A 223,791-nucleotide genomic window follows, 5' to 3' on the forward strand; every position below is an offset into this window, starting at 1 on the left:
CTGGCCTCGCCCGCCCTCGACGAGCGAGTGCGGGCCAATCTTGTGCGGCTTGCCGGGCGGCGGATGACCAAGGACGGCGTTCTCGTCCTCGCCGGGCAGCGGCATCGGACGCAGGAGCGCAACCGGGCCGACGTGCTGCAGCGGCTCGTCGATCTGGTGGCGGAGGCGGCCAAGCCGCCGCCGCCGATCCGCCGGCCCACGAAGCCGACCCGGGGCTCGCAGGAGCGGCGCATCGGCGCGAAGAAGAGCCGCGCCGCGATCAAGCAGGGCCGGGGCAGCGTCCGGGATTCGGACGGCTGACCCCGATCCCGCCGCGGCCGGGTCTCAGTGGATCGCGTCGATGACCTCGGCCTTCGGGCTGGCGTCGGGCGCCGGGGAGGAGCCCGCTACCAGGGTGCTGCCCGGCTTGGCGATGGTCAGGACGATCGCGATCATCGCCAGGATGGCGGCCAGCGCCGCCGGGAAGAGGAAGGCCGATTCGCCGTAGCGCATGTCGAGCAGGCCACCGACGACGGCGCCGGTGCTTAGCCCGGCCCAGAGCGGCGCCTGGATCCAGAAGGACGGCGCCACCGTGCCGAGCAGCAGGTTGGCGCAGCCCGTGCCGAAACGCACCACGGCGCCCGTGACGTAGGTGAGCGCCAGGGAGCGGCCGCCTTCGTCCTGCAGCGTCGCGTTCTGGAGGCCCAGCGCCAGGACGATCGGGTAGGCGTGGAGCGGGTACGCGAAGGTACCCCAGGGCATCAGCAGGCCTCCGGCGAGCAGCAGGGCCTGGAGCGTCAGCAGGACGGCGAGGCGCCAGCGCCCGACCCAGGCGGCGATCAGCGTTCCCAGGAAGGCGCCGAAGCAGAACATGCAGATCGTGCTGGCGACGCGGCTGACGTTCTCCCAGTCCGCGTTGGCTACCGCCACGCCGAAGCGGGTGGTGTTGCCCGACATGAACGACATGAAGAGCTGCGAGAATTCCAGGAAGCCGATGGAATCGGCGCAGCCCGCGAGCGCCGCGAGGGCGATCGCGAAGGGAATCCGGGTTCGCGGATCGGCGGGAAACGACTTGTCGGCCGGTGGCTCAGGTTTCCGCTCCGGTGCTGCACCACCTGTCCGACTTCCGTATTCCGCCATGCTGATCCCCCGATCGAGCCGCCGCGCCTAGTCGCGGTCGACTGACAATGGACGAATAGCGGAGCGGTTTCATGCCGATGTGCGCCGCAACACAACGACGCGCCCCGGCACCGGCCGTCCGCCCTCACGACGGACTTCCGCCGGTCTCGTCGTCAGCAGCTCCAATCTGGACGCGGCTGCCGTCGCCGCGATGTGGGCCTCCGCGTGGGCGTAGCGGCCGTCCGCGCCCAGGACGGAGCCGGGGCCGTCGTGGGATTGCACCGTGACGGCACCGAGCCCGCCCGTCCGCAGGACCCGCCCCACCCGCGCCAGGAACGTCGCGAGATCCGCGACGTAGATCAGGACATCCGCGGCGAGGCAGAGGTCGGCCGACGCCTCCGGCAGGTCGGTCAGGGCGGCGCCGATGTCGCCCTCGACGAGGCGCTCGTAGAGCGGCCGACCCCGCGCCGTCTTGGCCCGCGCCAGCGCCAGCATCCCGGGGGAGAGGTCGATCCCGGTCAGATGGTCGACCCGGTCGCGCACGACCTCGCCCATCAGCCCCGTGCCGCAGCCGAGATCGAGACCGACCGCGAAGCGCTCCGGAATACACGGCAGGGCGTCGCGGACGAGCTGCGGGCCGACATAGCCGAGGCCGTCCACGAGGTGGCGCTCGAAGCGCGGCGCGTAGCCGTCGAACAGGGCGCGGACATAGGCCGGCGACAGGACCGGGAGGGTGTCGCCGCCGCCCAGGCGGGCGAGGTGCGCGCGCACGCCCAGCCTGTCCTCGGGATCGATGGCGAGGGCGCGGGCATAGTCCCGCGCCGCCGCGTCGCGCAGGGCCGGATCGGTGCCGGCGGCGGCCAGACCCGCGCGCGCCCGGCCCAGCAGGAGCCAGGCCGGCGCGTAGCGCGGGGCGCGTTCCAAGACCTGCTCGGCGAGGTCGGCGGCGCCCGCGTGGTCGCCCTCGGCGAGGCAGGCCTCGGCGTAGCGGTAGCGGCGATCGGCGAGAAGGTCGCCGGAACTGAGCTGCGAGGCCATGCGTCTGCCGGGTCGGGGGCGCCTATATACCGGGGCCACCGGCGGACTCCACCGGCAGCACGGACCCGATGCCGATACGCGCCAGCGATCTCCTCACCCTGACCCGCGAGGGTCTCTACTGCCCCCTCGGGCGCTTCCACGTCGATCCGACTTGGCCCGTGGAGCGCGCGCTGATCACGCACGGGCACGCCGACCACGCCCGCGCGGGCCACGGCCAGGTGCTGGCGACGCCCGAGACCCTGCGGATCATGGCGGTGCGCTACGGCGCGGATTTCTGCCGCCAGCGGCAGGAGGCGCAGCTCGGCGCGGCGCTCCGCGTCGGCGACGTGACCGTGCGCTTCGCCCCGGCCGGCCACGTCCTCGGGTCGGCGCAGATCGCCATCGAGCGGGACGGCGTCCGCGTCGTGGTGTCGGGCGACTACAAGCGCGCGCCGGACCCGACCTGCCTGCCCTTCGAGGTCGTGCCCTGCGACGTGTTCATCACCGAGGCGACCTTCGGACTGCCGGTCTTCACCCATCCCGATACGCGGGGCGAGGTCCGCAAGCTCCTCGAATCGGTGAAGCTGTTCCCGGAGCGCGCCCACATCGTGGGCGCCTACGCGCTCGGCAAGGCGCAGCGAGTGATGGCGCTCCTGCGCGAGGAGGGCTGGGACCGCCCGATCCACCTGCACGGCGCCATGGAGAAGCTGACGACGCTCTACAAGGAGGAGGGCGTGCCGCTCGGCGACACGCCCAAGGTCGTGGCCGCCGAGCGGAAGGACCTGCACGGGGCGATCGTGCTCTGCCCGCCCTCGTCGATCCAGGACCTGTGGTCCCGCAAGTTCCCCGACCCGGTGACCTGCTTCGCCTCGGGCTGGATGCGGGTGCGCGCCCGCGCCCGCCAGAAGGGCGTCGAGCTGCCGCTGGTGATCTCCGACCATTCCGACTGGCCGGACCTGTGCCGCACCATCCGCGACACCGGCGCCGGGGAGGTCTGGGTGACGCACGGCCAAGAGGACGCGCTGGTCCACTGGTGCGGGACCCAGGGGATCCGGGCGAAGCCGCTCCACCTGCTCGGCTACGGCGATGACGGCGAGGTCGAGGGGACCTCGGAGGCGGGCTCCGGGGCGGAGGCGGCGGCGTGAACGACTTCGCCCACCTGCTCGACCGCCTCGCCTACGAGCCGCGCCGCAACGCCAAGCTGCGCATGCTCCAGGACTACTTCGCGCGCACGCTCGATCCCGAGCGCGGCTACGCACTCGGTGCCATGACCGGCACGCTGAGCTTCCGCGAGGCCAAGCCGGCCCTGATCCGGGGACTGGTCGAGGAGCGGATCGACCTGGTGCTGTTCCGGCTGTCGCACAATTACGTGGGCGACCTCGCGGAGACGACGGCGCTGATCTGGCCGGGACCGGCGGAGGCGCCGCGGGAACCGGGCCCCGGCCACAACAACCCGCCGCCGCATGTCCCGACCCTGGCCGAGGTCGTGGAAACCCTCGCGACCATCCCCAAGCGCGATCTGCCCCGCCATCTCGCCGACTGGCTCGACGCCCTCGACGAGACCGGGCGCTGGGCGCTCCTGAAGCTGGTCACCGGCAACCTGCGGGTCGGCGTCTCGGCGCGGCTCGCCAAGACGGCGGTGGGCGCGCTGGGCAACCACGACGCCGACGCCGTCGAGGAGGTCTGGCACGGGCTGACCCCACCCTTCGAGACCCTGTTCGCCTGGGTCGAGGGCCGGGCCGAGCGGCCCGAGACGCTGAACCCCGCGCCGTTCCGGCCGCCGATGCTGTCGCACCCGATCGAGGAGGAGGCCGACCTCGAGAAGCTGGAGGCCGGGGCGTTCTCGGCAGAGTGGAAGTGGGACGGCATCCGCGTCCAGCTCGTCGGCGGTCTCGACCGGGCCGGCCAGCAGGTCGGGAAGGTCTATTCGCGCACCGGCGAGGACATCACCGGGGCGTTCCCGGACCTCGCCGAGGCCATCACCTTCGCGGGCGCCCTCGACGGCGAGCTGCTGATCCTCCGCGAGCGGCGGGTGCAGAGCTTCAACGTGCTGCAGCAGCGCCTGAACCGGAAGGCCGTGACGGGCAAGCTCCTGGAGGAGTTCCCGGCTCACGTGCGGGCCTACGACCTCCTCGCCCTGGAGGGCGACGACCTTCGGGCAGAACCCTTCGCGGAGCGGCGGCGGAAGCTGGAGGCGCTGGTCACGCGCCTCGACCACGCGCGGATCGACATCTCGCCGCTCGTGCCCTTCGCGGACTGGGAGGCCCTGGCGGCCGCCAGGGCGGACCCGGCCTCGGTGGGCGCCGGCGCGGATGCCGACGCCATCGAGGGCGTGATGCTCAAGCGCCTCAACAGCCCCTACCTGCCGGGACGCCCCAAGGGACCCTGGTGGAAGTGGAAGCGCGAGCCGCACATCGTCGACGCCGTGATGATGTATGCCCAGCGCGGGCACGGGAAGCGCTCGTCCTTCTACTCGGACTACACGTTCGGGGTCTGGCGGGAGGCGCCCGAGGGCGGCGACGAGCTGGTGCCAGTGGGCAAGGCCTATCACGGCTTCACCGACGCCGAGCTCGCCAAGCTCGACCGCTACGTCCGCAACAACACCACCAAGCGGTTCGGTCCGGTGCGCGAGGTCGCCCACGGCCGCGAGGCCGGGCTCGTCCTTGAGATCGCCTTCGAGGGCGTGCAGCGCTCGACCCGGCACAAGTCGGGCGTGGCCATGCGCTTCCCCCGGGTCAGCCGCATCCGCTGGGACAAGCCGCCCGCGGAGGCCGACCGGATCGACGTGCTGGAACGGATCCTCGCCCGGGGCGAGCGCGAGATCGCGCCGGGCGCGACGCTGATGGAGAAGTCCGCATGAGGCAGGGACACGGACGGGAGGGCAGGATCGGGTCGGTCGAGGCGCTGGCCTCCGGTCCGGTGGAGCGTCACGCCAGCGCGCGCCTCACCGTCGCGACCCCGGGACCGGGCTTCACGGACTTCACCGCCGCGGTGGCCGCGTTCGTGCGCGACAGCGGCGTCCGGGACGGGCTCCTCACGGTGTTCTGCCGGCACACCTCGGCCTCGCTGACCATCCAGGAGAATGCCGATCCCGACGTCCAGACCGACCTGATGACCGCGCTCGACGGCTTCGCGCCGCGCCACGCCGGCTACGTCCACGGCGCCGAGGGGCCGGACGACATGCCGGCCCATATCCGCACCCTGGTCACCGATTCGGCCCTGACCATCCCGCTGGTCGGCGGGGCGCTGGCGCTCGGCACCTGGCAGGGGATCTACCTGATCGAGCACCGCGACCGGCCGCACCGGCGGGAGATCGTGCTGAGCGCCCTCGGGGCGTGACGCGTCCGCCGGCGTCGCGCGGGCGGCGCGGGCCGGCTCAGCAACATGCGGTCACACACCGTCGGTTAACCATAGTGGGTCCTTATCGGCTTCCGTCGGATCGGGGACCGTGCCGCTCCGGCGAACGGAGACCCCGATGGGCCTTTACACCGCGCTCTCGAACTCGATTTCCGGCGCCTCGGCGCAGTCGCTGGCCCTGAACAATATCTCGGGGAACATCGCCAACACCCAGACGGTGGGCTTCAAGTCCACCGAGACGCGGTTCGCCGACATGCTGGCCGAGACCCGGGACGGCACGCAGCTGACCGGCGGCGTGCTGCCGAGCACGCGCAACAGCCTCAACATCCAGGGTACGATGCAGTCGACCGGTGTGGCGACCAACCTCGCGATCTCGGGCAACGGCTACTTCGTCGTCAAGAAGAACACCGGGACGCCGGACAGCCCGGCCTTCGCCGGCGACACCGGCTACACGCGGCGCGGCGACTTCGCTCCGGACGCCAGCGGCTATCTCGCGAACGGCGCGGGCTACTACCTGTTCGCCGGCCCCTCGGCGACGACCCCCGTCCAGGTTCCGACCGGGGCGAGCACCCTGGCGAGCCTCGCGGTCTCGCCCGCCGGCACCCTCACGGGCACGGCCGCGGACGGCAGCACCCTGGCCCTCGGCACGCTGCAGCTGGCGCAGTTCGGCATGCAGGACAACCTCGCCTCGCTCGATGGCGGCACCTACTTGGCCACCGGCCAGTCCGGGACGCCGAGCTACGGCCTCAACGGCGCGACCATCACGGCCGGCTCGGTGGAGCAGTCGAATGCCGGGATCTCGGATCAGTTCTCGAAGATGATCGAGACCCAGCAGGCCTACACGGCCAACACCAAGGTCATGAGCACCACCGACCAGATGCTGCAGGACGCCATCGCGATGTACACCTGAGGCGGCCCCGTCAGAGGAACTTCAGCGGGTCCTTCTCGGGCGGGGGCGGCGCCACGTCGGCGCGGTTCCACCAGCCGCCGCCGAGGGCCACGAACAGCGCGGCGGTGTCGGCGTACTGGGTGGCGCGCGCCGCCGCCGAGGTCACCAGCGCCGAGAGGTAGCCCTGCTGCGCGATCAGCACCTGCGAGGAGGTGATCGCCCCGGCCGTGTACTGCTTGCGGATCAGCGCGAGGCTCTGGTTCGTGGCGCTCACCGCGGCGTCGGCGGCGGCCACGGCCTTCGCGTCGGCCTGGAGCGCGCGCAAAGCGTCCGCGACGTTCTGGAAGGCGGTGATCACCGTCGCCTTGTACTGCGCCTGCGCCTCCGTCAGCGATTCCTCGGCGGCCCGCTGGCGCCGGAACAGGGTGCCGGCATCGAAGATCGGCGCCGTCGCCTGCCCGATGATCGTGAAGAACGCCGCGCCCGGATTGGCGATCTGGGCGATCCGCGTGGCGCTGGAGCCGCCCGTGGCGGTCAGGCTGAACTGCGGCAGGCGGTTCGCCACCGCGACGCCGACATTGGCGCTCGCCTGCTGCACCAGGGCCTCCGCCGCCTTCACGTCGGGCCGCTGCTGCACGAGCCGCGAGGGCAGGCTCACCGGGAGCCGGGTCGGCAGGCGCAGGGCGGCGAGGTCGAAGGTCTCGGAGACCTCGTCGGAGGGCAGGCGTCCTGCCAGCGCGGTCAGCAGGTTGCGCTGCTGCGCGAGCGCCTTCTCCAGCGGCGGCAGGAGCTGCTGCGACAGCGCCAGCGCGGCCTGCTGCTGCACCACGTCGGCCCCGGCGATCTGACCCAGCGAGAGCTGCTTGTTGTAGAGCTGCAGGACCTCGGTCTGCGCCTGGATCACCTTGCGGGTCGCGTCGATCTGCGCCCGCAGGGACGCTTCCTGGATCGCGGCGGCGACCACGTTGGCGGTCAGGCTCAGGTAGGCCGCCTCCAGCTGGAAGCGCTGGTTCTCGGTGGTGGCCTCCAGCGACTCGATCTGCCGGCGATTCCCGCCGAACACGTCGGGATTGTACGAGACCACCGCCTGCGGCGTGGACAGGCTGTAGAGGTACCGGCTCTGATTGTTGAGGGGCGATTGCAGGTCGAGGCCGGGCGCCAGCGCCCCCTGGACCTGCGGCGTCGCGGTCAGGCTCGGGTAGAGGGTGCCCTTCTGGGCCAGCACGTTCTGCTGCGCCACCCGCAGGGAGGCCTGCGCGGCCTCCAGCGTCGGGTTGTTGGCGAGCGCCTGCTCGACGACGCGGTTCAGGGCCTTCGAGTGGAACAGCCTCCACCACTCTCCCGGGATGTCGGCGCCGGACACGAAGCTCTGGTCGGCCGAGCCGCCCTGCCGGGTCCGGATGTTGTCGGCCGCGGAGGGATTCTGCAGCGGTTCCTTAGTGTAGCGGCCGACCGGCGGAGCCTCGGGCGCCACGAAGTTCGGGCCGACCGCGCAGGCCGACAGGCCCAGGGAGGCCGCCAGCCACGCGGTCGCCCGTCCGCACCGTCTCGGCGCAAAGCTCACCATCCCGCCCCCGAAAACCTCACCTCGGTAGAGCGGCGCGACCCGCTGCCAAGTCAATCCGACCATCCCCGGGCGGCGCGCGCGGCGCGGCCGTTGTGGCCCCCCTGCAACGGGCCGCGCGCCGGCCCGCGTGGTCGTGAGCCGGCTCACGCGGCGGCCCGGTGCGCGGGCCGCGCCTGGGCGTCCGGGTTCGGGCGGCGTCGGGAGAACAGCGAGATCAGCACCGGGACGATCACGAGGATCAGGTTCGGCGCCAGGATGATGCCGCCCACCACCACGAGCGCCAGCGGCTTCTGCACCTGCGAGCCGATGCCGGTGGAGACCGCGGCCGGCAGCAGGCCGACGCAGGCCGCCACGCAGGTCATCATCACCGGGCGCATGCGCACCACGGCGGCGTGCCAGACCGCCTCCTGCCGCTTCCAGCCCTCGTCGAGCAGCTGGTTGTAGTAGGCGAGCAGGATCACGCCCTCCATGGTCGAGATCCCGAACAGCGCGATGAAGCCGATCGCCGCCGAGATCGAGAACGGCGTGCCGGTCAGCGCCAGGGCGAAAATGCCGCCGATCATCGCCATCGGGATGACCGACAGGGTCAGCAGCATGTCGGCCACCGATGAGAAGTTGATGTAGAGGAGCAGCGCGATCAGCAGCAGCGTGATCGGCACCACGAGGCTGAGGCGGGCGGCCGCCTCCTTCAGGTTGGTGAACTGGCCGACCCATTCCAGCCGGTAGCCTGGCGGGAGGTCGACCGCGTCGGCGACCTTGCGCTGGGCCTCGAGCACGGCGCTGCCGAGGTCGCGGCCGCGCACCGAGAACTTCACCGGGATGTAGCGCTGCTGGTCCTCGCGGTAGATGAACGAGGCGCCGGAGACGAGGTCGACGTCGGCGATCTCGGAGAGCGGCACCTGGATCACGCCGCCGTTCGGGTTCTGGGCGCCGACCGCGATGTTGCGGATGCCGGCGAGCGAGGAGCGGTACTCCTTGGCGAGCCGCACCCGCATCGGGAAGTGCCGGTCCGAGCCGTACTCGTAGAGGTCGCCCGCGGTCTGGCCGCCGATCGCCGCCTGGATCGTGGTGTTCACGTCGCCGATCGAGAGGCCGTAGCGGGCGGCCTTGTGGCGGTCGACGTCGATCCGCACCGTCGGCTGGCCGAGGGATTCGAACACCGACAGGTCGGTGACGCCCGGGACGGTGGCGAGCGCGGCCTTGACGGCGTTGGCGGTCTTGGTGAGCTGCGCGAGGTCGTTGCCGTAAATCTTGACCGAGTTCTCGCCCTTCACGCCCGAGGCCGCCTCCTGGACGTTGTCCTCGATATACTGCGAGAAGTTGAACTCGATACCGGGGAATTCGGCCTCCAGTTTCTTGCTGAGGTCCTGGATCAGGGTCTCCTTGTCGAGGCCCTTGCGCCACTGATCGATCGGCTTGAGCGGCGCCAGGATCTCGACGTTGAAGAAGCCGGTGGCGTCGGTGCCGTCGTTCGGGCGGCCCTGGTGCGACAGGACGGTGGTGACCTCCGGAACCTCCTGGAAGATCTTGCGCATGCGCTGGACGTAGCCGTTGCCGGCCTCCAGCGAGATCGAGGACGGCATCGTGCCGCGCACGTAGAGGTTGCCCTCCTCGAGACGCGGCAGGAATTCGAGGCCGAGGTTGCGGGCCGTGAGGCCCGAGACCAGCAGCACCGCCAGCATCACGGCGATCGCCAGGACCCGGTTGCGCAGGCCGAAGCGCAGAGCCGCCTCGTGGCCGACGCGCAGCACCCGCACGATCAGGGTGTCGCGCTCCTCGAGCTTCTTCGGCAGCATGAGGGCCGAGAGCGCGGGCGAGACGGTGAAGGTCGCCAGCAGGCCGCCGAGCAGCGCGTACGCGTAGGTCTTGGCCATCGGGCCGAAGATGTGGCCCTCGACGCCGGTCATCGTGAACAGCGGCAGGAAGCCGACGATGATGATCGTCGCCGAGAAGAAGATCGCCCGGTTCACCTCGCGCCCGGCGATCGCGATCGTGCCGAGCCGCCCGGTGAGGCCGTCGGGCGGATCCTCGCCCTTCACGTGATCGGGCTCGGCGATGTGGCGGAAGACGTTCTCCACCATGATCACGGTCGCGTCGACGATCAGGCCGAAATCGATCGCGCCGAGCGACAGCAGGTTGGCCGAGTCGCCGCGCACCACCAGGATCAGGATCGCGAAGCCGAGCGCGAACGGGATCGTGGCCGCCACGATGATCGCGCTCGTGAGCGAGCCGAGGAACAGCCACTGCACCACGAACACCAGCACCACGCCGAAGACGAGGTTGTGCATCACCGTGTGGGTGGTGGTGTGGATCAGGCCCGAGCGGTCGTAGATCCGCTCGATCTTCACGTCGGGCGGCAGGATCGTGGAGCTGTTGATCTTGTCGATCTCGGCCTCGACCCGCTCCAGCGTCGGCAGGCTCTTGCCGCCGCGGGTCATGAGCACGATGCCCTCGACGATGTCGGGCTGGTTGTCGTGCCCGACGATGCCGAGGCGCGGGGCGTTCGACACGCGCACCTCCGCCACGTCCCGCACGAGCACCGGGGTGCCGTTGACGAGGCTGATCATCGTGTCGCGAATGTCGTCCATGTCGCGGATCAGGCCGATGCCGCGCACCACCGCCGATTGCTGCCCGACGTTCAGCGTCTGGCCGCCGACGTTGATCGAGGCGTTGTTCAGCGCGTTGGTCAGCTGCACCAGGGTCAGGCCCTGGGCCTGGAGGCGGTTCAGGTCGACCGCGACCTCGTACTCCTTGGCCTTGCCGCCGAAGGCCGTGACGTCGACGACGCCGGGGATCGCCTTGAACCGGCGCTGCAGCACCCAGTCCTGCAGGGTCTTCATGTCCATGGGCGAGTAGCCCGCCGGGCCGACGAGCTTGTAGCGCATGATCTCGCCCACCGGGCTCGTCGGCGAGATCTGCGGTGTGGCGCCGTTGGGCAGGGTCGGGGCCTGCGAAAGGCGGTTGAGGACCCGCTGCAGCGCCTGCTCGTACGTGTACTCGTAGTTGAACTGGACCTTCACGTCCGAGAGGCCGAACAGCGAGATCGTCCGCACCACCTGGGCGTTCGGGATGCCGGCGAGCGCCACCTCCAGGGGGATGGTGATGTAGCGCTCGATCTCGTCGGCCGACTGGCCTGGATTCTGGGTGATCACGTCGACGAGCGGCGGGACCGGATCCGGGTAGGCCTCGATGTTGAGCTGCGTGTAGGCGCCGTAGCCGACGCCGAGCATCACGACGAACAGCAGCACCACCAGCACGCGCTGGCGCAGCGAGAAGGCGATCAGGGCGTTCATCGGATCCCCGCTCAGGACGCCTTGTCGCCGGTGGCCGCCCGGTCGATGAACAGGGCCCCGCGGGTGACGACCTGCTCGCCCGCGCTCAGGCCTTGGACGACCTGGGCGTTGTCGCCGTTGATCAGGCCGAGCTTGATGTCGCGCGCCTCCACGGCGCCGTCGGGCCGCGCCACCCAGACGTGGGTGCGGTCGCCCTCGTACACGATGGCGGCCACCGGCACGCTCGGGCTCGGCTCACCCTTGCCGGTGATGATCGTGTAGGTGGCGAACATCTCCGGGCGCAGCACCCGGTCCGGGTTGTCGACCTCGCTGCGCACCGCGAGGCGCCGCGTCGCCGGGTCGAGGCTGGAGGCCATGTAGTTCACCCGGGCCTTGAACACCCGCGCGCCGAAGCCCGCCACCTTCGCCTCGACCTCCTGGCCGATGCGGATCTTGGGGATCTCGCTCTCGCGGACGTTGGCCACGAGCCAGACCGTCGACAGGTCGCCGATCACGAAGACCGGGTCGCTGGAGGCCGAGAGGTACTGCCCGATGCCGACCTTGCGCTGGACGATCGTGCCGGCGATCGGCGCCCGGATCTGCGTCTCGGCGCTCATCGTGCCGTTCTTCTCGAAGGCGGCGATCTCGGCGTCGGTCTTGCCCAGCAGGCGCAGGCGGCTCCGCACCGCGTCGAGGGCGCCCTCGGCGGTCTTCAGGTCGCTCTGGGCGGCGATGACGTCGTTCTGGGCCGACTGGTAGTCCTTCAGTGCCGTCGCGCGGGCCTGGAACAGCTCCTGCTGGCGCTGCGCGATGGTCTGGTCGAGCTTCAGGAGCGCCTGCTGCTTCTGGAGGTTGTTCACGGCCGCCTGATAGTCGTTCTGCGCCTGGACCATGTCGGTGGCCTCGAGCGTCAGCAGCACGTCGCCGGCCTTCACGTCGTCGCCGGCGCGGACCAGGACCTTCGTCACCCGGCCGGCATAGGGCGAGACCACCGGGACGTTGTCGTCCTCGTTGAGGGCGATCCGTCCCTCGGCCGAGCCCTCGGGCCGGAACACGAGGTTGGCGACCGGCAGGATCTCGAAGGCGGCGCGCTGCTCCTTGGAGGGCCGGAACACCCGCTCCACCGGGCCGGCCTTCTCCACGTCGATGCCCGGGTCGGGGTTGCCCGGGGCGAACAGCCCGGTCACGGCCGCGACGAGGTGCGCGGCGGCCTCGCGGGTCCGGTCGGGAAACGCGATGGCGGCGCCCAGGGCGGCCGCGAGCAGGACGGCGGCGATCAGCAGGCCGGGCCACCGGCGCCCGCGCGCGGGGACGGCGACGGCCTCGTCCTGGTCCAGCGGATTTCGGGCGTCCATGCGGATGATCTTCTAGGTCCGGACCGAGAGTCCGGGCTGGGTGACAAGAGTACGATACGTGCCCGGATGACGCCCACATCAATGCGGTCGCTGGTGCTTTTCTATGGCGCGCCGCGGGAAGATTCGGGCGGTACGGCGTGCCTAGAGCAAAGCTTGTCCGACAGGCAATCGATCCGGCGCCCCGGTCGCGAAACCGTGTGGCCCCGTCTTCCTTTGACGGGATTTGTTACAATATGACAACGCTCGCGGGTCCAGGCCCGCGCGATCCCGCACCCGTCACCGAAGAAGCCGTCATGTCCGATACGAGCAACGCTTCCGCCCCGGCCGCTCCCGGTTCCGCCGCCGGCAAGATCCCGGTCACCGTGCTCACCGGCTACCTCGGCGCGGGCAAGACCACGCTCCTCAACCGGATCCTCACCGAGAACCACGGCAAGCGCTACGCCGTGATCGTCAACGAGTTCGGCGAGATCGGCATCGACAACGACCTCGTCGTCGGCGCGGACGAGGAGGTGTTCGAGATGAACAACGGCTGCGTCTGCTGCACGGTGCGCGGCGACCTGATCCGGATCATGGACGGGCTGGTGAAGCGCCGGGGCAAGTTCGACGCGATCATCGTCGAGACCACCGGCCTCGCCGACCCGGCCCCCGTGGCGCAGACCTTCTTCGTCGACCAGGATGTCGGCGAGGCCGCCCGCCTCGACGCCGTGGTGACGGTGGCCGACGCCAAGTGGCTGTCCGACCGCCTGAAGGACGCGCCGGAGGCGAAGAACCAGATCGCCTTCGCGGACGTGATCCTGCTCAACAAGAGCGACCTCGTCTCCCCGGCCGACCTCGACCGCGTCGAGGCCGAGATCCGCACGATCAACCCGCTGGCCAAGCTCCACCGGACGCAGAACTGCGCCGTGCCCCTCGACGCGGTCCTCGAGCGCAACGCCTTCGACCTCGACCGCATCCTCGACGTCGAGCCCGACTTCCTCGAGGCGGGGCACCACCACCATCACGATTCCGACATCCGCTCGATCTCGGCCAAGATCGAGGGCGCGGTCGACCCGGACAAGTTCATGCCGTGGATCTCGAACCTGACCCAGTCGCAGGGTCCGGACATCCTGCGGTGCAAGGGAATCGTGGCCTTCCCCGACGAGCCGAAGCGCTTCGTCTTCCAGGGCGTGCACATGATCCTCGACGGCGACGTGCAGGGCGACTGGGGCAAGGACGAGGAGCGGGTCTCGCGGGTGGTCTTCATCGGCCGCAACCTCGATCCGGCGGCGATCAAGGAGGGCTTCGAGGCCTGCCGCGCCTGAACGGGCGCCGCCTCCCCGGCGCCCCGCGCCGGGAAGGCGATTCTCAACGTTTCCGTGGCATCACGGACGGCGCGGGCCCGCGTAACCGGCCCGCGGAGCCCGCGTATCCATGGCCCACACCGCAGCGCCCGCAGGCCCGGTCCCGTCCGGGTCGGCGGGCGGAATCCCGCTCATCGCGGCCGTCGAGGGGCTGGCCAAGGCGCTGTTCGCGGCGTTCGTCTTCTTCGCCTGCTTCGCCTTCTCGGAGACCTCGCCCTACGACGCGGTCGCGATCCCCACGATCCTGCTCTGGCTCTGCCTCGGCGTCCGGCTGCACCGCGGGGCGGTGCCCCTGGTGGCGCTCCTGCTCCTCTACCTCGCGGGCATCGTCACCGCGCTGCTACCCTACCTGAACGAGGAGTTCCCGGTCACCTGGACGGTGCAGCTGGTCTATCTCTCGATCACCTGCATCTTCTTCGCGATGTTCTTCGCGGACGACACGCACGCCCGGATGGAGCTGGCGCTCAAGGCCTACACGGCGAGCTGCGTGTTCTCGGCGGCGCTGGGCATCGTCGGCTACCTGCAATGGCTCGGGATCGAGGACCTGTTCTACAAGTACGACCGGGCCTCGGGCACGTTCCAGGACCCGAACGTCTTCGGCTCGTTCCTGACGCTCGGCGCGCTCTACCTGATGCACGGCCTGCTCACCGGCTCCACGCGCCGGCCGCTCGTGTCCCTCGCCGGCCTGCTGATCATCGTGGCCGGCATCTTCCTGTCGTTCTCGCGCGGGTCCTGGGGCGGGAGCGCCGTCGCGGTGCTGCTGATGGTGGGATCGGTCTACGCCGGCAGCGACTCCCCGCGCCTGCGCCGCCGCATCGTGCTCCTGACCCTGGCGACCATCGTTCTCGGCACCGTCGCGGTGATCGGGCTGCTCTCGGTCGACCACGTCCACAAGATGTTCGAGACCCGGGCGGCCCTGACCCAGGACTACGACCAGGGCGAGACCGGCCGCTTCGGCAACCAGATCCGCGGCTTCGCCATGCTGCTGGAGCGGCCGTTCGGGATGGGACCGATGCACTGGCGGCTGATCTTCGGGCTCGAACCGCACAATTCCTACATCGGCTCCTTCGCCAACGGCGGCTGGCTCGGCGGGGCCGTGTTCATCGGCCTCGTGGTGGCGACCGGCCTCGTCGGCTTCCGGCTCCTGGCGCGGCCGTCGCCGGTCCGGGCGCACGCCCAGATCGTCTGGCCGGCGCTGCTGATGTTCTTCCTGCAGGCCGTCCAGATCGACATCGAGAAGTGGCGCCACGTCTACATGATGCTGGGCATGGTCTGGGCGCTGGAGGCCGCGCGGTTGCGCATGGGCACCCGGCCGCAGGCGGGCGCGCTTGAAACGCGGCGCTAGGCGCGGCATCGCTCGGTCGCGGCCGATCGGCACCCGGAGACGGTACGTGAGCACACAGCCGGACAACGAGCGCGACCGGCTCGCGGCCCTCGAGGCCCTCGCGATCCTCGGGACACCGCCGGAACCGCATTTCGAGGCCGTCTGCCGGACCGCCCGGCGCCTGTTCGGCGTGCGCAGCGCGTTCGTGGCCTTCCTGGGCGACACGCACCAGTGGCTGAAGACGCCCTGTGCCGGGGTGCCGACCACGATGCGGCGGGACGAGAGCTTCTGCCAGCACACGATCCGCAGCGACGCCCTCGTGGTCGTCCCCGACGCGCGGCTCGACGCGCGCTTCCGCGACCTGCCCGTGGCCGCCGCGCCGGACGGGATCCGGTTCTACGCGGGCGTCGCCCTGAGCCTCCAGCCGGGCCTGCGGGTCGGAACCCTCTGCCTCGCCGATCCCGAGCCCCGGTCCGACTTCTCGCCCGAGGACGCGGCCGCCTTCCGCGACCTCGCCGAGATCGTCGTGGCGCATCTGCGCCTCACGGAGGCCAACGCGCGGCGCGACCGGGAGATCGCGCAGGCGGCGATCCGCGAGGCGCTGATCCGCGAGCAGCACCGGGAGATCAACGCCCGGGCCCGCGCCCAGGAGGCGGCGAACCACCAGCTCACCATGGCCGAGCAGCTCGCCAGCGTCGGGAACTGGCGCGTGGAGCTCGCGGACGGGCAGCCGGTCTGGTCGGCGAGCCTCTACGCCATCGCGGGCCGCGACCCGGCGACCCCGCCGCCGCATCTCGACGCCTTCGCGCAGATCTACCATCCCGACGACCGAGCCCGGCTCGAGGCGATCGTCGCCGACGCGATCGCCCGCGGGGGCCGGTTCGATTTCGAGGCCCGGCTGCTGCGGCCGGACGGCGCGCTGCGCGACGTGGTCGTGCGCGGCATGGCCCGGGGGGAGGGGGCGGGCGCCGGCCTGTTCGGCGTCCTGATCGACGTCACCGAGCGCCGGCGCGCCGAGGACGAGGTTCGCCGCAGCGAGCTGCGCTACCGGGGCCTCGCCGAGGCGCTGCCGCTCCTGGTCTGGACCATGCGGGTCGGGGACGGTCAGGCGACCTACGCCAACGCGCAGTTCCAGTCCTATTACGGGCCGATCGGGCCCGAGCGCGCGGAGCGCCTCGTCCGGAACCACCCCGAGGATGCCGCCGCCATGGAGGCGGCCTGGATCCGGGCGGTCGAGACCGGCACGGGCTACAGCGGCCAGTGGCGGATCCGGCGCCAGGACGGCGTCTACCGGTGGCACAAGCTCTCGCTGATCCCGATCCGCCTCGACCCGGCGGACGGCGCGGTGGCGGAGTGGCTCGGGACCGCCCTCGACGTCGACGACATCGTCACGGCGCGGCTCGCCGTCGAGGAGGCGAGCGGCCTGCTCGACATCGCCCTCGACGCCGCGGAGGCCGGCACCTGGGACTGGGACATGCGCACGGGGCTCGCCGTCCTCAGCCCGGAGAGCGCGCGGATGCACGGCCTGCCGGAGACCGGCGGCGCCCACACGATCTCGGCCTCCGCGTGGACGGCGCTGATCGATCCGGACGACGTCTCCGACGTCTGGAACGAGATCCGGCGGGCGGTCGAGTCCGGCACCCCCTACGCGGCCGAGTTCCGGGTCGGCGCGCGCTGGCTCTACGCGCGGGGCCGGACGCTCGGCGGCACCGACGGGCAGCCCCAGCGGATGGTCGGCCTCCACCTCGACATCACCGAGCGCAAGGCGGTCGAGGCGGCCCTGCGCACCGCCACGCGCGACGCCGAGGCGGCCCGCACCGAGGCGGAGCGGGCGAGCGCGGCCAAGAGCGAGTTCCTGGCCGCCATGAGCCACGAGATCCGCACCCCGCTGAACGGCATCCTGGGCTATGCCGAGCTGCTCCTCGACGGCGACGCGATCCAGAACGAGGACCGGCGGCGCCTCGAGCTGATCCAGAGTTCCGGCGCGGCCCTGCTCACGGTCGTCAACGACATCCTCGACTTCTCGAAGATCGAGGCCGGCGAGCTGACCCTCGATCCGGTCACCTTCCCGCTGGCCTCGACCGTCGACAGCACGGTCTCGATCGTGCGGGGCAGCGCGCTCCGCAGCGGACTCGCCATCGAGGCCCGGATCGACCCGGCCCTGCCGACCTTCGTGGTCGGCGATGCCGGGCGCCTGCGACAGGTGCTGCTCAACCTGCTGAACAACGCCGTGAAGTTCACGCCCGAGGGCTCGGTCACGGTGACCGCGGAGCGGGAGGGCGACGGCGTCGCCCCCGACGGGCGCCCCGGCGACGCGGTCCGGTTCTCCGTGGTCGATACCGGCATCGGCATCGCGCCGGCGCAGCAGGACCGGCTGTTCAAGCGGTTCAGCCAGGTCGACGGCTCGATCAGCCGGCGCTTCGGCGGCACCGGCCTCGGCCTCGCGATCTCCCGGCACCTCGTGTCGCTGATGGGCGGCGAGATCGGGGTCGAGAGCCGCGAGGGGGCGGGCTCGACCTTCTGGTTCCGGCTGGTGCTGCCCCGCGGCGAGCGGGACACCGCGGCCCCGGGCGCCGCGGCCGACGCGGGTGGGCCGTCGCGGCCGCTCCCGGCCGCGGCTCCGGCGGCCGGCGAGGTCCCGGGCGCGCCGCTGCGGCTGCTCCTCGTCGAGGACGTGCCGCTCAACCAGGAACTCGCCTGCGCGGTGCTCGAATCCCAGGGCTACGCGGTGGACGTGGCCGGGGACGGCGCCGAGGCGATCACGGCGGTCGGGTCGTCCGTCGCGGCCGGCCGGGCCTACGATCTCGTGTTGATGGACGTCCAGATGCCCCGCGTCGACGGGCTCACGGCCACGCGCCGCATCCGCGCCCTCGCGCCGCCCGCCTGCGACATCCCGATCGTCGCCATGACCGCCAACGTCCTGCCGTCGCAGATCGAGGAGCTGCGCGAGGCCGGGATGGACGACCATGTGGGCAAGCCGTTCCGGCGGGCCGACCTCTTCGCCACGATCAGCCGCTGGACGGCGCCGGGCGCGCGGCGGCCGGCGCGGGCCGAGGTGCCGCGCCGCCTGCCGCAGGTCGATTCGGCCGTGCTCGACGCGGCGGTCCTGACCGAGATGGAGGCGAGCTTCGGCACCGATCGCGTCGGGGCGCTGCTCGATCTCCTGGCGAACGAGCTGTCCGAGCGGTTCCGGCCGAGCGAGACCGACCGCCTGCAGATCGCCCACGACGCGCACGCTCTGGTGGCGGCGGCCGGGCTGCTGGGCTTCGTCGGCCTGTCGAGCCTGTGCCGGGAGGTCGAGGCCGCCGCCCACGCGGGCGCCGACCTGATGCCGCTGATCCGGCGCCTGGAGATCCAGCGGGCGACCGCGCTGCGCGCCATCCGGCAGCTGCGCGCGGCGTGAGTCCGCGCGCGGTATCGAGGACCCTTCCCGTCATCGCGGGCGGAGCGAAGTGACCCAGGGTCGGCGCGCCGCCGGTGAGCGCCGCGCTGCCCTGGACCGTTTGCTCCACTCGCAGAGACGGCGGCCCCGGAGCCGTCAGTCGGGAAGAGAGTCCCCCGGCTCCTCCGGCAGCGGGTCGCCGGTCCAGGTCGTCGCGAAGGCGGCGAGCTCCCGCGCGTCGGCGAAGGCCGCCACGGTGACCTCGCGCGCGGCCGGCTCCGCCCCCGGATAGGGGGCGAGCAGGACGCGCACCCGGGCGAGCCGGCCGCTCGGCGCCTTCTCGGCGATCCAGGCCTGCGCCTCCGGCGTGAACCGCTCCGGCCCGTCCAGGGCCCGGGCGTCCGTCCGCAGAACGACCACGTAGGTGCCGAGGCTCGGATCGGCCTCCTGCACCGCCTTGACGATGTCGATCACGGGTTTTCCGCGAAGTCGTTGATCTGCACCTGGGCCTGCGCCGCGGTGAAGTTCGGGATGTCGGCGAAGATCTCCTCGCCGTGGGCGGCGACGGCCTTCTTGAAGGCGTCGACCGACTCGAAGGTCAGGAGGGCCATCACCTGGAACGGGGCGGCGCCGCCGTCCGGCGTGCCGGCGCCCTTGACGACCTTCGCGTCGTGGAGGCCGAGGGACGACCAGCGCTCGCGCACCAGCGGCATGTGGTGGCCGAGGTAGTAGCCCATGTCGAAGCTCGGGCCGGCCGGGTACATCACGCTTACCAGGATCATGGCGTTTCCTTCCTGTGTCGCGCCCGGTCGATCCGGGCGCCCGTCCTCGGGTCGTACGGCGACGGTCAGTGCAGCTTCACCCGCGGCTCGGTGCGCCGGGTCAGCGCGCGGGCCAGGGTGTCGAGGGCGGTCTTGGCCGTGCCGTGCAGCGCCCGCTCGTGCATCTTGTAGAGCGAGCGGTACATCATCCGGGCGAACAGACCGGCGATGAGCATGTTCTTGCCGCGCACGAACCCCATCAGGCTGCCCACGGTCGAGTACTCGCCCAGCGAGACCAGCGAGCCGAAATCCTTGTACCGGAACGGCTTCAGCGGCTTTCCGTCGATCTTGGCCGGGATCTGGGCGATCAGGTGGCTCGCCTGCTGGTGGGCCGCCTGCGCGCGCGGCGGCACCGGCGTGTCGGAGCCGGCCTCGACCAGGTAGGCGCAGTCGCCGATGGCGAAGATGTCGGGGTCGCGGGTGGTCTGCAGCGTCGGCGTCACCACCAGCTGGTTGGTCCGCGTCGTCTCCAGGCCGCCGATGCCCTGCAGGAAGGGCGGTGCCTTCACGCCCGCCGCCCAGACGACCAGCTCGGACGGGATGAAGGTGCCGTCGGCGAGCTGCACGCCGTCGGCGCGCACCTCGGTGACCCGCGCCTTCACGCGCACGTCGACGCCGATCTTGCTGAGGAGCTGCATCACCTCGGCCGAGAGGCGCTGCGGCACCGCCGGGAGGATCCGGTCGGCGGCCTCGACCAGGGTGATGCGGATGTCCTTGCCCGGGTCGATCTTGTCGAGCCCGGTCGAGACGACGTGGCGCAGGGTCCGGTGGAGCTCGGCGGCGAGTTCCGTCCCGGTCGCGCCCGCGCCGATCACCGTGACGTGGAGCTGGCCGGGCCGGACTGGGCCGGCCTGCGTGTGCGCGCGCAGCGAGGCGTTCACGAGGCGCTGGTGGAAGCGCACCGCCTGGTCCTGGGTGTCGAGGGCGATGGCGTGCTCTGCGACGCCCGGCGTGCCGAAATCGTTGGTGGTGGAGCCCACCGCCATCACCAGCGTGTCGTAGGGGACGGCGCGCTCGGGCGTGATCTCGCGCCCTTCCGCGTCGTGGCTCGCGGCGAGCTGGATCGTGCGCGCCTCCCGGTCGAGCCCGGTCATCCGCCCGATCCGGTAGCGGAAGCCGTGCATGTGGGCGTGGTGCAGGTAGTCCACCGCGTGGTGGCCGACGTCGAGGCTGCCGGCCGCCACCTCGTGGAGCAGCGGCTTCCAGATATGCGTCCGGGCGCGGTCCACGAGGGTGACGTGCGCGCGCTTGCCGCGCCCGAGCTTGTCGCCGAGCTTCGTGACCAGCTGCAGTCCGGCTGCGCCGCCGCCGACCACCACGACGCGATGAAGGCCCGACTCGTTCTCGACGGATGCCATCGACACTCTTTCTCCCCCCGGACCGGGATCAGTCGCCGGCCTCCTTACACGGCCTGGGTTGCCGAATACCACATCGCCGGCCGCGACCCCCGGTCACGAGTGCGACGTCGTGCACCGGACGGGCGGCGCGCGGAGCCCGGTCACGCCGGCGGGGCGCCCGGCTGGCGCAGCGGATGCGCCTCCGCGACCGCCGGCAGGGCGAGGCAGGCCTCGGCGATTCGCGCGACCGTCGGGTAGGCCGCCGTGTCGATGCCGAAGATGCCCGTCCCGACCCAGAGGCTGACGAGGCAGAGGTCGGCGTGGCTCACCGAATCGCCCTGGCAGAACCGGCCCGTCCCCGGCTCGGTGGCGAGGCGCGTCTCCAGGGTCCGGAGGCCGGTCTCGAAGGCGTTGCGCAGGAAATCCAGCATGCGCTCCCGGGGCAGGCCGTAATGCTCCATCAGGAAGGTGCGCACCCGGGGCACGTAGAGCGGGTGGGTGTCGCACGCGACCACCTGCGCCAGCGAGCGGGCCCGGGCCCGGGCCCGGGGCTCCTCGGGCAGGAGGCGGACGCCGCCCCGGGTCTCCTCCAGGTAGTCGAGGATCGCCAGCGACTGGGTGAGCGGCGGCCCGTCGCCGTCGAACAGCGCCGGCACCGCGCCCTGCGGGTTGATCTTCCGGAACGCCGGCTCGTGCTGGTCGCCGGCGTCGAGATCGATGAAGGTCTCCTCGTAGGCGATGCCCTTCAGCTTCAGGGCGATCCGCACCCGGAAGGCCGCGGCCGAGCGCCAGTTGCCGTACATGTGCATGGGTCAGCGGTCTCCGACGGGGTCGAGCGAGCACAGCCGACTTCGCGGCGGGCCGCAAGAGGCGCGCGGGCGCGGCGGCCCCGGGGGCGACAAGCGGTCCCGCCGGGCCCATATCGGTCTCCCGCCCCGGAGAGCCCGCACGATGGCCGATCAGACCGACGCCCGCCGCTTCATCCCCCTGAACATCGCGGTCCTGACCGTCTCCGACACCCGCCGCCCGGAGGACGACCGGTCGGGCGACACCCTGACCCAGCGCCTCACCGCGGCGGGGCATGTCCTGGCGGCCCGGTCGATCGTCCCGGACGAGGTCCCGGCGATCCGCGCGCGGGTGGAGGCGTGGCTGCGCGACCCCGGCGTCGACGTGGTGATCACCACCGGCGGGACCGGCTTCACCGGCCGCGACGTCACCCCCGAGGCGCTGGAGCCGCTGTTCGAGAAGCGCATGGACGGCTTCTCGGCCGTGTTCCACCGGATCTCGTACGACAAGATCGGCACCTCGACCCTGCAGTCCCGCGCCACCGCGGGGGTCGCGCGGGCGACCTACGTGTTCGTGCTGCCGGGCTCGCCCGGCGCCTGCCGCGACGCCTGGGACGGGATCCTGGCCCAGCAGCTCGACTACCGGCACCGGCCCTGCAACTTCGTGGAGATCATGCCGCGCCTCGACGAGCACCTGCGGCGCGGCGCGAGCCTCACGGTGTGAGGCGGCGCTAGGCCAGATTCCCCTCCTTGCGGCGCAGGACCGAGTGCTTGCGGCCGTAGAAGAAGTACACGACGAGGCCGATCGCCATCCAGATCACCAGCCGCAGCCACGTGTCGAGGGGCAGGCCGATCATCAGGAGCAGGCAGGACAGGATGCCGAGGATCGGCACGACCGGCACGGCGGGCGCCCGGAACGGCCGCTTCATGGTGCGCTCGGCCCGCCGGAGGTAGAGCACCGAGCCGCAGACGAGGATGAAGGCGGCCAGCGTGCCGATGCTCACCATCTCGCCGAGGATGTGGATCGGCACCAGGGCCGCCACCACGGCGACCGCGGCCCCGATCATCGCCTGGCTGCGATACGGCGTCTGGTAGGTCGGGTGGACGTGGGAGAACATCTTCGGCAGCAGGCCGTCCTGCGCCATGGTGAAGAAGATCCGGCTCTGGCCGTAGAGCAGGACGAGGATCACCGTCGTCAGCCCGGTCAGCGCCCCGAGCTTGATAAGGAGGCTGAACCAGCCGATGCCGATCACGTCGACGCCCTTGGCGATCGGGTCCGGGACGTTGAGGTCCTTGTAGGGCACGAGACCGGTGAGCACGGCGGCGACCAGCACGTACAGGATCGTGCAGACCGCGAGCGAGCCCAGGATGCCGATGGGCATGTCCTTCTGGGGCTTGCGCGCCTCCTGGGCGGCGGTGGAGACCGCGTCGAAGCCGATGAAGGCGAAGAACACCACGCCCGCGCCGCGCAGGACGCCGCTGTAGCCGAAATGGCCGAAGGTCCCGTCGTTGTCCGGGATGAGCGGGCTCCAGTTCGCGGTGTTCACATGGCCCCAGCCCAGAGCGATGAAGGCGACCACGACGGTGAGCTTCACCGCGACCATGATGTTGTTGAAGAGCGCCGATTCCTTCGTGCCCCGCATCAGCAGGATCGTGATCAGCGCCACGATCAGGACCGCCGGCAGGTTCAGCAGCGCGGTCCCGCCGCCCTCGATCGGCGTGCCCGGCGCGTTGGCGAACTGCGCCGGGATCACGATGCCGACGCTCTTCAGGATGCTGGTCACGTAGCCCGACCAGCCGACCGCCACGGTGGCGGCGCCCATGGCGTATTCGAGGATCAGGTCCCAGCCGATCAGCCACGCGAAGAACTCGCCGAGCGTCGCGTAGGTGTAGGTGTAGCTCGATCCGGCGACCGGGATCAGCGCGGCCATCTCGGAGTAGCAGAGGCCGACGAAGGCGCAGGCGATGCCGCCGAGCACGAAGGACAGCATGATCCCCGGCCCGGCATACTGGGCCGCGGCCGTGCCGGTCAGGACGAAGATGCCGGCGCCGATGATCGCCCCGATGCCCATCGCGGTGATCGAGAGGGCGCCCAGCGACTTCGAGAGCTGCTGCTCGCCCTCGCCGCTCTCGACGATGTCCTCGACCGACTTGCGCCCCATCAGGCCCGACGAATCCATTGCACCATCCTTCCAGATCGGGGTGGCTCAGCGCGCGTCATCATGTCCGGAGACGGCGACGATCCTGTCGCGCTTTCAGAGTTGTAGAGGCGGATCGACCGACAACAACGTGAGCGGGCGCAAGATTCTTCCGAGCAAGATTCTCCCGAGCAAGATCTTTCCGGTCAGGCGCGCTCGATCCGTGCGATCAGTGGTCTGACCTTGAGGCGACCCGCGAACGTGCCCTCGGCACGCAGCGCCTCGCGCCGGACGACGTCGCCGGCCCGGGCCTGCCGGGCGCCGACGACGGTCTCCGCCCGTCTGACGAGCCGGCCGAGCCAGCGCCCGGCCGGGCGGTGCAGGCGGCCGAGCGCCGTCTCCGGCCGCGCGGTCCCGACGAAGCGGTCGAGGGTGCGGATCCAGCCCTCGGCCGGGACGTCGCCGGCCTCAAGGCACAGGATCCAGTCCCGCCGGGCCGCGGCGGCGCCCGCCGCGTAGGGATTGCCGCCCCGGTGCAGCACGAGGGTCGCGCCCGTGGCCTCCGCGACGGCCGCCACGGCCTCGCTCTCGCGGCCCGCGACGATCACCGCGTCGCCGACGAGGCCGCCGGCCACGCCGGAAACGAGCACGCTGAGCGTGTCGGCCAGGCGATCGATCGCGTCCGGATCGGCCGGTTCGGCCAGATAGGTCACGGCGGAGAGCATGAGCGCGCGCATAGACGATTCTGCGGCGCCGTAAACTGCCCCGCGGCCCGCGCGGCGACGCGCCGTCGCCCGGACGGGCTGCAGAGCCGCATTTGCCTGAAAAAAAGGCGCCCGTCGCCGTTGCGTTCGCTCTATGTTCTTGTATGGATGCGTGAGGGAGGCGAGTCGTCATGGGGGACACGCGCGACGGGACCGCCTCCGGGGCCGCGCCGCGACTCGGGCCGAGCGTCGCGGAACCGGCCGCCCGGCGGGGGCGCGGCGCGACGGCCAATCCGACGGGCCGATACGAATCCGCCCGGCGCGAGGCGTTCCAAGACGAGACCTGGACGGCGGACGCTCCGGCACCCCTGCGCACGGAGGTCACGCCGGAGCGGTCCGCCCGGATCATCGCGCGCAACAGCTCGCCCGACATCCCGTTCGACCGGTCGATCAACCCGTACCGGGGCTGCGAGCACGGCTGCATCTACTGCTACGCGCGCCCGACCCATGCCTGGCTCGGCCTGTCGCCGGGGCTCGACTTCGAGTCGCGGATCTTCACCAAGCCGGACGCCGCCCGGCTCCTCGCCCGCGAGATCGCCGCGCCGGGCTACCGGCCCGACACGATCGCCCTCGGCACCGCCACGGATCCCTACCAGCCGGTCGAGCGGGAGCACCGGCTCACCCGCGCGGTTCTGGAGGTGCTGCGGGAGGCCCGCCACCCCGTCAGCATCACCACCAAGTCGGACCTCGTGCTGCGCGACCTCGACCTCCTGGCCGAGATGGCGGCGGAGAACCTCGTGCTGGCGGCGATCTCGCTGCCGACGCTGGATCCGGACCTCGCCCGCCGCCTCGACCCGCGGGCGCCGCGGCCGGGCAAGCGGCTCGCGGCGATGCGGGGCCTGAGCGCGGCGGGCGTGCCCGTCATGGTCAACGTCTCGCCGATCATCCCCGGCCTGACGGACCACGAGATCGAATCGATCCTGGCCGAGGCGCGCGCGCACGGGGCGAGCCGGATCGGCCACGCGCTGCTGCGCCTCCCGGGCGAAGTCGCGGACCTCGTGGCGGACTGGTTCACGGAGCACTATCCCGAACGCAGGGCGCGGGCCTTCGCACTCCTGCGGGAAGCCCGGGGCGGGCGCGAGAACGACCCGCGCTTCGGCCACCGCTTCCGCGGGGAAGGCGCCTACGCGGCGATGATCGGCCAGCGGGTCCGGCTCGCCGGCACGCGTCTCGGTTTCGCCTTCGGGCGCATCGCGCTGAATCGCGACGCCTTCCGGAAGCCCGGCGCGCAGCTGGCGCTGTTCTGACACGCGACCGACGCGGCGGCGCGCGCGAGGCGGCGGACCTGTCCCACAGTACGGTTCAGCGAAAATTCCAGTCATTTTGGCCGGAAGCGGCGTAAAAATACATTTCCAAAGATAAAAAACGACTCAAATGTTGCTTCCAAAGTTGATTTTTAGATTTCTAACGTGTGGGGAAAGTCGCAGAGCGTAAGATTGACATCTGTGTCATTGTGGTTCAAATGCCTGAGATCGCGAGGTTTACTGCGAGATTTTGACCAAGTTTGATTGAGTTATCGCATTTCAGTTCTATATTGAGGGTCGTCCTGTGCGTAAGAGCGCGATTTTGTCCGGCGTCCGTGTCCGCAGATCCCGCCAATGGACGCTGTGCGCCGTGATCCGGTCGCGGGCGAGCCGCGCGCCGCGGCCCGGCTCGGTTCTGCCGGTCGCGACTGCCGGCCTTCCTTGAGACGGTAGCGTGTCGGGGTTTCGACCTCCGATGCCGACCTGGCGAACTCCCGGTCCGATGGCCGGACCGGGAGCGCCGGTGGGCCCCCGGACTCGCCGCGCCCTCGCCGCGCCCTTCGAGCGAACCGGGCCGGCGCCGCGTCGGGGTGCCTGTCGCGTCGCTCAGCCTTTCCGTCGACCGAGGCCGACCGGCCGCCCTGCTCGAACCGGGCAGCCCGGCGGCGGGCCGCACGCCTCGACGCACCGCGAAGAGAGATCCCGTTCCTCATGCTGCGTCTTCCGCGTCCGTCCATCGGCACGATCCTGTGCGCGATCCTGTTCTCACTCAGCGCCATGCTGCTGGCCGCGGGCGCCCGGACGGCGCTGGAGGCCGGGGCGCAGGAGCGGGAGAGCCGCCGCGTCGTCGCGCTCACGGAAGGCAGCCGGATCCTCCTCGAGATCCTGCTCGCCGTGCGCCTCGAGCGGGGGCGGACCCTGCAGGCGCTGATCGCCGCGGACAGGATCCCGCCCGCCGACGCGGCCCTGATCGCTCGACAGCGCGCGACCCGGATCGATCGTCTGGAAGCGCTCCTGAGGCTGGTGCGCGCGGTCGACACCGCCGCGGTGGCGAAGACGGTCGATCCGCTCCGACGGGCGCACGAGGCTGTCACCGGCCTGACGTCGCGGATCGACGCGGCCCTCGCGGTCCCGGTCGCGGAGCGCGACGCCGCGACCGAGGGGGTCGCCGCGACCGCCTTCCGGGATCTGCTCGACGCGCTCACGGCGACCAGCGGGGCCGTCGACGTCACGATCCCGCGCCGGGACGCGGCGCTGGCCCGCGCCCTGGACATCAAGCGCGCCGCCTGGATCACGCGGGTCGCGATCGGCGGCAACGTGGCGCGGGCCGAGACGGCCGTGACGCGGGGCACGGGCTGGTCCGAGGAGGAGCGCCTCGCGGAGGCCGAGGAGCGCGGCCGCGTCGCGGCGAGCTGGGCGAATCTCGTCGATCACATGGACGACACGCTGCCGCGGGCGGTCCAGGACGCCTTCGTGAGGGCGGGCAGCAGCAACTTCGAGGGCGAGGTCGCGGCGCGGCGGCAGGCCTTGCGGGCGGCCGTGAGCCGGGGCCAGCCGCCGGGCGTCGCGATCCAAGACCTGCGCGACCGCAACACGCGGGAGGTCAACACCATCGCCGACCTCGCCGAGGCGGCGCTGAACGCGATGGTCGCCCGCGCGCAGGCACTCTTCGCTGAGGCGGGGGCGACGCTGCTGCACACCGGCCTGTTCCTGGCCGCATCGGTGCTGCTCGCCGGTGCCGGCGCCGTCGTCGTCGTCCGCCGCGTGCTCGGGCCGCTCCGGGCCATGATCCAGGCGATGCGGGCGCTCGCCTCCGGCGACGTCGCCGTGGAGATCCCGGCCCGCGGGCGGCGGGACGAGATCGGCGCGATGGCGGCGGCCGTGGAGGTCTTCCGGGACAACCTCGTCCGCACCCGCGCCCTGGAGGCAGAGGCGGACGAGGCGGCGCGCGCCGCGGAGGCGCAGCGCCGGACCATGACGCACACGATGGCGCGGACCTTCGAGGCGGCGGTGGCCGGCATCGTCGGGCAGGTCTCCGCCGCCGCGGCCGAACTGCAGACCACGGCCTGGGAGATGACCACCACAGCCCAGGAGACGGCCAGCCAGTCCGATACCGTGGCCGCGGCCGCCGAGGAGGCGTCCGCCGGCGTCAGGACGGTGGCCGCCGCGGTGGAGGAACTCGGCACCTCCGTCCAGGAGATCGGGCGGCAGGTCCAGGGCTCGTCCGAGCTGGCCCGGAGCGCGGTCGGCGAGGCCGACCAGACGGCCGCCCTGGTGGCGGCGCTGAACGCGTCCGTCGCCCGGGTCGACGCCGTCGTCGAGCTGATCGCCCGCATCGCCGCGCAGACGAACCTGCTGGCGCTCAACGCCACGATCGAGGCGGCGCGGGCCGGCGAGGCCGGGCGCGGCTTCGCGGTCGTCGCGACCGAGGTCAAGGAACTGGCCGCCCAGACCGGTCGGGCCACCGACGAGGTCGGCCGGCAGATCGGCGAGATCCGGGCCGTGACCGGTCAGGCGGTGCGGGCGATCGGGACGATCACCGGCCGGATCGGGGAGATCGACGCCGTGGCCGCCGCCATCGCGGCCGCGGTGGAGCAGCAGGGAGCGGCGACGCAGGAGATCGTCCGCAACGTCGCCCAGGCCAATACCGGCACGCAGGAGGTCACCGGCAACATCGCCGGCGTGGCGCAGGCGGCCGACCGGACCGGCCGCGCGGCCGACCACGTGCTGACGGCCGCCACCGCGCTCACGCGTCAGTCGGAGGAACTCGCCGCGGAGGTCGAGCGCTTCCTAACCGGCGTCCGGGCCGCGTGACCCGTCGCCCGGCTCAGTCGAAGCCGCGGGTGAAGCTGAGCCGGTGGTGGGGGCTGCGCCCGAGCTGCGACAGGCCGGCGCGGTGGACGGCCGTCCCGTAGCCGACATTGCGCTCCCAGCCGTAGCCGGGATGGCGCCGGGCGAGCCGCCGCATCAGCTGGTCCCGGAGCACCTTGGCGACGATCGACGCGGCGGCGATCTGGGGCACCAAGTGGTCGCCGCCGACGACGGCGCGGCCGGGCAAGCCCGGCAGGGCGTCGCGCCCGTCGACCAGCACGGGCGCGGCGAGGCCGAGCCGCGCCACCGCCCGCGCCATGGCGTCGAGGGTCGCGCCGCGGATGTTGATCCGGTCGATCAGGGCGCGCGACCCCGCCGCCACCGCGACCCGCGCGTGGGCGCGGATCAGGGGGGCCAACCGGTCGCGCACGGGCTCGGGGACGCGCTTGCTGTCGTCGAGGGCCGCGAGCAGGTCGGCCGGGATCGCCGCCGGATCGAACCAGACCGCGGCCACCACCACGGGCCCGCAGAGCGCGCCGCGCCCGACCTCGTCGCAGCCGATCGCCGCCGGATAGGCGGCGGCCCGGGCGGGATCGAACGGCCCGGCGACCGGGGGCCGGGCTCTGGCGGACCCGGCCGGTCCGGCGGGCGATCCGGCTGGCGGCTTGGCGGGTGGCTTGGCGGGTGGCTTGGCGGGTGGCATCGCGCCCTCCTGCCATTCCGCGCGGACGCCGTCACGCGTCAGGCGGCGTCGCGGGTGCTCCGGGCGCCGCCATGCGCCTCGACGATGTTGCCGAAGAACTGCCGGGCGCTCACGTCCCAGCCGCGGCGCAGGGCCTCGGCCCGGCACTCGGCGCGCGACAGGCGCAGGGCCGCCAGCGCGGCGACCCGCAGATCCGGGTCGAGCACGCCGACCCGCGTGCCGCCGACGACGTCGTTCGGACCCGGCACCGGGAAGGCCGCCACCGGGAGCCCGCTGGCCAGGGCCTCCAGGAGCACGATACCGAACGTGTCGGTGAGGCTCGGGAAGACGAAAACGTCGCAGGCCGCGTAGACCGCCGAGAGGTCCGCGCCGGTGCGGGTGCCGAGGAAGTGCGCCGCCGGCGCGAGCGCCTGCAGCCGCGCGCGGTCCGGACCGTCGCCGACCACCACCTTCGTGCCGGGCAGGTCGAGGGCGAGGAAGGCCGCGACGTTCTTCTCCACGGCGAGCCGACCGACGTAGAGGAACAGCGGCCCCGGCAGGCCGGCGAGTTCCGCCGGCACGGGCGTCCCGGGCTCGGCCGGCCGGAACCGCTCCGTGTCCACGCCCCGGGTCCAGCGCATCAGCCGGCCGAAACCCCGCGCCGCGAGTTCGCCCTGGAGCGAGGCGGTGCTGACCATCGTCCCGCGGGCGGCGCCGTGGAACCGGCGCAGGTACGCGTAGGACCACGCCTCCGGCACCGGGGCGCGGGCGGCGAGGTATTCCGGGAAGCGCGTGTGGTAGCTCGTCGTGAAGGGCAGGTCGTGCGCGAGGCAGTGCCGGCGCGCCGCGAGGCCGACCGGCCCCTCCGTGGCGATGTGCACGTGGCTCGGCCGCTCGGCCCGCCAGCGCGCCGCCACCCGCTCGCGCCCGGCATAGGCGAGGCGGATCTCCGGGTAGCCCGGCAGCGGCAGCGAGCGGAAATCCGCCACGGACAGCAGCGTCGTGGCGAAGCCGTGCTCCGGCGCGCGCCGGACCATCTGCTCGAGGGAGCGCACGACGCCGTTCACCTGGGGGTGCCACGCGTCGCTGGCGATCAGGAGCTTCACGGCGGCGCCCTCACGCCACCGCGCGCCGGCCCGGCAGGGGCTGCGGCACGACCTCGGCCTCCCGCGCCCGCAGGAGGCTCGGGTAGTGCAGCACCTCGATCCGGCCGTCGTAGTGCTCCACGAGCCCGGTGCAGGATTCCACCCAGTCGCCGGTGTTGAGGTAGCGCAGGTCGCCGATCGGCCGGTCCGCGGCGTGGTGGATGTGGCCGCAGATCACCCCGTCGGCGCCCTGGCGGCGGGCCTCCTCGGCCAGGATCGTCTCGAAGCGGCCGATGAAACTCACGGCGTTCTTCACGCGCAGCTTCGCCCAGGCCGACAGCGACCAGTAGGACAGGCCGAGCCGCCGCCGGACCTTGTTGATCAGCGTGTTGAGGGAGAGCGCCAGCGTGTAGGCGCCGTCGCCCAGATGGGCGAGCCACGGCGAGTGGCGCACCACCATGTCGAACTGGTCGCCGTGGATGACGAGGTAGCGCTTGCCGTCCGCCGCCTCGTGGATCGCGGTCTCGGCGAGCTCGATGCCGCCGAAGCTCGTGCCCACGTAGTCGCGCAGGAACTCGTCGTGGTTGCCGGGCAGGTAGACGATCCGCGCGCCCTTGCGGACCTTGCGCAGGAGCTTCTGCACCACGTCGTTGTGCTCCTGCGGCCAGTACCAGCCCGAGCGCAGCTGCCAGCCGTCCACGATGTCGCCGACGAGGTAGATCGTGTCGGCGTCGTAGTCCTTCAGGAACGACAGCAGCAGGCCGGCCTGGCAGCCGCGCGTGCCGAGATGCAGGTCGGACAGGAACAGCGTCCGCACGCGGACCGGCATCTCCTCAACCTCGGCCACGGCATCCTCTCCCGGCGGCTGAACGGTGCCGGGATCCAGAGCGCGATCCGATCTCAGTTTGATGACGCGGGTTCCGACGGGGCGGAAAGACTTCGGTGTGCGGTGCCGCGAAGCCTCTCAACCGGAGCACGACTTCGTTGCGGCGCACAAAAAATTTTTTTGGCAAGTTCCGGAAGTTTTTCCGGTTTTCCTTTCGAGCCTCACCGCCTCATAATACCAAGAACCGGCCGCTCGGCACGAGCACGGCCGGACCTTGACAGGAAGGCGGCGAGGACGGCCCTGGAGCCGTTGGACGGGACGGCAATTCGGAGGCGACCGGCGCGCGGGGGCGCGCCGCGACGCGAGCGGCGTGAGGCCGCCTGCCGCTCCGCGGAGACCCCCCGATCACGGCAGAGGATGGCGTTCGAGGGGGTGCGGCGCGAGCCGCTCTCGACGGCGCCGGACCGACTCCCTGAGGACGCTTGGACAACCCGGCGCGGGTTCACGCCCGCGCGCAATGGACTTTTCGGAGGAAACATCATGGCCGCAACCCGGCGCCCCGGTCGCAACCACCTCTTCATCCCGGGCCCCACCAACATCCCGGAGCGCGTCCTGCGCGCCATGCACGTGCCGTCGGAGGATCACCGCTCGCCGAGCTTCCCCGAGCTGGTGAAGCCGCTCCTGCAGGACTCCAAGATGGTGTTCGGCTCGACCGCCGGGACGGTCATCCTGTTCCCGTCCTCGGGCACCGGCATCTGGGAATCGGCCCTGTCCAACACCCTCTGCCGCGGCGACACGGTGCTGACCTCGCGCTACGGCCAGTTCAGCCACCTCTGGGTCGACATGGCCCAGCGCCTCGGCCTCGACGTGGTCGTCCAGGAGGAGGAGTGGGGCACCGGCGCCGATCCGCAGAAGATCGAGGAGGCCCTGCGCGCCGACAAGGACCATAAGATCAAGGCCGTCATGGTCGTCCACAACGAGACCGCCACCGGCGTCACCAGCGACATCGGCGCGGTGCGGAAGGCGATCGACGCCGCCGGGCACCCGGCCCTGCTGTTCGTGGACGGCATCTCGTCGATCGGCTCTCTGCCGTTCGAGATGGACGCGTGGAAGGTCGACTGCGCCATCGCGGGCTCGCAGAAGGGCTTCATGCTGCCGGCCGGCCTCGGCCTGATCTGCATCAGCCCGAAGGCGCTCAAGATCGCCGAGAGCGGCACCGGCCGCAACGACCGGCTCGGCCACGCCTACTTCGCCTGGAAGGATCAGCTGGCCGCCAACGCCACCGGCTACTTCCCCTACACCCCCGTCCTGCCGCTGCTCTACGGCCTGCGCGAGGCCCTGGCGGTCGTGAAGGAAGAGGGGCTGGAGAACGTCTACCACCGCCACCACGTCCTCGCCGAGGCGACCCGCCAGGCGGTCGCGGCCTGGGGCCTCAAGCCCTGCGCCAAGGAGCCCAAGTGGAACTCCGACACGGTCACGGCGATCGTGGTGCCGGAGGGCGCCGACGCCGCCAAGGTGATCACCCACGCCTACGAGCGCTACAACCTCTCGCTGGGCGCCGGCCTGTCGAAAGTCGCCGGCAAGGTGTTCCGCATCGGCCACCTGGGCGACCTGAACGAGCTGTCGCTGCTGGGCGCCATCGCGGGCGCCGAGATGGCCATGCTCGATTGCGGCATCAAGGTCACGCCGGGCTCGGGAGTCGCCGCCGCCTCCAGCTACCTGCGCGAGAATCCGCTGCATAAGGCGTGATCTGCGCCCGCGATCGGGGCGGGACCGGGTTGCCGGGCCCGCCCCGACGCGCAAGTAAGAACAAGACTATCGAGGAAACCGCCCGTCGTACGAGAGGGGTCCTATGACCAAGAAGATCGTGTTCCTGGATCGTGAATCCCTCGATGCCAGGGTCCGACCGTTCAATTTCCCCCACGAATACGTCGAGCACGAGTCGACCTGGACGCCGGAGGAGATCGTCTCCCGCCTCCAGGGCGCGGAGATCGCGCTGATCAACAAGGTCCCGATGCGGGCCGAGACGCTGAAGCAGCTCCCCGACCTGAAGCTGATCGCGGTCGCCGCCACTGGCACCGACGTGGTCGACAAGGCCCAGGCCAAGGCCCAGGGGGTCACGGTCGTCAACATCCGCAACTACGCGTTCAACACCGTGCCGGAGCACGTGGTCGGGCTGATGTTCGCCCTGCGCCGGGCGATCGTGCCCTACGCCAACTCGGTGCGGCGCGGCGACTGGGCGAAGTCCAAGCAGTTCTGCTACTTCGACTATCCGATCTACGACATCGCCGGCTCGACGCTCGGCATCGTCGGCTACGGGGCGCTGGGCAAGTCGATCGCCAAGCGCGCCGAGGCGCTGGGCATGAAGGTCATCGCCTACGACGTGTTCCCGCAGGACGGGCTGGTCGATTTCGAGACGATCCTGACGCAGTCCGACGTGATCACGCTGCACGTGCCGCTGACCCCCGACACCAAGGGGATGATCGGCGCCGCCGAGCTCAAGAAGATGAAGAAGAGCGCAATCCTCATCAACACGGCCCGCGGCGGCCTCGTGGACGAGGCGGCGCTGCTCGAGGCGCTCAGGGACGGCACCATCGCGGGCGCCGGGTTCGACGTGGTGGCGCAGGAGCCGCCCAAGGACGGCAACATCCTGTGCGACGCCGACCTGCCGAACCTGATCGTCACGCCGCACGTCGCCTGGGCGAGCAAGGAGGCGATGCAGATCCTGGCCGATCAGCTCGTCGACAACGTCGAGGCCTTCGTGGCGGGCAAGCCGCAGAACGTGGTGGAAGCCTAAGCTCAAAATCAGCAACGGGCGTTCCCCTCCCCCTTGGGGGGAGGGGCCAGGGGGTGGGGGTGGTGCAGGAGGCACTGCTCCGCTCAATTCTGCACCACCCCCACCTCCGGCTCCTCCCCGCAAGGGGGAGGAGCGGGGGCTGCGTCCACGCATCGACCCAACCAACATCAGCGCCGGCGCCCCACGGGCGCGACGGAAAGGTCCCAGGAAAATGACGAAGAAGCTGCTGTTCCTGTTCGACACCGATGCCGTGCCGAACGTGTTCGACACGGTCGTCGGCTACGACGGCGGCGCCGACCACATCACCGGCTACGGCGGCGTGAATCCCGACAATGTCGGCGCCCTGGTCGACGGCACGATCTACACCCGCGGCGGCTCCGAGAAGAAGTCGACGGCGATCTTCGTCGGCGGCGGCAGCATGGCGGCGGGCGAGGCGCTGTTCACCGCCGTCAAGAAGCGCTTCTTCGGCCCGTTCCGGGTCTCGGTGATGCTCGATTCCAACGGCTCCAACACCACGGCCGCCGCGGGCGTCGCGCTGGTGGCCAAGGCCGCGGGCTCGCTCCAGGGCAAGAAGGCCGTCGTGCTGGCGGGCACCGGCCCGGTCGGCATGCGCTCGGCCGCTCTGCTCGCCGGCGAGGGCGCCGAGGTCACCATCGCGGGCCGCGCCCTCGACAAGACCCAGGCCGCCGCGGACCAGATCAACACGCGCTTCAAGGTCAACGTGAAGGCCGCCGCGACCCCCGACCAGGCCTCCCGCGTCGCCCTGGTGAAGGGCACGAACCTCGTGTTCACGGCCGGCGCCATCGGCGTCGAGCTGCTGCCGGAAGCCGCCTGGGCGCAGGAATCGTCGATCGAGTTCGTCGCCGACTACAACGCCCAGCCCCCGACGGGCATCGGCGGCATCGACGTGATGGACAAGGGCAAGGAGCGCAACGGCAAGCAGGCCTTCGGGGCGCTGGGCATCGGCGGCCTGAAGCTCAAGCTGCACCGGGCCTGCGTCGGCCAGCTCTTCGAGAGCACCGACAAGGTGCTCGACGCCGAGGAGATCTACGCCCTCGCCAAGACGATGGCCTGAGGAGGCGCCGGTGACCGAGACGCATCGCCCCGAGACCGACAGCATCGAGAAATTCCTGACGGAGCTGGCGAGCGCTGCCCCCACCCCCGGGGGCGGCGGCGCGGCGGCGATCTCCGGCGCCATGGGCGCGGCCCTTGTGTCGATGGTCTGCAACCTCACCATCGGCAAGAAGAAGTACGTCGAGGTCGAGGCCGAGCTGAAGGAGGTCCTGGCCAAGTCCGAGGGCCTGCGGGTCGTGCTCACCGGCATGATCGGCGAGGACGTCCAGGCCTTCGACGCCGTCATGGGCGCCTACGGCCTGCCCAAGAACACCGACGACGAGAAGGCGGCCCGCGCCGAGAAGATCCAGGCGGCGCTCAAGACCGCCTGCGACGTGCCGCTCGCCTGCTGCCGGGCCTGCCGCGCGGTGATCGACCTCGCGGCCATCACCGCCGACAAGGGCAACCTCAACGTCGTGTCGGATGCCGGCGTGGCGGTGCTCTTCGCCTATGCCGGCCTGCGCAGCGCGGCGCTGAACGTCTACGTGAACGCCAAGGGTCTCGAGGACCGCGCGTTCGCCGAGGAGCGGCTGAAGGAGCTGGAGGATCTGCTCGGCGAGGCCGGCGCACTCACCGAGAAGGTCTACGCGGTCGTCAAGGACAAGGTGAACTGAACCGGCGACTTGGGTCAGCACCGCGCGTCACAGCGTGCTCGGTCGGCCCCGTCGACGCCGCCGTCTCTGCGAGCGCAGCGAAGCAATCCAGTTGGCGCCACGATCTCAGAGGTCGCGCTGCCCTGGGTCACGTCGCTGCGCTCGCGATGACGGACAGCGCGTCCTGAACGAAGCGTTCCGGCGTACTTTGTAGCGATTCAACAGTCGAGGCCGGGTGCATCGTGCTCCCGGCCTCGCTGTTTTCCTGTATGCTGCATCGCAATATGAAATACGATCTGTGTTGCGACCGCGAAAAAGTCGCGGTCAATCAGGAGCTTAAAAAATTTGACGGGCGTAATCTTTCGACTCAACTAAAGTAGAGAGCGTCAACGGCGGCAACGAACCGCGGAGGAGGCGCCGAATGGACGTCCACGAGTATCAGGCCAAGGAGCTGCTCGCGAGCTTCGGCGTGGCCGTCCCGAAAGGCGCGATCGCCTTCAGCCCGGACCAGGCGGTCTACGCGGCCACCGAGCTCGGCGGCTCGTTCTGGGCCGTGAAGGCGCAGATCCACGCCGGCGCCCGCGGCAAGGCCGGCGGGATCAAGCTGTGCCGGACCTACAACGAGGTCCGCGACGCCGCGAAGGATCTCCTCGGCAAGCGCCTCGTCACGCACCAGACCGGCCCCGAGGGCAAGCCGGTGCAGCGGGTCTACGTCGAGACCGCCGACCCGTTCGAGCGCGAGCTCTACCTCGGCTACGTGCTGGACCGGAAGGCCGAGCGCGTGCGGGTCATCGCCAGCCAGCGCGGCGGCATGGACATCGAGGAGATCGCCGCCAAGGAGCCCGACTCGCTCATCCAGGTGGTGGTCGAGCCGGCGGTCGGCCTGCAGCAGTTCCAGGCGCGGGAGATTGCCTTCCAGCTCGGGCTCAACATCAAGCAGGTCTCGGCCGCGGTGAAGACGATCATGAACGCCTACCGGGCGTTCCGCGACTGCGACGGCACCATGCTGGAGATCAACCCGCTCGTCGTCACCAAGGACGACCGGGTGCTGGCGCTCGACGCCAAGATGAGCTTCGACGACAACGCGATGTTCCGCCGGCCGGGCATCGCCGACATGCACGACCCGTCCCAGGGCGATCCCCGCGAGGCGCAGGCCGCCGAGCACAACCTCAGCTACATCGGCCTCGAGGGCGAGATCGGCTGCATCGTCAACGGCGCGGGCCTCGCCATGGCCACCATGGACATGATCAAGCACGCAGGCGGCGAGCCGGCGAACTTCCTCGATGTCGGCGGCGGCGCGTCCCCTGAGCGGGTGGCCACGGCCTTCCGGCTGGTCCTGTCGGACCGCAACGTGAAGGCGATCCTCGTCAACATCTTCGCCGGCATCAACCGCTGCGACTGGGTCGCCGAGGGCGTCGTCCAGGCCGCCCGCGAGGTGAAGATCGACGTGCCGCTGGTGGTCCGGCTCGCCGGCACGAACGTCGAGGCCGGCAAGAAGATCCTGGCCGAGAGCGGCCTCGATCTCATCACCGCCGACACGCTGGCTGAGGCGGCCAAGAAGGCGGTCGACGCCTGCTCCGCCGCCAAGACGCAGCACTGAGAGGGGAGACCGCGCCATGAGCATCCTCATCGACGAGACCACCCCGATCATCGTCCAGGGCATCACGGGCGACAAGGGCACCTTCCACGCCAAGGAGATGCTGGATTACGGCACGAACGTCGTCGGCGGCGTCACCCCGGGCAAGGGCGGGCGCACCCATCTCGGCCTGCCGGTGTTCAACACCGTCAAGGAGGCGGTGGCGGCGACCGGCGCCACCACGTCGATCACCTTCGTGGCGCCCCCCTTCGCGGCGGACGCCATCATGGAGGCGGCCGATGCCGGCCTGCGGCTGGTCTGCTCGATCACCGACGGCATCCCGGCCCAGGACATGATGCGGGTGAAGCGCTACCTGTACCGCTACCCCAAAGAGAAGCGGACCATGGTGGTCGGCCCGAACTGCGCCGGCATCATCTCGCCCGGCAAGGCGATGCTCGGCATCATGCCCGGCCACATCTACCTTCCGGGCAATGTCGGGGTGATCTCCCGCTCCGGGACGCTGGGCTACGAGGCCGCCTCGCAACTCAAGGAACTCGGGCTCGGGATCTCGACCTCGGTGGGCATCGGCGGCGACCCGATCAACGGCTCGTCCTTCCTCGACCACCTCGCCCTGTTCGAGACCGACCCGGACACCGACGCGGTCCTGATGATCGGCGAGATCGGCGGCCCGCAGGAGGCCGAGGCCTCGGCCTGGATCCGCGAGAACATGTCGAAGCCGGTGATCGGCTTCGTGGCCGGGCTGACCGCCCCGAAGGGTCGCCGCATGGGCCATGCCGGCGCGATCATCTCGGCGGCCGGCGACAGCGCCGCCGAGAAGGCCGAGATCATGCGCTCCTACGGGCTGACGGTGGCGCCGGATCCGGGATCCTTCGGGCAGACGGTGGCCGACGTGCTGGCTCGGGCCGCGTAGCGCGGCCGGCCCGCCTTACGTCCCGGAACGCGGCGCGGGTCCTCTCTCCCGAGCGGGAGAGGGCGCGCGTCGCGCTGGGCACCGGCCGATGCGCGCCTCCCTCCCGGAGGTGGCGGCGCATCGCGCTGAACATCCTCGAGAAAGACCGTGCGCCACGAGGTGGCTCCATGACCCGCACCCTTCACGCAACCCCCGGTCTCGTCGATGCCACGGCCTTCGCGCCGCCGGTGATCGTCGGCACGTCGTCGGAGCAGGCGCTGGACATCCTGTTCCAGGCGCTGCTCGACGTCGCCCGCCGGCACGACCCCGACCTCGAGGCGGTCCTACACGGGACGGCCGACATCTCGCGCTTCTCGCCGCAGATGCTGGCGCGCGCGCTGCAGGTGCAGGGCATCTGGTTCCAGCTGATCTCAATCGCCGAGCAGAACGCCGCGATGCGCCGACGCCGGCACGTGGAGCGCACGGAGGGGCGGGCCGCGCTCGGCGGCTCCTTCGCCAAGGTTTTTTCCGACGCGCGCAAACAGGGGGTGCCCCCTGAAAAAATCCAGGCGCTGCTGAGCGACCTGCGCATCCGCCCGACGCTCACCGCCCACCCGACCGAGGGCAAGCGGGTCACGGTGCTGGAGAAGTTCCGGCGGATCTACCTCGTCCTGCGCGAGCTGGAGATGCCGCGCTGGACCGACCGTGAGCGCAACGGGCTCATGAACGAGCTGCGCGACCAGATCGAGCTGGTCTGGATGACGGGCGAGCTGCACCTGGAGAAGGCGACCGTCGAGCGGGAGGTGGCCTGGGGGCTGCACTTCTTCGACGAGACCCTGTTCGAGATGCTGCCCGAGACCCTTGAGACCCTCCACGAGGCGCTGGCCGAGACCTATCCGGGCACGGAGTTCAGGGTGCCGCCGTTCTTCCAGTTCGGCTCCTGGATCGGCGGCGACCGGGACGGCAACCCCTACGTCACGGCGGCCGTCACCCGGCAGACCCTGCACCGCAACGCGCTCGCCTCGCTCACGCGCTACCGCGACGGCGTCCGCGAGCTGGGGCGGACCCTCTCGCTCACCGAGCGCTCGCTGCCGCTGCCCGAGAGCTTCCGCGCGGAGCTCGACCGGAATCTCGCCGAGAGCGGCCAGGCCCGCGCCATCACCCGGCGCAATCCGGGCGAGCCCTATCGCCAGTACCTCTCCTGCGTCCTGCGCAAGATCGAGGCGACGATCGCCCGCAACGAGGGCGAGCACCCGTCCGGCCCCGACTACGCGAGCGCGGACGGGCTGATCGAGGACCTGCGCACCCTGGAGCGCGGCCTGACCGAGGCCAAGTGCGGGGCACTGGCGCGGGATCTCGTGCGTCCGGTCCGGCGCATGGTCGAGATCTTCCGCTTCTCGACGGTCCGCCTCGACCTGCGCGAGAACACGACCCGGACCACCGACACGCTCCACGCCCTCTGGCGCCAGCGCCACGGCGACGGCGAGCCGCCGGCCCTCGGCTCGGCCGCGTGGCGCCAGTGGCTCGACGCGGAACTCGCCCGGCCGCGCGATCCCGAGCGGTCCTTCGAGGACCTGCCCGACGCCGCCCGTGAGACGCTGGCCACCTTCGCCCTCGTCGCCGAGATGCGCGAGGCCCTCGACCGCGAGGCGTTCGGTGCCTTCGTGCTGTCGATGACCCGCTCGGTGGAGGACGTGCTCGGCGCCTACCTGCTGGCCAAGGAAGCGGGGGTGTTCCTCGACGCCGCCGGGACGGAGATCTGCCCGCTGCCGATCGTGCCCCTGTTCGAGACCATCGACGACCTGCGCGCCGCCCCGGCGATCATGCGGGCGCTGCTCAACGTGCCGGTTGTCCGCCGCTCCACCCGCTGGCAGGGCGGCGTGCAGGAGGTGATGATCGGCTACTCCGACTCCAACAAGGACGGCGGCTTCGTCGCCGCCAACTGGGAACTCTACAAGGCGCAGAGCAAGCTGACCCGGCTCGGCGAGGAGCTCGGCGTCGGGATCGCCTTCTTCCACGGGCGCGGCGGCTCGGTGAGCCGCGGCGGCGTGCCGACCCAGAAGGGCATCATGGCCCAGCCGCCGGGCTCGATCCGCGGCCGGTTCCGGACCACCGAGCAGGGCGAGGTCGTCTCGTTCAAGTACGCCAACCGCGGCACGGCCGCCTACCAGATGGAGCTGCTGGCGGCCTCGGTGTTCGAGCACGCGCTCGCCGGCGACGGCGAGCGGGCGGGCCCCGGCCACGACGACGCCCTCGAGGCGCTCGCCGGGGCCTCGCGGGCGGCCTACGTCCAGCTGCTCCAGACCGACGGCCTGGTCGATTATTTCCAGGCGGCGAGCCCGCTGGACGAGATCTCCCTTCTCAACATCGGCTCGCGTCCGGCCCGCCGCTTCGGCGCGCGCTCGCTCTCGGACCTCCGCGCGATCCCCTGGGTGTTCGCGTGGTCGCAGAACCGGCACGTGATCACCGGCTGGTACGGCGTCGGCTCGGGGCTGGCGAGCTTCATCGACGTGCGCGGCCGCGACGGTGAGGCGACCCTCAAGCGGCTGTTCAACGAGTCCCGCATCCTCCGCCTCGTCCTCGACGAGGTCGAGAAGACGCTGATGATGGTCGATCTCGACATCGCCCGCGCCTACGCGGGCCTCGTCCAGGACGCGGGCGTCCGGGACCGGATCTTCTCGATGATCGAGGCCGAGTACGCGCTCACCCGCGAGATGGTGCTGCGGGTGAGCGGCGGCACGGAGCTGGCCGAGCGCTTCCCCCTGTTCCGGGACCGCCTGAAGGGCCGGCTCCCGACGATCAACCAGGTCAGCCGCGAGCAGGTCGAGCTGCTCGCCCGCTACCGCGCGGAGACCGACGAGGACCGGCGCGAGGCGGTGAAGTCGGCCCTGCTCCTGTCCATCAACTGCATCGCGGTCGGCTTCGGGGCGACCGGATAGGGGAGGGTCCAGCGGGCTCCCTCTCCCGCGCGGGAGACGGGACCCGTGCCTCGATCCCGTACCGGGGACCCGGTCCATTCGTGCAGCCGCGCCCTGTCAGCGATCCACGCGCGCGCCATTTGCCGCCGATGAACGGGACCGCATCCCGCAACGGCACCAGAACCGTCACCAGGAGAGAGAACCCAAGATGAGCTTCACCCTGATCCAGCAGGCCAAGCCGCGCCTGCACCGCTCCGAACTCGCCGTGCCCGGCTCCAACCCGACCTTCATGGAGAAGTCGGCCTCCTCGGCGGCGGACGTGATCTTCCTCGATCTCGAGGACGCGGTCGCCCCGGACGACAAGGAGAAGGCCCGCACCAACATCATCCAGGCGCTGAACGACCTGGATTGGGGCAACAAGACCATGATGATCCGCATCAACGGTCTCGACACCCACTACATGTACCGCGACGTGGTCGACATCGTCGAAGCCTGCCCGCGGCTCGACATGGTGCTGATCCCCAAGGTCGGCGTGCCGGCCGACGTCTACGCCATCGACGTGCTGGTCACCCAGATCGAGCAGGCCAAGAAGCGCGAGAAGCAGATCGGCTTCGAGGTGCTGATCGAGACGGCCCTCGGCATGGCCAACGTCGAGGCGATCGCCCAGTCGTCGAAGCGGCTGGAGGCGATGTCCTTCGGCGTCGCCGACTACGCCGCCTCGACCCGCGCCCGATCCACCGTCATCGGCGGCGTGAACCCCGACTTCTCGGTGCTGACCGACAAGGACGAGTCCGGCAGCCGCCAGACCCACTGGCAGGACCCGTGGCTGTTCGCCCAGAACCGCATGCTGGTCGCCTGCCGCGCCTACGGACTGCGCCCGATCGACGGACCGTTCGGCGACTTCTCGGATCCGGACGGCTACCGCTCGGCGGCCCGCCGCTGCGCCGCCCTCGGCTTCGAGGGCAAGTGGGCGATCCACCCGAGCCAGATCGAGCTCGCCAACGAGGTGTTCACCCCCTCCGAGGCCGAGGTCACCAAGGCCCGGCGCATCCTCGAGGCCATGGAAGAGGCCGCCAAGGCCGGCCGCGGCGCCGTGTCCCTGGACGGCCGCCTCATCGACATCGCCTCGATCCGCATGGCCGAGGCGCTGATCGAGAAGGCGAACGCCATGAAGGGCTGAAGACCGCTCCGACGCGGGCGGATCCCGGCCCCCTGGCCGGGATCCGCCCTCCGCACTGCGAGGAACGTCTCGTCCTTGCGAGCGCAGCGAAGCAATCCAGGGTCGCGGCTACGGCGACATGCGTGTCGCTGCCGGGTTGCCTCGCTGCGCTCGCGAGGACGGCGACGCCGCGTGGCCCGAAGTCCCGTCAGAACGGCCGATCGTCGGGCAACCGCACCGCTTCCATCTCGTCCGGCGTCGGGTCCCGGTGAACCACGATCCCGGTGGAGCGGTCCGCCGCGATCAACCCGAGCCGGGCGAACCCGTCGAGCCAGCCGTCCATCGGCCAGATCCCGTGCCGGTCGTGGAAGCGCGCCGCGTTGGCGACGATGTCGCGGAAATGCTGCAGCGGCGGGTCGTAGCCCGGATGATGCTGGTGGTAGGCCCGGGGGCCGCCGAGGAACAGGATCGGCACGCCGGCCCGCTCGGCCCGGAAGGCGAGGTCGGTGTCCTCCGCGCCGTAGCCCGAGAAGGTCTCGTCGAAGCCGCCGAGGCGGTCATAGGTCGCGGCCCGCACCGCGAAGGCGAGGGACCAGAACAGGCCGGGCTGCGGCGCCGGCGCCACCGTGCCGGCGGGCGGGAAGACCCGCACCGGGTGCGGCGCGCCGAGACGCGCCAGATCCGTCTCGCGCCACCCGTCCGCGACCGCGCCGGCCGGCAGGTAGCCGATCTCGCAGCAGATCAGGCCGTCCCGCTCGGCCACCGCCCGCGACAGGCCCGCGACGAGCCCCGCCGAGGGGATGCAGTCCACGTCGAGGAAGATCAGCGTGTCGGCACCGGCGGCCCGGCGCCCGGCATTGCGCGCCGCGGCGAGCGGCAGGCCGGCATGCGGGAACGGCACGCGATCCACCGGGAAGGGCAGGGCCGGGCAGGGCGCCGCGTCGTCGCCGATCTCGACGACGACGCAGCGGTCGGGCGGGTCGCCGCGGCCGAGGCCTTCGAGCAGACGGGTCAGGTGCGCGCGCCGGCCCTTGTTGAGGGTGATGACCGCGACGCTCACGGCGCGGTTCCGGCGCGCAGGACGTCGATGCGGTACTTGTCCGTCCGCGCCTGACTCAGGACCTGTGCGAAGGGTGCCGACAGCCGGATGAAGCCCTCGGCGGCGCCGTCGCCCGAGAGCGGGTAGTCGGTCTCGCCCAGCCAGTGCACCAGCACGATGTCGCCGCCGGGCGCGATCGTCGCGCCGGCCCGGCGCACGAGCGCGGCGAAATCCTCCGGGGCCAGGAAGTACAGGAACTCGGAGAGGACGATCAGGTCGAACCGCTCCTCGGGCCAGTCCGCCGGCATCGTGCCCTGCCGGATCTCGACGTGGGGGCGATCCGCGCAGCGCGCCCGGGCGTCCTCCAGGGCGGCCGGAACCAGATCCGTGGCGAGCAGACGCTCGCAGCGCTCGGACAGGGCGTGGGTGAAGACGCCGATGGAGCAGGCCGGCTCGAACGCGGCCCGGTAGCGCGCCTGCGGCAGGGCCGCCAGCGTCGCCGCGTACTTGTCGCGCTCGTAGGACGACGAGGTGAAGCGCCAGGGATCCGGGTCGCTGGCGTACATGCCGAGGAAGTAGTCTTCCGGCAGGGTCTGCGTCCGGCGGCTCATGCGGGGACCGCGACGAAGCGCTCAAAGGGGCCGCAGAGCCGGTCGATCATGGCGGGCTCGAGCCGGAAGCCCTGGGGATCGTCCGCGATCAGGTCGGTGGTCTGCGATTCGTGGGCGGCGACGGCGCGCGCCTTGGTCTCGCGATAGGCGGAGACGTCGAGGCGCAGGCCGGCGGGGCTCGGCCCGACCTCGGTCTCGGGCGGCAGGGTCCAGCCCCAGACGGGGTACTCGTAGACGCGGACCCCCGGCATCTGCGGCCGCGCGAGGGCGACGATCGCCGCGGCCGCCTTGTGGTCGCAGTGGGGATCGTGGCGCCACGTGACGAAGACCGCGCCGGCCCCGATCGCCGCGGCCGCGCGGGCGACCGCGGACGCGGCGGCCTCGGCCCCGGGGCCGTCGCTCGGGACGTGCGCGTCCGGGAGGCGCAGGAAGGTGACGGCCTCGGGCCCGAGGCCGAGGACCGCCACGGCCCGCCGGGTCTCCGCCTCGCGCAGGGCGCGCAGTTTCTCGGGCGGGTAGAGACGGGAATGCGTGTGCGACCCGCAGCCGTCGCTGACCACGACGAGATGCACGGGCCGTCCCGACGCCCGGGCGGCGGCGATCAGCCCGCCGCATCCGAGGCTCTCGTCGTCGGGATGGGGCGCGACCACCACGAGCCCCCGGCTCCCCAGGAGGGCGTCGAGGCTCGCCACGGGCAGCGCGTCGGCGGCGGCGAGGAAGGCGTCGGCGCGCATCAGCGGCCTCCGATCCGGTCGGAGGCCGACAAGACGAAGGCCAAGAGGAAGCGCCGGTCGCACCGCGACGGGCTGCTGACGGGATCGATCACGGGACGCTCCACGGACGGTGCGCGGGTTGTGGCGTCCCGGGTTGTCAGGCGCGGCGCATGAACGCGCCATGAGCGGCGCGTTCGGGCCGGCCGGCGGGTGTCAGCGATCGTTCTCGGTGGTGAGCGCGTCGGCGCGGGTGCCCTCGTCGACGCCCCGGCCCGCCGCGAGGTGGACGCCGGGCGTCGGCGCATCGCGGAAGACCGCACCGGCGGCGCTGAGGGCGCTGCGCAGGGCCTCGACCTGGCCACTGGGCGCGTCGCTGTAGCCGCCCTCGAAATCCCGCACGAATCGCTCGTCCAGGCCGACCTTGCCGGCGAGATCGGCCTCCGACCAGCCGAGCAGCCCGCGAGCCGCCCGCGACTGCGCCGGGGTCATGGCGAGCGCCCGGGTCCCGCTCTGCGCGCCCTCGTCCGATCCTGCCAAGGTGATCCTCCTGCTTCGCACTGATCAACAACGATCGCGGTCCCGGATCGTTTCCGGGCGGTCTTCGGCCGAGCGCGACCATAATTGTGCTGAAATCCTGTCGCATCCGGCAAGGCGCAAGGATTCGGAGCGGCCCACGCGAGGGGCCGGACCGCGCGGCCCGCGCGGCGCTTCCGGACCGGGATGACCTGCGCGCGGCGCGCGCGACATGGGGACTGGACGATGAGAGGGGTGCTGATCGCGAGCTTGGCCTGTGCCGTGCTGGCCATGGACCTGACCGCGGCGACGCAGGCGCAGGCGCAGATGGGCGGCTCGCCCACGGGCTTCGGCCGGGGCAACCGCCGGCCGGGCGGCGAGGAGGAGAAGAAGCCCCAGTACGTGCCGGGGACCAAGGCCAGCGAGAAGATGTTCCCGCTGGACTCGACCTGGACCGCCGTGAGCCTGAACGGCAAGCCGTTCACGGGCGGCGACCGGCCGAGCTTCATCATCGACAAGCAGTACCGCGCCCGCGGCTACGGCGGCTGCAACACCTTCGCGGCGACCGCCTTCCCGCTCAAGGAGCAGCACATCGCCGTCGGCCCGCTCGCGCTCACCAAGAAGAGCTGCGACAAGGGCCTCGCGGCCGCCGAGCAGGCGTTCTTCATCGCCCTGCGCACCTCGGCGGCGTGGGACATGGTCGGCTCGCAGCTCGTTCTGAAGAGCCCGAACGGCGAGCTGAAGTTCGACCGGGCCCTTTAAGGGCCGGTTCACCACGCCGAACGACGACGGCAGCCGATTCAGACGCTCTTGAGGGACGTCGGCGCTCACTCCTCTGGTATCGAGGAGTGCGCGGATGCCAGTCGGGATCGGGATCGGACGCGGGGATCCCCTGCGTCCCGCGGTGACGCGGACCGCGCGCTTCTCGGGACCCGAGGGCTTCCATCCGGGCGCCCTCTGGCTCGCCGCGGCGGCGCCGCTCCTGGCGACCCTCCTCCTCCTCGTCCGGCTCGCGGCCTGAGGGAAGCCTGCGCCGACCGGTCCTAGCCTCAGCGGGTGCCGGTCGCGTCCGGCGCCCGCGAGGTCTCGGAGGCGCGGTGCGTCTCGGGCGAGGCCTCCGAGCGCAGCATCACGGGCGGGAACAGGGCCGCCAGACCCGCGGCCACGCCGTACAGGACGGGATCGGCGTTCGCTCCCGCTTCGGGCGGACGGAGATCGCTGGTCAGCTTCGTGCGCCGGCGGGCATCGCGCGCGTTCGCGAGCATCTGTCCGCGTCTCCGTTGTTAGCGTGTTCGAAACGGTCAATGCCGCGTTCCGCGTTTCGTTGCCGCGGACGTCCGATATTTCTCCCGGCCATCGACCGCGGCCGATTCTCAGCCGCGGCGCCGGAGTATCGGCACGGACCGACCGTCCGGCAGCGGGCAGGCGGCCGGGACGACCTCGACGATCGACGCGCTCGGACAGCGCGCCCGGCAGCCCTCGGCCGCCGCGATCTGATCGCCGCCGCAGGCGTCGGCGAAGCAGAAGGTCCCGAGATCCTCGCACGTCGCCCGGAACCGGCCCAGCGCCGCCGGCCCCCGCAGGTCCGCGGCCCCGGCCCCCTGCGTCAGCAGGAGAAGCGTCAGACCGATCAGGGCCGGGAGGCGTGCCATCTCTGTCTCCGATCCGGGTCGCGACCGCTTGCGGAGCCAGCCTAGCATTGGCAGCCTGGACGCGCCGTACCATTCCCGCGACACGTGCCGCGCGTCATCTGTCGCGATCCCGGCCGCGCCGCGCGGCCGATACCACCGCTCTTCCGTGAAAGGCCGCCATGCCGCTCTACGCCCTCGACGAGCACGTCCCCGACCTCGCCGACCCGGCCCGGGTCTGGATCGCGCCCGACGCGCAGGTGATCGGCCGGGTGCATCTCGGCCTCGATGTCGGCATCTGGTTCGGCGCGGCCCTGCGCGGCGACAACGAGCCGATCCGCATCGGCGACCGCACCAACGTCCAGGAAGGCGTGATCATGCACGTCGATCCCGGCTTCCCCCTCGTGATCGGGACCGACGTCACGATCGGGCACGGCGCGATCGTGCACGGCTGCACCATCGGGGACGGCAGCCTCGTCGGCATGGGTGCGACGGTTCTGAACGGGGCCCGGATCGGCCGCGGCTGCCTCGTCGGTGCCAACGCGCTGGTCACCGAGGGCAAGGAGTTCCCGGATCACAGCCTGATCGTCGGGGCGCCGGCCAAGGCCGTGCGCACCCTCGACGAGGCCGCGATCGAGGGTCTGCGGCAGGCCGCCCTGCGCTACGTGGAGAATGCCCGGCGCTACCGGGCCGGGCTGCGCCGCATCGACGGCTGACGGGTACGGGCCGCTCCCCGGAGGAGCGGCCGGAACACCCTTACTTCTTGGCCTTGCCGCGCTCGATCGCTTCCTCGATCAGCCGGTGGGCCTCCTCCTTGTCGCCCCAGCGGACGAACTTGACCCACTTGCCGGGCTCCAGATCCTTGTAGTGCTCGAAGAAGTGCTGGATCTGCTGGATCGTGATGTCGGGCAGGTCGGTGTAGTTCTCGACCCGGTCGTAGCGCTTGGTCAGGTGGCGCGAGGGCACCGCGATGATCTTCTCGTCCTCGCCGCCCTCGTCCTGCATCACCATCACGCCCACGGGACGCGCGCTGATGATCGCGCCCGGCAGCACCGCGCGGGTGTTGGCCACCAGCACGTCGCAGGGGTCGCCGTCGCCCGACAGGGTGTGGGGGATGAAGCCGTAATTGCCCGGGTAGAACATCGGCGTGTACAGGAACCGGTCGACGACCAGCGCGCCGGATTCCTTGTCCATCTCGTACTTGATCGGCTCGCCGCCGAGCGGCACCTCGACGATCACGTTGACGTCGTGCGGCGGCTTCTTGCCGAGCGGGATGGCGTCGATCTTCATGGCCTGTCGCTTCCGGAATGCGGTCTCGTCCGCTTCCCGGATCTCTTAGAGGCGCCGCCTGGCAAAGCAAATCAGTCGATGGTACGGCCCGGCAACGAGCGCTGGAAAACGTTAGCCGAAGAGAAACCCGACCTTCGGGAGCGGGAGGCCCGCCACGCGGTCCAGCACCCGCGGGCCGGCGACGCCGCCGAGCCCTTCGTAGAAGGCGCTGGCGCGGGCGTTGTCCTCCAGGCTCCAAACGCCGAGCCGCGCGAGGCCGTGATCCGCGAGGTCGTTGCGCACCGCCCGGAACAGGCGCCGGCCCAGGCCGACGCCCTGGTACTCCGGCAGCAGGTAGAGTTCGTCGATCTCCGCCTCGGTGCCGAGCGACCGGCTGCGCGTCCGCCCGTAGGCCGCGTAGCCGACGACGAGCTCGCCCGTCTCGACCACCGCGATCGGCCGGCCGCGGCGCAGGGCGCCCCGCCACCAAGCCCGATCCCGGGTCGAGATCAGCCGCTCCAGGGCGACGCCCGGGATGATGCCGCGATAGGCCTCGCGCCACGACGCGTCGAACACCTTGGACAAGCCGCCGAGGTCGGCCTCGCGGGCCCGGCGGATGCTCGTGGTGCGCGTGCTCATGGGCCTCGGGCCTCCCATCGTCCGACCGGCGGATAACTCGCGCGGTCCGCGCAGGTTCGATGCCGATCCGGGCGGAGTGAAGGCAAGAACGGCGCCGGATCGCGTCGGTGTGTGGTCGACCGCGTGCCGGTCTGGTGCCGGGCCGCCGCGGGGCCGCGAATTGCCGGGCCGGCAGGTGGCTGGTAGAGCCCGGGCTCGTTCCCTCGGCAGCCCGGCCTTGTTCAACCGCTTCCTCAAGCCCGAGACGCGCTACGCGCGCCGCATGGCCCGGATCGCCCGCTTCGAGCGGCCGATCGCCGGCCCCGGCGACCGGCTGATGGCCTGGGCCAGCATGCTGCTGATGGACCACGGCGTGTTCCGCCTCGCCTACCTCAACCGGCACCGGGTCGGCACCGGCGCCGTCTGGCGCTCGGCCCAGCCTGGTCCCCACCAGCTCGCCCGCTTCCGGGCCGAGGGCGTGCGGACGATCATCTCCCTTCGCGGCGGGCGCGAGCACGGGTCCTGGCCGCTGCAGCGCGAGGCCTGCGAGCGCCACGGCCTCAAGCTCGTCGAGTTCGTGCTCCGCTCGCGGGAGGCGCCGGACCGCGCCACCATCCTCGGCGCCAAGGCGTTCTTCGCCGGCATCGAGTACCCGGCCGTGATGCACTGCAAGTCCGGCGCCGACCGGGCCGGCCTCGCCTCGGCCCTGTACCTGATCCTGCACGAGGGCCGCCCGGTGGCCGAGGCCGCCCGGCAGCTCTCCGCCCGCTACGGCCATCTCCGCTTCGCCAAGACCGGGATCCTCGACGCGTTCTTCGCCCGCTACCGCGTCGAGGGCGAGGCGCAGGGCCTCGACTTCCTGACCTGGGTCGAGACCGTCTACGATCCCGAGGCGCTCAAGCGGGATTTCCGGCCGGGCTTCTGGTCGGATCTGGCCGCCGACCGCATCCTGCGGCGGGAGTGAGGATCACTCCGCGGGCGGCCGCGCCGCCTCGCGGAACGGGTGGGCCGGGTAGGTCCCGATCACCCGCAGCTCGCGCGAGAAGAAGCCGAGCTCGTCCAGCGCGCGGCGGAGGCCCGTATCCTCCGGATGGCCGTCGACCTCGGCGTAGAACTGCGTGGCGGTGAACTCGCCGTCGACCATGTAGCTCTCGAGCTTCGACATGTTGACGCCGTTGGTCGCGAAGCCGCCGAGCGCCTTGTAGAGGGCGGCCGGGATGTTGCGGACGCGGAACACGAAGCTCGTCACGCAGGGCTCGGCGCCCTGGGCGACCGGCTCGGGCTCGGGGGAGAACACCACGAACCGGGTGGTGTTGTGCGCCTCGTCCTCGACGTCGCGCTCGAGGATGTCCAGGCCGTAGACCTCGGCGGCGAGAGCGGGCGCCAGGGCCGCCCGGCTCGGGTCGCCGATCTCGGCGATCTCGCGGGCCGCCCCGGCGGTGTCGCCGGCGACCACGGCCTTCAGGCCCAGCCGGCGGATGATGCGGCGGCACTGGCCCAGCGCGTGGACGTGGCTGTGGACGCTCTTCAGCGCCTCGAGCTTCGTGCCCGGCAGGACCATCAGCTGGAAGTGGATCGGCAGGAAGTGCTCGGCCACGATGTGCAGCGGCGAGATCGGGATCAGGTGGTGGATGTCGGCGACGCGGCCCGCGATCGAGTTCTCGATCGGGATCATCGCCCGCTGCGCGCGCCCCTCCGTCACCGCCGCGAAGGCGTCCTCGAAGGTCGGGCAGGGCAGCGGCGTCCAGTCCGGATAGGCCTCCGCGCAGATGATGTGCGAGTTGGCCCCGGGCTCACCCTGGTAGGCAATGGTGCGGTCGGTCATGGCGGCGCGGATTCGTTCGTCGGTCAGTTCAGGCGCCGGCCCTGCAGCAGGGCGCGGGCCCGTTCCAGGTCGGCGGGGGTGTCGACGCCGAGCGGCAGGTCGTCGACGATGGCGGCATCGATGCGCATGCCGGCCTCGAGGGCCCGCAGCTGCTCCAACTTCTCCCGCACCTCCAGCTCGCCGGGCGGCAGGGCCACGAACCGGCTGAGCGCCGTGCGCCGGTAGGCGTACAGGCCGATATGGTGCCAGAGGGGCCCGTCGCCCCAGGGCGCGCGGGCGCGGGTGAAGTAGAGGGCGCGCAGGCGCCCGGGACCGACCGCGTGGCCGACGAGCTTGACCACGTTGGGGTTGTCGGCCTCGTGCGGATCGGTGATCGGCGCGCAGAGGGTGACGATGTCGACGGTGCGGTCGGCGAGCGGCGCGACGGAGGCGCCGATGATCGCCGGGTCGATGGTCGGCAGGTCGCCCTGCACGTTGACGACCACGTCGTGGCGGCCCTCCGGATCGACGATCTCCAGGGCCTCGGCGAGGCGATCGGAGCCCGACGGGTGGTCGGCCCGGGTCATTACCGCGAGGCCGCCCGCGGCCTCGACCGTGCGGGCGATCTCCGCCGTGTCGGTGGCGACCACCACCGGGCCGATCCCGGCCTCGACGGCCCGGCGCCAGACATGGACGATCATGGCCTCGCCGGCGATGTCGGCCAGCGGCTTGTTCGGCAGGCGGGTCGCGGCGAGGCGCGCCGGGATCAGGACCAGGGGATCGGACATCGAGATTCGGATCCGGATGCGCGGATCGAGCGGCCGCGAGGGGAGGCGGCCGGCTGCTTAACAGGCCGGCCCCCGGTTGTCGTCCCCCGGGAACGGGCCTGCGGAAACGGGCCGGGCCGCGGTGGAGAAAAGGTGCCACCCGGTGACAAGCTGGACAATTCGGTGGAACAATCCTGCGCCGGAGCGACGCGGAACGCCCCTGCGGCATTGTCAGGAGCGGCCCGGAACCGCTAAGGCAACCTCGAAATCTTCCAATGTCCGGTGTCCGAGCCCGCTCGCCCGTGTCAGGCGCGCGTTCGGCACGGCCGAGTTGCGAGAAGAGCATGAACTCGTTCGAGGTGAACAAGGTCCTGGGTGCGGTCCTCGGCGCCCTTCTGTTCGCGGCCGGATCGGGTTTCGTCGCCGAATTGATCTACCACCCGAAGCCGGCGGGCAATGCCGGCTACGACCTGCCCGAGCCGCAGCCCGAGGCCGCCTCCGCGGCGCCCGAGGCCAAGGTCGAGCCGATCGCCGTCCGCCTCGCGAGCGCCAATGCCGAGAAGGGCGAGGCCGGCACCAAGGCCTGTCACGCCTGCCACAGCTTCGAGAAGGGCGGCCCGAACAAGGTCGGCCCCGACCTGTACGGCATCGTCGAGCGGCCGAAGGGCGCGCATGCGGGCTTCGACTACTCGGCGGCCATGAAGGAGAAGGGCGGCACCTGGACCTACGCCGACCTCGACGAGTTCCTGACGAACCCGAAGGCCTACGTGAAGGGCACCAAGATGGCCTACGCGGGCATCGCGGCGCCGCAGGAGCGGGCCAACGTCATCGCCTACCTGCGGACGCTCGCCGAATCGCCGAAGCCGCTGCCGGCCGTCGAGAAGACCGACGCCGCGCCGGCGACCGCGCCCGCCGCGGCCAAGCCCGAGGACAAGCCCGCCGCCGACAAGCCGTCCGCCGACAAGCCCGCCGCCAACAAGGCGTCCGAGGGTAAGGACAGCCCGGCCAAGCCCGCCGATACCGACACCGCCAAGCCGGTCGAGGCGAAGTCGCCCGGCAGCCCGCGGACGACCGGCGAGTCGAGCGACCGCAACGCGCCGGCTCCCCCGGCCAGCGCCCACGACAGCGACCAGCAGGGCCAGCCCTCGAGCCTGATCCCCGCCGAGCCGACCGCGCCGACGGCGCCGGCCGCCAAGGAGCCGGCCGCGAAGGCCAATCCCGAGGCGGTCGAGCGGGCGAAGGACCTGGAGGTCGGCGGCCCGACCAAGGATCTGAACGCGCCGCTGCCGACCCCGCAGCCGCTGCCGAAGGAGTAGGCGGCCCCGCCGGGTGGGGGGACGGTCCCGCCACCCGCGTGTCTGGCGCGTTCCGCCGGCATGGCTCCGGGCGTGGCCCTTGCTCTAAGGCGGCCGCGCCCCGGCATCCTGCCGGAACGAGAACCGCGTAGGACCCCTTGGCTGATCGAAGTCCCGCCGTGCCGGAGCGCCGGGCCCCCCTGCCGCTCCTCGTCGCTGTGACCATGACCGGTACGGTGGCGCTGCACATCTTCGTGCCGGCGCTGGCGGCGGCGGCCGTCGACCTCGGCACCAACGCCGCCGGCGCCCAGCTGACGATCACCGTCTACCTGATCGGGCTCGCGGGCGGTCAGCTCCTCTACGGTCCGCTCTCGGACCGGTACGGGCGGCGCCCGATCCTGATCGGCGGGCTCGGCCTCTACCTCGCCGGGCTGCTGCTCGCGATCCCCGCACCGAATATCGGCGTCCTGCTCGTCGCCCGCGTCCTGCAGTCGCTCGGCGCCTGCGGCTCGCTGGTGATCGGCCGGGCGATGGTCCGCGACGTCTCGACCCGGGAGGACGCCGCCCGGAAGCTCGCGATCCTCACCACCGCGATGACGCTCACGCCCGCGCTGGCCCCGGCGGTCGGCGGCGTGGTTAACGAGGCCTTCGGCTGGCGCGCGGTGTTCGTGGTGCTGGCCGGCCTCGTCGCGGTGCTGGGCGCGCTCGTGGTGTTCACCCTGCCCGAGACCAACCGCCACAAGGTGGCGCTGCCTGGCCTCGTCGCGGTGCTGGCCGGCTACCTGCGGCTGGTGCGGGTGCCGGTGTTCCGCGCCTACCTGGTGGCGGGGGCCTGCGGCGGCACCAGCCTCTACGCGTTCCTGGCGGTGGCGCCGTTCCTCCTCGTGGACCGGCTCGGGCGCTCGTCGCAGGAGGTGGGCTTCGACTGCCTGATCGTCGTCTTCGGCATGGTCGGCGGCGCCGTCCTGGCGAGCCGGCTCGCCGCCCGGGTGCCGATCCGCAAGGCGGCGCGGAGCGGCAATCTGCTCTGCATCGTGGCGGCGCTGTCCCTGCTGATCGTGGACCGCACCGGCATGCTCGGCGTGGTCAGCCTGATCGTGCCGCTCTTCGCCTACGCGGTGGGCGTCGGCCTGCTCAGCCCCAACGCGGTCGCGGGGCTGATGAACGTCGACCCGCACGCGGCCGGGTCGGCCTCCAGCCTCTACGGCTTCACCCAGATGACGTTCGGGGCACTGTTCACGGCCGCGGCCTCGGCGTGGCCCGCGACCTCCGCGACGCCGGTGGCGCTGGCGCTGCTCGCCGCCGGGCTGATCGCCGCGCTGGCGCTCCGGCGGGCCTGAACGGGGTTACGAACGGTCGAGCGCCGGCCCCGGCGGCGCTCGCTGCTCGGCGGAGCCGTCGGCCCCCTCCGTCATCGCGAGCGCAGCGAAGCGACCCAGGTCCAGCGTGCCCTCCGTAAGTGTGGCGCTACTGGATTGCTTCGCTCCGCTCGCAATGACGGCGGCTGCGCGTGGGTTGAGCTGAGCCATTCAAGCGCATGCAGAAGACCAGCCCGGTGCGGACCGGAATCACCGTCTGAGGGCTGAGGAACGTCCTTCGGGACCCCGCTTCAGGTCCTGATCGCCTCGATCGGGCCCGTCACGCCCGCACGGAACTCCTCGGCCAGTTCCAGCCACAGAAGGCGCGCCGGGTCGACCGGCCCCGGCAGGGTGAGGCGCCCGGGCGGAACCGGCGTGAAGCCGAAGCGGGCGTAGTAGGGCGCGTCGCCGACGAGGATCACCAGACCCTCGCCCGCCCGCCGGGCCCCCTCGATCGCCGCGCGGGTCAGGGTGCCGCCGATGCCGCGGCCCTCGAAGCTCGGATCGACCGCCAGGGGGCCGAGCATCACGAAGGGCGTCGCCCCGGTCCGCACCGGCCCCATCCGGACCGAGCCGACGAGGAAGCTGCCGACCGAGGCGGTGATGCCGAGGTCGATCCGCTCGGCCGCACCCTCGCGGAGGCGGTAGGCGGTGCGGGCGAAGCGGCCGGGGCCGAAGGCCCGGGCGTGGAGGCGCTCGATGGCGGGGGCATCCTCCGGCCGCTCCGGCCGGATGACGAGGGACAGATCGGTCACGGGGTACTCGCGGGTCGGACGGGCGCCGCGTAGCAGCGCCGGGCCGGACCCGCAAACCGTCGCGCTACTCGGCGGCGGCCAGCGCGGGCCGCTCGCCGCCCTGCGTCAGCCTCAGGAAGCCCAGGGCCGCGAGCCAGATCACCGCGCCGCAGGCGGAGGCGGCGCCGAGGACCAGCGCGAAGCCGCCGCGGTCGTGCAGCAGGGCGATCGCCGGCACCACGAAGCCGCTCGCCGTGAAGCCGACGAAGTAGCGCACGCTGTAGGCGCGGGCCCGGTAGGCGGGCGGCACGTAGCGGGCGATCATCGCGTCGTTGATCACCACCTGCCCGTAGATCGCCGTCATGGCGAGGACGAGCCCGGCGAGCAGCGGCAGGCCGGTGGAGACGGCCGCGATCCCGAGCCCGAGCGGCTGCAGCACCGACAGGGCCACGAACAGGGAGGGCAGGCTGTAGCGGTCGATCAGCCGGCCCATGGCGAGCTGCATCAGGGCGCCGAACAGGAAGACGCCGGTGGCGATCGAGCCGGTCAGCGCCAGCGGCAGCGCCTGCCCGACGCCCTCGTCGATCACCTTGGGCAGGCTGATCGTCGTCAGGTTGAAGGTCAGGCCGCCCGCGAAGATCGACAGGGCGAACATCGCCATGAGGGCCCAGGGCCGGGTCACCGGGATCACGGCGGCGCCGCCGGCCTTCCTCCCCGCGGCGTCGCCGTCGCCCGGGACCAGGGCCACGAAGGCGGCCCCGCAGGCGAGGCAGACGAGGCCGGGAACGATGAAGGCCGCGCGCCAGCTGACCGTGGCAGCGAGCAGCGCGGTCAGGCCGGAGGCCGAGGCCGCGCCGAGATTGCCCCAGACGCCGTTGATGCCGAGATCGTGCCCGAGCCGGCGCGCATGGGTCACCAGCATGGCCGAGCCGACCGGGTGGTAGATCGCCGAGGCGAGCCCGAGGACGCAGAGCCAGAGGGCGAAGCCCAGCGGCGTCGAGGCGCTCGCCACGCCCAGGCAGGACAGGCCGTAGCCGAAGAAGAACACCGCCAGCATGTTGCGCCGCCCGAACCGGTCGGCGAGCGAGCCCATCGGCAGCGAGCACAGGCCGAAGGCCACGAAGGCGCCGGTGGCGAGCCCGATCAGCTCGCCATAGCCGAGCCCGGTCTGGGCCGCGATCGCGATCACCGCGGTCGGGTAGATCAGCAGGATGAAGTGGTCGAGGGCGTGCGCGACGTTGACGAAGCGCAGGGTGCGGCGGGACAGCGTGTCCGAATCCATCGCGGCGTATCCTCCGGGACGGCACCCTGATAGCCTGACCCGATGGCGGTGTTGGGCCGGATATGTACGCGAACGGGCCAATGTTGACGGAGGCGCGCGGCGCCGCGGGGCGGTCGACCGAGGCGGCCGACTATCAGGACGTGCCCCGCCCGGTCGCGGTGATGCCCAAGACCTACGCGGCCGGGATGCACCTCGCCCGGCACTTCCATCCCCGCGCGCAGCTGCTCTACGCCACGTCCGGGCTGATGATGGCGTTCGCGGAGGACGGCACCTGGGTGGTTCCCGAGGGGCACGCCCTCTGGATCCCGCCGCTTCTGCCGCACGCGGTCGCGACCCACGGCGCGGTCGCGATGTGCTCGGCCTATCTCGATCCGGCCGCGGTCCGGTCCTTCCCGGCGAGCTGCCGGGTGATCGCGGTGTCGCGGCTCCTCGCCGCCGCGCTCACCGCGCTGGCGGAGGAGCCGGTGCTCTACGCAGAGGCGGGTCGCGGCGGCCACCTCGCCGCCCTGGTGCTCGACGAGATCGGCCGGGCCCCCGCGACGCCGCTCGCGCTGCCGCTCCCCCGCGACGCGCGCCTGCGCCGCGTCTGCCTCGCGCTGATCGAGGATCCGGCCTCGGAGGCCGATCTCGACGCCTGGGCCGACCGTGCAGGCGCGAGTCGGCGCACGCTCACGCGCGGGTTCCGCGCGGAGACCGGTCTCAGCTTCGGCGACTGGCGGGCGAGAGCCCGCGTGATCCGGGCGCTGGCGCTGGCGGCCGAGGGGCGGCCGCCGCGGGCGGTCGCGGCGGCGGTTGGCTATCGGAGCGCGCAGGCGCTGCGGACCACCGTGGCGCGGGTGCTCGGCCCGGAGCGCCCGCTCGGCGGCGGGTCGGCGTGAGCGCCGCCTAGGCTGCCTGCCGGGGCTCCTCGAAGAGCTCGTCGGCCGGGCCGAAGAACTCGAACTTCACCCGCTCGGCCGGGACGCCGCGGCGCAGCAGGCCGGTGGCGAGATCCCGCAGGAACGGCTTGGGACCGCACAGGTAGTAGGTCGCGCGGTCGTGCGGTGTGTGTTCCGCGAGCCAGTCCGCCGTGATCAGGCCCTGGACGTCGTAGTGCTCACCCGGCCGGTCCGCGGCTTCGGGCTCCGCGTAGAACGTCACGAGCTTCGTGCCGCGGGCCCGCGCCGCGAGCGCCCGGGCGTGGTCGCGCAGGGCGTGGACGCGGCCGAAAAGGGCGCCGTGGACGTACCAGGTCGGCCGGTCCGGGCTGTCCGCCGCGATGGTCTCGAGCATGCTGATCATCGGGGTCAGCCCGACGCCGCCGCTGACCAGCACCACGGGCGCATCGCTCTCGGCGTCGAGGCTGAAGTCGCCCGCCGGTGCGGCGACCTTCAGCACGGTGCCGGGCCGCGCGTGGTCGTGCAGCCAGTTCGAGGCGATCCCGGCCGGACGGCCCGGCGCCGCCTCGCGCTTGACGGTGATGCGGTAGGCCCGGTCGCTCGGCGCGCAGGACACCGAGTAGTTCCGCTTCAACACGCCGCGGCCCGGCAGGTCCAGGAGGAAGCCGAGATACTGGCCCGGCCGATGCCGCAGCACCGGGCCACCGTCGGCCGGCACGAGGACGAAGGAGCGGATCGTCTCGCTCTCCTGGGACACGCTGTCGACCACGAAGTCGCGCCAGCCGTTCCAGCCGCCCGGCTTGGAGGCGTGGTCGCGGTAGATCGCGGCCTCCCGGCCGATCAGCAGTTCCGCCAGAAACCAGTAGGCCTCCCCCCAGGCCGTGGCGATCTCCAGCGTGGCGGCCTCGCCGAGGACATCCCCGATCGCGCCGAGGAGGGCGTCGGCCACGTGCGGGTAGTGCTCCGGCAGGATGTTCAGGGCGACGTGCTTCTGCGCGATGCGCTCGACCGCGCCCGCCAGGACGCCGAGATTGTCGATGTTGCGGGCGTAGGCGAGCACGGCCTGGGCCAGGGCCTTCGGCTGAGAGCCGGTCTCGCCGTGATGGGACTGGTTGAAGAGGTCGCGGATCTCGGCGTTCTCGAAGAGGCGCTCGTACATGCGCTTCGTGATGGTGAGGCCGTGGGCCTCCAGGGCCGGCACGGTGGCCTTGATGAGAGCGACGGTGGCGGGGGAGAGGGGCGCGGGCATGGCACAGCTCAAAAGGTGCATACGACATGCTTCTTTTAGCGCCCCCTCGAAAAGATGCAAGTGAAATACATCTTATAGGGACGATGCCTGTTCGCCTGCCAGCGGTGGTGCCGGTCCGCGGCTGCGCGTACGGACTCGGACCGCGGCGGACATCGCATCGCGCCACGGCAGGGATCGTCTTCTGGAGTTGAGATGCGCCTGACCCGCTACACGGATTACGCGTTGCGCACGCTGATCTACGTCGGGCTCCACGAGCCCGAGCAGAGTTCGATCGCCGGGATCGCGCGCGCCTACGGCATCTCGGAGAACCACCTGACCAAGGTGGTCCACCAGCTGGGTCGGCTCGGCCTGATCCGGACGATCCGCGGCCGTGGCGGCGGCCTTCGGCTGGCGAAGCCGCCGGAGGAGATCGTCGTCGGTGCGGTGGTGCGCCAGACCGAGGACGACCTGGCGCTGGTCGAGTGCTTCGGCGGCGGCGCCTGCGCCATCACGGCCCCGTGCCGGCTTCGGCGGGTGCTGGGCGAGGCCCTGGCGGCGTTCCTCGCCGTCCTCGACCGCTACACCCTGGCGGACCTCCTCGGCGCGCCGGACGGCGACGCCATCGCGGCGCTGCTGGGCCTTGCCGGCCCCCCGCGCGACGAGCCGCCGGTGCCGGCCGGCGCCGCGAGCCTCCCGGAGACCTGAGGATCCGCGCGCCGCGCGGTCAGGTCGCCCGCGCCGAGAAATCGATCCGCGGGTCGATCCAGACGTAGATCAGGTCGGACAGCAGGTTCACCGCGAGCCCGAGCAGCGAGAAGATGTAGAGCGTTGCGAACACCACCGGATAGTCGCGCCCGACGATCGCCCGGAACGACAGCTCGCCCAGGCCGTCGAGGGAGAAGATCGTTTCGATCAGCAGCGAGCCGGTGAAGAAGGCCGAGATGAAGGCTCCGGGGAAGCCCGCGATCACGATCAGCATGGCGTTGCGGAACACGTGCCCGTAGAGCACGCGCCGCTCGGAGAGCCCCTTCATCCGCGCGGTCAGCACGTACTGCTTGCGGATCTCGTCGAGGAACGAGTTCTTGGTCAGCAGGGTCGAGGTGGCGAAGGCGCCGATCACCAGGGCGGTCAGCGGCAGCACCATGTGCCACGCGTAGTCGGTCACCTTGTGCCAGGGTGAGAAGCTCTCCCAGCCCTCACTGGTCAGGCCGCGCAGCGGGAACCACTGGTAGAACGAGCCGCCGGCGAACAGGATGATGAGCATCAGCCCGAACATGAAGCCCGGGATCGCGTAGCCGATGATCACCACGAAGGAGGTCGCGCGGTCGAAGCGCGTGCCGTCCGCCACGGCCTTGCGGATGCCGAGCGGGATCGAGATCGCGTAGGACAGCAGCGTCATCCACAGGCCCAGCGAGATCGAGACCGGCAGCCGCTCCTTGATCAGCTGGATGACCGTGACGTCGCGGAAGTAGCTGCGGCCGAAATCGAACCGGACGTAGTCCCAGAGCATCTTGGCGAAGCGCTCGGGCGCCGGCTTGTCGAAGCCGAACTGCTTCTCGAGCTTGGCGATGAATTCCGGGCTCAACCCCTGGGCGCCGCGGTAGCGGGAACTGGCGTCGCCGCCGCCGCCCGACGGCCGGCTGGCGCCGCCGAGGTCGCCCGAGCCGCCGGTGACGCGGGACATGGCCCCGTCGCGCTGGCCCTGGAGCTGCGACAGCACCCGCTCCACCGGTCCGCCGGGGGCGAACTGCACGATGGTGAAGGTGATCAGCATGATCCCGAACAGGGTCGGGATCATCAGGCCGATGCGGCGCAGGATGTAGGCGAGCATGGCGTCAGTCCCGCCCGATCCGCTTGGCCTTGTCGGCGTCGAACCACCACGTCCCGGGGGCGCCGAGGTCGTATTTCGGCGGGGTCGCCGGGCGGCCGTACACGTCCCAGAGGGCGAGGCGATGGGTCGAGGCGTACCACATCGGCACCCAGTAGCGCCCGGCCCGCAGCACCCGGTCCAGCGCCCGACAGGCGGTGGTCAGGTCCGCCCGCGACGTCGCGTCGGCGACGGCGGTGAGCAGCGCGTCGATCGCCGGGCTGGCGATCCCCGAGAGGTTGTTGGAGCCCGCCGTCCCGGCAGAGCGGGACCCGTAGGTCTCGCGCAGCTCCGCGCCGGGGGTGAGCCCGCTGCTGTAGCGGCGCGGCGTGACGTCGAAGTCGAAATCCTTCAGCCGCGCCTGGTACTGAGACGGGTCGACCGTGCGCAGGCTCGCCTTGATGCCGAGCAGCCCCAGGTTGCGGATGAAGGGCTGCGTGACCGCCTGGAAGACCGGATCCTCGTCGAGGAACTCGAGGGTCAGGGGCTGGCCGCCGGGCAGCAGCAGGTTGCCGCCCTGGCGGGTGCAGCCGGCCTCCCGCAGGAGCGCGTCGGCGCGCTTCAGCAGCGCCCGGTCCTGGCCGGACCCGTCGGAGACCGGCGGCGCCCAGGCCTCGCCGAACACCTCGGGCGGCAGGTCCTTGAACGGCTCCAGCAGGGCGAGCTCCTCGGCCGAGGGCTTGCCGGTCGCCTTGAGGTCGGAATTCTCGAAGAACGAGGCCGTGCGCGCGTAGGCGCCGTACATCAGGTTGCGGTTCGACCACTCGAAATCGAAGCACAGGCCGATCGCCTCGCGCACCCGCGGGTCGCGGAACGCCGCGCGGCGGGTGTTGATCCACCAGCCCTGCGTGCCGCTCGGCCGCGCGTCCGGCACCGTCTCGCGGACCACGCGGCCCTCGGTCATCGCCGGGAAGTCGTAGCCGGTCGCCCAGACCCGGGCGGTGAACTCCTCGCGGAACGTGAAGGCACCGCTCTTGAACGCCTCGAAGGCCACGGTGCGGTCGCGGAAATACTCGTAGCGGATCGCGTCAAAGTTGTTCTGGCCGACATTCACCGGCAGCTCGGCGGCCCAGTAATCCGGGACGCGCTCCAGGCCGATGGACCGGCCCGGATCGACGGTGCCGACCCGGTAGGGACCGGAGCCGAGCGGCGCCTCCAAGGTCGAGGCCTCGAAGTCCCGGCCGGCGTAGTAGGCGGCGGAGAAGAGCGGCAGCTGCGCGACGAACAGCGGCAGGTCCCGGGCGCGGCCCGGCTCGAAGGTCACCACGAGCCGCCCGTCGCCCTCGGCCCGGGCGTCGGTCATGGGCCGGATCACCTCGGCGATCTCGGGGTGGCCCTTGTCGCGCAGGAGCTTGAGGCTGAAGGCCGCGTCCCGCGCGGTCAGCGGCGAGCCGTCGTGGAACCGCGCCTGCGGGCGCAGCGCGAAGGTGTAGCTCAGGCCGTCCGGGCTGACCGTGGCGGCGCGCGCCACCAGCCCGTAGAGGGCGTCCGGCTCGTCGAGGGCGCGGACCATCAGGCTGTCGAAGGTCAGGGGCATGCCGGCGGCCCCGTCGCCGCGCAGCACGTAGACGTTGAGCGTGTTGAAGGTGTTGAGCGACTGATTGCCGGTCGTCGCGGCGAGCTGCGCCGAGAAGCGCCCGCCGCGGGGCGCCATCGGGTTCACGTAGTCGAAATGCGCGAAGTCCGCGCCGTATTTGAGCTCGCCGAAGCTGGACAGGCCGTGTCGCTCCTGCGCGTCGGCCGCCCGGGCGGGGCGCCACGGCGGCATCGCCGCGAGCGCGCCGGCCCCGAGGACCAGCCCGCGCCGGGTCGGCATCCCGGGACCGCCCGTCAACGGGGCGCCCCGGTCTTGGCGGCGAGCTTCTCGTCGTACCACCACGTCGTCGGGAAGCCGGAGCTGGCGTAGAGCGGCAGGATCGCCGGGTGGCCGAACCGGTTCCAGCGCAGGGTCCGCTGCTGGTCGGACGACCATTGCGGGACGACGTAGTCGTGGGCGAGGAGCACCCGGTCCAGCGCCCGCGTCGCCGCGATCACGGTGTGCCGGTCCTTGGCGAAGATGACCTTCTCGATCAGGGCGTCGATGCCGGGATCCTTGATCCCGATCAGGTTGCGCGAGCCCGGCTTGTCGGCCGCGGCCGAGCCCCAGTACTCGCGCTGCTCGTTGCCCGGCGAGAGCGACTCGCCCCACGACGCCGTGGTGACGTCGAAGTCGAAGTTGCGGATGCGGTTCTGGTACTGCGCCTGGTCGATCACCCGCAGGGTGGCGTCGATGCCGATCAGCTTCAGCTGCGCCGAGAACGGCAGGATGACCCGCTCGAAGGTGTTCTGGAACTCCAGGAACTCGACGGTCAGCGGCTCGCCGGTCGCCTTGCTGACCATCTTGCCGCCGCGCAACTCGTAGCCGGCCTCGCGCAGCAGGCCGACGGCCTCGCGGAGGTTCTTGCGCACCGCCTCGGGGCCGTCGTTGACCGGGTTGGCGTAAGGGGTGGTGAAGACCGAGGCCGGGACCTTGTCCCTGACGCTCTCGAGGATCGCCTTCTCCTCACCCTCCGGCAGGCCCGAGGAGGCCAGCTCCGAGCCGAAGAAGTAGGAGTTGATGCGCTTGTACAGGCCGTAGAACAGCGCCTTGTTCATCTCCTCGTAGTTCATCGCCAGGTTGAAGGCCCGGCGGACGCGCGGATCCCTGAACTTGTCCCGGCGCGTGTTGAACGCGAAGGCCTGCATGATGCCCATGCCGCGCTCGGGGAACGCCTCCTTGATCAGGCGGCCCTCCTTCACGGCGGGGAAATCCTCGTAGGCGGTCGCCCAGTTCCGGGCGATGTTCTCGACCCGGAAATCGTAGAGATCGCCCTTCAACGCCTCGACCAGCACGGTGCCGTCGCGGAAATACTCGTAGCGCTCGGTGTCGAAGTTGTAGCGCCCGGCATTCACCGGCAGGTCCTTGCCCCAGTAATCGGGCACGCGGGTGTAGGTGGTGGTGCGGCCCGGCTCGAACTTCGCGAGGCGGTAGGGGCCCGAGCCCAGCGGCGGCTCCAGGGTCGTCTCGGTGACGCTGCGCGGCTTGCCGTTGGAATCCTTGGCGGTCCACCAGTGCTTGGGCAGGACGCGGAGCTGCCCGATCACCTGCGGCAGCTCGCGGTTGCCGGTCTCGGTGAAGGTGAAGGTCACCTCGTGCGGCCCGTTCACCTCGGCCTTGGCCACGGTCTGGTAGTAGGCGGCGTAGAACGGGCTGTTGGCCTTCAGCACGTCGAAGGACCAGACCACGTCCTCGGGCGTGATCGGCTTGCCGTCGTGCCAGCGGGCGTTCTCGCGCAGCCGGTACGAGACCGAGCCGAGATCGGGGGCGATCCGCACCGCCTCGGCGAGCAGGCCGTAGGAGGTGAACGGCTCGTCCGACGACTCGGTCATCAGCGGATCGTAGATCTGCTGGATGCCGTTCTCGAGGTCGCCCTTCAGGCCGGCGACGACGATGTTGAAATTGTCGAACCCGCCCTGGGCCCCGAACCGGACCATGCCGCCCTTGGGGGCTGCCGGGTCGGCGTAGTCGAAATGCTTGAAGTCCGGGCCGTATTTCGGCCGGCCCATCAGCGTGATCGCGTGGGTCCACTGGCCGTTGGCGGCCGGCAGGGTGGCCGGCGTCGACGGCATCGCGGCCGGTTCCTGCGCACGGGCCGGGGCGAGCTGGAGGCAGGCGACGAGGAGTGTCGCGGCGAGGAGGCGTCCAGTCACGGTCTGCGCTGTCACGGGCAGGCTGTCTCCGTTGGTTCGAGCCCGCGCCGGACGCGGACTCTCTCGACATGTCAGGGGGTCATAGGACGCGGACCGCCGCCCGTCGACCATGCGGGAGCGCACAGGGCCGCACGGGTCCGAAGGCGCGCCCAGCCGCAAGTCCGCGTCACGCCGCCCGCCCCCGCCGACCCTCGACCAGCCACATGGCGAGCAGAGCGGCCGCCAGCGCTGCGAGCGCCGCGAGGCCGAGCGCCAGCGGGTAGACCTCAACGCCGCGGATGTTGGCGCTGTCGCTCGGCCGGAAGCCGATCCAGTCGCTGCCGGCGAGGCGGCCGCCGCGCACCAGCGCGAGGCGCGGCACCTGGATGCCGCCGGTCTCGGCGACCCGGCGCACCGAGCCGCCCGATCCGTCGACCACGGCCTTCAGGCGCTCGGTGTCGCTGAACACGTCGGCGAGCTCGCGCGGGTTGGCCGGCCCGACGCTGACGAAGGCCACGAGGTTGCCCGACCGCAGGGTGTGCAGGCCCAGGGTCTCCGCGTCGAAGGTCGCGGTGAACAGCCCGGGCTCCTTCGGCTTGAGCGTCAGCGTCGTCACCTTGCCGGTGGGCCCCGTGACGGTGACCGGCTCGGCCTGGTCCGCCATCGTCTGGCGCTCGACCCGCACCTCGCGGCCGCGCCCGGTGGTCTGGGCGCGCAGGGCCTCCTCCTCCAGCGCCGGCTCCTTCATCAGCCAGTGGCCGAGGCGGCGCAGCAGGTCGAGATAGGGGCCGCCCTCCTGATAGCCCCGTGCCCAGAGCCAGGCGTGGTCGGACAGGAGCAGGGCGACGCGGCCCTTGTCCTCGCGCGACAGCGCGAGCAGCGGCAGGTTGTCGGCCCCCGACAGGATCGGCTGGATGCCGGCCCGGGTCCGGGCCTCGACGATGCGCAGCCAGTCGCCCCAGGCGGGCGGGTTCGCGTCCGAGCCCGGCAGGTCGCGGGTCACCGGGTGGCGCTGGCCAACTTGCGTCGGCGTCGCCTTGTAGGGCTTCTCGACGACCCGGCCGTCGGGGTCGCCCGGCAGGATGCCGGCGAGCCGCGTGCGGGCGAGGCTGGCCGGCCCGGCGAATTCGGGGCCGGCGGCGATCAGCAGGGCGCCGCCCTCGCGGACGTAGCGGACGATGTTGTCGAAATAGGCCTGCGGCAGCACGCTCTGGTTGGCGTAGCGGTCGAAGATGATCAGGTCGAAGTCCTTGATCTTCTGGACGAACAGCTCGCGCGTCGGGAAGGCGATCAGGGAGAGTTCCGAGATCGGCGTGCCGTCCTGCTTCTCCGGCGGGCGCAGGATCGTGAAGTGGACGAGGTCGACGTTGGCGTCCGACTTCAGGAGGTTGCGCCACGTGCGCTCGCCCTGGTGCGGCTCGCCCGAGACGAGCAGCACCCGGAGCTTCTCGCGGATGCCCTCGATCGGCAGGACCGCCCGGTTGTTGACCGTGGTGAGCTCGCCCGGCAGCGGCTCGACCTCGATCTCCACCACGTTCGGGCCGCCGTGCTCGATGCGCAGGTTCAGGGCGAACGGCTTGTCGGTGGCGACGTCCCGCCGGCCGATCTCCTCGCCGTCGCGGCGCACCGTGACCACCGCGTGGCCGGTCCCGCCGCGCTCCATGACCTCGGCGCGGATCGTCAGGTCCTTGCCGACGATGCCGAAGCGCGGCGCCTCCAGGAGCTTGATCTGCCGGTCGCGCTCGTCCGGGTGTCCGGTGACGAGGACGTGGAGCGGGGCCTTGATCCCGAGCTGGGCCAGGGACGCGGGGATGTCGTGCACCACGCCGTCGGTGAGCATCACGATCCCGGCGAGGCGCTCCGGCGGCACGTCGGCCAGCGCCTGGCTCAGGGCGGTGAACAGCTTGGTGCCGTCGTCGCCGTCCTTGGAATCCGGCACGTCGATGAAGCGGGGCTCGATATCGGTGAGCGCGCCGAACCGGCGCTGCAACTCGGCGCGGACCGCGTCGGTCATCTGCGGCCGGTCGCCGAGCTGCTGGGACCCAGACCGGTCGACCACGATGGCGGCCACGTCCTTCACGGGCTCCCGGTCCTCCCGCACCAGCGCCGGGTTGGTGAGCGCCGCCAGGACCAGGGCGAGGACGAGGACGCGCAGCAGCGCGGTCCGGCCCCGGGCCAGGACGGCGAACACCGCCAGGACGGCGACGATCGCGCCGAGGACGGCGATGCCCGGCCAGGGCAGGAGAGGGGTGAAGCTGAGGCTCAGCATGGGGCGGAGCGCTCCGAATCCGTGAGGCGAGGCCGCGTTTCGTGCCGGGCGCCGCTCCGTTCACACAACGGCCCGGGCGAGCGCGACGGGCTCCCTCTCCCGTGCGGGAGAGGGATGGGGTGAGGGACGATACGCTTCAGGATCGAGCACGCCGTCGATGTGCCGACAGCGCGCGCCACGTCCGGACAGGTCTCACCCCTCACCCTGTCCCTCTCCCGCACGGGAAAGGGAATCCGCGCCCTATGCAGCCGCCGCATCACCGCGCGCCCGCTTCGGATCGGCAGGCGCGCCGCGCGGGGAGAGGATGCGGCCTCGCGCCGCGTCTCCGAACCCATCATCACTGCCCCAGCCGCTCCAGCAGCGCGGGCACGTGGACTTGGTCCGCCTTGTAGTTCCCGGTGAGCGTGTACATCACGATGTTCACGCCGCCCCGGAACGCCATCTCGCGCTGGCGCTGGTCGCCGCCCACGACCGGGTAGAGCGGCTCGCCCCGCCGCCCCACCGCCCAGGCGGCGGCGAGGTCGTTGCCGGTGATGATGATCGGGCTCACGCCGTCGCCGGCGCGGGCCGGGCGGCGCTCGGCGCCTTCCGCGGCCGGCGGCAAAGCCTCCACCCAGGTCTGGCCCGTGGCGTAGCGGCCGGGGAAGCTGTCCACGAGGTAGAAGGCCTTGGTCAGCACGTGGTCGAGGGGCACCGGCTCCAGTTCCGGCACCTCGAGCGTCGCCAGCATCTTCCGGAGATAGGCTCCTTCCGGGGTGGGCGGCCCGCCCGGCCGCGCGGTGAGCGCGTCGCGGGTGTCGAACAGGACCGTGCCACCGTTGCGCATGAACGCGTCGATCTTGCGGATCGCGACGTCCGAGGGCTGCGGCCGGTTCGGGGCGATCGGCCAGTAGATCAGCGGGTAGAAGGCCAGCTCGTCCTTCGCCGGATCGATCCCGGCCGGCTCGCCCGGCTCCAGCGCGGTGCGCGCGGCCAGCATCTGGGTCAGGCCGGTGAGGCCGGTGCGGCTCGCCTCGTCGACGGCGGCGTCGCCCGTGATCACGTAGGCGAGGCGCGTGACCAGCGCCGACTCGATGCCGTTCGGTCGGTTGGCCGGCGGCTCCTCCGCGCGGACCGGACGCGCCGGCAGGGCGGCGAGCAGGACGAGGCCGGCGAGGGCCAGCACGGCCGGCCGGCCGCGCAGGCGGGCCGCCAGACCGCCGCGGCGCAGGAAGCCGCCGAGCCACAGCCCCGCCAGGGTGTCGAGCGCCAGCAGCAGCAGCGCCAGGGTGAACAGGCTCGGCCGCAGGTCCAGGGTCTCGGCGCCGGCGAGGGATCCGAACCGGGCGCCCTCGAGCGCGGCGGTGTCGAGGGGCTTCAGCCGGTCATCCGGTTTCAGGGCGTTCACGCTGATGCCTCCGTCCGGCGGGCCGTAGAAGCCCGGCGGATGTTCGAGGTTCGCCCGGTCGGCGTAGTCGGCCGACACCGCGGTGGCCGAGGCCGGCGGCGAGCCCAGCGCGCCGAACCCGTCCAGGGTCACCCGCGGCGCGAGCACCGGGGCCGCGGCCCGCGTCGCGTCTCCCTGGACCGGCGCCGCGGCGCCGGCCAGCGCCACGACGCGCCGGAGCATGTCGATGAACAGGCCGGAGAGCGGCAGGTTCGACCACGTCGTGTCGGCGGTGACGTGGAACAGCACGATCGTGCCCTGGCCGCGCTTCTGCGCGGTGACGATCGGCGTGCCGTCCTGGAGCGAGGCCCAGGTGCGGTTTGGCAGGTCGCCGTCGGGCTCCGCCAGGATCTGGCGGCGCACGCCGATATCGGCCGGCGGCGTCAGGCCCGCGAAGGGGCTCTCGGGCGGGAAGGGCGCCAGGGTCTTGGGGCTGTCCCAGGAGAGCGTGCCGCCGAGGGTCCGGCCGCCCCGCCGGAGCCGCACCGGCACCAGCAGATCGTTGCCGGCGGCGAGCCGCGGGCCGGCGAAGCGCAGCAGCATCCCGCCGTCCTTCACGAAGCTCTCGATCCGCGCGGTGGTCTTCTCGTCGAGCGCGCCGACATCGGCCAGCACGAGGACCGAGACCTGATTGTCGAGGAGCTGGTTGATCGAGTCCGCCGTGCCCTTGGCGCCCCGCGGCTCCTGCACGTCCGCGAAGGGCTGGAGCGCCCGCGACAGGTAGTAGGTCGGCGCCAGGAGCGGCTGCGCCTGGTCGAGGGTGCCGCCGAACACGAGCCCGACCCGGCGGCGCTTGCCGCGCTCGTCCTGCAGCACCACGGCGCCGGCCGAGCGCTCGCCCGCGATCTCCAGCCGGCTGATGCTGTTGCGCAGCTCCACCGGCATCTCGAAGGTCGCGTCCGCCGCGGTGGCGTCGGCCGCGAAGGCGAAGTCGCGCTCGGCGAGCGGCAGGCCCTTCTGGTCGAGCGCCCGGATCACGCCCGCGTCGCGCCCGTTCGGCGCCGCCCGCAGGGCGTGCGTCACGAGCTTGCCGGCGTTCTCGGTGGCGGTCAGGGCGAGGGCCGGCGGCCTGTCGGCCCGCAGCACCGTGAGGGCCGCGCCCCTGTCGCCCGCGAGGTCGGCGAGGCCCTTGGCGAAGCGCGTGTCGCTAGCGCCGGCGACGCCGTCGCTGATCCAGACGAGGCCGGCGCCCCGGTTCTTGTCGAGGAAGGTCTCGATCGTCGCGAGATGCGCGTCGCGGGCGGGGAGGATCGGGCGCGGCGCGAGGGCGCGCAGGCGCTCCAGGGCGGCGGCCGGCGTCTTCGCCTCGAAGGCCGCGGGGGCGTCGGCGAGGCCGATCACCGCGACGGGCCGTCCGTCCCGGGCGGCGCCCTCCACGGCGTCGGTGGCGACGCGCAGGCGGTCGCGCCAGTCGTGGGCGGCGGGAAAGCCGTTGTCGAGGAGCACGAGGAGCGCGCTGCGCCCACCCCCGGCCCCGACGCCCCCGGCGTTCCAGACCGGGCCCGCGACCGCGAGGATCAGCGCGGCGGCGATCAGGAGCCGCAGGATCAGCAGCCAGGGCGGCGTGCGCGCCGGGGTCTGCCGCTGCGGGATCAGGTCGGTGACGAGCTTGAGCGGCGGGAAGTTGATCCGGCGCGGGCGCGGCGGGGTCACCCGCAGCAGGAACCACAGGGCCGGCAGGCCGATCAGGGCGGCGAGCGCCAGCGGCGCCGCGAAGGTCAGACCCAGCATGGCGGCCTCACTCGGTGCCGCGGGCGGCGATGAGCGTGGCGAGCCGCAGGGCCGCCTCGCTCGCCGGCCGGTCCGTGCGGTGGATCGTCAGAGTCCAGCCCTGGCCGCGGGCGATGGACGCCAGCGCGGCCCGATGCTCGGCGATCCGGGCCCGGTAGCGCGCGCCCCAGGCGTCGGCGTCGCCGATATCGAGGCTGAGGCCGCCCTCGAGATCGTGCAGGACGGCCTGGCCGGTGAAGGGGAAGGTCTCCTCGATCGGGTCCGCCACCATGAGGAGATGGCCGCGGCTGCCGCGGCCGGCGAGGCTCTGCACGGAGGCCGCGATCCGGTCGGGCTCGGTCAGGAAGTCGCCGATCAGCACCACCTCGTCGAAGCGGGCGGGGCTGGCCCGGGGCGGCAGGTCCTGGGTCAGGCCGGCCGTGTCAGCCACGAGCGCCTGGGCCAGGCGCTCGACGATCCCCCGCGACGCGCTGGCCCGGGTCAGCCCGAGGAGGCCAACCCGCTCGCCGCCCTCCACGAAGGCGTCGGCCAGGGCGAGGCCCAGGATCAAGGCGCGCTCGATCTTCGGGGCCGAGGCGAGGTCCGACACGAAGCCCATCGAGGCCGAGCGGTCGATCCACAGCCAGATGTTGTGGGCGGCCTCCCATTCGCGCTCGCGGACGTAGAGCCGGTCGTCCCGGGCCGAGCGGCGCCAGTCGACGCGGGCCGCGGCCTCGCCGGTGACGAAGGGGCGGAACTGCCAGAAGCTCTCGCCCGGCCCGGCGCGGCGGCGGCCGTGGAGGCCGTGGGCCAGGAGGCTCGACACGCGGCGCGCCTCCAGGACGAGGCGGGGCATCTTGTCGGAGAGGGCGGTCGCGCCCTCGCTCTCGCGCCGGCCGGGGGTGCGCCTGCCGGCGTCGAGGGCGTTCGTCGCGACCAAAGTCAGAGCTTCTCCGCGAGCTTGGCGATCAGGCCCTCGATGGTCTCGCCGTCGGCGCGGGCGGTGTAGCTCAGCGCCATCCGGTGCTTGAGCACCGGCTCGGCGAGCGCCTTCACGTCGGCCACCGACGGCGCGACCCGTCCCTCGATCAGCGCCCGGGCGCGGGCTGCGAGCGTCAGCGCCTGGCTGGCGCGGGGGCCGGGCCCCCAGAGGAGCTTGTCCTTCACGAGGGCGTCGCCGCTGTCCGGCCGGGCGGCGCGGACGAGGTCGAGGATCGCCTCGACCACGGCCTCGCCCACCGGCAGCCGGCGCACGAGGCGCTGGGCGGTGAGCAGCTGCTCGGTGGACATCACGGCCCGCGGGCGCGCCTCGTCCACGCCGGTGGTCTCGATCAGGATCCGCCGCTCGGCGGCGCGGTCGGGGTAGCCGACGTCGATCTCCAGGAGGAAGCGGTCGAGCTGCGCCTCGGGCAGGGGATAGGTGCCCTCCTGCTCGATCGGATTCTGGGTGGCGAGCACGTGGAACGGCCGCGGCAGGTCGTGGCGGGCGCCCGCCACCGAGACGTGGCCCTCCTGCATGGCCTGCAGCAGCGCCGACTGCGTGCGCGGGCTCGCGCGGTTGATCTCGTCGGCCATCAGGAGCTGGGTGAAGACCGGCCCCTGCACGAACCGGAAGGCCCGGCGGCGCTCGGCGTCCTCCTCCAGGATCTCGGTGCCGAGGATATCGGAGGGCATCAGGTCGGGCGTGAACTGCACGCGCCGCGCGTCGAGGCCCAGCACCGTGCCCAGCGTCTCGACCAGCTTGGTCTTGGCGAGGCCCGGCAGGCCGACCAGCAGGCCGTGGCCGCCGGCCAGGATGGTCACGAGTGCGAGATCGACCACTTTCTCCTGGCCGAAGATCACCCCGTGGATCGCCTCCCGCGCCGCGCCGACGTCGGCGAGGCAGCTCTCCGCCGTCGCCACGATGCCGTCGTCCAGGGTGGTGGCCGGGCTGATCCCCTGCGTCATGCCGATATCCATCTCCTGCCCGGGCCCCGCGGGACCCGCCGGCCAATCCCGCAAGTGTGGGGCTTCAGGTGCCGGGCTGGCAAGGTCGGGATCGCCGCACGCCCGTTCGCGGCCGCGTTGGCGGCGTCCGGCGCCCTCGCCGAGACCGGAGCCGCCCGCGATGGGTCGGACGCCGATCCCGCCCCGCTCTTGGCGTCGGCGACCCGGACCTTTAGGAAGGCGCCCAAGCCGGGGCGATCCTCACCCGCGACCGCCGGACCGGCCGAACCCTCTGATGTCTCTCGCGGATCGCGGCGTGGGCAGCTTTGCGGGCTTCCCGCGTATCCGGACCTGACCATGCGCCTTCGAGATGTGTTCGTCGTCGGATCGTCGGAGAAGGCCGGCCTCGCCGGCGCGGCGCAGTCCCTCGCGCGCCCGCTGACCCGGCGCCTCAAGGGCCGCCGCCGCACCGAACCCCGCCAGGCGGACCTCGTCCGCGCGGTCAAGGAATCCGGCCTGTTCGACCCGGCCTGGTACGCGAGGCGCTACCCCGACGTGGTCGGCGAGGGGATCGATCCGGCGGTGCACTACGCGGTCCACGGCGGGCGCGAGGGGCGCTGGCCGCACCCGCTCTTCCACGGCGACCTCTACCTCGACTCCGTCCCGGGCCTCCGGGCCGAGGGCACCAACCCGCTGCTCCACTTCCTCGACCGCGGTGCCGCGGCGGGCATCCGCCCCAACCCGCTGTTCGATCCGGACTGGTACGCGACGCGCTACCTCGGCGGCGCGGAGCACCGCGCCCGGGCGTTCTCCGACTTCCTGTCGCGGGGCGACACCGACCCGTCGCCTCAGTTCGACACCGCCTGGTACCTGTCGCGCTACCCGGATGCCCGCGCGGCCGGCGGCAACGCGCTGAGCCACTTCTTCGAGACCGGCCGGAAGCAGGGCTACCTGCGCAACCCGGAGGAGTTCGCCGGCCTGTCGCGGCACGTCGACCTGATCCGGCGGTCGGGGCTCTTCGACGCCGCGTTCTACCGCGAGCGCTGCCCCGAGGCCGAGACCAGCGGGCTCGAGCCCCTGGAGCACTACGTGATGGCCGGCGGCTACCGCCGCTACGCGCCCCACCCGCTGTTCGATCCCGACTGGTACGCGGCCCAGTCCGCCGCGGTGCGGGCCGACAGCCTCAACCCGCTGGTCCATTACCTGGAGCACGGCGCCGCCGAGGGCCTCGACCCGGGGCCCTGGTTCGACACGCGCTGGTACACCGAGACCTACCTTGAAGACGACGCGGCCGGGCAGAACCCGCTGGCGCATTTCCTCGCCGATGGCGGGCGCACGACGAGCCCGTCGCCGCGCTTCGACGCGCCCTGGTACCGCGCCCGCTACCCGAAGGTCGCGGCGCTGGGCCTCAACCCGCTGATCGACTACGTCACCACCGGCCTGGAGGCGGGCCGCCTGACCCGCCGCGTCCCCGGGGCCGCGGTGCCGGAAGCCTCCGACGCGCGCCTCTCCTGCCTGAAGCGCGAGCCCCGGCGGCACGGCCGCACGGCCCTGTTCATCACCCACTGCCCCGAGGGGCGGATCCGCGGCCACGTCGAGCCCTACCTCAAGGCCTTCGCGGAGAACGGGACCGACCTCGTCCTGATCATCGCCGCCGACCAGCACAAGAACGCCGTGCCGCAGGCGATCCTGGATCTCTGCGCCTCGGTCTACCTGCGCGAGAACAGCGGCTTCGACTTCGCCGCCTGGGCGCATGTCCTCCTGGAGGACACCGACCTCCTCGATTCCGAGACGCTCTACCTCGCCAACGACAGCCTCGTCGGGCCCCTCGACCGCGACGACTTCGCCGGCCTGCTCGCGAAGATCGACGCCTTCCCGGAGGCGGTGATCGGCCTCGCCGACAATTTCTACTACAGCCACCACCTCCAGAGCTTCTTCCTGGCCCTGAAGCGGCGCTGCCTGTCCTCGTACGCGTTCAACCACTTCCTCCTGTCGGTGGCGAACTGGCCGGACAAGAACGCGGTCATCACCGAGTACGAGCTGACCTTCTCGCAGCGGATGCGGGCGGCCGGGCTCGGGATGCGCAGCCTGTTCTCGGCCCAGAACAAGCACATGTCGCTGGTCAACGACCCGCGCAACAACCGCACCCTGTTCGACTGGGAGAACATGCTCAGCCAGGGCTTCCCGTTCGTGAAGCGCTCGCTGCTGGGCGAGCACGCCGCGATCGGCGGGGCGGCGGTGCGGGAGGCGATCGCCGAGCGCGGCTTCGACCTCGACCGGCTCGACGTGACCTACACGTATCCGGGCGCCAGGATCTGGGCCGACCTGCGCCGGCCCCGGGCGCCGGAGCGGCCGCTGCGCGTCGCCTACGTCTCGCCGATGAACTACGCCAACGGCCTCGGCGTCGCGGCCCGCAGCTACGCCCGCGCCCTGCATCGGACCCCCTTCGCGCTGAACGTCCACCCGATGGAGCGGCCGTTCCACGTCCACGCCCGGGTGGCGCCGGCGTGGCAGGCCCGGACCTTCTCGGGCCCCGCCGACGTCGCGCTGGTCCATTTCAACGGCGACAGCTGGCACTCGCTGATGAGCGACCGGCAGCGGGCGATCGCCGCCGAGGCGCGGCTGAAGATCGGGCTGTTCGTCTGGGAGACCTCGCACGTGCCCGGGGGCTGGCTGCCGACCGTCGACGGCCTCGACGCGATCTGGGCGCCCACCGAGTTCTGCGCGGCGATCTTCCGGCAGATCACCGACATCCCGGTCGACGTCGTGCCCTACGTGGTCGAGAACGAGGCCGGCGAGCCGGTGAGCGCCACCGCCAAGGCGAACCTGCGCAAGGCTTTCGCGATCGACCCGTCCAGGCGGGTGATCCTCTACGCCTTTGACGGCTCCAGCTACCTCGCCCGCAAGAACCCGCACGCGCTGATCCGGGCCTTCCGGGCGGCCGGTCTCGGGCAGGCCGGCTGGCAGCTCGTGCTCAAGACCAAGCACGTGTTCGACCTGCCCGAGGAGGGCAAGAAGCTCCTCGACCTCGTGGGCACGTCCGGCGACGTCGTGGTGATCGACCAGCCGCTCTCCCAGAACGAGCTCGGCGCGCTGTTCGATCTCTGCGCAATCTACGCGTCGTCGCACTCCTCGGAGGGCTTCGGCCTGACGATCGCCGAAGCGATGGAGATGGGCAAGGTCGTGGTCGCCACCGATTACGGCGGCTGCCGCGACTTCCTCGACGCCACCTGCGGCTTCCCCGTGAAGGCCGAGGTCACGGCCCTCGACCAGACCTACGGCCCGTACCTGCGCGGCGCCGAGTGGGGCCAGGTGGACGAGGCGGACCTCACCCGGGCCCTCAACGACGCGGCCCGGGCGGTGACCGGCGGCGACGCGGCCCGGATCGGCGCCGCCGCCCGGGCCCGCATCCGCGAGCGGCTGTCCATCGGCGCGGTGGCGCGGGCCATGGAGGCGAGCCTGACCCGCCTCCTGGCCGCCGAACGGTCCTGAATCCCCGGAGACGCGACCCGTGTTGAAGAAGAAGCCGGTCCCGGCCCCGTCGGCCTCGTGGGGCACGCTCCCGTGGCCGGACGCGATCCTGCCGCTGCCCCTCGACGGGCAGTTCCGCCCCCTCGACGAGCGCCGGCTCGCCCAGGTCGCGGCCGGCCAGTTCCCCGCCTGCCGGGCGATCTTCGTCGCGCCCGCCGTCTCCGAGCTGCGCCCCGACCTCGCGGCGCACCTGACGCGCGCGCTGGCGGAGCGGCCCGATATCGGTATCTTCTACGGCGACGACGCCGTGGTGGACGGCGCCGGCCAGGTCCGCAGCGTCCACTGCAAGCCGGCCTTCAACCCGGCCCTCCTGATGGCCGACGACTATATCGGCTTCCCGCTGCTGATCCGCGTCTCGGCCCTGGCCGGCCTGAGCCCCGATTTCGGCCTGCGCCACGGCAGCGCCGCGTGGTTCCGATTCCTGCTCGGCGCGATCTCCGCGGGGATCGGCATCGACCGGATCCCCCAGACCCTGATCGCCTCGCCGCTGGAGCGCCCGAAGGCGACGCGCACGGCGCGCGCCCACGCCCTCGACCGCTGGTTCGAGGCCTCCGGCATGCCGCTGCGCGCCGCCCCGGGGCTGACCCCGGACACGCTGGAGATCCGCCGGAGCTTCGACGCGCGGCCGCCCGTGACCCTGGTCGTGCCAACCAACCAGAGCCGCCCGAAGGACGATCAGGGCCGCGCCGTCGAGGGCGCGAAGCCCCACGTGATCAACCTGCTCGACAGTCTCGGCCGCAGCACCTACCCGGCCGACCGGATCCGCGTGCTGATCGGCGACGACGTGGCCGACGACGCGATCTACCGCGGCCGCTCCGACCGCTTCACCGTGACCCGCCTGCTGACCACCCGGGCTTCGGGCGAGCGGTTCAACTACGCGGCCAAGATGAACACGCTCTGGCGCGCGGCCGAGACCGACCTCGTCATCCTGATGAACGACGACCTCGTCGTGCGCCGGCCCGGCTGGATCGAGGCGCTCCTGACCTTCGCGCTGGACCGCGGCGTCGGCGGCGCCGGCGGCCGGCTGCTGTTCCCCACGGGCAAGATCCAGCATGCCGGCATGACCGGCGGCATCTTCGACGTGTTCGCCCACCCCTGGTACAACCGGGACGCGGCCGAGCCGACCTACGGCGACTGGGCGCTGACGCAGCGCGACTGCTCGGCGGTGACCGGGGCGCTCTTCGCCACTCGCAAGGCGGTGCTGGAGGCGGTCAACGGCTTCGACGAGGGCTTCGCCCTCGACTTCAACGACGTCGACCTGTGCCTGAAGATGCGGCAGCTCGGCTACCGCATCGTCTACACGCCCTTCGCCGAGATGGCGCATCACGAGAGCGCCTCGCGGCAGACCAGCTTCGCGCCGGGCTCGCAGATCGCCCGCTTCCTGCGCCGCTGGGGCGACGTGATCGCGGAGGATCCGGCCTACAGCCCGCAGCTGCGCATCGACACCGACGTGGTCGCCCCGCGGGCCGACGCGACGCGCTGGATCGCGGAGCGCCGGGCGGACGCCGCCTGATCGGCCGGCGCGCCCGGGTTAAGCTAAACGCGCGAAGTTCGGCGTCGCGGGCTGGAACGAGACCATCCGACCCTCTACCCCTTGCGGGCGATGCGCGGACGGAACCGTCCGCGCCGGGGTGGGGAGCCCAACGTGAAGAAGCCGCTCACCGCCGCCGCCCTCCTCGTCGGCCTCGCCCTGGTCGGCCTCGCGGCGGAGATCCGGCTGCACGAGCGGGGTCGTCCCGTCGCCAGCACGGCGGTCCGGTCGGGCGGCGCCGCCTTCGCCCCGGCGCCGATCCCGGCGGACTGGGTCGTCTCCGGCGACCCCGTCACCGAGGTCGCTGAGGTCTCGCAGACCCATGACGGCAGCGCGCAGGTCTACCTGTGGCGCACCACGGCCAGCACGTTCCGCTGGACCCACCACGCCGACGAGATCATCACCATCCTCGACGGCGAGGTCTTCGTCACCGACGCCGACGGCAGCCGCCACCACCTGACGCCGGGCGACGTGGCGCATTTCCCGGTCGGGTCCGTCCAGCTCTGGGAGGTGCCGAGGACGCTCCTGAAATCGGCGATCCTCAAGCACCGCAGCCCGACCCTCGTCGAGGCGTCCCTGCGGTGGCTGCGCCGGGCGCGGGCGCTCGTCGCCGGCTGAAGCGCGGTCGCCGGCGGCGTCCGCCGCGCCGCGCCGACGAGGCGTAATCTAGGTTGAATCCCGCGATCCGGTGACACGGCTTGCTAAGGCTCGGCGCGGCATCATCGGCGCTCCGACGCCGCGAACCGACCCGATGCCCTCACCCCGCGACCTGCAGCTCGACGCCGCGCGCGGTCTCGCCGTGCTGCTGGTCCTCTCCGGCCACCTGCTGCAGCCTGTCTTCTACGGCCCGTCGGGGCCCGAGCCGGGGCCGGCCCTCGCGGTCTGGCGGGTCATCTACGCCTTCCACATGCCGTTCTTCTTCCTGCTCTGCGGGATGGTCGACCGGATCAAGGGCGAGGCGAGTCTCGGCGAAGCCTGCCGCTCCGCGCTGCGGCTCGTGGCGGTGACGCTGGCGTTCGGCACTCTCGCGCTGGTGCCCCAGGCCCTCGCCGGCACCCTGTCGCCCGGGGACGCGCTGGGCGACGCGCTGTGCGGCCGCGACTTCGGTCTGGGCGTGCTCTGGTTCCTGGTCGCCCTGGGGCTTGTGCGGGTGATCGACGCCGCCGCGCGCGCGGCGACCTTCCCGGGCGGCTACTGGATCGTTCTGGGCGGCGCCCTGGCCCTGTCGTGGACCTGCAGCGCGCGGGCGTTCCCGTACTGGCAGGTCCACGCGCTCGTGGGCGCCCTGCCGTTCTACGTCGCGGGCCTGAGGCTCGGGCCACGGGCGTTCGACGTGTCGGCGCCGCTCGGCGCCTGCGGCCTCGCGGTGCTCCTGCTCTGCGCGCCGCGGAACTTCGTCCACGTCGCGACCGGGCAGTACGGCGACCCGGCGCTGTTCGCCGTGACGGCCACGGCGGGCTCGGCGTTCGCGCTGGCGATCGTCGGCCGGCTGCGCGGCCCGTCGCGCGCCGCGGCCGGCCTGCTGGGGCGGGCGAGCTTCGAACTCTACATCGTCAGCGGCGTCTTCCTCCTCCTGGCGCCGCACTGGCCCGCCTGGGACCGGTGGGACGGCCTGGTGCTGCTCGCTGCAATCGGCCTGCCCCTGCACCTGATCGCGGCCCGCGGGCTGCGCGGGCCGATCCGGGCCGTCCGCGCGGCCGCCAACAGTGTTGTCGACAGCGCGGTCGACGGCTTGGTCGACGGGCTCGCCGGCCGCCGGCGTCGCGCGCGGCCGGGCTTGTCCGGGGCGGATCCTTAAGACTTGTGCGGGACGATCCGCCGGCATTCCGGCCGCAAGACCCTCGATGACAGCGCCACACGCCAGGGGCCCCGATGTTCGCTGAGCGCCCGCGCGGCGGCGTCGGCGCGTGGCCCCTCATCGCCGCCACGCTGGTCGCCACGATCGTCTGGATGGCGGTCGCCGGGCTGCACTTCGCCTGGGACAGCGCCCTCGTCACCCTCGCGGCCTGCGGCGGGCTCGAGGTCCTGGCGCAGGTCTACCGCACGCGACGCCCCGAGCCGCGCATCGCCGCGACGCTCAGCGCGCTGGCGCAGGTCATCGCCTTCAGCGCCTGCGCGGCCGCGCTGTCGTACACCGTCGCGAGCACCGGCGGCCCGCTCTGGGATTCGACCTTCGACGCCTGGGACCGGCGGCTCGGACTGGACTGGCGCGCCTACCTCGCCTTCGTGGACGGCCATCCGCGGCTCGGGCTGGCGCTCTCGCTGGCCTACCGGAGCCTGATCCTGCAGACCATGCTGGCGGTCATCCTGCTGGGCTTCAGCGGCCGGCTGCGGGCCCTGCGGGACTTCGTCCTGGCCTTCGCCCTCGCCGGCACGGTGACGGTCCTGATCTCGGCGCTGACGCCGGCCCTGGCGAACTTCGTGTACCTGGGCCTGTCCCCGGCGGATTTCCCCAACCTGCAACCGGCCGCGTCCTACGTCCACGTCGCGGACCTGACCGGCCTGCGCGAGGGCACGCTCCGGACGATCTCCCTCGACCACGTCGAGGGCATCATCACGTTCCCGAGCTTCCACGCGGCGCTGGGGGCCCTCTACATCTGGGCCTTCTGGCACCTGCGCGCGGCCCGGATCCCGGCCCTCCTCGTCAACGTCCTCCTCATCGCCGCCACGCCGATCGACGGCGGCCACTACTTCGTCGACGTGATCGCCGGGCTGGTCATCGCCGTCCTGGCGATCTGCGCCGCGCGGGCGCTCGGGCGGCGGCGGGCCGCGGACGCGCTCCGCCCCGGAGCGCGCGAAGGCCGACCCGCGCCCGGGCGGGCCTGACGCGCGCGGCCCGCGGGCACCTCAGAGCGCCTCGCCCCGCATCAGCCGGGGCCGCGAGTCGCGCGCGGCCGCGGCCTCGCCGATGAAGAAGCGCTTGAGCCCCGGCAGCCGGTCCACGATCCCGAGGCCGAGATCGCGGGCGAGCCGCAGCGGCAGGGCGTCGTTCGAGAACAGCCGGTTCAGCCCGTCGGTGGCCGCCGCCATGGCGAAGCTGTCGAAGCGCCGGGCGCGCTCGTAGGCGCGCAGCACGTCGGGGCTGCCGGGGTCGAGGCCGAGGCGCAGCGCGCCGGTCACGGATTCGGCCAGCGCCGCTGCGTCCGCGAGCCCGAGATTGAGGCCCTGGCCGGCGATCGGGTGGATCACGTGCGCCGCGTCGCCCAGCAGGGCGAGGCGCTCGGCGCGGAAGGCGCGGGCGATGCCGAAGGCGAGGGGGTGACGGCTGGGTCCGTGCTCCAGCGCGAGCGCGCCGAGATCCAGGGTGAACCGGCGCTCGATCTCGGCGAGCACCTCGTCGGGGCCGCCGGAGAGCAGGGCCTCGGCGTCGTCCGACCGCTCGGTCCAGACGATGGAGGAGCGGTGCCCCAGGGGGCCGCCGTCCCGCAGCGGCAGGATCGCGAACGGGCCCGCGGGCAGGAAGTGCTCGAAGGCGCGGCCTTCGTGCGGCCGGGCGTGGCCGATCGTCGCCACGATCCCGACCTGCGGGTAGGACCAGCCGACCCAGCCGATCCGTGCCGCCTCGCGCAGCCGCGAGCGCGCGCCGTCGGCGGCCACCAGCAGGTCGCCCCGCAGGGTCTCGCCGGTGGTGAGCGCCGCGCGGATCGCGGCCCCCTCCGGCACCGCGCGCACGACCCCGGCGGCGACGATCGCGACCCCCGCCGCCCGGCAGGCCTCCGCGAGGGCCGCGGCGAGCGGCTCGGCCTCGATCATGTGGGCGAAGGGCTCGCCGTCGTCGCGCTCCGCGTCCGCCTCGCGGCCGAAGGTCAGGAAGACCGGCCGCACCGGGTCGGCGAGGCGGCTGTCGCTGATCACCATCTCGCCGATCGGCTCGGCCGCGTCGGCGACCCGGGCCCACAGGCCGAGGCGCTCCAGCATGCGCCGCCCGCCCGCCGCGAGGGCGTAGGCGCGGCCGCGATGCCGGGCGGGGTCGGCGGCGCCCGGGTCGATCACCGTCACGGCCAGCGCCGGCCCGTGGGCCTGCTTCAGGGCGAGGGCCAGGGCGAGGCTGGGCAGGCCGCCGCCGGCGATCAGGAGGCTGCGGCTGCCGGGGCGAGGCGTCTCGGCCGTCATCGGGGCGGATCTCCTAGGGGTCCCGCGCGGGACGCGTGGATTGGTTCGTCCGAAAAGCCTATGTCGCACGCGGGAAACGAACGGAAACCCCGCGGGTCATGACCGACGCCAACACCGACGCGATGACGGACGCCGTCGCCGAGCTGATCGCCATCCTCGACCTGGAGCGCCTGGAGGTCGACCTGTTCCGCGGCCAGAACCCTAAGACAGGCTGGCGGCGCGTCTTCGGCGGGCAGGTGGTGGCGCAGGCCCTGGTCGCCGCGACCCGGACGGTGCCCGACGACCGTCCCGCCCACTCCCTCCACGCCTACTTCATGCTGCCCGGCGACCCGCGCACGCCCATCGTCTACGAGGTCGAGCGGATCCGGGACGGGCGGAGCTTCACGACCCGCCGGGTCAAGGCGATCCAGCACGGGCGCGCGATCTTCGCCACGACGGTATCCTATCAGGTCGTCGAGGAGGGGCTCACGCACCAGCCGGCGATGCCGGCGGTGGCCGGGCCCGAGGGGCTCCTCGACGGCAAGGCCCTGGCGGCGGCCGGCGGCACCGGGATGCCGGAGGCGATCGCCGCCTATTTCGGCCGCGAGCGGCCGATCGCGCTGCGGCCGGTCGACCTGAACCGCTATCTGCCCGCCGGCGCGGGCGGCCGGGCGCCGGACCCGATCTTCAATGTCTGGCTGCGCGCGGCCTCGGCGCTGCCGGACGATCCGGCACTCCACCGGGCCGTGCTGGCTTACGCGTCCGACATGACCCTCCTCGACGTCTCGCTGATCCCGCACGCGCGCTCGGTGTTCGACCCGACGATCCAGGCCGCGAGCCTCGACCACGCGCTCTGGTTCCACCGGCCCGTGAAGATCGACGACTGGCTGCTCTACGCCCAGGACAGCCCCGTCGCGGGCGGCGCCCGCGGCTTCGCCCGGGGCCAGATCTTCGACCGGGCCGGCAACCTCGTGGCGTCGGTGGCCCAGGAGGGTCTGATTCGCCCGACGCGGGATTAAATCGCGTTGCCGCGCGTGTGTTGCCGGCACGCAACGGGGCGAGATGCACGGAATTGGGCAGATTGCCTCGCCTTTGTGCGGCAGCGCGACGGGACCTGCCCGCGATCTGGCCGCATCGGGCTAATCGATGGGCAAAATGGCGACCGGCGAAAATGTTCCCGGCCAAGCTTGTCTGGCATAGTCCTTGAATAGCGGCCTTCGACCGCGGGTCATCCCGAGCCTGCGGACGGTCCGGGTCGGCTCGTCCCGCAGGTCGGGTGACGGCAACGGTTCCCGAGGACTTCGAAGGGGGCGTCGCCCATGAAAATCGTGATGGCCATCATCAAGCCGTTCAAGCTCGAGGAGGTGCGCGACGCGCTCACCGGAATCGGCGTGCACGGCCTGACGGTGACGGAGGTGAAGGGTTATGGCCGCCAGAAGGGCCACACCGAGATCTACCGCGGCGCGGAATACGCCGTCAGCTTCCTGCCGAAGCTGAAGATCGAGGTCGCCGTCGCCTCGGACCTGACGTCCAGCGTGATCGACGCCATCGCGGGGGCCGCGCGGACCGGCCAGATCGGCGACGGCAAGATCTTCGTGATGCCGCTGGAGAAGGCGGTGCGCATCCGGACCGGCGAGACCGACGCCGACGCCCTCTGATCCGCGGCCCGGTGCGCCCGGGCCCGCCGATCCCCAGACCTCCTGAAACACTACGGACTTGAGACCGGGAGCCACGTGCCCATGAAACTTCGTCATGCCCTCATGCTCGGCTTGGGAGGAGCGGCGATCGCCGCCCTCCTGATCGAGCCGTCCCTCGCGCAGACCCCGACACCCGAAGCCGCCTCGCCGCCGCCCTCGCCGATCCCCAACAAGGGCGACACGGCCTGGATGCTGATCTCGTCGGCCCTGGTGCTGATGATGAGCATCCCGGGCCTCGCGCTGTTCTACGGCGGCCTCGTGCGCACCAAGAACATGCTGTCGGTGCTGACCCAGGTGTTCGCGATCGTGTCGATCGTCGGCCTGCTCTGGGTGTTCTACGGCTACAGCCTCGCCTTCACCAGCGGCGGCGGCCTCAACGACTTCGTCGGCGGCCTCTCGAAGGCCTTCCTGAAGGGCGTCGACGCGAACTCGACGGTCGCGACCTTCTCGAACGGCGTCGTGATCCCGGAATACGCCTATCTGTGCTTCCAGATGACGTTCGCCATGATCACGCCCGCGCTGATCGTCGGCGCCTTCGCCGAGCGGATGAAGTTCTCCGCGCTGGTGGTGTTCACGATCCTCTGGGTCACGATCATCTACTTCCCGATGGCCCACATGGTCTGGTACTGGGCCGGCCCGGACGCCGTCGGCAACGCCGCGAAGGCGCTGGCCGCCGCCACCGACGACGCCTCGAAGGCGACCGCCCAGGCGGCCCTCGACGCGGTCAACAAGGATGCCGGCTTCCTCTTCCAGAAGGGCGCCCTCGACTTCGCGGGCGGCACGGTCGTGCACATCAACGCGGGCATCGCCGGCTTCGTCGGCTGCCTGATCATGGGCAAGCGCATCGGCTACGGCCGCGACCTGCTCGCCCCGCACTCCCTGACCATGACGATGATCGGCGCCTCGCTGCTGTGGGTCGGCTGGTTCGGCTTCAACGCCGGCTCGAACCTCGAGTCCAACGGCACCGCCGCCCTCGCGATGCTCAACACCTTCGTGGCGACCTGCGGCGCCGCGGTGGCGTGGCTGTTCGCCGAGTGGGCCCTCAAGGGCAAGCCGTCCCTGCTCGGCATGCTGTCGGGCGCGGTCGCCGGCCTCGTCGCGGTCACCCCGGCCTCCGGCTTCGCCGGCCCGATGGGCTCGATCGTGCTCGGCCTCGTCGCCGGCGTGGTCTGCTTCGTGATGTGCTCCACCGTGAAGAACGCGCTGGGCTACGACGACTCGCTGGACGTCTTCGGCGTCCACTGCATCGGCGGCATCCTGGGCGCGCTGGCGACCGGCATCCTGGTCGACCCGAACCTCGGCGGCGTCGGCATCCCCGACTACACCTCGAAGCCGGGCGAGCTCGCCGTCGGTGCCTACGACATGATGAGCCAGCTCATCGTCCAGGCGGAGGCGGTCGGCCTGACCCTGCTGTGGTCGGGCATCGGCTCGGCGATCCTCTACAAGCTCGTCGACGTGACGATCGGCCTGCGCGTCACGCAGGAGGAGGAGCGCGAGGGTCTCGACATCGCCGATCACGGCGAGCGCGCCTACAACTACTGAGACGGACGGCGCGGCCCCGCGGGGCCGCGTCCCTCGAACGAGAAAACCCCGGCTCCGCGAGGACCGGGGTTTTCCGTTGCGTCAGGCCGTCATCGCGAGCGCAGCGAAGCGACCCAGGGCAGCGCTGCGGTCGGAATCGGAGCGAAGCCCTGGATTGCTTCGCTCCGCTCGCAAAGACGATGCGGGGCGGCGATCGGGCATCGACCCCGAAGCATTTACGCCGCCCGCGTCAGCGCCGCCTTCTCCTCCGCGAAGGCCCAGTCGAGCCAGGGCGTCAGCGCTTCCAGATCCGAGGTCTCCACGGTGGCACCGCACCAGATCCGCAGGCCCGCCGGCGCGTCGCGGTAGGCGCCGATGTCGAGGGCGACGCCCTCGCGGTCGAGGCGCTCGACGATCCCCGCCGCGAAGGCCGAGACCGCCGCGTCGCCGCGGGCGAGCACGTCCGGATCGGCGATCACGAGGCAGACGCCCGTGTTCGAGTAGGTGGCGGGATCGGCGGCCAGCGGCGCGATCCAGGGCGTGCGCGCGACCCAGTCGTAGACGACCTTCGCGTTGGCGTCGGCCCGCGCGTGCAGCGCCCTCAGGCCGCCGATCCGCTCGGCCCAGTCCAGGGTGTCGAGGTAGTCCTCGACGGCCAGCATCGAGGGCGTGTTGATCGTGTCGCCCTTGAAGATGCCCTCGATCAGCTTGCCGACCTTGGTGAGGCGGAAGATCTTCGGCAACGGCCAGGACGGCGTGTGGCTCTCCAGCCGCGCCACGGCGCGGGGCGAGAGGATCAGCATGCCGTGCGCCGCCTCGCCGCCCATCACCTTCTGCCAGGAGAAGGTCACGACATCGAGCTTGTCCCAGGGCAGGGGTTGGGCGAAGGCCGCCGAGGTCGCGTCGCAGATCGTCAGGCCCTCGCGGTCGGCCGCGATCCAGTCGCCGTCCGGCACCTTCACGCCGGCCGCGGTGCCGTTCCAAGTGAAGACCACGTCGCTGTTCTTCGTGTCGATCGCCGCGAGGTCCGGCAGGATCCCGTAGGGCGTCTGGTGAATGCGCGGCGCGATCTTGAGCTGCTTCAGCGCGTCCGTGACCCACTCCTTGCCGAACGCCTCCCAGGCGGCGACCGCGACGGGCTTCGGCCCGAGCATCGTCCACATCGCCATCTCGACGGCGCCGGTGTCGGAGGCCGGCACGATGCCGATCCGGTAGTCGGCGGGCACCTGCAGGACCGTGCGGGTCAGGTCGATCGCCCGGCCGAGCTTGGCCTTGCCGAGGGGGGAGCGGTGCGACCGGCCGAGGGCGGCGTCGGCCAGCGCGGCCGGGGTCCAGCCGGGGCGCTTGGCGCAGGGGCCGGAGGAGAAGTGGGGCACGCGCGGGCGCTGCGTGGGGCGGCTGGTCATGGCGGATCCATCCTTGCAGAGGGCCGCGCTCCCGGGGGAGGCACGTCCCGGCTCGCGCATGCGCCGAAACCAGCCGGCTTGCAAGCGCCCGTCCTGGCGGCAGTCTTCGCGGCGCTGCCCCCGGTCGGGACACGGCCCCGGGCGGCGGGGAACAGTCGATTAATCCAGGCCCGTTAGCCTTAATGAGGTGCCGCGTAGCGTTTGAGGTGCGCCGATGACTTTCCACAGCGCCGCGATATTGGCGGTCTGGTCCGTTCTACTCTTGGTTATTGGGGCCTTAATTCCCCGCCTCCTGCAGGCGAGCCGGACACCGCGGCTGGTGCCGCAGCCGCTGCGGCTCGACCCGCCGGATTACGACCGCGACGGCCCGGTGATCGACCTCGAGCCGGCCTGACCGGGGCTGCCCCCGGGGCGCAGGTCCGGGCGCCGCTCGGCGGTGATCCGCTCGGCCTCCGCCCGCCGCCAGCGGGCGATGGCGGCGTGGTTGCCGCCGGAGAGGACGTCCGGGATCGCGCGGCCCTCCCAGTCGCGGGGGCGCGTGTAGTGCGGGTACTCGAGGAGCCCGCCCTCGAAGCTCTCCTCGACGCCGGATTCCACCTTGCCCATCACGCCGGGCAGGAGGCGCACGCAGGCGTCCAGAACCACCAGCGCGGCGATCTCGCCGCCGGACAGCACGTAGTCGCCGATCGAGACCTCCTCCAGGCCGCGCCCGGCGATGACGCGTTCGTCGACGCCCTCGAAGCGGCCGCAGACGATCAGCGCGCCCGGTCCCGCCGCGAGGTCGCGCACGCGGGCCTGGGTGAGCGGCCGGCCGCGGGGCGACATCAGCAGGCGCGGGCGCGGGTCGTCGGCCCCGGTCGCGGCGTCGTAAGTCGCGGCGTCGATGGCGGCGCCGAGCACGTCGCAGCGCAGGACCATCCCGGCCCCGCCGCCGGCCGGCGTGTCGTCCACCGAGCGGTGGCGGCCGAGGCCGTGCGCGCGGATGTTGCGGGCCTCCAGGGTCCAGTCGCCCCGCGCCAGGGCGTCGCCCGACAGGGACACGCCCAGCGGGCCCGGGAACATCTCCGGGTAGAGGGTGAGGATCGTGGCCCGCCAGGGCGTGTCCGCGCGCGTCATGGCGCTTGATGGCGCGCGGGGTGCGGCACGGTCAACGGGCCCGGCACCGTCGGCGCGCCCCGCGGGTTGTCGGCCATGATCCGCGCCCTCGCCCTCCTCGCGGCCGCTGCCGCCACCGCTGCCCTGGCCGGCCCGGCCCGCGCCGCCGAGCCGCTGGCGCCCCCGGGCGCGCCCGCCGCCGCCTTCCCCAGGCCCGACCGGCCCGTGGCCGAGATCGTCGCGCCGCGCTGGTCCTCGGAGGCCGAGCGCGACAGGGCGGGCGAGTTCGAGCAGGTGGCCGAGGGGATGGGCATCGCGCCCGGCGAGACGGTGGCGGATATCGGCGCCGGCAGCGGCTACTACGCGGTGCGGTTGAGCCCCCGCGTCGGGCCGCAGGGCCGCGTGCTCGCCGAGGACGTGACGCCGTCCTACCTGGCGGCCTTGGAGAAGCGGGTGAAGGCGCTCGGGAACGTCACGGTCGTGCGCGGCGAGCCGCACGACCCGCGCCTGCCCCCGGCCTCGGTGGACGCGGCGATCCTCGTCCACATGTACCACGAGATCACCCAGCCCTTCGGCCTGCTCCACAACCTCGCCGCCGCGATGCGCCCGGGCGCCCGGGTCGGGATCGTCGACGCCGACGCGATCCCGTCGCGGCACGGCACGCCGCCGGCGCTCCTGCGCTGCGAGCTCGCCGCAGCGGGCTACCGCGAGACCGGCTTCCGGCCGCTCGCGGACGGGGCCTACCTGGCAATCTTCGCGGCCCCCCCCCCGGAGGCGCGCCCGCGGCCGGAGACGGTCCGGCCCTGCCGCGACGACGCGACGGCGCGGTAGCGGCGCCTCAGGAGCGCCAGCGCAGCTCGCGGCGCTCCAGCGGGTTGACGAACGGGCGCCCGTCGCGGGCCGATTCCAGGGCCTCGCGCTTCAGCCGGAAATACCATTGCGAGGGCAGGTCGCCCTGGCCGAACAGCACCATGGTGGGCTTGCGGTCGAGCCCGTCCTGCGCGTGCTGGAGCACCTGCTGGTCCTGGGTCAGGAACTGCCGCATCAGCGGGCGCGCGACCGGCTTGAGCAGGTTCAGGGCCGGCATGCTCCAGTAGAGGGCGTTGGTGAGCAGCGTCCGGTCCGGCGTCAGCGGCGTCGCGAAGGTGTAGTTCGCGACCCGCTTCGCCCCCGCGCGGATGCGCTCCAGCCGCACGCCGGGCAGGCGGAACTCGATCTCGACCTCGGGGACGCCGCCGAGCAGGCGGTAGACCGGCGAACTCGTCGTGGTGGCGTGGCTCGTCATCACGAAGCCGTGCGGCACGGGCTGGAAGGTCTTCACCTTCTCGCGGAGCTGCTTGGAGGGCCGGAACCACCACGAATCGTGGACGAAGGCGACGTGCCCGGGATCGACGAGGCTCAGCGTCGTCAGGTCGAAGGAGGCCTCGACCTCCAGCTCGACCACGAGGGAGCCGGCCGGCTCGAACTCCAGCGCCGGCACCTCCGGCACCGCGCCCGCGGCCGGGCCGAGATGCGGGTTGACCCAGAGGAAGCCGGCGCTCTCCCGCACGGGGAAGCGCTGCACCTGGATGCGCGAGAAGTCGGCGGCGTCGTGCTCCGACAGGGTCGGGACGTCGCGGCAGCGCCCGTCGGTGCCGAAGCGCCAGCCGTGGAACGGGCACATCAGGGTGTCGCCGTCGAAGCGGCCCTTCGACAGGGCCATGCCGCGGTGGGGGCAGCGGTCGCGCAGCGCGAAGGGCGCGCCGTCGGGGGCGCGGCCCAGGACGATCTGCTCGCCGTTCAGCGCCACGGCCCGCAGGGCCGACCGGCCGCCCGCCCTGCCGAGGCTCCGGGACTGCCCGACGCAGTACCACGCGTTGCCGAGCGGCTGGCGCATCGCGTCGGGATCGAGCGCGGCCTCGTCGGCCGGGCGCGGCGGGTTGGCGAAGGGCGCGTTCAAGGCGGTTCGGGCAGACCTCGGGGCGCCCGTCATACGCCCGGCCGCCGGGACGGGGAAGCGCCGGGCCGGGGAGGACAAACGGGCGCAGGCGCGGGGCTTCACAAGCCGGGCGCGGCCACCTACCTTCGCCTCACCCGCAACCAACGAAAGGAGGTGATCCAGTGTCTCATTGTCATCAGCCGTGTGTCTCGGCTCATCGGACCTGGACCGTCGCCTCCGGCGCGTCGCTCTAAGACGCGTCAGAGACCCGATCTCGGGACAGTTCCGCCGGACAACACGGTTCGGCAATGGAAGGGCCACCCTCTCGGGTGGCCCTTCGGCGTTTCAGGGTCCGGACATGCGGTCGGCGCCGCTCAGCGCCGCTCAGCGCCGCTCAGCGCCGCTGGGACTGGAACAGCGGCTGGGCCAGCGCCTCGGTCCGGGCGCGCCACAGGTCGCGCTCCTCGCGCAGGGCGTCGCGCTCGCCGGCCAGGGTCAGCCGCTCGGCCCGCAGGGCGTCCCGCTCGGCGATCGCCCGGTCGCGCTCGGCGCGCAGCTCCTCGCGCTCGGCCCGGAAGCGCTCCCGCTCGCCGCGGAACTCCTCGCGCTCGACGCGGACGTCCTCCTGCTCGGCCCGGAGATCCTCCAGGGAGCCGATCTCGTCGCGGATATGCTCGCGGAGCGTCCGGATCTCGTCGGCCAGGATGGCCTGCAGCTCGTCCTGGCGCTCGGCCTCGACGCGGAGCCGGGCCTTCAGCATCAGGTTCTCGGCCATCAGCTCGGCGATGTCGGGATCCTCGGCCGCGGCCCGCGGCGCCTCGGGGGCCGGGACGACGCGGGGCGACCACGCCGTCTCCCCGCTGCGCGGCCGCTTCGCCTCGGGCAGGGTCTCCTCGGGCCGGGCATCGCCGCGGGCCTCGGCCGGCGCCTGGGCCTTCATCGCCGTCAGCCAGTCGCGGAGCGGACCGGTCGCGGGAAAGCTGCCGGACTCGGTCGGCGAGTGAGAGCGGGCGGGTTCCGACATCGGCGGGCGTCCTGATCGAATATGGCCCGAAGACAATCCCAACATGCTTAACGATCGGTAAAAGTTAACACCGATCGGCGGCCCGTTTCGGCACCGTCGCGGCGCCGGGCCGGCCGAAAAATTGACTTTCCGGCCGGCTGCCGCTACGCCCCGGCCTCCCGATCCGTAGCAGATCGACCGATGCCAAGCCGACCGGTCCCGCGAGGCCGGAGGTCAACGCCCGACAGCGCGTCCGCGCCCTCGGGCGCGATGGGCGTTGGCCGATATGCGAGGACGGGATCCGCCGGCCGAGGCACCCGCATGACGCGAGATCAAGAAGCGTTGAAGATCGAGGACGCGATCAACGAGACCTGCCCGTGGTCGGGCAAGCCGATCTCGGCGGACTCGCTGACCCTCTACAACGGCGCCGTGGTGGGCTTCTGCAACCCGGACTGCCGGGACAAGTTCGCCAAGGCCGTGCGCGGCTTCGAGGCCGCCCTCCAGGCGCGCCGCGTCGAGCGCGCCGGGCTCGAGCAGTAACGGCGGGGCGTCAGGAACATGTTCGAAGGCCTCTCCGACCGCCTCTCCGGCATCCTCTCGGGGCTCACCCGTCGCGGTGCCCTGACCGAGGCCGACGTCACCGCCGCCATGCGCGAGGTGCGCCGCGCCCTGCTGGAGGCCGACGTCGCCCTCGAGGTGGTCCGCGGCTTCACCGACCGGGTGAAGGAGAAGGCCGTCGGCGCCGTCGTGCTCAAGTCGGTGACGCCCGGCCAGATGGTCGTGAAGATCGTCAACGACGAGCTCGTGGCGATGCTCGGCACCGACGCCGAGACCGTCGATCTCAACGCCCCCGCCCCGGTGCCGATCCTGATGGTCGGCCTGCAGGGCTCGGGCAAGACCACGACCACCGCCAAGATCGCCCGGCGCCTCTCCGACCGCGAGAAGCGCAAGGTCCTGCTCGCCTCGCTCGACACCCGCCGCCCGGCCGCCATGGAGCAGCTCGCGGTGCTGGCCAAGCAGGTCGGCGTGGAGAGCCTGCCGATCATCGCCGGCCAGTCGGCGGTGCAGATCGCCAAGCGCGCCATGGACGCGGCCCGCCTCGGCGGCTTCGACGTGGTGATGCTCGACACCGCCGGCCGCACCACGGTGGACGAGGGCCTGATGGCCGAGGCCGCCGAGGTGAAGGCCGCGACGAGGCCCCACGAGGTGCTGCTCGTCGCCGACGCGCTCACCGGCCAGGACGCGGTCAACACCGCCCGCGCCTTCGACCAGCGGCTCGGCGTCACCGGCATCGTGCTGACCCGCATGGACGGCGATTCCCGCGGCGGCGCGGCGCTGTCGATGCGCGCCGTCACCGGCAAGCCGATCAAGCTCGTCGGCGTCGGCGAGAAGGTCGACGCGCTGGAGGAGTTCCACCCGGCCCGCGTGGCCAACCGCATCCTCGGCATGGGCGACATCGTCTCGCTCGTCGAGAAGGCCGCCGAGACCATCGACCACGAGCAGGCGCTCCGCACCGCGGAGAAGATGCGCAAGGGCAAGTTCGACCTGGAGGACCTCTCCATGCAGCTCGCCCAGATGGAGAAGATGGGCGGCATCGGCGGCCTGATGGGCATGCTGCCCGGGATGGGCCAGATCAAGAAGCAGGTCGAGGGCGCCAACCTCGACGAGAAGATGTTCAAGCGCCAGCGGGCGATCATCTCGTCGATGACCCCGCAGGAGCGGAAGAATCCCGACCTCCTCAAGAACAGCCGCAAGAAGCGCATCGCGGCGGGCTCGGGGGTCGACGTCTCGGAGATCAACAAGCTCCTGAAGATGCACCGGACCATGGCCGACATGATGAAGGCGATGGGCCAGGGCAAGCGCGGGATCGGGCAGGCGCTCGGCTCGATGTTCGGCCTGGGCGGCGGTGGCATGGGCGGTGGAATGCCCGGTCTCCCGCCCGGCATGCCGGAGCCGACGCCGGAGCAGATCGCGCAGCTCGAGAAGCAGTTCGGCGGCAAGCTGCCGCCGATGCCGCCGGGCCTGGGCGGGGGCGGGATGCCCAAGCTTCCCGGACTTCCGGGCCTCGGCGGTCCGAAGCTGCCGGGTCTCGGTGGGTTCATGCCGGGGAAGAAGAAATGAGCGTGCTCGCGGCCCAGGCCGTCGATCCCGAACTCGCGCGCCTGCGGGACAGCATCGACAATTTCGATGCGGCGCTGATCCACCTCCTCGCCGAGCGTTTCCGCTGCACGCAGCGGGTCGGCGAGCTCAAGGCCCGAAAGGGGATCCCCCCTTCCGATCCGGACCGGGAGGCCCGTCAGGTCGCCCGGCTCCGCAAGCTCGCGGTCGAGGCCAAGCTCGACCCCGACTTCGCCGAGAAGTTTCTGGCCTTCGTGGTCAAGGAAGTCATTCGGCACCACCAGTCGATCAAGGCGGACCACGAGTCCCAGATCGAGCAACAGCGAAAGTAGTCAGACCATGGCCCTCAAGATCCGTCTCACCCGCGGCGGCGCCAAGAAGCGCCCCTACTACCGCATCGTCGTCGCCGACGCCCGCGCCCCGCGCGACGGCCGCTTCATCGACAAGGTCGGCGCCTACGACCCGATGAAGGCCAAGGACGATCCGGCCCGCATCGTGCTCGACAACGAGAAGATCCAGAGCTGGCTCGCCAAGGGCGCGCAGCCGACCGACCGCGTCCTGCGCTTCCTCGACCAGGCCGGCCTCGCCAAGCGCCCGACCCGCAACAACCCGCAGAAGGCCGAGCCGGGCGAGAAGGCCAAGGAGCGCGCCGCCAAGCGCGCCGAGAAGGCCGCCGCTCCCGCCGAGGACGCCGCCGCGTAAGGCGCACCGGTCATGGCGCGCCGCCCCGCAGGTCCCACCTCCCGCGACGGCGGCCGCCGAGGCCGCACGAGCTCGGCGATCGGCAAGATCGCGCCCGACGCGGCGACCTCGCCCAAGGCACCGGCCCCCAGGCCGGCGCCGCTGCCCGTGCCGCCCGATCCGAGCCTCGTCCTGCTGGGCGAGTTCGGGCGGGCGCACGGCCTCAACGGCGAGGTCCGGCTCAAATCCTACACCGGCGATCCGCAGGCGATCGCCGGCTACGGAACCCTTGTGACGGCCGACGGCCGGACGCTCACGCTCGCCGACGTGCGTCCCGCCCCCGGCCCGTCGCCCGACATGCTGATCGCCCGGGTGAAGGGCGTCTCGGGCCGCAGCGCCGCGGAGGCGCTCAACCGCGTGGCGCTGTACGTTCCCCGGGACCGTCTGTCCGCGCCCGAGGACGACGACGAGGTCTACGCCGCCGACCTGATCGGCGCCGCGGCGGTGGACGAGGCTGGGACCCTGATCGGGACGATCGTGGCCGTGCCGAATTACGGCGGCGGCGATCTCCTGGAACTGCGACCGCCGAACGGCGGCGCCACGGCGCTCCTGCCCTTCACGAAGGCCTTCGTGCCGGTCCTCGACGTGGCGCAGCGCCGCGTCACCGTGGCTGCGCCGGAGGACCTGTTCGCGGCGCCGGGCGAGAAGCCCGCCGACGATCCGGACTAGGGGCGGCCGGCCCGTCGCGCAGGCGGGGCGTCCGGCGTCCGGGCACTGCCCCGGCCGCGACCGCCCTCAGTGCCCCCCGGCCGGCGCCCCGCCGCCGAGCTTGACGCTCTTCAGGCTCAGGGCCAGCGGGACCGCGCAGGCGGCGACGAGGCCGAGCACCCAGAACACGTCGATATAGGCCCAGTAGGCCACCTGCGTGCTGAGCACGCTCCCGATCCACGCCGTCGCCTGATTCTGGGCCTCGACGCCGGCGTAGCCGTGCTCGGAGAAGTACTGCGTCGCCTGCCGCATGGTCTCCTGGTAGGCCGGCGCGGCCGGGTTGACGCTCTCCACCAGGCGGCTCTGATGGAACTGGCTCCGGTAGGCCAGGATATTCTGCGCCAGCGAGACGCCCATCGAGCCGCCGACGTTGCGGGCGACGTTGATCAGCGCCGAGGCCTGATCGGTCTGGTCCTTGCGGATCCCCTCGTACGAGGCCGAGGTGATCGACAGGAACACCATCGGCAGGCCGATACCGATATAGACCCGCGACCACGCGAAGAACGCGAAGGTCGTGCTGCCGTCGATCCGCGTCAGGTCGTACATGCCCAGCGCCACGATGGTCATGCCGGTGGCGATCAGCCATTTCGGCTGGACGTAGGACGAGACCCGGCCGGTGAGGAACATCATCACCACCGTGACGATGCCGCCCGGGCCGAGGACGAGGCCCGACAGGGTGGCGGTGTAGCCGTAATATTCCTGCGTGATCTGCGGGATGAACTGCGTGGTCGCGATCAGGATCGCTCCGGTGAACATCATCACCAGGAAGCACGAGCCGAACTGCCGGTTGCCGATGAGGCGGAGATCGACGGCCGGGTTCTCCCGGGTCAGCAGCCACGGGATCATGGCGATGAACGAGACGACCATCAGCACGCCGGAGACGTTCATCAGCGTCGAGGTGCCGAACCAGTCCTTCCGCTGGCCCTCGTCGAGGATCACCTCCAGCGAGCCGAGGAACAGGGCGACCAGCACGAAGCCGACGATGTCGAAGCGGATGCCCTTGCGCACCAGGGCGCGGCGCTCCTTCTTGGCCGCGTCGCTGTCCTCGATCAGCCAGTACATCAGCCCGAGGGCGATGACCCCCACCGGCCCGTTGATCAGGAAGCACCAGTGCCAGGAGGCGTTGTCGGAGAGCCAGCCGCCGAGCGTCGGGCCGATCACCGGCGCCACCACGATGGCGACCCCGTAGAGCGCGAAGGCCTGGCCGCGCTTCTCCGGCGGGAAGGAATCCGCCAGGATCGACTGCGCGAGCGGCGCCATGCCGCCGCCGCCGAGCCCCTGCAGCACCCGGAACAGCAGCAGCGATTCGAGGCTCCAGGCGAAGCCGCACAGGATCGACGAGATGGTGAACAGGCCCACCGACCACATGAAGAACGCCTTGCGGCCGTAGCGCTTGGCCAGGAAGCTCGACGCCGTCAGCGTGATCGCGTTGGCCACGAGGTAGCTTGTCACCACCCAGGCCGCCTCGTCCGGACCGACCGCGAGGCCGCCCGAGATGTAGCGCAGGGCCACGTTGGCGATGGTGGTGTCGAGCACCTCCATGAAGGTCGCCAGCGCGACCACGCCGGCGATCAGCCACGGATTGTGGCCGCCCGGCGCCTTCCCGGACGCGGACCTGCCGCCCGCCGCCTTGCCGCCTGCCGCCTTGCCCGCACCCGGCCTGCGCCCGGGCGCGGCCGCGCTCCCCCGGCCGGCCACGTTGCTCACCGCACCGTGACGGTCGGGACGATCGACATGCCCGGGCCGATCGACACGTCCGTCGGCCAAGTCTTGACCACGATCTTGACCGGGATGCGCTGGGTCACCTTCACGTAGTTGCCGGTGGCGTTCTGCGCCGGCAGCAGGCTGAAGGCCGTGCCCGAGCCCGGCTGCACCGAGGCCACCGTGCCCTGGATCTTGCGGCCGGGATACGCGTCGATCTCGATGTCGACCGGCTGGCCCGGCCGCATGTCGGTGATCTGCGTCTCCTTGAAGTTCGCCGTCACCCAGATATCGTCGGGCACGAACATCGCCAGGGTCTGGCCGGCCTGGGCGAGCTGGCCGACGCCGCCGGTGAGCCGCACGACGCGGCCGGCCTGCACGGCGCGGACCGTCGTGTAGCCGAGGTTCAGCTCGGCCTGCTCGACCTGCGCCCGGTCGCGGCCGAGCTGCGCCTGGGTCGAGGCCTTCTGGGCCTGGAGCGAGCCGACCTGCTTCTGCGCGGCGACCACGCTGGCATTGGCGCTCTGGACCGCCGCCTGCCGCTGCTGCAGCGTCGAGGTCGCCGACTGCGACTGCTGGACCGAGCCGGAGCCGCGCTCGGCGAGGTCCTTGTAGCGGGCCGCGTCCTCCTGGGCGAACTTCAGCGCCGCCTCGGCGGTGGCGACCTGCGCCTTGGACACCTCGATGTTGGCGTACTGCGCCTGGATCTGCGCGTCGATGTTCTTGATGCCGGCCTCGTCGGCGGCGACCTGCGCCTTCGCCTGGTCGAGGGCGATGTCGTAGTCGCGCTGGAAGACCTGGAAGAGGATCTGGCCGGCCCCGACGTGCTGGTTGTCGGTGACCGGCACGTCCACGAGGTAGCCGCCGACCTTCGGCTGGATCGAGATGCTGCGCGCGTCGACGAAGGCGTCGTCGGTGCTCTCGTAGGGGTGCATGTAGAGCAGCCAGTAGAAGAACACGCCGACGCAGAGCGCGACGACCGCGAGCCCGCCGAGCAGGAACGCGAGCGGGTGGCGCCGCAGGACGTTGGGGCGCCGCGCCTCGTCCCCGTCGTCGTCGGAATCCGCCGCGTCGTCGTCGGCCTGCCTGTCCTGCGCCTCGGGCGCGCCGTCGGCCTCGTCCGCGCCGGGCTTGCGCGCGGTGTCCCGGTCGGACTCGCGGTCCGCGGCCGGCGCGGCGCGGTTGAGATCGAGCACGTCGCGCTCGCGCGCGACGGCCCGGCCGTCGGCCGGCCGCGGGCGCGCCTCGTCCTCGGAGAGGTGCCGCTGATCGTCGAACATGGAAAGTCGTCGCCCGATGGGCCGGCCACCCGGGGGTGACCGGGCTTGTCGCATCGCCCGCCTCAGGCAGCAAAAGCCGGCCGCAGGCCCAAGGTTCCACGCGCGTATCAGCCCGCCTAGGAACGCATGCCGCACTGCGGCGTTCTGCGCCCGGAACCTTTGCCGTTCCCGGCCTCAAGGCCCAGGAGTTCGCCATGACCAGCAGCCCATCCCCGACGCCGAACCGCCCCGGTTCCGGCTCCGCGACCACCCCCTCCGGCATCCCGCTCGTCGGCGCGGCGCGCCTCGACGCCATGAGTGCGGCCCTGGCGCGGAACTGGTGGCTCGTCGCCCTGCGCGGCGTCATCGCGGTCCTGTTCGGGGCGATCGCGTTCATCGCGCCGGGCGCCTTCGTGCTGTCCCTGGTCCTGTTCTTCGCCGCCTACATGCTCGTCGACGGCGTCGTCGCCGTCGTCGGCGCGGTCCGGGCCGCGCAGCGCCACGAGCGCTGGGGCTTTTTGCTGGTCGAGGGCCTCGTCGACATCGTGGTGGGCGTCGCCGCGGTGCTGGTGCCGGCCGCGGCCGTCTGGGCGTTCGTGCTGCTGCTCGCCGCGTGGGCGCTGGTCACCGGCGGCCTGATGATCGCCGCCGCCTTCCGCCTGCACCTCCATTACGGGCGCTGGTGGCTGGGCCTCGGCGGCGTCGTGTCGATCCTGTTCGGCCTCGCGCTGCTCATCAACCCGGGCATGTCGGCCCTGGTGCTGACGTGGTGGATCGGCTCCTATACCTTCGCCTTCGGCATCCTCCTGCTGATCCTGGCCTTCAAGCTGCGCGCCCAGCACGGCGCCGTCGGTCCGGGAGCGCCGCTCGGCCGGTGAGCCGGCCGGGACCGGATCGGGCCCCGTGGCCCGATCCACACGGTGGCGGCGCGATCGACGCGCCGCCCGTCCCGCGACCCAACGGCTGCGGGACACCGCGACGGATGCGGCTTAGAAGGCTCGGTCGGCCGGATCGGCCGGTCCCGGAACACGCACCACGATGACGCCCGACGCGCCGGAACGCGCCCCGGCCGACGGGCCGAAACCGCCGAAGCCGGACCCTGCCGCCGACGCCCCGGACCCGCGGCTCGCCGCCCGGGAGGCCGGGCGGGCCGCGCGCGACCTCGCGCGCCATCTCCGGACCCTCCTTGCCGCGGCCGGGCTCGGCCTCGCGCGGACCGGCCGGGCCCTGTCGGCCCGCGCGGCGGAGCGCGCGGCGCGGGCGCGACGGGCACCGGCGGAGCGCCCGCCCGCCGTCGAGGAGACGGACGCGCGCGCCCTGAACCGGCGTTCCCGGCCGATCCTCGGCCGCCGGCACCCGGCCCTGCTCGCCGCCGCCCTGGTGGTCCTGCTGCCGGCCCTGGCGCTGGCGATCTACCTGTTCGCGGCCTTCGTGAGCCTGCCGCCGCTGGGCGGCGCCGTGGTCGAGACCGGCCAGCGGGCGATCACCGTCGAGGCCGACGACGGCCGGGTCTTCGCCACCCGCGGCAGCTTCCGCGGCCAGAAGCTCACCGCGGCCGACCTGCCGCCGCACCTCGCCCAGGCGATCGTGGCGATCGAGGACCGCCGCTTCTACAGCCACTGGGGCATCGACCTGCGCGGCCTCGCCCGGGCGGCGTGGCGCAATCTCCGCGGCGGCGGCGTGCGCGAGGGCGGCTCGACCATCACCCAGCAATATGTCCGCCTGACCTCCCTCAACCAAGAGAAGACGCTCTGGCGGAAGGTGCAGGAAGCCTTTCTGGCGCTGCGGGTCGAGTCGACCATGAGCAAGGACGCGATCCTGCTCGGCTACCTCGACTCCGCGTATTTCGGCGCCGGCGCCTACGGGGCGGACGCGGCGGCGCGGCGCTACTTCGGCAAGCCCGCCAAGGCGCTGAACCTGCCGGAATCGGCGATGCTGGCCGGTCTGGTGCGGGCGCCCTCGCAGCTCGCCCCGACCCGCAACCTCGGGGGCGCCAAGGAGCGCGCCGACGTGGTGCTCCAGGCCATGGTCGAGACCGGCGCGATCTCGCAGGCCGAGGCCGACGCCGCGCGCAAGCAGAGCGTGACCCTGAAATCGCCCCCCGAGGCGCCGCCCGGCACCAACTACTTTCTCGACATGATCGCGGGCGACGTGAAGCGCCTCGCCGGCACCGACGGCGACATGACGGTGCGCTCGACCCTCAACCTCGACCTGCAGAGCCTCGCCGAGGGCGTCGTGGCCCGCCGCCTCGACAAGGACGGCGCCCGCCGCAAGGTCGGCCAGGCCGCCATGGTGGTGCTGTCGAAGGAGGGCGCGATCCTCGCCATGGTCGGCGGCCGCGACTACGAGGACAGCCAGTTCAACCGCGCCGTCCAGGCCAAGCGCCAGCCCGGCTCCCTGTTCAAGCTCCTCGCCTACCTGACGGCCTACGAGAAGGGCTACACGCCGGAATCCGTGATGGTCGACCGCCCGGTCCAGATCGGCGACTGGCAGCCCGAGAACGACGACGGCCGCTACCGGGGGCCCGTGCCCCTGCGGACCGCCTTCGCGCTCTCGATCAACACCGTGGCGGCCCAGCTCGGGCAGGATGTCGGCATCCCGGCGGTGATCGCCACCGCCCGCAAGCTCGGGATCCAGTCGGACCTGCCCAACGTGCCGAGCCTCGTCCTCGGCTCGGGCGCCGTGAGCCTCCTGGAGATGACCCGCGCCTACGGCTCGGTCCTGTCCGGGCGCACCCCGCTCCAGTCCTACGGCATCCAGGCGATCCGCGGAGCCGCGCCGCAGCCGCTCTACGTCCGCGCCGACGCGGCCCCGGGCCCGATGCTGGCGCAGGAGCCGCGCACCATGATGCTCGACTCGCTGCAGGCGGTGGTGGAATCCGGCACCGGCCGCGCCGCGCGGGTGCCCGGCCAGATCATCGGCGGCAAGACCGGCACGAGCCAGGATTTCCGCGACGCGTGGTTCGTCGGCATGACCCCCGACCTCGTGGTCGGGATCTGGGTCGGCAACGACGACGACAGCCCGATGAACCGCATGTTCGGCGGCGAGATGCCGGCCGGGATCTTCCACGACTTCGTCCAGCGGGCCGCCGAGAAGCTCGCGAAGGGCAAGGCCCGCCCCTCGGCGGAGCGGGCCGAGCCGGCCCGGGCCGCCGCCGCGCCCGCGGCCGAACCTGTCGCGGCCGGCGAGGTCCGCGGCGTGCCGGAGGTGATCGATACCGGCACCCTCAACCTGCGCGGGCGGGTCGTGCGCCTCCTCGGCGTGGTCGGCGAGCGCGGCCATCTCGCCCGCCAGCTCGCCAGCTACCTGCGCCGCCGCGAGGTGGTCTGCACCGGCCTGTCCGACGGGGCCACGGCCCGCTGCCGCATCGAGGGCGACGACCTCGCCGGGCTGATCCTGGCCGCGGGCGGCGCCCGCGCCTCCGAGGACGCCCCGCCGGACCTCCTGGGCGCGGAGGAGCAGGCGCGCGCCGAGCGGGTCGGCCTGTGGGGCCGGTGAGGCGCTAGCCTGCCCCGAGCTTCGCCAGCGTCCGCGGGTCGGGGGCGCCGTCGAAGTAGCGCGCCAGCGCGTCGGCGAAGATCGGCTCCTCCGGCACGGCGCGCGCGAAGAGCGTCATGCTGGAGCGGAACTTCAGATCGTCGGGCGAGCCGAAGATCGCGTGGGCCGAGCGCCCGGCGACGGCGTTGACGGCCGCCGTGCAGGCGCGCAGGCGCCCGCCGAGCACCGGGTGCGCCGCGTAGGCCTGCGCCTCCGCGAGAGACCCGATGGCGTAGCGCTGCGCCATCGGGCTCGCGCCGAGCCCGGCGATCTGCGGGAAGACGAACCACATCCAGTGGCTGCGCTTGTCGCCGGCCTGCAACTCCGCCAGGACGCGCCCGTAGACGCCCTCCTGCGCGGCGACGAAGCGGCCGAGGTCGTAGGTGTCGCTCATGCACGGCTCCGTAGTTCCGGTCCCGCACCGTCAACCGCGCGGCGCCCGCCGGGGATGCAGGCGCGGGTCCGGAGTGCCGCTGACGCCGCGCCGGGATTGGTGTAAGCGCCGCCCATGCTCGGAACGCTCGTCGCCTTCATGGTCGCGAACCCGGCGATGAGCCACGCCCTGACGGCGATCCCCGAGACCGCCGGGGTGGCGGCCGTTCTGATCCTGCTGCGCAGCCCCCGACCGGAAGGTGTCGCGGCGCTCGTGGTCTCGACCTACTATTACGGCCGCGAGGCCGGGCAGCGGGAACACGTCCTCAAACACGCGGGCTGGGACGCCGTTCAGGCGCATCTCGGCGCCGAGTTCCTGTACGGCTGGTCCCTGCCGAATCTGCAGCAGTGGGTCGCGCCGACCTGCGCGGCCTGGGCGGTCGCGGCCGCGATCTATCTGGTCCGGTCGCGGATGGCGCGGGCGGCTCCGCCGGGTGCCCGGCTCAGGCGCGGGTGAACGGTCCGTCCGACGGCCCGATCTCGCTCCGGTCTCCGAGGAGCCGCCGGCCCGAGGCGATGATCTGGACCGTCTCGCGGCTGGAGCACTGGCGCCGCGCCAGGGCCTCCAGGTCGCGCAGGTAGTCGATCACGGGACCACGCTGCTTGTCGGCTCGGCCGATCACCGGCTCGACCTTGGCGGTCACGAGGCCGCCGACCCTGTCCCAGAACTCCGCCGGTCGGATCGCGGCGTCGCCCATCGCAGGCTCGTGCATCCCCGGTCTCCTCTGTGCTCGCACCACTCTTGTCGAGCGTTTCGGCCGCCGGCGCATTGACCCATGTTGAAGACGCTCCTCCGGAGCGCGGGGCTCGCGGCATCGTCATCCGCGCGCCGGGCGATCCGGCGGGGCAGCATCCGGTGCGCCGCCCCATAATGGACCGCGCCACCGCGCGCGTTTCGGATCGACCGCAGGGAGCCCGCATGCCCGCCGACGACGTCCCAACCCGCGATGCCCGCGCACCCGAGCCCGCACGGACGCGCGCTCCCCCGGCCGGGGAGAGCCGGCTCCGCTCGATCGCCAAGGCCGTGAGCTGGCGCGTCGTCGGGAGCCTCGACACGCTGCTGCTGTCCTATCTGTTCACCGGCAGCGTGCTGGTCGCCGGATCGATCGCCTCGACCGAAACCGTGACCAAGACCGTGCTGTACTACCTTCACGAGCGCGGCTGGGGTCTGATTCCCCTCGGTCGCACCTGAAATCCGTCGGGGAGGCCGCGTTGCCCGCCAGCTCCGCCCCGCCGCCCGGCGGCGTGACATCCTCGAGAGTTCGAACCGGAGAGAGCCGCATGCCGCAGATCACCGTCGGAGGACTCGGCCTCCGCTACCACCTCGAGGGCCCTGAGGACGCCCCGGTCGTCGCTTTCTCGAACTCGCTGGGGGCGACCCTGGAGATGTGGGACGCGCTGGTGCCCGCGCTGACGGGGCGTTACCGGACGCTGCGCTACGACACGCGCGGCCACGGCGGGTCGGAGACGCGCGACCGGCCGGTCGCGATCGCGGATCTGGCCGGCGATCTCGCGGGCCTTCTGGACGCCCTCGGCATCGGACGCGCCCATCTCGTCGGCCTCTCGCTCGGCGGGATGACCGTGCAGGCGCTGGCGAGCGCCGATCCCGGACGCGCGCTCAGCGCCACCCTGATGGCGACGGCGGCCTTCCTGCCGAGCCTGCAGAGCTGGGACGAGCGCGCCGCGACCGTGCGCGCCCAGGGGACGGCGGCCGTGGTCGAGGCGACGCTGGGGCGCTGGTTCACGCCGGGTTTCGCGGAGCGCGCCCCCGAGACGGTGCGGGCTGTCCGCGAGCGATTCCTGGCCTGCGATCCGGCCGGCTACGCGGTGTGCTGCGGGGCGATCGGGCGCATGGATCTCCGTCCCGCGCTCGGAGCCATCACCGCGCCCACCCTGGTGATCGCCGGCCGCGACGATCCCTCGACGCCCCCGGCCATGGCCGAGGAGATCTGCGGCGGCATCGCCCAGGCCGAACTCGTCGTGCTGCCCCGGGCGGCGCACCTGCTCGCCGTAGAGCGCGCCGAGGCGGTCGGCGGCTACCTGCGCGCCTTCCTAGACCGCGCCGCGCCGGGCGCGTAGGCGGGCCGCGGCGGCGCCGTCCCGTCAGTCGCCCGAGTGTTCGGGACCGCGGCCGCTTCAGTGGCAGGCGATCCCGACATCGGCGGGCGACATCTCGCGCGCCAGGCGCCGCCCGGTCCGCAGCAGCGCCTGCCCGAGCAGCGACACGGTCAGCGCGTCGCCGTCCTGCTCGGCCAGCCGATAGGCCGCGAGCAGGGCGTCGCCGAGATCGCCGAGCGTTGCCGCCGGCTCCGCGTCCGCGCGCTCCGGCCGGCTCCCGGCAATCCGGTCGCGTCCGTCCGCCGCCGCCGCGCCGTGCGGTCCCTCGGTCAGCGCGACCGGTCTCGCGCGGCGTCTCGCGTTGCCGTCGTCCTCTGGTGAGCCGTTCCGCATCGTCTTGGTCCCTCAACCACCTCGAGGGTGCACCTACAGGTTGCGGACCGTCAACTCCCTCCGGTCGCGCCCGGCGAGCGGTCGAGCGTCGCAGCCGCCGCGGCGGTCGGACGGGATGTCGGACGGGGTGTCGGACGGGGTGTCGGATGTTCCGCAGGCCGCGGGAGCGGCCGGAGCCCGCAGAACAATCGCCGCGATCCACAACTTTTACGTGCAGATCCCATGGATCGGCCCGTCCGGGCGAAGGTTCAGGGTCGCCATGAACGCAGCAAGGCCCCCGCGGTCAGCACCGCGGAGGCCTCGCTCATCCACGCTCCATCAGGAGCGCGCGGACGGTTTTACTTGATGAGGGCCAGGAGAGCCTTGCCGGCCTTGGAGTTCAGCTCCTTGGCGTCGAGGGTGCCGTCGTTGTCCGGGTCGGCCAGCTTGAAGCGCTCGCCGACGGCCGCGAGGTACTCCTTCTTGTCGAGCGTGCCGTCGCTGTCCGGATCGGCCTGCTTCACGCCGGAGGCGCTCAGGCGGCCCTTCAGCTCCTTGGCGTCGAGGGTGCCGTCGGCGTCCTTCTCGAGACGGTCGAAGGTCGCCGAGGCCACCGCCTCCACTTCCTTCATGTCGACGGTGCCGTCGTTGTCGGTGTCGATCATCTTGACGGCGCTCGCCCCGCTCATCGGCTTGGCGAAAGCGGCCGGAGCGGAGAGGCCGCACACCGCGAGGGTGACCGCCGCGAAGCCACTGATGAAACGTGAGGTCATTGCCAGATGCTCCCGAAATTTAATGCTCGATCTTCCTAGTCTCCGACTCACCGTGCCGCAAGTGCGAAATTCGACCCTGTGGGTTGCGTGCTGTCCCGGGTCGCGCTTCGGAGACGCGGCATAGAAAAAGGGGCCGGCGCGAGCCGACCCCCGAAGAGAGCGCACAATCGCCGACAGGCGATTCGCGCGGTGATTCAGTATCCGTAGCCGCGTCGCGTCACCGGGCGGTCGTCGTCGAACCGCTGGCGCCGGTAGAGACGATCCTCGTCATAGGCGCGGTCGCGCCGATACTCTTCGCGGCGGAAGTCGCGATCCCGCTGGGCGCGGGAGCGCAGGTCGACACTCGGCCCGTCGGGACCGATATCGATTCGCTGCGCCGCAGCGGGGACGACGCTCGTCAGGGAGGCGGCCAGGACGGCGCCGGCAAGCAGGGTCTTCATGGGACTCTCCTTCGTGCGTTCGGGGTCCAACCCATCCTCGCGCCGATCGTTCCCGATGTTCTCCCGTTCTTCCCGGAGCCGACACAGATCCGGGCTGATCAGGCCAGCGTCGCCAGGTCCTGAAACCAGTGCTGCGCCTGGACGTAGTTCTTCACCCGCGATGACAGAGCGTGCGGATTGGTGTCGTGAACGACCCAGACCTGCACGGCATCGTCCACGACGATTTCGTGGATGCGCGCGAGCAGCCGGTTCTGCTCGGCCACGTCGAGGCTCGCCTTCACCTTGTCGCAGAGGGCGTCGACCTCGGGGTTGCGGTAGTGGCTCCAGTTCACGCCGTTCGGCGCGATCTGCCGCGAATCGTAGAAGCGCAGGATCGCGTAGAACGGGTCGGAGGTGACGTAGGCGATGTTGCCGGCGCTGACGCCCTTGAGGCTCGGATCCGCGGCGCCCTGGCGCCACGCCGTGTAGGCCACCTCCAGCTCCACGGTCTTGAACGCCACCTGGATGCCGACCTCGGCCCAGCTCTGCTGGACGAACTCGTTGATCGGCAGCGACAGCATCTGCCCGGTGCCGCCGGTCGGGATCAGGACCGTGGCCTTCACGGGGTTCTTCACCGAGTAGCCGGCCTCCTCGACGAGCTTGCGCGCCGCCTCGACGTCGGTCCGGATCTTGAAGCCCGGCTTGCCGAACCACGGGCTCGACTCCTGGACCTGACCGACGGCGGGCTGGGCGAGGCCGCCCATCAGCTCGACGACGCCCGCGCGGTCGATGGCGAGGTTGGCGGCCTTGCGCAGGCGCAGGTCGCGCCAGGGCGAGCCCTCCACCATCGACAGGTGGTAGTTCCAGACATGGGGCGTCTCGTTGCCCACGACCCGCATGCCGGCGGCCTTCAGGCGCGGCACCGCGTCGGGCGCGGGCGTCTCGATCAGGTCGACGCTGCCGGACAGGAGCGCGTTCACCCGGGCGAGGTCCTCGGGCACGCAGGCGAGGGTCAGCTTCGCGAGCTTCGGGACCCGCTTCGGGTTCCAGTAGCCGATGTTCGGCAGCAGCTCGAGGCGCACCCGCGGCACCAGCTGCCCCATCCGGAACGGCCCGGTCCCCGAGGGCTCGAAGGCGAACTTCGCCCAGTCCTTCCCGACCTTCTCGTACTGCGCCGGCGACGAGATCAGGAACCAGAGCATCTGGTAGGGGAACAGGCTGTCGGGCGTCTTGGTGACGACCTGGACGGTCTTGGTGTCGACCTTCCGGTAGCTCGCGACGCCGGGCAGGCGCGGGCGGACCTGGGACGCCTGCCGCTGGTCGAAATGCGGCGCCTCCTTGTTCAGCACCTTGTCGAAGTTCCAGATCACCGCATCGGCATCGAAGGCCGACCCGTCGTGGAAGGCCACGCCCTCCCGCAGGTGGAAGGTCCAGACCTTGGGGTCGGCCGGGTCGGCCTCCCAGGCGGTGGCGAGGCCGGGCACCATCTTGCCCGGCCGGTCGGCGACGTCGAGTTCCCAGGCGACCAGGGGATCGTAGAGGGTCAGTCCGGTGAACTGGTAGCCGCCCGCGCCCCGGTCCGGCTGGCCGGTCGTGAGCGGCAGGTCGGTCATGGAGATGCCGTAGGTCAGGGTGCCGGGGGCCGCGCCCTGCGCGCCGGCGCGGCCCGCCGCCCCCAGCGCCGCCAGGGCGACGCCCCCGGTCATCAGGGATCGGCGTGTCGGCTTGATCGGGTTCATCGTGTCTCTCGGCTGAAGGCGCGGGCGCCGCACGGAACGGCACCTGCCCTCGGGCGCGCGGCGGCGCGGCCCGGGCCTCCACCCCATGCTGCATACAGAATGATGCACGCATCGTGCCCAATGGCCGCCGGCGTTCCCCGGACAGCCTGGGGGTCAGGCCTCCCAGACCTGGCCGGGCCTCAGGGCGACGAAGCGCTCGGCCGGGATGCCGGCCCCGCCGAGGGCCGCCGCCAGCGCCTCGGCGGGGCGCTCGACGCCCTCGTCGGTGAGTTGGAACGTGCCCCAGTGGTGGCCCAGCGCCTGCTCGGCGCCGAGCAGGCCGAAGACCTTCACCGCCTCGGCCGGGTCGACGTGCTGCGCCTGCATGAACCAGCGCGGCTCGTAGGCGCCGATCGGCAGCGTCGCGAGGCGCGGCGGCCCGAACCGCGCCCGCACGTCGGAGAAGAGGGCGCCGTCGCCGAAACCGGTGTCGCCGACATGGTAGTGCACGCCGCGGGGCGAGGTGATCACGAAGGCGCACCACAGCGCCATGCGCCGGTCGTTGACGCCCCGGGCCGACCAGTGGTTCGCGGGCGTCAGGTGGACCTGCAGCCCGTCGCCGAGATCGACCGACTGTCCCCAGTCGCGGGTCTCGACATGCATCGTGTCGTCGTAGCCGCGCAGGATCGTGTCGTTGCCCAGCGGCGCCACGATCAGCGGCTGGTGCGCCTGCCAGAGCCGGGCGAGGCTCGGCCCGTCGAGATGGTCGTAGTGGTTGTGGGTGACCAGGATCGCGTCGATCGGCGGCAGGTCGGCGAAGGCGATGCCCGGCGGGTTGACGCGCTTTGGCCCGGCGAAGCGGACCGGGCTCGCGCGCTTGGCGAAGACCGGGTCGATCAGGATGTTCCGGCCGGCGACCTGCACGAGGTAGCTCGCGTGGCCGATCAGCACGACCCGCAGGCCCTCGACGCGCTCCGGCGGCCGGTCGGCCGGGTAGGGGCTGGGGAAGCTCTTGGGCCAGGGCTCGCGCTGCCGCTTGGCTTGCCAGCGCAGCACGTCGGGGAGCGCCTTGTCGGTGGACTGACCGGGCAGGAAGAACCGCAACCCGTCGAAATGGTCAGAGGTCGGGCCGCGGTAGTACGGGTTCCGGCCGCGCCGGTGCGCGGCGTAGCCGACGCCGCCGAGCGTCATGACCGTGGCCGCACTCGCGACCGTGAGCAGGCTGCGCCGTTTCATGGGTCCGAGATGGCCGGAACCGGGGGCCGGTCAAGCACTGCCGCGGCGCGGCGGGGAGCCTCAGGGCGGCTTCGGCGCCGTCTCAGGGACGTCGCTCAGCGTCGTCTGTAGGGACGCATCAGGCGGCCGGAGCGCGCCGGCTCACTCCACCATCTCGGCAGCGAGGGACAGGCGCGCCCGGTAGACCACCTTGCCGACGCCGTCGCGGACGCAGGCCACGTAATCCTGGCGCTCGACCTCCGGCAGCATGTCGCGGGCGATCGCCGACATGATCCGGGTGACCTTGGCGCGGGCCGCCGGAAGGTCCGGCAGGTCGAATCCGACCTCATCGTGGATCGGCTGGCAGCCGTCGTGCAGGTCGATGAAGTAGCGGGGCATCGGCGCCAAGCATCTCTAAGAGAAGTAGTCTGCCGACAGGATTGGTCTTGCTATGGTTAACAGTGCCTTAAAAGCCGAGCTTTGAGGCCGCTCCACGGTCGGGCGAAAGCCGCTTCCGGCCTCGCTGCGCCGCGCCCGACCCGCCCCGGCGTTTCGGGACGCCGCGGGCCGGCGCGGCCCGGCGCGGGAGTCTTCCGCGGCGGCCGCGGCCGGGAGAGCCGCCCGGCCGGCGGATCCGGCGGCCCGATGCTGCGAGCCGGCCCGCTCAGGCAGGCCGGCGCCGCGATCCGGTTCTCACACGCCGTCCGGCGGCAGCGCCTCCGTCACCTCGACGCGGCGGTTGCCGGCCACCGGAACCGTCTCCTCGGTGGCGGCGACGTCGCTCTGAGCCGGCGCCCTGTCGAGCGCCTCGGCGACCGCCGCCACGCCCTGATAGCGGTTCAGCCGCCGGTCGATCATGCCGTCGATCCGGTCGTGCAGCTCGGACACGGTCAGGCTGCGGCGCTTGCCGCCCGTCTTCTCGGTGAACAGGCCGCGATTGGCCCGCGCCGCGGTGCGGAACTCGCGGCCGGCGACCTCGTCGGGCTTCTCGGAAGAGAGCGACAGGAAGCGCCTGGCGCTCGCGGTGCCGAGGAAATGGGCGAGGTACAGCTCGGTCGTGGTGAGCGCGCGCCCGACCCGGGCCTCGATCCGGTCACGGTCGCGCTTGATCAGCTCGGCCGCCATCAGGGCGGCGACGCGCGGGTCGTTGCGCAGGCCGAGCACCCGGGCGCGCATGCTGCCCGTCACGGTGATCGCGGCGCCCCGGCCCTTCACGGCGGCGGCTTCCTCGGCGAGCCCGTAGCGCGCGCCGTAGTCGCGGATCATCTCCAGCCAGGTGCGGGCAACGAACTGGAACAGGCCCTGCGCCGAAGAGGTCGCGGCCTTCGCCGCGGTGTCGAAGCTCGATTCCTTGTCGGCGAGCGCCATCATGTAGACGGGATCGACGCCGGCCTCGTCGGAGGCCTTGACGATCGTGTCGACCACCTTGCGCGGCACGCTGCGCTCGCCGAACTTGACCGCGTCCTGCTCCTGCGTCACCCGCGGCAGGGCCGCGAGGTCGTCCTGGATCAGGGCCGTGGTGGCGGGCTCCTGCTCCGGCACGAGCAGGCCGTTCCAGGCATCCTTCGCCGGTGCCGATGCCGGTGCCGGTGCGTCTGCCGATGCCGCGGGCGCCTCGGCGGGAACCGCGGGCTCGAACGCGCGTTGAGCGAGTTCCTGAGCGGCGCGCGGGCTGATGTCGACCCGGTCGTGGGCCTGGGCGGCCGGCGCGAAGTAGGCGGGCGCGAAGGCGGCCTGCGGCAGGCCGAAACCGGCGACGAGCCCGAGGGCCAGCGTCCCGGAGATCCGGCCGAGGCCGGTGCGGCGAAGTGACCGGCGCCCTGCGTCGCGCCCGGCCCGCGGCAGCCACGCCACGGCTTCATCCTCGAAATGCCCCGTGCCGGTCAGGGTCTGCGGCACGAGTCGGTTCACGTCGTCGGCGCAACGCGCCGGCTCCGGGAAAACCCCCATCATCGGTCCTCTTCTAGATCGGTCCTTGCGTCCGCCCGGCTCTGACGGCCGGGTTTTTTTCTGGAAGCGGCGGCCCTATCGACGCCGGCCGTGACCAGAATGGGACGGCCCCGTGATCCAAGCGTGGCACGGTCAAGGAAGGGTTAACCCTCCCGCTTAGGGCCCCGTTAACGCCGCCGACCGGCGGCCGACCGGCCGCGCGCGGGACGACGGCGGGGCGATGTTGTCGCATTCGGGTTGGAACGGAGCACCGCCGAGCCAGTTAGGTACGGCCCCGGGGGGGTGAATTTCCGTCCCAGGACGGACCCTTCAAGACGCCACCCGCGTCCGCACAAGGACATCAGTTTCCGATGAGCATGCAGTCCGGTCGCCGCGTCGGTGTCGCCTTCGTTGGCATGGGAGGCGCCGTCGCCACCACCGCCATCGCCGGCATCGAGATGATCAAATCCGGCTCCAACCGTCTCGACGGGCTGCCGCTCGCCGGTCTCTCCGTGGCCGGCATGGCCGACTACAAGGACCTCGTCTTCGGGGGCTGGGACCTGAACGGCGACGACCTCGCCTCCGCGGCGAGCGGGCACGGCGTGCTCTCGAAGGACGACATCGAGAACGGCGCCCAGGTCCTGAAGGGCATCACGCCCTGGCCGGCGGTCGGCAGCGCGAAGTTCTGCAAGAACATCGACGGTCAGAACCGGATCGTCGCCAAGGACCACCGCGAGGCGGTCTCGGTGATCGCCAACGATCTCCGCCGCTTCCAGAAGGAGAGCAACCTCGACGACGTGGTCGTGGTGAACCTCGCCTCCACGGAGCGCTGGCCCGACCTCAACGACCCGACCCTGAACTCCACCGCCGCCTTCGAGAAGGGCCTGGATTCGAGCGACGAGGCGATCTCGCCGGCGATGCTCTACGCCTACGCGGCGATCAAGAGCGGCATCCCCTACGCCAACTTCACCCCGAGCGTCGCCGCCGACGTCCCGGCGCTCCTCGACCTCGCCAAGGAGCTGAACGTCCCGGTGGCCGGCAAGGACGGCAAGACCGGCCAGACCATGATGAAGACGGTGCTGGCCCCCGCCTTCAAGGCGCGCGCCCTCCACGTCGACGGCTGGTTCTCGACCAACATCCTCGGCAACCGCGACGGCCTCGCCCTGAACGATCCGAACTCGCTGCAGTCGAAGCTCAACACCAAGGGCACGGTGCTCGACTCGATCCTCGGCTACCCGGTCGAGGACCACCTCGTGCACATCCACTATTACCGCCCGCGCGGCGACGACAAGGAAGCCTGGGACAACATCGACGTCACCGGCTTCATGGGCCAGCGGATGCAGATCAAGGTGAACTTCCTCTGCAAGGACTCGATCCTGGCCGCGCCGCTCGTCATCGAGATCGCCCGCGTCCTCGATCTCGCGAGCAAGCGCGGCGACGGCGGCGTGCAGGAGCAGCTCTCGACCTTCTTCAAGGCGCCGATGGTCAAGAACGGCCACGGTCCGGAGCACGCCTTCGGCAAGCAGGAGCAGATGCTCCGCGACTGGCTGGGCGTGCACTAGGCTTCGTCAGAACCAGGGGGCGGCCTTTCGGAACGAGACGATGCCAAGCGAGACTGAGCCGCCCCGTTCCGGCGCCGCCGCGCCGGAAGCGCTGCGCGACCTTCTGGTCGAGATGAACGACCTCAAGCGCGTCCGCTCCGCGGGCCGTACGGGCTCGATCGCCGAGCGGCTGTTCGCGCAGGGGTGGGGGCTGCTGACCGGCGGCGCCGCGCCGGACGACGTCGCCCTCGACATCGCGGCCGTCACGCTGGCGGCGACGCGCCTCTGCGACCTCGACGCGGCCTTCCTGACCGCGGCGGGGCTCTCGGATGAGGCCGCCTCCGCGGTGCTGGTGGCGGGGTTCGACGCCGTCACCGGAGAGCTCGATCCGGACCTCCGCGACCGCCTGCGCGCGCGGCTCGCGCCGCGTCCGGCCGGCCGGCCCGGGCCGCTGCCGGGCTTCGTCGGCGCCCTGGCGCAGCAGCCGCGGGCGGGCGTCACCTGCCCCGGCCGCGCCCGGATCCTGCTGGAGCCGCCGGAGAACCACGCCGAGCACTGCCTGATCGTGGCGGTCTACGGCGTCTGCCTCAGCCCGTTCTACCGGGCCGATCCCGGCACCGTGTTCCTGGCCGCGATGGCCCACCACTTCCACAACGCCGCCATGCCGGATGCCGGCTTTACCGGCGAGATGCTGCTCGGCGACCATCTCGGCCCGATCATGGCGACCACCACCGCCTGGGCCCTCGCCGAGCTCGACGCGCCCCTGCGGGCCCAGGTCGAGCGCGCCCGGGCGGTGCTGCCCGACGACGCCACCGCCGAGGGCCGCGCCTTCCACGCGGCCGACTGCATCGACCGCGTCCTCCAGATCGCCCAGCACCTGCGGGGGGCCTCGACCACGATGGGGATGGTGCTCGACGAGTGGGAGCTGGTCCATGCCGGCCCGGTGAAGGGCTTCCACGATCGTGTCCTCGCCGACATGCGCATCCCTTGATCGCCGGACCCGGTCGCCCATCTGCCCGGGCGGCCCCGAGAACCATGATCCCGTTCGAACTCAGATCGCCGGACACCGGCAACCCGCTGAAGGCCGACGGCCCGCACGCCCTGCGCGACGCGGAGACCGGCGCGCGCTGGCCCGTGATCGACGGCATCCCGTACCTGCGGATCAACCGCGCGGCTCTGGTCGAGCGGGTGCTCGCCCATCTCGACGCCGGCGAGCCCGACGAGGCGCTGGCCGCGCTGCTGGTCGATCAGGACGATTGGTGGAACGGGCCGCCGGCCGATCCCGCCGGGATCATCCGCCTGATCAAGACGCGCCGCGAGGCGACCCTCCGCGAGGCGGTCGAGCTCCTCGGCTGGGGGCGCGTCGGCGACTACTTCCTGCACCGCTGGAGCGACCCGACCTTCCTGGCCGGCCTGTCGCTGCTGGAGGCGCACTGGAACGAGCCCGTCTGCGTCTTCGAGTTCGCCTGCGGCATCGGCCACTACCTGCGCGAGTTGCAGCGGCGCGGCTGCAAGGTCGCCGGCGCCGACGTGGTCTTCGCCAAGCTCTGGGTCGCGCGCCACTGGGTCGTGGCCGAGAAGGCGCAGCTCGTCTGCTTCGACGCCGGCTCGCCCCACTGGCCGATCCCTGGGGCGCCGGTCGACCTCGTCGTCTGCAACGACGCCTTCTACTTCCTCGACGACAAGGCGGCGCTCCTCGAGAACCTCCGCCAGAACGCCGGCGACGACGGCTGGCTGGCGCTGAGCCACATCCACAACCGCGACTGCCCGGGCTTCTCGGCCGGCCGCGCGGTGACGGCCGAGGAGATCGCCGAGTTCTTCCCCGACGCCCTGGTCTACGACGACGCGGAGCTGACCCGGGCGCTGGTCGAGGCGCGGGCGCCGGGCCCGCAGGACCCCGCCGCCCTGCGAAGCTGCGAGGCGTTCTCGGTGGTGTGCGGTCCCGGGATGCGACCGGCGCCGCGCGCCCTGCTCGACGGCCTCACCCTGCCGAAGCCCGGCACCGTGCTGCGGCTCAACCCGCTCTACGTGCCCGAGGGCGGCGGTTACGTCATCCGCTGGCCCTCGGAGCGCTACGAGGCGGAGTATGCCCCCCGCGCCACGTACCCGCTGCACTCCCCGGGACCGGAGTCGCTGACCTTCGACGAAGGCCTCGATGCGTCGGAAACGCAGCGCGTGCGCGTGCGCGAGTTCGTCGACCTGCCGGAGCGTTGGTGATGGACGCGGTCGGCTGGGGCATCGTCGGTTACGGCTGGGTCGCCCGCGACTACATGGAGCCCGGCATCCGCGCGGCCGGACACCGGCTGGTGGCGGTCAGCGATCCGAACCCGGAGAGCCGCGCGGCCGCCGAGCGGGCCGGTGCCCGCGTCCACGCCGATCTCGCCGGCCTGATCGCCGAGCCCGCGGTCGAGGCGGTCTACGTGGCGACGCCGAACCACCTGCATCGCGGCGCCGTCGAGGCGCTGGCCGCTGCCGGCAAGGCGATCCTGTGCGAGAAGCCCATGGCGGCGACGCTGAGCGACGCCGAGGCCATCGCGCACGCCGTCGACTCACGGAAGATCTTCTACGGGACGGCCTTCGACCAGCGGCACCACCCGGCCCACCGGACGATCCGCGCGCAGGTCGAGGCCGGCCGGCTCGGCACCGTGACGACCGTACGGATCGTCTACGCCTGCTGGCTCGGTCGCGACTGGTCGGAGGCCGGCCAGCCGAACTGGCGGATCGACGCCGCCCAGGCCGGCGGCGGCGCCCTGATGGACCTCGCCCCGCACGGGCTCGACCTCGTGGACTACCTGCTCGGCGAGCCGATCACCACCATCGCGGCCCTGACTCAGACCAAGGCCCAGGATTACGCGGTCGACGACGGCGCCCTGCTGATCGGGCGGACCGCGGGCGGCGCACTGGCGAGCCTGCACGTCGCCTACAATTGTCCCGACGCGCTGCCCCGCCGCCGCCTGGAAATCGTCGGCACGAAGGGCATGCTCGTCGCCGAGAACACGATGGGCCAGACGGCCGGCGGGTCGCTGACCTTCATCGACGGCGCGACCGGGCGGGCAGAGCCGCTCGCCTTCGACGCGGACAGCTCGCCCTTCACCGAGCAGGTGCGCGCCTTCGGCTCGGCCCTGCGCCGGCCCGAGGAGCGGGCCGCGTACGCGGCGTCCCGGGACCTTCACACGATGCGGCTCGTCGCCCGCGCCTACGGGCAGGGGTAGCGGACACAGGATACGCAAGCCACGGAACCACACCCCGGCATCTCCCACCCACGCCCTCATCCTGAGGTGCCCGCGTCAGCGGGCCTCGAAGGAGGGCTCCAGGGATCGCGCGTCCGGCTGGAGCCCTCCTTCGAGGCCCCCGCTGCGCTTCGGCTCCTCGGGGTGAGGGGATGAATGGGAGGGGGTGCGGCGCACGGTTCGAGGAAGACGGGAACACGACGTGACCAACGCAGACGCCTTCCACGACCAGGACGACCGCGCCCGCCACGAGCGGATCAAGGCGCCGCGCCCCTACCGTTTCGGCGCCAAGCGGCCGATCGAGGGCCTGCCCGAGACCCTGCCCGACCCGGTCAAGGCCTATCTCGACGTGCTGCCGGAGGGGCGCGTCGTCGGCTTCCCGCTGGCACCGCTCGATCGCACCGGCATCCCGGTCTGGTTCGTGGCCCTGTTCCTCGACGACCCGTTCTTCGTGGGCGCGATGCCATCTGGGATCGGCTACGGCGCCACCGACGACGAGGCGCTGATCGGCGCCGTGGCGGAGATCGCCGAGAACCTGATGCCGTCCCTCGCGGTGCTGCCCCGCGCGAAGGAGCGGGCGAGCTATACCGATCTCGCCCGCGTCTACGGCGCCAAGTCGGTCGCCGACCCGCTGACCCTGTGCCTGCCCGCCGGGTCCCCGGTCGGCCGCGACACGGTGCTCGAGTGGACGCCCGCGATCCGCCACGCCACCGGCGAGATCGTCCTGATGCCGCTCGACGTCGCCGCCACCGACTATTTCGAGCTGTCGGAGGGCTACAAGCCCTTCACCAACCTGATCACCAACGGCCTCGGCGCCGGGCCCGACGTGCCCTTCGCGCTGGGCCACGGCGTGCTGGAGCTGCTCCAGCGGGACGGCAACGGCCTGCTGTTCCGGGCCCTCGACCAGGGCGTGATGCTCGACCTCGACGGCATCGGCCCGGAGAACGCCGCCATGCTGGCCCGGCTGAAGGCGCTGGGCATCCGGGCGCTGCCGAAATTCGCCACCGACCAGTTCGGGCTGACCAACCTCTACGTCGTCGGCTACGACGAGGATCCGGCGCGCACCCCGGCGCCGATCGCCCTCTCGGCCTGCGGCGAGGCCTGCGACCCGGACCGGGAGCGGGCGTTGCGCAAGGCGCTGCTGGAGTTCCAGGCCGCGCGGGTGCGCAAGACCTTCGGGCACGGCCCCCTCGACATGGCCGCCACGGTGACGCCGCCCGGCTACGTCGACGCCTTCATCCAGAAGGCGCTGCCCAGCCTGGACCTCGAGGAGAGCCGCGCACTCCAGGCCATGCTCGAATGGATCGAGATGCCGGCGGCCGACCTGCGCGGCGTGCTCGCCGACACGGTCTATTCCGAGCGCAGCACGAAGCGATTTACGGAGTTGCCCTCCACTCCGGCCGCCGACGGCCATGCGCGGGGGAAGATCGCCTGCGACCGGCTGCTCGAAGCCGGGTTCGACGTGCTCTACGTCGACTGCACACCGCCGGGCGGCGGGGTCGGCGTCGTGAAGGCGATCGTGCCGGGGCTCGAGGTCGAGACCATGAGCTATTACCGGATCGGCGAGCGCAACACGAGGAAGCTCATCGACCGCGACCATCCGCTCATCCAGTTCGGCACCGAGAGCGAGACTTTGCGGCCGGTGCGTCTGACCCCTGAAGCCCTGGAGCGGTTCGGCGGCCAGCCGCTGTTCGACGTGGCCCTGGCCGAGCGGATCGTCGGGCGGCACTATCCGCTCTACCGCGAGCCGGAATCGCACCACGCGCCGTTCCGCCTCGCCCAGCGGAAGGGGAGGGCGGCGTGACGCTCCGGTTCGCCTACAACACCAACGGCGCGGCCAACCACCGCCTCGACGACGCGATCCACCTGATCAAGGCGGCGGGCTACGACGGCGTGGCGCTCACCCTCGACATCCACCATCTCGACCCCTTCGCCGACACCTGGGCGGCGGAAGCCGGCCGGGTGGCGAGCCTGCTGGAGAAGCTGGAGCTGACCTGCGTCATCGAGACGGGCGCCCGCTTCCTCCTCGATCCGTCCGCCAAGCACGAGCCGACGCTGGTGACCGCCGACGCCGCGGGCCGCGCCCGGCGGGTCGGCTTCCTCAAGCGGGCGATCGAGATCGGCGCCATGCTCTCCGCCGAGGCGGTCTCGTTCTGGGCCGGCGTTCCGAAGCCGGGCGTGGATCCTGGCGAGGCCCGGCGCTGGCTGGAGGAGGGGCTGCACGAGGTCGCCTCGTTCGCCGCCGAGGCCGGTGTCGTGCCCTGTCTGGAGCCCGAGCCCGGCATGCTGATCGAGACGCTCGACGACTACGCTTCCCTCTCCGTGCCGGGCTTGAAGCTCGCCCTCGACACCGGCCACTGCCTCGTCACGGGCGAGCGCGAGCCGGCGGCCGCCGTGCGGGAATTCGCCGACCGGATCGGCACCGTGGCGATCGAGGACATGAAGCGCGGCAGCCACATCCACCTGCCGTTCGGCGAGGGCGACATGGACGTGCCGGGTGTCCTGGAGGCCCTGGAGGCGGTCGGCTTCGGCAAGCTGATCTGCGTCGAGCTGTCCCGCGAGAGCCACCGGGCCGACGTGATGATCCCGCAGGCGCTAAACTATCTCCGCGGCTGTCGGCGCCCCGGCCCGGTCCTGGCCGGCGAGCAGGAGACGCGGCGGCAATGGCAGTGAGAGCCGAACCGCGGCGAGGCGAGAATCGGGCACGGGAGAGGGGGCGCCTCGGCGCGTCGCCCGGTCAATTCGAAGGTGCGGCGCGATGAGAATCCTGTTCCTCAGCCGCCGCTATTTCCCGGCGATATCGGGCATGAGCGTCTACGCGCAGAACCTGCTGCGCGAGCTGGTCGGCGCCGGCCACGACGTCACGATGATCTCGCAGTACCGGGGCGACGACTTCGGCACCCGGGTCTACGGGGGCGGGCCGCCCCCGCCGGTGCCGGGCGTTCGGGTGATCGGCCTGGAGCAGCTCGGCGAGCAGGCGTCGGGCGACTTCGAGCGCGACATCGCCGCGATGGTGGACGCGATCTGCCGCGAGCACGCCCGACAACCCTTCGACATCCTGCACGCGCAATACGGTTACCCGACCGGCTGGGCGGTGCTGCTCGCCGCGCGCGAACTCGGCGTGCCGAGCGTCGTCTCGATCCAGGGCGGCGATGGCCACTGGGTCGGCTCTTGCTGCGAGACCCACCGGGTCGCCATGTGCGAGGTGCTGGCCCACGCCAACGCGCTGCTGATCGGCGGCGCCTCCTTCGTGGACGAGGTCTGCGAGCGGCTCGGGTCGGACCCCGCCCGCTTCACCATCGTGCCCGGCGCGGTCGACACCGACCGGTTCGCGCAGGGCACGCCCGACGGGCTGCCCGCGCCCCATCCGGGCCCGGTGCGGCTGTTCTACCACGGCCGGGTCGACCGCCGGAAAGGCGTGCTCGACTTCATCGAGGCCCTGGCGATCCTGCGCGCGCAGGGCACGCCGTTCGCCGCCACCATCTCGGGGATCGGGCCCGACGTGGACCCGGCCAAGGCGCTCGCCGCCGAGCGCGCCTTCTCGGAGCGGGAGATCGCCTTCACGGGCTACGCCGAGTACGCCACCGTGCCCGACCTCTACCGCCGCGCCGACGTGTTCGTCTCGCCGACCTACGCGGAGGGCTTCTCCAACACGATCCTGGAGGCGCTCGCGGCCGGGCTCGCCACCGTCTCGTGCCACGCGGTCGGCGTCTCGGACTGCCTGCGCGACGGGGAGAACGGGCTGCTGGTGAACCCGGGCGACGTCCCGGCGCTGGCCGCCGCGCTCACCCGGGTCATCGCGGACGCGGATCTTCGCCGCCGCATCGCGACGGCCGGCTTGGAGGAGTGCCGCCGCGTCTACTCGTGGCACGCGGTCGGGCGGCAGATCATGGACGTCTACGCCCGCGTGCGCGGCGAGCGGCCGGCCACCGGCTTCTCGCCGGATCTGCCCCACGATCCGACTTGTCGCTTCCGCGCCGAGCCGCACCTGCTCTGAGCGCGCGGGTTGGAACCCATCGAGACCGTCGCACCCCGGACCATGCCCACCGCGCTCGCCCTCTCGCCCCATCTCGACGACGCGGCCTTCTCGTGCGGCGGCCTCCTGGCAAGCCTCGCGCAAGCTGGCTGGCGCGTGGTGATGGCGACACTGTTCACCGGCAGCGTCGCCGAGCCGAGGGGCTTCGCGCTCGCCTGCCAGCTGGACAAGGGGCTCGGACCGAAAGTCGACTACATGGCCCTGCGCCGGGACGAGGATGTCCGGGCTGCCGCGGCGCTCGGCATCGCGCCGCCCGTCCACCTGCCGTTCCGGGAGGCGCCGCACCGTGGCTACGGCTCGGCGCCGGAGCTCTTCGCCGACACGCGCGCCGACGACGGCGTCGCGGCCGAGCTGGCACCGGCCATTGCGGGGCTGATCGCCGCGGGGAGTCCCGATCTCCTCCTAGCTCCGCAGGCGATCGGCGGGCACGTCGATCACGTCCAGACCGTGCGGGCGCTGCGCGGCCTCGCGCCGGCGCAGCCGATCCTGTGGTGGCGCGACTTTCCCTACACGGTGCGGGAGGCCGCCCCGAAGGCGCCCCTCGCCGACCTGTTCGCCGACCTCGCCGAGCCGGCGATGCGCCTCGCCCCGGAGGCCCAGGCCCGGAAGCGCGCCGCCTGCGCGGCCTATGCCAGCCAGATCGGCTTCCAGTTCGGCGGCGTGGCCGGCCTCGACGCGCGCCTCGCCCGGGAGGAGGGCACCGAGCGCTTCCGCCGCTCGGGAAGCCTCGGCCTCACGATCCCCGGCCTCGATGCCGGCTGAGCCGCGGGCGCCGAAGGCGCTGGCCGATCCGGAAGCCCTCGCGGCCCGCCGCGCCCTGATCGACAGCCCCCACATCGCACCGATCCGGGTGCTGGCGGCGCGCGTCGCGGCCGAGCGCGGCGCCCCGGTCCCGGCGCCCGACCCCCTGGACGGCGGCGTCGGCGCGCGGATGCTCCTCCTCCTCGAGACCCCCGGCCCGGCGGTCCTGCGCACCGGCTTCGTCACCCGCGACAGCGCGAACGGCACGGCCGCGAACCTGTTCCGCTTCCTCGCCGAGGCCGGGCTCAGCCGGGCCGACACGCTGATCTGGAACGCGGTCCCCTGGCTCATCCACGCCGAGGGCGCCCGCAACCGGGCGCCCCGCCGGGCGGAGGTGGCGGCGGCCGCGCCCTATCTGGCCCCGCTCCTCGACCTGCTGCCGCGCCTCGCCGTGGCGGTGCTGGCCGGCCGCTTCGCCGGCGAGGCCGCGCCCGCCCTCGCGGCGCTCCGCCCCGACCTTCCAGTGATCCGGGTGCCGCACCCGAGCCCGACCTATGTCTGCACCGCGCCGGAGGTGCCGGAGCGGATCCGGCGCGGCCTCGCGGAAGCGGCCGCGATCCTCGATCGGACCTCCGGCTGAGGATAGATCGCCCGTCACGGGCCTGCCTTCCCTGGCCTTGCGCCCCGGTTCGGCCTACATGCGGGGCAACGGGCCGCGGTCCGGGAGATTCCGGCACGGGCTGACGGCCTTCGGGCCGGGCCGCGCAGCCGGAAGGGCGGACGCCGATCGGCATGAATTTTCAGGGACAGCACCGGAGCCCGGCCGAGCCGGTCGAGCCGGTCCAGCACGATGCCGAAGCGGGCTCGAAGCGGAAGAGCCGGCGCAGCCGCTATGCCTGGATCGGCACGGCGGCCAGCATCGTGCTGTTCGCCGTCTCCCTCGGCGTCCTGTGGAAGCTCGTGCAGAGCGTCAGCTGGGCGGAGGTGCGCAGCGCCATCGCGGCGGCGACCGCCGAGCAGCTCGGGCTCGCCTTCCTGTTCGTCGGCATCAGCTACCTGTTCCTGACCGGCTACGACGCGCTGGCCCTGCGCCAGCTCAAGATCAAGGTGCCGTACCGGATCACCGCGCTCGCCTCCTTCACGAGCTACGCGGTGAGTTTCACTCTCGGCTTCCCGCTGCTCACTGCCGGGACGATCCGCTACTGGATCTATGCCCGGCAGGGGCTCTCGACGGCCAAGATCGCCGCGCTCACCGTCATCGCCGGCTTCACCTTCTGGCTCGGCATGGGCGTGGTGCTGGGCCTGAGCCTGATCATCGAGGCCGGCCAGCTCGCCGGCCTCGCCTTCACATCGATCCGGATCAACCAGGGCGTCGGCCTCGCGGCGCTCGCCCTGGTGCTCGGCTACCTCGCCTGGGTCTCGGCCAAGAAGCGCAGCATCACCGTCAAGCAGTGGCGCCTGGAGCTGCCGGGCGCCTCGGTCTCCATCGGCCAGATGATCGTCGGGATCGGCGACGTCTGCGCGGCGGCGGCGGTGCTCTACGTCCTGCTGCCGCAGGAGACGACGCTCGGCTTCACCACCTTCCTGGCGATCTACGTGCTCGCCGCCATGCTGGGGATCGCGTCGAACGCGCCGGGCGGGATCGGGGTGTTCGAGGCGACGATCCTGCTCGCCCTGTCGAGCCTGCCGCGCAACGAGGTGCTGACCTCGCTGCTGCTGTTCCGGGGCTGCTACTACGTCGTGCCGTTCGTGACCGCCCTGGCGATGCTCGGGCTGTACGAGATCGTCAAGCGCGCGGGCGGCGCCCGCGATCCCGGGCCTCCGGAGGGCACGGCCGGCCCGTCCGGCCGGGCGTGGCACGACGAGTCCGAGCCCCGCTGAGCGGCCGGCCGCGCCCGCCATGTCCGGCCGCCTGCGCAGCTCCCCCGCCTGGACCGGCGCCGCGATCGCCGCGGGCCTGCTCGGGCTCGCCACCGCCCTGGCCGGGCGGCTCGATCTCCCACTGATCCTGATCGGCCTCGCGGCGATCTGCCTGGGCGGCTGGCTCGGCGGGCGCGGCCGCGAGGCGCCCGTGCCGCGCCCGGCCACCACCACGCCGCGCCACGCCGTCGCCGAGGCGCTGCTCGCCCACGTGCCGGACCCGGTCATCCTGGTCGACCGGCGCACCCTGGTGCTGGAGGCCAATCCCGCCGCGCGGGCGCTCCTGCCGGCCCTCCACCAGGCCCGGCCGCTGTCCTTCGCGCTCCGCGACCCGGAGGTCCTCGACGGCATCGAGGCGGTGCTGAGTTCGGGCCTCCCGCGCCGCGTCGCGCTGTCGACCCGGGTGCCGCTGGAGCGGACCTTCGATGTCCAGATCGGCGCCCTGCCGATGCCCGACGGGTCCGGCGTCAGCGCGCTGCTGTTCCTGCGCGACCTCACCGCGGCCCGGCGCCTGGAGGCGATGCGGGTCGACTTCGTCGCCAACGCCAGCCACGAGCTGCGCACGCCGCTCGCCACCCTGATCGGCTTCATCGAGACCCTGCAGGGGCCGGCCCGCGACGACGCGCAGGCCCGGGAGCGCTTCCTGGAGATCATGCGCGTCCAGGCCCTGCGGATGACGCGGCTGATCGACGACCTGCTGTCGCTGTCGCGGATCGAGCTGCGCGAGCACGTCGCCCCCACCGCGGTGGTCGATCTCGGGGCGCTCGCCCGCCAGATGGTCGACGCCCAGGGCCCGCCCGCCGAGGCGCGGGGCGCCACGATCCGGCTGGAGGAGGGGGCGGGGCCCTACGCGGTCCCCGGCGACGCCGACGAGCTGGCGCGGGTGATCGAGAACCTGATCGAGAACGCCGTGAAGTACGGCGGCGGTCGGATCAGCGTCGGGCTCGCCCGCGAGGACGACCCGCGCCTCGGGCGCCGCGTCGTCCTGTCGGTGGCCGATGACGGGCCGGGCATCCCGCCCGAGCACATCCCGCGGCTGACGGAGCGCTTCTACCGGGTCGACGTCGCCTCGAGTCGCGCCCGCGGCGGCACTGGGCTGGGGCTCGCCATCGTCAAGCACAGCCTCAATCGCCACCGCGGCCGCCTCGCCATCGAGAGCGCGACCGGCGAGGGGACGACCGTGCGGGTCAGCCTGCCCGAGTACGGCGCCGCGCCGCCTCGGTTCGCGGCCGATCAGGCCGGCCCGGTATAGGGGCCGATCCCGAGCCCGGCCTCGACGCGCCCGACCCAGGCGCGGATCGCCGGGTAGTCCTTGAGGTCGAAGCCCCCCTCGTGGGCCATGCGCGTGTAGGCGACGAGCGCCACGTCGGCGAGGGTCAGGGTCTCGCCCGCCATGAAGGCCGAGCGCCCGAGGGTGTCCTCCATCAGCCGCAGGGCGTCGGCGCCGCGCTCGGCGAGCTTCGGGTCGAGATCCTCGGGCGCCCGCTTGAGGTAGTGGAGCTGGTAGCGGCGGACCGCGATGTAGGGCTCGTGGCTGTACTGCTCCCAGAACATCCACTGCAGCATCCGGGCGCGGGGCAGGGGCTCCGCGGGGACCAGCGCGGAGCCCTCCGCGAGGTAGACGATGATCGCGTTCGATTCCGACAGCACGGTGCCGTCGGGCAGGACGACGATCGGCACGCGGCCGGCGGGGTTCAGGGCGAGGAACTCGGGTTTGCGCGTCCCACCGCCCGGGACGTCGACGTCGCGCCAGACCGCCGGGATGCCGAGACGCGCCGCGACCCACTTGACCTTGAGGCAGTTGCCGGAACCCGGATCGCCGTAGATCGTCAGCGGCTCGCTCATCGGTGTCCCCGTCGCTCCGGTGGGCGGTGACCTTGGCCGGGCGGGCGCGATTCGACAACGGCCGCGGCCCGCATCGACCGGCCGGATCCGGAGCCTCGCCCGCGAACCCTTGACCTTCCCATCATGGGAAGCTCCATCTGACTGGGCATGGATGCTTCCAACCGGACCACCGCCATGTCGAGATCCGTCGCCCTGACCCTCCCCGTCGAGGGCATGTCCTGCGCCTCCTGCGTCGGCCGCGTCGAGCGCGCCCTCGCGGCGCTGCCAGGCGCCCGTGACGTGGCGGTGAACCTCGCCACCCACCGCGCCAGCCTCGTCCTCGACGGGGCGACGAGCCCGGGCGACGTCGCGACGGCGCTCGCGGATGCCGGCTACCCCGTCCCAGAGACGCAGAGCCTGCTGGCCGTGGACGGGATGTCCTGCGCGAGTTGCGTCGGCCGCGTCGAGCGGGCGCTGGCCGCCGTGCCGGGGGTGACCGGCGCCAGCGTCAACCTCGCCGCCGGCCGGGCCGCGATCCGCCATCCCGAGGGGGTGGTGCCGATGGACGCGCTGGTGGCGGCCGTGGAGACGGCCGGCTACGAGGCCCGGCCGGTCGAGGCCGGCCACCCGGTCGACCCCTCCGCCCGTCAGGCCGAGGAGGGGCGCGCCCTGCGCCGCGACCTGATCGTCGCCGCCCTGCTGTCGGTTCCCGTCGTGGTCCTCGACATGGGCGGCCACCTTCTGCCCGCGCTGCACGGCGGCCCCGTGACGGCCCTGGTCCAGGCCGCGCTGGCCACCCTGGTCCTCGCCGGCCCGGGGCGGCGCTTCTTCCTGCGCGGCGTTCCGGGCCTGCTGCGCGGCCATCCCGACATGAACGCCCTGGTCGCCCTCGGAGCCGGCGCCGCCTACCTGTACTCGCTGGTGTCGACCCTGGCGCCCGACTTCCTGCCGGCGGGGGCGGCGCACCTCTACTTCGAGGCGAGCGTCCTGATCGTCACGCTGATCCTGCTCGGCCGGACGCTGGAGGCCCGCGCCAAGGGGCGCACCGGCCAGGCGATCGCGCGGCTGATGGACCTGACGCCGAAGACCGCCCGGGTCGTCCGCGACGGCGCGGAGACCGAGGTTCCCCTCGACGCCCTGCGCCTCGGCGACGTCGTCCGGGTGCGTCCGGGCGAGCGGGTGGCGGCGGACGGCGCCGTGGTGGCCGGTAGCAGCCACGTCGACGAGAGCATGGTGACGGGCGAGCCGGCGCCGGTGCGCAAGGGTCCGGGCGATCCCGTGGTCGGCGGGACGCTCAACGGCCGCGGCAGCCTCGACCTGCGGGTCGAGGCCGTGGGGGGCGCCACCGTGGTGGCGCAGATCGCCGCCATGGTGGAGCGCGCCCAGGGCGGCAAGCTGCCGATCCAGGCGCTGGTCGACCGCGTCACCGGGCGGTTCGTCCCGGCGGTGATCGGCATCGCCGCGGTGACCTTCCTGGCCTGGCTGGCGCTGGCGCCGGCCCCGGCGCTGGGTCCGGCCCTGGTCAACGCCGTCGCGGTGCTGATCATTGCCTGCCCCTGCGCCATGGGGCTGGCGACGCCGACTGCCATCATGGTCGGCACCGGGCGCGCGGCGGCGCGCGGCGTGCTGTTCCGCGACGGCGCGGCGCTGCAGGGTCTGCGCGACGTGCGGGTGGTGGCCCTCGACAAGACCGGCACCCTGACCGAGGGCCGCCCCCGGCTCACCGAGATCGTCCGGGCCGCGGGCGTCGCGGAGGACGCGGTGCTGGCCCTCGCCGCCGCGCTGGAGACCCGCTCCGAGCACCCGCTGGCCGGCGCCGTCGTGGCGGCGGCCCGCGAGCGCGGCCTCGACCTGCCGGAACCGGACAGCTTCGAGGCGGTGGCGGGCTTCGGGATCTCCGGACGGGTCGCGGGCCGGGCCGTGGCCCTCGGCGCGCCGCGCTACCTGGAGCGCCTCGGCGTCGCCCTTGACCCGGATCTCGCTGCCCGGGCCGAGGCGCTGGCGGGCGCGGGGCGGAGCCCGATCCACCTCGTCCTCGACGGGCGCCACGCCGCGATCCTGGCGGTGGCCGATCCCGTGAAAGCCGGCGCCCGCGCGGCGGTCGCGGCCCTGAAGGCGCGCGGCCTCGCGGTGGCGATGGTCACGGGCGACGATCCCGTCACCGCCGCCGGCGTGGCGCGGAGCCTCGGCATCGACGCCGTGGCCGCCGGGGTGCTGCCCGGCGGGAAGGTCGAGGCGGTCCAGCGGTTCCGGGCGGAACACGGGCCGGTGGCCTTCGTGGGCGACGGCATCAACGACGCGCCGGCGCTGGCCGAGGCCGATGTCGGACTGGCGATCGGCACCGGCACCGACATCGCCGTCGAGAGCGCCGACGTAGTGCTGATGTCGGGCGATCTGGAGGCCCTGGTCGAGGCCCTGGCGCTGTCGCGGGCGGTGATGGCCAACATCCGCCAGAACCTGTTCTGGGCCTTCGCCTACAACGCCGCGCTGATCCCGGTGGCGGCCGGCGTGCTGGTGCCGTTCGGCGGCCCGGCCCTGTCGCCGATCCTGGCCGCGGGCGCCATGGCGTTCTCGAGCGTGTTCGTCCTGGGCAACGCCCTGCGGCTGCGCCGGGCCGGCGGGCGTCCCGCGGCGGCCGAAGGGCCGGCGCTGGCCGCGAGGCCGGCATGAGCGCGGCGACCCTCACGATCGGCGAGGCGGCGCGCCGGACCGGCGTCTCGGCCAAGATGATCCGCTGGTACGAGGCGACCGGCCTGCTGCCGCCGGCCGCCCGGTCCGAATCCGGCTACCGCCACTACGGCGAGGCGGACCTGCACACGCTGCGCTTCATCCGCCGCGCCCGCGACCTCGGCTTCAGCGTGGACGCGATCGCGGATCTCCTGACGCTCTGGCGCGACCGCGCCCGGCCGAGCGCCGGGGTGAAGGCGATCGCGCAGGAGCAGATCGCCGATCTGCGCCGCCGCATCGCCGAGATGGAGGGCATGGCCCGGACGCTGGAGCACTTGGCGGAGGCCTGCTGCGGCGACGCGCGGCCGGACTGCCCGATCCTGGACGACCTCGCCGCGGGCGACCATCCACCCGCGCCGCGGCGGCGCGGGCGCGGGCGCGGGATCACGGGGCGGGGTGCGGCGTGAGCGGGGCGCAGCGGATACCGAGCTTGGCCGTTGACGGCGGCTCTGGCCCCGGCTTTGCTGGTCTGGCCCACCCGCAGAGGCCACGAGAGCCCCGCCCCGATGCCCGTCCTTGAACGGATCCGCGCCTTCGCCGACACGATGACGGCGTGGCGGCACGACCTGCACGCCCATCCCGAGCTGCTCTACGACGTCGACCGCACCGCCGGCTTCGTCGCCGAGACGCTGCGGTCCTTCGGCTGTGACGAGGTCGTCACCGGCATCGGCCGCACCGGGGTGGTGGGCGTCATCCGCGGCCGGGGACGCAGCTCCAACCGTGCCATCGGCCTGCGCGCCGACATGGACGCCCTGCCGATCCAGGAGGTGCGCGACCTGCCCTACCGCTCCACCGTGCCGGGCAAGATGCACGCCTGCGGCCACGACGGTCACACGACCATGCTCCTCGGCGCCGCCAAGTACCTCGCCGAGACCCGGGATTTCGACGGGGCGGCCGTGCTGATCTTCCAGCCCGCCGAGGAGGGGGGCGGCGGCGGCGAGGCGATGGTCGACGACGGAATGATGGAGCGGTTCGGGGTCGAGTCGGTCTACGGGATGCACAACATCCCCGGCATGGCGGTCGGCACTTTCGCGATCCGGCCGGGGCCGATCATGGCCTCGACCGATCGCTTCACGATCACGATCGAGGGACGGGGCGGCCATGCGGCCCTGCCGCAGAACGCCGTCGACAGCGTGCTCGTGTCGAGCCACGTGATCATCGCCCTGCAGAGCATCGTGTCGCGCAACCTCGACCCGGTGCAGTCGGCCGTGGTCTCGGTCTGCGCGCTGGAGGCCGGCGAGGCCTTCAATGTCCTGCCGCAGACCGTCACCATGCGCGGCACCATGCGCACGCTGTCCCAGGCCGTGCGCGGCGAGATCAAGGCGCGGATCGAGACCCTGGTGGCCGAGATCGCCGGCGGCTTCGGCGCGCGGGGCGGGGTCGCGTACGGGGCGAGCTACCCGGTGACCGAGAACCATCCCGCCGAGACCGATTTCATGGCCGGCGTCGCCGAGGCGCTGGTGGGTGAGGAGAACGTCGACCGGACGGTGGCGCCGATGATGACCGCCGAGGATTTCTCCTACATGCTCGCCCGTCGTCCCGGCGCCTACATGTTCATCGGCAACGGCGACAGCGCCTCGCTCCACCACCCGCACTACGATTTCAACGACGCGGCCGCGCCGTACGGGGCTTCCCTGTGGGCGCGCCTGATCGAGACCGGGCTGCCGCGCACGGCCTGAGCGCGCCCCCAGCCGCACCGTCATCGCGAGCGCAGCGACCCAGCCCACGCCGTTAGAGGTTGCGCAGCCCTGGGTCGCTTCGCTGCGCTCGCGATGACGGGAGGCGATCAGCCGCCGTAGCGGGCCTTGAGCAGCGCGTAGGTCAGCCGCGCCGTCTGGACCTCGCCGCCCTCCGGCCGGCCGGGCTTGGCGGAGGGGTTCCAGCCGTAGAGGTCGAAATGGCCGTGCGCCTTCGTGTTGGGCGCGAAGCGCCGCAGGAACAGGGCCGCGGTGATCGCCCCCGCGAACGGGCCGCCCGATACGTTGTTGAGGTCAGCCACCTTGGAATCGAGCAGGCTCGCGTAGGGCGCGTGCAGCGGCATGCGCCAGACCGGGTCGATCGCCGCCCGGCCGGCCCGCGCCACCGCCTCGGCCAGCGCGTCGTCCTCCGTGAAGAAGGCCGGCAGGTCCGGCCCGAGGGCCACCCGGGCCGCGCCGGTCAGGGTCGAGAAGTCGAGGATCAGGTCGGGGGAGTCCGCGTCCGCGAGGGCGAGCGCGTCGGCGAGGATCAGCCGGCCCTCCGCGTCGGTGTTGCCGATCTCGACGCTGAGCCCGGCCCGGCTCGGCAGCACGTCGCCTGGGCGGAAGGCGTTGCCCGCGACCGCGTTCTCCACTGCGGGGATCAGCAGGCGCAGGCGCAGGTTCAGGCCCGCGCCCATGACCATGTCGGCGGCGGCCAGCGCCGCGGCGGCGCCGCCCATGTCCTTCTTCATCAGCAACATCGCGGCCGACGGCTTCAGGTCGAGGCCGCCGGTGTCGAAGGCGACGCCCTTGCCGACCAGGGTCACGCGCGGCGCGTCCGCCGGCCCCCAGGTCAGGTCGATCAGCCGCGGGGCCCGGGGCGACGCGGCGCCGACCGCGTGGATCAGCGGGTACCCCTCGGCGAGGGCCGCGCCTTCCGTGACGGCGACGGAGGCGCCGTGGCGCTCGGCCACCGCCCGGGCGGCCGCCTCGATCTCGGCGGGTCCGAGATCGTTGGCCGGCGTGTTGACGAGATCCCGGCCCAGCGCCACCGCGGCGGCGATCCGCTCCACCTCGGCCGCGTCGATGCCGGCGGGCGCCGCGAGCCGGGCCTTCGTGCCGCCGCCGGACCGGTAGCGGCCGAAGCGGTAGCTCCCCATCAGCCAGGCGAGGGCGGCCTCGGCCGGCTCGGGAGCGTTGTCCAGGCGGAAGGTCCCCTCCGGCAGCAGCCCCGGCAGCTTGCCGGCGAGGAGCCTGTCGTAGGCCGCGGCCTCCGGATCGCCGAGGCCGAACAGGACGCGCGCGAGGCCGCCGTCCGGACCGGGCAGGAGCGCGAGGCTGCCCGCCTTCGGCTTGAAGCCGATGGCCCTGGCGAAGCTCCGCTGGGCGGGCTCCAGGCCGGACTCGACCGCCGCCCAGCCCCCGGTGGTGACCAGCGTCACCGGTACGGCCTGGGTGTCGCCGGGCAGGAGCCCGTGGGTCGTCGCCGGAATCTCGGCCTGGGTCATGTGCCTCTCGCGTGCCGCCCGGACCGGCGGCTTAACCGGTGATTAGGGTTAACGCTCTATCACCGGCCGGCCGGGAGCGTGAAGCGCGTGCCATCGCGTCCGGTCCCGATGCCGGCGGAGCGCACCATGATGACGGCCCTGTTCCGGGTCACCCGATCCCAGGCACGCCCCGGACGCCGCGCCGCCCTCGCGGCCGCCGTCGTCGCGCTGGGCCTGGCCGGCTGCAACACCCGCTCGCCCGAGACGACCGGGTCGATCGGCCCCCTCGGCGGGCCGTCCGCGGCCGCCGCGGCGCCCTCGCGGCAGGACATCGACCGGCTGGCCGAGCGCTACAACGCCGACCCCGCCGACGGGCGCACGGCGATGGCCTACGCCCGCGCCCTGCGGGCCACCGACCAGATCGGCCAGGCCTCGGCGGTGCTGCAGCAGGCCGCGCTGCGCAACCCGCGCGACCAGGCCCTGCTCGGTGCCTACGGAAAGTCGCTGGTCGAGGCGGGCCGCTTCCGCGAGGCGATCGACGTGCTCTCCAACGCGCACACGCCCGCCAATCCCGACTGGCGCATCCTGTCGGCACAGGGCTCGGCCTCCGCCCAGCTCGGCGAGCAGGCCCGCGCCCAGGGCTTCTACGAGGCCGCCCTCAAGATCCGCCCGAACGAGCCCTCGCTCCTGTCCAATCTCGGCCTGTCCTACGCGCTGTCGCGCAACCTCGATCAGGCCGAGCAGACCCTGCGCCTCGCTGCCGACCAGCCCGGCGCCGACGCGCGGGTGCGCGCCAACCTCGCCATGGTGCTCGGCCTCAAGGGCCGCTTCGCCGATGCCGAGGCCGTCCTGCGCCGCGACATGAGCGCCGAGGAGGCGGCCACGAACGTCGCGTCCCTGCGCAGGCTCGCGGCCCAGCCGAATCGGTCGAAGGCCCTGTCCGTCGCGGGCGTGCCCGGGCAAGGGTAGGGCGCCCGCGCCACGCGACTCCCGCCCTTCTGCGGGCTCGCGGACGTACGCAGCAGCACCGGCAACACCCGTGCGGCTCTCCGCTCCCGCTCGGGAGAGGGGCCCTGTCGCGCTCGGCCGCCACCGTCGATGCCCGCTGGAGATGCGCGAGTCGCCCAGGCCTCCGCGGCGCGCGCCCAGTCGCCGCCACGGTCCCCGACAGGAAAACGCACCTGTCATGACGACCCGGTAGCGGCCAGATTCGAAAAGTTCTATATCCCTCCGCGGCTGCGCCGCGCGGCATCACGGGCGTCCAAATCGCCCCCGCGCATCGTCCTGCCCGGGCACTCCCGGGGCGGCGCGCGCCCGTCGGGCGCTACACAGGCCGAACACGGATCTCGTAGCGCAGGTCTTGCCTGCGCGTGTTCGACAACCCGCAGCGAGGATAGAACCAGCCGTGCCCTCACTCGACAGCTTCAAGGCCCGCCAGACGCTCGAAGCCGGCGGCAAGACCTACACCTACTATTCCATTCCCGCGGCCGAGAAGAACGGCCTCGCCTCGGCGGCCGCGCTGCCCTTCTCCATGAAGGTGATCCTGGAGAACCTGCTCCGCTACGAGGACGACCGCTCGGTCAAGAAGGCCGACATCGAGGCCGCCGTCGCCTGGCTCGACCAGAAGGGCAAGGCCGAGGTCGAGATCGCGTTCCGCCCCTCCCGCGTGCTGATGCAGGACTTCACCGGCGTCCCGGCGGTGGTCGACCTCGCGGCCATGCGCGACGCCATGGTGGCGCTCGGCGGCGACCCGCAGAAGATCAACCCGCTGGTGCCGGTGGACCTCGTCATCGACCACTCGGTGATCGTCGACGAGTTCGGCACCCCGAAGGCGCTGGCCGACAACGTTGCCCTCGAATACGAGCGTAACGGCGAGCGCTACACCTTCCTGAAGTGGGGCCAGTCCGCCTTCGACAACTTCTCGGTGGTCCCCCCGGGCACCGGCATCTGCCACCAGGTGAACCTGGAATACCTTGCCCAGACCGTCTGGACGAAGTCGGAGAACGGCGCCGACGTCGCCTATCCCGACTCGCTCGTCGGCACCGATTCGCACACCACCATGGTCAACGGCATGGCGGTGCTGGGCTGGGGCGTCGGCGGCATCGAGGCCGAGGCGGCCATGCTCGGCCAGCCGCTCTCGATGCTGATCCCCGAGGTCGTGGGCTTCAAGCTGTCGGGCAAGCTGCCCGAGGGCACCACCGCCACCGACCTCGTGCTCACCGTCACCCAGATGCTGCGCAAGAAGGGCGTGGTCGGCAAATTCGTGGAGTTCTACGGCCCCGGCCTCGACGACATGGCTGTCGCCGACCGGGCCACGATCTCCAACATGGCCCCCGAGTACGGCGCGACCTGCGGCTTCTTCCCGGTCGACCAGAAGACCATCGACTTCCTGAAGGTCACCGGCCGCTCCGACGACCGGATCGCCCTGGTCGAGGCCTACGCCAAGGCGCAGGGCATGTGGCGCGACGCCCAGACCCCCGACCCGGTCTTCACCGACACGCTGCAGCTCGACATGGGCGAGGTCCGGCCCTCGCTCGCCGGCCCGAAGCGCCCGCAGGACCGCGTGCTGCTCGACGGCGCCAAGCCCGGCTTCGCCGCCTCGATGGAGACCGAGTTCAAGAAGGCCGCCGACCTCGCGCGCCGCTACCCGGTCGAGGGCACCAACTTCGACATCGGGCACGGTGACGTAGTGATCGCCGCGATCACGAGCTGCACCAACACGTCGAACCCCTCGGTGATGATCGGCGCGGGCCTGCTCGCCCGCAACGCCGTCGCCAAGGGCCTGCGCTCCAAGCCGTGGGTGAAGACCTCGCTCGCGCCCGGCTCGCAGGTGGTCGGCGAGTACCTGGAGAAGTCCGGCCTGCAGGAGCCGCTCGATGCGCTCGGCTTCAACCTCGTGGGCTTCGGCTGCACGACCTGCATCGGCAATTCCGGCCCGCTGCCGGAGGCGATCTCGAAGGCGATCAACGACAACGACGTCGTCGCCGCGGCGGTGCTCTCGGGCAACCGCAACTTCGAGGGCCGCGTGAACCCCGACGTGCGGGCGAACTACCTCGCCTCGCCGCCGCTCGTGGTGGCCTACGCGCTGGCCGGCTCGCTGCAGATCGACATCACCACGGAGCCGCTGGGCCAGGGCTCGGACGGCAAGCCCGTCTACCTCAAGGACATCTGGCCGTCCTCGGCCGAGGTGCAGCAGTTCATCGAGGAGAACATCACCTCCGCGCTGTTCAAGTCCCGCTACGCGGACGTGTTCGGCGGCGACCAGAACTGGAAGGACGTCGAGGTCACCGAGGCCGAGACCTTCGCTTGGAACCCAGGCTCCACCTACGTGCAGAACCCGCCCTACTTCGTCGGCATGGAGAAGACCCCCAAGCCCGTCGAGGACATCGAGGGTGCGCGCATCCTCGGCCTGTTCCTCGACTCGATCACCACCGACCACATCTCGCCGGCGGGCAACATCCGCGCGGCCTCGCCGGCCGGCGAGTACCTGCAGTCGCACCAGGTGCGCGTGCAGGACTTCAACCAGTACGGCACGCGGCGCGGCAACCACGAGGTGATGATGCGGGGCACCTTCGCCAATATCCGCATCAAGAACCAGATGGTGAAGGACGCCTCCGGCGGCGTGGTCGAGGGCGGGTGGACGCACTTCCAGCCGTCCGGCGAGAAGATGTTCATCTACGATGCGGCGATGAAGTACGCCGAACAGGGCACGCCGCTCGTGATCTTCGCCGGCAAGGAGTACGGCACCGGCTCGTCGCGCGACTGGGCCGCGAAGGGCACGAAGCTGCTCGGCGTCCGCGCCGTGGTGGCTGAGAGCTTCGAGCGCATCCACCGCTCGAACCTCGTCGGGATGGGCGTGGTGCCGCTGGTCTTCCAGGGCGACACGAGCTGGCAGTCGCTGGGCCTGAAGGGTGACGAGACCGTCACCATCAAGGGCCTCGCCGGCGAGCTGAAGCCCCGCCAGACGCTCACCGCGGAGATCAAGTCCGCCGACGGCTCGGTGAAGCAGGTCCCGCTGACCTGCCGCATCGATACGCTCGACGAGCTCGAGTACTTCCGCAACGGCGGCATCCTGCCCTACGTGCTGCGCACGCTCGCGGCGTGAGCCTCCGGAGGGCAGCGTCCCCGCTGCCCGCGCGGTAATCAGGCGGCGCCCACCGAGTGCCGCCTGACTCGTTTTCGGTCGGTGCCGTCGTCCGACGCGCCACCCCGTCATCGCGAGCGCAGCGAAGTGATCCAGGGCAGCGCGACGGAGGAAGTCCTTGCGCCGGCTGGATTGCTTCGCTCCGCTCGCAAAGACGGTGGTGACTGACAACCTCGCTTCTGTCGCCGAGCAGGTCGTTTCGCTTGCGCGCAACCTTGTTTCGCGCACGGGCCGCCCCATAACCCGGCTCCTGAAACCAGGATGGGACCCCGATGAAGCACCTCAGTAAGACACTCGTCGCCGCCGGCCTGACGGCCCTGCTGTCGAGTGCGGCCTTCGCCGCGCAGGTCGAGCGCGTCCGCGGGACCGTCGACAAGGCCGACGGCGGCACGGTCACGATCAAGACCGACGACGGCAAGACCGAGACCGTCGACGTGAGCGGCGCCAAGTTCGCCTGGGTTGTCCCGTCGAGCCTCGACGCGATCAAGGACGGCGTCTTCATCGGCACCGCCACCAAGGGCGAGAACCCGATGACCGCCCTCGAGGTCGTGCTCTTCCCCGAGTCGATGCGCGGCACGGGCGAGGGCCATTACGGCTGGGATTCGATCACCGACCACACCGCGGGCGCCGGCGCCAAGGTGAAGAGCGCGATGACCAACGGCACGGTGAAGGCCGAGTCGTCGAACGCCCCGAAGGTGAAGAGCGCGATGACGAACGGCACCGTGAAGGCCGACAAGGCGGCCTCGGGCGGCGAGCGCACGCTGACGGTGAGCTACGGCAAGGACGGCTCCAAGGAGATCGTGGTGCCGGCCTCGGCGCCGATCGTGGCCTTCGAGCCCGCCGACAAGGCGATCCTGACCCCCGGGTCGAAGGTGTTCGCCGTGGTCGCCAAGGACGGCAGCAAGGCCGAGGGCAAGCTCGTGGCGGTCGGCAAGGACGGCCTGACCCCGCCCATGTGAGGGCGGCAGCCGCTGCGGGCGCCGGACAGACCGGCGCCCGCAGCGGCGGTCTGTCCGGCCTCCGGACGGCGCGTTGACGAGGAATCCGCATACAGTCGGCGCCGGACTGGATTAAAATCGACGTCTCAGCGTGTCGCGCGCTGGCACCCTGCACACAAATCGCGCATCGTCCGCCGCCGCGAGGCCCGCCAACGAGGCCGCGGCGGAGGAGTCCATCATGGGTGCTGGAGTGGCAGGCGCGATCGCGCCTGAGGGAACGCCGAGTCTGTTGTCGCGCGAGCGCATCGTCGCCAAGCCGGGCTTCAACCGGTGGCTGGTGCCGCCGGCGGCGCTGGCGATCCATCTCTGCATCGGGATGGCCTACGGCCTGTCGGTGTTCTGGCTGCCGCTGACCCGGGCGCTCTCCGTGGGCAAGCCGGCGCCCGCCGCCTGCCCCGACATGGGCGTGATGACGGCCCTGTTCACCACCACCTGCGACTGGCGGGTCAGCGACCTCGTCACGGTCTTCTCCATCGGCATCGTCGTGCTCGGTCTCTCGGCTGCCCTGTTCGGCGGCTGGCTGGAGCGGGCCGGACCGCGCAAGGCCGGCATCGCGGCGTCCCTCTGCTGGGGCGGCGGCTTCCTGATCGGCGCCTTCGGCGTCTACATCCACCAGCTCTGGCTGGTCTGGCTCGGCATGGGCCTGATCGGCGGCATCGGCCTCGGGCTCGGCTACATCTCGCCGGTCTCGACCCTGATCAAGTGGTTCCCGGACCGGCGCGGCATGGCGACCGGCATGGCGATCATGGGCTTCGGCGGCGGCGCGATGATCGGCTCGCCCCTGGCCGACAGCCTGATCAAGAGCTTCCGGACCGCCGATTCGGCCGGCGTCTGGCAGACCCTCGCGGTGATGGGCGTGGGGTACATCCTGTTCATGCTGGGCGGCGCGTTCGGCTACCGGGTGCCCCCGGCCGGCTGGCGCCCGGACGGCTGGACCAGCCCGGCCGCCAAGAACGCCATGATCGCCTCGGGGCACGTCCACCTGCGCGACGCCCACAAGACCGTCCAGTTCTGGATGATCTGGCTCGTCCTGTTCCTCAACGTGTCGGCCGGCATCGGCGTGCTCGCGCTGGCCTCGCCGATGCTCCAGGAGATCTTCGGCGGCGAGCTGATCGGCCTGCCCGGCACCGGCTTCTCGGCCCTCGACGCCGGCCAGAAGGCGCAGGTCGCGGCCATCGCGGCCGGCTTCGTCGGCCTGCTCTCGCTGTTCAACATCCTGGGCCGGTTCTTCTGGGCCTCGATGTCGGACCGCATCGGGCGGAAGGTCACCTACGCGATCTTCTTCGCCCTGGGCGGCCTCCTGTACGCGGCCGCGCCCTGGGCCGCCGGCATCGGCTCGCAGGCGCTGTTCGTCGCGATCTTCTGCGTGATCCTGTCCATGTACGGCGGCGGCTTCGCGACCGTGCCGGCCTATCTCGCCGACGTGTTCGGCACGCAGTTCGTGGGCGCCATCCACGGGCGCCTGCTCACCGCCTGGTCGATGGCCGGCATCGTCGGGCCCTTCGTCATCACCAAGATCCGCGAGGCGCAGGTCGCCGCGGGCGTGCAGGGGGCCGATCTCTACGGCCGGACCATGTACGTGCTGGCGAGCTTCCTGGCGGTCGGCTTCCTCTGCAACCTGCTCGTCCGGCCCCTGGCGCAACGCTGGTTCATGTCCGATTCCGAGCGGGCCTCCCTGGACGTCCGCGCCGGCGCCACGGCCTCGGGGCCGTCCGGCTCCTTCGGGATCGGCCGCGGCGGCTTCAGCGCGGGCGCCGCGCTGGCCTGGGCGGTGGTCGGCATCCCGATCGTCTGGGGCATCGGCATCACCCTGTCGAAGGCGTTCATCCTGTTCCGCTGAGCGGGCACGCTCGGTTGTGGCGGGCCCGGCGGGCCGCTAGGTTTCCGGCGCCTCGCCGTGCCGGGATGCCTTCGTCGTGATCGACAAGCTGGACTTCCTGCTCGCGCTCGCCCGCGAGCAGCATTTCGGGCACGCCGCCGAAGCCTGCGGCGTGACCCAGCAGACCCTCTCGGCCGGCGTGAAGCAGCTGGAGAACCGGTTCGGCGTGCAGCTCGTGCTGCGCGGCTCCCGCTTCCAGGGCTTCACGCCCGAGGGCGAGCGGGTCCTCGAATGGGCGCGGCGCATCGTGGCCGACGCGCGGGCCATGCACGAGGAGGTCACCGGTCTGCGCCGGGGCCTGACCGGCCATCTCCGCATCGCCGCGATCCCCACGGCGCTGCCGATGATCGTGAACCTCACGACGCCCTACCGCGAGCGGCACCCGGACGTGCGGCTGACGGTCGAATCGGCCACCTCCGCCGACATCTTCTCGCTGATCGAGAACCTGGAGGCGGATGCGGGCCTGACCTACCTCGACAACGAGCCCCTCGGGCGGGTGATCTCCGTCCCGCTCTACCGGGAGCGCTACCGCCTCGTGACGGCGATCGGCGGGCCCTTCGAGGGTCGCACCAGCGTCACCTGGGCCGAGACCAGCCGCCTGCCCCTCTGCCTGCTCACGCCGAACATGCAGAACCGGCGGATCATCGACCAGCAGATCCGCGAGGCGGGTGCGGATCCCGCCGCGACCCTCGAGTCGAACTCGATGATCGTGCTGCTGACCCACGTGCGCACCCTGCGCTGGGCCTCGATCATGCCGGAGATCCTGGTCGACGCCCTGGGCCCCATGGAGGGCGTGCGCACGATCCCGATCACCGCACCCGACCTGGAGCACACGATCGGCCTCGTCGCCCCGCGGCGCGAGCCGTCCACGCCGATGGTGACGGCGCTCGTGGCTATCGCGCGGTCCCTGGCACGGACGCTCGATCCTGATCTGGCCGCGCCGGGCCCTTCCTGAGCGGTCGGCTCCGGGCGCGGGCCGGAACGCGGCGTTCCGCGAGCAAGCCGCGGGTCGCCCGGAGCGCGTACACCGGCAGCGTCAGGACGCGCCAGAGCGCGAGGATCGCCGCGGTGATGAGAATCGCCAGCAGGATCCGCTGCATCGAACCCGCCCTCCAACCGCCGAGCTGGCCGAGAACGCGGGCCGGTGATCGGCCGGCGGGTCGGGCAGCGTCCGGGACGAGCGACGGTTAACGAGTCGTGCTGGCGCCGGGCTGTCGGCCGGCCAGGTCGCGGTTCGGGAGATCCCGGCGACGCCGTGCGCGGGAACGCGCCGGGCAAGGAAAAAGCCGCCCCGTCTCCGGAGCGGCTTCCCGTGGGCGGTCAGGCCGCGAAGCGGCCCGCGGCCTTACTTGATCTTGGTTTCCTTGAAGTCGACGTGCTTGCGCGCGACCGGGTCGTACTTGCGCATCGTCAGCTTCTCGGTCTGCGTGCGGGAGTTCTTCTTGGTGACGTAGAAATAGCCCGTGTCGGCGGTGGAGACGAGCTTGATCTTGACGGTGACGGCCTTGGCCATGGCGCGGCGCTCCTGCAGGGTGCGGCATTCCGCGTGAGCGAAACGCAAATGGCCGGGAGGGCCCGGCCGAATACGGGCGGGTGAATGCCCGATCGGGCCCGGCAGGTCAAGAGCGGACGCGCCGGCGCTCCGTCGCGGCGAGCCAGCCGGCGAAGGCCAGGAACAGGGCGAGCAGCGCCAGCGCGAACCCGTTCGGCGGCACGAGGTCGAGCCCGCCGCCGATCACCGGCGGCCCCAGCATCAGCCCGACATTGTAGAGCACCACGAAGGCCGCGTTGGCGCCCGCGAGATCGTTCGGCGGCGTGCGGTCGCCCAGCATCGCGAGGCCGACCGTGTAGAGGGTCCCGGCGATGCCGCCCCAGACGAGGAGCAGCGCGCCGAACGCCGCCGGATGGCCGGCCGCGAGGGGGATCAGGGCCGAGCCCGCCGCCCCCGCGAGGCCCGCGCCGAGGAGCACCGCGCCCCGGTCGAGGCGGTCGGCGAGCCAGCCGAACGGGATCTGGAACAGCACGTTGCCCAGCGCGATCAGGCTGACGAGGCCGGCCGCCCCTTGCGCGTCGTAGCCGAGGCGCAGGCCGTAGAGCGGCAGGATGGCGAAGATGCCGGTCTCCACCGCCCCGTAGGCCAGGGCCGCCGCCAGGGCGCCGGGGGCGAGCCGGACGTAGCCGAGGATGCCGCGGCCGGAGCCCGTCTCGATCGTCGGCGACAGGCCGCGGGCCAGGGCGATGGGCAGGCCGCCGGCCAGCATGAGGGCGGCCCCCGTCGCGTAGGGCGCCAGCCCCTCGGTCCCGACCAGGGCCAGCAGCAGCGGACCGACCGCGAAACCCGCCGCCAGCACGGTGGCGTAGATGCCCATCACCAGGCCGCGCCGCTCCGGCGGGGCGGCGGCGTTGATCCAGTATTCGGAGAGGACGAACAGCGCCCCGAGCGTCGCCGAGAACACGAAGCGCAGGGGGAACCACAGGGCGATGCCCGGCAGCAGCGGGAACAGCGCGAGGCTGATCGCCCCGACGAGGAGCGCCAGGCCGAGCAGCGGGGCGACGCCGACCCGCGCGGCGAGGCGCGGCACGAACGGCACCGTGCAGATGCTGGCGATGCCCGCCACCGCGGTGTTGAGCCCGATCAGCGTGCTCGACGCGCCGCGCCGCTCCATCTCGATCGAGAGGAGCGGGATCGACAGGCTGAGCCCGATGCCGACGACGGTGACGCAGGTCACGGCCGCCGAGATCGCCGCCACGTCCTCCGAACTGATCCCCCGCCGCCCGTCCTGCAATCCGTCCGGACCGCTCACAAGGCCACCCGCTCGCGCCGCCCGTAGCGCTCGTAATGGAAGGGGATCATCCGGTAGGGCGCGAAATCGGCGGCGATCTGCGCCTCCAGCTCGTCGAGGATCGCGCGGGTGATGTAGGGCAGGTCGAGCTTGCGGGCGGCGTCGAGCCGGACCCAGGCGAGTTCGGTGAACTCGGCGTCGGCCTCGACCCGCCCCGGCTCCTCGGCCGCCACCATCCGGCGGTCGACGGTGAAGAAGCGCGTGTCGAAGCGGCGCACGCGCTTCGGCGGGGTGATCGCGCGGGCGACGAGGTGCAGCGCCTCGAGGTCGGGCAGGACGCCGTGCCGGGCGAAGCCCTCCCAGCCCGCCGGGACGTCCTCGGGCGCGCCGTGCTCGGTCGTGCCGAGGAGCAGACCGGTCTCCTCGTAGGTCTCGCGGATCGCGGCGAGCGCCAGCGCCCGGCCGAGATGGTGCGGGGGCCGGGACACCTGCCGGGTCAGCGCCGCCTCGGCGTAGTCCGGGAGCGCCCCGGCCACCGGCATGTGGCGGTCGCCGAGTTCGATCCGGCCGCCCGGGAAGACGAACTTGCCCGGCATGAAGGCGAGGTTCGGGTTGCGCCGGCCCATCAGGACCTTCGGGCCGCCCCGTCCGCGCCGGTCGATCACGATCATGGTCGCGGCGTCGCGCGGCCGCAGGCGCGCCGCGGCGGGCTTCCGCTCAGGAGCTGTGACGATCGGGGGCTCCCGCTGCGGCTCCGGCAAGGCGCGTCTCCTCAAGCCCCGCTGCGGGGCGGCTCCGCGGTAGCGTGGCGAAGCCGTGCATGCCAAGGGCGTATTGCAGCCCGACGACGGCGCCCTTCACGGGCTGGAGCAGGGCCAGCGCGAAGACGAGGGTGAAGACCGGCCACACGCCCATCTCGACCCAGAGCGGCACGTCGTAGGCGCTCTCGGTCTCCAGGATGAGGTAGCCGACGATGTGGGCGACGATGAAGATCACCACGTAGGGCGGCAGGTCGTCGGCCCGGTGGTGGTGCAGCTCCAGGCCGCACACGTCGCATTCCGGCCGCACCTTGAGGAAGCGGCCGAAGATCCGGCCCTGGCCGCAATGCGGGCAGCGGCCGACGAAGCCGCGGGCCATCGCGGGGATCAGGCGGGTGCGCTCGGGAATCGCGTCGGCGGCCATGCCCTGGCTCTACACCGCCCGGGTCAGCGGCGCGAGCCGCGGTGGCGCGACCCGGTGTTGCGGATGCCGGCGGGGCGGCCGGGCGGCGCGGCCTTGAAGGGCCGCCCGCCGGACTTCTTCCCCGGCCCGGCGGACCGGGCGCCGGAGCGGGTCCGGCCCTCGCTGAGCAGCTCGAAGCGCAGCGCCCCGGCCACCGGCGCGGCCTCCACGAGCCGCACCTCGACCCGGTCCCCGAGGCGGAACGTCTCGCCGGTGCGCTCGCCGACCAGGGCGTGGCGGCCCTCCTCGTGGCGGAAATAGTCCGCGCCGAGCTGCGAGACCGGCACGAAGCCGTCCGCGCCGGTCTCGTCGAGCTTGATGAACAGGCCGGCCCGGGTGACGCCGGCGATCTGGCCCGCGAAGGTCGCGCCGACCTGGTCGGCGAGGTGGTGGGCGATGAGCCGGTCGATCGTCTCGCGCTCCGCCGCCATGGCGCGGCGCTCGGCCGCCGAGATCTGCTCGCCGATCTGCGCCAGCTCGCCGAGGGAGATTTCGCTCGCGAGCCCGTCCGAGCCGAGCCGGCAGGCGGCGATCAGCGCGCGGTGCACGATCAGGTCGGCGTAGCGCCGGATCGGCGAGGTGAAGTGGGCGTAGCGGCGCAGGTTCAGGCCGAAATGCCCGAGATTCTCGGGCGCGTAGACCGCCTGGGCCTGGCTGCGCAGGATCACCTCGTTGAGGAAGACCCCGTGCTCGGTCTCGGCCGCGGTGGCGAGGATCCGGTTGAACAGGGCGGGGCGCAGCGCCCCCTCCTTGGGCAGCTTGATGCCGACCGAGGCCAGGACCTCGCCGAGCGCCCGCATCTTCTCCAGGGCGGGCTCGTCGTGGACGCGGTAGATCAGGGGCTGGCGCGCCTGCTCCAGCGTCTCCGCGGCGGCGACGTTCGCCTGGATCATGAACTCCTCGATCAGCCGGTGGGCGTCGAGGCGCTCCGGCACGATCACCCGGTCGACCGCGCCCTCGGGGCTCAGGACGACCTTGCGCTCGGGCAGGTCGAGGGCCAGGGGCCCGCGGCGGTCGCGGGCCGCGCGCAGGGCCGCGTAGGCCGCCCAGAGGGGGCGGAGCGCCGTCTCCAGCAGCGGCCCGGTCGCGTCGTCCGGCTGCCCGTCGATGGCGGCCTGCGCCTGCGCGTAGGCGAGCTTGGCGCGGGAGCGCATCATCACCCGGTGGAAGGCGTGGCGGCGCTTCTCGCCGTCGGCGGCGATGACCATGCGCACCGCCAGCGCCGGCCGGTCCTCCCCCTCGCGGAGCGAGCAGAGGTCGTTCGAGATCCGCTCGGGCAGCATCGGCACGACCCGGTCGGGGAAGTAGACCGAGTTGCCCCGCTCCAGCGCCTCCCGGTCGAGGCTGGAGCCCGGCCGGACATAGGCGGCCACGTCCGCGATGGCGACGGTGAGGATGAAGCCGCCGGGGTTGGCCGGGTCGGGATCGGCCTCGGCCATGACGGCGTCGTCGTGGTCCTTGGCGTCCGGCGGGTCGATGGTCACGAGCGGCCGGTCGCGCCAGTCCTCGCGGCCCTTCAGGGTGGCGGGCTCGGCGGAATCGGCCTCCGCCAGGGTCGCGTCGGCGAAGACGTGCGGGATGTTGTGGAGGTGCAGGGCGATCAGGCTCACCGCCTTCTCGGAACCGAGCGAGCCGAGCCGCTCCCGCACACGCCCCTTCGGCAGGCCGAACCGGGTCTCGCGCTCCAGCGAGACGCTGACGAGGTCGCCGTCGCGGGCCTGCCCCTCCTCGCCGGGTGGGATCAGGATCTCGCGGCCCTGCGCGCGCTTCTCGACGGGCACGATCCGGCCGCCCTGCGCGCCGGCCCGGTAGACACCGATGATCTCGGCCTTGTTCTTCCCGATGACCTTGACGACCCGGCCGGTGTAGCCGCCCTCCGCGTCGCGCTCGACCCGGATCAGGGCGCGGTCGCCGATGCCCGGGGCCGGGCGGTTGCCCTTCCGGGGGCCGCGGGGCTGCGTCAGCACGATGGCGGGCGGCTTGCCGGTGCCGGTCCACTCCACCGGGACCGCCAGGAAATCGCCGTGGCGGTCGCGGGAGCGGATGTCGGCCAGCACGACCGGCGGCAGGTGACCCGCCGGGGCGAGGCCGCCGCGGCCGCGGTCGAGGGCGCCGTCCTCCTCGATCTCCTTGAGGACGCGCTTCAGGTCGATCTTGGCGGCCCCCTTGATGCCGAAGGCCTTAGCGATCTCCCGCTTGCCGACGCGCTCCTTCGACTCGGCCACGAAGGCGAGGATCTGCTCACGGGTGGGGAAGGGCTGCGGAGCGGCGGGCTCGGCCGCCGGGGCGGTGGTGCGTCGTGCCAAAAGGGGGGTGCCGAAGAGTTCTGCGATAGACGGGACCCGCGTGCGGGCGCGGGACCGAGGCGTCGGTCCTGTGAGGCTAACATGGGTGTCCGGCCCGCGCGCGGCAACGCCGTGCCGGCACTCCTCAACAGGCGTGATCAGCCGGTCGAGGCACTCTTGCGGATGCGCGCCACGGCCTGATCCACGTCGAGGCCGGGTGCGAGGAGCTCGTCCAGGGTGAAGGGGCAGGCGCGCGGCAGGGTCAGGTTCACCCGTCCCTCTAGCGGCGCGAGTTCCGGGCTCTCCGCCGCCTGAACGGCGAGCGTCCAGGCGCCGTCCATCCGCAGGCTCTCGGGCTCGGGCGGATCGCCCGCGAGGGCGGCGAGCCTGGCGCGGCCGGCCGCGCGGCAGGCGTCGCTCAGGCCGTCGTCCGAGAGGAGGGCGGCCTTGATCAGCTCGGCCAGGGCATCCCTGACCCGTTCGAGGCTCGCGTTCATGGGCATCCGTTCCGGAGATTGCGGGAGGTCGCAGGAGGTCGCGGGTGCGTGGCAAGCCGGATGCCAGCGCGCCCCGTCCCGTCGCCGATGGTCTCCCGCGATCCGCCGGGTGTAGAAGGCGCGGATGATCCCGGTCCTGACCCGCCATACCGAGGCCGTGCCGCTCTACGCCGCGGCCTGCGCCGAGCTGCGCCTGCGCGGCTTCGAGGGCGACCTGACGCTCTCGGACGCCGACCGCACGGTCTTCTCCACCGACAACTCGATCTACCAGGTGGCGCCGGGGGCCGTGGCCTTTCCGCGCACCCGCGACGACCTCGTGCGCGTCGCCAAGCTCCTCGCGGATCCGCGCTTCGCCGAGATCGTGATCCGGCCCCGGGGCGGGGCGACCGGAACCAACGGCCAGTCGCTGGGCCACGGCCTCGTGGTCGACACCTCCCGGCACATGAACCGGATCCTGGAGATCGACGTCGCCAACCGCATCGTCCGGGTCGAGCCGGGGGTGGTGAAGGACCAGCTCAACCGGGAACTCGCCAAGCACGGCCTGTTCTTCGCGCCGGAACTCTCCACGTCGAACCGCGCGACGATCGGCGGGATGATCTCGACCGATGCCTGCGGGCAGGGCTCGTGCCTCTACGGCAAGACCCGGGACCACGTCCTCGCGCTGACCTGCGTGCTCGCCGACGGCACGGTCTGGACCGCCGAGCCCCTGGACCCGGCCGGGCTCGACGCCGCCAAGGGCCGCGACGACCGCGTCGGCGCCATCCACCGCACCGTCGACGCCGTCGTCACCGAGAACGCCGCGCTCATCGCCGAGCGCTTCCCCAAGCTCAACCGCTGCCTCACCGGCTACGACCTCGCGCATCTGCGCGACGCGGGCGGCCGATTCGACCTCAAGAGCGTGATCTGCGGCTCCGAGGGCACGCTGGCGCTGATCGCCGAGGCGCGGCTGAACGTGCTGCCGATCCCCAAGGCCGCCGTGCTGGTCGCGCTCTCGTACATCGACTTCGACGCGGCGCTGCGCGACGCGCAGGCGCTGCTGCCGTTCGGCGCCGCCTCCGTTGAGACGATAGACTCCACGGTCCTGGCGCTGGCCCGCAAGGACCCGATCTGGGCCGAGGTGCGGGCCTTCTTCCCCGACGATCCGGCCGGGCGGCCGGTGGACGGCATCAACCTCGTGGAGTTCGTCGGCGACGACGCCGCGACCGTGGAGGCGGCCCTCGCGCGGCTCACCGGGACGCTGGAGGCCGAGCGCGGCACCGACACGAGGCGCCTCGGCTTCACCATCGCCCGGGGCGACGCGATCGAGCGGCTCTGGACCATGCGCAAGAAGGCGGTGGGCCTGCTCGGCGCCGCCAAGGGCGACGCGCGCCCGATCCCGTTCGTCGAGGACACGGCGGTCCCGCCGGAGCGGCTCGCCGACTACATCGCGGAGTTCCGCGCGCTCCTCGACGGCAAGGGGCTGCGCTACGGCATGTTCGGCCACGTCGATGCCGGCGTGCTGCACGTGCGGCCGGCCATCGACCTCAAGGACCCGGCGCAGAACGGCCTGATCCGCGAGGTCACGGAGGGGGTGGTCGCGCTCACCGCCAAGTACGGCGGCCTGCTCTGGGGCGAGCACGGCAAGGGCTTCCGGTCGGAATTCGTGCCGGCGACGTTCGGGCCGCTGATGCCCGCGCTGGAGGCGGTCAAGCGCGCCTTCGACCCGGACGACCGGATGAACCCGGGCAAGATCGCCTCCGCCAGGGGCGCGGGCCTGACCCGGATCGACGGCGTCCCGCGCCGGGGCGAGCGGGACCGCGCCATCCCGGCGCCGGTCCGGGAGGATTTCGACGAAGCGCTCCACTGTAACGGCAACGGCGCCTGCTTCAGCTTCGACGCGGACGAGGCCATGTGCCCGTCCTGGAAGGCGACACGGGAGCGGCGCCACTCGCCCAAGGGCCGCGCCTCGCTGATGCGCGAGTGGCTGCGCCGCGCGGCGGAGGCCGGGGTCGACCCGGCCGCCGAGCTGGCGCGGCAGCGCGTCGGGTGGCTCTCCGACGTGGCGGCGACCCTGCGGAGCCGCCTCCGCGGCCGATCCGAGGCCGACGACTTCTCCCACGCCGTCAAGGAGGCGATGGACGGCTGCCTCGCCTGCAAGTCCTGCACGGGGTCCTGCCCGATCAAGGTCGATGTGCCGACCTTCCGGGCGAAGTTCCTGGCGCTCTACCACACGCGCTACGCGCGGCCGCTGAAGGACCATCTCGTGGCGGCGCTGGAGCCGCTGCTGCCGCTGGCGGCGCGGGCGCCGCGCTTGAGCAACGCGGTCCTCGCCAACCCGCTGGCCCGGCTGATCCTGGCCCGGGCCGGGCTGCTGGCGATCCCGGCCCTGTCGCCCGTCGACCTCACGGCGCGGCTGGCGGAACGCGGCGTCGCCGTCGCGACTCCGGACGCCCTGGCCCGGCTGGACCCGCAGGAGCGCGCGCGGTCCGTGCTGGTGGTGCAGGACGCCTTCACCAGCCACTTCGACGCGGAAGTCGTGGCCGACAGCTGCGACCTCCTCGCCGCCCTCGGCTTCCGGCCCTGGCTGGTGCCCTACCGGCCGAACGGCAAGCCGCTGCACGTACACGGCTTCCTGGCGCGGTTCGCCGCCGTCGCCCGCTCGAACGCCGCGCTGCTGCGCGACCTCGCCGGGCACGGCGTGCCCCTGGTCGGGATCGACCCGTCGATGACGCTGACCTACCGGTTCGAGTACGCGCAGGCGCTGGGCGGCGATCTCCCGAAGGTCCAGCTCCTGCAGGAATGGCTCGCCGCCCGGCTCGACCGGATCGCGCCGGGGCAGGGCGGGCGCACGATGCGGCTGCTGCCCCACTGCACCGAGCGCACCAACGCGCCGGGCGCGGTGCGGGACTGGCAGGCCGTGTTCGCCCATCTCGGCCTGCGGCTCGAGGTGCCGGCCGCCGGCTGCTGCGGCATGGCGGGGACCTACGGTCACGAGGCGCGCCACCGCGCCACCTCCGAGGCGATCTACGGCCTGAGCTGGGCCCGCCACGTCGCCGAGGCGCCCGGCTGCACCCTGCTGGCGGACGGCTATTCCTGCCGCTCGCAGGCCAAGCTTGTCGACGGCGTGCGGCTGCGGCACCCGGCCCAGGCGCTGCTCGAGCATGTCCGCGCGGCCGACGCGGGCGCCGCGCCCTTCCACCCCGAGCGCGCCGCGGCGGTGGCACCGTGAGCGCCGCCGTGAGCCCCGCCATGACCGTCGCCGTCGTGGGGGCCGGCGCGGTCGGCTGCTACTACGGGTTCCTCCTGGCGCGGGCCGGCCACGCGGTGACGCTGATCGGCCGTCCCGCCCTGGTCGAGGCGGTCGAGAAGGACGGTCTCGTGCTGGAGAGCGCGGCCGGGACGGCCTCCGTGCCCGTCCGGGCGACCGATACGGGGGCGGGCGTGTCGGGCGCCGACCTCGTGCTGGTCTGCGTGAAGTCGGGCGACACCGAGGCGGCGGGCGCGATGATCGCGCCCCACCTCGATCCGGCCGCCACGGTCCTCAGCCTCCAGAACGGCGTCGACAACGCCGAGCGGCTCGCCGCCGTGCTGGGCCGGCCGGTCGTGCCGGTGGCGGTCTACGTCGCCACCGCGATGGCCGGCCCCGGCCACGTCCGGCACAACGGGCGCGGCGACCTGATCCTCGGCGCGTCCGAGACGAGCGGGCACGTCGCCGCCGCGTTCGCGGCGGCCGGCATCCCGACCACCGTCTCGGAGACGGCAGTCGACGCGCTCTGGGCGAAGCTGATCATCAACTGCGCCTACAACGCCCTGTCGGCCCTGACGCAGCTGCCCTACGGCCGCCTGGTGGAGGGCGAGGGCGTGGTCGCGGTCATCGCGGACGTCGTCCAGGAATGCGCGCGCGTCGCGGAGGCCGAGGGCGTGTCCGTGTCGCCCGGCATCCTCGACGACGTGATGGCGCTCAGCGCCGCCATGGCCGGACAGCGCTCGTCCACCGCCCAGGATCTGGCCCGCGGCCGGCCGAGCGAGATCGACCACCTCAACGGCACCATCGTGCGCCGGGGCGCGGCGCACGGGATCCCGACGCCGGCGAACCGGCTGCTGCACGCGCTGGTCAAGCTCGCCGAGCGGCGGGACTGAGATCGACCCCGCACCGGCACGGAGGCCGGAGGTCCGGCTCGCGACGGGCGGTCAGGCCCGAGCGGCGGCGTTGGCCTTGCGGGTCGCGGCGGCCTTCCGGGCGGAGGCGGAGCGCTCCGCGGCCGTGCGCCCGGCCGAGGCCTTGCCGCCGGACGCGCCGCCCTTGTGGGCGGACGGATGGCCGGTGGCCTTACCGCGGCCCGATCCGCCCGGCTTCTTGCCGCCGCCGTCGTCCTTGTTGACGGTGGCCCAGGCCCGGGCTTCCGCCTCCTTCTCCGGCACGCCGCGGGACTCGTACGAGTCGGCGATGTGCTCGGCCTTGCGCTTCTGCTTGTCGGTGTATTTCGACTTGTCGCCCTGGGACATGGGCCGTCTCCCGAAGCTCAGCCCACCCCGGTCGGACCGTCGAGGATCGCGCGCACGCGGCGGACCAGCTCCGTGCGCCGGTAGGGCTTGTTCAGGAGATCAAACTCCGACCCGCCGATATCGGTTCGCTCCAGGCTCGCCTCCGCGTAGCCCGTGGCGAGCAGGACCTTGAGCTTGGGCTGGCGGCGCCGGGCCTCGCGGGCCAGCAGCACCCCGTTCATGCCCCCCGGCATGATCAGGTCGGTGAAGAGCAGATCGACCTTCCCGCTCGAGTCCAGGATCTCCAGCGCCTCGCGGGCATTGCTCGCGACCAGCGTCGTGTAGCCGAAGTCCCGCAGGATCGTACGGGCGAGTTCGGCCACGTCCTCGCGGTCGTCGACGATCAGGATCGTCTCGGTGCCCTGGCGGTCCACGGCCCGCAGCGAGACCTTCGCGGGGGCGTTGACGTCGCCGTCGGTCGCGGGGAACGACAGGCGCACCGTCGTGCCGGACCCCACCGCCGACTCGATCTGCGCGGCGCCGCCCGACTGCTTGGCGAAGCCGTAGACCATCGACAGGCCGAGACCCGTGCCCTTGCCCTCCTCCTTGGTGGTGAAGAACGGGTCCATCACCCGGGCGAGCACGGCGGGCGGGATGCCGGTGCCGCTGTCCTTGATGGCGATGCTGACGTAGCGGCCGTCGCGCAGCGGCCCGATCTCCCGGCCGCGCGCGGCGATCTCGCTGTTCTCGGTGGAGATCCGGACGGTGCCGCCCTCCGGCATCGCGTCGCGGGCGTTGATCAGCACGTTCAGGATCGCGACCTCGGCCTGGGTCGGGTCGACGCGGCAGTTCCAGAGATCGGGCGCAAGGTCGAGTTCGACCTTCACGGCCTCGCCCACCGAGCGGGCGACCATCTCGCCCATCCCCTCGATCAGGGTGTTGAGATTGACCGCGCGGCCGTCCAGCCGCTGCTTGCGGGCGAAGGCCAGCAATTGCTGCGTCAGCGTCGTGGCGCGCTCGGCCGCCTGCCGGATGTTCTCGGTGGCGCGGCCGAGGCGCGCGCGGTCGGCGTCGGGCTTCTCCAGGCCGGCCGCCAGGATGTCGACGTAGCCGACGATCACCTGCAGCAGGTTGTTGAAATCGTGCGCGATGCCGCCGGTGAGCTGGCCGAGCGCCTCCATCTTCTGGGCCTGGCCCAGCGCCTCCTCGGCGTCGCGGCGGCGCGAGACGTCGAGCTGCGAGCCGAAGTAGTACACGAGCTCGCCGTCGGCATTGTAGACCGGCGAGACGAACAGGGCGTTCCAGAAAGTCGAGCCGTTCTTGCGGTAGTTCAGGATCTCGGTGGCGAACTCGCGCTTCTCGGCGATCGCCGCGCGGACCTGCGCGACGCTCTCGCGGTCGGTGTCGGGACCCTGGAGGAAGCGGCAGTTGCGCCCGATCAGCTCTTCCGGCGTGTAGCCGGTCATCGCCAGGAACGCCCGGTTGGCGAAGATGATCGGGTTGTCGGGCTGGCGCGGATCGGTGACGATCATCGGCATCCGCGTCGTCTCGACGGCCGCGAAGAAGATGTCGCTCTTGCGATCGGTGATGTCGCTCGGGGCGCCGTCCCGGATCGGGGGACTCGGCCCGGAGGGCGGTGTTTCTGGCGTCTCAGTCATGCGAGGCGGTCGTCACCTTCCTGGCCGGGAAAGACCTCTGCGCCCGGTCGATCACGCGAGGCGTGCGCGAGACTAGCGGCCGGACGGCCGAAGTCGACCTTGTATCCCCAGCGGCGGTGTCGCGCGAAGGGCTCATGCCGCGGCCGGCCGCGCCGCCTCGGAAGGCGCGCCCACGGGGGCCGGGACGAGCCGGGGCGGCGCGGCCTCGCGGCAGGCGCCCAGCACCGCCGACAGCGCCTCGTTCAGCGACGTCACCAGGAAGTCCGCCGAGGTCGCCCGGCGCAGCCGCTCCAGGGTCGCGGGATCGCGCTCGCGCCAGAAGCCGACCAGGATGCGGACACCCGGCACCGCGGCCCGGGCCTGCCGGACGGTGAACCGGATCTGCGACAGGCTGACCGGCTCGAGGTAGGAGAAGCAGATCAGCGCGAGGCCGTCCGGGTTCTGCGGCCGCTCGCCGGCGCGGATCGCCGCCATGGACAGGATCTGCGAGGCCAGTCCGTGGCGCGCGAGGATCTGGCTAAGCATCAGCGTCGCCGCCTCGTCGAACGGGCCGCGGCTCGACACGCACAGGACCGGCGTCTCGCCGCGCCAGTTGGGCGCGAGGTCCTCGCGCTCGAGGACGATGCCGGCCACCTGCCGGTCGGGCCCGACGGCGGCGAGCGCCGCCGCGGTCTCGGTGTCGGGGCCGCGGCCGGATCCCCGCCGGGCGCGGCGCCCGACCGGCGCCGTGCCGAGGCGGTCCACCACCGTCCCGATCGCGGCACCGACCTCCGCCTGCCGTTCCCGATCCAGTGTGCCGCGGGACAGGTCCTCCTGTGCCAGCAGGAGGCCCGCGAGGGCGACCTCGTCGTAGTAGGTGACGAGGGCGCGCTCCTTCAGGAACTGCCAGCCCTGATCGATCGCCTCGACCGGGTCGCCGGCCAGCATGCGCTGGTAGAAGATCTCGGGCGGCGACAGGGCGGGCTGATCGCCGAGCAGCACGTCGAGGTACCAGAGCCGCTCCACGTGCCGGCCGAGCACCACGAGGCAGACGGTGAGGGGCGTGGCCAGCACGAGGCCGATCGGGCCCCACAGGAACGTCCAGATCGTCGCGGCCAGGATGACGGCGACCGGCGAGAGGCCGGTGGAGTGCCCGTAGAGCAGCGGCTCGATCACGTGGCCGCAGATCGGCTCGACCACGAGGAACAGGGCCGCGGTGGCGATCACCATGCTCCAGCCGGGATCGACGGCGGCCGCGAGGATCAGCGGCAGCAGGGCGCTGATCGCCGCGCCGATATAGGGCACGAACCGCAGGATCGCGGCGAGCACGCCGAAGAGGGTCGGGCTCGGCACGCCGATCAGCCAGAGGCCGATGCCGATCACCAGCCCGAAGGCGATGTTGAGGGCGAGCTGGGCCAGGAAGAACCGGCTCAGCCGGCTCGTGGCGTCGTCGATCGCCGCCGTCGTGCGCCGCAGGTCGCCCGAGCCGCCGGCGAGCCGGATCGCCCGGTTCCGCAGGTCCTCGCGCTGGAGCAGGATGAAGATCGTGAAGATCAGGATCAGGCCGGTCGTCGCCAGCGGGTGCAGGATCGGGCCGGCGAAGGTCTGGAGCGTGTCGACGACGCTCGCGCGGGCGGGGGTGAGCTCGACCGTGAGCGGGTGCGTGCGCGATCCCGGCTCGCCGCGGACCTCCGCGGCCGGCGGCGGCTGCAGGGTGGCGCTGAGATCCTGCACCATGTCGACGATCCGCGAGAGCGTGCCGGTCCCGGCCGTCGCCCCGCGCAGATCCTTGATCTTCGTGCGCATCACCTGCGTGTAGCGCGGCAGGTCGGAGGCGAGCTGGGACGCCTCGCTGGCGATCAGGCTGCCGATGCCGAACAGGGCGCCGAAGACGATCACCACGACGAGCAGGACCGCCGGCGCGCGGGGCACGCGCAGCCGCCGCAGCATCCGCACCGCCGGCACGAGGACGAAGCTCAGGAGGATCGCCAGCGTCACCGGCACGAGGATCTCGCGCCCGAGGTAGAGGGCCGCCATCGTGGCGACCACGAGGAGGAGCGACGCCAGCGCCACGAAGATCGGCAGGCCCTGCCGCAGGCGCTGGGCAGTGACGGGATCCTCGCTCACGGACACGCTCCACTCACATCAGGTCTCGGGGCCACAGATCTCGGGGCCGCAGGTCGCGCGTCCGCTGCCGGGTCAGCTCGCCTGCGCGGTCTCGCCCAGGGCGGCGCTGATCTGGCTGAGCAGCTTCGAGAAATCGACGGGCTTCGGGTGATAGTCGTCGCAGCCGGCCTGGATGGCCTTGTCGCGGTCGCCCGACATGGCGTGGGCCGTGAGCGCGATGATCGGGATCGCCCGGGTGTCGGTGCCGGATTTCAGCGTCCGGGCGACCGACCAGCCGTCGAGGACCGGCAGGTTCATGTCGAGGAGGATCACATCGGGCTGGCCCGAGCGCGCCTGCCGGACGCCGGCCTCGCCGTCATGCGCGAGCATCACCTCGTAGCCGCGCCGCTTGAGGCGGCGGGAGAGGAAATCCCAGATCTCTTCGTGGTCCTCGACCAGCAGAATCTTCGCCATCAGAACTCGTAACCCCCGGCTCGCGTCGTGCCGGTCGGAGGCCCAACGCGCGGCAACGCACAATCGCCCAACGTTCCTGCCGCGATTCCGGTCCCTGGAGAAGTGGCCTCCGGTCCGCGGTTGACCCGTTGGTCCGCGGGTAAGAGCGTGGACGCCAACGAATCGACAATTTTCGGACGGGGCGGAATGGCCAGTATGCCTGACATCGAGTTCTATCATTCGCCCAATACCCGCTCGTCGGGCGTGCGCGTGCTGCTCGAGGAACTCGGGGTCCCGTACCGGCTGCACGCGCTCAACATGCGCGCCGGCGAGCACCTCCAGGACGCCTATCGCGCCGTGAACCCGATGGCGAAGGTGCCGGCGATCCGCCACGGCGACGCCGTGGTGACCGAGCAGGCGGCCGTCTACCTCTACCTCGCCGACCTGTTCCCCGAGGCGGGGCTCGCCCCGGCACCGACCGAGCCCGACCGGGCCACCTACCTGCGCTGGATGGTGTTCTACGGCTCCTGCTTCGAGCCCGCGGTGGTCGACCGGTACCTGAAGCGGGAGCCGGGCCCGCGCGCCATGTCGGCCTACGCCGATTACGACAGCGTCATCGCCCGGGTGAAGGAGGCCCTGACGCCCGGCCCGTACCTGCTCGGCGCGCGCTTCAGCGCCGCCGACGTGCTGTGGGGCGGCGCCCTCGGCTGGACGACGGGCTTCGGCCTCGTCGCGCCCGACCCGGTGCTGGCGGCCTACGTGGAGCGCATCCGGTCCCGCCCGGCCTCGCGGAAGGTCGCGGCCGCGGACGCGCAGCTCGCCGAGGTGCACCAAGCGGCCGCGTCCGCCTGACCGCGGCCGGACTCTTGCTGGGGCTCGCGCCGGGGGCCGGCCCCGGCGCGCGGTCCGGTCTCCCGCCGCCGGCGCACCCCGCGGACGGCCCCTCGCGCGACCGGAACCCGTCGGCCCATGCGTCTGCTCGCTCCCCTCATCGCCGCGCTCCTCCTCGGTGCCCCCGCGGGGGCCGCGCGGGCCGCCGATCTCACCGGCACCCTCAGGAAGATCCACGACAGCAACAGGCTGGTCCTCGGCGTGCGCGATACCGCGACCCCGTTCAGCTACCTAGACCAGAACCAGAAGGTCGTCGGCTTCGCGGTGGACATCTGCCTGAGGATCGCCGACGCGGTGAAGCGCGAACTGAAGATGCCGGGCCTCGAGGTCGGGATGGAGTTCGTCAACTCCTCCTCACGCATCCCGCTGATGACCAACGGCACGATCGATCTCGAATGCGGGACGACGACGAACAACGCCGAGCGCAAGAAGCAGGTGGACTTCACCAACACGCACTTCCTCACGGCGACCCGCTTCGTCTCCCGGAAGGACCAGCACGTGGCCAGCCTGGACGACCTGCGCGGCAAGACGGTCTCGTCGGTCGCCGGCTCGACCAACATCCTGATGCTGATCAAGGCCAACAACGAGCGCAAGCTCGGCATCACGGTGATCGCCGCCAAGGACGTCCCGGAGGGGTTCCTCATGGTCGAGACCGGCCGGGCCTCGGCCTTCGTCATGGACGACGTCCAGCTCAGCGTGGTCGCGGCCCAGTCCAAGGAGCCCGCCGCCTACGCGGTCAGCGACGAGACCCTGTCCAATCCGGAGCCCTACGGGATCATGCTGCGCAAGGACGATCCGGCCTTCAAGGCGGTGGTCGACCGGGCGACGGCCGATCTCTACCGGAGCCCCGAGATCACGGTGCTCTACGACCGCTGGTTCCTGAAGCCCGTGCCGCCGCGCGGCCTCAACTACAGCGTGCCGCTGTCGTCGGCCCTGCGCTGGGCCTTCGCGCACCCGACCGACAATCCGGATCCCGCGTTCTACGCGCACTGATCTGTCGCGCGGCGGGGTTCCGCTCCGGCGAGGGAGATGCGATGCCGCGGGTCTGATCCCGCCCGCCTCGCGAAGCGTGCCATGACCGACAGCACAGAGCCGGCTCTCCCGTCCAGCGCGGCCGTCGCCGCGGCGCCGGCCACGTCGATCCCGCGCCTGATCGTCGTGCTGGCCTGCGCGGGGTTCGGCAGCACCTTCGCGCTCCGCTCGGTCGAGCCCCTCGTCGGCGTGCTCGCCCGGGATCTCGCGAGCGACGCCCACACGGTGGCGCTCCTCTCCACCGCCTTCGCACTGCCCTACGCGTTCATCCAGCCGGTGCTCGGCCCGATCGGCGACGCGCTCGGCAAGGAGCGGGTGATGAGCACCTGCCTCGCGGTGCTCGCCGTGGCGCTGACCCTGTGCAGCGTCGCGCCGGACATCGGCAGCCTGTTCGGCCTGCGCATGCTGGCGGGGGCGGCCGCGGGCGGCTGCATCCCGCTCTCGCTCGCGCTCCTGGGCGACCGCGTGCCGATGGAGGGTCGCCAGGTGGCGATCGGGCGCTTCCTCGTGGCGGTGATCCTCGGCCAGCTCTCGGGCTCGACCTTCGCGGGCCTGATCGAGGCGGCGATCGGCTGGCGCGGCGTCTTCGCGGTCACCGCCGCGGTGGCGGCCCTGGCCTGCGCGGCGACCGTCCTCGGCTTCGACCGGGCCGGCCGGGCCCCGGCCCGCCGCCCCGCCTTCGGCGAGGCGGTGACGCGCTACCGCACGATCCTGGGCAATCCCCGGGCGCGGGTGCTGTTCTCGGCGGTGTTCATCGAGGCCATCGCGATCTTCGGCGTGTTCCCGCACCTCGCTCCGCTGATCGAGGCGCGGGGCGAGGGCGGCCCGCGCGAGGCCGGGCTGGTGCTGGCGGGGTTCGCGGTCGGCGGCCTGCTCTACTCGGCCCTGGTCGGGCTGCTGGTGCGGCTGCTCGGCCTGCCGCGGATGCTGATCGGCGGCGGCCTGATCTGCGGCGCATCGCTCACCGTGGTCGGGCTGGCGGGCTCCTGGCAGGTCGACTGCGCCGCGCTCACCGCCATGGGCCTCGGCTTCTACATGCTGCACAACACCTACCAGACGCAGGTCACCGAGGTCGCGCCCAAGGCCCGCGCCTCCGCGGTGGCGCTCCACGCCTTCTCGTTCTTCTGCGGCCAGGCGCTCGGCGTCGCGGTGATCGGGCAGGCGCTGCTCCGGTTCGGGCAGCTCGGGGCGCTGCTCGGATGCGCCGTCACCATCCTGGCGCTCGGGATCGCCACCGCCATCGCCCTGCGGCAGAAGCCGGGACCAGTCCCGTTTACCGGCTGAGCGCGCCTTTTCCCGGACGCCCGCAACGCAGTGGAAGGCGATCCGGGAACCAGCGCACGAAGCGCCGCGAAAGCGGCACCGCATATCGACGCTTCGCGACGTTTCGCGCTGGATCCCGGGTCGCATTCCGCTGGTGCTCCATGCGCCGGGGAAAGGGCATGGTGCTCGGACGATTCAAAGCGGCGTCCAGCCGTTCCATGGTTTTCCGAGAGTTAGTCTGAACCGCGCGAGGTCGTCCTTGCGAGCGCAGCGAAGCAATCCAGTGTCGCGCCACGCCTCCCGATGTCGCGCTGCTCTGGGTCGCTTCGCTACGCTCGCGATGACGCGGAGCAGCTCTCAGACCCGCCCCATCGCCAGCCCCTTCAGGTCGAAGTCCGGATCGGCCGCTTGGTCGGGCGTCAGCGGCGTCCCGGCCGCGAGCAGGCGCCGCGCGATCATGTGGTCGCCCGCGCGGTCGACGGATTCCACCGCGCTCAGGCGCCCGTCGCGGAAGCGGAAGACCGAGAACGCGTCGCCGGTCCCGCGGACGACGCCGGCATCGCCGGATCCCGACAGGCCCGCGATCTGCAGCTTGTGCGGACCCTGGTCGCTCCAGAACCACGGCAGCGCGCCGTAGGCGGCGGGCTTGCCGGTGAGGCGCGCCGCGAGGCAGCGGCCCTGGTCGATGGCGTTCTGCACGGACTCGATCCGCACCGTCCCGTCCGGCGTCAGCCCGTGGGCGAAGGGGATGGGGAAGCGGGCGCAGTCGCCGATCGCCGAGATGGCCGGGTCGGGCGTCGCCAGGAACGCGTCGACCCGCACGCCGTCCTCGGCCGGCAGGCCGGCCTCCGCGGCGAGTTCCCGGTTCGGCAGGACGCCGATCCCGACGAGGATCAGGTCGGCCGCGCGTTCGCTGCCGTCCGCCAGGGCGACGCCGGTGGCGCGGCCGTCCCGCCCGACGATCGCCGTCACGCCGGCCCCGAAGGCGAAGCGCACGCCCAGCGCGGCGTGGGCGCGGCGGAAGAATTCGCCCATCTCGGACGAGACCGCCCGGGCCATGGGCTGCTCGGCCGCCTCGATCACCGTCACCGGCAGGCCGCGCGCGGCCGCGACGGCGGCGAATTCGAGCCCGATGAAGCCGGCCCCGATGACCACGATCGCCCGGGCCTCGGCGACCGCCGCCTTCAGGGCGTCGGCATCCGCGAGGCCGCGCAGCTGGCGCACGCCCGCGAGTTCGGCGCCAGGGACCGGCAGGGGACGGTTGCGCGCGCCGGTGGCGAGCACGAGGTGGTCGTAGGGGAGGTCGGTGCCGTCCGAGAGCTGCAGGCGGCGCGCGTCCCGGTCGACCGCGACGGCGCGGAGCCCCGGGCGGTGCGCGATGGCGTGCTCGGCGAAGAAGCCGGGCGGGCGCAGGAACAGGCCCTCCCGGTCGGTCTTGCCGGCGAGGTAGGCCTTCGAGAGGGGCGGCCGCTGGTAGGGCAGGGCGGTCTCGTCGCCCACCAGGGTGATCGGGTCGCGGAACCCGCCCTCCCGCAGGGACGCGGCGAGCTGGAAGCCGGCCTGCCCGGCCCCGGCCACGACGACGCCGGCAGCGGCGCTCACGCCTTGGCTCCCGCCAGCACCAGACCGCTCTGGGCGACGCCCGGCAGGCAGCGCGCGCCCTCCGACATCAGGTAGGACCAGACCGCGGAGGCGGCCGGGCCCAGCACCTTGTCGGCGCGCCGGACCGCGTACCAGTCGCGCCGGATCGGCAGGCCCCTGACGTTGAGGAGGACGAGGCGCCCGCTCTCCAGCTCGGCCGCCACGGAGTGCACCGAGAGCAGCGCGATCCCGAGCCCGGCCATCACCGCCTGCTTGATCGTCTCGTTCGACCCGGTGTCGATGTCCAGCGGCGCCCGCTTGACCAGGACGCCGCTCATGAACTCCTCGAAGACCATGCGGGTGCCCGAGCCCTCTTCGCGGAGGAAGAACGGCTGGTCCGCGAGGTCCTCGCGGTTCAGGTCGGTCCGGCCCGCCAGCGGGTGGCCGGGCGGCGCGATCAGCACGATCGGGTGCGGCCCGAAGGTGGCGGCCTCGATCGGGAAGTCCCGGGGCGGGCGGCCCATCAGGGCGAAGTCGATCTCGTAGCCGCGCAGCGCCTCCACGGTCTGGCCGCGGTTGCGCACCGACAGGCTGATCTCGACGCCGGGATGCTTCTTGACGAAGCCCGCGATCACCTGCGGGGCGAAGTACTTGGCGGTGGAGACGACCCCGAGCGCCACGCGGCCGCCCTCCGCGCCGCGCAGGGTGCGCAGGCGGTCCGTGCAGGTCTCCAGCACCGTGTTGATGCTGTCGATCGCCCAGAGCATCTCGCGGCCGGCATCCGTCGGCTTGAGGCCCCCCGGCGTCCGGTCGAACAGCAGCAGCCCGGCCTCCTCCTCCAGCTGGCGGATGCGCGCGTAGAGGGCGGCCGAGGTGACGTTCAGCTCCTGCGCAGCCCGGGTCATGGTGCCGAGGCGGGCAACGGCAGCGACCGCCTGAAGCTGCTTGAGGGAGAGGTTGCGCATGGCGGACATCTCGTTTTTTTCGTCCTATGGCACAAGATCGCACAGAAATCTTGAAGGCCCCGCCGCGGGTTCCTGTCGATCCGGAGACAGAGACCGCTATCTTGGCAGCCAAGCGGCCGCTACAGAGCCGGCGCGGAACGCGCGATCCCCGCGGACGGGATCCGAGCAGGAGGAGTAGGCCGATGACAATTTCAGCGGCGATCGGGACGCCCCTCGAGACCTGCCTGGCGCAGGCCGTGGACGCCAATCCGGCGCTGAAGGACTCCGCCGCGGTGATCGCGGCCGTGGCGCGGTCGGCGGTGGAGATCAGCGAGCGGATCGGGCGCGGCGCGCTCGGTGGCGACCTCGCGGCGGCCGGCGATCACAACAGCGACGGCGACGTCCAGAAGGCCCTCGACGTCATCGCTCACGAGAGCGTGACCGCGGCGCTGCGGGGCGCGCCGGTCGCCGAGGTCGCCTCCGAGGAGGCCGAGGAGGTGATGCGTCTGAACCCGGACGCCCCGCTCGCCGTCGCCATCGACCCCCTCGACGGCTCCTCCAACATCGGCGTGAACATGGCTGTCGGCATGATCTTCGGCATCCGGCCGTCGATCAAGGATCCGGCGAACCCGCTGGCCTCGTTCACCACCCCCGGCTCGACGCAGATCGCCGCGGGCTTCGTCACCTACGGTCCGGCCACGGCGCTGATCCTGACGCTCGGCGACGGCACCCAGTCCTACGTGCTCGACCGCGCCGAGGGCCGGTTCAAGCTGACGAACCCGGCGATGTCGGTGCCGGCCTCCACCAAGGAATTCGCCATCAACGCCTCCAACGCTCGGCACTGGGACGCGCCGGTGAAGGCCTATATCGAGGATTGCCAGCGCGGCACCGAGGGGCCGCGCGACAAGGACTACAACATGCGCTGGCTCGCCTCGCTGGTGGCCGACATCCAGCGCGTGCTGACCCGCGGCGGTGTGTTCCTCTACCCGGGCGACGCCCGGAAGAACTACGCCCGCGGCCGCCTGCGGCTGCTCTACGAGGTCGCGCCCGTGGCCATGCTGGTCGAGCAGGCCGGCGGCGCGGCCACCGACGGCCAGACGCGGATCCTCGACCTCGTGGCCACCGGGATCCACGAGCGGGCGCCGCTGGTCTGCGGCTCCACCGAGGAAGTGGCGTGCGTCGCCACCTACTATGCCGGCGGCAAGCCCGATGCCGGCCGCTCGCCGCTCTTCGGCCAGCGCGGACTGATGCGGTCATAGCCGCACCGTGAAGTCGTAAAGGCATGTCGGCGCGGCACCCCATCATCTCGGTGACCGGCTCCTCCGGGGCCGGGACCACCTCGGTGCGCAACACCTTCGAGCAGATCTTCCGCCGCGAGGACGTGCGGGCGGTCTTCATCGAGGGTGACGGCTTCCACGCCTTCGACCGCGACACGATGCGGGCGATGATGGCGAACGAGCCGACGCTGTCCCACTTCGCGCCGCGGGCCAACCTCCTGCCCGAGCTGGAGGCGGTGTTCCGCAGCTACGCCGAGTCCGGCACCGGCCGGACCCGTCACTACGCCCACGACCAGCACGACGCGCAGGCCTACGGCATCCCGGAGGGCAGCTTCTCAGACTGGGAGACGTTCCCGCCCGATTCCGACCTCCTGTTCTACGAGGGCCTGCACGGCTGCGTGGCCGACCCGGACGTCGACATCGCCCGCTACGCCGACCTGAAGATCGGCGTCGTGCCCGTGATCAACCTCGAATGGATCCAGAAGCTGCACCGGGACCGCTCGTTCCGCGGCTACTCCACCGAGGCGGTGACCGACGTGATCCTGCGGCGCATGCCCGACTACGTGCAGACTATCTGCCCGCAATTCTCCTTCACCGACATCAACTTCCAGCGGGTGCCGACGGTCGACACGTCGAACCCGTTCATCGCCCGCTGGATTCCCACCGCCGACGAATCGATGGTCGTGATCCGCTTCAAGGACCCGAAGGGGATCGACTTCTCGTATCTCGTCTCCATGATTCACGACAGTTTCATGAGCCGGGCCAACTCCATCGTGATCCCCGGCGGCAAGCTCGACCTGGCGATGCAGCTGATCCTGACGCCGATGATCATGCAGCTCGTCGAGCGCCGCCGCCGGCTGGCCTGAGCCGACCCCGAAAGCCTCCCATGCTCGCACCCGTCATCGCCCCGTCGATCCTGTCCGCCGACTTCTCGAAGCTGGCCGAGGAGACCCGCGCCGTGGACGCGGCCGGGGCCGACTGGATCCATCTCGACGTGATGGACGGGCATTTCGTGCCCAACATCACCTTCGGGCCGCCGGTGGTGAAAGCGCTCCGGCCGCACACGCAGAAGTACTTCGACGTGCACCTGATGATCGCGCCGGCCGATCCGTACCTCGCGGCCTTCGCGCAGGCGGGGGCCGACGGCATCACGGTCCATGCCGAGGCCGGGCCGCACATCCACCGCTCGCTCCAGACCATCCGCGACCTCGGCAAGCGCGCCGGCGTGGCGATCAACCCGGGCACGCCGGCCGCCATGGTCGAGCCGGTGCTCGACCTCGTGGATCTCGTGCTGGTGATGACCGTCAATCCCGGCTTCGGCGGCCAGAGCTTCATCAAGGGCGCTATGGAATCGGTGGCGCGGGTGCGCGCCATGGTGGCGGGCCGGGACATCCGCATCCAGGTCGACGGCGGGATCGACCCCGAGACGGTCAAGGTCGCGAGCCGCGCCGGGGCCGACACGTTCGTGGCCGGCAACGCGGTCTTCAGCGGCGGCCCGGGCGCCTACGCCGAGCGCATCGCGGCGATCCGCGAGGGCGCGGAGGGCGCCTCCGGTCGCGACCTGTCGTGCTGAGGGCGCTGATCTTCGACGTCGACGGGACCCTCGCCGAGACCGAGGACCTGCACCGGCAGGCGTTCAACCGCGCCTTCGCGGAGCTCGGCCTGCCCTGGCGGTGGGACGAGGCGCTCTACGCGGACCTGCTCGCCGTCATGGGCGGCAAGGAGCGGCTCGCCCACTACATCGACACCGAGCACCCGGCGGAGGCCGCCGCACTCCACGCCCGCGCGCCGGAGATCCACGCCATCAAGACGCGCGCCTACGGCGACCTCGTCGCGCGGAACGGCCTGCCGCTGCGCCCCGGGATCGCCCGGCTGATCGCCGAGGCCCGGGCCGCGGGAATCCGGCTCGCGGTGGCCACCACGACGAGCCGCCCGAACGTCGACCGGCTCCTCGCCGCCAATTTCCCGCCGGACGCAGCGCCCTTCGACGTGATCGCGGCCGGCGACGAGGCGAGCCGCAAGAAGCCCGCCCCCGACGTGTTCCTGCTGGCGCTCGCCGGCCTGGAGATCCCGGCCTCCGAGGCGGTGGCCTTCGAGGATTCGGCCGCCGGCATCAGCTCGGCCCAGGCCGCCGGGCTGCCGGTCCTGGCGACCCGGAGCCGCTACACCGAGAGCCACCGGCTCGACGGCGCTTTCTCGGCCGTCTCGGATCTCGGCGAGCCGGACCGGCCGCACCGGCACCTCGCGGGCGTCGAATGGCCGGGCGGGGTCGTGGATCTGGCCTCCCTGATCCGGTGGCACGAATCCCAGGACGGTCAGAGCGTGCCAGCCCAGGCGATGGGCACGAGCCGGTAGCCCGGTCCGTCCCGTTCCACGTGGCCGAGCGACGGGAAGGGGAAGTGGTAGCCGACCACGAGGGCCCTCTCGGACGCGGCCGTGTCGTAGAAGCGGTGGCGCGTCGCCTGGGCCTGATCGGCGTCGTGATCGTACATCACGTGCCAGTCCGGGTGCTGCAGGAAGAAGGCCGGGATGTTGGTCACGTCGGACTGGATCAGCAGACGGTCCGCACCCGAGGCGACCGCGAAGGCCGTGTGGCCCGGCGTGTGGCCGGGGGCGGCGAGGGCGGTGATCCCGGGCACGATCTCCTCGTCCCACGCGAAGGTGCCGATCCGGTCCTTCAGGTCGCCGAGCACCCGGCGGGTGTTGGCGAAGTAGCCCTGCGTCACCGGGTCGGCGGCGCGGGCCATGTTGGCGTCGCTCATCCAGAACGCCCAGTCGGGTGCGGCGGCCCGGATCTCGGCGTTCGCGAAGGCGAGGGACCCGTCCGCCCGCTTGAGGCCGTTCGTGTGGTCGGGATGGAGGTGCGAGAGCAGGACGAGATCGATGTCCTCGGGCCTGATCCCGGCCGCCGCGAGGTTCGCCGCGAGGCGGCCGACGGGCGCGCCCGGCACCGAGCCGTTGCCGGTATCGATCAGGACGAGCTTCGCGCCCGTGTTGATCAGCGTCGGGTTGAACGGCACCGTCACTTGGCCGGGGGGCATGTAGGCCGCCCGCGCGGCGCCGAGCGCCTCGTCCCGGGGAACGTTGCGCACGAAGCGGTCCGGCATCGGGAAGCTGCGCGCCCCGTCGTTGAGGATCGTGACCTCGCAGCTGCCGATACGTGTCCGGTAGAAGCCCGGCGCCTGCGCTCCGCCGAAGGGTGCGGTGGCGCGGGCGCGGCCGCCGAGACCCAGGACGGCTCCTCCGGCGAGCGCGGCCCGCACCAGATCGCGACGGTTCGTGCCCGGCATCGGATCCTCCTTGAAACCCGCGTTGGCCCGTGTCCTAGCGTCTGCCCGGCCGGCGATCGGCGCGGGCGTCCGCCCGCCCGTGCGCCTCGGTGGCGAACAGCATCGTCCCGGCCACGAGGCCGAGCGCGGCCGCGATCCCGAACTTGAGCCAGCGCGGGTCGGCCGCGGCGACGTCGCTGGTCGCGCGGGCGTCGAAGCGGCCGTGGGCGCCGGGATCGGTGTCCACCGGGTCGTAGAGGTTGTCGGGTCGGTTCTTCTGCGCCTGCACGCCGGTCATCTCCCCGCGATAGCCGTGCCGGGCGAGGTAGCCGTCGATCCAGCCCGGGATCAGCATGTTTCCGATGATCGCCTTCCAGGCCGAGGCCCCGATCCACACTTCCCGGGGCGCGTCGTGCGCCGCCCGGAAGACGTGCCGGGCGATGGCCTCCGGCTGGTAGATCGGCGGCACCGGCTCGAGCTTGCGTGGCAGCCGCGAGCGCGCCCAGTCGAATTGCGGCGTGTTCACGGCCGGAAGCTGTACCATCGTCAGGCGGACTCGGCTGCGGTCGTGGAGCAGCTCGCTGCGCAGGGAATCAACGAAGCCCCGCACGGCGGCCTTGGCGGCGCAGTAGCTTGCCTGGAGCGGGATCGACCGGTAGGCGAGCGCCGAGCCGACATGCACGATCGTGCCCCGGTCGCGCGGGACCATGTGGCGGAGGGCCGCCAGCGTGCCGTGCACCTGCCCCAGATAGGTCACCGCGGTGGCGCGGTGGAACTCGTCCGGGCTCGTCTCCTGAACGGGCGCGTAGACCGTCACCATCGCGTTGTTGACCCAGACGTCGATGCCGCCGAACGCCTCGGCCAGCGCGTCGGCGGCCTGGGCGACGGCCTCCGCGTCGGCGACGTCGGCCGCAAAGGCCAGGGCCCGGCCGCCGGCCCGCTCGACATCGCGGACCGTGCCCCTCAGCCCCGCCGGGCCGCGCGCGATCAGCCCCACGTTCCAGCCGTGCCGGGCGAATTCGTGGGCGACAGCCCGGCCGACGCCGGCGCTCGCGCCCGTGACCATGACCGTGCTGCGTCCGTTCCGGCTCGACATCGGGTTCCCAGCTGCGCGTGAAGTCCAGCGCCAACGCCCGAGACGGCGACTTTTTCCGCGGTCACGGGATTGCGAAGCCCGCGGGGCCGTGTCGACCCGCGTCGCGCCGACCGGCACCGGCCGCGTTGCTTCGTCCGAAGGCGGCGGCCTATATACGGCGCGACCTCACAGCCGCGACGGCGGGGTCCCGCACGCCCGCCCGCGCCAACGAACAAAAGTCCGAACCGTCATGGCAGGCCATTCGCAGTTCAAGAACATCATGCACCGGAAGGGCCGGGTGGACGCGGTCCGCTCGAAGGTGTTCGGCAAGCTCGCCCGCGAGATCACGGTGGCGGCCAAGCTCGGTACGCCCGACCCGGCGATGAACCCGCGCCTGCGCGCCGCGATCCTGGCGGCCCGCGCCGAGAACATGCCCAAGGACAATATCGAGCGCGCCATCAAGAAGGCCGCCGGCGCCGACGGCGAGAACTATGAGGACATCCGCTACGAGGGCTACGGGCCCGGCGGCGCCGCGCTGATCGTCGAGGCACAAACCGACAACCGCAACCGCACCGCCTCGGACGTGCGCTCGGCCTTCACCAAGTCCGGCGGCAGCCTCGCCGAGACCGGGGCCGTCGCCTTCATGTTCGACCGCGTCGGCGTGATCGCCTACCCGGCCTCCGTGGCCGACGCCGACACGATGCTGGAGGCGGCGATCGAGGCCGGCGCCGACGACGTCAGCTCCGGCGAGGACGGACACGAGGTCATCTGCGCCCAGGATTCCTACGGCGAGGTCACCAAGGCCCTCGAGGCGCACTTCGGCGAGCCCGCGCGCACGGGCCTGATCTGGAAGGCGCAGAACACCATCAATGTCGACGACGAGACCGGCGAGAAGCTCATCCGCCTCGTCGAGGTGATCGAGGATCAGGACGACGTCCAGAACGTCTACGTGAACTTCGCCCTGTCGGACGCGCTGGTGGCCAAGCTGCAGGCGTGAGGGGCACGGCCGGCGAGCCGGGAACGGACAGTTCCGGTCTCAGCCATGCCGGGCGCCCGCTCGCGCTCCGGATCCCGCTCGGCAATCCCGGACTGGCGAAGTCGGGGGTGGCGGCGTGTTCGCCCTCCGGAGTTCCGGGCTCGCCCGTCAGGCGCCCGCGGCGGCGAGTTCGGCCCCGAAGCGGTCCTGCGCGTAGCGCTCCACCGAGAAGGTGTCGTCGGGCAGCTGCACCATGAAGCGCTCGGCCACCTCGGTCAGCACGATGTCGGGCCGGACGCGCTCGATATACGGCCAGTCCAGCGAGGTGCTCCAGACGAAGTGCACCTCGCGGAACGTCTCGGCCAGCATGATCGTCAGCATGTACGGCATGACGTGCGAGAAGGAATCGCCGAACAAGACCAGCCGGCGCGGGTCGGTGGCCTCGGTGTTCCCGTAGATCACGTGCGCACCGACATGCAGCGTGTGCAGCAGGCCGGCCTTCTCCCGGGCCTCGACGATCGGGCTGCCGTAGGTCCGGACCGCGTCCTGCTGCATCAGGACGGTGCGCGAGCGCGCCCGCCGGGGTGGATCGAAGGCGCTCCCCAGATCGCCGTCGTGGTCGGTCTCGAAGGACGGCCGCTCTCGCAGGTCCTGCCGCGGCTCGGCGCCCAGCGCCCGGCAGATCTCCGCGTAGGCGAGATAGCAGCCGTCGGCGGACCAGTGGGTGTCGGTCCGGCAGTAGAGGTCGGCCGCGTCGCGCTGCGCCCGCATCGGCGTCACCAGATCGATGCAGGTCTGCCGCCAGCGCTTCCGCCGGCGCCAGGCCGCGTACAGCCCGACCGGACCCGGGAAGCGGCCCGCCGGGGGCTCGCTGTGGAGGAGGCGGTAGGCCGGCGACGCGCCCGGCCGGATGGTGAGCCCGTCGAGCCGGTGATCGTAGATCATCAGCTTCTCCGGGGCGACGACGTGGCGGTACAGGATCCCCTGGGCGCGCAGGCGCCGCTCCCGCGTCGTCACGAGGCTGCGCCACTGCCAGATCAGCTCGGTCGTCTCCCCCGGCCGCTCGTACTGGCCGAGCACGTCGTTCGTTCCCGTCTTCAGGAACAGCCAGCCGTCCTGGCCGACATGGATGTGATCGGGCGTGCTCGAAGCCATGACGCACTCGTGAGGCGGGTCGCCCGTTCCGGCGGCCGCCGATGTCGAATTCGGCCGCAAGGCGCGGGATGCCGGAGCGGCGGCGGACCGGCAGAGTGCCGCACGCGTCATCCACCACCCGGCAGGCCCCGTCATGCCCCTCCTCAACGCCCGCGCCAAGCCGCATAGTACGGCTGCCATGAGCCCCGTTCCCGCGACAGACCCCGGCGACGCCGAGCGCTGGGCCGCCCTCGCCGCCCGCGACCCGCGGGCCGACGGCACCTTCGTGTACGCGGTCCGCACCACGGGCGTGTACTGCCGCCCGAGCTGCGCCGCGCGCGCGGCGCGGCCCGAGAATGTCAGCTTCCACCGGACCTGCGCCGAGGCCGAGGCTGCCGGCTTCCGGCCGTGCCGCCGCTGCCGCCCGGACGAGCCCGCCCTCGCCGAGCGCCGGGCCGAGGCGGTCGCCCGCGCCTGCCGCCTGATCGAGACGGCGGAGACGGTTCCGTCCCTCGCCGCGCTCGCCCGCGCCGCCGGCCTGAGCGCCTACCACTTCCACCGGGTGTTCAAGGACGCCACCGGCGTGACCCCCAGAGCCTACGCGGCCGCCCACCGTGCCGCCGCCGTGGCGCGGCGGCTGCCCGGGGCCGCCTCGGTGACGGAGGCGCTGTACGAGGCCGGCTACGGCGCCGCGAGCCGGTTCTACGCGGCGGGCGCGCCGCGGCTCGGCATGGCGCCCGCCGCCTACCGGACGGGCGGCGCGGGCCTGCGCATCCGGTTCGGCATCGGCGCCTGCAGCCTCGGCGCGATCCTCGTCGCCGCCACCGAGGCGGGCGTCTGCGCGATCCTCCTCGGGGACGCGCCCGAGCCGCTCCTGCACGATCTCCAGGACCGCTTCCCCGCCGCGGAGATCGAGGGCGGCGACCCGGCCTTCGAGGGCTGGATGGCGCGGGTCATCGGTCTCGTCGAGGCGCCGGGCAGCGGCCTCGACCTGCCCCTCGACATCCGCGGCACGGCGTTCCAGCAGCGGGTCTGGACGGCGCTGCGCAAGATCCCGGTGGGATCCACCGCGACCTACGCGGAGATCGCCCGGGCGATCGGCCTGCCGACGGCGACGCGCGCGGTCGCGCAGGCCTGCGGGGCGAACCCCGTCGCGGTGGCCATCCCCTGCCACCGCGTCGTGCGCTCGGACGGTGCCCTGTCGGGCTATCGCTGGGGCGTCGCGCGCAAGCGCGCGCTGCTCGACCGGGAGGCGGAGGCCTGAAGTCCCGCGCCTCCGGTGCTCCGTGCGGTCTGCCCCAGGGCCGTTCCCTTTCGTAGTGCGACGGTCCGGAGGAAAGGTGCCTCCGGTCGAGACAGCCGCGACTTGCCCCGCTCCCGTGCGGGAGAGGGGAACCGCGCCTCGCTCAAGACGGGCTCGGCGATCGTCACTGTCCCGACGTGGCCGGGGGCGGCGCTAGCGTCGACCGCCGCCAGGGCCGCCGAAACCGCCGCCGAAACCGCCCCCGCCCGGGCCCGGGCCGGGGCCTCCGGGCGGACCGCCGAGGCCCCCGGGGCCGCCCGGGAACGCCCCGGGGCCTGCCGGCGGCGTGCCGCCGAAGCCGCCGCGCGGCGCTCCGAATCCGCCGGTGCCCTCCGATCCGGGGACGACCGCGCCCCCCGGCCGGGTGTCGATCGCGGGGCCGCGCGGTTCGCCGATGCCGCCCAGGCCGCCCTGGCGGCCTCCGGGCTCGGCGCCGAAGCGGCCGGGCGCCTCGTCGGGGAGGTTGCGGAGGTCGAGCCGGTCGCGCTCCCGCTCGAACCGCGGGGCGTCCGGCCGCTGCGGCTCGGGCGCGATGCGGTCCTCGATCCGCAGCCGCTCCACCGTCAGGTCCCCGTCCCGCGCGATCGCCGCGGTCAGCACCGCCCGCACGCTTCCGGTGCGCGGAACCTGCGCGCCCGGACGACCCGCGACGGCGTAGCCCGCGCCGACGTCGAGCCTACCGCTATCCCGGCCGATATAGGCCTCGATCGAGACCTGTATCAGACCCGGCGGGAAGGGCAGGCCGACCTGCGCGGCGTTGGTCACGGTGAGCACACCGTTCGCCGCACGGCCCGTCACCAGGGCGCGCCGGCCCGGCGGCAGGGCGTCGGCGCCCGCGAGGCGGAGGCCGCCGATCCCGAGGCCGCCCGCGACCCGCCGCACCGGGCCGGCGACGCGGTCGGGCCCGGTGTCCCGCGGCTCGATCAGGCTCGCCACGATCACGCCGTCGGGCCGGCGCAGCCCGCTCACGGCGACCCGCGCGCCCGGCTGCCACGCGCCGCCGAGACCCGTGGTCGAGACCCGCTGGCCGAGCACTACGAGCCGCCCAGGCGCGACCGATTCCACCGTCCCGACCACTTCGCTCGTGACGTCGATCCGCCCCGTGGCGAGTCCGCCGCCCTCGGGCCGCGCCACCACGTGGACGACCTGACCGATCTTCAGGTCGGCGGCCTTCGCGGCCGTGCCGTCGATATGCACCTCCACCTCGGGCGGATAGGCAATGCGCAGGTCGTTGACGACGATCGAGCCGAAGCGTCGGATCGTGCCGATCACGCCGGTGCCGCCGATGCCGCGGTCGCCCTCGCCGAGGGGCCCGCTCTTCGGCGCGTCGGTCCGCATCATGCCGGTCCCGCCGATGCCCTGATCGCGCGGGGATTCCTGCGACCGGACGGTGCCGGGCAGCACGGTCGCGGCGCCCGCGAGGAGGCGCAGGACGAACCGGCGGTTGAGTGTGGCGCGCACCGGCCGGCCTCTCACCGCTCGTCCGCTCGCCGCGCCGGCGGCGCCGCTTCGGTGTAGACGTACAGGCCGAAGTTCCAGCGATGCGTGCCGCCGGGATCGGTCTGGCAGGCGGCGTGCGCTTCCCGGTTGGCCTGCTGCAGCGCCTCCATGGCGATCTCGCGGGCGCGCGCCTCGAGCCGGGTCGCGAGGTCCTTGGACAGCCCGTCGTAGTGGACCGCCCGCTCGAGGAAGCGCGGCGCGTCTCCGAAGATGTTGGCGACGGCGGCCGCGATATGGTCGTGCAGGTTGCGGCCGAAATAGTAGAGCTGGGGCCCCTCGGCGCCGTCGCCCCTCGGTACGTAGGCGGCCTCGGCCAGCACGATCCGGTCCTGCGGATCCGTGAAGGCCAGCCCGCGATCGAGCCACTCGTCGAGGACGGCGCGCGGCCGCAGGTCCCGCGTCACGCCCGCGACCAGCGACTCGAACGAGGGTGCGCCGCCCTCGGCCGTGCGCGGAAGTTTCAGGGGCTGCCCCTGCGCGTCGGTGAAGGCCGGGTCGGCGATCCAGCGGGCGATGATCCGGCTGGTGCGGGAGACGACCGCCGGGACGGCGCTGACCGGAGCACCGGCGCCTCGCAGGCGCCGGACCTCCTTGCGGTGGATGCCGGTGAGCAGGGAGACGCGGCTGTCGGTCTGCTCCTTTCCGGCGAGGGCGAAGTCGTACTCGGCGACGTTCACGTAGAGCTCGCGCAGCAGGTCGGTGAGCGCCGGGAAGGTGATGCCGCGGGCGACGAGCAGGCGCACGAGGGGACGCAGCAGCCGTGCCAGCGGCGCGTGCAGGCTGGCGCCCTCCCGCGGTGTATCGGCAGTATCAGACATGGCCGCATCGTGACCGCTCATGCTGTGGGACACAATCCCACCGCGTGCGAAGGCGCACGCTGGTCCCTCAATTTCGCGTTGACGTGGGATTTTTGCACACGTAAAACGGCTTCGTGGTCAAATTTCCCACGAAATGCGGGGCCGGCCGATGACGATTGATACGCGAACGCTCGTGCCGAGGCCCCTGCCGCCGCTCACGCTTCCCACCGCCCAGGCGCGACGGGCAAGGCTGAGTGATCCCCTTCCGCGGCTCCGACGCCTCGTCTGCGTCGTCGCCGCGCTCACACTGCCCGTCCTCGGGGTCGCCGTCGCGGAAACGGTCCACCGCGCAGGTTCACCGAGGGCGCCGCAGGCCGCCGCTCCCGCCACCCCCTCAGGCGGGGCGGCGGCACCCTCGGGCGCCGTCGGGCCCCGACGCGCCGCGAGAACCCTGAGGGTCGCGGCACGCACGGGAGAGAACCGCGAGGTCCGCTCTTGATCGCCCTGTCCGGTATCGACCGCGCACGAACCGCGCCGACCTGCGGTGGAGCGGCCATTCTCGATCTCGCTCTCTGCCTGATCCTGTCCGTGACCGTCGTCGGGCTGCTCCTCCTGGCCCTCTGATCCCGCGGCTCCGCCGCGCGCCGAACGAGATTTCCATGAACGCACGAACCTCCGCAGCCCTCGCGGGCGCCGCATGCGGCTGCCTGGTCCTCGCCGCCCAGGCGGCCGACCTGCCCCGCCGCGCGCCGCCGCCACTGCCGTCGCTCCCGGTCTTCACCTGGACGGGCTTCTATGCCGGCGTGAATGCGGGATACGCGTTCCCGACCGGGAGCGGCGGCTTCACCGATCCGACCTACGGCACCGTCACGGGCGGCGGGCGGTCAGGCGGCTTCGCCGGCGGCGGCCAGATCGGCTACAATTACCAATTCACGCCGGGCTCCGGCGTCGTCGTCGGCGTCGAGGCCGACATCCAGGGCGCGGCCTTCGCCAAGGCGGACGCCGCCTATCTCGGCACCACGCCGTATTACAGTGTCCGACCGAGCCTCGACTATTTCGGCACGGTCCGCGCCCGGCTCGGCTACGCGTTCGACCGGGTCCTCGTCTACGGGACCGGCGGTTTCGCTTACGGCGGCGGGGCGCGCGCGACCGACGCGGGCGCCTACCCCTACACCCTGCCGTCGACCGACCGGACCGGATACGCGGCCGGCGGCGGCATCGAGTACGCCTTCACCGAGAAGCTCTCCGCCAAGGTGGAGGCGCTCTACCTCCATCTCGGCCGCGGAACGAACGCCGCCACGTACTACAACGCCAGTGTTCCGGCGTTTTATGGTGCCGGCAAACAGGACTCCGGGTTTGCGGTGGTTCGGGCCGGTGTGAATTACCGATTCTGAGCAATATTCGTTGGACGATAGCTTGACGGAGCGGTCAAGCTGCGTCGCAATGCGCTGCATTCGGCTTCGCGAATCTGTCGGCCGCGCGAGCCTGTCCACGGCCGAGAGATGTCGGTGAGGCCGGATACCGCGCGGGTGCAGCCCCGCGGGACCGCGGATTCTCTCCGACAGGATCGGCCGTGAGCATGCCCAGCTCGACCTCCCTCACGACAATGCTGCTCGCCGTCGCGCTCGCGGCCTGCACCGTCCCGGCGCGGGCGCAGGAGATCGTGCCACCCGGGCCCGACGGGCGCGGCGCCATCCTGATCTACGGGAATTTCTGCGGCCCCGGCAGCCGCGGGCCCAGCTACCCGCCGATCGACGCGCTGGATCTCGCCTGCGCGCACCACGACGCGTGCTCGCCCGAGCCGGCCGCGGGAACGCTGCCGACCTGCGCCTGCAACGGCCGCCTCCGCGTCGAGGCGGGGCTCGTCGCCCGCGATCCGGCCGCGCCGGCCCAGACCCGCCAGACCGCGCAGTTCATCTCGGATTTCGCCGCGGCGCTGCCCTGCCAGTAGGGCGCACCGCGGGACCGCTCAGGCGGCGTCGGCCGGGTTGGCGGCTGCCTTCGGGCCGCCCTTGGCGACGCCCACCAGGGCCGGGCGCAGCACGCGCTCGCCGATGACGTAGCCCGCCTGCACGACCTGCACGACGGTGCCGGCCGGAACCTCCGCGTTCGGCACCTCGAACATCGCCTGATGGCGGTTCGGGTCGAACTTCTGGCCCTGCGGCTCGACGATCTTCACGCCGTGGCGCTCGAGGGTCTTGCCGAGGTCGCGCTCGGTGAGCTCGATCCCGTCGATCAGCCCCTTCAGGGCGCCGTCGGCCGTGGCCTTCGCGTCGGCCGGAACGCTGTCGAGGGCGCGGCGGATGTTGTCGGCGACGTTGAGCACGTCCCGGGCGAAGTTGGTCACCGCGTAGGCGCGCGCGTCGGCGACCTCGCGCTCCGTCCGGCGGCGCAGGTTCTCCATCTCGGCGAGGGTGCGCAGCGTCCGGTCCTTGAGCTCGTCGCGCTCGGCGGTCAGCAGGGCCAGGGCCTCCGCGACCGGATCGACGGTGGCCGACTCGCTGCCCTGACCCGCGGGCGCGGGATCCTGGGCCGCGCCGGCACCGGCTTCGACCGTGGTCTGGCGCTGGTCATCCTGGGGCATGTCGTTGCTCGTCATCACGTTTCAGTCGTGGGCGGGAATCGGTGAGGGATGGTGGAATCGGCGCTGATATCTGGCCACGGAGCCGCGAAATCAACCCGTACGCTCACGCCTCGCGCGGCGGCGGCGCCGCCACCAGCGCCTCCAGACCCTCGGCCTTGAGCGTCGCGACGTCGTGGGCGAACACGTCCATCACGGCGGCCCGGATCGCGGCCTGCCGGTCGGGCTGCGTCACCCGCGTGCCGGTGAGGTCGGTGACGTAGAAGACGTCCACGGCGCGCTCGCCGAAGGTCGCCACATGCGCCGACGTGATGTTGAGCGACAGCCGGCTGAAGGCCGTGGTGAGCTCGTAGAGCAGGCCCGGCCGGTCGAGGCCGGTGATCTCCACCACGGTCTCCCGGCTCGACAGGGCGTTGTCGATGATGACGTCCGGCGGCACCGGGAAGGTCTTGGCGCGGGTGCTGGTCGGCGGGTGCTTGTCGGCCACGAGGTCGGCGATCTTGATCTCGCCCTTCAGCGCCCGCTCGATCGCCGCGGTGATGCGCTTGGTCCGACGCAGCTCGTCGTCGTCCCGCTCGAAGGCGCGCGAGATGAAGATCGTGTCGAGGGCGAATCCGTCCGTGGTGGTGAAGATCTGCGCGTCGACGATGTTGCTGCCGGCCGCCGCGCAGGCGCCGGTGACGATGGCGAGCAGGCGGGGATGGTCCGGCGAGTAGACCGTGATCTCGGTCACGCCCCGGACGGGATCGAGGGCGACGTCGGTCGCGCTGGTCCGCCCGTCGCGCACGACGTCGCGCAGGAAGATCGCGTTCTTGAGCTGGCGCGTGCCGTCGACCTTGAGCCAGTAGGCCTGGCTGTGGCGGGCCGCGTAGGCGTCGAACTCCTCCGAGCCCCAGCCGGGCAGCTGTTCCCGCAGGCCCATCTGCACGAGGCGCACCCGGTCGGTGCGGGCGATCTCGGAATGGCCGCCCGAGAGGTAGACCTCGGTCTCGTCGTACAGGGTGCGGACCAGGGTGCCCTTCCAGGCGGTCCAGACGCCGGGGCCGACGGCGGTGATGTCGGCCACCGTCAGGATGGTCAGGAGCTTCAGCCGCTCCAGGCTCTGCACGCTCGCGGCGAAGCGCTCGATCGTCTTGGCATCCGAGAGGTCGCGGCTCTGCGCGGTCATCGACATCAGCAGGTGGTGCTCCACGAGCCAGCGCACCGTCTCGGTCTCCGCCTGGTTCAGGCCGAAGCGCGGGCAGAGCTTCTCGGCGATGGCGGCGCCGGCGATCGAGTGGTCCTCCGGCCGGCCCTTGGCGATGTCGTGCAGCAGGATCGCCACGTAGAGCGCGGTGCGGTTATGGATCGAGTGCACGAGGCGCGAGACCAGCGGGTAGGTCTCCTGGGCCCGGCCCGATTCGATGTCCGCCAGCACGCCGACCGTGCGCAGCAGGTGCTCGTCCACCGTGAAGTGGTGGTACATGTTGAACTGCATCATCGCGACGATGCGGCCGAAATCCGGGATGAAGCGGCCGAGCACGCCCGCCTCGTTCATCTCGCGCAGCGCCTCCTCCGGCGCGTTCCGCGAGGTCAGGATCTCGACGAACAGCCGGTTCGCCTCGGGGTCCACGCGCAGCGACGGGTTGACGAGGCGCAGGGACCGGTTGGCCAGCCGCTTGGCGTCCGGATGGATCGCGAGGTTGTGCCGGTCGGCGAGCCAGAACAGCCGGATGAGGTTGACCGGGTCGCGCTCGAAGGCGTCCTCCGCGCGCAGGTTCACCCGGCCGTGGTCGATCCAGAAATCCTCCGCCTCCATGGCGGTCGCCCGGAACCGGTCGCGGAACCGGCCGATCCAGCGGTCGAGAACCGGCGTGCGCTTGGCGTGGCGTGCCTCCAACTCCGCGCAGACGATGGCGGTGAGATCGCCCACATCCTTGGCGATGCGGAAATAGGCCTTCATGAAGCGCTCGACGCCGGAGAGGCCGCCCCGGGCCTCGTAGCCGAAGCGCTCGGCGATCCGCGGCTGCAGACCGAAGGACAGGCGCTCCTCGGCGCGCTTCGTGGCGAAGTGCATGTGGCAGCGCACCCGCCACAGGAACTCCTCGCAGCGCTCGAACAGCGCGTACTCCTCCGGGGTGAACAGGCCGGCGCTGACGAGCTCGATCTGGTCGCGGACCCGGTAGGTGTACTTGGCGATCCAGAACAGCGTGTTGAGGTCGCGCAGGCCGCCCTTGCCGTCCTTGACGTTGGGCTCGACGAGGTAGCGCGAGGTGCCGGCCTTGGAGACGCGCAGGTCGCGCTCGCGCAGCTTCGCCTCGACGAACTCGGCGGCGGACCCGACCACCAGCTCGGCGTCGAAGCGCGTCACGAGCTCCTCGTAGAGCACCCGGGTGCCGAACAGGTACCGCGCCTCCAGGAGGGCCGTCCGGATCGTCATGTCGGCCCGCGCCTCGCGCAGGCACTCCTCGACCGAGCGGGTGGCGTGGCCGACCTTCAGCTTCAGGTCCCACAGGACGTAGAGCATCCCCTCGACGACGCTCTCGGACCACGCGGTCTGCTTGTAGGGCAGCAGGAACAGCAGATCGATGTCCGATCCCGGCGCCATCGTGCCCCGGCCGTAGCCGCCGGTGGCGACCACCGCGAGCTGCTCGCCGGTCGACGGGTTGTCGTTGGGATAGAGCCGCCAGACCACGGCGTCGTGGATCGCCCGGACCACCGCGTCGGTGAGATTCGACAGGGTCTGCGCGCACAGCAGCCCGTTGCGGTCCTCGAGGAGCTGCGCCTCGGCGGCCCGGTGGCCCTCCTCGATCACCCGGCGCAGCTGCGGCACCAGCGCGGCCCGGAGCTTCGTGGGCTCGCGGGCCTCGCGGTCGAGGTTCTCGAGAACCGTATCGAGGGCGGCGACGGGATCGAACATGGTTCCCGTTAGCATGATATCCCTAAGCCGCCAGCCATGCGGCGCCCGCCGCTATTCCGCGGCCGGCAGATCGAGGGCGAGCAGCCGGGCCGTGCGGTTGCGGGTCGCCGCCCGGGGCTCGGTCTCGCTCGTCTGCCGCCGCGCGTCGGCGATGGCCGCGTGGACGCCGTCGACGGCCAGGATCAGCGCGCTGACCGTCCGCGCGTCGATGCTGCGCTCGCGGGCGTAGCAGACCACGTCCGCCACCAGCCCGTCGGTCTCGATCGCGATCGCGTCGAGTTCGGCGGCGCTGGTCGCCGCGCGCACCTCGCGCATGATGTCGAGGAGCCGGTCGAGGACGAAATCGACCCGCTCCCGGCGCTTGCGGGCGAGGCGCTGGCCGAGCCACGCGAAGCCGGAGCCGATCGTGCCGCCGAAGAAGGCGAACAGGTAGATGTAGTCCTCGTAGCGGTCGAGGAAGGTCTGCTGCTCGCGCTCGAAATAGTCGACGGCGCCGGGGTGGTTCGGCAGGCGCGCCGAGGTCGCCGCCACCGTCGTGTCGAAGTCCGGCGCCTTCATCAGCTTGGCCACCGGCGCGGTCGAGGCGAGCCGCGAGCGCCACTCGAACAGGTGCTGCGTCGCAGAGGCGACCGCGACGCGGCTCACCGTGCCGCGGGCCATCAGGCGATAGGAGGCGCCGACGGTCTTGACCTCCTCGTCGGGCCGCTTCGGGCGGCCGCCGAAGGTGCCGGCCGGGATCGTCACCGCCTGCAACTCGGGGAAGCGCTGCAGGATCGCGTCGCCGTCCGGGATCGAGACGAAGCCGATCTTGCGGTCCGGCGCGCCCAGCTCGACGGCGCGGACGACCGCGGCCGCCGGCTTGGAGGCCGGGCTCGCGATCACCGCCACCGCGTCGACCCGCTTCTCGGTGAGTGCGGCCGTGACGTCGCCGACCTTCAACGGCACCACGACTACGTGGCCGGGCTCCGCCTCGGCGGCGTGGCCGGCCTCCGGCGCGTCCTCGCCCACGATGTCCGGCACGAGGTCGTAGAAGGAGAGCAGGTTCGTGAGGAACGACAGGTCGGCGCTGTGGCGGACCACGATGCCGAGCCGCTTGCGCGCCAGGGCCGGCACGTCGTCGAGATCGGCCGCCTCCGGCGCCGCGATGACCAGCGCCTCGTCGTGCAGGATCGCCAGGGTCAGCCCGTTCTCGGGCAGGAACACGTCCGGCCGCACCACCGCGAGGTCGGCCTTGTTGCGCTGGAGTGCCAGGGCGCTGTCGCGCACGTCGCCGTAGCGCACCACCTTGAGACGGACGTCTTCCCGCGCCCGGTCGAGGGCGCCCGCATAGGCCTCGATCAGCGCGGCCTCGGGCCCGTCCTGGGGGCCGACCGCCACCGTCAGGGTGTTCGGGCGCGACAGGTAGACGATCGCGGCCGCGGCCGCGGCGAGCCCCAGGGCCACGAGGACCAGGAGCCACTCGCGCCGCATCAGTACGGCCGCCGCGCCGTGCAGCCGCAGGCGCCATCGGCCCTGCGGAGTGCCGGGCGAAGAACGGTGGTTCGGGCCATGGCCGAGCCTGTCGCGTTGCGCGCGTTCCATACCCGAGTCATGGAACGCAAACCTGTCGAGATCGTGAAGAACCGGTGAAATCTCCATTCGTTGCAGGATCCGCGCCAGAAGGTCGCGACCGCGAGATCAAGCCGCCCGGCCCCGTGAGCCCGGCCTGGCTGGAGCGTGCGGCGCTCCACTATCTGGAGCGCTACAGCGCCTCGACCGAGATGCTGCGCCGGACGCTCGCGCGCCGCGTCCAGAAGCGCGCGCGGGCCCGGGGCGAGGATCCCGAACGCTTCGCCGACCTCGTGACGGCGACCGTCGCGCGGGCGGTGTCGGCCGGCCTCGTGGACGACGCGCGCTTCGCCGACACCCGCCTCGCCACCCTGCGGCGTCGCGGCACCTCGACCCGCGGCGTCTCGGCCAAGCTCGCCGCCAAGGGGGTCCCGCGCGACGTCGTGGAGGCCGCCATGCTGGCGGAGCGCGACGCCCTGCCGGACGGGGAGGCGGACGCGATCGAGGAGCAGGCCGCGCAGGCCTACGCCAAGCGGCGACGCCTGGGACCGTATCGCCGCCCGGACCAGCGGGCGACGCACCGCGACCGCGACCTCGCCGCCCTGGCCCGGGCCGGCTTCGCCTACGGCCTCGCCCGCCGTGTGGTCGACCGGGAGCCCGACGAATCCGGCGAGCCCGACGCGCCTTCGTGACGGGTGCGGCATCGCGGCCCGGGGTGAACGCCGCGCCGGACTTGCACCTTCGGCTGCGTTGTTCATTGTCTGTTCGATGGACGAGACCCTGGCCAAGAAGCTGCGCATCCTCGCGGACGCCGCCAAGTACGACGCCTCCTGCGCCTCCTCGGCCGCGCCGAAGCGGGCGGCCGGCAAGGACGGGCTCGGGTCGACCACCGGCGCCGGGATCTGCCACGCCTACACGCCCGACGGGCGGTGCGTCTCGCTCCTCAAGATCCTGCTGACGAACTGGTGCCTATTCGACTGCGCCTACTGCGTGAACCGGCGCTCCTCGAACGTGCGGCGGGCGAAGTTCACCGTGGAGGAGGTCGTGAACCTCACCCTGAACTTCTACCGGCGCAACTACATCGAGGGGCTGTTCCTCTCCTCCGGCATCATCAAGTCGCCGGATCACACGATGGAGCTGCTGACCCGCGTGGCGAAGTCGCTCCGGCGCGACCACGGCTTCGCCGGCTACATCCATCTCAAGTCGATCCCGGAGGCGAGCCCCTGGCTGATCGAGGAGGCGGGCCTCTACGCCGACCGGCTCTCGATCAACGTCGAGCTGCCGACCGAGGCGAGCCTGGAGCGGCTCGCGCCCGAGAAGGACGGGGCCGCGATCCAGGGGGCGATGGCGCAGATCGGCGAGCGCATCGTGCAGGCCAAGGCCGAGAAGCGCCGCTTCTCGCCGGCCGGCCACTCGACGCAGGTGATCGTCGGCGCGGACGCCACCACCGACGAGGCCCTGATCCGCAAGAGCGCGCTGCTCTACGGCAGCGTCGGCCTGAAGCGGGTTTACTACTCTGCCTACAGTCCGATCCCGGACGGCTCAGCGATCCTGCCGCCGAAGCCGCCGCCGCTCCAGCGCGAGCACCGGCTGTACCAGGCCGACTGGCTGCTCCGGTACTACGAATTCACCCCCGACGAGGTGGCCGACGCGTCGGAGGGCGGGATGCTCGCCCTCGACATCGACCCGAAGCTCGCCTGGGCGCTGAAGCACCGGGACAAGTTCCCGGTGGACGTGAACCGCGCCGACCGGGAATGGCTGCTGCGGGTTCCGGGGCTCGGGGCGCGGGCGGTCGACAAGATCGTCAGGGCGCGCCGCCACGCGACCTTGCGCCTCGACGACGTCGCCCGGCTGACCTCCGGCCTGAAGCGGGCGCGGCCGTTCCTCGTCGCCGCCGACCATCGGCCGGTCGGGCTCACCGACCGGCTCGACCTGCGGACGCGGCTGGTCGAGCCCGCGGCGCAGCTGAGCCTGTTCTGATGGGAGCGGGTCACGCGCCGAGTCCTTCTCCCTCCCTGAAGAGAGGGGATTCGCTGTCGCCGCGCGCCGTCGCGCTGCGCCCCGGCGCCGATCTCGACGGTTTCCGCAACGCCGCCCGGAGCCTCGTCGCGCGGGGCGTCGCGCCCGAAGCCGTGACGTGGTCGGTGTCGGACGCGCCCGGCCTGTTCGGCAGCGACGCTGAGCCGGCGAGCGGCACGCCGCTCGTCCTGCCGAAGGCCGTCGCCGGCCTGATCCCGCAGGTGATCCCCCACCGCGATCCGGAGCGCTACGGCCTGCTCTACGCGCTGATCTGGCGGGTCTGCCGCGGCGAGCGGCACCTGATGGAGGTCGGCAGCGACCCGCTGGTCCACCGCCTGCACCGGATGGCGAAGGCGATCGGGCGCGACCTCCACAAGATGCACGCCTTCCTGCGCTTCCGCCGGGCGGAGGGACCGGACGGCGAGCGCTACGTCGCGTGGTTCGAGCCGGACCACCACATCCTCGAGGCGGCGGCACCGTTCTTCGTCGATCGCTTCCGCGGGATGCGCTGGTCGATCCTGACGCCCGAGGGCTCGGCCCATTGGGACACCGAGACCCTGACTTTCGGGCCGCCCGGCGACCGCGCCCATCTTCCGGAGGGCGACGGCTTCGAGGCCGGCTGGCAGACCTATTACGAGAGCACGTTCAACCCGGCCCGCACCAACCTGAAGGCGATGCGGGCGGAGATGCCCAAGAAGTACTGGCACAACATGCCCGAGACGGCCGCGATCCCGGCCCTGGTCCGGGCGGCGGCCGGGCGAACCGAAGCCATGATCGAGAGGGAGCCGACCTTGCCCACACGCCGCGAACCCGCCCGGGCCGTCGCCGCCATGGCCGACCAGGATCCCAAGAGCCTCGACGAGCTGAACGCGATCATCCGCCGGACCGAGCCGCTGGTTCCGGGGGCCACCCAGGCCGTGCTCGGCGAGGGGTCGGTCGGGGCGACGGTGGCCTTCGTGGGCGAGCAGCCCGGCGACCAGGAGGACCGGCAGGGCCGGCCCTTCGTCGGGCCCGCTGGCCAGCTGCTCTCCCGCGCCATGGCGGAGGCCGGGATCGACCGGGGCGCGAGCTACCTGACGAACGCGGTCAAGCACTTCAAGTTCGAGGAGCGCGGCAAGCGCCGCATCCACCAGAAGCCGACAGCCGGCGAGGTCAGCCACTACCGGTGGTGGCTCGACCGGGAGCTCGAATTCGTCGGTCCGAAGCTCGTCGTGGCGCTCGGCGCGACCGCCGTGCTGGCGCTGACCGGCAAGGCGATCCCGATCACCCGGGCGCGCGGCCCGTTCCGCTTCGACCGGCACGACAACCGATTCCAGGGCTTCATCACGGTCCACCCGTCCTACCTGCTCCGGTTGCCGGACGAGGCGAAGGCGGAGGCCTACGCGGCCTTCGTGGACGACCTGCGCCGGGTGGAGGCGCTCGGGCGCGAGCTCACGGCCTGATCCTCCTCTGCCGCGGTTCTGCTATGCTGGCGGCCGCCGATTCCCTCCGGTCCCGCCGCCATGGACAAGCTCGCCGCCCTCGACATCCTGCGCGCCAACGAGGCGGAACTGCGCCGCCGCGGCGTTCTGCACGCGGCCTTGTTCGGTTCGGTTGCCCGGGGCGACGCGCAGCCCGACAGCGATCTCGACGTGATGATCGAGATCGACCGGGAGCGCGTGCGCGACCTCTTCACCTATGCCGGCCTGTGCCGCTTCATCGACGATCTGTTCCCGGTTCCGGTCGACGTGGCCGACCGGGAGAGCCTGAAGCCGCGCGTCCGTCAGCGGGCCGAGCACGATGCGGTTTCCGCCTTCTGAACGGGCGCTCGCCGCCTGCGAGGACATCATCGACAACGCCGATGCCGCTCAGCGCTTCGTCGCCGGCATGTCGTTCGAGGCCTTCGTGGCGGACCTGCGGACCAACTACGCGGTCGTCCGCTGCCTGGAGATCGTCTCGGAGGCGAGCCGACGGCTGACCGACGCGATGCGCGAGCGCCATCCGGATGTTCCGTGGCGCGACATCGCCTCCATCGGAAACGTCTTTCGTCACGGCTACCATGGCGTCAAGCTGGACATCGTCTGGCGGACCGTCCACGAGCGCTTGCCCGTTCTCGTCGCGGCCTGCCGCGCCGAAATCGCCCGCGCGCCCGACTCCTGATCGCCCCGAGCCGCCTGAGCCCATGACCGACTCGAAGCCCGACTCGAGCCCCGAGACCAAGCCCGTCGGACCCGGCGATCAGGTGATCCTGGTCGACGGCTCGTCCTTCATCTTCCGGGCCTATTTCCAGTCGATCAACCAGGACCAGAAGTACAATTCGCGCCCCTCCGACGGGCTGCCCACCGGCGCCGTGCGGCTGTTCTGCACCAAGATCGCGCAGTTCCTGCAGGACGGCGCCGCCGGCACCATGCCGAGCCATCTCGGGATCGTCTTCGACAAGTCGGAGGGCTCGTTCCGCAAGGAGATGTTCCCCGACTACAAGGGCCACCGCCCGGACGCGCCAGACGACCTGAAGCGCCAGATGCCGCTGATGCGCGACGCGGTGCGCGCCTTCGGCCTGCACGCGGTGGAGCTGGAGCGCTACGAGGCCGACGATCTCATCGCCACTTACACCCGCCAGGCCGAGGCGCGGGGCGCGGGCGTCATCATCGTCTCGTCCGACAAGGACCTGATGCAGCTCGTCGGGCCGCAGGTGCGGTTCTACGATTTCGAGTCGGGTGCCAAGGGCAAGCCCGGCTACCGGCCCGAGCGCAACCTCGACGTCGAGGCGATCGTCGCCAAGTGGGAGGGCCTGCAGCCGAACCAGATCGGCGACGCGCTGGCGCTCATCGGCGACACCTCCGACAACGTGCCGGGCGTGCCCGGCATCGGCCTGAAGACGGCCGCGGCGCTGATCAAGGAGTTCGGCAGCCTCGAGGCCCTGCTGGAGCGGGCGGGCGAGATCAAGCAGCCCAAGCGGCGGGAGACGCTGCTCGCCAACGTGGATCAGGCCAAGCTGTCGCGCAGGCTCGTGGCGCTGATGGAGGACGTACCGGTCCCGGTGCCGCTGGACGACCTCGGCGTGCCTCAGCCCAATCCCGAGAAGCTGGTCGGCTTCCTGAAGGCGATGGAGTTCAACACGCTGACGCGCCGCATCGCCCAGATGCTGCACGTCGATCCCGAGGCGGTGAAGCCCGACCCGCGCCTCCTGCCGGGCGCCCGGCCGCACGGCTACGGCAACACCGCCGGCGGCAGCGACGCGGTGCCGTTCTTCGGCGATTCCGTGCCGCCGGATCCCGAGACCGCGGCCGCCGGGGCCGAGCGACCGCCGGGCGCCGCCCCGCCGGAGGGCGGCGAGATCGATCCCTTCGCCGATCTCGACCTGCCGGACGCGCCCGCCAAGCCCCGGGCGCCCGTCGAGGCGACCCCCGGCAACGTGGTGGCGGCCCGGGCCGCGGAATCCGTGGCGCCGTTCGACACCGCCGCCTACGAGACGGTCTCGTCCCTGGAGCAGCTCGACGCCTGGATCGCCGAGGCCGAGGAGGCCGGCGTGATCGCGGTCGACACCGAGACCGACTCGCTCGATGCCCACAGGGCCGGCCTCGTCGGCGTCTCGCTGGCGGTCGCCACCGGCCGGGCCTGCTACATCCCGCTGGCCCACGTCCAGGCCGCCAAGGTGCAGGCGGACGCCACCGACCTGTTCGGCGAGGGCGCCGCGCCCTCCGACGTGGTCGAGCCGGTGCCGGGCCAGATCCCCCTGAAGGAGGCCGTCGCCCGGCTGAAGCCGCTCCTCGAGCACCCCGGCGTCCTGAAGGTCGGCCAGAACCTCAAGTACGACTGGGTGGTGCTCGCCCGCTACGGCATCGAGGTCGCGCCGTTCGACGACACGATGCTGATCTCGTACGTGCTCGACGCCGGCAAGGGCGGCCACGGCATGGACGAGCTGGCCCGCCGGCACCTCGGCCACCAGCCGATCACCTTCTCGGACGTGGCCGGCACCGGCCGCAACAAGGTGACGTTCGACCGCGTCGCCATCGACAAGGCCACCGCCTACGCGGCCGAGGACGCGGACGTGACCCTGCGCCTGTGGCGGATGATGAAGCCGCGCCTCGTGGCCGAGCACCGGGTCGCCGTCTACGAGACCCTGGAGCGGCCCCTGCTGCCGGTGATCGCCCGGATGGAGCAGCGCGGCATCCGCGTCGACCGGGAGATGCTGAGCCGCCTGTCCGGGGATTTCTCGCAGATCCTCGTCCGCCTGGAGGAGGAGATCCAGGAGGATGCCGGGGAGAAATTCTCGGTCGGCTCGCCGAAGCAGATCGGCGACATCCTGTTCGGGAAGATGGGTCTGCCGGGGGCCAAGAAGACGCCGTCGGGCCAGTGGGCCACGCCCGCGACCCTGCTGGAGGAGCTGGCCCAGGCGGGCCACGAGCTGCCCAAGAAGATCCTGGAGTGGCGGCAGCTCTCGAAGCTGAAATCCACCTACACGGACGCGCTCCAGGCCCATGCCGACCGCGAGACGGCGCGGGTCCACACCTCGTTCTCGCTGGCGGCGACCACCACGGGGCGGCTGTCCTCCTCCGAGCCGAACCTGCAGAACATCCCGATCCGCACCGAGGAGGGTCGCCGGATCCGCCGCGCCTTCGTGGCGGCGCCCGGCAACCGGCTGATCTCGGCCGACTACTCGCAGATCGAGCTGCGGCTGCTGGCCCACATGGCCGACATCCCGGAACTCCGGAAGGCGTTCGAGGACGGGATCGACATCCATGCGGCGACCGCCTCGGCGATGTTCGGCGTGCCGCTCAAGGAGATGACCCCCGACCTGCGGCGCCGGGCGAAGACCATCAATTTCGGCATCATCTACGGCATCTCGGCCTTCGGCCTCGCCGACCGGCTGGGCATCGGCCGCGAGGAGGCCTCGGCGTTCATCAAGCAGTATTTCGAGCAGTTTCCGGGCATCCGGGACTACATCGAGACCACCAAGAAGAGCTGCCGCGACAAGGGCTACGTCACGACCCTGTTCGGCCGCGTGTGCCACTACCCGCAGATCCGCTCCAACAACCCCTCCGAGCGCGCCAGCGTCGAGCGGCAGGCGATCAACGCGCCGATCCAGGGCTCGGCCGCCGACATCATCCGGCGGGCCATGACGCGGATGGAGGCGGCCCTCGCCGCGAAGAAGCTCAGGGCGCGCATGCTGCTGCAGGTGCACGACGAGCTGGTGTTCGAGGCGGCCGAGGACGAGGTGGAGCGGACGATCCCGATCATCCGCGGCGTCATGGAGGAGGCGCCGGCGCCGGCCCTGACCCTGAAGGTGCCGCTGGTGGTCGAGGCCAACGCGGCGGGCAACTGGCAGGAGGCGCATTGACGGGTCGGACCGAGGCTCAGCCGGCCGTCTTCGCGAGCGGAGCGAGGCGATCCCGTCGGCGCCGCGCTTTCCGACGTCCCGTAGCCCTGGGTCGCTTCGCTCCGCCCGCGAGGACGGCGGCGCGCTGAGACGACGTCGTCGAACCGCGACCGGGCAGCTTGGAGATGCCGCCGAAGACGGTCATACGCCGTACGCCCATGACCTGCATCGCTCAGAGCCCGTGACCGACCCCTTCCCCTTCCTCTCCGGCGGCGGCGAGGCCGCGCGGATGATCCGCGCGCGCGACTGGTCGGGTCATCCCCTGGGGCTTCCGCAGACGTGGCCGGCGGAGTTCCGCGCGGCCCTGTCGCTCGTCCTCAACTCGCCGGAATCGATGATCCTGGCCTGGGGGCCCGACCTCCACTTCTTCTTCAACGACACCTACTTCCCGCTGCTCGGCCCCCGGCTGCCCTGGGCGATGGGCGAGCGGTTCGACGTGGTCTGGGCCGATGCCTGGGATCAGGCCAAACCGATCATCGACGCCGCCATGGCGGGCCGCCCGGAGCGCTTCGTCGATCTGCCGTGGCAGCTCGACACCGACCGCGGCGCCCGGGAGACGTGGTGGACCTTCTCGTACTCGCGGGTTCTCGACGCCGAAGGCCGGGTCGCCGGCCTGTTCATCCTCACCAACGAGACCACCGGCCGGGTCCTGGCGGACGCCGCCCTCAAGGAGAGCCAGGGCCGGCTGGAGGCCGCCCTGGCCGAGTTGCGCCAACTCAACGCCACGCTGGCGCAGCAGGTCGAGGAGCGCACGGCCGACCGCAACGCCCTGTGGACGCTCTCGTCCGACATGATGCTGCGCTGCCTGTTCGACGGGACCATCACCGCGGTGAACCCGGCCTGGACCGAGGTGCTGGGCTGGCGCCCGGACGAGCTGATCGGAACGAAGCTCATCGCCTTCGTCCACCCGGACGATCTCGACCGCACCGTCGAGGGCGCGCGCCAGCTCTCCGCGGGGGCGAGCCTCGCGCGCTTCGACAACCGCTACCGCCACCGGGACGGCGGCTATCGCTGGATCAGCTGGGCGGCCCGGCCGGGGGAGGGCGTCATCAACGCGGTCGGCCGCGACTTCACCGCGGAGCGCGAGCGCGCCGACGCCCTGGCCGCCGCCGAGGAGGCCCTGCGCCAGTCGCAGAAGATGGAGGCGGTCGGCCAGCTGACCGGCGGCATCGCCCACGACTTCAACAACCTGCTCGCCGGCATCTCCGGCTCGCTGGAGCTGATCCAGACCCGGCTCGGCCAGGGCCGCGTCATGGACGTCGACCGCTACATCAACGCCGCGCAGGGGGCCTCGAAACGGGCCGCGGCGCTGACCCACCGGCTGCTCGCCTTCTCGCGTCGCCAGACCCTCGACCCGAAGCCCACCGACGTGAACCGGCTGGTGGCCGGCATGGAGGAGCTGATCCGCCGCACCGTGGGCCCCGCCGTGGTGGTCGAGGTCGTGGCGCCGCCCGGCCTCTGGCCGGCCCTGGTCGACCCGCCGCAGCTCGAGAACGCGCTCCTCAACCTGTGCATCAACGCCCGGGACGCGATGCCGGAGGGCGGGCGCATCACGATCGAGACCGCCAATGCGTGGCTCGACGAGCGCGCCGCCCGGCGCCACGACATGCCGCCGGGCCAGTACCTGTCGCTGTGCGTCACCGACACCGGCAGCGGCATGGCGCCGGAGATCGTCGGCAAGGTGTTCGAGCCGTTCTTCACCACGAAGCCCCTGGGGCAGGGCACCGGCCTCGGCCTGTCGATGATCTACGGCTTCGCGCAGCAATCGGGCGGCCAGGTGCGGATCCACTCGGAGGTCGGCAGGGGCACGACGGTCTGCCTGTACCTGCCCCGCCACCGCGGCGCGGTCGCCGAGGAGGACGCGCACGCCGCCGTCGGCGCGCCGCCGCGGGCCGCGCCGGGCGAGACCGTGCTGGTGGTCGACGACGAGCCGACCGTGCGCATGCTGGTCACCGAGGTGCTGGAGGATCTCGGCTACACGGCGATCGAGGCCGCCGACAGCGCGGCCGGCCTCAAAGTGCTGCAATCCGACGTGCGCATCGACCTGCTGGTGTCCGACATCGGATTGCCGGGGGGCATGAACGGGCGCCAGATGGCCGAGGCCGGGCGGCTCACGCGGCCGGGCCTCAAGGTCCTGTTCGTCACCGGCTACGCCGAGAGCGCGGTCTTCGGCAACGGGCCCCTCGAGGCCGGGATGCAGGTCATCACCAAGCCGTTCGTGGTGGAGGTGCTGGGCGCCCGCATCCGCGAGATGATCGGAACGGCTTGACCGCACGGTCGGTTCGGGCCTGATCGGCCGGGAAACGCCGGGGAGGAGGGACGCCATGCGGGCGCTGCTGTGCACGAGGCTCGACGGGCCGGACCATCTGGAGATCGTCGAGCGCCCCGACCCGGTGCCGGGCCCCGGGCAGGCGCTGGTGCGGATACGGCTGGCGGCCCTGAACTTCTTCGACACGCTGATCACCGCCGGGCGCTACCAGGTGAAGCCGACCCTGCCGTTCTCGCCGGGCGGCGAGGGGGTCGGCGTGGTCGAGGCGCTGGGCGAGGGCGCCGCGGGCGTGTCCGTGGGCGACCGGGTGATCGTCCATGCCGGGCACGGCTGCTGCGCGGAACTGATCGCCCTCGACGCCGCCCGGCTCACGCCGGTGCCGGACGCCGTGCCGGACGAGCAGGCGGCCGGGCTGACCATCACCTACGGCACCTCGCTGCACGCCCTGGCGAACCGCGCGCGCCTGCGGCCCGGCGAGTGGCTGGCGGTCCTCGGCGCCTCCGGGGGCGTCGGCCTCGCCGCCGTCGAGCTCGGCCGGCTGATGGGCGCCCGGGTGATCGCCTGCGCCTCCTCGGAGGAGAAGCTATCGGTCGCCCGCGCCCACGGCGCCGAGGCGGGCGTGGTCTACGACCCGGCGACGCTCAAGGACGAGCTGCGCCGGATCTCGGGCGGCGGGATCGACGTGGTCTACGACGCGGTCGGCGACGCCTACGCGGAGCCGGCCCTGCGGGCGCTCGGCTGGCGCGGGCGCTTCCTCGTCATCGGCTTCGCCGCCGGCGCCATCCCGCGGCTGCCGCTGAACCTGATGCTCCTCAAGGAACTCGACGTGCAGGGCGTCCACTGGGGCGCCTTCCTGGACCGGGAGCCGGAGGCGCACCGGGCCGATCAGCGCCGGCTCCTCGACTGGGTCGCCGCGGGCAGGCTCACCGCGCAGGTCCACGGCGTCTACCCGCTGGCGGAGTACCCGGAGGCCTTCGGCCTCCTGACCCGCCGCGCGGCGGTGGGCAAGGTTCTCCTGCGGCCCTGACCCGGGGCGCGGCCGCCCGCCTCAGCGCGGATCGGCGCGCGACCCGCAGCGCGGCGTCGGCGGGCGACGCGCTATGCGTTCCGCGCCGATCTGCGGCGCAGATCGCTGCCGCAGTAGAGGTTGCGGAAAAATCTGTCTTTCATCTTCATGCATCCCGACGCGACGGTGTCGTCCTCTGTGGTGCCCGAGATGAGACTGCGAAGAAGTATCGTATCGAAGCTGATACTGCCCTCGATCGTCGGCTTTCTGCTTTTCCTGGCAAGCTCGGCCGTCGGCTTGATGCAGATACAGGCCATCAACGCCGCCGCCGTGGAGACCCGCGACGTCTGGGTGCGCAAGGACAACGATCTCCATACGATTCGATTCCTGATGCTGCGGTACCACACGACGACGATCCGCAAGGTGGTCGCCGTCGACGACGGTGAGAACCGGGACCTCGATGCCGAGTTCGTCGAGATGGATCGGTCCATCCCCGAGGCCTTCCAGAGCTACCGCGCGCGCGCGACGACGCCCCGGGAGCGCGCGCTCTGGGACGCGTTCGAGGGGCGGTGGAAGGTCTATCGCACCGCCCAGGAGGCGATCCTCGCGCCGCTCAGGCGCGGCGACCGGAACGCGGCCCGCGACGCCATCGCGCCCGCCCGCCCGCCGCTCGTGGCCGCCTTCGATGCCCTGGCGGATCTGGCCCAGGTCACCGCCGAGGGCACGAACGTCTCGGTCCAGCGCTCCGAGGACGCGTTCCGGACGGCGTGGTCCGTCACCGTCGCGCTCGCGGTCATCGGGTTGCTCATGACCGGCGCGGCGGTCTGGTGGGTCTGGCACCGGGTCGCCCGCCCGATCCGGTCCCTGGCCGGAACCATGGGCCGGCTCGCGGCCGACGACCTCGACGCGGCCGTCGGCGGTTCCGAGCGCGGGGACGAGATCGGCGTCATGGCGGCGTCCGTCCAGGTCTTCAAGGACGGCCTGATCCGGGCGCGCATGCTCGAGCACGACGCCGCACAGGCCCGCGCCACGGCCGAGGCGGAGCGGCGGAGCGGCATGCACCGGATCGCCGACGCCTTCGAGGGCACGGTCGGCGGCATCATCGGCACGGTCTCGGCCGCCGTCGCCGCGCTGCAGGACACGGCCTCGGCCATGAACGAGGCTGCCGCCGACACCGCCGATCGCTCCATCCGGGTGGCGAGCGCGGCCGAACGCGCCGCCAGCACCGTCAGCGTCGCGGCGGCGGCGGCCGAGGAACTCGGCGCCTCCGTCCAGGAGATCGGCCGCCAGGTCGCGGGTTCGACGGAACTGACACAGTCGGCGGTCGCGGACGCGGCGGCGACCGCGCATCTGGTCCAAGAGCTGAACGGGGCGGCGATCCAGATCGGCCATGTCGTGACCCTGATCTCGACCATCGCCGAGCAGACGAATCTCCTCGCGCTGAACGCCACGATCGAGGCGGCGCGGGCCGGCGCGGCGGGCCGCGGCTTCGCCGTCGTGGCCGCGGAGGTGAAGGAATTGGCCGGTCAGACCGCGCGGGCAACCGACGAGATCGGCGGCCACGTCGCCCGGATCCAGTCTTCCACCGGCGACGCCGTCACGGCGATCGGACGCATCGGCGGTCGGGTTCAGGAACTCAGCGCGGTGGCGACGCGGATCGCCAGCGCCGTGGAGCAGCAGGGCGCCGCGACGCAGGAGATCGTCCGCAACGTCTCCCAGGCCGCCCAGGGGGCAGCGGACGTCACCAGCACCATCACGGGCGTCGCCGACGCGGCGAAGGGGACCGGAGCGGCGGCCGATCAGGTTCTCACGGCAGCCTCGGAGCTGTCGAACCGGTCCGGCCACCTCAGGGACGAGGTGACGCGCTTCCTCGCGACCGTCCGCGCGGCCTGAGCGCGCGGGATCGGCGCAAACGCGGACCTCCGGCCGCGCGCCCGGCGCGCCGGCTCAGAGGAGCCCGCGCGCCTTGGCTAGGCCGACCAGGTCCGCCTGCGGGCGGGCGCCGATATGCTGGATGACCTCGGCGGCCGCGAGCGTGCCCAGGCGGGCGCTGGCGACGTTGTCGAGCCCGCGGGCGTGCCCGGCCAGGAAGCCGGCCGCGAACAGGTCGCCCGCGCCGGTCGTGTCGACCACGGTCTGGACCGGGCTCGCCTCGACGGCCCGGACCTCGCCGCCCTGAACCACCAGGGCGCCGTCGGCCGAGCGCGTGACGAGGCCGAGCAGGTGCCGGCCGCGGGCGTTGCGCTCGTCGCGCAGGGCCGCCACGGCGGCCTCGGGATCCTCGGTCTCGTAGAGGCTCTGCAGCTCGGCCATGTTGGCGAACAGGATGTCGATGCTGCCGTCCCGCACGAGGCCGAGGAACTCGTCGCGGTAGCGGCCCACGCAGAACGCGTCCGAGAGGGTCAGCGCGACGGCGTTGCCCGCCTGATGGGCGAGCTGCGCGGCCTTGCGGAACGCGTCCTTGGCGGCCGGCGGATCCCACAGGTAGCCCTCGAGATAGACGACGCGGGCCGAGCTCACGAGCGCCTTGTCGACGTCGTCGGGCGACAGGCCCTGGCAGGCGCCGAGATACGTGTTCATCGTGCGCTCGCCGTCCGGCGTCACGAGCACGAAGCACCGGGCGGTGGCCGGCCCCTCGGCGGCGGCCGGGACGGCGAAGTCGACGCCGGTCGCCTTGAGGTCGTGGCTGAACAGGCCGCCGAGCTCGTCGTTCCGGACCTTTCCGACGAAGCCGGTCTTGGCCCCGAGGAGCGCCGCGCCGACCGCGGTGTTGGCGCCCGAGCCGCCCGACACGATCGTCGCCGGTCCCATCGCCTGGAACAGCGCCTCGGCCCGCGGCTCGTCGATGAGCTGCATCGCGCCCTTGGTGACGCCCTGCGCCGACAGGAAGGCGTCGTCCGTGCGGGCGATCACGTCGACGATCGCGTTGCCGAGCACGAGGAGATCGAGGGGTGCAGTCATCCGGGCGTCCTGATTCGCGTTCGCGCCGCTGTGGCATCCGCCTCGGATCGGATCAAGCGCCGTCGTCGGCGGGCGCGAGGTCGGCGAACAGCTCCGGCACGGGCAGGCGCAGGCCGGGCGGCGTCAGGTCCAGCGTCTCCCGGGTCGCGATGCGGGTCTCGATCAGGCCGCCCTGCGCGCGGCGGTGATGGATGACGAGACGCTTCACCGGATCCACGATCAGATAGTGGATGACGCTCTCCAGACCGAAGTAGCGGGTCAATTTCAGGCCCGAGTCCACCGCGCGTGTGCCCGGCGACTGAACCTCGACGACGATGACGGGATCCGGCACTTCGATGGCATCGAGATCCATCCGGGGCCCACAATAGACCAGTGCATCCGGTTCGAACGTCGTCGTGCTGTCGATGCGGACCGTCATGCCGTCAGGCATCATGTGGCAGACGACACCGGAGGCTCTGATCGCGCGATTCAGGGCTGTCTGTGCTGCGAACTTGACCAACGCATGTCCGGCCCGCTCCGGTGACATCGCGAACACCTCGCCATCGACCAGCTCGAAGCGCCCCGGCTGCCCCTCGGCCCAGGCGAGAAACTCGTCGACCGTCATCCGGGATCTCGGCTGAGCGACCATGCCCGAGGTTAGCACGGATTCGGCTTGCCGGGAGCTGTGCTCCTCACGGGCCTCACCCCGCGATCTTCTCCAGCGCGACGTCCCGCGTCCGGGGACCCAGCAGCCCGACGAGCAGGCCCGCGGCCAGCATCGCCACCGAGATAAACAGGAACACGCCCGGCGTCCCGGCCTCCCGCAGCACGAACGCGATGACGAAGCCGGTGAAGATCGCCGAGAAGCGGCTCCAGGAATAGACGAAGCCGACCGCCCGGGCCCGGATGCCCGTGGGGAACAGCTCGGCCTGATAGGCGTGGAAGCTGTACGACATCACGTTCGAGGCCAGCGTCAGGCCGATGCCGAGCGCCACGATGACGGTGACGTCCCGCGTCTGCGCGAAGGCCAGGCCGCAAGCGATGTAGAGGAGGGCGGCGGCCACGATGACGTGCTTGCGCTCGAACCGGTCGGCGATGGCGAGGCCGATCAGGGGCCCGACCGGGGCGGCCAGCGCGATCAGCGCCGTGTAGGCGAGGCTCGACGTCACCGTGATGCCCTGGGCCACCAGGAGGGTCGGCACCCAGTTGGCGAAGCCGTAGAAGCCGACCGTCTGGAAGACGTTGAACCCCGCCATCATCAGGGCGCGGCGCCGGTAGGGCTGGACCCACATGTCGCGGAACGCGCCGCGCGGCTGCACCGGCTCCGGCGCGGCCGGTGCGGGAAGCGCGCCGCCGTGCTCGGCCGCGATCCGCGCCTCCAGCCGCCGCAGGACCGCCTCGGCCTCCGCCAGACGGCCGTGCTCGACGAGCCAGCGCGGGCTCTCCGGCAGGCCCGCCCGCATCCACCAGACCACGATCGCCGCCGAGGCGCCGATCAGCACCACCCAGCGCCACCCGTCGATGCCGAGGGGCGCCGCCGGGATCAGCAGGTAGGACAGGAACGCCACGACCGGCACGGCGGTGAAGCCGATGCCCTGGCACAGGGCGAAGGCCCGGCCCCGGATCGCCTTCGGCACCAGCTCGGACAGGTAGCTGCCGATCGTCACCATCTCCAGGCCGAGGCCGATCCCCGCGATCAGGCGCCAGAGATTGAGGCCGAAGGCGTCGCTCTGGCAGGCCATCACCACGTTGGCGGCGGTGTAGGACAGCAGCGACCACGTGAAGATCGCCCGCCGGCCGAACCGGTCGGCGAGCCAGCCGCAGGCGATGGTGCCGATGAACAGGCCGGTGAAGAGGGCCGCCACGAAGCTCGCGACGCCGCTGGCGCCGAACAGGCCCGGGGTCGTCGGCGTGAGGATCCCGGCCTTGACGAGGCCCGGCGCGACGTAGCCGGTGAACAGCAGGTCGTAGAGCTCGAAGAAGAAGCCGAGGCCGAGCAGCACCACGAGGCGCCAGACCGTCGGCGTCGCCGGAAGCCGGTCGAGGCGGGCCAGGATGGCGCCGGGATCGAGACCTTCCTCGGCAGCCCGGACTGCCGTACGCGTCGCCATGCCGGTGCGCCCCGTTTCGGCGCCGCGGCGCCCTGCCGGCGCAGTGCCGCGGAAGCGGGCGCCGCGCAAGAGGGTGCGACGCGGGGAGCGGCGCTCCCCTCAGGCGCCGAAGACGGACCAGCCCATGCGCTGCGTCAGCCGCTCCAGGGCGATGCGGCCGAGATGGGAATTGCCCGCCGCGTCGAGGCCGGGCGACCAGACGGCGATGGACGCCTTGCCGGGCGCGATCGCCAGGATGCTGCCGCCGACCCCGCTCTTGCCCGGCAGGCCGACGCGGTAGGCGAACTCGCCCGACCCGTCGTAGTGGCCGCAGGTCAGCATGATCGCGTTGATGCGGCGCGCGCGCTCGGCCGAGACCACCGAGTGGCCGGTCGACGGGTTGACGCCGTTATGCGCCAGGAACCGTCCGGCCCGCGCGAGCTGGCGGCAGTTCATCGCGATGGCGCAGTGATGGAAGTAGACGCCGAGCGTGAAGTCGACCGGATTGTCGAGGACGCCGAACGACTTCATGTAGTTGGCCAGCGCGGTGTTGCGGAAGCCCGTGCGCTTCTCCGAAGCCGCCACCGTCTCGTCGATGGTGATGCTGGAATCCTGGGCCAGGAACTGCATGAAGCGCAGGATCTCGCCCAGCGCCTCGCGGGGCTCGTGGCCCGAGAGGATCACGTCGGTGACCGCGATCGCGCCCGCGTTGATGAAGGGGTTGCGCGGCACGCCGCGCTCCCGCTCCAGCTGCACGATGGAATTGAACGGATTGCCCGAGGGCTCGCGGCCGACCCGTTTCCAGAGGCGGTCGCCGACCATGCCGAGGGCGAGGGTGAGCGTGAACACCTTCGACACGCTCTGGATCGAGAACGGCGTCTCGCTGTCGCCGCCGGTGAAGACCTGCCCCTCGGCGTCGATCACCGCCAGGCCGAACTGGCCGGGATCGACCCGGGCGAGCTCCGGGATGTAGTCCGCGACCGCACCCCGGTCGGGGCGCTGGGCCATCTCCTCGGAGATCTCCCGGATGACGTGGGCAAGGTCGGGCACGGTCGGGCTCGGGCGTCGCGTTGCGTCGGAACCGGGCCGGTTCGCGACGTCTCAGGCGATGCAAGGTCCGGTCCGGCCGCGCGGTGATCTAGCAGTGCCGGGCGGGCGTGGGAACCGGAGCGGCCGTGCCTGCGCGACGATCAGCCGGCGAGCGCCGGCCGCCGGGCCGTCACTCGATCCGCACCGTCATCGCGAGCGCAGCGAAGCGACCCAGGGATGCGCCACGCTCGGGCATCGCGTGCCTCACTGGATTGCTTCGCTGCGCTCGCAAAGACGGCTGCGGTGCGTCTGCTCGGCGAGAAGGATCATCACGCGGCGGCGAGCGCCATCGCCATGGATTCCTTCTTCATCAGCTCCCGGAAGAAGCCGTCGAGATGGGTCAGCTTGTCGGGCGAGCCGTCCTGCGCGATGCGGCCGCCGTCGAGCACGACGATCCGGTCGAAATCCTGCAGCGTCGAGAGACGGTGCGCGATCGCGATGACGGTCCGGCCCTTCATCAGGTTGGCGAGGGCGTGACGGATCGCCTGCTCGGATTCGGCGTCGAGCGCCGAGGTCGCCTCGTCGAGCAGCAGGATCGGCGAGTTCTTCAGGATCGCCCGGGCGATGGCGATGCGCTGGCGCTGGCCGCCCGAGAGCTTCACGCCGCGATCGCCCACGATCGTGTCGAAGCCTTCCGGCAGGGCCTTGATGAAGTCGGTGCAGTGCGCCGCCTCGGCCGCCTGCCAGACCTCCTCGTCGGTCGCCTCGGGCCGGCCGTAGCGGATGTTCTCACGCAGGGAGCGGTGGAACATCGAGACGTCCTGCGGCACGACCGTGATGGCCTCGCGCAGGGATTCCTGCGTGACGCGCTCGATGTTCTGCCCGTTGATGCGGATCGCGCCGCTCTGCACGTCGTAGAAGCGCTGGATCAGAGAGAACAGGGTCGACTTGCCGCCGCCCGACCTGCCCACGAGGCCGACGCGCTGGCCGGGCTCGATGACGAGGTCGAAGTCGGTGAAGACGGGGCGCCCGTCCGGATAGCTGAACGCGACGTGCTCGAACTCGATCTTGGCGCCCTGGCCGCTGAGCGGCTGCGCCTCCGGATGGTCCACGAGGTCGTGGGGCTGGAGCAGGGTGTGCAGCGCCTCGGAGAGGCGGGCGGTGTGCTGGGTCGCGTCGACCAGCGCCACCGCGAGGTCGCGGGTCGCGGCGAGGATGCGGATGCCGAGCGTGCAGACGAGGACCACCTGACCGTTCGTCGCCTGGCCGGCCTCCCACATCTGGATCGCCCAGTAGAGCAGGCCGAACACGGCGAGCACGGTGAGCACCGCGTGCACGATGCGCAGCTTCTCGAGGTAGAGCAGGGACGAGCGGCGGGCGCGCATCTCGGTGGCGACGGTGCCCTCGAAGCGCTGGCCCTCGCGCTTGAACGCCGAGAAGGCGCGCACGAGCGACATGTTGCCGACGAGGTCGACCATCTCGCCGTCGACGGAGGCGGCCTTGGCGGCGAAGTCGTGGTGCAGCGGCTTGCCGGCCGCGGCCATCTTGAACATCAGCACGACGACGGCCGCGAACACGCCCGCCAGGATGCCCGCCATGGTGAGGTTGACGGTGGCGATGTAGGCGATCGATCCGAAGGCCGCGACCGTCGGCGGCATCACGTTGAACACGAACATGTTCTCGACCGTGAAGATCGCGTTCGAGGTCGCCGTGATCCGCGACGCCAGGGTGCCCGGCTGGCGGTCGGAGAAGAAGGTCGGGGAGTGGCCGGTCAGGTGCCGGAACAGGTCGCGCCGGATGTCGCCCGTGATGCCCACGAAGGTGAAGGCGCCGGTCAGCGCGGCTACGCGCCAGAGCATGTTGTCGGCGGCGATGAAGGCGATCAGGACCGCCAGGGCGCCCCAGATCACGGTGTTGTCGGGGCCGGGACCCTTCGTCAGCGCGTCGACCACGCCCTTCAGGGCGTAGTCGGTGGAGACCGAGAAGCCGACGGCGCCGAGCACCGAGATCAGGATGACCAGGTGCGGCAGCCAGCGGCGCCGGAGATACCGTCCGACGAAGGCGAAGGGCCTGTCGGCGTATCGGTGCAGCTCTTCCATCGCGGTGACCATTCCGTATTCGCGCGGCTTTGGCTTACGGGCTGAGGCGGAGTGCAGCGCGGGCGCAGTCTGACCCGCAGCGGCAACGCGAGAGCGTTGCCATATGTTTCACCGGCTCGCACCTTCGCCGCGCTTTTATCCGCAGAACCTGAACGCCGCTTGAGCGGCTTGGAAACACCCGAGCGAATCCGATGCCGCGCCGGGTCAGGCCGCGCGCTCCGGCTGGCGCGTCTCCGGCATGATCAGCGCCACCAGCATGAAGGCTGCGAAGCCGACGACCGCGAGCCCCAGGAAGGCGCTGTGGCTGCCGAGATGGTCGGCCATGATGCCGGCGAGCGAGGTCGAGAGGGCCGCGCCGATGCCCATGGCGGTCCCGACCGCACCGAGGGCGAGGTTGAAGCGGCCGGTGCCGCGGGTGAGGTCCGACACGATCAGCGGCACCATCACGCCCAGCACCGAGGCCGAGATCCCGTCGAGCACCTGGATGGCGACGAGGCCGTAGGGGTTGGTCGTGTAGGCGAGCAGCAGGCCGCGGACCGGGAGGGCGCCGAAGCCGAACAGCAGCACCGGGTAGCGGCCGAAACGCTCGGCGGCCCGGCCGACCGCCGGGGCGCTGACCGCGAGGACGGCCTGCGGGACCATGATGCAGGCCGCCACCAGCGCGGTCGCGGTCTCGCTCGCCCGCAGGGTCAGGACGCTGCCGACGAGGGGCAGCATCGCGGCGTTGGCGAGGAAGAACAGCACCATGCAGGCCGCGAAGCACAGGAGGCCGCGGTTGGTCAGGAGCGCGCGGATTCCGTCCTGGCCGGACGCGGGCGCCGTCGAGGCCGGCGCCGCCTGGGCCGGGGCCGGCTCCTTGAACACGCCCGGATCGATGTCCTGGGCGCGGATGCGCGCCAGCGCGATCACCGTCGGGATCCCGAGGGCGGCGGTGAGGTAGAAGACGGCGCCGTTCGACAGGTAGTAGCCGATGGCGCCCATGCCGGCCGCGCCGAGGGCGTTGCCGAGGGCGGCGAAGCTCGCGTTCCGGCCGAGGCGCTCGCCGGCCCGGGCGCGCCCGACCAGGCCGATGCTGATCGCCGCGATGGCCGGCGTCAGCACGCAGCTCGCGGCCGAGTGGAGCGCCATCGCCAGGAGCACGATCAGGAAGCTCGGCCAGACCGCCAGCGCGAAGGCGCTGCCGGCGATCCCGATGACCGCCACGGCGGCGGCGAAGCGCTTCGAGCGCACGACGTCGACGAAGGCGCCCCCCGGCACCTGGCCGAGGAGCGCCACGAGGCTGCCCACCGTCAGGGCGAAGCCGATGTCGGACTGGGTCCACTTGGCCTGGGAGAAGTAGACCGCCAGGAACGGGCCGAACCCGGTCTGCAGGTTCGCGACGAAGAACGCGAAGGCGTCGAGGCCGTAGCGGCTCGCCGACGAGATCGCGCGTTCGCCGTGGACCGCCGAGCCTGCCGGTGCGCGCGCGGCCTCGGCCGCCTGATCCTTCAGGCGGGTCGGACGGGAGCGGATGTCCTGCCGGGGCACGTCGCGCTCGCGGGGGGCGGCGGCGGTTCTGACCTTCAACCGGGCCACCGTCACTTATCCGGTGCCTTCTCCGGGGGCGGGGCGGGCGCGGGCGCGGGCACAGGCGCGGCGGGGGTCGGCGGGGTCGCGGCGGCCGGCGCCGCGGCGCCCGAGGCTGCGTTGCCGGGCGCCGGCGCGGCCGGGGCCGGGGCCGACTGCGGCGGCGTCGCGGAGCCCGCCGTCGGCGCGGCCGCCTGCTCGCCCTCGGCCGCGGGCGCGGCCGGGCTGGCGGGGCCCAGGACCACGATCGGCTCGCCGGCCTTGTATTCCGGGGAGACGCGGACCTGATTGCGGGTCAGCGCGACCGACAGCTTGCGCTCCTTCCCGCCGTCCGGCGTGAAGCGCAGGGCGCGCCAGTCCACGGCGATCTTGCGGGTTCCCACACCGAGGAAGCCGCCGAAATCGATGATGGCGGCGCGGGGATGACCCTCCTTGTCGATGATGATGTCGATGACGCGCCCGAGCTCGTCGCCGCCGGCGCTGCGCACGCTGCGGCCGAGCAGGCTCTCGTAATCCTGCGTGTCGAGGACGGTGGCGGGTGTCCCCTGCTGCTGGGCCTGGGCCGCGGAGGGCGGCGCGCCCGCGGCAGCCGGCGGGCTGGCGGGCGGGGCGGCCGGGGTCGCCGCGGGCGGTGGCGTCGGGGCCGGTACCGGGGCCGGCGTCTGGCCCGGCATCTGGCCCGGGGTCTGGGCCGGCGGTGCGGATGGCGGCGCGGCCGGACTCTGCGGCGCGGCCTGACCGGCAGGACCCTCGCTGCCGCTCACCTGGGCCTGCGCCGCGGCCCCCGACGCCCAGAGGGCGAGCGTCACGGCCGCGATCATCCGGTTGGTTCTGAACACGCTTCGTCCTCTGAGGAAAGGCCGGGCCGCGCCGGCGTGCCGGCGCGTCCACGACCGCATTCGGCCGGTTCCGGGTCCGCCGCCGGCAGGATCCCGCCCGCGGATGGCGTCGTGCCGCAGGACCTGGGCGAAGTTATGGACCGCGGCGGCCTCGCAGCAAGGCTCGGGCCGCGCGGGGCGCTCGCACGGCCCGAGGGGGCGGCGTCATCCCCCGGCGTCCCGCGGCGCTGTCTGGTTTTCGCCGCATCCCCAGCGTAGACAGCCGCGCATAAACCCACGCGAGCCGCGGATGGCACCGTGGCCACTGTCGAGGACTACACGATGTCGACCCTCACCACGTCGCGATGCGCGGCAGCGCGCGGCCTCGCGCTCGGTGCTGCCCTGTCCGGTCTCGTGGCCGGCTGTCAGGCGCTCGGCGGAGGCGGAGGCGTGATGCCGGCGACGGAGGTCGGGCTGCCGCCGTCGCTGCGCGGTTCGCTGCCGAACCGCGAGCCGCGCAACGCCGCGGTCGATGCCGACGGTCAGCCTCTCCAGACGGCGCCGACGAGGCAGCTCGCGATTCCCAAGACCGCCGGCGGCGCCACGCGGACGGCCGACAGCGGCGAGCGCCGCATCCGGCGCGAGGATCTCGACGGCGGCAACGCGGCCGTCGGCGGCAGCGGCGGCAGCGGCTCGATGGGCCCGATGCTGTCGCCGGGTGGCAGCGTCGGCCTCGGCGGGAAGTTCTGAGCCGGCACGTCCCGGGGCCCGCTCCGCAGCGAAGCGTCCGCGCGCCGCGACGCGGGATGATCCGCGCCCGACAGCCCGGGTCGACGAGCCAGGCCTAACCGGCCGCCTGGCTCGGCGCCTCCGCGAGCACGCCGGGCTCGAGATCGACCACGTAGCCGCCGAGTTCAGTGCTGTAGCTCAGCGCCTTCCAGGGCAGCGGGTGGTGGGTCTCGCCGAGCCCAAGGAAGCCTCCGAAGGCCAGAACCGCGTAGGCGACCTGTCCGGAGATCTTGTCCACCATGAAATTGTGGATAGCGCCGAGGTGGCGGCCGCTGCGGTCGTAGACGGCGGTGCCTTCGACCCTGTTGGACGCGATCAGACGCGGCGTCTCGTCGATGGCGACGCCTTCGCCGGCGGCGGGGTCGAGCTCCAGCGTGCCGGGCTTTCTCAGGGTGCGCTCGTTGGGCAGGTCCGTCGGCATGATCTCTCCCGGTTCGCGCGCGGGGTCGTGCCCGCGCGGCGGTCCCTCGGCTCACTAAGCGCGCCGGTCGGGACCGGTTCCGCCGGCGGGGCGCGGGGTCCGGACCCGCACCGAGCGCTCAGCGGTCGGGCGGCATGCCGGCGCTCGCCCGCCGCTGGTTGATCCGGTCGCGGACCGAGCGGTTCGCCAGCAGCATCTCGAAGCCGAAGGCCACGAGGGCGCACAGCGTGCACAGGATCGCCGCGCCGAACAGGCCGAACAGCAGGGTCGCGACCGTGCTGTCGCGCAGCGCGCCCACGAACAGCGTCAGCACCGAGCCGCAGGTCGCCACGCCGCCGAGCGCGGCCAGGAACACTGCGGCGTCGAGCGCGAGGGAGCGCCGGTGAAGGCGGTCCAGGCGCTGACCGAGGCGGACGCGCTCGGCGTCGCCGGCCCCCGCCAGCAATCCGGAGACGTGGTCGGCCTGGTCCGCCACGCGCGCGAGGCGGGCCCCGAAGACGTTGAGGAGCGTCGCGATGCCCGACAGCAGGAAGACGGGGCTGAGCGCCACCTGGACGACGTGGGCAGTCCCTTCCAGGCTCGCGAGGGTGATCGGGTCGGTCATGCGGTCGGGCTGATGCACCCGGCGGACCGGCGCGGCAATCCCGGGTCGCTCAGATCAGTCCGCGCCCCGGCGCGGTTCCGGAGGCCGTCGTCTCCGCGCGGATCACCAACCCGAGACCGGTGACCAGTCCGGTGGCGAGCAGGAGCGCGAGCGTGAGGGCCGGGGCGAACATGTCTGTACTTCGCGCGCAGGATTGTTAAGAGCAGGTTTCGCGCCCGGCATCGGACCGAATAATCTTCACCACGGCGTCGATCGGGCGATCCCACAGGGGATTCTCGTGCGTGCCTTGTGGATGAGGGGGCTGCAAAGGCAATTTCCCCTTGGAACGGCGGCGGCACCGCTTAGTTGCTGCTATGCTGGCTCGGCCGTGGGGCGATCATGCCCCGGCCTGCGGCCCGAGAACCGGAGGAAGTTTATGGCCACAAAGACCGAGAAGGCTGCGCCGAAGGCGGCCAAGACCACCAAGACTGCGGAGAAGGCCGCCCCGGCGAAGGCTGCGAAGCCGGCTGCCGCCAAGTCGGCCGGCACCAAGCCCAACGCTCTGCAGCAGCCGCTGAAGCCGTCGGCCGAGCTCGGCGCCATCGTCGGCACCAGCCCGCTGCCCCGCGGCGAGGTGGTCAGCAAGGTTTGGGACTACATCAAGAAGAACAATCTTCAGAACCCGCAGAACAAGCGCGAGATCGTTGCCGACGACAAGCTCAAGAAGGTCTTCGGCAAGGACAAGTGCTCCATGTTCGAGATGAACAAGCATCTCGCCGCCCACCTGAAGGCCTGATCACGACCTAGAGCCAAGTCCGGCGTCTCGTCTGGGCCGACGGCTCTAGGTGCCTCCGCGACGCTCCAGTCGGGCCGGCCGACCGGCCGACATGGCGCGGCGCGCCGCGGGCGAAAGCCCGGTATCCAGAGCCGCCGGTCGCTCCGGCGGGCTCGGGCGATCCGCGGAGCGGGGCGCGTCCACAGGTCCGGATCCACGGGTCTGGATCGCGGGCTTCCTCGCGCGCTCTCGCCGGGCATCGCGGTTCCGCGCCCGCGGGTTGGTTGACCGGGCCACCGCTTCCGAGACCGGCGGGTGATGCTCGGACCGGTCCTGATCCCGGGTTCGGGCCCTGCCTGATCCTAGGCGAGGCCCTGCAGGACACCGCCGTCGACCCGCAGAGCTGCGCCGGTGGTGGCGCTCGCGGCCGGGCTGCAGAGATAGGCGACGAGGTTCGCCACCTCCTCCACCCGCGCGAGGCGCCGGATCAGCGAGGAAGGCCGATGCTCCGCGACGAACTGGCGGCCCATGGCCTCGAGGTCGGCGTCGGCCGCGCCGCCGGCCATCTGCGTCATGAACTCCGCGACGCCCTCCGACAGGGTTGGGCCGGGCAGGACGCTGTTGACCGTCACGCCGCTGCCGGCCACCGTCTGGGCGAGCCCGCGGGAAATCGCGAGCTGCGCGGTCTTGGTCATCCCGTAATGGACCATCTCGGTCGGCGTGTTGATCCCGGACTCGCTGGAGATGAAGATCACCCGGCCCCAGCCGCGCTCCGCCATGCCGGGCGTGTAGGCCCGGGACAGGCGCACGCCGCTCATCACGTTGACGTCGAAGAAGCGCTGCCAGTCGGCATCCGGGATCTCGAAGAACGGCTTCGGCTCGAAGATCCCGGTGTTGTTGACCAGGATATCCACGACCGGCAGCCCCTGGACGAGCGCGGACACGCCGTCCGCGGTCGCGACATCCCCCGGTGCCGCGAAGGCGCGGCCGGCCCGCGCCTCGCCCCGCAGCCTCGCCAGCGCGGCCTCGACGCGCTCGGGCGTGCGGCCGTTGATGCCGACCTCGGCGCCGAGATCGAGGAGTTCCTTGGCGATGGCGTAGCCGATGCCGCCGGTCGAGCCGGTGACCAGGGCCTTCCGGCCGGAGAGATCGAGATCCATGGGACGCTCCTGCACGTGACTCGTCGCGTCAACGCGGTCCCGCGCCCGCGGTGGCATACGGGGTCGGTCTAGCCGCTCCGACTCCGCCGCAGGACGCTGGCGCAGCCGCCGATCACCGAGAGCGCCACCGCGCAGGAGAGCGAGATGGTGACGGCCCGCTCGGCCCCGAGCCCGTGCGTCAGGCCGAAGATCACCGCCACCAGGGCCGCGCCGAGCGACTGCCCGGTGAGCCGCGCCGTCGACTGCATCCCGCTCGCCCCGCCGGCCCGCTCGCGCGGCGCCGAGGTGACGATGACCTTGTTGTTGGGCGACTGGAACAGGCCGAAGCCGAGGCCGCACAGGGTGAGCCTCCAGACGATGTCGAGGGTGGCGGGGGCCGCGGGCAGGAGCGTCACGCTGACGAGCCCGGCGGCCATCATGGCCAGCCCGACGCCGCCGAGGATGCCGGGCGGGTAGCGGTCCGCGAGGCGGCCGGAGATCGGCGCCATCGCGGCGACCGCGATCGGCCAGGGGGTGAGCAGGAAGCCGGTCTGGGTGCTGGAGAGGTGCAGCACGTCCTGGAAGTAGAAGGGCAGCGCCACGTAGGAGACCATCTGGGCGCAGAACGAGGCGACGGACGTCGCCATCGACAGGGCGAAGGCGGGGATCCGCAGCAGGTCGACCGGCAGGAGCGGGGCGGGCAGCCGGATCTGGCGCCGGACGAACACCGCGGCGATGACCAGGGCGGCGGCGAGCTCGACGATGGCGACCCCGCGCGCCTCCGGATCGCCGAGACCGTCGATCCCGATGATCAGCAGGCCGAAGGTCAGCGCGTTGAGCACCGCGCTCGCGAGGTCGAAGGGGCGGCCGCTCGCCGGTGTGACCGGCAGGGTCCGGGACGCCACCGCCAGGGCCAGCAGGCCCACGGGGATGTTCACGAGGAACAGCCAGGGCCAGGTCGCCACCGACAGGATCGCCGCCGCCACGGTCGGGCCGGCGGCCGAGGCCACCGCCACCACCAGCGCGACGTTGGCGACCCCCTGGCCGATCATCCGGTGCGGGTAGATGAAGCGCACGAAGCCGATATTCACGCTCATGATCGCCGCGCCACCGAGGCCCTGGACGATGCGGGCCGCGATCAGCATCGGCAGGTTCGGCGCGACCGCGCAGGCGAGCGACGCGGCGACGAACAGCGCGAGCCCCGGCAGGTAGACTTTCCGGAAGCCGAAGATGTCGCCGAGGGCCGCGAACGGCAGGAGGCTCGCCGTGACGGCGACCTGGTAGGCGTTGACCACGAAGATCGCGTCGGCCGGCCGGACCGCGAGGTCCTTGGCCATGACGGGCAGCGCCACGTTGACGATGGCCCCGTCGAGGACCGCCATGGTCATGGCGAGCCCGATCGCCGCCATAGCGAGGACGCGCTCGCGCGGCGGCAGGCCGTCCTGGACGGGCCCCTGCGCGGTGCCCTGAGGATGACCCGGCGGGCTGCCTGTCGGACCGTGCGGGACCTGCGCCATGGGTGCGCGCTCCTGCGGCGTCCCGGCGGGTCCGTGACGTCGATGGCGGGGGGACATCCGGGCACGGGACGCGCCGCGGATGCTGCTCCCTGTCGCGCAGGCGGGGAGGCCCGTCGAGGGGGGGCGTGTGTCCTATGTCACGGCGCGGACGGGAGTGTTCGCCGCGGACGCCCGCGGCTCGGATCCGGCGCGAGCCGGCGCGTCGCGGCGCCCGATCGGGCTCAGGCCAGCATGTAGGTCAGCAGGGAGCGGAGCTGGGCCGGCTTGATCGGCTTGTGCACGAGCTCCGCGCCGGCGGTGGTGACGCGCTCCTCGACCGCGCCGGTATGGTCGGCGGTGGTGACGATGACCGGGAGCGGCCCGGTATGCAGCGCCCGGAGATAGGCGGCCACGTCGAGGCCGCAGGCGCCGTCGTCGAGATGGTAGTCGAGCACCAGGATGTCCGGCGCCCCGGCGCCCGCCGCGACGGCGGCCTTCACGCCCGCGAGGTCGCGGAAGGTCGAGACCCTTGCATCCCAGTTCTGGAGCAGGCGCGCGAGGGCGTCGGCCGTGGAGGCGTCGTTCTCCACGACGAGGACGTGGGCTCCCGAGAGCCGGGTCGCCACCGGGGCGGGCGGCGCCGCGGCGGCCGGGACCGCGCTCAGGGGCAGCGTCAGCGACACCCGGGTGCCGTGGCCGACCCGGGAGCGCAGCCGCAGGGGATGATCGAGGGCGAGGGCCATGCGGCGGACGATCGACAGGCCGAGGCCGAGGCCCGGCTCCTCGCCGCTGCTCGGCCGGTCGCCGCCCCGGAAGAACTCGTCGAAGACGAGCTCGCATTCCTCGGCGGCGATGCCGCAGCCCGTGTCGGTCACTTCGATCCGGACGCCGCCGGACCGGCGCCGGGCCGCCAGGACGATCCCGCCGGTGCGGGTGTAGCGGACGGCGTTGGAGACGAGGTTCTGGAGGATCCGCTGCAGGAGCACCACGTCGCTGGTGACGGTCAGGTCCGGGCAGTGGACCGACAGGCGCAGGCCCTTGCGCTGTGCGAAGGGTTCGAAGCTCTCCGCGATCCCCGCCAGCAGGTCGGGCAGGAAGACGGGCTGGACCTGCGGCCGGACGATCCCGGCATCGAGCTTCGAGATGTCGAGCAGCGTCTTGATCAGGTCCTCGATGGTCTGCAGGCCCCGCTCCACCTGTCCGGCGATGGTGCGCGCCTCCGGCGGCACGTCGAGGTCGGCGAGCGCCGAGATCGAGAGGCGGGCGGCGTTGACCGGCTGCAGCAGGTCGTGGCTCGCCGCCGCCAGGAACCGCGTCTTCGAGCGGTTGGCGGTCTCGGCGTCCTCCTTGGCCGCGGCCAGCGCCTCGTTGGAGCGCTCCAGCCGGTGCATCAGCCCGGTCAGCTCCTCGGTGCGGGTGCGGACCCGGCCCTCGAGCATGATCGCCGTCTGGAACAGCGAGTAGGCGCTGCCCCGCTGGTCCATGGAGCGCTCGACATGGGACATCAGCGCGGCGTTGATCCGCTCGAGCTTCTCGATCCGCCGGTGCAGGGACGCGTCGGTCTCGAGGCCGTTCGGGTGCAGGGTCACGACGCGGCCGGGGCGGGGGCCGCGGCCGGCGCGCCCGCGGCGAGGGTCTTGCCGATGGCGATGCCCGTGAAGGTCTGGTTCAGGTGCATCGCCCGGTACTGCTCGCCGAAGGTCTCGAAGCCGACGACGTTGTAGCGGCGGTAGAGGTCGGCGATCCCGTGCCGGACCTGCCGGCTCTCGGCGTCGAGGCGGCGGAGCACGCACTCGAAGCCGATGATCAGGTCGACGCCGCCGAGCACGGCGTCGAGGCGCGCCAGCTCCGCCCGGGTCGAGGCGACGATGTCGCGCGGCTCGGCGAGGGTGAGCACCACGCCCTCGTCCACCGCGCAGAAGAAGCTGAGCGAGCCGTCCTCATTCATCCGCCGGATCGAGCGGCAGAAATACTCGCCCCCGACCTTCACGGCGAGCGGGTAGGCGGCGAAGCTCATCGGCGACAGGCCCTCGGGGTCGAGGCCGATCGCCATCGCGTATTCCCGGGCCGCCGGCTCGGCGTTGAGCTCGTGCACGGTGCGGCGCTCGCCGTCTGAGGCGGTGACCACGAACTTGGTCCGCGTCGGCTCGAAATTGTCGCTCTTGAAGATCTCCACCGAGAAGTCGGTCTCGACGAGCACCAGGACCGCTGCCTTGCGGTGGATCTTCCCGCCGTGGAGCATGACGGCGTCCCGGAAGCGCAGGTCGTCGCCGGCCGAGCCGCCGACGATCGGGATGCCGTCGAGCGCCCAGGCGATCGCCGAGACCACGGTCTCCTCGGCGTTGGCGAGCCCGTCGATCAGCGACAGGGCGAAGCGGTGGCCCGTGCCGGCCGCGTCGACATCGCGGCACCGGTCCAGCGGGTCCAGGGTCCGGCGCAGCGCCCGGACCGCCGAGGCGGTCCGCTCCACGTCGAGGTGGTCGATGGCGTCGAGGACGGTCGAGACGATCCGGAACCGCTCGGCCGGGAACGCGATGACGACGAGCCCGCGGTCGAGGCCGCCGGCCGGGGCGATGCCGCCCGACATCGAGCAGCCGGCCACCGGCACACCGGGGAACCGGGTCTCCAGCGCGCGCGCCAGGATCTCGGCATCGTAATCGGCGGAGAAGAACGCGACGACCTGCGACAGGGCGGTGTCACCGACCGCGAGCGCCACCTCCGCGGCCGCGTCGGCGGCCCCGGCCGCGTCCGTCCAGGCCGTCCAGATGCCGCACAGATGGCGGCGCACTCCCGATCCTTGAGCCACGTTCCACCCCCTGCGACCCCCTCGGCAGGCTTGGCGCCCGCTCTTCAGCGTCTTGGGCGGAGTATGTCGTGCGCAATCGAGCGGTGCAACGGGGCGTGTCGACCCGGTCCGGTTCGCGCGGGAAGCCGGACCGGGGCGGCCTCACTTCATGCAGGCATCCTCGGCCTTCTCGAAGGCCGCGGGCTTGGGTTCGTGCTCGGACGGCCGGTTGCGGCCGAGCGCCCCGTCGGAGCGGGCGCGGAGATAGGTGTAAATGTCCGGCAGGTAGCAGGTGACGTTCTTGTTCTCGCCGAAGGCGGGCATCACCAGCTCCTGCGAGGCGTTCACGTCCCTCTTGCCGCCCACGACGATGCCGGCGAACTGCGCGTAGTCCATGCCCTTGAGGGCGTCGACCAGCGAAGGCGCGTAGGTCGATCCCAGCCCGTCGGGGCCGTGGCAGGCCATGCAGTTCGCGCTGTACCGGACGTAGCCGGACATGGTGTACCAGTCGACCATCTTGCCCCCGTCCGTGACGTGGTAGGTCGGGTTACCGTTCTTGTCGGTGTACTGGCCGTCTTGGACCTTGGCCGGCTGCGTCGGCCCCTCGCTCTTCAGGTCGGTCGCGGGCGGGGCGGCGGTCGGAGCCGCGGCGGAGGCCGGCAGCATCCCCAGGGTTCCCGCTGCGAGCCCGGCCAGGACGAGGCCGGCCAATCTGTCTGCAACGCACCGCATACGTCTTCCTCCTGCCGCCCACAGGCTTCTTCTTAGTGGCGCGGTGCCGGGATAACGGCGGATCTCGTCCGAGAACACCTTGAGGCGCCTTCACGTTTTCGCGCACGGCCGGTGAGCGTCACGATGACCGGCCGAGAGTGCGCTTATCCGCGTTGCGCACAGCATTAACCTTTTGTTAATCGGCGGATTGCCGCCGGCCCGCCGGCGTGAGAGCTTTCGTTAACGAGAGCTTAACGGTTGGGTCCCGGCGATGCGGTTCGCGGTTTCCATGATGCAGGGCCTGGTCAAGGGACCCGCCTCGCGTCGGCTCTCCCGGGTCCGCCGGGCGGCCCTGGCTGCCCTCGCCGTCGCGGGGCTCGCCGCCCCGGCCCAGGCGCAGACGCTGGCGAGCCTGCCCACCGAGGCCGGCGCCCGGGTGCAGGGCGATGCCAAGCCGATCGCGGCGTGGGTGACGTTCTGTCAGACCTACGCGGCGGAGTGCGCGCTGGACCGGGGCGAGCCGGCCCGGATCAGCCTGACGCCCGCCACCTGGGCGACGATCGTGTCGGTGAACCGGCGGGTCAACAAGGCGATCGAGCCGATGACCGACCAGGACCACCTGCACGTGGCCGACCGCTGGGACCTGGCCGAGGACGGCATCGGCGACTGCGAGGACTTCCAACTGCTCAAGCGCCACATGCTGGCCGAGGCCGGCCTGCCGCGGCGGGCGATGCGTATGACCGTGGTGATCGACGAGAAGGGCGAGGGCCACGCCGTGCTGACCCTGATCACCGACCGAGGCGATCTGGTGCTCGACAACAAGACCAGCGCGATCCTGCCCTGGCACAAGACCGGCTACGTGTTCATCAAGCGCGAGAGCCAGGACGCCGTCGCCTGGGTCTCCCTCGGCGGCGTCACCTCCCCGGTCACCACCGCAAACCGGTGAACAAGCCACGCGGCGAGCAGTGGAGCCTCGGCCGCACGCGCCGTTCCTTAACGGATCGCTAACCCTGCGGCGCCACTCTGTCGGGTGACGGAGTGCCTTAACGATGCCGCGAGCCCGCCACGTGACGCCGGTCCCGCTTCTGGCTGTCGTCCTCGTCGCCGCCGCCTGCGGCACCGCCCGGGCCGCGAGCGAGACCGAAGCCCGCCACGCCGCGTGGCGCGACTGCGTCAGCGGCAACTTCCGGATCCAGGCCGCACTGACGGACCGGGATCTCGCCGCCGACGCCGCCTTCCGGGCCTGCCGGACCGCCGAGGACGCCTATCTCGCGACCCTCGCGGCCTCGCCGCTGCTCGACGACGAGGATGTCGGGCGCGCCCGGCCACTCCTCGCCGGCCGGATGCGCGCTTGGCTGGTCGGCAACCGCGGCTGACGTCGGGGATTCCCGGCAGCGGCCATCGGGAAGAGACGCTCCCGCCAAGCGCGTGAGGTCGGCCAGCAAGGCAGCGTCGCGGCGGCCTGTCCGCCTATGCCTTCAGGCGCGCCTTGATCCGCCGGGTGAGCCCGTCGCGGACGTCGCGGTAGGCGTCGAGGCGCTGCTCGCGCGAGGCGTCCTGCAGCAGCGTCGGGTCGGGGGTCGGCCAGTACTCGACATCGGCCGCGAGGGTGTGCGTCAGGTCCAGTGCCCGGTGGTGCGCCTCCGGCGCGAGGGTGATGATCAGGTCGAAGTTCAGGCCCTCCCAGTCCTCCAGCTCCTCCACGGTGCGCGGGCGGTGCCGGCTCGCGTCGATGCCGACCTCGTCGAGGGCCGCGACCATGAACGGGTCGGTGGGCTCGCCGGAGCGCACCCCGGCCGACTGCACGTAGGTGGACTTGCCGAAATAGGCGCGCGCGATCGCTTCCGCCGCCACGGAGCGCACGGCGTTGTAGTTGCACATGAACAGGACGGACTGCACCCGCCGCTTCTTCGGGGGCGCGTCGGGAAAAGGCTCGGGAGGAGGCTCGGGAGCGGGCTCAGCCATCGCCGGTCGGCGCGGAGGGCGCCTAACCCTTCCAGTGCAGCGCGAAGATCAGGGTGAACAGGCGGCGCGCCGTGTCGTGGTCGAGGTCGACCTTCCCCTCGAGCCGCTGCTTGAGCGTCTCGGACGCCTCGTTGTGCAGGCCCCGCCGACCCATGTCGATCGCCTCGATCTGCGACGGCGAGGCGGTGCGGATCGCGTTGTAGTAGCTCTCGCAGATCATCTCGTAGTCGCGGATCACCCGCCGGAACGGCGTGAGCGACAGGAGGTGCGTCATCACCGGCTCACCGTCCACCGTGGTGATGGCGAAGGACAGCTTGTTCTCGACGAGTCCGAGCGTGAGCGCGTAGGGGCCCTCCCGCCCGGGGATGGTGAAAGAATTGTCCTCCAGGATGTCGAAGAGCGCGATCGCCCGTTCGTGCTCCTGATCCGGATTGCCGCGGGCGATGGACCCCTCGTCCAGGCTCACCTTCGCGAGGCGGTTCGGCCCGCGCTGCTTCTCCGCCATCCCCAAAACCTCACAGGTTCAACCGGATCGCGACGGAGCGGGCATGCCCCTCCAGGCCCTCGGACCGGCCGAGGTTTATCGCCGCCGGGCCGAGCGCCCGCAAGCTCTCCGGCGTGCAGGCGAGGATCGTCGTCCGCTTCATGAAGTCGAGCACGCCCAGCCCGGACGAGAATCGGGCGGAGCGCGCGGTCGGCAGCACGTGGTTGGGGCCGCCGACATAGTCGCCGATCGCCTCCGGCGTGTGCGAGCCCAGGAAGATCGCGCCGGCATTGCGGACCTTGGCGGCGAGCGCCTCCGCGTCCTGCGTCTCGATCTCCAGGTGTTCGGGGGCGAGGCGGTCGACCAGGGGCACGGCCTCGTCGAAGGTGCGGACCCGGATGACGGCGCCGTAATCGCGCCAGCTCGCACGGGCGATCTCCTGACGGGGCAGGGTGGTGAGGGCGCGCTCGACCGCCGCCTCGACGGCGCCGGCGAGTTCGGCGCTGTCGGTGATCAGGATCGCCTGGGCGGCCACGTCGTGCTCGGCCTGGGCCAGGAGGTCGGCGGCGATCCAGTCGGGGTTGGCGTGGCCGTCCGCCAGGATCAGCACCTCGGAGGGGCCGGCGATCATGTCGATCCCGACCTGGCCGAAGACCCGGCGCTTGGCCGCCGCCACCCAGGCGTTGCCGGGCCCGACGACCTTGGCCACGGGGGCGATCGTGGCGGTCCCGTAGGCGAGGGCCGCGACCGCCTGGGCGCCGCCCACCCGATAGACCTCGTGGACGCCGGAGAGCTGCGCGGCGGCCAGGACCAGCGGGTTCATCTGGCCGTCCGGGGTGGGCACCACCATCACGAGGCGCGGCACCCCGGCGACGCGCGCCGGCAGCGCGTTCATCAGCACCGAGGAGGGATAGCTCGCGGTGCCGCCCGGGACGTAGAGGCCGACCGATTCCAGCGCGGTCCAGCGCCAGCCGGCCGTGACGCCGAGGGCGTCGGTGGCCCGGTGATCCGCGGGCCGCTGCGCCCGGTGGAAGCTCTCGATCCGCTCGGCGGCGAGGCGCAGGGCCTCCAGCGAGTCCGACGGGCAGGCCGCGACGGCCGCTTCGATCTCCGCGTCCGTGACCCGCAGCTGCGCGGCGGAGAAATCGGCGCCGAGCCGGTCGAACCGCCGGGTGAAATCGACCAGCGCCTCGTCCCCGCGGGCGACGACGTCGGCGATGATGCCGCGCACCGCCTCGTCCACGTCCTCGGCGATCTCGCGCTTCACCGTGAGGAGGCGCGCGAAGGCGGCGGCAAAATTCGGATCGCTGCTGTCGAGCCGGACCATCGGGAAGCCTTCTGTCTCGCGTCAGGCCGCCGAGCCGGCGGCCGTATCGGTGTCGATGTCGTGCCCGGGACGGTTCGCCGATTCCCAGACCGGGCCGAGATCCTTCATCCGGACCTCGATGCACTCGACCTCCAGCCGCAGGGCCGCGCCGCCGGAGAAGACGAGGTCGATGTGCCCGGAGGGCGCGTCCGTCGGCTCGAAGGTGAGGGCGAGCAGGCTCATCGGCGTCGCGTCGTCCGGCTTCAGGCCGCGGCTCTTCACGCCCAGCACGCGCTCGATGTGCAGGCCGGCTAGGCGCCGGCGCGGCGGGGCGCTCGGCGTCCAGTCGAAGCGGCGCACCGCCATGAGGAAGCGGTGCTCGCCGGCGAGGAAGGTCAGGTCCTGCGGTCGCAGGATCGCGTCCTGCAGATGGGCCGAGATCACGGTCAGGTCCTCGGTGTCGAGGGCGGCGAGCCTGAGCAGCTCCATGCAGAGGGTCCTCGGGGAATACGGGGCGCGGGTCGGGCGGCGAGGGCCGGTCCGCGGCACGGCGTAGGTAGCGGCGCGGCCCCGTTCGGGCAACGGCTGGTCTGGGGATCGCGATCCCGGCCGGGCACAGGCTCGGGCCAGCGTCGCCGTTTAGACGCGCCGGCGATCGAGCCGGGGCAGGGTCTCATATGGCGGCACTCACCGAGCGCGCGGTTGTGGCGGTGCTGGCCGTCGGGCTGCAGGCGGCCGGACCCGCCGTCGCGCAGGTCGGTCCGGACGCGCGGCCCTACATCTACGGTCGTCCGGCGCCGGATCGGGATCTCTACGCACCGCCGCCGCCCGGCGGGCGTCCGCCGCCTCCGCCCGCGGATGACGGGTATGGCTGGCGTCCGCCCCCGCCGCCAGTCGACGATGCGTACGACAGGCGCGGCCCGCGCTGGCGCGGCGACTTCGGGCGCCCGTGGGACGACAGCGTCTGCGTGACGGCCCGCGGCACGTGCAGGGTGCGCCCGGGGCCTCCCGACGCGCCCTGCGGCTGCGAGATCCCCGGCTTCGGCTACAGGCGCGGGCAGATCGAGGACTGAGCCTCGGGCGCTGCCGCGCGCCGGCCGGCTCGGACCGAGCGCTGCCGCTCAGGCCCGGACGCGCTCGATCTGCGCGCCGCACCGGCCGAGCTTGGCCTCCAGCGCCTCGAACCCGCGGTCGAGATGGTAGACCCGGTTGATCTGGGTCTCGCCCTCGGCGGCGAGGCCCGCGATGACCAGGGAGACCGAGGCGCGCAGGTCGGTCGCCATCACGGGGGCGCCCTTCAGCCGGTCCACGCCCTCGACGATGGCGAGGTCGCCCTCCAGGCGGATCTTCGCGCCGAGGCGGGCCAGCTCCTGCACGTGCATGAACCGGTTCTCGAAGATGGTCTCGCGGATGTGCGACTGGCCCTTCGCCAGCGTCATCAGCGCCATGAACTGCGCCTGGAGATCCGTGGGGAAGCCCGGGAACGGGTCGGTGGTGACGTCGACCGCCGCGATGCCGGCGCCGTTGCGGCGCACGCGGATCCCGCCCTCGACCTGCGTGATCTCCGCGCCCGTGGTCGTCAGGACGTCGAGGGCCGAGTGGAGCAGGTCGGCCCGGGTATCCTTGAGCACGACGTCGCCGCCGGCCATCGCCACCGCCATGGCGTAGGTGCCGGTCTCGATCCGGTCGGGCAGGACCTCGTGGCGGGCGCCGTTCAGGCGGGCCACGCCCTCGATCTCGATGCGCGGCGTGCCGGCCCCGCGGATCTTGGCGCCCATCTTGTTCAGGCACTCCGCGAGGTCGACCACCTCCGGCTCGCGGGCGGCGTTCTCGATCACCGTGGTCCCGTAGGCCAGGGCGGCGGCCATCAGCGCCACGTGCGTGCCGCCCACGGTCACCTTCGGGAAGGCGAACTCGGCGCCGCGCAGGCCGTTCTTGGTCCTGGCGACGACGTAACCGGCGTCGATCTCGATCTCGGCCCCGAGCTTCTCCAGCGCCATGATCAGCAGGTCCACCGGCCGGGTGCCGATGGCGCAGCCGCCGGGCAGCGAGACCTTGGCCTCGCCGAACCGGGCGAGCAGCGGCGCGATCACCCAGAAGCTCGCCCGCATGGTCGAGACCAGCTCGTAGGGCGCCGTGGTGTCGATGACGTTCGAGGCGGTGAGCCGGATCGTCTGGCCCGTCTCGGTGGTCTGACCGGGGCGCTTGCCCACGACCATGTGGTCCACGCCGTGGTTGCCGAGGATCCGCGTCAGCGCGGCGATGTCAGCGAGCCGCGGCACATTGATCAGCTCCAGCGTCTCGCCGGTGAGCAGGCTCGCGATCATCAGCGGCAGCGCCGCGTTCTTGGCGCCCGAGATCGGGATCACGCCGTTGAGCGGCGCGCCGCCGGTGATGTGGATGCGGTCCATCGTGTGTCCTCGGGCGGCGCACCCGCGAGGGCGCGCGGCCGGCCGTGCTGATCGCGGGCGCGGCAGCGCCCAGGCTTGGCCGTGCCCTATAGACCGGATTTGTCGGAATCAGGACCGTTTCCGTCCGATTCCCGCGCGCAGGACTGATCCGCGCCGGGAGACGGTCTTCCTTGGGCCCGCCCGCGGCCCTGCGCCTTGCGGCGGCGCAGGTTCTGGCGCAGCGCGGCCTTGAGGCGCTCCGCCCGCTCGTCCCTGGAGTCCGTCACGGCGCGACCCTTGGTCGCCGCAAGGTCGGGGCCGCGCGGTCCACGCCGGACGAGCCATCTGCGGTCGGAGACATGAGCTGTTGCAGGGGGCGGGAGCCAAGTTTGGGTCGGAAGAACGTGCCGGACGCTAGCGGGTTCACGCGGGCCTCTCAACGGATGCAACGCTGCGATGTCGGAACCTTACCTTGAACCAGTTCCAGATCCGCGCGTATCTTGCGGCCCTCACGCGAAGGACTGGACCGAGGCCGGACCTCGATCGCGGGCCTGAGACGCCGCTCACGCGGTGTCGCCCGCGCGGCCGAACACGCGAAGGACGCTCGATGACCGTCACCCGGATGCCCAGCACGATGCTCGCCCAAGCGGGATCGACGCGCGCCGGATCCGGCTACGAGCGCTACTTCCGCGGGGCCCTGGATCAGCTGCACGGGGAACGGCGGTACCGGGTGTTCGCCGACATCGAGCGGATCTCGGGGCGTTTCCCGACCGCCAAGTGGCGCCAGCCGGACGGCAAGACCACCGAGATCACCGTGTGGTGCTCCAACGACTACCTCGGCATGGGCCAGCACAAGGAGGTGGTCGCCGCCATGACCGAGACCGCCGCCCGCTGCGGCGTGGGCGCCGGAGGCACCCGCAACATCGCCGGTAACACCTCGCCGCTGGTCGACCTGGAGCGCGAGCTCGCCGACCTGCACGGCAAGGAGGCCGGTCTCGTCTTCACCTCCGGCTACGTCTCGAACCAGGCCGGCATCTCGACCATCGCCAAGCTGATCCCCGACTGCCTGATCCTGTCGGACGCCTTCAACCACAACTCGATGATCGAGGGCGTGCGCCATTCCGGCTGCGCCAAGACGATCTTCCGCCACAACGACCTCGCCCACCTCGAGGAATTGCTGCGGCAGGCCGGCGACCGGCCCAAGCTGATCGTGTTCGAGTCGGTCTACTCGATGGACGGCGACGTGGCGCCGATCGGCGCGATCTGCGACCTGGCCGAGCGCTACGGCGCGATGACCTACCTCGACGAGGTCCACGCCGTCGGCCTGTACGGCCCGCGCGGCGGCGGCATCGCCGAGCGCGACGGCGTCATGCACCGGGTCGACGTGATCGAGGGGACGCTGGCCAAGGGCTTCGGCTGCGTGGGCGGCTACATCACCGCCTCGGCGGCGATCTGCGACGCGGTGCGCAGCTTCGCGCCGGGCTTCATCTTCACGACGGCGCTGCCGCCGGCAGTGGCGGCGGCGGCGCGGGCGTCGGTGCGCTACCTGAAGCGCTCGAGCGCGGAGCGCGAGGCGCACCAGCGTCAGGCGGCGGCCACGAAGGCGGCGCTGAGCGCGGCGGGGCTTCCGGTCCTGGAGACAGAGACGCACATCGTGCCGGTGATGGTCGGCGATGCCGAGCTGTGCAAGGCGGCGGCGGACCATCTGCTGGAGCACCACGCAATCTACATTCAGCCGATCAATTACCCGACGGTGCCGCGCGGGACCGAGCGGCTGCGGATCACGCCGTCGCCGTTCCACGACGCGGCGCATATCGAGCGCCTCGCCGCGGCGCTGGGCGAGACCTGGCAGGCCCTGGACCTGCCCCGCGCCGGCACTGTCTTCGTCGAGGCCGCGGAGTAGGATCCGCGCCGCCGTCCCGGCCGGGCCGTGTTGCGGGCGCCCGTCTTTGCGAGCGGAGCGAAGCAACCCAGGGATGCCACATCCGCGGCCGGCCTGCTGCCCTGGATTGCTTCGCTCCGCTCGCAAAGACGGGCGCGGCGGTATGCTGAGGCCGGCCTGACCGCGCCGGCTCCGCGCTGAGGCAGCGGCCCGCAGCGCTTCCATGTCCCGTCCCCATCTCGTCTTTTCCGGCGCCGACCTGTAACGACGGCGCCAATCCTCATCCGCGAAAAGTCCGCCTATGATCTCCTCACCCCTCATGACCGTCATGGTCGATGCCGTGCGCAAGGCCGCGCGCGGCCTGCGCCGCGACTACGGCGAGGTCGAGAACCTGCAGGTCTCGCGCAAAGGTCCGGGCGACTTCGTCTCCGCGGCCGACCGCAAGGCCGAGGAGGTGCTGCGCGACGCCCTGATGAAGGCGCGTCCGGGCTACAGCCTCGTGCTCGAGGAGAACGGGATCATCGAGGGGACCGACAAGAGCCATACCTGGCACATCGATCCCCTCGACGGCACGTCGAACTTCCTGCACGGCGTGCCGCATTTCGCGGTCTCGGTCGGTCTCGAGCGCGAGGGCCAGATCGTGGCCGGCGTGATCTTCGACCCGATCAAGGACGAGCTGTTCTTCGCCGAGCGCGGCAAGGGCGCCTATCTCAACAACCGGCGCCTGCGCGTCTCCGGCCGCCAGGACATGGCGGACGCGCTGGTGGGCTACGGCACGCCCTATCTCGGTCGCGGCAGCCACCCGCGCCTCTTGCGTGAGCTCGGCGCCGTGATGGCGGTGGCCGGCGGGACCCGCCGGATGGGCTCGGCGGCCCTCGACATGGCCTACGTGGCCTGCGGCCGCCTCGACGCCTACTGGGAGCGCGACCTCCAGACCTACGACTTCGCCGCCGGCGTGATCCTGGTGCGCGAGGCGGGCGGCTTCGTGACCTCGGCGGACGGCGCGGCCGAGCCGCTGGCGCCCCGGTCGGTGGCCTGCGGCAACGAGGGGCTTCACCGGGACCTCGTCGCCATCCTCAAGAAGGTCCAGGCGGCCTGAGCCGCCCTCGACTGGTCAGGCCGTCGGGCTTCTGCTTTAAGCCCGCGGTTCCCCACGGAAGGCCGAACGCATGGAAGCCCGCCGCCACGTCGCGCTGAAGGAATCGGTCCGCTCGATTCCCGATTACCCGAAGCCGGGGATCATCTTCCGCGACATCACCACGCTGCTGAGCGACCCGCGCGCCTTCCGGCGGGCGGTGGACGCCCTGGTGCATCCCTACGCCGGCGGACAGATCCACCAGGTGGCCGGCATCGAGGCCCGGGGCTTCATCCTCGGCGGGGCCATCGCCCACCAGCTCTCCTGCGGCTTCGTGCCGATCCGCAAGAAGGGCAAGCTGCCTCACAAGACTGTCTCGATGGCCTACGCCCTCGAGTACGGGACCGACGAGATCGAGATCCACGTCGACGCCGTTCGGCCCGGCGACAAGGTGCTGCTGGTCGACGACTTGATCGCCACCGGCGGCACCGCGATCGCGGCCGTGAACCTGCTCCAGAAGATCGGCGCCGAGATCGTGGCCGCCTGCTTCGTCATCGACCTGCCCGAGATCGGCGGCGCGCAGCGCCTGCGCGACCTGGGCGTCGAGGTGCGCACCCTCATGCAGTTCGAGGGTCATTGAGCCCCGCGAAACGTTGACTTCGCGGGGCTCATCCGCCATAAGCCCGCCACTCGCGACGTGGCGCCCCGCATGGGCGCCCTTCGTGTTTGCAGACAACCAGGACGCGTGAAGGTCGGGTGCAGCAATAGCTGCCCGCGAGCGCGCCTCGACCTTTGAAGGCTCTGAGCCATGAAGAGAACCTACCAGCCGAGCAAGCTCGTCCGTAAGCGCCGTCACGGTTTCCGTGCGCGCATGGCCACCGCCGGCGGCCGCAAGGTCATCGCGCGCCGTCGCGCCCACGGCCGCAAGCGCCTGTCGGCCTGAGGCCTGATCCTCGCCGGCGCGGACGCTCCGACGCATCCGCGCCACGAGGCAAGTGGTATCGGCCGGGATCGAACCATCGATGGCGACGATCGAGCGGCTCAAGAAACGACCCGACTTCCTGGCGGCGGCCGAGGGGCGTCGCTTCCACACCGAGCGTATGACCGCGCAGGGGCGTCTTCGGAGCCCGGACGTCTGCCCCGGCCTCCGTCTCGGCTTCACCATCACGAAGCGTGTCGGCCACGCGACGGAGCGCAACCGCATCCGCCGCCGACTCCGCGCTGCCGTGGGGTTGGTCGCGTCCGATCTGCCGAGCGAGCTCGCGGGCCTTCCGGCCGACATCGTGCTGATCGCCCGCCGCCCCGCCCTCGAAGCCTCCTTCGAGGCCCTCGCCGAGGATCTACGCCGCGCGATTCCCGCGGTGACCCGCGCGGCCGCGCCCCGCGGGGACAGGTCGCCCGGCCGATCCGGCGGTCGGCGCGCCAAGCCGGCCCCTGACACGGCCACTTCTCAGTCGTCCTCTCTCCCGCACGAAGCCGGCCGCGCCTCCGCGCAGGCGGCCCCACCCGGCGGTGTCGACATCGGCCCGTCGCAGGGGTGCGACAGAGATCCCCGAATCACAGGCGCGCGCAGGTCCTCCGGGGCCGGCGACGTTCCTGTTGCCACTCCGAACGCGTGCGGCGGTGTCCCTGATGGGCAATGACAAGACGAACATGTTCGTGGCCATCGGCCTGTCGCTGCTGGTGCTGCTCGGGTGGCAGTACTTCGTGGCCGGCCCGCGCATGGAGCAGCAGCGCCAGATCGAGGCGCAGAACAAGGCCGCGCAGCAGCAGCCCCCGGGCGTGACCCCGGACGGCGTGCCCTCGCCGTCCCCGAAGGAGGGTGGCCCGGCGGCCCCCGCGCCCGGCACGCTGCCGACCGCCCAGGGCGGCCCGGTCTCCCGCGAGGCGGCGCTGGCCCGCTCGCCGCGCGTCCGGATCGAGACCCCGGCGCTCTCCGGCTCGATCGCCCTGAAGGGCGGCCGCGTCGACGACGTCTCGCTCAGGAACTACCACGAGACCATCGACCCCAAGAGCCCCGAGATCGTGCTGTTCTCGCCGGCCGGGACCGAGACGCCCTACTACGCCGAGTTCGGCTGGGTCGGCGCCAATGCCGGTCCGCTGCCGACCAACGACACCCTCTGGACCAGCGACGGCAAGACACTGTCGCCCGGCATGCCCGTGACCCTGACCTGGGACAACGGCGCCGGCCTCGTCTTCAAGCGGATCATCGCGGTCGACGACAAGTACATGTTCACGATCCGCGACGAGGTCGAGAACAAGGGCTCGGGCGCCATCACGCTCTACCCGTACAGCCTCGTCTCCCGCTGGGGTAAGCCGCATACCCAGGGCTACTACGTCCTGCACGAGGGCATGATCGGCTATCTCGGCAACGACGGCCTGCAGGAATTCACCTACGACAAGCTCGCCAAGGAGGGCGCCTACGGCGGTGCCAACACCAAGGGCAAGGCCTGGAGCGGCGTGACCGGCGGCTTCGTCGGCATCACCGACAAGTACTGGGCGGCGGCCGCGATCCCCGATCAGGACGCGCCCTATACCGGCGCCTTCACCGACCGGACCGACGGTGCCACCAACGTCTACCAAGCCAGCGTGCGCGGCGATGCCGTGAATCTCGCGGCGGGCGCCTCGGCGACCGCGACGCAGCGGCTGTTCGCCGGCGCCAAGGAAGTCAACGTCATCAACAACTACGAGAAGGACCTCGGCATCAAGCACTTCGATCTGATGATCGATTGGGGCTGGTTCTTCTTCATCACCAAGCCGATGTTCCGGGCGCTAGACTTCTTCTACCACCTGTTCGGCAATTTCGGCGTCTCGATCCTGGTGGTGACCTTCTGCCTGAAGCTGCTGTTCCTGCCGATCGCGAACCGGTCCTACGTCTCCATGGCCAAGATGAAGGCCGTGCAGCCGGAGATGGCCGCCATCCGCGAGCGGTACAAGGACGACCGCATGAAGCAGCAGCAGGCCACGATGGAGCTGTACAAGAAGGAGAAGATCAATCCGGTCGCCGGCTGCTGGCCGGTGCTGATCCAGATTCCGGTCTTCTTCGCGCTCTACAAGGTCCTGTTCATCACCATCGAGATGCGCCACGCGCCGTTCTTCGGCTGGATCCGCGACCTCGCGGCGCCGGATCCGACGAGCATCGTGAACCTGTTCGGCCTGCTGCCGTTCCCGGCACCCGACTTCGTGCACCTGGGCGTCTGGCCGATCATCATGGGCATCACGATGTTCGTGCAGATGAAGATGAATCCCGCGCCGCCGGACCCGGTCCAGGCGCAGATCTTCACATTCATGCCGATCGTGTTCACCTTCATGCTGGGCTCGTTCCCCGCCGGCCTGGTGATTTACTGGGCCTGGAACAACACCCTGTCGGTGATCCAGCAATACGTCATCATGCGCCGCAACGGCGTGAAGGTGGAGCTGTGGGACAACCTCCGCACAACGTTCAAGCGCGGCGGCACCAAGGCGGCCGCCACCAAGAGCTGACGGGCGAGACGCCGTGAGCGAGACCAACGACGACGCGGCCGACCTCCTCGAGGCCGGCCGCCTTCTCTTCGCCGGCCCGGCCGACTTCTACGCGGCCGCCCAGATCCTCGACCGGCTGCCGCCCATGGAGGGCGTCGAGATCGCCTTCGCGGGGCGCTCGAATGTCGGCAAGTCGAGCCTGATCAACGCACTCACCGGGCGCAACACCCTGGCGCGGACCTCGCACACGCCGGGGCGGACGCAGCAGCTCAACTTCTTCCGGATCGGCGAGCGCCTGTCGCTGGTCGACATGCCCGGCTACGGCTACGCCGCCGTCGAGAAGGCCAAGGTCGAGGCGTGGACCCGGCTGATTCACGCCTACCTCAAGGGCCGCGCCAACCTCGCCCGGGTGTTCATGCTGATCGACGCCCGGCACGGCTTCAAGTCGATCGACACCGACGTCCTCGACGGCCTCGACAAGGCCGCGGTGAGCTATCAGGTCGTGCTGACGAAGGGCGATTCCCTCAAGAAGGGCGAGGTCGCGAGCCGCATCGCCGGGATCGAGGCGGGGCTCGCCAAGCGGCCGGCCGCCTACCCGCAGGTGATCCTCACCTCGAGCCGGGACGATTCCGGCGTACCGGATCTGCGGGCGGCCATCGCTAGGCTCCTGGCGGAGCGCGGCGCGTGAGACTCGCGGGTGTCGACCGCGCGCTCGCGGCGCTCGCCGCTCTGGCCGGGCTGCTCGGCGTCGCGCTGAGCGCCGCCGCGGCGCACATCCCCGGGGCGGACTCGCTGAAGACGGCGGCGCAGTTCCTGCTGTTCCACGCCCCCGCCATCCTGGCGCTGGTCGGTCTCGGGGCCGCGGGCCTCGTCCGGGCCGGTCTCGCGCGCGTCGCGGCCGGGCTGCTGGTCGCCGGCCTGATCCTGTTCTGCGGCGACCTCTCGGTGCGCGCATGGCTTCAGCACGCGCTCTTCCCGATGGCGGCGCCCACCGGCGGCTTCGCCCTGATGGGCGGCTGGCTCACCGGGATCCTCTGCGCGCTGGTGCCCGCGCGACGCGGGGTCTGACAGGTCCGGCCGGCGGCCCGCGGGCCAGCGTCTTCGCGAGCGGAGCGAAGCAGTCCACGCGGCGCCGGGCCGCGCGATGCGGCGCTGCCCTGGGTTGCTTCGCTCCGCTCGCAAAGACGGCGCCGTCGCGCCCTATGATGCTCTCACCTGCAGGAACTCCAGGGCCGGCCCCTGCGCGTCCGAGAAGATCCCGGTGGTCAGCGCGCCGCCGTAGACGGCCGCGGTGTCGAGGTTGGTGCGGAACCGGCGCACTTCCGGGCGCCCGCTCCGCTGCGGCGTGTGGCCGTGGACCACGTACCGTCCGAAATCGTGGTCGCCCTCGAGGAACGGCTCGCGGATCCAGAGGCGATCATGCGCGTCCGAGCCGAGGGCGTCTGTGCCGGGCCGCAGCCCGGCATGCACGTACCAGTGGGCGCCGTCACCGTGCAGCGTCGGGAGCGCCTCGATCCAGTCGAGGGTGTCCCGGGGCAGGCCGGCAGGATCCCGCGCGCCGAACGAATCGAGCGTCGCCTCGCCGCCGTTGAACATCCAGTGCGCGGCCGCGCTCTCCGTCTGGAGTGCGTCGAGCAGCATCCGCTCGTGGTTGCCCATCAGGCAGACGACGCGCTCCGGCTCGGCCCAGTTCAGGCGGCTCACGGTGCGGAGCACCGCGGCGCTGTCCGGGCCGCGGTCGATGTAGTCCCCGAGGAAGACCAGCCGGTGGGGACGGTCACCCGCGTGCTCGGCGATCCGCTCCAGCAGCGCGTCGAGGAGGGCGGCGCAGCCGTGGACGTCGCCGATCGCGTAGGTGAGGGGGCCGGAATCCATGCGCCATCGTCCAACGCGGTGGCGCGTTCCGCAAGGCCGCCCGGGTCGGCGCGCTACGCCGCGAGGGCGCGCATCTCCGCGATGAGGTCCGACTTGCCCTCGAAGCCGATGCCCGGCAGGTCCGGCATGGTGATGTGGCCGTCCTCGACCCGCACCCCGTCGGGGAAGCCGCCGTAGGGCTGGAACAGGTCCGGGTAGCTCTCGTTGCCGCCGAGGCCGAGGCCGGCCGCGATGTTGAGCGACATCTGGTGCCCGCCATGCGGGATGCAGCGGGCGGGCGACCAGCCGAACTCGGCCAGCACGTCGAGGGTGCGCAGGTACTCCACGAGCCCGTACGACAGCGCGCAGTCGAACTGCAGCCAGTCGCGGTCGGGCCGCATGTTGCCGTAGCGCAGGAGATTGCGCGCGTCCTGGTGCGAGAACAGGTTCTCGCCGGTGGCCATCGGCCCGGGATAGTAGGGCGCGAGCGCCGCCTGGAGCGCGTAGTCGAGCGGGTCGCCCGCCTCCTCGTACCAGAACAGCGGGTACTGCCGCAGCATCCGGGCGTACGCGATGGCGGTCTCGAGATCGAAGCGGCCGTTGGCGTCCACCGCGAGACGGCCCCGTCCGTCGATCTCGGCGAGCACGGCCTCGATCCGGCGCCGGTCCTCTTCGAGCGGTGCGCCGCCGATCTTCATCTTCACGACGGTGTAGCCGCGGTCGAGATAGCCGCGCATCTCGGCGCGGAGGGCGGAATCGTCCTTGCCGGGATAGTAGTAGCCGCCGGCCGCGTAGACGAAGACCCGCGGGTCGGCGGCGACGCCCTTCCGCTCGGCGAGCATCCGGAACAGTGGCTTCCCGGCGATCTTCGCCGCCGCGTCCCAGATCGCCATGTCGAGGGTGCCCACCGCCACCGAGCGCTCGCCGTGGCCGCCGGGCTTCTCGTTGCGCATCATCGCGGCCCAGACCCGGTGCGGGTCGAGGTTGTCGCCCGCATCGACGAGGAGGCTGTCCCGGTCGGCCTCCAGGATCCGGTCGCGGAAGCGCTCGCGGATCAGGCCGCCCTGGCCGTAGCGGCCGTTGGAGTTGAAGCCGTAGCCGACGACCCGCCGGCCGTCGCGGACCACGTCGGTGACCACCGCGACGAGGCTCGTGGTCATCTTCGAGAAGTCGATGTAGGCGTTGCGGATCGGCGATGCGATCGGCTTGGTGACCTCGCGGACGTCGACGATGCGCATGGCTCACTCTCCCCGGTGCGTCCCGGTGCCATAGCGTCGGCGGCACCCGGTCAGCCAATGCCGTTTCCGGAGCGCGCGATGCGCGGGCGGCATCGGCCCCGTCCTGTCGGAGAGGCGCTATGGATCTGGACTGGGTGCGGGACTTCCTCGCGCTCGCCGAGCACCGGACCTTCTCGCGGGCCGCCGAGGTCCGGCACGTGACGCAGCCGGCCTTCAGCCGACGGATCCGCGCGCTCGAGGCGTGGCTCGGGACGCCCCTGTTCCTGCGGAGCGCGCAAGGGGCGCACCTGACCGCCGCCGGAACGGGCTTCCGCCCGCACGCCGAGGAGTTGATGCGGGGCCTGGACCGGGCGTGCCGCGAGGCGCGGGCCGCGGGCGCGCGCGCGGATGCGAGCCTCGCGATCGCGGCCACGCACGCGCTGTCGTTCACGTTCTTTCCCGGCTGGATCCGCCGGCACGCACCCTTCGAGACGCTGGGCGCCCTCAACCTGATCTCGGACAGCATGGCGGCCTGCGAGGCGATCCTGCTGGCCGGCGAGGTGCAACTCCTCCTGTGCCACCACCGCGCGGACCTCCCCACGCCCCTGGACGATGGCCGCTGCGAGTCGATCCGCGTCGGCGCGGACAGCTTGGTGCCGCTCTGCGCACCGACGTCCGGAGGGGCGCCGCTCTGGCCCCTGAGCGGTGCGGTCCGCTACCTCGCCTACGGCGAGGCCTCGGGGCTCGGCCGGATCCTGGCGGCGAGCGGGGCGGCGGCCGGCCACGAGCCGGCCTTCACGTCGCACCTCGCGGCGACGCTGATGACCATGGCCCAGGGGGGCGACGGTGTCGCGTGGCTCCCGGTGACGCTCGCGGAGGCGGTGATCGCCCGCGGACAACTCGTGCGGGCAGGCCCGGAGGAGCTGGACGTTCCGGTGGAGATCCGGCTGTTCCGGACGCGCGAGGGCCGAGGCGGCGCGGCCGATGCCCTGTGGCGGCGCCTGCAGGCGCCCGAGGGCGCCCGGCCGGATCAGGCCTTCGCCACCCGGGCGTAGCGGCCGTCGTAGCGACCGGCCCGGATCTGCTCCAGGACCTCCGCCTCGCGGGCCGCCTGCGCCCGCACGGCGTCGAGCAGGGCGGCCGCGTCGCCGGGCGGGAACGACACGACGCCGTCGGCGTCGCCGACCACCACGTCCCCCGGGCTCACCGTCCAGCCGCCGACGCAGACCGGCACGTTGATCGCGCCGGGGCCCGTCTTGAACGGCCCCCGCGGCGTCGCGTCGCGGGCGTAGCAGGGAAAGTCCGCGCCCGCGAACGCCGCCGTGTCGCGCACGGCGCCGTCGATCACGAAGCCGGCCACGCCCCGGCTCTCCGCGATGGCCTTCATGATGTCGCCCACCAGCGCGCGGCTCGTGTCGCCGGCGCCGTCGACCACGATCACGTCGCCGGGGCGGACCTCTTCCAGAGCCTGATGGATGGCCAGGTTGTCGCCGCTCCGGACGCGGACCGTGAAGGCCGTTCCCACGAGCGCCCCGCCGCGATGGAACGGGCGCAGGCCGGCCAGGACCGGCATCCGCGCCAGGCAGTCGCTGATCGTGGCCGTCGAGACATCGCGGAAGGCCGCCAGCACGGCCGGGTCGACGGCGGGCGGCGGCGGATTGCGGGTGATGGCGGACATCGGCCTCGACGTCTCCCTGGCGTCAGCGCCCCCGCGGCATCGCGGCGAATCGGCGAGGGCCGGGGGATCCTGCCCCAGGCCGCGGCCGATGTCGCGATGGAACCCCGGCCCGGTCAGTGATCGGCCGCCGGGACCGTGCCCGCGCCGCCGCCGGTCGCGAGCTTGCGACGGGCATCGGCCTGACCGCTCGTGGCACCGAAGTAGCTGGCCGAGTCGCCGAGCTGCACCGACGGCTGGCAGCCCGGCGTGCACGACAGGGATTCCCGATCGAGACCGCGCTGCACCGTGATCGTCGAGTCCCGCGACGCCTCGACCCGGATGGTCGTCTCGGCGATCATGGCGCCGCCGTTGTCGAGGGCGATCAGGTTGGTGGAGCCGAAGCTCTTGCCGGTGAGCACGAGGACGCCGTTCTTCTGCGGCGTCACCTCGGCGATGATCGGGTTCCCGACGATGACGGTCGACGTCTTCTCCGGCAGGCGGAGCACCTTGGCGTTGTCGACGAGAACGGTCACGACGGGCAGCAGATCGGGCTGGCCGGCCGCGGCCGCGGCGCCCGTCAGCAGGACGACGAGGCCGGCGCGGCCCGCGATCGACAGGGTGCGACGCATCGGGGTTCCTCAAGACGGCGGGTGGTCGAAGAGAGCCTACCCGAGGCCCGAGGCTAGCGCGGAACCCGTGAAGGAAGCGCTAAGCAAGACCAAGTCGCGGCACTGTGCCGTATCGGTGAAACCCAACCTTCACCAAACTCGCAGCGAGACAGCCTTTTAGGTCGGTGCTGGATCGATTTAACCGATTTTCAAGGCGTAATCGGCAGTCTGTGCAGGCCGCCGATCGAGACCTGAAAATTCTTCATCGGGCATCGCGCAAGTTTTATCTCGCTCTGTGTTGATCGAAGGATCACCCTCTATGAAGACCCTGTTCACGCGTTTTGCTTCGGACGAGTCCGGCGCCACCGCGATCGAGTACGGCATGATCGCGGCCCTCATCGCCGTGGCCATCATCACCGCCCTGAAGACGGTCGGCACCAGCCTGACCAGCAAGTTCAGCCAGATCTCCGGCAACCTGAACTGATCGAGACCCGTCCGATCTGCGGCAGGTTCGAGACATCCCGCCTCTCCTCGCAACCCGGAGAGAGGCGGGGGTTCCCGGCCTGCCGGGATCGCCGTTGTTCGCGGCGGCGCTCGCCGCCCGGCACATCCGAGGTCCGGACCGGCCGGCACTCCGCCGGGGCGGACCGTATTGTGTGACGCGACAGGCTGCGACGAGATGGGCGCCGAGATGGTCGGTTCAGCGACGGCAAGTCTGGGACTGGCGGGTCTGGGCCCGGCCGGTTTCGGTCTCCTGATCCTGTTTCCCTTCCTGATGGCCTACGCGGCCGCCAGCGACCTGCTCACCATGCTGATCCCGAACCGGATCTCCCTCGCCCTCGTGGCCGGGTTCGCGCTGCTGGCCCTGACGAGCTCGATGAGCTGGACCGAGATAGGCTTCCACTGCGCCGCCGGTGCGGTCGTCCTGCTCGTCACGTTCACGCTGTTCGCCTTCGGCGTCATCGGCGGCGGCGACGCGAAGCTCGCGGCCGCCACCGCCCTGTGGCTCGGCTTCGACGGCCTCGGCGACTACCTCCTTGTGGCCTCGGTGTTCGGCGGCGCCCTGACCCTGGCGATCCTGTTCGCGCGGACGCACCCGCTGCCCGGCCGGATCGCGCGCATGCCGTTCGCCCTGCACCTGCACGACGCCAAGACCGGGATCCCGTACGGGATCGCGCTGGCCGCCGCCGCGCTCCTCGTCCTCCCCGAGACCGACGTCTGGACCCGGGCCCTCGCCAGCTGAGGCCGCCGCGGCGATTCAGAGACGCGGGATCTGGAGCCCCGGGCCCGGCCCAGCTAGAAGTCGCGCATGCCCCTCGCGCTGCTGCGTCGCCCCGATCCCGATCATCTTGAGGTCCAGCACGAGGGGGCCAGCCTCCGCATCGCCCTCCGTCGGCGGCCGACCGCGCGCCGCATCACGCTCCGCGTGTCGGCCGCCACCGGCGAGGCCGTGATCACCCTGCCGAGCCGCACCGCCATCAACACGGCGCAGCGCTTCGCGGCGAGCCACGCGGAGTGGATCGCCGCGCGCCTGGCGCGCGTGCCGACCCGCGTGCTCTTCGAGCTCGGAGCCAGCCTGCCGCTCCGCGGGGAGCCCCACCGGATCAGCCAGCGCGGCACCCGGAGCGGTCCCGTCCGCATCGAGTCCGTCGAGGGGGAGGCGGTGCTGTCGGTGTCGTGCGATGCCGCCCACGTGGCGCGCCGGGTCCGCGACTTCCTGGCCCGCGAGGCCAAGCGCGACCTGACCGAAGCGATCGAGCGCTACGCGGCGCGGCTCGGGCAGCGGCCGGTCCGGGTCACGCTGCGCGATACCCGCAGTCGCTGGGGATCCTGCACGGCCCGCGGCGAGCTGAACTTCTCGTGGCGCCTGATCCTCGCGCCGCCGATGGTGCTCGACTATCTGGTCGCCCACGAGATGGCGCATCTGCGCGAGATGAACCACTCTCCGCGCTTCTGGGCGCTGGTGCAGGCGCTCTGCCCGAACACCGACGCTGCCGAAGCGTGGCTAAAGCGCCACGGCACCGGCCTGCATCGCTACGGCTGAGCCGACCTCAGACCCGCATCAGCCCCGCCTCAGCCCTTGACGCGGAGCACCCGCTGGCGCGCCACGGCATCCGCCGGCCAGCTCAGGCGGGGATCGACCTGCCCGGGGCTGAGGGTGCGCGGCGCGACACTGTCGCAGATCTCCCGCTGGCGGATGATCACCGGGTTGCCGAACTCGTCCCGGCGGCGGACCAGGCCGCCGTCCCTGCAGTAGCCGGCGATGGCCGCCTGACCGTTGCGGCGGCCGTACGGGTTCGCCGCCACGGGCGGATGCTCGATCACCAGCGTGTCCGAGTGGTTCAGCGAGCGTTCGATGTAGGTGGTCTCTCCGACCGGCAGGGACTGGGCTCCCGCCTGCGCGAGGGTGGCCACCAGGCAGGCGGCCGAGAGAGTGAGCGGGCGCATCACGGCGTCAAAATCCGGCGCTGGAGGAGTGTTCGAACACAATCTAGGCCGCTGAAACCGTTACGGGTAGCGCCGACGCGCAACACCGCGCCCGCATCGCTTGACAGCGCGGGGCGGACCATGGTCGGAACACGCCCGATTGTACGGCTCCCGCCGGTCCTCGGCCGGAGCGTTCCGAAGGGATCGGTGGTGCCGCTTCACGCGAGGCTCGTTCGTTTCCGGCGCGCCGCGCTGCCGGTTCTCCTCGCCC

At 72.2% G+C, this 223,791-nt stretch carries 204 protein-coding genes and 1 pseudogene (2 of these 205 cut by a window edge); 106 read left to right on the forward strand and 99 right to left on the reverse strand.

The annotated features are described in order from the left end of the window. A protein-coding gene (gene arfB, locus ACQKQD_RS13895; protein ID WP_091926121.1) for an alternative ribosome rescue aminoacyl-tRNA hydrolase ArfB crosses the window boundary here: on the forward strand, positions 1-300 show its 3' portion. The gene continues 132 nt to the left of window position 1, outside the view; only the last 300 of its 432 coding nucleotides appear in the window; the start codon falls outside the window, past its left edge; its stop codon occupies positions 298-300. A gap of 24 nt (positions 301-324) precedes the next feature. Here arfB and ACQKQD_RS13900 read toward each other — a convergent pair whose 3' ends face one another. Next, a complete protein-coding gene (locus tag ACQKQD_RS13900) occupies positions 325-1,119 on the reverse strand; it encodes a YoaK family protein (RefSeq protein WP_056525824.1) in 795 nt (264 codons plus the stop codon). 69 nt (positions 1,120-1,188) lie between these two features. After that, positions 1,189-2,136, reverse strand: a complete 948-nt coding sequence (locus tag ACQKQD_RS13905) for a class I SAM-dependent DNA methyltransferase (protein ID WP_427508629.1) — start codon at positions 2,134-2,136, stop codon at positions 1,189-1,191. 68 nt (positions 2,137-2,204) lie between these two features. Here ACQKQD_RS13905 and ACQKQD_RS13910 point away from each other — a divergent pair, with 68 nt between their 5' ends. From ACQKQD_RS13910 to ACQKQD_RS13925, 4 genes are all read left to right on the forward strand, one after another. Continuing rightward, entirely contained in the window at positions 2,205-3,260 is a 1,056-nt protein-coding gene (locus ACQKQD_RS13910; RefSeq protein WP_132367147.1) for a ligase-associated DNA damage response exonuclease, read from the forward strand. Further along, positions 3,257-4,975, forward strand: coding sequence for a cisplatin damage response ATP-dependent DNA ligase (locus ACQKQD_RS13915; protein ID WP_427508630.1), 1,719 nt, complete (start codon positions 3,257-3,259; stop codon positions 4,973-4,975). The genes ACQKQD_RS13910 and ACQKQD_RS13915 overlap by 4 nt, the downstream gene beginning before the upstream one ends. Continuing rightward, entirely contained in the window at positions 4,972-5,454 is a 483-nt protein-coding gene (locus tag ACQKQD_RS13920) for a secondary thiamine-phosphate synthase enzyme YjbQ (RefSeq protein ID WP_020092677.1), read from the forward strand. The genes ACQKQD_RS13915 and ACQKQD_RS13920 overlap by 4 nt, the downstream gene beginning before the upstream one ends. Positions 5,455-5,590: 136 nt before the next feature. Continuing rightward, the gene (locus ACQKQD_RS13925) at positions 5,591-6,382 is read left to right on the forward strand and encodes a flagellar hook basal-body protein (protein ID WP_427508631.1); all 792 of its coding nucleotides are present in this window, start codon (positions 5,591-5,593) and stop codon (positions 6,380-6,382) included. Positions 6,383-6,392: 10 nt separating this feature from the next. Here ACQKQD_RS13925 and ACQKQD_RS13930 read toward each other — a convergent pair whose 3' ends face one another. The 3 genes from ACQKQD_RS13930 to ACQKQD_RS13940 all read right to left on the reverse strand — a co-directional run bounded on the left by ACQKQD_RS13930 (position 6,393) and on the right by ACQKQD_RS13940 (position 12,555). After that, positions 6,393-7,928 (reverse strand): efflux transporter outer membrane subunit, encoded by a 1,536-nt coding sequence (locus tag ACQKQD_RS13930; protein ID WP_331297820.1) that lies wholly within the window; start codon positions 7,926-7,928, stop codon positions 6,393-6,395. A gap of 143 nt (positions 7,929-8,071) precedes the next feature. After that, positions 8,072-11,221 (reverse strand): efflux RND transporter permease subunit, encoded by a 3,150-nt coding sequence (locus ACQKQD_RS13935; RefSeq protein WP_091926131.1) that lies wholly within the window; start codon positions 11,219-11,221, stop codon positions 8,072-8,074. A gap of 11 nt (positions 11,222-11,232) precedes the next feature. After that, a complete protein-coding gene (locus ACQKQD_RS13940) occupies positions 11,233-12,555 on the reverse strand; it encodes an efflux RND transporter periplasmic adaptor subunit (RefSeq protein WP_091679652.1) in 1,323 nt (440 codons plus the stop codon). A gap of 293 nt (positions 12,556-12,848) precedes the next feature. On the opposite strand from ACQKQD_RS13940, the gene ACQKQD_RS13945 reads away from it, so the two are divergent. From ACQKQD_RS13945 to ACQKQD_RS13955, 3 genes are all read left to right on the forward strand, one after another. Next, positions 12,849-13,856, forward strand: coding sequence for a CobW family GTP-binding protein (locus ACQKQD_RS13945; RefSeq protein WP_427508632.1), 1,008 nt, complete (start codon positions 12,849-12,851; stop codon positions 13,854-13,856). A 109-nt stretch (positions 13,857-13,965) separates the two neighbouring features. Next, complete coding sequence (locus ACQKQD_RS13950; protein WP_331297822.1) at positions 13,966-15,240, forward strand: O-antigen ligase family protein; 1,275 nt, start codon at positions 13,966-13,968, stop codon at positions 15,238-15,240. A 46-nt stretch (positions 15,241-15,286) separates the two neighbouring features. Beyond that, a complete protein-coding gene (locus tag ACQKQD_RS13955) occupies positions 15,287-18,622 on the forward strand; it encodes an ATP-binding protein (protein ID WP_427508633.1) in 3,336 nt (1,111 codons plus the stop codon). Between the two features lie 135 nt (positions 18,623-18,757). On the opposite strand, the gene ACQKQD_RS13960 is transcribed toward ACQKQD_RS13955, so the two are convergent. The 4 genes from ACQKQD_RS13960 to maiA all read right to left on the reverse strand — a co-directional run bounded on the left by ACQKQD_RS13960 (position 18,758) and on the right by maiA (position 21,568). Then, a complete protein-coding gene (locus tag ACQKQD_RS13960; protein ID WP_020092669.1) occupies positions 18,758-19,075 on the reverse strand; it encodes a hypothetical protein in 318 nt (105 codons plus the stop codon). Next, positions 19,072-19,383, reverse strand: coding sequence for an EthD family reductase (locus ACQKQD_RS13965; RefSeq protein ID WP_020092668.1), 312 nt, complete (start codon positions 19,381-19,383; stop codon positions 19,072-19,074). Before ACQKQD_RS13965 ends, ACQKQD_RS13960 begins: the two co-directional genes overlap by 4 nt. A 65-nt stretch (positions 19,384-19,448) precedes the next feature. Then, a complete protein-coding gene (locus tag ACQKQD_RS13970) occupies positions 19,449-20,780 on the reverse strand; it encodes an NAD(P)/FAD-dependent oxidoreductase (RefSeq protein WP_020092667.1) in 1,332 nt (443 codons plus the stop codon). A 140-nt stretch (positions 20,781-20,920) separates the two neighbouring features. Beyond that, positions 20,921-21,568: a maleylacetoacetate isomerase gene (gene maiA, locus ACQKQD_RS13975; RefSeq protein WP_091679640.1), complete on the reverse strand. Its 648-nt coding sequence runs from the start codon at positions 21,566-21,568 to the stop codon at positions 20,921-20,923. Between the two features lie 142 nt (positions 21,569-21,710). Between maiA and moaB the strand changes: the two genes are divergently transcribed. Beyond that, a complete protein-coding gene (gene moaB, locus ACQKQD_RS13980) occupies positions 21,711-22,268 on the forward strand; it encodes a molybdenum cofactor biosynthesis protein B (protein WP_427508634.1) in 558 nt (185 codons plus the stop codon). A 7-nt stretch (positions 22,269-22,275) separates the two neighbouring features. Here the strand turns inward: moaB and ACQKQD_RS13985 are convergent, their stop codons facing one another. Both ACQKQD_RS13985 and ACQKQD_RS13990 read right to left on the reverse strand, forming a co-directional pair. Continuing rightward, positions 22,276-23,724 (reverse strand): amino acid permease, encoded by a 1,449-nt coding sequence (locus tag ACQKQD_RS13985; RefSeq protein ID WP_427508635.1) that lies wholly within the window; start codon positions 23,722-23,724, stop codon positions 22,276-22,278. A gap of 164 nt (positions 23,725-23,888) precedes the next feature. Further along, complete coding sequence (locus ACQKQD_RS13990) at positions 23,889-24,419, reverse strand: hypothetical protein (protein WP_427508636.1); 531 nt, start codon at positions 24,417-24,419, stop codon at positions 23,889-23,891. A 158-nt stretch (positions 24,420-24,577) separates the two neighbouring features. Between ACQKQD_RS13990 and ACQKQD_RS13995 the strand changes: the two genes are divergently transcribed. After that, a complete protein-coding gene (locus tag ACQKQD_RS13995; protein ID WP_427508637.1) occupies positions 24,578-25,693 on the forward strand; it encodes a PA0069 family radical SAM protein in 1,116 nt (371 codons plus the stop codon). Between the two features lie 708 nt (positions 25,694-26,401). Then, a complete protein-coding gene (locus ACQKQD_RS14000; RefSeq protein WP_427508638.1) occupies positions 26,402-28,504 on the forward strand; it encodes a methyl-accepting chemotaxis protein in 2,103 nt (700 codons plus the stop codon). Positions 28,505-28,517: 13 nt separating this feature from the next. Here ACQKQD_RS14000 and ACQKQD_RS14005 read toward each other — a convergent pair whose 3' ends face one another. From ACQKQD_RS14005 to ACQKQD_RS14015, 3 genes are read right to left on the reverse strand one after another with little or no spacing between them, the layout of a single operon-like run. Continuing rightward, a complete protein-coding gene (locus tag ACQKQD_RS14005; RefSeq protein ID WP_427508639.1) occupies positions 28,518-29,204 on the reverse strand; it encodes a ribonuclease HII in 687 nt (228 codons plus the stop codon). 38 nt (positions 29,205-29,242) lie between these two features. Beyond that, positions 29,243-30,289 carry a glycosyltransferase family 4 protein gene (locus tag ACQKQD_RS14010; protein WP_020092659.1) on the reverse strand — a complete coding sequence of 349 codons (1,047 nt, stop codon included), beginning with the start codon at positions 30,287-30,289 and terminating at the stop codon, positions 29,243-29,245. Positions 30,290-30,299: 10 nt separating this feature from the next. Further along, positions 30,300-31,097, reverse strand: coding sequence for a UDP-2,3-diacylglucosamine diphosphatase (locus ACQKQD_RS14015; RefSeq protein ID WP_376738913.1), 798 nt, complete (start codon positions 31,095-31,097; stop codon positions 30,300-30,302). A gap of 537 nt (positions 31,098-31,634) precedes the next feature. On the opposite strand from ACQKQD_RS14015, the gene ACQKQD_RS14020 reads away from it, so the two are divergent. The 8 genes from ACQKQD_RS14020 to ACQKQD_RS14055 all read left to right on the forward strand — a co-directional run bounded on the left by ACQKQD_RS14020 (position 31,635) and on the right by ACQKQD_RS14055 (position 42,181). After that, positions 31,635-32,843: an aminotransferase class V-fold PLP-dependent enzyme gene (locus tag ACQKQD_RS14020; RefSeq protein ID WP_091926147.1), complete on the forward strand. Its 1,209-nt coding sequence runs from the start codon at positions 31,635-31,637 to the stop codon at positions 32,841-32,843. Between the two features lie 103 nt (positions 32,844-32,946). Then, positions 32,947-33,891: a D-2-hydroxyacid dehydrogenase gene (locus tag ACQKQD_RS14025; protein WP_091976758.1), complete on the forward strand. Its 945-nt coding sequence runs from the start codon at positions 32,947-32,949 to the stop codon at positions 33,889-33,891. Positions 33,892-34,102: 211 nt separating this feature from the next. Continuing rightward, the gene (locus ACQKQD_RS14030; RefSeq protein WP_427508640.1) at positions 34,103-34,966 is read left to right on the forward strand and encodes an NADP-dependent methylenetetrahydromethanopterin/methylenetetrahydrofolate dehydrogenase; all 864 of its coding nucleotides are present in this window, start codon (positions 34,103-34,105) and stop codon (positions 34,964-34,966) included. A 10-nt stretch (positions 34,967-34,976) separates the two neighbouring features. Continuing rightward, positions 34,977-35,618, forward strand: coding sequence for a methenyltetrahydrofolate cyclohydrolase (gene fchA / locus ACQKQD_RS14035; protein WP_427508641.1), 642 nt, complete (start codon positions 34,977-34,979; stop codon positions 35,616-35,618). Between the two features lie 400 nt (positions 35,619-36,018). Further along, complete coding sequence (locus tag ACQKQD_RS14040) at positions 36,019-37,197, forward strand: malate--CoA ligase subunit beta (protein ID WP_020092653.1); 1,179 nt, start codon at positions 36,019-36,021, stop codon at positions 37,195-37,197. Between the two features lie 16 nt (positions 37,198-37,213). Then, positions 37,214-38,104: a succinate--CoA ligase subunit alpha gene (gene sucD / locus ACQKQD_RS14045; RefSeq protein ID WP_010687110.1), complete on the forward strand. Its 891-nt coding sequence runs from the start codon at positions 37,214-37,216 to the stop codon at positions 38,102-38,104. Between the two features lie 167 nt (positions 38,105-38,271). After that, positions 38,272-41,022, forward strand: coding sequence for a phosphoenolpyruvate carboxylase (locus ACQKQD_RS14050; RefSeq protein WP_132367164.1), 2,751 nt, complete (start codon positions 38,272-38,274; stop codon positions 41,020-41,022). A 187-nt stretch (positions 41,023-41,209) separates the two neighbouring features. Then, positions 41,210-42,181, forward strand: a complete 972-nt coding sequence (locus ACQKQD_RS14055) for an HpcH/HpaI aldolase/citrate lyase family protein (RefSeq protein ID WP_012320599.1) — start codon at positions 41,210-41,212, stop codon at positions 42,179-42,181. Between the two features lie 187 nt (positions 42,182-42,368). Here ACQKQD_RS14055 and ACQKQD_RS14060 read toward each other — a convergent pair whose 3' ends face one another. From ACQKQD_RS14060 to ACQKQD_RS14075, 4 genes are all read right to left on the reverse strand, one after another. Next, positions 42,369-43,220 (reverse strand): glycosyltransferase family 2 protein, encoded by an 852-nt coding sequence (locus ACQKQD_RS14060; protein WP_427508642.1) that lies wholly within the window; start codon positions 43,218-43,220, stop codon positions 42,369-42,371. After that, a complete protein-coding gene (locus ACQKQD_RS14065; protein WP_091679610.1) occupies positions 43,217-43,810 on the reverse strand; it encodes an SAM-dependent methyltransferase in 594 nt (197 codons plus the stop codon). The genes ACQKQD_RS14060 and ACQKQD_RS14065 overlap by 4 nt, the downstream gene beginning before the upstream one ends. Further along, on the reverse strand, positions 43,807-44,544 hold the full coding sequence (locus tag ACQKQD_RS14070; RefSeq protein WP_427508643.1) for a PIG-L deacetylase family protein: 738 nt from the start codon (positions 44,542-44,544) through the stop codon (positions 43,807-43,809). Before ACQKQD_RS14070 ends, ACQKQD_RS14065 begins: the two co-directional genes overlap by 4 nt. 192 nt (positions 44,545-44,736) lie before the next feature. Beyond that, positions 44,737-45,060, reverse strand: a complete 324-nt coding sequence (locus ACQKQD_RS14075; protein WP_020092648.1) for an XRE family transcriptional regulator — start codon at positions 45,058-45,060, stop codon at positions 44,737-44,739. Positions 45,061-45,282: 222 nt separating this feature from the next. On the opposite strand from ACQKQD_RS14075, the gene ACQKQD_RS14080 reads away from it, so the two are divergent. Beyond that, the gene (locus ACQKQD_RS14080; RefSeq protein WP_056525903.1) at positions 45,283-45,798 is read left to right on the forward strand and encodes an META domain-containing protein; all 516 of its coding nucleotides are present in this window, start codon (positions 45,283-45,285) and stop codon (positions 45,796-45,798) included. Positions 45,799-45,892: 94 nt separating this feature from the next. After that, a complete protein-coding gene (locus tag ACQKQD_RS14085; RefSeq protein ID WP_170862923.1) occupies positions 45,893-46,057 on the forward strand; it encodes a hypothetical protein in 165 nt (54 codons plus the stop codon). 28 nt (positions 46,058-46,085) lie between these two features. On the opposite strand, the gene ACQKQD_RS14090 is transcribed toward ACQKQD_RS14085, so the two are convergent. Both ACQKQD_RS14090 and ACQKQD_RS14095 read right to left on the reverse strand, forming a co-directional pair. Then, positions 46,086-46,301 carry a hypothetical protein gene (locus ACQKQD_RS14090; protein WP_020092645.1) on the reverse strand — a complete coding sequence of 72 codons (216 nt, stop codon included), beginning with the start codon at positions 46,299-46,301 and terminating at the stop codon, positions 46,086-46,088. A 108-nt stretch (positions 46,302-46,409) separates the two neighbouring features. Continuing rightward, a complete protein-coding gene (locus tag ACQKQD_RS14095) occupies positions 46,410-46,688 on the reverse strand; it encodes a hypothetical protein (protein ID WP_020092644.1) in 279 nt (92 codons plus the stop codon). 158 nt (positions 46,689-46,846) lie between these two features. Here ACQKQD_RS14095 and ACQKQD_RS14100 point away from each other — a divergent pair, with 158 nt between their 5' ends. Further along, positions 46,847-47,380, forward strand: coding sequence for a gamma carbonic anhydrase family protein (locus ACQKQD_RS14100; protein WP_020092643.1), 534 nt, complete (start codon positions 46,847-46,849; stop codon positions 47,378-47,380). 40 nt (positions 47,381-47,420) lie between these two features. Here ACQKQD_RS14100 and ppa read toward each other — a convergent pair whose 3' ends face one another. Together ppa and ACQKQD_RS14110 are read right to left on the reverse strand one after the other, a co-directional pair. Further along, on the reverse strand, positions 47,421-47,954 hold the full coding sequence (gene ppa / locus ACQKQD_RS14105) for an inorganic diphosphatase (RefSeq protein WP_020092642.1): 534 nt from the start codon (positions 47,952-47,954) through the stop codon (positions 47,421-47,423). Positions 47,955-48,065: 111 nt separating this feature from the next. Beyond that, the gene (locus ACQKQD_RS14110) at positions 48,066-48,572 is read right to left on the reverse strand and encodes a GNAT family N-acetyltransferase (protein WP_056525909.1); all 507 of its coding nucleotides are present in this window, start codon (positions 48,570-48,572) and stop codon (positions 48,066-48,068) included. Positions 48,573-48,789: 217 nt separating this feature from the next. On the opposite strand from ACQKQD_RS14110, the gene ACQKQD_RS14115 reads away from it, so the two are divergent. Further along, positions 48,790-49,515 carry a tyrosine-protein phosphatase gene (locus ACQKQD_RS14115; protein ID WP_020092640.1) on the forward strand — a complete coding sequence of 242 codons (726 nt, stop codon included), beginning with the start codon at positions 48,790-48,792 and terminating at the stop codon, positions 49,513-49,515. A gap of 3 nt (positions 49,516-49,518) precedes the next feature. On the opposite strand, the gene ACQKQD_RS14120 is transcribed toward ACQKQD_RS14115, so the two are convergent. Further along, positions 49,519-50,376: a prephenate dehydratase gene (locus ACQKQD_RS14120; RefSeq protein WP_091976771.1), complete on the reverse strand. Its 858-nt coding sequence runs from the start codon at positions 50,374-50,376 to the stop codon at positions 49,519-49,521. A 23-nt stretch (positions 50,377-50,399) separates the two neighbouring features. After that, positions 50,400-51,143: a 3-deoxy-manno-octulosonate cytidylyltransferase gene (locus tag ACQKQD_RS14125; protein WP_020092638.1), complete on the reverse strand. Its 744-nt coding sequence runs from the start codon at positions 51,141-51,143 to the stop codon at positions 50,400-50,402. 323 nt (positions 51,144-51,466) lie between these two features. Here ACQKQD_RS14125 and ACQKQD_RS14130 point away from each other — a divergent pair, with 323 nt between their 5' ends. Both ACQKQD_RS14130 and ACQKQD_RS14135 read left to right on the forward strand, forming a co-directional pair. Beyond that, positions 51,467-52,438 (forward strand): c-type cytochrome, encoded by a 972-nt coding sequence (locus ACQKQD_RS14130; RefSeq protein ID WP_427508644.1) that lies wholly within the window; start codon positions 51,467-51,469, stop codon positions 52,436-52,438. A 158-nt stretch (positions 52,439-52,596) separates the two neighbouring features. Further along, the gene (locus tag ACQKQD_RS14135; RefSeq protein ID WP_427508728.1) at positions 52,597-53,757 is read left to right on the forward strand and encodes a multidrug effflux MFS transporter; all 1,161 of its coding nucleotides are present in this window, start codon (positions 52,597-52,599) and stop codon (positions 53,755-53,757) included. Positions 53,758-54,026: 269 nt separating this feature from the next. Here ACQKQD_RS14135 and ACQKQD_RS14140 read toward each other — a convergent pair whose 3' ends face one another. After that, entirely contained in the window at positions 54,027-54,530 is a 504-nt protein-coding gene (locus ACQKQD_RS14140) for a GNAT family N-acetyltransferase (RefSeq protein ID WP_427508645.1), read from the reverse strand. A gap of 64 nt (positions 54,531-54,594) precedes the next feature. Continuing rightward, entirely contained in the window at positions 54,595-55,791 is a 1,197-nt protein-coding gene (locus tag ACQKQD_RS14145) for an MFS transporter (RefSeq protein WP_427508646.1), read from the reverse strand. Positions 55,792-55,871: 80 nt separating this feature from the next. On the opposite strand from ACQKQD_RS14145, the gene ACQKQD_RS14150 reads away from it, so the two are divergent. Beyond that, on the forward strand, positions 55,872-56,669 hold the full coding sequence (locus ACQKQD_RS14150; RefSeq protein ID WP_427508647.1) for a helix-turn-helix domain-containing protein: 798 nt from the start codon (positions 55,872-55,874) through the stop codon (positions 56,667-56,669). Positions 56,670-56,676: 7 nt separating this feature from the next. On the opposite strand, the gene hmpA is transcribed toward ACQKQD_RS14150, so the two are convergent. Further along, entirely contained in the window at positions 56,677-57,918 is a 1,242-nt protein-coding gene (hmpA, locus tag ACQKQD_RS14155) for an NO-inducible flavohemoprotein (RefSeq protein WP_427508648.1), read from the reverse strand. A 192-nt stretch (positions 57,919-58,110) separates the two neighbouring features. Between hmpA and ACQKQD_RS14160 the strand changes: the two genes are divergently transcribed. After that, positions 58,111-58,602 carry an Rrf2 family transcriptional regulator gene (locus ACQKQD_RS14160; RefSeq protein ID WP_056525927.1) on the forward strand — a complete coding sequence of 164 codons (492 nt, stop codon included), beginning with the start codon at positions 58,111-58,113 and terminating at the stop codon, positions 58,600-58,602. A 19-nt stretch (positions 58,603-58,621) separates the two neighbouring features. Here ACQKQD_RS14160 and ACQKQD_RS14165 read toward each other — a convergent pair whose 3' ends face one another. The 7 genes from ACQKQD_RS14165 to ACQKQD_RS14195 all read right to left on the reverse strand — a co-directional run bounded on the left by ACQKQD_RS14165 (position 58,622) and on the right by ACQKQD_RS14195 (position 70,824). Continuing rightward, a complete protein-coding gene (locus tag ACQKQD_RS14165; RefSeq protein WP_132367173.1) occupies positions 58,622-59,728 on the reverse strand; it encodes a microcin C ABC transporter permease YejB in 1,107 nt (368 codons plus the stop codon). Between the two features lie 4 nt (positions 59,729-59,732). Beyond that, positions 59,733-61,580: an extracellular solute-binding protein gene (locus ACQKQD_RS14170; RefSeq protein WP_427508649.1), complete on the reverse strand. Its 1,848-nt coding sequence runs from the start codon at positions 61,578-61,580 to the stop codon at positions 59,733-59,735. Positions 61,581-61,594: 14 nt separating this feature from the next. After that, a complete protein-coding gene (locus tag ACQKQD_RS14175; protein WP_427508650.1) occupies positions 61,595-63,508 on the reverse strand; it encodes an extracellular solute-binding protein in 1,914 nt (637 codons plus the stop codon). A 151-nt stretch (positions 63,509-63,659) separates the two neighbouring features. Then, positions 63,660-65,741, reverse strand: coding sequence for a hypothetical protein (locus ACQKQD_RS14180; RefSeq protein ID WP_427508651.1), 2,082 nt, complete (start codon positions 65,739-65,741; stop codon positions 63,660-63,662). A 337-nt stretch (positions 65,742-66,078) separates the two neighbouring features. Then, on the reverse strand, positions 66,079-68,898 hold the full coding sequence (locus tag ACQKQD_RS14185) for a DUF4159 domain-containing protein (RefSeq protein WP_427508652.1): 2,820 nt from the start codon (positions 68,896-68,898) through the stop codon (positions 66,079-66,081). Between the two features lie 7 nt (positions 68,899-68,905). Next, positions 68,906-69,817: a DUF58 domain-containing protein gene (locus ACQKQD_RS14190; RefSeq protein ID WP_091679560.1), complete on the reverse strand. Its 912-nt coding sequence runs from the start codon at positions 69,815-69,817 to the stop codon at positions 68,906-68,908. 2 nt (positions 69,818-69,819) lie between these two features. Beyond that, entirely contained in the window at positions 69,820-70,824 is a 1,005-nt protein-coding gene (locus ACQKQD_RS14195; RefSeq protein ID WP_427508653.1) for an AAA family ATPase, read from the reverse strand. Positions 70,825-71,160: 336 nt separating this feature from the next. On the opposite strand from ACQKQD_RS14195, the gene ACQKQD_RS14200 reads away from it, so the two are divergent. The 5 genes from ACQKQD_RS14200 (at position 71,161) to ACQKQD_RS14220 (ending at position 78,691) form a co-directional block, all read left to right on the forward strand. Continuing rightward, a complete protein-coding gene (locus ACQKQD_RS14200; protein ID WP_427508654.1) occupies positions 71,161-74,295 on the forward strand; it encodes a rhamnan synthesis F family protein in 3,135 nt (1,044 codons plus the stop codon). Positions 74,296-74,314: 19 nt separating this feature from the next. Continuing rightward, complete coding sequence (locus ACQKQD_RS14205; RefSeq protein WP_427508655.1) at positions 74,315-75,847, forward strand: glycosyltransferase family 2 protein; 1,533 nt, start codon at positions 74,315-74,317, stop codon at positions 75,845-75,847. A 132-nt stretch (positions 75,848-75,979) separates the two neighbouring features. Further along, complete coding sequence (locus ACQKQD_RS14210) at positions 75,980-76,483, forward strand: cupin domain-containing protein (protein ID WP_020092621.1); 504 nt, start codon at positions 75,980-75,982, stop codon at positions 76,481-76,483. A gap of 133 nt (positions 76,484-76,616) precedes the next feature. Next, entirely contained in the window at positions 76,617-77,663 is a 1,047-nt protein-coding gene (locus tag ACQKQD_RS14215) for an acyltransferase family protein (RefSeq protein ID WP_427508656.1), read from the forward strand. A gap of 74 nt (positions 77,664-77,737) precedes the next feature. Further along, positions 77,738-78,691 (forward strand): phosphatase PAP2 family protein, encoded by a 954-nt coding sequence (locus ACQKQD_RS14220; protein WP_427508657.1) that lies wholly within the window; start codon positions 77,738-77,740, stop codon positions 78,689-78,691. Between the two features lie 21 nt (positions 78,692-78,712). Here the strand turns inward: ACQKQD_RS14220 and ACQKQD_RS14225 are convergent, their stop codons facing one another. Then, positions 78,713-79,978, reverse strand: a complete 1,266-nt coding sequence (locus ACQKQD_RS14225) for an FAD-dependent monooxygenase (protein WP_100251403.1) — start codon at positions 79,976-79,978, stop codon at positions 78,713-78,715. A 98-nt stretch (positions 79,979-80,076) separates the two neighbouring features. Between ACQKQD_RS14225 and tesB the strand changes: the two genes are divergently transcribed. The 3 genes from tesB (at position 80,077) to ACQKQD_RS14240 (ending at position 83,196) form a co-directional block, all read left to right on the forward strand. Beyond that, positions 80,077-80,976, forward strand: a complete 900-nt coding sequence (gene tesB / locus ACQKQD_RS14230) for an acyl-CoA thioesterase II (protein ID WP_091976800.1) — start codon at positions 80,077-80,079, stop codon at positions 80,974-80,976. Positions 80,977-81,276: 300 nt separating this feature from the next. Further along, positions 81,277-81,615 (forward strand): P-II family nitrogen regulator, encoded by a 339-nt coding sequence (locus tag ACQKQD_RS14235; protein ID WP_010683623.1) that lies wholly within the window; start codon positions 81,277-81,279, stop codon positions 81,613-81,615. Between the two features lie 81 nt (positions 81,616-81,696). Then, complete coding sequence (locus ACQKQD_RS14240) at positions 81,697-83,196, forward strand: ammonium transporter (RefSeq protein WP_091679542.1); 1,500 nt, start codon at positions 81,697-81,699, stop codon at positions 83,194-83,196. Between the two features lie 215 nt (positions 83,197-83,411). On the opposite strand, the gene ACQKQD_RS14245 is transcribed toward ACQKQD_RS14240, so the two are convergent. After that, positions 83,412-84,581, reverse strand: a complete 1,170-nt coding sequence (locus tag ACQKQD_RS14245; protein WP_427508658.1) for a phosphoserine transaminase — start codon at positions 84,579-84,581, stop codon at positions 83,412-83,414. 351 nt (positions 84,582-84,932) lie between these two features. Further along, positions 84,933-85,697 carry a tRNA (guanosine(37)-N1)-methyltransferase TrmD gene (gene trmD, locus ACQKQD_RS14250; RefSeq protein ID WP_020092613.1) on the reverse strand — a complete coding sequence of 255 codons (765 nt, stop codon included), beginning with the start codon at positions 85,695-85,697 and terminating at the stop codon, positions 84,933-84,935. 75 nt (positions 85,698-85,772) lie between these two features. Between trmD and ACQKQD_RS14255 the strand changes: the two genes are divergently transcribed. Then, positions 85,773-86,507, forward strand: coding sequence for a class I SAM-dependent methyltransferase (locus ACQKQD_RS14255; protein WP_427508659.1), 735 nt, complete (start codon positions 85,773-85,775; stop codon positions 86,505-86,507). Positions 86,508-86,514: 7 nt separating this feature from the next. On the opposite strand, the gene ACQKQD_RS14260 is transcribed toward ACQKQD_RS14255, so the two are convergent. After that, positions 86,515-87,552, reverse strand: coding sequence for an aromatic ring-hydroxylating oxygenase subunit alpha (locus ACQKQD_RS14260; RefSeq protein WP_427508729.1), 1,038 nt, complete (start codon positions 87,550-87,552; stop codon positions 86,515-86,517). Positions 87,553-87,988: 436 nt separating this feature from the next. Beyond that, on the reverse strand, positions 87,989-88,618 hold the full coding sequence (locus ACQKQD_RS14265) for an ATPase (RefSeq protein ID WP_427508660.1): 630 nt from the start codon (positions 88,616-88,618) through the stop codon (positions 87,989-87,991). A 300-nt stretch (positions 88,619-88,918) separates the two neighbouring features. On the opposite strand from ACQKQD_RS14265, the gene ACQKQD_RS14270 reads away from it, so the two are divergent. The 5 genes from ACQKQD_RS14270 to rimM are packed head-to-tail and all read left to right on the forward strand — an operon-like array spanning position 88,919 to position 92,125. Further along, a complete protein-coding gene (locus tag ACQKQD_RS14270; protein WP_026604841.1) occupies positions 88,919-89,137 on the forward strand; it encodes a glutathione S-transferase in 219 nt (72 codons plus the stop codon). 18 nt (positions 89,138-89,155) lie between these two features. Next, positions 89,156-90,718, forward strand: a complete 1,563-nt coding sequence (gene ffh / locus ACQKQD_RS14275) for a signal recognition particle protein (protein WP_091976807.1) — start codon at positions 89,156-89,158, stop codon at positions 90,716-90,718. Next, positions 90,715-91,047 carry a chorismate mutase gene (locus tag ACQKQD_RS14280; protein WP_012320554.1) on the forward strand — a complete coding sequence of 111 codons (333 nt, stop codon included), beginning with the start codon at positions 90,715-90,717 and terminating at the stop codon, positions 91,045-91,047. The genes ffh and ACQKQD_RS14280 overlap by 4 nt, the downstream gene beginning before the upstream one ends. 7 nt (positions 91,048-91,054) lie before the next feature. Then, positions 91,055-91,417, forward strand: a complete 363-nt coding sequence (gene rpsP / locus ACQKQD_RS14285; protein WP_020092607.1) for a 30S ribosomal protein S16 — start codon at positions 91,055-91,057, stop codon at positions 91,415-91,417. A gap of 12 nt (positions 91,418-91,429) precedes the next feature. Continuing rightward, positions 91,430-92,125: a ribosome maturation factor RimM gene (gene rimM, locus ACQKQD_RS14290; protein ID WP_427508661.1), complete on the forward strand. Its 696-nt coding sequence runs from the start codon at positions 91,430-91,432 to the stop codon at positions 92,123-92,125. Between the two features lie 66 nt (positions 92,126-92,191). Here the strand turns inward: rimM and ACQKQD_RS14295 are convergent, their stop codons facing one another. Together ACQKQD_RS14295 and ACQKQD_RS14300 are read right to left on the reverse strand one after the other, a co-directional pair. After that, positions 92,192-93,862, reverse strand: a complete 1,671-nt coding sequence (locus ACQKQD_RS14295; protein ID WP_427508730.1) for a DHA2 family efflux MFS transporter permease subunit — start codon at positions 93,860-93,862, stop codon at positions 92,192-92,194. A gap of 5 nt (positions 93,863-93,867) precedes the next feature. Continuing rightward, the gene (locus tag ACQKQD_RS14300) at positions 93,868-95,145 is read right to left on the reverse strand and encodes an HlyD family secretion protein (RefSeq protein WP_427508662.1); all 1,278 of its coding nucleotides are present in this window, start codon (positions 95,143-95,145) and stop codon (positions 93,868-93,870) included. A 194-nt stretch (positions 95,146-95,339) separates the two neighbouring features. Here ACQKQD_RS14300 and ACQKQD_RS14305 point away from each other — a divergent pair, with 194 nt between their 5' ends. Both ACQKQD_RS14305 and ACQKQD_RS14310 read left to right on the forward strand, forming a co-directional pair. Then, positions 95,340-96,002, forward strand: coding sequence for an HdeD family acid-resistance protein (locus ACQKQD_RS14305; protein ID WP_427508663.1), 663 nt, complete (start codon positions 95,340-95,342; stop codon positions 96,000-96,002). Positions 96,003-96,162: 160 nt separating this feature from the next. After that, positions 96,163-98,622, forward strand: a complete 2,460-nt coding sequence (locus tag ACQKQD_RS14310) for a PBP1A family penicillin-binding protein (protein ID WP_427508664.1) — start codon at positions 96,163-96,165, stop codon at positions 98,620-98,622. Between the two features lie 4 nt (positions 98,623-98,626). On the opposite strand, the gene ACQKQD_RS14315 is transcribed toward ACQKQD_RS14310, so the two are convergent. Next, the gene (locus ACQKQD_RS14315) at positions 98,627-99,055 is read right to left on the reverse strand and encodes a DUF1810 domain-containing protein (protein WP_427508665.1); all 429 of its coding nucleotides are present in this window, start codon (positions 99,053-99,055) and stop codon (positions 98,627-98,629) included. Between the two features lie 114 nt (positions 99,056-99,169). Between ACQKQD_RS14315 and ACQKQD_RS14320 the strand changes: the two genes are divergently transcribed. Further along, complete coding sequence (locus ACQKQD_RS14320; protein ID WP_427508666.1) at positions 99,170-99,550, forward strand: hypothetical protein; 381 nt, start codon at positions 99,170-99,172, stop codon at positions 99,548-99,550. On the opposite strand, the gene ACQKQD_RS14325 is transcribed toward ACQKQD_RS14320, so the two are convergent. Continuing rightward, positions 99,537-99,806 carry a hypothetical protein gene (locus ACQKQD_RS14325; RefSeq protein ID WP_427508667.1) on the reverse strand — a complete coding sequence of 90 codons (270 nt, stop codon included), beginning with the start codon at positions 99,804-99,806 and terminating at the stop codon, positions 99,537-99,539. The genes ACQKQD_RS14320 and ACQKQD_RS14325 overlap by 14 nt on opposite strands. 206 nt (positions 99,807-100,012) lie before the next feature. On the opposite strand from ACQKQD_RS14325, the gene ACQKQD_RS14330 reads away from it, so the two are divergent. Together ACQKQD_RS14330 and pcaD are read left to right on the forward strand one after the other, a co-directional pair. Next, complete coding sequence (locus ACQKQD_RS14330; RefSeq protein ID WP_427508668.1) at positions 100,013-100,285, forward strand: DUF2061 domain-containing protein; 273 nt, start codon at positions 100,013-100,015, stop codon at positions 100,283-100,285. A gap of 89 nt (positions 100,286-100,374) precedes the next feature. Next, positions 100,375-101,172 carry a 3-oxoadipate enol-lactonase gene (gene pcaD, locus ACQKQD_RS14335; RefSeq protein ID WP_427508669.1) on the forward strand — a complete coding sequence of 266 codons (798 nt, stop codon included), beginning with the start codon at positions 100,375-100,377 and terminating at the stop codon, positions 101,170-101,172. A gap of 57 nt (positions 101,173-101,229) precedes the next feature. Here pcaD and ACQKQD_RS14340 read toward each other — a convergent pair whose 3' ends face one another. From ACQKQD_RS14340 to ACQKQD_RS14370, 7 genes are all read right to left on the reverse strand, one after another. Continuing rightward, on the reverse strand, positions 101,230-101,544 hold the full coding sequence (locus ACQKQD_RS14340) for a hypothetical protein (RefSeq protein WP_427508670.1): 315 nt from the start codon (positions 101,542-101,544) through the stop codon (positions 101,230-101,232). A 338-nt stretch (positions 101,545-101,882) separates the two neighbouring features. Continuing rightward, entirely contained in the window at positions 101,883-102,296 is a 414-nt protein-coding gene (locus ACQKQD_RS14345; protein ID WP_042675620.1) for a histidine kinase, read from the reverse strand. Positions 102,297-102,490: 194 nt separating this feature from the next. Then, on the reverse strand, positions 102,491-102,736 hold the full coding sequence (locus ACQKQD_RS14350) for a hypothetical protein (protein ID WP_042675621.1): 246 nt from the start codon (positions 102,734-102,736) through the stop codon (positions 102,491-102,493). Between the two features lie 98 nt (positions 102,737-102,834). Next, the gene (locus ACQKQD_RS14355) at positions 102,835-104,454 is read right to left on the reverse strand and encodes an ABC transporter substrate-binding protein (RefSeq protein ID WP_427508671.1); all 1,620 of its coding nucleotides are present in this window, start codon (positions 104,452-104,454) and stop codon (positions 102,835-102,837) included. Positions 104,455-104,607: 153 nt separating this feature from the next. Continuing rightward, positions 104,608-105,669: an MBL fold metallo-hydrolase gene (locus ACQKQD_RS14360; protein WP_020092592.1), complete on the reverse strand. Its 1,062-nt coding sequence runs from the start codon at positions 105,667-105,669 to the stop codon at positions 104,608-104,610. Between the two features lie 141 nt (positions 105,670-105,810). Next, on the reverse strand, positions 105,811-106,047 hold the full coding sequence (locus ACQKQD_RS14365) for a DUF6894 family protein (protein WP_427508672.1): 237 nt from the start codon (positions 106,045-106,047) through the stop codon (positions 105,811-105,813). Positions 106,048-106,341: 294 nt separating this feature from the next. After that, positions 106,342-107,598 carry a transglycosylase SLT domain-containing protein gene (locus ACQKQD_RS14370; protein ID WP_427508731.1) on the reverse strand — a complete coding sequence of 419 codons (1,257 nt, stop codon included), beginning with the start codon at positions 107,596-107,598 and terminating at the stop codon, positions 106,342-106,344. Between the two features lie 350 nt (positions 107,599-107,948). Between ACQKQD_RS14370 and ACQKQD_RS14375 the strand changes: the two genes are divergently transcribed. The 11 genes from ACQKQD_RS14375 (at position 107,949) to ACQKQD_RS14425 (ending at position 120,297) form a co-directional block, all read left to right on the forward strand. Further along, positions 107,949-109,139 (forward strand): inositol-3-phosphate synthase, encoded by a 1,191-nt coding sequence (locus ACQKQD_RS14375; protein WP_020092589.1) that lies wholly within the window; start codon positions 107,949-107,951, stop codon positions 109,137-109,139. A gap of 40 nt (positions 109,140-109,179) precedes the next feature. Then, positions 109,180-110,109, forward strand: coding sequence for a hypothetical protein (locus ACQKQD_RS14380; protein WP_427508673.1), 930 nt, complete (start codon positions 109,180-109,182; stop codon positions 110,107-110,109). Positions 110,110-110,153: 44 nt separating this feature from the next. Next, on the forward strand, positions 110,154-111,335 hold the full coding sequence (locus ACQKQD_RS14385) for a class I SAM-dependent methyltransferase (RefSeq protein WP_427508674.1): 1,182 nt from the start codon (positions 110,154-110,156) through the stop codon (positions 111,333-111,335). Further along, complete coding sequence (locus ACQKQD_RS14390) at positions 111,335-112,330, forward strand: Gfo/Idh/MocA family protein (protein WP_427508675.1); 996 nt, start codon at positions 111,335-111,337, stop codon at positions 112,328-112,330. Before ACQKQD_RS14385 ends, ACQKQD_RS14390 begins: the two co-directional genes overlap by 1 nt. 220 nt (positions 112,331-112,550) lie before the next feature. Next, positions 112,551-114,152 (forward strand): YcaO-like family protein, encoded by a 1,602-nt coding sequence (locus ACQKQD_RS14395; RefSeq protein ID WP_091679484.1) that lies wholly within the window; start codon positions 112,551-112,553, stop codon positions 114,150-114,152. Continuing rightward, positions 114,149-115,021: a sugar phosphate isomerase/epimerase family protein gene (locus ACQKQD_RS14400; RefSeq protein WP_427508676.1), complete on the forward strand. Its 873-nt coding sequence runs from the start codon at positions 114,149-114,151 to the stop codon at positions 115,019-115,021. Before ACQKQD_RS14395 ends, ACQKQD_RS14400 begins: the two co-directional genes overlap by 4 nt. A gap of 85 nt (positions 115,022-115,106) precedes the next feature. Next, complete coding sequence (locus tag ACQKQD_RS14405; RefSeq protein WP_427508677.1) at positions 115,107-116,345, forward strand: glycosyltransferase family 4 protein; 1,239 nt, start codon at positions 115,107-115,109, stop codon at positions 116,343-116,345. Positions 116,346-116,387: 42 nt separating this feature from the next. Further along, positions 116,388-117,146 (forward strand): PIG-L deacetylase family protein, encoded by a 759-nt coding sequence (locus ACQKQD_RS14410; RefSeq protein ID WP_427508732.1) that lies wholly within the window; start codon positions 116,388-116,390, stop codon positions 117,144-117,146. Next, positions 117,136-117,765: a uracil-DNA glycosylase gene (locus tag ACQKQD_RS14415; protein ID WP_427508678.1), complete on the forward strand. Its 630-nt coding sequence runs from the start codon at positions 117,136-117,138 to the stop codon at positions 117,763-117,765. Before ACQKQD_RS14410 ends, ACQKQD_RS14415 begins: the two co-directional genes overlap by 11 nt. Before the next feature lie 152 nt (positions 117,766-117,917). Next, the gene (locus tag ACQKQD_RS14420) at positions 117,918-119,006 is read left to right on the forward strand and encodes a lysylphosphatidylglycerol synthase domain-containing protein (RefSeq protein WP_020092580.1); all 1,089 of its coding nucleotides are present in this window, start codon (positions 117,918-117,920) and stop codon (positions 119,004-119,006) included. Between the two features lie 19 nt (positions 119,007-119,025). After that, positions 119,026-120,297, forward strand: a complete 1,272-nt coding sequence (locus tag ACQKQD_RS14425) for an ATP-binding protein (protein ID WP_427508679.1) — start codon at positions 119,026-119,028, stop codon at positions 120,295-120,297. On the opposite strand, the gene ACQKQD_RS14430 is transcribed toward ACQKQD_RS14425, so the two are convergent. Beyond that, positions 120,279-120,890, reverse strand: coding sequence for a glutathione S-transferase family protein (locus ACQKQD_RS14430; RefSeq protein ID WP_427508680.1), 612 nt, complete (start codon positions 120,888-120,890; stop codon positions 120,279-120,281). The genes ACQKQD_RS14425 and ACQKQD_RS14430 overlap by 19 nt on opposite strands. A 174-nt stretch (positions 120,891-121,064) precedes the next feature. On the opposite strand from ACQKQD_RS14430, the gene ACQKQD_RS14435 reads away from it, so the two are divergent. From ACQKQD_RS14435 to ACQKQD_RS14445, 3 genes are all read left to right on the forward strand, one after another. Continuing rightward, the gene (locus tag ACQKQD_RS14435) at positions 121,065-123,539 is read left to right on the forward strand and encodes a heavy metal translocating P-type ATPase (protein ID WP_427508681.1); all 2,475 of its coding nucleotides are present in this window, start codon (positions 121,065-121,067) and stop codon (positions 123,537-123,539) included. Then, positions 123,536-124,003, forward strand: a complete 468-nt coding sequence (gene cueR, locus ACQKQD_RS14440; protein ID WP_427508682.1) for a Cu(I)-responsive transcriptional regulator — start codon at positions 123,536-123,538, stop codon at positions 124,001-124,003. The genes ACQKQD_RS14435 and cueR overlap by 4 nt, the downstream gene beginning before the upstream one ends. Before the next feature lie 99 nt (positions 124,004-124,102). After that, positions 124,103-125,275, forward strand: a complete 1,173-nt coding sequence (locus ACQKQD_RS14445) for a M20 aminoacylase family protein (protein ID WP_020092575.1) — start codon at positions 124,103-124,105, stop codon at positions 125,273-125,275. A 107-nt stretch (positions 125,276-125,382) separates the two neighbouring features. On the opposite strand, the gene ACQKQD_RS14450 is transcribed toward ACQKQD_RS14445, so the two are convergent. Then, the gene (locus tag ACQKQD_RS14450) at positions 125,383-126,783 is read right to left on the reverse strand and encodes a leucyl aminopeptidase family protein (RefSeq protein ID WP_427508683.1); all 1,401 of its coding nucleotides are present in this window, start codon (positions 126,781-126,783) and stop codon (positions 125,383-125,385) included. Positions 126,784-126,912: 129 nt separating this feature from the next. Here ACQKQD_RS14450 and ACQKQD_RS14455 point away from each other — a divergent pair, with 129 nt between their 5' ends. From ACQKQD_RS14455 to ACQKQD_RS14475, 5 genes are all read left to right on the forward strand, one after another. Further along, the gene (locus tag ACQKQD_RS14455; protein ID WP_056526184.1) at positions 126,913-127,731 is read left to right on the forward strand and encodes a hypothetical protein; all 819 of its coding nucleotides are present in this window, start codon (positions 126,913-126,915) and stop codon (positions 127,729-127,731) included. A 436-nt stretch (positions 127,732-128,167) separates the two neighbouring features. After that, positions 128,168-130,867 carry an aconitate hydratase AcnA gene (gene acnA / locus ACQKQD_RS14460; protein ID WP_100251431.1) on the forward strand — a complete coding sequence of 900 codons (2,700 nt, stop codon included), beginning with the start codon at positions 128,168-128,170 and terminating at the stop codon, positions 130,865-130,867. Between the two features lie 311 nt (positions 130,868-131,178). Further along, positions 131,179-131,865 carry a metal ABC transporter permease gene (locus ACQKQD_RS14465; protein ID WP_331298666.1) on the forward strand — a complete coding sequence of 229 codons (687 nt, stop codon included), beginning with the start codon at positions 131,179-131,181 and terminating at the stop codon, positions 131,863-131,865. Positions 131,866-132,082: 217 nt separating this feature from the next. Further along, positions 132,083-133,744, forward strand: coding sequence for an OFA family MFS transporter (locus tag ACQKQD_RS14470; RefSeq protein ID WP_427508684.1), 1,662 nt, complete (start codon positions 132,083-132,085; stop codon positions 133,742-133,744). Positions 133,745-133,820: 76 nt separating this feature from the next. Continuing rightward, positions 133,821-134,738 (forward strand): LysR family transcriptional regulator, encoded by a 918-nt coding sequence (locus ACQKQD_RS14475; protein ID WP_020092569.1) that lies wholly within the window; start codon positions 133,821-133,823, stop codon positions 134,736-134,738. Positions 134,739-135,128: 390 nt separating this feature from the next. Here the strand turns inward: ACQKQD_RS14475 and rpmG are convergent, their stop codons facing one another. The 6 genes from rpmG to ACQKQD_RS14505 all read right to left on the reverse strand — a co-directional run bounded on the left by rpmG (position 135,129) and on the right by ACQKQD_RS14505 (position 140,569). Then, positions 135,129-135,296 (reverse strand): 50S ribosomal protein L33, encoded by a 168-nt coding sequence (rpmG, locus tag ACQKQD_RS14480; protein WP_020092568.1) that lies wholly within the window; start codon positions 135,294-135,296, stop codon positions 135,129-135,131. Between the two features lie 106 nt (positions 135,297-135,402). Beyond that, the gene (locus ACQKQD_RS14485) at positions 135,403-136,587 is read right to left on the reverse strand and encodes an MFS transporter (RefSeq protein ID WP_427508685.1); all 1,185 of its coding nucleotides are present in this window, start codon (positions 136,585-136,587) and stop codon (positions 135,403-135,405) included. Then, positions 136,584-137,327 (reverse strand): NUDIX hydrolase, encoded by a 744-nt coding sequence (locus tag ACQKQD_RS14490; protein WP_427508686.1) that lies wholly within the window; start codon positions 137,325-137,327, stop codon positions 136,584-136,586. The genes ACQKQD_RS14485 and ACQKQD_RS14490 overlap by 4 nt, the downstream gene beginning before the upstream one ends. Continuing rightward, entirely contained in the window at positions 137,284-137,748 is a 465-nt protein-coding gene (locus ACQKQD_RS14495; RefSeq protein WP_042674345.1) for a DUF983 domain-containing protein, read from the reverse strand. The genes ACQKQD_RS14490 and ACQKQD_RS14495 overlap by 44 nt, the downstream gene beginning before the upstream one ends. A 23-nt stretch (positions 137,749-137,771) precedes the next feature. Beyond that, positions 137,772-140,093: a ribonuclease R gene (rnr, locus tag ACQKQD_RS14500; RefSeq protein ID WP_427508687.1), complete on the reverse strand. Its 2,322-nt coding sequence runs from the start codon at positions 140,091-140,093 to the stop codon at positions 137,772-137,774. A gap of 137 nt (positions 140,094-140,230) precedes the next feature. Continuing rightward, positions 140,231-140,569 carry a hypothetical protein gene (locus tag ACQKQD_RS14505; RefSeq protein WP_331298662.1) on the reverse strand — a complete coding sequence of 113 codons (339 nt, stop codon included), beginning with the start codon at positions 140,567-140,569 and terminating at the stop codon, positions 140,231-140,233. 124 nt (positions 140,570-140,693) lie between these two features. Between ACQKQD_RS14505 and ydiJ the strand changes: the two genes are divergently transcribed. Together ydiJ and ACQKQD_RS14515 are read left to right on the forward strand one after the other, a co-directional pair. Then, positions 140,694-143,777 (forward strand): D-2-hydroxyglutarate dehydrogenase YdiJ, encoded by a 3,084-nt coding sequence (gene ydiJ / locus ACQKQD_RS14510; RefSeq protein WP_427508688.1) that lies wholly within the window; start codon positions 140,694-140,696, stop codon positions 143,775-143,777. 20 nt (positions 143,778-143,797) lie between these two features. Continuing rightward, complete coding sequence (locus ACQKQD_RS14515) at positions 143,798-144,688, forward strand: ketopantoate reductase family protein (protein ID WP_427508689.1); 891 nt, start codon at positions 143,798-143,800, stop codon at positions 144,686-144,688. Positions 144,689-144,739: 51 nt separating this feature from the next. On the opposite strand, the gene ACQKQD_RS14520 is transcribed toward ACQKQD_RS14515, so the two are convergent. The 4 genes from ACQKQD_RS14520 to ACQKQD_RS14535 all read right to left on the reverse strand — a co-directional run bounded on the left by ACQKQD_RS14520 (position 144,740) and on the right by ACQKQD_RS14535 (position 149,250). After that, positions 144,740-145,054, reverse strand: coding sequence for a plasmid stabilization protein (locus tag ACQKQD_RS14520; protein ID WP_427508690.1), 315 nt, complete (start codon positions 145,052-145,054; stop codon positions 144,740-144,742). A gap of 17 nt (positions 145,055-145,071) precedes the next feature. Continuing rightward, a complete protein-coding gene (locus ACQKQD_RS14525) occupies positions 145,072-146,691 on the reverse strand; it encodes a hybrid sensor histidine kinase/response regulator (protein WP_427508691.1) in 1,620 nt (539 codons plus the stop codon). Positions 146,692-146,823: 132 nt separating this feature from the next. Beyond that, the gene (locus ACQKQD_RS14530) at positions 146,824-148,797 is read right to left on the reverse strand and encodes an AI-2E family transporter (protein WP_042674354.1); all 1,974 of its coding nucleotides are present in this window, start codon (positions 148,795-148,797) and stop codon (positions 146,824-146,826) included. A 72-nt stretch (positions 148,798-148,869) separates the two neighbouring features. Continuing rightward, positions 148,870-149,250 carry a response regulator gene (locus tag ACQKQD_RS14535; RefSeq protein ID WP_020092557.1) on the reverse strand — a complete coding sequence of 127 codons (381 nt, stop codon included), beginning with the start codon at positions 149,248-149,250 and terminating at the stop codon, positions 148,870-148,872. A 195-nt stretch (positions 149,251-149,445) separates the two neighbouring features. Here ACQKQD_RS14535 and ACQKQD_RS14540 point away from each other — a divergent pair, with 195 nt between their 5' ends. From ACQKQD_RS14540 to ACQKQD_RS14550, 3 genes are all read left to right on the forward strand, one after another. Beyond that, on the forward strand, positions 149,446-150,081 hold the full coding sequence (locus tag ACQKQD_RS14540) for a glutathione S-transferase family protein (RefSeq protein ID WP_427508692.1): 636 nt from the start codon (positions 149,446-149,448) through the stop codon (positions 150,079-150,081). Between the two features lie 117 nt (positions 150,082-150,198). After that, positions 150,199-151,113 carry an amino acid ABC transporter substrate-binding protein gene (locus ACQKQD_RS14545; RefSeq protein ID WP_427508693.1) on the forward strand — a complete coding sequence of 305 codons (915 nt, stop codon included), beginning with the start codon at positions 150,199-150,201 and terminating at the stop codon, positions 151,111-151,113. An 81-nt stretch (positions 151,114-151,194) separates the two neighbouring features. After that, the gene (locus ACQKQD_RS14550; protein ID WP_170868027.1) at positions 151,195-152,436 is read left to right on the forward strand and encodes an MFS transporter; all 1,242 of its coding nucleotides are present in this window, start codon (positions 151,195-151,197) and stop codon (positions 152,434-152,436) included. A gap of 336 nt (positions 152,437-152,772) precedes the next feature. On the opposite strand, the gene ACQKQD_RS14555 is transcribed toward ACQKQD_RS14550, so the two are convergent. Continuing rightward, on the reverse strand, positions 152,773-154,017 hold the full coding sequence (locus tag ACQKQD_RS14555) for an NAD(P)/FAD-dependent oxidoreductase (protein ID WP_427508694.1): 1,245 nt from the start codon (positions 154,015-154,017) through the stop codon (positions 152,773-152,775). Beyond that, positions 154,014-154,961, reverse strand: a complete 948-nt coding sequence (locus ACQKQD_RS14560) for a LysR family transcriptional regulator (RefSeq protein WP_026604832.1) — start codon at positions 154,959-154,961, stop codon at positions 154,014-154,016. The genes ACQKQD_RS14555 and ACQKQD_RS14560 overlap by 4 nt, the downstream gene beginning before the upstream one ends. 182 nt (positions 154,962-155,143) lie before the next feature. Here ACQKQD_RS14560 and ACQKQD_RS14565 point away from each other — a divergent pair, with 182 nt between their 5' ends. From ACQKQD_RS14565 to ACQKQD_RS14580, 4 genes are read left to right on the forward strand one after another with little or no spacing between them, the layout of a single operon-like run. Further along, on the forward strand, positions 155,144-156,199 hold the full coding sequence (locus ACQKQD_RS14565) for a class 1 fructose-bisphosphatase (protein WP_427508695.1): 1,056 nt from the start codon (positions 155,144-155,146) through the stop codon (positions 156,197-156,199). Positions 156,200-156,222: 23 nt separating this feature from the next. Next, positions 156,223-157,083, forward strand: coding sequence for a phosphoribulokinase (locus tag ACQKQD_RS14570; protein ID WP_091926233.1), 861 nt, complete (start codon positions 156,223-156,225; stop codon positions 157,081-157,083). Positions 157,084-157,103: 20 nt separating this feature from the next. Continuing rightward, on the forward strand, positions 157,104-157,790 hold the full coding sequence (gene rpe / locus ACQKQD_RS14575) for a ribulose-phosphate 3-epimerase (RefSeq protein ID WP_091926234.1): 687 nt from the start codon (positions 157,104-157,106) through the stop codon (positions 157,788-157,790). Further along, the gene (locus ACQKQD_RS14580) at positions 157,784-158,572 is read left to right on the forward strand and encodes an HAD-IA family hydrolase (protein ID WP_427508696.1); all 789 of its coding nucleotides are present in this window, start codon (positions 157,784-157,786) and stop codon (positions 158,570-158,572) included. Before rpe ends, ACQKQD_RS14580 begins: the two co-directional genes overlap by 7 nt. Here the strand turns inward: ACQKQD_RS14580 and ACQKQD_RS14585 are convergent. Beyond that, positions 158,533-159,507 carry an MBL fold metallo-hydrolase gene (locus ACQKQD_RS14585; RefSeq protein WP_427508697.1) on the reverse strand — a complete coding sequence of 325 codons (975 nt, stop codon included), beginning with the start codon at positions 159,505-159,507 and terminating at the stop codon, positions 158,533-158,535. The genes ACQKQD_RS14580 and ACQKQD_RS14585 overlap by 40 nt on opposite strands. Positions 159,508-159,541: 34 nt before the next feature. Continuing rightward, complete coding sequence (locus ACQKQD_RS14590; protein WP_427508698.1) at positions 159,542-160,582, reverse strand: SDR family oxidoreductase; 1,041 nt, start codon at positions 160,580-160,582, stop codon at positions 159,542-159,544. Positions 160,583-160,811: 229 nt separating this feature from the next. On the opposite strand from ACQKQD_RS14590, the gene ACQKQD_RS14595 reads away from it, so the two are divergent. After that, positions 160,812-161,558 carry a YebC/PmpR family DNA-binding transcriptional regulator gene (locus ACQKQD_RS14595; RefSeq protein ID WP_427508699.1) on the forward strand — a complete coding sequence of 249 codons (747 nt, stop codon included), beginning with the start codon at positions 160,812-160,814 and terminating at the stop codon, positions 161,556-161,558. A 147-nt stretch (positions 161,559-161,705) separates the two neighbouring features. Here the strand turns inward: ACQKQD_RS14595 and ACQKQD_RS14600 are convergent, their stop codons facing one another. Further along, on the reverse strand, positions 161,706-162,692 hold the full coding sequence (locus ACQKQD_RS14600) for an alginate O-acetyltransferase AlgX-related protein (protein WP_427508700.1): 987 nt from the start codon (positions 162,690-162,692) through the stop codon (positions 161,706-161,708). A gap of 178 nt (positions 162,693-162,870) precedes the next feature. On the opposite strand from ACQKQD_RS14600, the gene ada reads away from it, so the two are divergent. After that, a complete protein-coding gene (gene ada / locus ACQKQD_RS14605) occupies positions 162,871-163,935 on the forward strand; it encodes a bifunctional DNA-binding transcriptional regulator/O6-methylguanine-DNA methyltransferase Ada (protein ID WP_091976863.1) in 1,065 nt (354 codons plus the stop codon). A gap of 192 nt (positions 163,936-164,127) precedes the next feature. Here ada and ACQKQD_RS14610 read toward each other — a convergent pair whose 3' ends face one another. Then, a complete protein-coding gene (locus tag ACQKQD_RS14610) occupies positions 164,128-165,435 on the reverse strand; it encodes a DUF5666 domain-containing protein (RefSeq protein ID WP_427508701.1) in 1,308 nt (435 codons plus the stop codon). A gap of 11 nt (positions 165,436-165,446) precedes the next feature. After that, positions 165,447-166,292, reverse strand: a complete 846-nt coding sequence (locus ACQKQD_RS14615; RefSeq protein WP_132367216.1) for a DUF6502 family protein — start codon at positions 166,290-166,292, stop codon at positions 165,447-165,449. 474 nt (positions 166,293-166,766) lie between these two features. Here ACQKQD_RS14615 and ACQKQD_RS14620 point away from each other — a divergent pair, with 474 nt between their 5' ends. From ACQKQD_RS14620 to ACQKQD_RS14630, 3 genes are all read left to right on the forward strand, one after another. Next, positions 166,767-166,895: a hypothetical protein gene (locus tag ACQKQD_RS14620; RefSeq protein ID WP_020092541.1), complete on the forward strand. Its 129-nt coding sequence runs from the start codon at positions 166,767-166,769 to the stop codon at positions 166,893-166,895. 35 nt (positions 166,896-166,930) lie between these two features. Further along, positions 166,931-167,665 (forward strand): outer membrane protein, encoded by a 735-nt coding sequence (locus tag ACQKQD_RS14625; protein ID WP_427508702.1) that lies wholly within the window; start codon positions 166,931-166,933, stop codon positions 167,663-167,665. 185 nt (positions 167,666-167,850) lie between these two features. Next, positions 167,851-168,222, forward strand: coding sequence for a hypothetical protein (locus ACQKQD_RS14630; protein WP_427508733.1), 372 nt, complete (start codon positions 167,851-167,853; stop codon positions 168,220-168,222). Between the two features lie 18 nt (positions 168,223-168,240). Here the strand turns inward: ACQKQD_RS14630 and grpE are convergent, their stop codons facing one another. From grpE to ACQKQD_RS14645, 3 genes are all read right to left on the reverse strand, one after another. Further along, the gene (grpE, locus tag ACQKQD_RS14635) at positions 168,241-168,855 is read right to left on the reverse strand and encodes a nucleotide exchange factor GrpE (protein ID WP_026604829.1); all 615 of its coding nucleotides are present in this window, start codon (positions 168,853-168,855) and stop codon (positions 168,241-168,243) included. 103 nt (positions 168,856-168,958) lie between these two features. Beyond that, positions 168,959-171,751: a [protein-PII] uridylyltransferase gene (locus ACQKQD_RS14640; protein WP_020092537.1), complete on the reverse strand. Its 2,793-nt coding sequence runs from the start codon at positions 171,749-171,751 to the stop codon at positions 168,959-168,961. 51 nt (positions 171,752-171,802) lie between these two features. Next, positions 171,803-173,221 (reverse strand): TAXI family TRAP transporter solute-binding subunit, encoded by a 1,419-nt coding sequence (locus ACQKQD_RS14645; protein WP_091679401.1) that lies wholly within the window; start codon positions 173,219-173,221, stop codon positions 171,803-171,805. 224 nt (positions 173,222-173,445) lie between these two features. Here ACQKQD_RS14645 and ACQKQD_RS14650 point away from each other — a divergent pair, with 224 nt between their 5' ends. From ACQKQD_RS14650 to ACQKQD_RS14685, 8 genes are all read left to right on the forward strand, one after another. Continuing rightward, complete coding sequence (locus ACQKQD_RS14650) at positions 173,446-173,991, forward strand: regulatory protein RecX (protein ID WP_427508703.1); 546 nt, start codon at positions 173,446-173,448, stop codon at positions 173,989-173,991. A 76-nt stretch (positions 173,992-174,067) separates the two neighbouring features. Beyond that, complete coding sequence (locus tag ACQKQD_RS14655) at positions 174,068-175,279, forward strand: putative DNA modification/repair radical SAM protein (RefSeq protein ID WP_427508704.1); 1,212 nt, start codon at positions 174,068-174,070, stop codon at positions 175,277-175,279. Then, positions 175,279-176,760, forward strand: coding sequence for a UdgX family uracil-DNA binding protein (locus tag ACQKQD_RS14660; RefSeq protein ID WP_427508705.1), 1,482 nt, complete (start codon positions 175,279-175,281; stop codon positions 176,758-176,760). Before ACQKQD_RS14655 ends, ACQKQD_RS14660 begins: the two co-directional genes overlap by 1 nt. A gap of 60 nt (positions 176,761-176,820) precedes the next feature. Then, positions 176,821-177,117 (forward strand): nucleotidyltransferase family protein, encoded by a 297-nt coding sequence (locus ACQKQD_RS14665; protein ID WP_427508706.1) that lies wholly within the window; start codon positions 176,821-176,823, stop codon positions 177,115-177,117. Further along, positions 177,098-177,457, forward strand: a complete 360-nt coding sequence (locus ACQKQD_RS14670) for a HepT-like ribonuclease domain-containing protein (protein WP_427508707.1) — start codon at positions 177,098-177,100, stop codon at positions 177,455-177,457. Before ACQKQD_RS14665 ends, ACQKQD_RS14670 begins: the two co-directional genes overlap by 20 nt. 22 nt (positions 177,458-177,479) lie before the next feature. Then, positions 177,480-180,638 carry a DNA polymerase I gene (gene polA / locus ACQKQD_RS14675; protein WP_427508708.1) on the forward strand — a complete coding sequence of 1,053 codons (3,159 nt, stop codon included), beginning with the start codon at positions 177,480-177,482 and terminating at the stop codon, positions 180,636-180,638. A 220-nt stretch (positions 180,639-180,858) separates the two neighbouring features. Beyond that, positions 180,859-182,946 carry an ATP-binding protein gene (locus ACQKQD_RS14680; RefSeq protein ID WP_427508709.1) on the forward strand — a complete coding sequence of 696 codons (2,088 nt, stop codon included), beginning with the start codon at positions 180,859-180,861 and terminating at the stop codon, positions 182,944-182,946. 55 nt (positions 182,947-183,001) lie between these two features. Beyond that, positions 183,002-183,973 (forward strand): NADPH:quinone oxidoreductase family protein, encoded by a 972-nt coding sequence (locus ACQKQD_RS14685; RefSeq protein ID WP_427508710.1) that lies wholly within the window; start codon positions 183,002-183,004, stop codon positions 183,971-183,973. A 71-nt stretch (positions 183,974-184,044) separates the two neighbouring features. Here the strand turns inward: ACQKQD_RS14685 and ACQKQD_RS14690 are convergent, their stop codons facing one another. After that, positions 184,045-184,311 carry a hypothetical protein gene (locus ACQKQD_RS14690; protein ID WP_244540734.1) on the reverse strand — a complete coding sequence of 89 codons (267 nt, stop codon included), beginning with the start codon at positions 184,309-184,311 and terminating at the stop codon, positions 184,045-184,047. On the opposite strand from ACQKQD_RS14690, the gene ACQKQD_RS14695 reads away from it, so the two are divergent. Beyond that, positions 184,220-185,845 carry a methyl-accepting chemotaxis protein gene (locus ACQKQD_RS14695; RefSeq protein ID WP_244539831.1) on the forward strand — a complete coding sequence of 542 codons (1,626 nt, stop codon included), beginning with the start codon at positions 184,220-184,222 and terminating at the stop codon, positions 185,843-185,845. The two genes, ACQKQD_RS14690 and ACQKQD_RS14695, sit on opposite strands and share 92 nt — an antisense overlap. 54 nt (positions 185,846-185,899) lie before the next feature. Here ACQKQD_RS14695 and ACQKQD_RS14700 read toward each other — a convergent pair whose 3' ends face one another. The 7 genes from ACQKQD_RS14700 to ACQKQD_RS14730 all read right to left on the reverse strand — a co-directional run bounded on the left by ACQKQD_RS14700 (position 185,900) and on the right by ACQKQD_RS14730 (position 194,497). After that, positions 185,900-186,913 carry an adenosine kinase gene (locus ACQKQD_RS14700; protein ID WP_091926249.1) on the reverse strand — a complete coding sequence of 338 codons (1,014 nt, stop codon included), beginning with the start codon at positions 186,911-186,913 and terminating at the stop codon, positions 185,900-185,902. Positions 186,914-186,965: 52 nt separating this feature from the next. Next, entirely contained in the window at positions 186,966-187,517 is a 552-nt protein-coding gene (locus tag ACQKQD_RS14705) for a Uma2 family endonuclease (RefSeq protein ID WP_020092525.1), read from the reverse strand. Between the two features lie 76 nt (positions 187,518-187,593). Then, a complete protein-coding gene (locus tag ACQKQD_RS14710; RefSeq protein ID WP_091976878.1) occupies positions 187,594-189,003 on the reverse strand; it encodes an MFS transporter in 1,410 nt (469 codons plus the stop codon). Positions 189,004-189,102: 99 nt separating this feature from the next. Further along, the gene (locus ACQKQD_RS14715; protein ID WP_091976879.1) at positions 189,103-190,032 is read right to left on the reverse strand and encodes a glutaminase; all 930 of its coding nucleotides are present in this window, start codon (positions 190,030-190,032) and stop codon (positions 189,103-189,105) included. Between the two features lie 308 nt (positions 190,033-190,340). Next, positions 190,341-192,110, reverse strand: a complete 1,770-nt coding sequence (locus ACQKQD_RS14720; RefSeq protein ID WP_026604824.1) for an ABC transporter ATP-binding protein — start codon at positions 192,108-192,110, stop codon at positions 190,341-190,343. A gap of 204 nt (positions 192,111-192,314) precedes the next feature. Next, a complete protein-coding gene (locus ACQKQD_RS14725) occupies positions 192,315-193,691 on the reverse strand; it encodes an MFS transporter (RefSeq protein WP_042669687.1) in 1,377 nt (458 codons plus the stop codon). Then, the gene (locus ACQKQD_RS14730) at positions 193,688-194,497 is read right to left on the reverse strand and encodes a PRC-barrel domain-containing protein (protein ID WP_427508734.1); all 810 of its coding nucleotides are present in this window, start codon (positions 194,495-194,497) and stop codon (positions 193,688-193,690) included. The genes ACQKQD_RS14725 and ACQKQD_RS14730 overlap by 4 nt, the downstream gene beginning before the upstream one ends. A 339-nt stretch (positions 194,498-194,836) precedes the next feature. On the opposite strand from ACQKQD_RS14730, the gene ACQKQD_RS14735 reads away from it, so the two are divergent. Continuing rightward, entirely contained in the window at positions 194,837-195,244 is a 408-nt protein-coding gene (locus ACQKQD_RS14735) for a hypothetical protein (RefSeq protein WP_026604823.1), read from the forward strand. A gap of 97 nt (positions 195,245-195,341) precedes the next feature. On the opposite strand, the pseudogene ACQKQD_RS14740 reads toward ACQKQD_RS14735, so the two are convergent. The 3 genes and pseudogenes from ACQKQD_RS14740 to ACQKQD_RS14750 form a co-directional block, all read right to left on the reverse strand. Further along, positions 195,342-195,704 (reverse strand): annotated as a pseudogene (locus ACQKQD_RS14740) (PRC-barrel domain-containing protein); the annotation flags it as partial. 118 nt (positions 195,705-195,822) lie between these two features. Further along, the gene (locus ACQKQD_RS14745; RefSeq protein WP_042669689.1) at positions 195,823-196,308 is read right to left on the reverse strand and encodes a DUF2721 domain-containing protein; all 486 of its coding nucleotides are present in this window, start codon (positions 196,306-196,308) and stop codon (positions 195,823-195,825) included. 49 nt (positions 196,309-196,357) lie between these two features. After that, a complete protein-coding gene (locus ACQKQD_RS14750; protein ID WP_020092516.1) occupies positions 196,358-196,480 on the reverse strand; it encodes a hypothetical protein in 123 nt (40 codons plus the stop codon). Positions 196,481-196,723: 243 nt separating this feature from the next. Between ACQKQD_RS14750 and ACQKQD_RS14755 the strand changes: the two genes are divergently transcribed. Then, positions 196,724-197,083 (forward strand): SWIB/MDM2 domain-containing protein, encoded by a 360-nt coding sequence (locus tag ACQKQD_RS14755; protein ID WP_012320460.1) that lies wholly within the window; start codon positions 196,724-196,726, stop codon positions 197,081-197,083. Between the two features lie 341 nt (positions 197,084-197,424). Here ACQKQD_RS14755 and ACQKQD_RS14760 read toward each other — a convergent pair whose 3' ends face one another. The 5 genes from ACQKQD_RS14760 to ACQKQD_RS14780 all read right to left on the reverse strand — a co-directional run bounded on the left by ACQKQD_RS14760 (position 197,425) and on the right by ACQKQD_RS14780 (position 203,214). Continuing rightward, positions 197,425-198,222: an SDR family NAD(P)-dependent oxidoreductase gene (locus tag ACQKQD_RS14760; RefSeq protein WP_091926251.1), complete on the reverse strand. Its 798-nt coding sequence runs from the start codon at positions 198,220-198,222 to the stop codon at positions 197,425-197,427. 68 nt (positions 198,223-198,290) lie between these two features. After that, positions 198,291-199,718 carry an MFS transporter gene (locus ACQKQD_RS14765; RefSeq protein WP_427508711.1) on the reverse strand — a complete coding sequence of 476 codons (1,428 nt, stop codon included), beginning with the start codon at positions 199,716-199,718 and terminating at the stop codon, positions 198,291-198,293. 221 nt (positions 199,719-199,939) lie between these two features. Continuing rightward, positions 199,940-201,286, reverse strand: coding sequence for an ATP-binding response regulator (locus ACQKQD_RS14770; RefSeq protein ID WP_427508712.1), 1,347 nt, complete (start codon positions 201,284-201,286; stop codon positions 199,940-199,942). Beyond that, a complete protein-coding gene (locus ACQKQD_RS14775; RefSeq protein ID WP_020092512.1) occupies positions 201,283-202,485 on the reverse strand; it encodes an FIST signal transduction protein in 1,203 nt (400 codons plus the stop codon). The genes ACQKQD_RS14770 and ACQKQD_RS14775 overlap by 4 nt, the downstream gene beginning before the upstream one ends. Positions 202,486-202,644: 159 nt before the next feature. Then, entirely contained in the window at positions 202,645-203,214 is a 570-nt protein-coding gene (locus ACQKQD_RS14780; protein WP_427508713.1) for a c-type cytochrome, methanol metabolism-related, read from the reverse strand. Between the two features lie 250 nt (positions 203,215-203,464). On the opposite strand from ACQKQD_RS14780, the gene ACQKQD_RS14785 reads away from it, so the two are divergent. Then, positions 203,465-204,139 carry a transglutaminase-like cysteine peptidase gene (locus tag ACQKQD_RS14785; protein ID WP_427508714.1) on the forward strand — a complete coding sequence of 225 codons (675 nt, stop codon included), beginning with the start codon at positions 203,465-203,467 and terminating at the stop codon, positions 204,137-204,139. A gap of 103 nt (positions 204,140-204,242) precedes the next feature. Further along, entirely contained in the window at positions 204,243-204,569 is a 327-nt protein-coding gene (locus ACQKQD_RS14790) for a hypothetical protein (RefSeq protein WP_427508715.1), read from the forward strand. Positions 204,570-204,663: 94 nt separating this feature from the next. Here ACQKQD_RS14790 and ACQKQD_RS14795 read toward each other — a convergent pair whose 3' ends face one another. The 4 genes from ACQKQD_RS14795 to ACQKQD_RS14810 all read right to left on the reverse strand — a co-directional run bounded on the left by ACQKQD_RS14795 (position 204,664) and on the right by ACQKQD_RS14810 (position 207,437). Then, on the reverse strand, positions 204,664-205,074 hold the full coding sequence (locus ACQKQD_RS14795; RefSeq protein ID WP_234083060.1) for a low molecular weight phosphatase family protein: 411 nt from the start codon (positions 205,072-205,074) through the stop codon (positions 204,664-204,666). Positions 205,075-205,180: 106 nt separating this feature from the next. Continuing rightward, complete coding sequence (locus ACQKQD_RS14800; protein WP_020092507.1) at positions 205,181-205,663, reverse strand: UPF0262 family protein; 483 nt, start codon at positions 205,661-205,663, stop codon at positions 205,181-205,183. Positions 205,664-205,673: 10 nt separating this feature from the next. After that, positions 205,674-206,969, reverse strand: coding sequence for a histidinol dehydrogenase (gene hisD / locus ACQKQD_RS14805; protein WP_091981844.1), 1,296 nt, complete (start codon positions 206,967-206,969; stop codon positions 205,674-205,676). A 21-nt stretch (positions 206,970-206,990) separates the two neighbouring features. After that, positions 206,991-207,437 (reverse strand): DUF2948 family protein, encoded by a 447-nt coding sequence (locus tag ACQKQD_RS14810; RefSeq protein WP_020092505.1) that lies wholly within the window; start codon positions 207,435-207,437, stop codon positions 206,991-206,993. Positions 207,438-207,625: 188 nt separating this feature from the next. Between ACQKQD_RS14810 and ACQKQD_RS14815 the strand changes: the two genes are divergently transcribed. After that, positions 207,626-208,021, forward strand: coding sequence for a hypothetical protein (locus ACQKQD_RS14815; protein WP_427508716.1), 396 nt, complete (start codon positions 207,626-207,628; stop codon positions 208,019-208,021). 48 nt (positions 208,022-208,069) lie between these two features. Here ACQKQD_RS14815 and murA read toward each other — a convergent pair whose 3' ends face one another. Beyond that, entirely contained in the window at positions 208,070-209,359 is a 1,290-nt protein-coding gene (gene murA / locus ACQKQD_RS14820) for a UDP-N-acetylglucosamine 1-carboxyvinyltransferase (protein WP_020092503.1), read from the reverse strand. Between the two features lie 86 nt (positions 209,360-209,445). Continuing rightward, complete coding sequence (locus tag ACQKQD_RS14825) at positions 209,446-209,625, reverse strand: hypothetical protein (RefSeq protein WP_427508717.1); 180 nt, start codon at positions 209,623-209,625, stop codon at positions 209,446-209,448. Between the two features lie 347 nt (positions 209,626-209,972). Here ACQKQD_RS14825 and hemA point away from each other — a divergent pair, with 347 nt between their 5' ends. The 8 genes from hemA (at position 209,973) to ACQKQD_RS14865 (ending at position 216,825) form a co-directional block, all read left to right on the forward strand. Next, positions 209,973-211,241 (forward strand): 5-aminolevulinate synthase, encoded by a 1,269-nt coding sequence (hemA, locus tag ACQKQD_RS14830; protein ID WP_026604818.1) that lies wholly within the window; start codon positions 209,973-209,975, stop codon positions 211,239-211,241. A 280-nt stretch (positions 211,242-211,521) separates the two neighbouring features. Further along, on the forward strand, positions 211,522-212,319 hold the full coding sequence (locus tag ACQKQD_RS14835; RefSeq protein ID WP_427508718.1) for an inositol monophosphatase family protein: 798 nt from the start codon (positions 211,522-211,524) through the stop codon (positions 212,317-212,319). A 70-nt stretch (positions 212,320-212,389) separates the two neighbouring features. Then, the gene (locus ACQKQD_RS14840) at positions 212,390-212,935 is read left to right on the forward strand and encodes an adenine phosphoribosyltransferase (RefSeq protein ID WP_012320444.1); all 546 of its coding nucleotides are present in this window, start codon (positions 212,390-212,392) and stop codon (positions 212,933-212,935) included. A gap of 168 nt (positions 212,936-213,103) precedes the next feature. Next, entirely contained in the window at positions 213,104-213,238 is a 135-nt protein-coding gene (gene rpmH / locus ACQKQD_RS14845; protein ID WP_007558110.1) for a 50S ribosomal protein L34, read from the forward strand. Between the two features lie 79 nt (positions 213,239-213,317). Beyond that, complete coding sequence (gene rnpA, locus ACQKQD_RS14850) at positions 213,318-213,938, forward strand: ribonuclease P protein component (RefSeq protein ID WP_427508719.1); 621 nt, start codon at positions 213,318-213,320, stop codon at positions 213,936-213,938. Further along, on the forward strand, positions 213,928-215,778 hold the full coding sequence (yidC, locus tag ACQKQD_RS14855; RefSeq protein ID WP_020092499.1) for a membrane protein insertase YidC: 1,851 nt from the start codon (positions 213,928-213,930) through the stop codon (positions 215,776-215,778). Before rnpA ends, yidC begins: the two co-directional genes overlap by 11 nt. Before the next feature lie 13 nt (positions 215,779-215,791). Beyond that, positions 215,792-216,445, forward strand: a complete 654-nt coding sequence (gene yihA, locus ACQKQD_RS14860) for a ribosome biogenesis GTP-binding protein YihA/YsxC (RefSeq protein WP_020092498.1) — start codon at positions 215,792-215,794, stop codon at positions 216,443-216,445. Then, complete coding sequence (locus ACQKQD_RS14865) at positions 216,442-216,825, forward strand: DUF423 domain-containing protein (RefSeq protein WP_020092497.1); 384 nt, start codon at positions 216,442-216,444, stop codon at positions 216,823-216,825. The genes yihA and ACQKQD_RS14865 overlap by 4 nt, the downstream gene beginning before the upstream one ends. A 132-nt stretch (positions 216,826-216,957) precedes the next feature. On the opposite strand, the gene ACQKQD_RS14870 is transcribed toward ACQKQD_RS14865, so the two are convergent. Continuing rightward, positions 216,958-217,632: a metallophosphoesterase family protein gene (locus tag ACQKQD_RS14870; RefSeq protein ID WP_427508720.1), complete on the reverse strand. Its 675-nt coding sequence runs from the start codon at positions 217,630-217,632 to the stop codon at positions 216,958-216,960. Positions 217,633-217,685: 53 nt separating this feature from the next. Beyond that, positions 217,686-218,849, reverse strand: coding sequence for a mandelate racemase/muconate lactonizing enzyme family protein (locus ACQKQD_RS14875; RefSeq protein ID WP_091926260.1), 1,164 nt, complete (start codon positions 218,847-218,849; stop codon positions 217,686-217,688). 119 nt (positions 218,850-218,968) lie between these two features. On the opposite strand from ACQKQD_RS14875, the gene ACQKQD_RS14880 reads away from it, so the two are divergent. Next, positions 218,969-219,883, forward strand: coding sequence for a LysR family transcriptional regulator (locus ACQKQD_RS14880; RefSeq protein WP_427508721.1), 915 nt, complete (start codon positions 218,969-218,971; stop codon positions 219,881-219,883). Here ACQKQD_RS14880 and ACQKQD_RS14885 read toward each other — a convergent pair. After that, positions 219,859-220,506, reverse strand: coding sequence for an RraA family protein (locus tag ACQKQD_RS14885; protein WP_020092493.1), 648 nt, complete (start codon positions 220,504-220,506; stop codon positions 219,859-219,861). The genes ACQKQD_RS14880 and ACQKQD_RS14885 overlap by 25 nt on opposite strands. A 113-nt stretch (positions 220,507-220,619) precedes the next feature. Next, on the reverse strand, positions 220,620-221,114 hold the full coding sequence (locus ACQKQD_RS14890) for a pilus assembly protein N-terminal domain-containing protein (RefSeq protein ID WP_020092492.1): 495 nt from the start codon (positions 221,112-221,114) through the stop codon (positions 220,620-220,622). A 298-nt stretch (positions 221,115-221,412) separates the two neighbouring features. Between ACQKQD_RS14890 and ACQKQD_RS14895 the strand changes: the two genes are divergently transcribed. The 3 genes from ACQKQD_RS14895 to ACQKQD_RS14905 all read left to right on the forward strand — a co-directional run bounded on the left by ACQKQD_RS14895 (position 221,413) and on the right by ACQKQD_RS14905 (position 223,137). After that, positions 221,413-221,577, forward strand: coding sequence for a Flp family type IVb pilin (locus tag ACQKQD_RS14895; RefSeq protein WP_012320434.1), 165 nt, complete (start codon positions 221,413-221,415; stop codon positions 221,575-221,577). A gap of 207 nt (positions 221,578-221,784) precedes the next feature. Continuing rightward, positions 221,785-222,336 carry an A24 family peptidase gene (locus tag ACQKQD_RS14900; protein ID WP_042669679.1) on the forward strand — a complete coding sequence of 184 codons (552 nt, stop codon included), beginning with the start codon at positions 221,785-221,787 and terminating at the stop codon, positions 222,334-222,336. A 66-nt stretch (positions 222,337-222,402) separates the two neighbouring features. Continuing rightward, positions 222,403-223,137 carry a M48 family metallopeptidase gene (locus ACQKQD_RS14905; RefSeq protein ID WP_042669677.1) on the forward strand — a complete coding sequence of 245 codons (735 nt, stop codon included), beginning with the start codon at positions 222,403-222,405 and terminating at the stop codon, positions 223,135-223,137. 29 nt (positions 223,138-223,166) lie between these two features. On the opposite strand, the gene ACQKQD_RS14910 is transcribed toward ACQKQD_RS14905, so the two are convergent. Then, the gene (locus ACQKQD_RS14910; RefSeq protein ID WP_103984981.1) at positions 223,167-223,541 is read right to left on the reverse strand and encodes a hypothetical protein; all 375 of its coding nucleotides are present in this window, start codon (positions 223,539-223,541) and stop codon (positions 223,167-223,169) included. A 186-nt stretch (positions 223,542-223,727) separates the two neighbouring features. On the opposite strand from ACQKQD_RS14910, the gene ACQKQD_RS14915 reads away from it, so the two are divergent. Continuing rightward, positions 223,728-223,791, forward strand: partial view of an invasion associated locus B family protein gene (locus ACQKQD_RS14915; RefSeq protein WP_012320430.1) — the start only. It continues 470 nt past the right edge of the window; only the first 64 of its 534 coding nucleotides appear in the window; it begins with the start codon at positions 223,728-223,730; the stop codon falls past the right edge of the window.

Origin of the sequence: Methylobacterium sp. NPDC080182, from assembly GCF_050281105.1 — a bacterium.
In the GTDB taxonomy this organism is placed as follows: Bacteria; Pseudomonadota; Alphaproteobacteria; order Rhizobiales; family Beijerinckiaceae; genus Methylobacterium.

What these genes read in the sequence shown, in the direction of transcription:
- ACQKQD_RS14110 (WP_056525909.1), bottom strand. Translation starts at nt 48,572, where the DNA reads ATGAGCACGCGCACCACGAGCATCCGCCGGGCCCGCGAGGCCGACCTC.
- ACQKQD_RS14410 (WP_427508732.1), top strand. Translation starts at nt 116,388, where the DNA reads ATGCCCACCGCGCTCGCCCTCTCGCCCCATCTCGACGACGCGGCCTTC.
- ACQKQD_RS14070 (WP_427508643.1), bottom strand. Translation starts at nt 44,544, where the DNA reads ATGCGCGCCGACGCCTTCCTCGCCGCCGCCGACGCGCTGCCCGTGGCG.
- hemA (WP_026604818.1), top strand. Translation starts at nt 209,973, where the DNA reads ATGCTCGCCCAAGCGGGATCGACGCGCGCCGGATCCGGCTACGAGCGC.
- ACQKQD_RS13935 (WP_091926131.1), bottom strand. Translation starts at nt 11,221, where the DNA reads ATGAACGCCCTGATCGCCTTCTCGCTGCGCCAGCGCGTGCTGGTGGTG.
- ACQKQD_RS14545 (WP_427508693.1), top strand. Translation starts at nt 150,199, where the DNA reads ATGCGTCTGCTCGCTCCCCTCATCGCCGCGCTCCTCCTCGGTGCCCCC.
- ACQKQD_RS14535 (WP_020092557.1), bottom strand. Translation starts at nt 149,250, where the DNA reads ATGGCGAAGATTCTGCTGGTCGAGGACCACGAAGAGATCTGGGATTTC.
- ACQKQD_RS14345 (WP_042675620.1), bottom strand. Translation starts at nt 102,296, where the DNA reads ATGACCTCACGTTTCATCAGTGGCTTCGCGGCGGTCACCCTCGCGGTG.
- ACQKQD_RS14145 (WP_427508646.1), bottom strand. Translation starts at nt 55,791, where the DNA reads ATGGATTCGGACACGCTGTCCCGCCGCACCCTGCGCTTCGTCAACGTC.
- murA (WP_020092503.1), bottom strand. Translation starts at nt 209,359, where the DNA reads ATGGACCGCATCCACATCACCGGCGGCGCGCCGCTCAACGGCGTGATC.
- ACQKQD_RS14595 (WP_427508699.1), top strand. Translation starts at nt 160,812, where the DNA reads ATGGCAGGCCATTCGCAGTTCAAGAACATCATGCACCGGAAGGGCCGG.
- ACQKQD_RS14540 (WP_427508692.1), top strand. Translation starts at nt 149,446, where the DNA reads ATGCCTGACATCGAGTTCTATCATTCGCCCAATACCCGCTCGTCGGGC.
- ACQKQD_RS14030 (WP_427508640.1), top strand. Translation starts at nt 34,103, where the DNA reads ATGACGAAGAAGCTGCTGTTCCTGTTCGACACCGATGCCGTGCCGAAC.
- ACQKQD_RS14300 (WP_427508662.1), bottom strand. Translation starts at nt 95,145, where the DNA reads ATGTTCGACGATCAGCGGCACCTCTCCGAGGACGAGGCGCGCCCGCGG.
- pcaD (WP_427508669.1), top strand. Translation starts at nt 100,375, where the DNA reads ATGCCGCAGATCACCGTCGGAGGACTCGGCCTCCGCTACCACCTCGAG.
- ACQKQD_RS14085 (WP_170862923.1), top strand. Translation starts at nt 45,893, where the DNA reads ATGCCAGTCGGGATCGGGATCGGACGCGGGGATCCCCTGCGTCCCGCG.
- ACQKQD_RS14130 (WP_427508644.1), top strand. Translation starts at nt 51,467, where the DNA reads ATGAACTCGTTCGAGGTGAACAAGGTCCTGGGTGCGGTCCTCGGCGCC.
- ACQKQD_RS14200 (WP_427508654.1), top strand. Translation starts at nt 71,161, where the DNA reads ATGCGCCTTCGAGATGTGTTCGTCGTCGGATCGTCGGAGAAGGCCGGC.
- ACQKQD_RS14520 (WP_427508690.1), bottom strand. Translation starts at nt 145,054, where the DNA reads ATGTCCCAGGGCGACAAGTCGAAATACACCGACAAGCAGAAGCGCAAG.
- ACQKQD_RS14750 (WP_020092516.1), bottom strand. Translation starts at nt 196,480, where the DNA reads ATGTTCGCCCCGGCCCTCACGCTCGCGCTCCTGCTCGCCACCGGACTG.
- ACQKQD_RS14525 (WP_427508691.1), bottom strand. Translation starts at nt 146,691, where the DNA reads ATGACTGAGACGCCAGAAACACCGCCCTCCGGGCCGAGTCCCCCGATC.
- ACQKQD_RS14435 (WP_427508681.1), top strand. Translation starts at nt 121,065, where the DNA reads ATGTCGAGATCCGTCGCCCTGACCCTCCCCGTCGAGGGCATGTCCTGC.
- ACQKQD_RS14415 (WP_427508678.1), top strand. Translation starts at nt 117,136, where the DNA reads ATGCCGGCTGAGCCGCGGGCGCCGAAGGCGCTGGCCGATCCGGAAGCC.
- ACQKQD_RS13925 (WP_427508631.1), top strand. Translation starts at nt 5,591, where the DNA reads ATGGGCCTTTACACCGCGCTCTCGAACTCGATTTCCGGCGCCTCGGCG.
- ACQKQD_RS14125 (WP_020092638.1), bottom strand. Translation starts at nt 51,143, where the DNA reads ATGTCCGATCCCCTGGTCCTGATCCCGGCGCGCCTCGCCGCGACCCGC.
- trmD (WP_020092613.1), bottom strand. Translation starts at nt 85,697, where the DNA reads ATGACGCGCGCGGACACGCCCTGGCGGGCCACGATCCTCACCCTCTAC.
- ACQKQD_RS14160 (WP_056525927.1), top strand. Translation starts at nt 58,111, where the DNA reads ATGCGCCTGACCCGCTACACGGATTACGCGTTGCGCACGCTGATCTAC.
- ACQKQD_RS13910 (WP_132367147.1), top strand. Translation starts at nt 2,205, where the DNA reads ATGCCGATACGCGCCAGCGATCTCCTCACCCTGACCCGCGAGGGTCTC.
- ACQKQD_RS14180 (WP_427508651.1), bottom strand. Translation starts at nt 65,741, where the DNA reads ATGCTGAGCCTCAGCTTCACCCCTCTCCTGCCCTGGCCGGGCATCGCC.
- ACQKQD_RS14905 (WP_042669677.1), top strand. Translation starts at nt 222,403, where the DNA reads ATGCCCCTCGCGCTGCTGCGTCGCCCCGATCCCGATCATCTTGAGGTC.
- rpe (WP_091926234.1), top strand. Translation starts at nt 157,104, where the DNA reads ATGCTCGCACCCGTCATCGCCCCGTCGATCCTGTCCGCCGACTTCTCG.
- ACQKQD_RS14735 (WP_026604823.1), top strand. Translation starts at nt 194,837, where the DNA reads ATGTCGACCCTCACCACGTCGCGATGCGCGGCAGCGCGCGGCCTCGCG.
- ACQKQD_RS14780 (WP_427508713.1), bottom strand. Translation starts at nt 203,214, where the DNA reads ATGCGGTGCGTTGCAGACAGATTGGCCGGCCTCGTCCTGGCCGGGCTC.
- ACQKQD_RS14240 (WP_091679542.1), top strand. Translation starts at nt 81,697, where the DNA reads ATGAAACTTCGTCATGCCCTCATGCTCGGCTTGGGAGGAGCGGCGATC.
- ACQKQD_RS14235 (WP_010683623.1), top strand. Translation starts at nt 81,277, where the DNA reads ATGAAAATCGTGATGGCCATCATCAAGCCGTTCAAGCTCGAGGAGGTG.
- ACQKQD_RS14660 (WP_427508705.1), top strand. Translation starts at nt 175,279, where the DNA reads ATGGGAGCGGGTCACGCGCCGAGTCCTTCTCCCTCCCTGAAGAGAGGG.
- ACQKQD_RS14550 (WP_170868027.1), top strand. Translation starts at nt 151,195, where the DNA reads ATGACCGACAGCACAGAGCCGGCTCTCCCGTCCAGCGCGGCCGTCGCC.
- ACQKQD_RS13930 (WP_331297820.1), bottom strand. Translation starts at nt 7,928, where the DNA reads ATGGTGAGCTTTGCGCCGAGACGGTGCGGACGGGCGACCGCGTGGCTG.
- ACQKQD_RS14685 (WP_427508710.1), top strand. Translation starts at nt 183,002, where the DNA reads ATGCGGGCGCTGCTGTGCACGAGGCTCGACGGGCCGGACCATCTGGAG.
- ACQKQD_RS14340 (WP_427508670.1), bottom strand. Translation starts at nt 101,544, where the DNA reads ATGCGGAACGGCTCACCAGAGGACGACGGCAACGCGAGACGCCGCGCG.
- ACQKQD_RS14885 (WP_020092493.1), bottom strand. Translation starts at nt 220,506, where the DNA reads ATGTCCGCCATCACCCGCAATCCGCCGCCGCCCGCCGTCGACCCGGCC.
- rpsP (WP_020092607.1), top strand. Translation starts at nt 91,055, where the DNA reads ATGGCCCTCAAGATCCGTCTCACCCGCGGCGGCGCCAAGAAGCGCCCC.
- polA (WP_427508708.1), top strand. Translation starts at nt 177,480, where the DNA reads ATGACCGACTCGAAGCCCGACTCGAGCCCCGAGACCAAGCCCGTCGGA.
- ACQKQD_RS13965 (WP_020092668.1), bottom strand. Translation starts at nt 19,383, where the DNA reads ATGATCCTGGTAAGCGTGATGTACCCGGCCGGCCCGAGCTTCGACATG.
- hisD (WP_091981844.1), bottom strand. Translation starts at nt 206,969, where the DNA reads ATGGTCCGGCTCGACAGCAGCGATCCGAATTTTGCCGCCGCCTTCGCG.
- ACQKQD_RS14260 (WP_427508729.1), bottom strand. Translation starts at nt 87,552, where the DNA reads ATGCGCCAGCCGCTCGGCAACGCGTGGTACTGCGTCGGGCAGTCCCGG.
- ACQKQD_RS14185 (WP_427508652.1), bottom strand. Translation starts at nt 68,898, where the DNA reads ATGCTGGGTCTGACCTTCGCGGCGCCGCTGGCGCTCGCCGCCCTGATC.
- ACQKQD_RS14370 (WP_427508731.1), bottom strand. Translation starts at nt 107,598, where the DNA reads ATGGGGGTTTTCCCGGAGCCGGCGCGTTGCGCCGACGACGTGAACCGA.
- ACQKQD_RS14195 (WP_427508653.1), bottom strand. Translation starts at nt 70,824, where the DNA reads ATGACGCAGGGGATCAGCCCGGCCACCACCCTGGACGACGGCATCGTG.
- ACQKQD_RS14040 (WP_020092653.1), top strand. Translation starts at nt 36,019, where the DNA reads ATGGACGTCCACGAGTATCAGGCCAAGGAGCTGCTCGCGAGCTTCGGC.
- ACQKQD_RS13905 (WP_427508629.1), bottom strand. Translation starts at nt 2,136, where the DNA reads ATGGCCTCGCAGCTCAGTTCCGGCGACCTTCTCGCCGATCGCCGCTAC.
- ACQKQD_RS14640 (WP_020092537.1), bottom strand. Translation starts at nt 171,751, where the DNA reads ATGTTCGATCCCGTCGCCGCCCTCGATACGGTTCTCGAGAACCTCGAC.
- ACQKQD_RS14615 (WP_132367216.1), bottom strand. Translation starts at nt 166,292, where the DNA reads ATGTCTGATACTGCCGATACACCGCGGGAGGGCGCCAGCCTGCACGCG.
- ACQKQD_RS14225 (WP_100251403.1), bottom strand. Translation starts at nt 79,978, where the DNA reads ATGACGGCCGAGACGCCTCGCCCCGGCAGCCGCAGCCTCCTGATCGCC.
- ACQKQD_RS14050 (WP_132367164.1), top strand. Translation starts at nt 38,272, where the DNA reads ATGACCCGCACCCTTCACGCAACCCCCGGTCTCGTCGATGCCACGGCC.
- ACQKQD_RS14020 (WP_091926147.1), top strand. Translation starts at nt 31,635, where the DNA reads ATGGCCGCAACCCGGCGCCCCGGTCGCAACCACCTCTTCATCCCGGGC.
- ACQKQD_RS14245 (WP_427508658.1), bottom strand. Translation starts at nt 84,581, where the DNA reads ATGACCAGCCGCCCCACGCAGCGCCCGCGCGTGCCCCACTTCTCCTCC.
- ACQKQD_RS14090 (WP_020092645.1), bottom strand. Translation starts at nt 46,301, where the DNA reads ATGCTCGCGAACGCGCGCGATGCCCGCCGGCGCACGAAGCTGACCAGC.
- ACQKQD_RS14350 (WP_042675621.1), bottom strand. Translation starts at nt 102,736, where the DNA reads ATGAAGACCCTGCTTGCCGGCGCCGTCCTGGCCGCCTCCCTGACGAGC.
- ada (WP_091976863.1), top strand. Translation starts at nt 162,871, where the DNA reads ATGAGCCCCGTTCCCGCGACAGACCCCGGCGACGCCGAGCGCTGGGCC.
- ACQKQD_RS14120 (WP_091976771.1), bottom strand. Translation starts at nt 50,376, where the DNA reads ATGACCGACCGCACCATTGCCTACCAGGGTGAGCCCGGGGCCAACTCG.
- ACQKQD_RS14425 (WP_427508679.1), top strand. Translation starts at nt 119,026, where the DNA reads ATGTCCGGCCGCCTGCGCAGCTCCCCCGCCTGGACCGGCGCCGCGATC.
- ACQKQD_RS14630 (WP_427508733.1), top strand. Translation starts at nt 167,851, where the DNA reads ATGCCCAGCTCGACCTCCCTCACGACAATGCTGCTCGCCGTCGCGCTC.
- rpmH (WP_007558110.1), top strand. Translation starts at nt 213,104, where the DNA reads ATGAAGAGAACCTACCAGCCGAGCAAGCTCGTCCGTAAGCGCCGTCAC.
- ACQKQD_RS14625 (WP_427508702.1), top strand. Translation starts at nt 166,931, where the DNA reads ATGAACGCACGAACCTCCGCAGCCCTCGCGGGCGCCGCATGCGGCTGC.
- ACQKQD_RS14165 (WP_132367173.1), bottom strand. Translation starts at nt 59,728, where the DNA reads ATGCTCGCCTACATCCTGCGCCGCATCGGCCTGATGATCCCGACCCTG.
- ACQKQD_RS14890 (WP_020092492.1), bottom strand. Translation starts at nt 221,114, where the DNA reads ATGCGTCGCACCCTGTCGATCGCGGGCCGCGCCGGCCTCGTCGTCCTG.
- ppa (WP_020092642.1), bottom strand. Translation starts at nt 47,954, where the DNA reads ATGAAGATCGACGCCATCCCGCTCGGCAAGAAGCCGCCGCACGACGTC.
- ACQKQD_RS14325 (WP_427508667.1), bottom strand. Translation starts at nt 99,806, where the DNA reads ATGCACGAGCCTGCGATGGGCGACGCCGCGATCCGACCGGCGGAGTTC.
- ACQKQD_RS14360 (WP_020092592.1), bottom strand. Translation starts at nt 105,669, where the DNA reads ATGAAACGGCGCAGCCTGCTCACGGTCGCGAGTGCGGCCACGGTCATG.
- ACQKQD_RS14065 (WP_091679610.1), bottom strand. Translation starts at nt 43,810, where the DNA reads ATGAGCCGCCGGACGCAGACCCTGCCGGAAGACTACTTCCTCGGCATG.
- ACQKQD_RS14870 (WP_427508720.1), bottom strand. Translation starts at nt 217,632, where the DNA reads ATGGATTCCGGCCCCCTCACCTACGCGATCGGCGACGTCCACGGCTGC.
- ACQKQD_RS14840 (WP_012320444.1), top strand. Translation starts at nt 212,390, where the DNA reads ATGGAAGCCCGCCGCCACGTCGCGCTGAAGGAATCGGTCCGCTCGATT.
- ACQKQD_RS14280 (WP_012320554.1), top strand. Translation starts at nt 90,715, where the DNA reads ATGAGCGTGCTCGCGGCCCAGGCCGTCGATCCCGAACTCGCGCGCCTG.
- rimM (WP_427508661.1), top strand. Translation starts at nt 91,430, where the DNA reads ATGGCGCGCCGCCCCGCAGGTCCCACCTCCCGCGACGGCGGCCGCCGA.
- ACQKQD_RS14430 (WP_427508680.1), bottom strand. Translation starts at nt 120,890, where the DNA reads ATGAGCGAGCCGCTGACGATCTACGGCGATCCGGGTTCCGGCAACTGC.
- rnpA (WP_427508719.1), top strand. Translation starts at nt 213,318, where the DNA reads ATGGCGACGATCGAGCGGCTCAAGAAACGACCCGACTTCCTGGCGGCG.
- ACQKQD_RS14005 (WP_427508639.1), bottom strand. Translation starts at nt 29,204, where the DNA reads ATGCCACCCGCCAAGCCACCCGCCAAGCCACCCGCCAAGCCGCCAGCC.
- rpmG (WP_020092568.1), bottom strand. Translation starts at nt 135,296, where the DNA reads ATGGCCAAGGCCGTCACCGTCAAGATCAAGCTCGTCTCCACCGCCGAC.
- ACQKQD_RS13940 (WP_091679652.1), bottom strand. Translation starts at nt 12,555, where the DNA reads ATGGACGCCCGAAATCCGCTGGACCAGGACGAGGCCGTCGCCGTCCCC.
- yidC (WP_020092499.1), top strand. Translation starts at nt 213,928, where the DNA reads ATGGGCAATGACAAGACGAACATGTTCGTGGCCATCGGCCTGTCGCTG.
- ffh (WP_091976807.1), top strand. Translation starts at nt 89,156, where the DNA reads ATGTTCGAAGGCCTCTCCGACCGCCTCTCCGGCATCCTCTCGGGGCTC.
- ACQKQD_RS14910 (WP_103984981.1), bottom strand. Translation starts at nt 223,541, where the DNA reads ATGCGCCCGCTCACTCTCTCGGCCGCCTGCCTGGTGGCCACCCTCGCG.
- ACQKQD_RS14450 (WP_427508683.1), bottom strand. Translation starts at nt 126,783, where the DNA reads ATGACCCAGGCCGAGATTCCGGCGACGACCCACGGGCTCCTGCCCGGC.
- ACQKQD_RS14385 (WP_427508674.1), top strand. Translation starts at nt 110,154, where the DNA reads ATGATCCCGTTCGAACTCAGATCGCCGGACACCGGCAACCCGCTGAAG.
- ACQKQD_RS14730 (WP_427508734.1), bottom strand. Translation starts at nt 194,497, where the DNA reads ATGATCGCGGCCGTGACGCTCGCCCTCTGGGCGTCGGGGGCCGCGGCG.
- ACQKQD_RS14815 (WP_427508716.1), top strand. Translation starts at nt 207,626, where the DNA reads ATGGCGGCACTCACCGAGCGCGCGGTTGTGGCGGTGCTGGCCGTCGGG.
- ACQKQD_RS14215 (WP_427508656.1), top strand. Translation starts at nt 76,617, where the DNA reads ATGCCCTCACCCCGCGACCTGCAGCTCGACGCCGCGCGCGGTCTCGCC.
- ACQKQD_RS14760 (WP_091926251.1), bottom strand. Translation starts at nt 198,222, where the DNA reads ATGGATCTCGATCTCTCCGGCCGGAAGGCCCTGGTCACCGGCTCGACC.
- ACQKQD_RS14000 (WP_427508638.1), top strand. Translation starts at nt 26,402, where the DNA reads ATGCTGCGTCTTCCGCGTCCGTCCATCGGCACGATCCTGTGCGCGATC.
- ACQKQD_RS14570 (WP_091926233.1), top strand. Translation starts at nt 156,223, where the DNA reads ATGTCGGCGCGGCACCCCATCATCTCGGTGACCGGCTCCTCCGGGGCC.
- ACQKQD_RS14720 (WP_026604824.1), bottom strand. Translation starts at nt 192,110, where the DNA reads ATGGAAGAGCTGCACCGATACGCCGACAGGCCCTTCGCCTTCGTCGGA.
- ACQKQD_RS14470 (WP_427508684.1), top strand. Translation starts at nt 132,083, where the DNA reads ATGGGTGCTGGAGTGGCAGGCGCGATCGCGCCTGAGGGAACGCCGAGT.
- ACQKQD_RS14590 (WP_427508698.1), bottom strand. Translation starts at nt 160,582, where the DNA reads ATGTCGAGCCGGAACGGACGCAGCACGGTCATGGTCACGGGCGCGAGC.
- ACQKQD_RS13970 (WP_020092667.1), bottom strand. Translation starts at nt 20,780, where the DNA reads ATGGCATCCGTCGAGAACGAGTCGGGCCTTCATCGCGTCGTGGTGGTC.
- ACQKQD_RS14365 (WP_427508672.1), bottom strand. Translation starts at nt 106,047, where the DNA reads ATGCCCCGCTACTTCATCGACCTGCACGACGGCTGCCAGCCGATCCAC.
- ACQKQD_RS14700 (WP_091926249.1), bottom strand. Translation starts at nt 186,913, where the DNA reads ATGACTGCACCCCTCGATCTCCTCGTGCTCGGCAACGCGATCGTCGAC.
- ACQKQD_RS14025 (WP_091976758.1), top strand. Translation starts at nt 32,947, where the DNA reads ATGACCAAGAAGATCGTGTTCCTGGATCGTGAATCCCTCGATGCCAGG.
- ACQKQD_RS14255 (WP_427508659.1), top strand. Translation starts at nt 85,773, where the DNA reads ATGATCCGCGCCCTCGCCCTCCTCGCGGCCGCTGCCGCCACCGCTGCC.
- ACQKQD_RS14835 (WP_427508718.1), top strand. Translation starts at nt 211,522, where the DNA reads ATGATCTCCTCACCCCTCATGACCGTCATGGTCGATGCCGTGCGCAAG.
- ACQKQD_RS14445 (WP_020092575.1), top strand. Translation starts at nt 124,103, where the DNA reads ATGCCCGTCCTTGAACGGATCCGCGCCTTCGCCGACACGATGACGGCG.
- ACQKQD_RS14420 (WP_020092580.1), top strand. Translation starts at nt 117,918, where the DNA reads ATGAATTTTCAGGGACAGCACCGGAGCCCGGCCGAGCCGGTCGAGCCG.
- ACQKQD_RS14455 (WP_056526184.1), top strand. Translation starts at nt 126,913, where the DNA reads ATGACGGCCCTGTTCCGGGTCACCCGATCCCAGGCACGCCCCGGACGC.
- ACQKQD_RS14875 (WP_091926260.1), bottom strand. Translation starts at nt 218,849, where the DNA reads ATGCGCATCGTCGACGTCCGCGAGGTCACCAAGCCGATCGCATCGCCG.
- tesB (WP_091976800.1), top strand. Translation starts at nt 80,077, where the DNA reads ATGACCGACGCCAACACCGACGCGATGACGGACGCCGTCGCCGAGCTG.
- ACQKQD_RS14670 (WP_427508707.1), top strand. Translation starts at nt 177,098, where the DNA reads ATGCGGTTTCCGCCTTCTGAACGGGCGCTCGCCGCCTGCGAGGACATC.
- ACQKQD_RS14465 (WP_331298666.1), top strand. Translation starts at nt 131,179, where the DNA reads ATGAAGCACCTCAGTAAGACACTCGTCGCCGCCGGCCTGACGGCCCTG.
- ACQKQD_RS14380 (WP_427508673.1), top strand. Translation starts at nt 109,180, where the DNA reads ATGCCAAGCGAGACTGAGCCGCCCCGTTCCGGCGCCGCCGCGCCGGAA.
- ACQKQD_RS13945 (WP_427508632.1), top strand. Translation starts at nt 12,849, where the DNA reads ATGTCCGATACGAGCAACGCTTCCGCCCCGGCCGCTCCCGGTTCCGCC.
- ACQKQD_RS14710 (WP_091976878.1), bottom strand. Translation starts at nt 189,003, where the DNA reads ATGGCGACGCGTACGGCAGTCCGGGCTGCCGAGGAAGGTCTCGATCCC.
- ACQKQD_RS13990 (WP_427508636.1), bottom strand. Translation starts at nt 24,419, where the DNA reads ATGCGCGCGCTCATGCTCTCCGCCGTGACCTATCTGGCCGAACCGGCC.
- ACQKQD_RS14895 (WP_012320434.1), top strand. Translation starts at nt 221,413, where the DNA reads ATGAAGACCCTGTTCACGCGTTTTGCTTCGGACGAGTCCGGCGCCACC.
- ACQKQD_RS14355 (WP_427508671.1), bottom strand. Translation starts at nt 104,454, where the DNA reads ATGAACCCGATCAAGCCGACACGCCGATCCCTGATGACCGGGGGCGTC.
- ACQKQD_RS14150 (WP_427508647.1), top strand. Translation starts at nt 55,872, where the DNA reads ATGTTGACGGAGGCGCGCGGCGCCGCGGGGCGGTCGACCGAGGCGGCC.
- ACQKQD_RS14095 (WP_020092644.1), bottom strand. Translation starts at nt 46,688, where the DNA reads ATGGCACGCCTCCCGGCCCTGATCGGTCTGACGCTTCTCCTGCTGACG.
- ACQKQD_RS14320 (WP_427508666.1), top strand. Translation starts at nt 99,170, where the DNA reads ATGCTCGGAACGCTCGTCGCCTTCATGGTCGCGAACCCGGCGATGAGC.
- ACQKQD_RS14900 (WP_042669679.1), top strand. Translation starts at nt 221,785, where the DNA reads ATGGTCGGTTCAGCGACGGCAAGTCTGGGACTGGCGGGTCTGGGCCCG.
- ACQKQD_RS14745 (WP_042669689.1), bottom strand. Translation starts at nt 196,308, where the DNA reads ATGACCGACCCGATCACCCTCGCGAGCCTGGAAGGGACTGCCCACGTC.
- ACQKQD_RS14795 (WP_234083060.1), bottom strand. Translation starts at nt 205,074, where the DNA reads ATGTGCAACTACAACGCCGTGCGCTCCGTGGCGGCGGAAGCGATCGCG.
- ACQKQD_RS14315 (WP_427508665.1), bottom strand. Translation starts at nt 99,055, where the DNA reads ATGAGCGACACCTACGACCTCGGCCGCTTCGTCGCCGCGCAGGAGGGC.
- ACQKQD_RS13920 (WP_020092677.1), top strand. Translation starts at nt 4,972, where the DNA reads ATGAGGCAGGGACACGGACGGGAGGGCAGGATCGGGTCGGTCGAGGCG.
- ACQKQD_RS14405 (WP_427508677.1), top strand. Translation starts at nt 115,107, where the DNA reads ATGAGAATCCTGTTCCTCAGCCGCCGCTATTTCCCGGCGATATCGGGC.
- ACQKQD_RS14880 (WP_427508721.1), top strand. Translation starts at nt 218,969, where the DNA reads ATGGATCTGGACTGGGTGCGGGACTTCCTCGCGCTCGCCGAGCACCGG.
- sucD (WP_010687110.1), top strand. Translation starts at nt 37,214, where the DNA reads ATGAGCATCCTCATCGACGAGACCACCCCGATCATCGTCCAGGGCATC.
- ACQKQD_RS14755 (WP_012320460.1), top strand. Translation starts at nt 196,724, where the DNA reads ATGGCCACAAAGACCGAGAAGGCTGCGCCGAAGGCGGCCAAGACCACC.
- ACQKQD_RS13985 (WP_427508635.1), bottom strand. Translation starts at nt 23,724, where the DNA reads ATGGATTCGTCGGGCCTGATGGGGCGCAAGTCGGTCGAGGACATCGTC.
- ACQKQD_RS14265 (WP_427508660.1), bottom strand. Translation starts at nt 88,618, where the DNA reads ATGTCGGAACCCGCCCGCTCTCACTCGCCGACCGAGTCCGGCAGCTTT.
- ACQKQD_RS14645 (WP_091679401.1), bottom strand. Translation starts at nt 173,221, where the DNA reads ATGCGGCGCGAGTGGCTCCTGGTCCTCGTGGCCCTGGGGCTCGCCGCG.
- ACQKQD_RS14790 (WP_427508715.1), top strand. Translation starts at nt 204,243, where the DNA reads ATGCCGCGAGCCCGCCACGTGACGCCGGTCCCGCTTCTGGCTGTCGTC.
- ACQKQD_RS14585 (WP_427508697.1), bottom strand. Translation starts at nt 159,507, where the DNA reads ATGCCGGGCACGAACCGTCGCGATCTGGTGCGGGCCGCGCTCGCCGGA.
- ACQKQD_RS13950 (WP_331297822.1), top strand. Translation starts at nt 13,966, where the DNA reads ATGGCCCACACCGCAGCGCCCGCAGGCCCGGTCCCGTCCGGGTCGGCG.
- ACQKQD_RS14330 (WP_427508668.1), top strand. Translation starts at nt 100,013, where the DNA reads ATGCCCGCCGACGACGTCCCAACCCGCGATGCCCGCGCACCCGAGCCC.
- ACQKQD_RS14665 (WP_427508706.1), top strand. Translation starts at nt 176,821, where the DNA reads ATGGACAAGCTCGCCGCCCTCGACATCCTGCGCGCCAACGAGGCGGAA.
- ACQKQD_RS14375 (WP_020092589.1), top strand. Translation starts at nt 107,949, where the DNA reads ATGAGCATGCAGTCCGGTCGCCGCGTCGGTGTCGCCTTCGTTGGCATG.
- ACQKQD_RS14785 (WP_427508714.1), top strand. Translation starts at nt 203,465, where the DNA reads ATGCGGTTCGCGGTTTCCATGATGCAGGGCCTGGTCAAGGGACCCGCC.
- maiA (WP_091679640.1), bottom strand. Translation starts at nt 21,568, where the DNA reads ATGCACATGTACGGCAACTGGCGCTCGGCCGCGGCCTTCCGGGTGCGG.
- ACQKQD_RS14495 (WP_042674345.1), bottom strand. Translation starts at nt 137,748, where the DNA reads ATGGCCGCCGACGCGATTCCCGAGCGCACCCGCCTGATCCCCGCGATG.
- ACQKQD_RS14560 (WP_026604832.1), bottom strand. Translation starts at nt 154,961, where the DNA reads ATGCGCAACCTCTCCCTCAAGCAGCTTCAGGCGGTCGCTGCCGTTGCC.
- ACQKQD_RS13995 (WP_427508637.1), top strand. Translation starts at nt 24,578, where the DNA reads ATGGGGGACACGCGCGACGGGACCGCCTCCGGGGCCGCGCCGCGACTC.
- ACQKQD_RS14100 (WP_020092643.1), top strand. Translation starts at nt 46,847, where the DNA reads ATGCCGCTCTACGCCCTCGACGAGCACGTCCCCGACCTCGCCGACCCG.
- ACQKQD_RS14015 (WP_376738913.1), bottom strand. Translation starts at nt 31,097, where the DNA reads ATGCCGGTCCGCGTGCGGACGCTGTTCCTGTCCGACCTGCATCTCGGC.
- ACQKQD_RS14515 (WP_427508689.1), top strand. Translation starts at nt 143,798, where the DNA reads ATGACCGTCGCCGTCGTGGGGGCCGGCGCGGTCGGCTGCTACTACGGG.
- ACQKQD_RS13900 (WP_056525824.1), bottom strand. Translation starts at nt 1,119, where the DNA reads ATGGCGGAATACGGAAGTCGGACAGGTGGTGCAGCACCGGAGCGGAAA.
- ACQKQD_RS14800 (WP_020092507.1), bottom strand. Translation starts at nt 205,663, where the DNA reads ATGGCGGAGAAGCAGCGCGGGCCGAACCGCCTCGCGAAGGTGAGCCTG.
- moaB (WP_427508634.1), top strand. Translation starts at nt 21,711, where the DNA reads ATGGCCGATCAGACCGACGCCCGCCGCTTCATCCCCCTGAACATCGCG.
- ACQKQD_RS14270 (WP_026604841.1), top strand. Translation starts at nt 88,919, where the DNA reads ATGACGCGAGATCAAGAAGCGTTGAAGATCGAGGACGCGATCAACGAG.
- ACQKQD_RS14080 (WP_056525903.1), top strand. Translation starts at nt 45,283, where the DNA reads ATGAGAGGGGTGCTGATCGCGAGCTTGGCCTGTGCCGTGCTGGCCATG.
- ACQKQD_RS14055 (WP_012320599.1), top strand. Translation starts at nt 41,210, where the DNA reads ATGAGCTTCACCCTGATCCAGCAGGCCAAGCCGCGCCTGCACCGCTCC.
- ACQKQD_RS14810 (WP_020092505.1), bottom strand. Translation starts at nt 207,437, where the DNA reads ATGGAGCTGCTCAGGCTCGCCGCCCTCGACACCGAGGACCTGACCGTG.
- ACQKQD_RS14655 (WP_427508704.1), top strand. Translation starts at nt 174,068, where the DNA reads ATGGACGAGACCCTGGCCAAGAAGCTGCGCATCCTCGCGGACGCCGCC.
- ACQKQD_RS14600 (WP_427508700.1), bottom strand. Translation starts at nt 162,692, where the DNA reads ATGGCTTCGAGCACGCCCGATCACATCCATGTCGGCCAGGACGGCTGG.
- cueR (WP_427508682.1), top strand. Translation starts at nt 123,536, where the DNA reads ATGAGCGCGGCGACCCTCACGATCGGCGAGGCGGCGCGCCGGACCGGC.
- ACQKQD_RS14305 (WP_427508663.1), top strand. Translation starts at nt 95,340, where the DNA reads ATGACCAGCAGCCCATCCCCGACGCCGAACCGCCCCGGTTCCGGCTCC.
- ACQKQD_RS14220 (WP_427508657.1), top strand. Translation starts at nt 77,738, where the DNA reads ATGTTCGCTGAGCGCCCGCGCGGCGGCGTCGGCGCGTGGCCCCTCATC.
- ACQKQD_RS14310 (WP_427508664.1), top strand. Translation starts at nt 96,163, where the DNA reads ATGACGCCCGACGCGCCGGAACGCGCCCCGGCCGACGGGCCGAAACCG.
- ACQKQD_RS14505 (WP_331298662.1), bottom strand. Translation starts at nt 140,569, where the DNA reads ATGAACGCGAGCCTCGAACGGGTCAGGGATGCCCTGGCCGAGCTGATC.
- ACQKQD_RS14705 (WP_020092525.1), bottom strand. Translation starts at nt 187,517, where the DNA reads ATGACGGTCGACGAGTTTCTCGCCTGGGCCGAGGGGCAGCCGGGGCGC.
- ACQKQD_RS14765 (WP_427508711.1), bottom strand. Translation starts at nt 199,718, where the DNA reads ATGGCGCAGGTCCCGCACGGTCCGACAGGCAGCCCGCCGGGTCATCCT.
- ACQKQD_RS14170 (WP_427508649.1), bottom strand. Translation starts at nt 61,580, where the DNA reads ATGCCGACCCGGCGCGGGCTGGTCCTCGGGGCCGGCGCGCTCGCGGCG.
- ACQKQD_RS14565 (WP_427508695.1), top strand. Translation starts at nt 155,144, where the DNA reads ATGACAATTTCAGCGGCGATCGGGACGCCCCTCGAGACCTGCCTGGCG.
- ACQKQD_RS14390 (WP_427508675.1), top strand. Translation starts at nt 111,335, where the DNA reads ATGGACGCGGTCGGCTGGGGCATCGTCGGTTACGGCTGGGTCGCCCGC.
- grpE (WP_026604829.1), bottom strand. Translation starts at nt 168,855, where the DNA reads ATGCCCCAGGATGACCAGCGCCAGACCACGGTCGAAGCCGGTGCCGGC.
- ydiJ (WP_427508688.1), top strand. Translation starts at nt 140,694, where the DNA reads ATGATCCCGGTCCTGACCCGCCATACCGAGGCCGTGCCGCTCTACGCC.
- hmpA (WP_427508648.1), bottom strand. Translation starts at nt 57,918, where the DNA reads ATGCCCGCGCCCCTCTCCCCCGCCACCGTCGCTCTCATCAAGGCCACC.